This window comes from Rhodanobacter sp. UC4437_H4 (genome assembly GCF_052978425.1).
This window is the reverse complement of the sequence record NZ_CM129673.1, coordinates 445,414-673,765: the sequence shown is the minus strand read 5'-3', so window position 1 is coordinate 673,765 and position 228,352 is coordinate 445,414. Positions and strand designations below refer to the sequence as shown.

General features: G+C 65.1%; 205 protein-coding genes and 2 tRNA genes (2 of these 207 running past the window's edge). 114 read left to right on the top strand and 93 right to left on the bottom strand.

What is annotated here, in order from left to right; all coding sequences use genetic code 11:
* On the bottom strand, positions 1-265 hold the 5' end (the start) of the coding sequence (locus ACVCL3_RS03340) for an ECF-type sigma factor (RefSeq protein ID WP_395118319.1). Its footprint begins 266 nt before the window's first position; the window shows 265 of its 531 coding nt (coding positions 1-265); its start codon is at positions 263-265; its stop codon lies off the left edge, out of view.
* A gap of 118 nt (positions 266-383) precedes the next feature.
* Positions 384-459 (bottom strand) — tRNA-Ala (locus tag ACVCL3_RS03335).
* A gap of 188 nt (positions 460-647) precedes the next feature.
* Between ACVCL3_RS03335 and hisS the strand changes: the two genes are divergently transcribed.
* The 3 genes from hisS to ACVCL3_RS03320 all read left to right on the top strand — a co-directional run bounded on the left by hisS (position 648) and on the right by ACVCL3_RS03320 (position 4,412).
* Positions 648-2,027 (top strand): histidine--tRNA ligase, encoded by a 1,380-nt coding sequence (gene hisS, locus ACVCL3_RS03330; protein ID WP_447100432.1) that lies wholly within the window; start codon positions 648-650, stop codon positions 2,025-2,027.
* 64 nt (positions 2,028-2,091) lie between these two features.
* Positions 2,092-3,990, top strand: a complete 1,899-nt coding sequence (locus tag ACVCL3_RS03325) for an HAL/PAL/TAL family ammonia-lyase (RefSeq protein WP_447100431.1) — start codon at positions 2,092-2,094, stop codon at positions 3,988-3,990.
* A gap of 23 nt (positions 3,991-4,013) precedes the next feature.
* Entirely contained in the window at positions 4,014-4,412 is a 399-nt protein-coding gene (locus tag ACVCL3_RS03320; protein ID WP_447100430.1) for a DUF6165 family protein, read from the top strand.
* 72 nt (positions 4,413-4,484) lie between these two features.
* Here the strand turns inward: ACVCL3_RS03320 and pilH are convergent, their stop codons facing one another.
* From pilH to ACVCL3_RS03275, 9 genes are all read right to left on the bottom strand, one after another.
* The gene (gene pilH / locus ACVCL3_RS03315) at positions 4,485-4,850 is read right to left on the bottom strand and encodes a twitching motility response regulator PilH (protein ID WP_136258582.1); all 366 of its coding nucleotides are present in this window, start codon (positions 4,848-4,850) and stop codon (positions 4,485-4,487) included.
* A 69-nt stretch (positions 4,851-4,919) separates the two neighbouring features.
* Positions 4,920-5,918, bottom strand: coding sequence for an oxidoreductase (locus ACVCL3_RS03310; protein ID WP_447100429.1), 999 nt, complete (start codon positions 5,916-5,918; stop codon positions 4,920-4,922).
* Between the two features lie 17 nt (positions 5,919-5,935).
* Positions 5,936-6,532, bottom strand: coding sequence for an LOG family protein (locus tag ACVCL3_RS03305; RefSeq protein ID WP_447100428.1), 597 nt, complete (start codon positions 6,530-6,532; stop codon positions 5,936-5,938).
* 149 nt (positions 6,533-6,681) lie between these two features.
* Positions 6,682-8,106: a dihydrolipoyl dehydrogenase gene (gene lpdA / locus ACVCL3_RS03300; RefSeq protein ID WP_447098981.1), complete on the bottom strand. Its 1,425-nt coding sequence runs from the start codon at positions 8,104-8,106 to the stop codon at positions 6,682-6,684.
* Positions 8,107-8,248: 142 nt separating this feature from the next.
* Positions 8,249-9,442: a 2-oxoglutarate dehydrogenase complex dihydrolipoyllysine-residue succinyltransferase gene (odhB, locus tag ACVCL3_RS03295; protein ID WP_447100427.1), complete on the bottom strand. Its 1,194-nt coding sequence runs from the start codon at positions 9,440-9,442 to the stop codon at positions 8,249-8,251.
* An 81-nt stretch (positions 9,443-9,523) separates the two neighbouring features.
* Positions 9,524-12,364 carry a 2-oxoglutarate dehydrogenase E1 component gene (locus ACVCL3_RS03290; protein WP_395118334.1) on the bottom strand — a complete coding sequence of 947 codons (2,841 nt, stop codon included), beginning with the start codon at positions 12,362-12,364 and terminating at the stop codon, positions 9,524-9,526.
* Between the two features lie 303 nt (positions 12,365-12,667).
* The gene (locus ACVCL3_RS03285) at positions 12,668-13,621 is read right to left on the bottom strand and encodes a GNAT family N-acetyltransferase (protein WP_447100426.1); all 954 of its coding nucleotides are present in this window, start codon (positions 13,619-13,621) and stop codon (positions 12,668-12,670) included.
* Positions 13,618-14,814 carry a JmjC domain-containing protein gene (locus tag ACVCL3_RS03280; protein WP_447100425.1) on the bottom strand — a complete coding sequence of 399 codons (1,197 nt, stop codon included), beginning with the start codon at positions 14,812-14,814 and terminating at the stop codon, positions 13,618-13,620. The genes ACVCL3_RS03285 and ACVCL3_RS03280 overlap by 4 nt, the downstream gene beginning before the upstream one ends.
* Positions 14,815-14,835: 21 nt before the next feature.
* Positions 14,836-15,576, bottom strand: coding sequence for a sulfite exporter TauE/SafE family protein (locus ACVCL3_RS03275; protein ID WP_395118340.1), 741 nt, complete (start codon positions 15,574-15,576; stop codon positions 14,836-14,838).
* Positions 15,577-15,740: 164 nt separating this feature from the next.
* On the opposite strand from ACVCL3_RS03275, the gene ACVCL3_RS03270 reads away from it, so the two are divergent.
* From ACVCL3_RS03270 to ACVCL3_RS03260, 3 genes are all read left to right on the top strand, one after another.
* Positions 15,741-17,609 (top strand): assimilatory sulfite reductase (NADPH) flavoprotein subunit, encoded by a 1,869-nt coding sequence (locus ACVCL3_RS03270; RefSeq protein WP_447100424.1) that lies wholly within the window; start codon positions 15,741-15,743, stop codon positions 17,607-17,609.
* An 83-nt stretch (positions 17,610-17,692) separates the two neighbouring features.
* Entirely contained in the window at positions 17,693-19,387 is a 1,695-nt protein-coding gene (cysI, locus tag ACVCL3_RS03265) for an assimilatory sulfite reductase (NADPH) hemoprotein subunit (protein ID WP_447098975.1), read from the top strand.
* Positions 19,384-20,103 (top strand): phosphoadenylyl-sulfate reductase, encoded by a 720-nt coding sequence (locus ACVCL3_RS03260; protein WP_447098974.1) that lies wholly within the window; start codon positions 19,384-19,386, stop codon positions 20,101-20,103. Before cysI ends, ACVCL3_RS03260 begins: the two co-directional genes overlap by 4 nt.
* An 82-nt stretch (positions 20,104-20,185) precedes the next feature.
* On the opposite strand, the gene ACVCL3_RS03255 is transcribed toward ACVCL3_RS03260, so the two are convergent.
* Positions 20,186-21,127 (bottom strand): peptidylprolyl isomerase, encoded by a 942-nt coding sequence (locus ACVCL3_RS03255; protein ID WP_447098973.1) that lies wholly within the window; start codon positions 21,125-21,127, stop codon positions 20,186-20,188.
* A 148-nt stretch (positions 21,128-21,275) separates the two neighbouring features.
* Here ACVCL3_RS03255 and ACVCL3_RS03250 point away from each other — a divergent pair, with 148 nt between their 5' ends.
* The 3 genes from ACVCL3_RS03250 to ACVCL3_RS03240 are packed head-to-tail and all read left to right on the top strand — an operon-like array spanning position 21,276 to position 23,010.
* Positions 21,276-21,638, top strand: a complete 363-nt coding sequence (locus ACVCL3_RS03250) for a PadR family transcriptional regulator (RefSeq protein WP_395118348.1) — start codon at positions 21,276-21,278, stop codon at positions 21,636-21,638.
* Positions 21,635-22,567 carry a sensor domain-containing protein gene (locus ACVCL3_RS03245; protein ID WP_447100423.1) on the top strand — a complete coding sequence of 311 codons (933 nt, stop codon included), beginning with the start codon at positions 21,635-21,637 and terminating at the stop codon, positions 22,565-22,567. Before ACVCL3_RS03250 ends, ACVCL3_RS03245 begins: the two co-directional genes overlap by 4 nt.
* Positions 22,564-23,010 carry a DUF1579 family protein gene (locus ACVCL3_RS03240; protein ID WP_447100422.1) on the top strand — a complete coding sequence of 149 codons (447 nt, stop codon included), beginning with the start codon at positions 22,564-22,566 and terminating at the stop codon, positions 23,008-23,010. The genes ACVCL3_RS03245 and ACVCL3_RS03240 overlap by 4 nt, the downstream gene beginning before the upstream one ends.
* A gap of 37 nt (positions 23,011-23,047) precedes the next feature.
* Here ACVCL3_RS03240 and ACVCL3_RS03235 read toward each other — a convergent pair whose 3' ends face one another.
* Positions 23,048-23,335 (bottom strand): hypothetical protein, encoded by a 288-nt coding sequence (locus ACVCL3_RS03235; RefSeq protein WP_395118354.1) that lies wholly within the window; start codon positions 23,333-23,335, stop codon positions 23,048-23,050.
* A 127-nt stretch (positions 23,336-23,462) separates the two neighbouring features.
* Between ACVCL3_RS03235 and ACVCL3_RS03230 the strand changes: the two genes are divergently transcribed.
* From ACVCL3_RS03230 to ACVCL3_RS03205, 6 genes are all read left to right on the top strand, one after another.
* The gene (locus ACVCL3_RS03230) at positions 23,463-24,071 is read left to right on the top strand and encodes a class I SAM-dependent DNA methyltransferase (RefSeq protein WP_447100421.1); all 609 of its coding nucleotides are present in this window, start codon (positions 23,463-23,465) and stop codon (positions 24,069-24,071) included.
* A gap of 74 nt (positions 24,072-24,145) precedes the next feature.
* The gene (locus ACVCL3_RS03225) at positions 24,146-26,137 is read left to right on the top strand and encodes an OPT family oligopeptide transporter (protein ID WP_395118358.1); all 1,992 of its coding nucleotides are present in this window, start codon (positions 24,146-24,148) and stop codon (positions 26,135-26,137) included.
* Between the two features lie 85 nt (positions 26,138-26,222).
* Positions 26,223-28,829, top strand: coding sequence for a bifunctional lysylphosphatidylglycerol flippase/synthetase MprF (gene mprF, locus ACVCL3_RS03220; RefSeq protein WP_447100420.1), 2,607 nt, complete (start codon positions 26,223-26,225; stop codon positions 28,827-28,829).
* A complete protein-coding gene (locus ACVCL3_RS03215) occupies positions 28,826-29,629 on the top strand; it encodes an AcvB/VirJ family lysyl-phosphatidylglycerol hydrolase (RefSeq protein WP_447100419.1) in 804 nt (267 codons plus the stop codon). Before mprF ends, ACVCL3_RS03215 begins: the two co-directional genes overlap by 4 nt.
* Positions 29,630-29,708: 79 nt before the next feature.
* Positions 29,709-30,770 carry a class I SAM-dependent methyltransferase gene (locus ACVCL3_RS03210; RefSeq protein ID WP_447100418.1) on the top strand — a complete coding sequence of 354 codons (1,062 nt, stop codon included), beginning with the start codon at positions 29,709-29,711 and terminating at the stop codon, positions 30,768-30,770.
* Positions 30,767-31,465: a pseudouridine synthase gene (locus tag ACVCL3_RS03205; RefSeq protein WP_447100417.1), complete on the top strand. Its 699-nt coding sequence runs from the start codon at positions 30,767-30,769 to the stop codon at positions 31,463-31,465. The genes ACVCL3_RS03210 and ACVCL3_RS03205 overlap by 4 nt, the downstream gene beginning before the upstream one ends.
* Before the next feature lie 43 nt (positions 31,466-31,508).
* Here ACVCL3_RS03205 and ACVCL3_RS03200 read toward each other — a convergent pair whose 3' ends face one another.
* Both ACVCL3_RS03200 and ACVCL3_RS03195 read right to left on the bottom strand, forming a co-directional pair.
* Entirely contained in the window at positions 31,509-31,853 is a 345-nt protein-coding gene (locus ACVCL3_RS03200; protein WP_395118367.1) for a YkgJ family cysteine cluster protein, read from the bottom strand.
* 47 nt (positions 31,854-31,900) lie between these two features.
* Positions 31,901-32,488 carry a DUF1415 domain-containing protein gene (locus ACVCL3_RS03195; RefSeq protein WP_447100416.1) on the bottom strand — a complete coding sequence of 196 codons (588 nt, stop codon included), beginning with the start codon at positions 32,486-32,488 and terminating at the stop codon, positions 31,901-31,903.
* A gap of 183 nt (positions 32,489-32,671) precedes the next feature.
* On the opposite strand from ACVCL3_RS03195, the gene ACVCL3_RS03190 reads away from it, so the two are divergent.
* Positions 32,672-34,231, top strand: coding sequence for a protein adenylyltransferase SelO (locus tag ACVCL3_RS03190; RefSeq protein ID WP_447100415.1), 1,560 nt, complete (start codon positions 32,672-32,674; stop codon positions 34,229-34,231).
* Between the two features lie 44 nt (positions 34,232-34,275).
* On the opposite strand, the gene ACVCL3_RS03185 is transcribed toward ACVCL3_RS03190, so the two are convergent.
* Positions 34,276-34,352, bottom strand: a tRNA-Arg gene (locus ACVCL3_RS03185).
* A gap of 224 nt (positions 34,353-34,576) precedes the next feature.
* Here ACVCL3_RS03185 and amaB point away from each other — a divergent pair.
* The 6 genes from amaB (at position 34,577) to ACVCL3_RS03155 (ending at position 40,278) form a co-directional block, all read left to right on the top strand.
* The gene (gene amaB / locus ACVCL3_RS03180) at positions 34,577-36,112 is read left to right on the top strand and encodes an L-piperidine-6-carboxylate dehydrogenase (RefSeq protein ID WP_447098964.1); all 1,536 of its coding nucleotides are present in this window, start codon (positions 34,577-34,579) and stop codon (positions 36,110-36,112) included.
* A gap of 94 nt (positions 36,113-36,206) precedes the next feature.
* The gene (locus ACVCL3_RS03175; RefSeq protein WP_395118375.1) at positions 36,207-36,515 is read left to right on the top strand and encodes a DUF4190 domain-containing protein; all 309 of its coding nucleotides are present in this window, start codon (positions 36,207-36,209) and stop codon (positions 36,513-36,515) included.
* Positions 36,509-37,279 (top strand): SDR family NAD(P)-dependent oxidoreductase, encoded by a 771-nt coding sequence (locus tag ACVCL3_RS03170; protein WP_447100414.1) that lies wholly within the window; start codon positions 36,509-36,511, stop codon positions 37,277-37,279. Before ACVCL3_RS03175 ends, ACVCL3_RS03170 begins: the two co-directional genes overlap by 7 nt.
* 76 nt (positions 37,280-37,355) lie before the next feature.
* Positions 37,356-38,402 carry a quinone-dependent dihydroorotate dehydrogenase gene (locus ACVCL3_RS03165; protein WP_447100413.1) on the top strand — a complete coding sequence of 349 codons (1,047 nt, stop codon included), beginning with the start codon at positions 37,356-37,358 and terminating at the stop codon, positions 38,400-38,402.
* A 10-nt stretch (positions 38,403-38,412) separates the two neighbouring features.
* Entirely contained in the window at positions 38,413-39,441 is a 1,029-nt protein-coding gene (murB, locus tag ACVCL3_RS03160; protein WP_447101560.1) for a UDP-N-acetylmuramate dehydrogenase, read from the top strand.
* 318 nt (positions 39,442-39,759) lie between these two features.
* Positions 39,760-40,278 (top strand): energy transducer TonB, encoded by a 519-nt coding sequence (locus tag ACVCL3_RS03155; RefSeq protein ID WP_447100412.1) that lies wholly within the window; start codon positions 39,760-39,762, stop codon positions 40,276-40,278.
* A gap of 46 nt (positions 40,279-40,324) precedes the next feature.
* Here ACVCL3_RS03155 and ACVCL3_RS03150 read toward each other — a convergent pair whose 3' ends face one another.
* The 3 genes from ACVCL3_RS03150 to ACVCL3_RS03140 all read right to left on the bottom strand — a co-directional run bounded on the left by ACVCL3_RS03150 (position 40,325) and on the right by ACVCL3_RS03140 (position 44,739).
* Complete coding sequence (locus tag ACVCL3_RS03150; protein ID WP_447100411.1) at positions 40,325-41,197, bottom strand: ribonuclease H-like domain-containing protein; 873 nt, start codon at positions 41,195-41,197, stop codon at positions 40,325-40,327.
* 2 nt (positions 41,198-41,199) lie between these two features.
* The gene (locus tag ACVCL3_RS03145) at positions 41,200-43,623 is read right to left on the bottom strand and encodes a DEAD/DEAH box helicase (protein WP_447100410.1); all 2,424 of its coding nucleotides are present in this window, start codon (positions 43,621-43,623) and stop codon (positions 41,200-41,202) included.
* A gap of 120 nt (positions 43,624-43,743) precedes the next feature.
* Positions 43,744-44,739, bottom strand: coding sequence for a LysR substrate-binding domain-containing protein (locus tag ACVCL3_RS03140; RefSeq protein WP_395118387.1), 996 nt, complete (start codon positions 44,737-44,739; stop codon positions 43,744-43,746).
* A gap of 291 nt (positions 44,740-45,030) precedes the next feature.
* Here ACVCL3_RS03140 and cysG point away from each other — a divergent pair, with 291 nt between their 5' ends.
* The 5 genes from cysG to ACVCL3_RS03115 all read left to right on the top strand — a co-directional run bounded on the left by cysG (position 45,031) and on the right by ACVCL3_RS03115 (position 49,803).
* Entirely contained in the window at positions 45,031-46,497 is a 1,467-nt protein-coding gene (gene cysG, locus ACVCL3_RS03135) for a siroheme synthase CysG (protein WP_447101559.1), read from the top strand.
* Positions 46,498-46,573: 76 nt separating this feature from the next.
* A complete protein-coding gene (gene cysK / locus ACVCL3_RS03130; protein WP_395118389.1) occupies positions 46,574-47,512 on the top strand; it encodes a cysteine synthase A in 939 nt (312 codons plus the stop codon).
* Between the two features lie 80 nt (positions 47,513-47,592).
* Positions 47,593-48,177, top strand: a complete 585-nt coding sequence (locus ACVCL3_RS03125) for a TMEM175 family protein (RefSeq protein WP_395118391.1) — start codon at positions 47,593-47,595, stop codon at positions 48,175-48,177.
* Between the two features lie 128 nt (positions 48,178-48,305).
* Entirely contained in the window at positions 48,306-48,854 is a 549-nt protein-coding gene (locus tag ACVCL3_RS03120; protein ID WP_447100409.1) for an isochorismatase family protein, read from the top strand.
* Entirely contained in the window at positions 48,802-49,803 is a 1,002-nt protein-coding gene (locus ACVCL3_RS03115) for a GlxA family transcriptional regulator (protein ID WP_447100408.1), read from the top strand. Before ACVCL3_RS03120 ends, ACVCL3_RS03115 begins: the two co-directional genes overlap by 53 nt.
* 6 nt (positions 49,804-49,809) lie before the next feature.
* Here ACVCL3_RS03115 and ACVCL3_RS03110 read toward each other — a convergent pair whose 3' ends face one another.
* Positions 49,810-51,378, bottom strand: a complete 1,569-nt coding sequence (locus ACVCL3_RS03110) for a phospholipase D-like domain-containing protein (RefSeq protein WP_447100407.1) — start codon at positions 51,376-51,378, stop codon at positions 49,810-49,812.
* 142 nt (positions 51,379-51,520) lie between these two features.
* Positions 51,521-52,447, bottom strand: coding sequence for a hypothetical protein (locus ACVCL3_RS03105; RefSeq protein ID WP_447100406.1), 927 nt, complete (start codon positions 52,445-52,447; stop codon positions 51,521-51,523).
* Positions 52,448-52,688: 241 nt separating this feature from the next.
* On the opposite strand from ACVCL3_RS03105, the gene ACVCL3_RS03100 reads away from it, so the two are divergent.
* On the top strand, positions 52,689-53,285 hold the full coding sequence (locus ACVCL3_RS03100) for a hypothetical protein (protein WP_447100405.1): 597 nt from the start codon (positions 52,689-52,691) through the stop codon (positions 53,283-53,285).
* 36 nt (positions 53,286-53,321) lie between these two features.
* A complete protein-coding gene (locus tag ACVCL3_RS03095; protein ID WP_447100404.1) occupies positions 53,322-54,989 on the top strand; it encodes a DUF262 domain-containing protein in 1,668 nt (555 codons plus the stop codon).
* Positions 54,990-55,182: 193 nt separating this feature from the next.
* Here ACVCL3_RS03095 and ACVCL3_RS03090 read toward each other — a convergent pair whose 3' ends face one another.
* The 3 genes from ACVCL3_RS03090 to ACVCL3_RS03080 all read right to left on the bottom strand — a co-directional run bounded on the left by ACVCL3_RS03090 (position 55,183) and on the right by ACVCL3_RS03080 (position 59,553).
* Positions 55,183-56,388 (bottom strand): acetyl-CoA C-acyltransferase, encoded by a 1,206-nt coding sequence (locus ACVCL3_RS03090; protein WP_447100403.1) that lies wholly within the window; start codon positions 56,386-56,388, stop codon positions 55,183-55,185.
* Positions 56,389-56,492: 104 nt separating this feature from the next.
* Positions 56,493-58,877 (bottom strand): 3-hydroxyacyl-CoA dehydrogenase/enoyl-CoA hydratase family protein, encoded by a 2,385-nt coding sequence (locus tag ACVCL3_RS03085; protein WP_447100402.1) that lies wholly within the window; start codon positions 58,875-58,877, stop codon positions 56,493-56,495.
* A gap of 64 nt (positions 58,878-58,941) precedes the next feature.
* A complete protein-coding gene (locus tag ACVCL3_RS03080; RefSeq protein ID WP_395118409.1) occupies positions 58,942-59,553 on the bottom strand; it encodes a TetR/AcrR family transcriptional regulator in 612 nt (203 codons plus the stop codon).
* Between the two features lie 236 nt (positions 59,554-59,789).
* Between ACVCL3_RS03080 and ndk the strand changes: the two genes are divergently transcribed.
* The 7 genes from ndk to der all read left to right on the top strand — a co-directional run bounded on the left by ndk (position 59,790) and on the right by der (position 66,686).
* Entirely contained in the window at positions 59,790-60,215 is a 426-nt protein-coding gene (gene ndk / locus ACVCL3_RS03075) for a nucleoside-diphosphate kinase (protein WP_395118411.1), read from the top strand.
* Between the two features lie 138 nt (positions 60,216-60,353).
* Positions 60,354-61,484, top strand: a complete 1,131-nt coding sequence (gene rlmN, locus ACVCL3_RS03070; RefSeq protein WP_395118413.1) for a 23S rRNA (adenine(2503)-C(2))-methyltransferase RlmN — start codon at positions 60,354-60,356, stop codon at positions 61,482-61,484.
* A 22-nt stretch (positions 61,485-61,506) separates the two neighbouring features.
* Positions 61,507-62,262 carry a type IV pilus biogenesis/stability protein PilW gene (gene pilW, locus ACVCL3_RS03065; protein ID WP_447099553.1) on the top strand — a complete coding sequence of 252 codons (756 nt, stop codon included), beginning with the start codon at positions 61,507-61,509 and terminating at the stop codon, positions 62,260-62,262.
* 20 nt (positions 62,263-62,282) lie between these two features.
* Positions 62,283-63,260, top strand: coding sequence for a helix-turn-helix domain-containing protein (locus ACVCL3_RS03060; protein WP_447100401.1), 978 nt, complete (start codon positions 62,283-62,285; stop codon positions 63,258-63,260).
* A 145-nt stretch (positions 63,261-63,405) separates the two neighbouring features.
* A complete protein-coding gene (locus ACVCL3_RS03055; RefSeq protein WP_395118419.1) occupies positions 63,406-64,056 on the top strand; it encodes a YfgM family protein in 651 nt (216 codons plus the stop codon).
* A gap of 8 nt (positions 64,057-64,064) precedes the next feature.
* Positions 64,065-65,264: an outer membrane protein assembly factor BamB gene (gene bamB / locus ACVCL3_RS03050; RefSeq protein ID WP_447098943.1), complete on the top strand. Its 1,200-nt coding sequence runs from the start codon at positions 64,065-64,067 to the stop codon at positions 65,262-65,264.
* Between the two features lie 18 nt (positions 65,265-65,282).
* Positions 65,283-66,686, top strand: coding sequence for a ribosome biogenesis GTPase Der (der, locus tag ACVCL3_RS03045; protein WP_395118423.1), 1,404 nt, complete (start codon positions 65,283-65,285; stop codon positions 66,684-66,686).
* Positions 66,687-66,696: 10 nt separating this feature from the next.
* Here der and ACVCL3_RS03040 read toward each other — a convergent pair whose 3' ends face one another.
* Positions 66,697-67,260 (bottom strand): GNAT family N-acetyltransferase, encoded by a 564-nt coding sequence (locus tag ACVCL3_RS03040; protein WP_447098941.1) that lies wholly within the window; start codon positions 67,258-67,260, stop codon positions 66,697-66,699.
* Positions 67,261-67,344: 84 nt separating this feature from the next.
* Between ACVCL3_RS03040 and folD the strand changes: the two genes are divergently transcribed.
* A complete protein-coding gene (gene folD / locus ACVCL3_RS03035; protein WP_395118426.1) occupies positions 67,345-68,214 on the top strand; it encodes a bifunctional methylenetetrahydrofolate dehydrogenase/methenyltetrahydrofolate cyclohydrolase FolD in 870 nt (289 codons plus the stop codon).
* Between the two features lie 9 nt (positions 68,215-68,223).
* Here the strand turns inward: folD and ACVCL3_RS03030 are convergent, their stop codons facing one another.
* Entirely contained in the window at positions 68,224-69,129 is a 906-nt protein-coding gene (locus tag ACVCL3_RS03030; RefSeq protein WP_447100400.1) for a cation diffusion facilitator family transporter, read from the bottom strand.
* A gap of 240 nt (positions 69,130-69,369) precedes the next feature.
* On the opposite strand from ACVCL3_RS03030, the gene guaB reads away from it, so the two are divergent.
* The 12 genes from guaB (at position 69,370) to ACVCL3_RS02970 (ending at position 80,615) form a co-directional block, all read left to right on the top strand.
* Positions 69,370-70,827, top strand: a complete 1,458-nt coding sequence (guaB, locus tag ACVCL3_RS03025) for an IMP dehydrogenase (protein WP_395118430.1) — start codon at positions 69,370-69,372, stop codon at positions 70,825-70,827.
* Positions 70,828-71,092: 265 nt separating this feature from the next.
* On the top strand, positions 71,093-72,670 hold the full coding sequence (gene guaA, locus ACVCL3_RS03020) for a glutamine-hydrolyzing GMP synthase (protein WP_447100399.1): 1,578 nt from the start codon (positions 71,093-71,095) through the stop codon (positions 72,668-72,670).
* 304 nt (positions 72,671-72,974) lie between these two features.
* Positions 72,975-74,177, top strand: coding sequence for a tyrosine-type recombinase/integrase (locus ACVCL3_RS03015; protein WP_000954590.1), 1,203 nt, complete (start codon positions 72,975-72,977; stop codon positions 74,175-74,177).
* A gap of 147 nt (positions 74,178-74,324) precedes the next feature.
* Positions 74,325-74,546 carry a helix-turn-helix transcriptional regulator gene (locus ACVCL3_RS03010; protein ID WP_001179606.1) on the top strand — a complete coding sequence of 74 codons (222 nt, stop codon included), beginning with the start codon at positions 74,325-74,327 and terminating at the stop codon, positions 74,544-74,546.
* 4 nt (positions 74,547-74,550) lie between these two features.
* On the top strand, positions 74,551-75,378 hold the full coding sequence (locus ACVCL3_RS03005; RefSeq protein ID WP_001162384.1) for a helicase RepA family protein: 828 nt from the start codon (positions 74,551-74,553) through the stop codon (positions 75,376-75,378).
* Positions 75,365-76,246 (top strand): replication protein C, IncQ-type, encoded by an 882-nt coding sequence (gene repC, locus ACVCL3_RS03000; protein ID WP_000743064.1) that lies wholly within the window; start codon positions 75,365-75,367, stop codon positions 76,244-76,246. The genes ACVCL3_RS03005 and repC overlap by 14 nt, the downstream gene beginning before the upstream one ends.
* A gap of 1,032 nt (positions 76,247-77,278) precedes the next feature.
* Entirely contained in the window at positions 77,279-77,467 is a 189-nt protein-coding gene (locus ACVCL3_RS02995) for a FitA-like ribbon-helix-helix domain-containing protein (protein WP_000024442.1), read from the top strand.
* Positions 77,468-77,607: 140 nt separating this feature from the next.
* On the top strand, positions 77,608-78,387 hold the full coding sequence (trbJ, locus tag ACVCL3_RS02990; RefSeq protein ID WP_000836966.1) for a P-type conjugative transfer protein TrbJ: 780 nt from the start codon (positions 77,608-77,610) through the stop codon (positions 78,385-78,387).
* 12 nt (positions 78,388-78,399) lie between these two features.
* Positions 78,400-78,636: an entry exclusion lipoprotein TrbK gene (trbK, locus tag ACVCL3_RS02985; RefSeq protein ID WP_000718002.1), complete on the top strand. Its 237-nt coding sequence runs from the start codon at positions 78,400-78,402 to the stop codon at positions 78,634-78,636.
* 10 nt (positions 78,637-78,646) lie between these two features.
* Positions 78,647-80,074 carry a P-type conjugative transfer protein TrbL gene (gene trbL / locus ACVCL3_RS02980; protein ID WP_447100398.1) on the top strand — a complete coding sequence of 476 codons (1,428 nt, stop codon included), beginning with the start codon at positions 78,647-78,649 and terminating at the stop codon, positions 80,072-80,074.
* A gap of 4 nt (positions 80,075-80,078) precedes the next feature.
* Positions 80,079-80,327, top strand: coding sequence for a hypothetical protein (locus ACVCL3_RS02975; RefSeq protein WP_000213809.1), 249 nt, complete (start codon positions 80,079-80,081; stop codon positions 80,325-80,327).
* A 63-nt stretch (positions 80,328-80,390) separates the two neighbouring features.
* On the top strand, positions 80,391-80,615 hold the full coding sequence (locus tag ACVCL3_RS02970; RefSeq protein WP_000211355.1) for a type I toxin-antitoxin system ptaRNA1 family toxin: 225 nt from the start codon (positions 80,391-80,393) through the stop codon (positions 80,613-80,615).
* A 36-nt stretch (positions 80,616-80,651) separates the two neighbouring features.
* Here the strand turns inward: ACVCL3_RS02970 and ACVCL3_RS02965 are convergent, their stop codons facing one another.
* The 5 genes from ACVCL3_RS02965 to ACVCL3_RS02945 form a co-directional block, all read right to left on the bottom strand.
* Positions 80,652-80,855 carry a hypothetical protein gene (locus tag ACVCL3_RS02965; RefSeq protein ID WP_000131871.1) on the bottom strand — a complete coding sequence of 68 codons (204 nt, stop codon included), beginning with the start codon at positions 80,853-80,855 and terminating at the stop codon, positions 80,652-80,654.
* A gap of 114 nt (positions 80,856-80,969) precedes the next feature.
* A complete protein-coding gene (arsB, locus tag ACVCL3_RS02960) occupies positions 80,970-81,989 on the bottom strand; it encodes an ACR3 family arsenite efflux transporter (protein ID WP_005015323.1) in 1,020 nt (339 codons plus the stop codon).
* Positions 81,990-82,033: 44 nt separating this feature from the next.
* Positions 82,034-82,540, bottom strand: coding sequence for an arsenate reductase ArsC (locus ACVCL3_RS02955; RefSeq protein WP_000140066.1), 507 nt, complete (start codon positions 82,538-82,540; stop codon positions 82,034-82,036).
* On the bottom strand, positions 82,537-83,304 hold the full coding sequence (arsH, locus tag ACVCL3_RS02950; RefSeq protein ID WP_001239389.1) for an arsenical resistance protein ArsH: 768 nt from the start codon (positions 83,302-83,304) through the stop codon (positions 82,537-82,539). Before arsH ends, ACVCL3_RS02955 begins: the two co-directional genes overlap by 4 nt.
* Complete coding sequence (locus ACVCL3_RS02945; protein ID WP_000447876.1) at positions 83,301-83,633, bottom strand: ArsR/SmtB family transcription factor; 333 nt, start codon at positions 83,631-83,633, stop codon at positions 83,301-83,303. Before ACVCL3_RS02945 ends, arsH begins: the two co-directional genes overlap by 4 nt.
* A gap of 147 nt (positions 83,634-83,780) precedes the next feature.
* Here ACVCL3_RS02945 and ACVCL3_RS02940 point away from each other — a divergent pair, with 147 nt between their 5' ends.
* From ACVCL3_RS02940 to ACVCL3_RS02930, 3 genes are all read left to right on the top strand, one after another.
* Entirely contained in the window at positions 83,781-84,518 is a 738-nt protein-coding gene (locus ACVCL3_RS02940; RefSeq protein ID WP_001366550.1) for a recombinase family protein, read from the top strand.
* Positions 84,515-84,739, top strand: coding sequence for a hypothetical protein (locus tag ACVCL3_RS02935; protein WP_000743213.1), 225 nt, complete (start codon positions 84,515-84,517; stop codon positions 84,737-84,739). The genes ACVCL3_RS02940 and ACVCL3_RS02935 overlap by 4 nt, the downstream gene beginning before the upstream one ends.
* 210 nt (positions 84,740-84,949) lie before the next feature.
* Positions 84,950-86,443, top strand: coding sequence for an IS91-like element ISCR2 family transposase (locus tag ACVCL3_RS02930; protein WP_001120888.1), 1,494 nt, complete (start codon positions 84,950-84,952; stop codon positions 86,441-86,443).
* 175 nt (positions 86,444-86,618) lie between these two features.
* Here ACVCL3_RS02930 and ACVCL3_RS02925 read toward each other — a convergent pair whose 3' ends face one another.
* Positions 86,619-86,921: a phosphoglucosamine mutase gene (locus ACVCL3_RS02925; RefSeq protein ID WP_000251875.1), complete on the bottom strand. Its 303-nt coding sequence runs from the start codon at positions 86,919-86,921 to the stop codon at positions 86,619-86,621.
* An 86-nt stretch (positions 86,922-87,007) separates the two neighbouring features.
* A complete protein-coding gene (gene sul2, locus ACVCL3_RS02920) occupies positions 87,008-87,823 on the bottom strand; it encodes a sulfonamide-resistant dihydropteroate synthase Sul2 (RefSeq protein ID WP_001043260.1) in 816 nt (271 codons plus the stop codon).
* A gap of 386 nt (positions 87,824-88,209) precedes the next feature.
* Here sul2 and tadA point away from each other — a divergent pair, with 386 nt between their 5' ends.
* Positions 88,210-88,698 (top strand): tRNA adenosine(34) deaminase TadA, encoded by a 489-nt coding sequence (tadA, locus tag ACVCL3_RS02915; protein ID WP_447100397.1) that lies wholly within the window; start codon positions 88,210-88,212, stop codon positions 88,696-88,698.
* Here the strand turns inward: tadA and ACVCL3_RS02910 are convergent.
* Positions 88,695-89,228: a VOC family protein gene (locus tag ACVCL3_RS02910; RefSeq protein ID WP_447100396.1), complete on the bottom strand. Its 534-nt coding sequence runs from the start codon at positions 89,226-89,228 to the stop codon at positions 88,695-88,697. The genes tadA and ACVCL3_RS02910 overlap by 4 nt on opposite strands.
* Positions 89,229-89,470: 242 nt before the next feature.
* Between ACVCL3_RS02910 and ACVCL3_RS02905 the strand changes: the two genes are divergently transcribed.
* Positions 89,471-89,662: a hypothetical protein gene (locus ACVCL3_RS02905; RefSeq protein ID WP_447100395.1), complete on the top strand. Its 192-nt coding sequence runs from the start codon at positions 89,471-89,473 to the stop codon at positions 89,660-89,662.
* Between the two features lie 464 nt (positions 89,663-90,126).
* On the opposite strand, the gene ACVCL3_RS02900 is transcribed toward ACVCL3_RS02905, so the two are convergent.
* Positions 90,127-91,080 (bottom strand): hypothetical protein, encoded by a 954-nt coding sequence (locus ACVCL3_RS02900; protein WP_447100394.1) that lies wholly within the window; start codon positions 91,078-91,080, stop codon positions 90,127-90,129.
* Positions 91,081-91,371: 291 nt separating this feature from the next.
* Between ACVCL3_RS02900 and ACVCL3_RS02895 the strand changes: the two genes are divergently transcribed.
* Genes ACVCL3_RS02895 through ACVCL3_RS02885 form a run of 3 tightly spaced genes read left to right on the top strand, consistent with a single transcriptional unit; the run spans position 91,372 to position 95,172 of the window.
* A complete protein-coding gene (locus tag ACVCL3_RS02895) occupies positions 91,372-93,234 on the top strand; it encodes a Mu transposase C-terminal domain-containing protein (RefSeq protein ID WP_447100393.1) in 1,863 nt (620 codons plus the stop codon).
* Positions 93,234-94,154 carry a TniB family NTP-binding protein gene (locus ACVCL3_RS02890; RefSeq protein WP_447100392.1) on the top strand — a complete coding sequence of 307 codons (921 nt, stop codon included), beginning with the start codon at positions 93,234-93,236 and terminating at the stop codon, positions 94,152-94,154. Before ACVCL3_RS02895 ends, ACVCL3_RS02890 begins: the two co-directional genes overlap by 1 nt.
* Positions 94,147-95,172 (top strand): hypothetical protein, encoded by a 1,026-nt coding sequence (locus ACVCL3_RS02885; protein ID WP_447100391.1) that lies wholly within the window; start codon positions 94,147-94,149, stop codon positions 95,170-95,172. The genes ACVCL3_RS02890 and ACVCL3_RS02885 overlap by 8 nt, the downstream gene beginning before the upstream one ends.
* 11 nt (positions 95,173-95,183) lie before the next feature.
* Here the strand turns inward: ACVCL3_RS02885 and ACVCL3_RS02880 are convergent, their stop codons facing one another.
* Positions 95,184-95,501, bottom strand: a complete 318-nt coding sequence (locus ACVCL3_RS02880) for a helix-turn-helix domain-containing protein (protein ID WP_447100390.1) — start codon at positions 95,499-95,501, stop codon at positions 95,184-95,186.
* A 128-nt stretch (positions 95,502-95,629) separates the two neighbouring features.
* Here ACVCL3_RS02880 and ACVCL3_RS02875 point away from each other — a divergent pair, with 128 nt between their 5' ends.
* From ACVCL3_RS02875 to ACVCL3_RS02865, 3 genes are all read left to right on the top strand, one after another.
* Positions 95,630-95,995, top strand: a complete 366-nt coding sequence (locus tag ACVCL3_RS02875; RefSeq protein ID WP_447100389.1) for a hypothetical protein — start codon at positions 95,630-95,632, stop codon at positions 95,993-95,995.
* Positions 95,996-96,081: 86 nt separating this feature from the next.
* Positions 96,082-96,366 carry a BPSL0761 family protein gene (locus tag ACVCL3_RS02870; protein WP_447100388.1) on the top strand — a complete coding sequence of 95 codons (285 nt, stop codon included), beginning with the start codon at positions 96,082-96,084 and terminating at the stop codon, positions 96,364-96,366.
* Between the two features lie 109 nt (positions 96,367-96,475).
* Positions 96,476-97,222, top strand: coding sequence for an SseB family protein (locus ACVCL3_RS02865; RefSeq protein ID WP_447100387.1), 747 nt, complete (start codon positions 96,476-96,478; stop codon positions 97,220-97,222).
* Between the two features lie 217 nt (positions 97,223-97,439).
* Here the strand turns inward: ACVCL3_RS02865 and ACVCL3_RS02860 are convergent, their stop codons facing one another.
* The gene (locus tag ACVCL3_RS02860; RefSeq protein WP_447100386.1) at positions 97,440-97,835 is read right to left on the bottom strand and encodes a hypothetical protein; all 396 of its coding nucleotides are present in this window, start codon (positions 97,833-97,835) and stop codon (positions 97,440-97,442) included.
* A gap of 447 nt (positions 97,836-98,282) precedes the next feature.
* Between ACVCL3_RS02860 and ACVCL3_RS02855 the strand changes: the two genes are divergently transcribed.
* The 28 genes from ACVCL3_RS02855 to ACVCL3_RS02720 all read left to right on the top strand — a co-directional run bounded on the left by ACVCL3_RS02855 (position 98,283) and on the right by ACVCL3_RS02720 (position 120,469).
* Entirely contained in the window at positions 98,283-99,410 is a 1,128-nt protein-coding gene (locus tag ACVCL3_RS02855; RefSeq protein WP_447100385.1) for a tetratricopeptide repeat protein, read from the top strand.
* Positions 99,411-99,412: 2 nt separating this feature from the next.
* Positions 99,413-99,676 (top strand): flagellar biosynthetic protein FliQ, encoded by a 264-nt coding sequence (locus ACVCL3_RS02850; protein ID WP_447100384.1) that lies wholly within the window; start codon positions 99,413-99,415, stop codon positions 99,674-99,676.
* A 2-nt stretch (positions 99,677-99,678) separates the two neighbouring features.
* Complete coding sequence (locus ACVCL3_RS02845; protein ID WP_447100383.1) at positions 99,679-100,449, top strand: flagellar biosynthetic protein FliR; 771 nt, start codon at positions 99,679-99,681, stop codon at positions 100,447-100,449.
* Positions 100,450-100,451: 2 nt separating this feature from the next.
* A complete protein-coding gene (locus tag ACVCL3_RS02840) occupies positions 100,452-101,522 on the top strand; it encodes an EscU/YscU/HrcU family type III secretion system export apparatus switch protein (RefSeq protein ID WP_447100382.1) in 1,071 nt (356 codons plus the stop codon).
* A 5-nt stretch (positions 101,523-101,527) separates the two neighbouring features.
* Positions 101,528-103,588 carry a flagellar biosynthesis protein FlhA gene (locus tag ACVCL3_RS02835; protein ID WP_447101558.1) on the top strand — a complete coding sequence of 687 codons (2,061 nt, stop codon included), beginning with the start codon at positions 101,528-101,530 and terminating at the stop codon, positions 103,586-103,588.
* Between the two features lie 7 nt (positions 103,589-103,595).
* Positions 103,596-104,273: a flagellar hook-basal body protein gene (locus ACVCL3_RS02830; protein WP_447100381.1), complete on the top strand. Its 678-nt coding sequence runs from the start codon at positions 103,596-103,598 to the stop codon at positions 104,271-104,273.
* Between the two features lie 8 nt (positions 104,274-104,281).
* Positions 104,282-105,049 (top strand): flagellar hook-basal body protein, encoded by a 768-nt coding sequence (locus ACVCL3_RS02825; RefSeq protein WP_447100380.1) that lies wholly within the window; start codon positions 104,282-104,284, stop codon positions 105,047-105,049.
* Between the two features lie 2 nt (positions 105,050-105,051).
* Positions 105,052-105,762 (top strand): flagellar basal body P-ring formation chaperone FlgA, encoded by a 711-nt coding sequence (flgA, locus tag ACVCL3_RS02820; protein WP_447100379.1) that lies wholly within the window; start codon positions 105,052-105,054, stop codon positions 105,760-105,762.
* On the top strand, positions 105,752-106,342 hold the full coding sequence (locus ACVCL3_RS02815) for a flagellar basal body L-ring protein FlgH (RefSeq protein WP_447100378.1): 591 nt from the start codon (positions 105,752-105,754) through the stop codon (positions 106,340-106,342). Before flgA ends, ACVCL3_RS02815 begins: the two co-directional genes overlap by 11 nt.
* Positions 106,339-107,454, top strand: coding sequence for a flagellar basal body P-ring protein FlgI (locus tag ACVCL3_RS02810; RefSeq protein ID WP_447100377.1), 1,116 nt, complete (start codon positions 106,339-106,341; stop codon positions 107,452-107,454). The genes ACVCL3_RS02815 and ACVCL3_RS02810 overlap by 4 nt, the downstream gene beginning before the upstream one ends.
* A 10-nt stretch (positions 107,455-107,464) precedes the next feature.
* Complete coding sequence (locus ACVCL3_RS02805) at positions 107,465-107,839, top strand: flagellar basal body rod protein FlgB (RefSeq protein WP_447100376.1); 375 nt, start codon at positions 107,465-107,467, stop codon at positions 107,837-107,839.
* Positions 107,836-108,252, top strand: a complete 417-nt coding sequence (locus ACVCL3_RS02800; protein ID WP_447100375.1) for a flagellar basal body rod protein FlgC — start codon at positions 107,836-107,838, stop codon at positions 108,250-108,252. The genes ACVCL3_RS02805 and ACVCL3_RS02800 overlap by 4 nt, the downstream gene beginning before the upstream one ends.
* A complete protein-coding gene (fliE, locus tag ACVCL3_RS02795) occupies positions 108,249-108,551 on the top strand; it encodes a flagellar hook-basal body complex protein FliE (protein WP_447100374.1) in 303 nt (100 codons plus the stop codon). Before ACVCL3_RS02800 ends, fliE begins: the two co-directional genes overlap by 4 nt.
* A gap of 138 nt (positions 108,552-108,689) precedes the next feature.
* Positions 108,690-110,114, top strand: coding sequence for a flagellar basal-body MS-ring/collar protein FliF (gene fliF, locus ACVCL3_RS02790; protein ID WP_447100373.1), 1,425 nt, complete (start codon positions 108,690-108,692; stop codon positions 110,112-110,114).
* Complete coding sequence (locus tag ACVCL3_RS02785; RefSeq protein WP_447100372.1) at positions 110,111-110,566, top strand: hypothetical protein; 456 nt, start codon at positions 110,111-110,113, stop codon at positions 110,564-110,566. The genes fliF and ACVCL3_RS02785 overlap by 4 nt, the downstream gene beginning before the upstream one ends.
* 80 nt (positions 110,567-110,646) lie before the next feature.
* The gene (locus ACVCL3_RS02780) at positions 110,647-111,204 is read left to right on the top strand and encodes a FliH/SctL family protein (RefSeq protein ID WP_447100371.1); all 558 of its coding nucleotides are present in this window, start codon (positions 110,647-110,649) and stop codon (positions 111,202-111,204) included.
* A complete protein-coding gene (locus tag ACVCL3_RS02775; protein ID WP_447100370.1) occupies positions 111,201-112,535 on the top strand; it encodes a FliI/YscN family ATPase in 1,335 nt (444 codons plus the stop codon). The genes ACVCL3_RS02780 and ACVCL3_RS02775 overlap by 4 nt, the downstream gene beginning before the upstream one ends.
* Positions 112,532-112,978 carry a hypothetical protein gene (locus ACVCL3_RS02770; RefSeq protein WP_447100369.1) on the top strand — a complete coding sequence of 149 codons (447 nt, stop codon included), beginning with the start codon at positions 112,532-112,534 and terminating at the stop codon, positions 112,976-112,978. The genes ACVCL3_RS02775 and ACVCL3_RS02770 overlap by 4 nt, the downstream gene beginning before the upstream one ends.
* 602 nt (positions 112,979-113,580) lie before the next feature.
* The gene (locus ACVCL3_RS02765) at positions 113,581-113,925 is read left to right on the top strand and encodes a hypothetical protein (protein WP_447107243.1); all 345 of its coding nucleotides are present in this window, start codon (positions 113,581-113,583) and stop codon (positions 113,923-113,925) included.
* A 13-nt stretch (positions 113,926-113,938) separates the two neighbouring features.
* Positions 113,939-114,358, top strand: coding sequence for a flagellar hook assembly protein FlgD (locus tag ACVCL3_RS02760; protein ID WP_447100367.1), 420 nt, complete (start codon positions 113,939-113,941; stop codon positions 114,356-114,358).
* A 15-nt stretch (positions 114,359-114,373) separates the two neighbouring features.
* Entirely contained in the window at positions 114,374-115,540 is a 1,167-nt protein-coding gene (locus tag ACVCL3_RS02755) for a flagellar hook protein FlgE (protein WP_447100366.1), read from the top strand.
* Between the two features lie 3 nt (positions 115,541-115,543).
* Positions 115,544-116,320, top strand: a complete 777-nt coding sequence (locus ACVCL3_RS02750; RefSeq protein ID WP_447100365.1) for a hypothetical protein — start codon at positions 115,544-115,546, stop codon at positions 116,318-116,320.
* A complete protein-coding gene (locus ACVCL3_RS02745) occupies positions 116,317-116,622 on the top strand; it encodes a FliM/FliN family flagellar motor switch protein (RefSeq protein WP_447100364.1) in 306 nt (101 codons plus the stop codon). The genes ACVCL3_RS02750 and ACVCL3_RS02745 overlap by 4 nt, the downstream gene beginning before the upstream one ends.
* Complete coding sequence (locus ACVCL3_RS02740; RefSeq protein WP_447100363.1) at positions 116,619-117,017, top strand: hypothetical protein; 399 nt, start codon at positions 116,619-116,621, stop codon at positions 117,015-117,017. Before ACVCL3_RS02745 ends, ACVCL3_RS02740 begins: the two co-directional genes overlap by 4 nt.
* Entirely contained in the window at positions 117,014-117,760 is a 747-nt protein-coding gene (fliP, locus tag ACVCL3_RS02735) for a flagellar type III secretion system pore protein FliP (protein WP_447100362.1), read from the top strand. The genes ACVCL3_RS02740 and fliP overlap by 4 nt, the downstream gene beginning before the upstream one ends.
* Before the next feature lie 17 nt (positions 117,761-117,777).
* Positions 117,778-118,494 (top strand): sigma-70 family RNA polymerase sigma factor, encoded by a 717-nt coding sequence (locus ACVCL3_RS02730; RefSeq protein WP_447100361.1) that lies wholly within the window; start codon positions 117,778-117,780, stop codon positions 118,492-118,494.
* 205 nt (positions 118,495-118,699) lie between these two features.
* A complete protein-coding gene (locus ACVCL3_RS02725; protein ID WP_447100360.1) occupies positions 118,700-119,599 on the top strand; it encodes a transposase in 900 nt (299 codons plus the stop codon).
* Positions 119,600-119,881: 282 nt separating this feature from the next.
* Positions 119,882-120,469, top strand: coding sequence for a DUF4291 domain-containing protein (locus ACVCL3_RS02720; protein WP_447100359.1), 588 nt, complete (start codon positions 119,882-119,884; stop codon positions 120,467-120,469).
* A gap of 13 nt (positions 120,470-120,482) precedes the next feature.
* Here the strand turns inward: ACVCL3_RS02720 and ACVCL3_RS02715 are convergent, their stop codons facing one another.
* The 10 genes from ACVCL3_RS02715 to ACVCL3_RS02670 all read right to left on the bottom strand — a co-directional run bounded on the left by ACVCL3_RS02715 (position 120,483) and on the right by ACVCL3_RS02670 (position 152,247).
* On the bottom strand, positions 120,483-121,019 hold the full coding sequence (locus ACVCL3_RS02715) for a hypothetical protein (RefSeq protein WP_447100358.1): 537 nt from the start codon (positions 121,017-121,019) through the stop codon (positions 120,483-120,485).
* 9 nt (positions 121,020-121,028) lie between these two features.
* Positions 121,029-137,909: a putative Ig domain-containing protein gene (locus ACVCL3_RS02710; RefSeq protein ID WP_447100357.1), complete on the bottom strand. Its 16,881-nt coding sequence runs from the start codon at positions 137,907-137,909 to the stop codon at positions 121,029-121,031.
* A gap of 286 nt (positions 137,910-138,195) precedes the next feature.
* Entirely contained in the window at positions 138,196-140,415 is a 2,220-nt protein-coding gene (locus tag ACVCL3_RS02705; RefSeq protein ID WP_447100356.1) for a DEAD/DEAH box helicase, read from the bottom strand.
* Positions 140,415-141,713 (bottom strand): ATP-binding protein, encoded by a 1,299-nt coding sequence (locus ACVCL3_RS02700; protein WP_447100355.1) that lies wholly within the window; start codon positions 141,711-141,713, stop codon positions 140,415-140,417. Before ACVCL3_RS02700 ends, ACVCL3_RS02705 begins: the two co-directional genes overlap by 1 nt.
* Positions 141,710-143,836: a tellurite resistance TerB family protein gene (locus tag ACVCL3_RS02695; RefSeq protein WP_447100354.1), complete on the bottom strand. Its 2,127-nt coding sequence runs from the start codon at positions 143,834-143,836 to the stop codon at positions 141,710-141,712. Before ACVCL3_RS02695 ends, ACVCL3_RS02700 begins: the two co-directional genes overlap by 4 nt.
* Positions 143,837-144,786: 950 nt before the next feature.
* Complete coding sequence (locus ACVCL3_RS02690; RefSeq protein ID WP_447100353.1) at positions 144,787-146,955, bottom strand: nSTAND3 domain-containing NTPase; 2,169 nt, start codon at positions 146,953-146,955, stop codon at positions 144,787-144,789.
* Between the two features lie 146 nt (positions 146,956-147,101).
* A complete protein-coding gene (locus ACVCL3_RS02685; RefSeq protein ID WP_447100352.1) occupies positions 147,102-149,150 on the bottom strand; it encodes an AAA family ATPase in 2,049 nt (682 codons plus the stop codon).
* A complete protein-coding gene (locus tag ACVCL3_RS02680; protein WP_447100351.1) occupies positions 149,147-149,677 on the bottom strand; it encodes a hypothetical protein in 531 nt (176 codons plus the stop codon). The genes ACVCL3_RS02685 and ACVCL3_RS02680 overlap by 4 nt, the downstream gene beginning before the upstream one ends.
* Positions 149,677-150,960, bottom strand: coding sequence for an SIR2 family protein (locus ACVCL3_RS02675; RefSeq protein WP_447100350.1), 1,284 nt, complete (start codon positions 150,958-150,960; stop codon positions 149,677-149,679). The genes ACVCL3_RS02680 and ACVCL3_RS02675 overlap by 1 nt, the downstream gene beginning before the upstream one ends.
* Before the next feature lie 207 nt (positions 150,961-151,167).
* Positions 151,168-152,247, bottom strand: a complete 1,080-nt coding sequence (locus tag ACVCL3_RS02670) for a site-specific integrase (RefSeq protein ID WP_447100349.1) — start codon at positions 152,245-152,247, stop codon at positions 151,168-151,170.
* Positions 152,248-152,351: 104 nt separating this feature from the next.
* On the opposite strand from ACVCL3_RS02670, the gene ACVCL3_RS02665 reads away from it, so the two are divergent.
* Positions 152,352-153,248: a DNA-binding protein gene (locus ACVCL3_RS02665; RefSeq protein WP_447100348.1), complete on the top strand. Its 897-nt coding sequence runs from the start codon at positions 152,352-152,354 to the stop codon at positions 153,246-153,248.
* A 392-nt stretch (positions 153,249-153,640) separates the two neighbouring features.
* On the opposite strand, the gene ACVCL3_RS02660 is transcribed toward ACVCL3_RS02665, so the two are convergent.
* A complete protein-coding gene (locus ACVCL3_RS02660; protein ID WP_395118438.1) occupies positions 153,641-153,835 on the bottom strand; it encodes a hypothetical protein in 195 nt (64 codons plus the stop codon).
* 224 nt (positions 153,836-154,059) lie between these two features.
* Here ACVCL3_RS02660 and ACVCL3_RS02655 point away from each other — a divergent pair, with 224 nt between their 5' ends.
* Both ACVCL3_RS02655 and ACVCL3_RS02650 read left to right on the top strand, forming a co-directional pair.
* The gene (locus tag ACVCL3_RS02655; protein ID WP_447100347.1) at positions 154,060-154,536 is read left to right on the top strand and encodes a hemerythrin domain-containing protein; all 477 of its coding nucleotides are present in this window, start codon (positions 154,060-154,062) and stop codon (positions 154,534-154,536) included.
* Between the two features lie 112 nt (positions 154,537-154,648).
* Positions 154,649-155,023, top strand: coding sequence for a response regulator (locus tag ACVCL3_RS02650; RefSeq protein WP_447100346.1), 375 nt, complete (start codon positions 154,649-154,651; stop codon positions 155,021-155,023).
* A gap of 14 nt (positions 155,024-155,037) precedes the next feature.
* On the opposite strand, the gene ACVCL3_RS02645 is transcribed toward ACVCL3_RS02650, so the two are convergent.
* Complete coding sequence (locus ACVCL3_RS02645) at positions 155,038-157,836, bottom strand: PAS domain S-box protein (RefSeq protein ID WP_447100345.1); 2,799 nt, start codon at positions 157,834-157,836, stop codon at positions 155,038-155,040.
* Positions 157,837-158,124: 288 nt separating this feature from the next.
* Between ACVCL3_RS02645 and ACVCL3_RS02640 the strand changes: the two genes are divergently transcribed.
* Entirely contained in the window at positions 158,125-159,084 is a 960-nt protein-coding gene (locus ACVCL3_RS02640) for a cation diffusion facilitator family transporter (protein ID WP_447100344.1), read from the top strand.
* 387 nt (positions 159,085-159,471) lie between these two features.
* On the opposite strand, the gene ACVCL3_RS02635 is transcribed toward ACVCL3_RS02640, so the two are convergent.
* Complete coding sequence (locus ACVCL3_RS02635; RefSeq protein WP_447098886.1) at positions 159,472-159,675, bottom strand: hypothetical protein; 204 nt, start codon at positions 159,673-159,675, stop codon at positions 159,472-159,474.
* Positions 159,676-159,946: 271 nt separating this feature from the next.
* Between ACVCL3_RS02635 and ACVCL3_RS02630 the strand changes: the two genes are divergently transcribed.
* Both ACVCL3_RS02630 and ACVCL3_RS02625 read left to right on the top strand, forming a co-directional pair.
* Positions 159,947-161,101 (top strand): mechanosensitive ion channel family protein, encoded by a 1,155-nt coding sequence (locus tag ACVCL3_RS02630; protein WP_447100343.1) that lies wholly within the window; start codon positions 159,947-159,949, stop codon positions 161,099-161,101.
* Between the two features lie 90 nt (positions 161,102-161,191).
* Positions 161,192-161,737: a response regulator gene (locus ACVCL3_RS02625; protein WP_447100342.1), complete on the top strand. Its 546-nt coding sequence runs from the start codon at positions 161,192-161,194 to the stop codon at positions 161,735-161,737.
* Positions 161,738-161,836: 99 nt separating this feature from the next.
* Here the strand turns inward: ACVCL3_RS02625 and ku are convergent, their stop codons facing one another.
* Entirely contained in the window at positions 161,837-162,769 is a 933-nt protein-coding gene (ku, locus tag ACVCL3_RS02620) for a non-homologous end joining protein Ku (protein ID WP_447100341.1), read from the bottom strand.
* A gap of 154 nt (positions 162,770-162,923) precedes the next feature.
* Between ku and ACVCL3_RS02615 the strand changes: the two genes are divergently transcribed.
* The gene (locus ACVCL3_RS02615; RefSeq protein WP_447098883.1) at positions 162,924-163,220 is read left to right on the top strand and encodes a hypothetical protein; all 297 of its coding nucleotides are present in this window, start codon (positions 162,924-162,926) and stop codon (positions 163,218-163,220) included.
* Positions 163,221-163,226: 6 nt separating this feature from the next.
* On the top strand, positions 163,227-165,773 hold the full coding sequence (gene ligD, locus ACVCL3_RS02610) for a DNA ligase D (RefSeq protein ID WP_447100340.1): 2,547 nt from the start codon (positions 163,227-163,229) through the stop codon (positions 165,771-165,773).
* 211 nt (positions 165,774-165,984) lie between these two features.
* Here the strand turns inward: ligD and ACVCL3_RS02605 are convergent, their stop codons facing one another.
* Positions 165,985-166,473: a type 1 glutamine amidotransferase domain-containing protein gene (locus ACVCL3_RS02605; RefSeq protein ID WP_447100339.1), complete on the bottom strand. Its 489-nt coding sequence runs from the start codon at positions 166,471-166,473 to the stop codon at positions 165,985-165,987.
* 303 nt (positions 166,474-166,776) lie between these two features.
* Here ACVCL3_RS02605 and ACVCL3_RS02600 point away from each other — a divergent pair, with 303 nt between their 5' ends.
* Entirely contained in the window at positions 166,777-166,938 is a 162-nt protein-coding gene (locus ACVCL3_RS02600; protein WP_395118508.1) for a DUF3309 family protein, read from the top strand.
* A 188-nt stretch (positions 166,939-167,126) separates the two neighbouring features.
* On the opposite strand, the gene ACVCL3_RS02595 is transcribed toward ACVCL3_RS02600, so the two are convergent.
* The 10 genes from ACVCL3_RS02595 to asnB form a co-directional block, all read right to left on the bottom strand.
* Positions 167,127-167,594: a hypothetical protein gene (locus tag ACVCL3_RS02595; protein ID WP_395118510.1), complete on the bottom strand. Its 468-nt coding sequence runs from the start codon at positions 167,592-167,594 to the stop codon at positions 167,127-167,129.
* Positions 167,595-167,617: 23 nt separating this feature from the next.
* Positions 167,618-168,568, bottom strand: a complete 951-nt coding sequence (gene zipA / locus ACVCL3_RS02590; protein ID WP_447098880.1) for a cell division protein ZipA — start codon at positions 168,566-168,568, stop codon at positions 167,618-167,620.
* Between the two features lie 10 nt (positions 168,569-168,578).
* Positions 168,579-172,088 carry a chromosome segregation protein SMC gene (gene smc, locus ACVCL3_RS02585; protein WP_447100338.1) on the bottom strand — a complete coding sequence of 1,170 codons (3,510 nt, stop codon included), beginning with the start codon at positions 172,086-172,088 and terminating at the stop codon, positions 168,579-168,581.
* A 134-nt stretch (positions 172,089-172,222) separates the two neighbouring features.
* Entirely contained in the window at positions 172,223-172,468 is a 246-nt protein-coding gene (locus tag ACVCL3_RS02580; RefSeq protein WP_447100337.1) for a BolA family protein, read from the bottom strand.
* Positions 172,469-172,476: 8 nt separating this feature from the next.
* Positions 172,477-172,779: a YciI family protein gene (locus tag ACVCL3_RS02575; protein ID WP_395118518.1), complete on the bottom strand. Its 303-nt coding sequence runs from the start codon at positions 172,777-172,779 to the stop codon at positions 172,477-172,479.
* Between the two features lie 37 nt (positions 172,780-172,816).
* A complete protein-coding gene (locus tag ACVCL3_RS02570) occupies positions 172,817-173,311 on the bottom strand; it encodes a PaaI family thioesterase (protein ID WP_395118520.1) in 495 nt (164 codons plus the stop codon).
* Complete coding sequence (gene lysS / locus ACVCL3_RS02565) at positions 173,308-174,822, bottom strand: lysine--tRNA ligase (RefSeq protein WP_447098877.1); 1,515 nt, start codon at positions 174,820-174,822, stop codon at positions 173,308-173,310. The genes ACVCL3_RS02570 and lysS overlap by 4 nt, the downstream gene beginning before the upstream one ends.
* Before the next feature lie 61 nt (positions 174,823-174,883).
* Positions 174,884-175,210, bottom strand: coding sequence for a hypothetical protein (locus ACVCL3_RS02560; RefSeq protein ID WP_395118524.1), 327 nt, complete (start codon positions 175,208-175,210; stop codon positions 174,884-174,886).
* A 42-nt stretch (positions 175,211-175,252) separates the two neighbouring features.
* Positions 175,253-176,378 (bottom strand): peptide chain release factor 2 gene (prfB, locus tag ACVCL3_RS02555; RefSeq protein ID WP_447100336.1). Its coding sequence is split into 2 segments (ribosomal slippage): positions 175,253-176,302 and positions 176,304-176,378, totalling 1,125 coding nucleotides; the frame shifts between segments, so codons are not numbered across the junction.
* Positions 176,379-176,525: 147 nt separating this feature from the next.
* On the bottom strand, positions 176,526-178,193 hold the full coding sequence (gene asnB, locus ACVCL3_RS02550; RefSeq protein WP_447100335.1) for an asparagine synthase B: 1,668 nt from the start codon (positions 178,191-178,193) through the stop codon (positions 176,526-176,528).
* A gap of 188 nt (positions 178,194-178,381) precedes the next feature.
* Here asnB and ACVCL3_RS02545 point away from each other — a divergent pair, with 188 nt between their 5' ends.
* From ACVCL3_RS02545 to ACVCL3_RS02530, 4 genes are read left to right on the top strand one after another with little or no spacing between them, the layout of a single operon-like run.
* A complete protein-coding gene (locus ACVCL3_RS02545; protein ID WP_447098874.1) occupies positions 178,382-178,579 on the top strand; it encodes a hypothetical protein in 198 nt (65 codons plus the stop codon).
* A 10-nt stretch (positions 178,580-178,589) separates the two neighbouring features.
* Positions 178,590-179,678, top strand: coding sequence for a 1-acyl-sn-glycerol-3-phosphate acyltransferase (locus tag ACVCL3_RS02540; RefSeq protein WP_447098873.1), 1,089 nt, complete (start codon positions 178,590-178,592; stop codon positions 179,676-179,678).
* 2 nt (positions 179,679-179,680) lie between these two features.
* Positions 179,681-180,538, top strand: coding sequence for a phosphatase PAP2 family protein (locus ACVCL3_RS02535; protein WP_447098872.1), 858 nt, complete (start codon positions 179,681-179,683; stop codon positions 180,536-180,538).
* Positions 180,535-183,039, top strand: coding sequence for a PEP/pyruvate-binding domain-containing protein (locus ACVCL3_RS02530; RefSeq protein ID WP_447100334.1), 2,505 nt, complete (start codon positions 180,535-180,537; stop codon positions 183,037-183,039). Before ACVCL3_RS02535 ends, ACVCL3_RS02530 begins: the two co-directional genes overlap by 4 nt.
* Here ACVCL3_RS02530 and ACVCL3_RS02525 read toward each other — a convergent pair.
* The 4 genes from ACVCL3_RS02525 to ACVCL3_RS02510 form a co-directional block, all read right to left on the bottom strand.
* The gene (locus ACVCL3_RS02525; RefSeq protein ID WP_447098870.1) at positions 183,026-183,391 is read right to left on the bottom strand and encodes an STAS/SEC14 domain-containing protein; all 366 of its coding nucleotides are present in this window, start codon (positions 183,389-183,391) and stop codon (positions 183,026-183,028) included. The two genes, ACVCL3_RS02530 and ACVCL3_RS02525, sit on opposite strands and share 14 nt — an antisense overlap.
* Before the next feature lie 103 nt (positions 183,392-183,494).
* Positions 183,495-185,207 (bottom strand): single-stranded-DNA-specific exonuclease RecJ, encoded by a 1,713-nt coding sequence (gene recJ / locus ACVCL3_RS02520; protein WP_447100333.1) that lies wholly within the window; start codon positions 185,205-185,207, stop codon positions 183,495-183,497.
* Entirely contained in the window at positions 185,204-186,124 is a 921-nt protein-coding gene (locus ACVCL3_RS02515) for a phosphoglycerate mutase (protein ID WP_447100332.1), read from the bottom strand. The genes recJ and ACVCL3_RS02515 overlap by 4 nt, the downstream gene beginning before the upstream one ends.
* Positions 186,125-186,128: 4 nt before the next feature.
* Positions 186,129-188,042, bottom strand: coding sequence for an ABC-F family ATP-binding cassette domain-containing protein (locus ACVCL3_RS02510; protein ID WP_447100331.1), 1,914 nt, complete (start codon positions 188,040-188,042; stop codon positions 186,129-186,131).
* Between the two features lie 179 nt (positions 188,043-188,221).
* On the opposite strand from ACVCL3_RS02510, the gene ACVCL3_RS02505 reads away from it, so the two are divergent.
* From ACVCL3_RS02505 to ACVCL3_RS02490, 4 genes are all read left to right on the top strand, one after another.
* Complete coding sequence (locus ACVCL3_RS02505) at positions 188,222-188,587, top strand: hypothetical protein (RefSeq protein ID WP_447100330.1); 366 nt, start codon at positions 188,222-188,224, stop codon at positions 188,585-188,587.
* Between the two features lie 95 nt (positions 188,588-188,682).
* Positions 188,683-189,732, top strand: coding sequence for an agmatine deiminase family protein (locus ACVCL3_RS02500; protein WP_447100329.1), 1,050 nt, complete (start codon positions 188,683-188,685; stop codon positions 189,730-189,732).
* 118 nt (positions 189,733-189,850) lie between these two features.
* Positions 189,851-190,741, top strand: coding sequence for a carbon-nitrogen hydrolase (locus ACVCL3_RS02495; RefSeq protein ID WP_447100328.1), 891 nt, complete (start codon positions 189,851-189,853; stop codon positions 190,739-190,741).
* 134 nt (positions 190,742-190,875) lie between these two features.
* Positions 190,876-192,108, top strand: coding sequence for a TraB/GumN family protein (locus ACVCL3_RS02490; protein WP_447100327.1), 1,233 nt, complete (start codon positions 190,876-190,878; stop codon positions 192,106-192,108).
* A gap of 596 nt (positions 192,109-192,704) precedes the next feature.
* On the opposite strand, the gene ACVCL3_RS02485 is transcribed toward ACVCL3_RS02490, so the two are convergent.
* The 15 genes from ACVCL3_RS02485 to ACVCL3_RS02415 form a co-directional block, all read right to left on the bottom strand.
* Complete coding sequence (locus ACVCL3_RS02485; protein ID WP_073665898.1) at positions 192,705-192,947, bottom strand: DUF2274 domain-containing protein; 243 nt, start codon at positions 192,945-192,947, stop codon at positions 192,705-192,707.
* Positions 192,944-194,203, bottom strand: coding sequence for a TrbI/VirB10 family protein (locus tag ACVCL3_RS02480; protein WP_447100326.1), 1,260 nt, complete (start codon positions 194,201-194,203; stop codon positions 192,944-192,946). Before ACVCL3_RS02480 ends, ACVCL3_RS02485 begins: the two co-directional genes overlap by 4 nt.
* A gap of 1 nt (position 194,204) precedes the next feature.
* On the bottom strand, positions 194,205-195,206 hold the full coding sequence (trbG, locus tag ACVCL3_RS02475) for a P-type conjugative transfer protein TrbG (protein ID WP_113931797.1): 1,002 nt from the start codon (positions 195,204-195,206) through the stop codon (positions 194,205-194,207).
* A complete protein-coding gene (trbF, locus tag ACVCL3_RS02470; protein ID WP_073665901.1) occupies positions 195,203-195,907 on the bottom strand; it encodes a conjugal transfer protein TrbF in 705 nt (234 codons plus the stop codon). Before trbF ends, trbG begins: the two co-directional genes overlap by 4 nt.
* Before the next feature lie 12 nt (positions 195,908-195,919).
* Positions 195,920-197,320: a P-type conjugative transfer protein TrbL gene (gene trbL, locus ACVCL3_RS02465; RefSeq protein WP_113931798.1), complete on the bottom strand. Its 1,401-nt coding sequence runs from the start codon at positions 197,318-197,320 to the stop codon at positions 195,920-195,922.
* On the bottom strand, positions 197,317-197,649 hold the full coding sequence (locus ACVCL3_RS02460) for a hypothetical protein (protein ID WP_113931799.1): 333 nt from the start codon (positions 197,647-197,649) through the stop codon (positions 197,317-197,319). Before ACVCL3_RS02460 ends, trbL (ACVCL3_RS02465) begins: the two co-directional genes overlap by 4 nt.
* Before the next feature lie 12 nt (positions 197,650-197,661).
* Positions 197,662-198,351, bottom strand: coding sequence for a P-type conjugative transfer protein TrbJ (trbJ, locus tag ACVCL3_RS02455; protein ID WP_447107254.1), 690 nt, complete (start codon positions 198,349-198,351; stop codon positions 197,662-197,664).
* Positions 198,352-198,386: 35 nt separating this feature from the next.
* The gene (trbE, locus tag ACVCL3_RS02450; protein ID WP_113931801.1) at positions 198,387-200,840 is read right to left on the bottom strand and encodes a conjugal transfer protein TrbE; all 2,454 of its coding nucleotides are present in this window, start codon (positions 200,838-200,840) and stop codon (positions 198,387-198,389) included.
* A gap of 12 nt (positions 200,841-200,852) precedes the next feature.
* Positions 200,853-201,125: a VirB3 family type IV secretion system protein gene (locus ACVCL3_RS02445; RefSeq protein WP_033453500.1), complete on the bottom strand. Its 273-nt coding sequence runs from the start codon at positions 201,123-201,125 to the stop codon at positions 200,853-200,855.
* On the bottom strand, positions 201,122-201,517 hold the full coding sequence (locus tag ACVCL3_RS02440; protein ID WP_035481269.1) for a TrbC/VirB2 family protein: 396 nt from the start codon (positions 201,515-201,517) through the stop codon (positions 201,122-201,124). Before ACVCL3_RS02440 ends, ACVCL3_RS02445 begins: the two co-directional genes overlap by 4 nt.
* Positions 201,514-202,566 (bottom strand): P-type conjugative transfer ATPase TrbB, encoded by a 1,053-nt coding sequence (gene trbB / locus ACVCL3_RS02435; RefSeq protein WP_113931802.1) that lies wholly within the window; start codon positions 202,564-202,566, stop codon positions 201,514-201,516. The genes ACVCL3_RS02440 and trbB overlap by 4 nt, the downstream gene beginning before the upstream one ends.
* The gene (locus ACVCL3_RS02430; protein ID WP_092700971.1) at positions 202,563-203,027 is read right to left on the bottom strand and encodes a ribbon-helix-helix protein, CopG family; all 465 of its coding nucleotides are present in this window, start codon (positions 203,025-203,027) and stop codon (positions 202,563-202,565) included. Before ACVCL3_RS02430 ends, trbB begins: the two co-directional genes overlap by 4 nt.
* On the bottom strand, positions 203,024-205,030 hold the full coding sequence (locus tag ACVCL3_RS02425; protein ID WP_113931803.1) for a conjugal transfer protein TraG: 2,007 nt from the start codon (positions 205,028-205,030) through the stop codon (positions 203,024-203,026). Before ACVCL3_RS02425 ends, ACVCL3_RS02430 begins: the two co-directional genes overlap by 4 nt.
* Before the next feature lie 237 nt (positions 205,031-205,267).
* Complete coding sequence (locus ACVCL3_RS02420; RefSeq protein WP_113931804.1) at positions 205,268-205,546, bottom strand: EexN family lipoprotein; 279 nt, start codon at positions 205,544-205,546, stop codon at positions 205,268-205,270.
* A complete protein-coding gene (locus ACVCL3_RS02415; RefSeq protein ID WP_113931805.1) occupies positions 205,543-206,487 on the bottom strand; it encodes a LysR family transcriptional regulator in 945 nt (314 codons plus the stop codon). Before ACVCL3_RS02415 ends, ACVCL3_RS02420 begins: the two co-directional genes overlap by 4 nt.
* A 405-nt stretch (positions 206,488-206,892) precedes the next feature.
* Here ACVCL3_RS02415 and ACVCL3_RS02410 point away from each other — a divergent pair, with 405 nt between their 5' ends.
* From ACVCL3_RS02410 to ACVCL3_RS02380, 7 genes are all read left to right on the top strand, one after another.
* Complete coding sequence (locus ACVCL3_RS02410) at positions 206,893-207,669, top strand: TorF family putative porin (protein ID WP_244978335.1); 777 nt, start codon at positions 206,893-206,895, stop codon at positions 207,667-207,669.
* A 48-nt stretch (positions 207,670-207,717) separates the two neighbouring features.
* The gene (gene kdpF / locus ACVCL3_RS02405; RefSeq protein ID WP_113931806.1) at positions 207,718-207,798 is read left to right on the top strand and encodes a K(+)-transporting ATPase subunit F; all 81 of its coding nucleotides are present in this window, start codon (positions 207,718-207,720) and stop codon (positions 207,796-207,798) included.
* 130 nt (positions 207,799-207,928) lie between these two features.
* On the top strand, positions 207,929-209,632 hold the full coding sequence (gene kdpA, locus ACVCL3_RS02400) for a potassium-transporting ATPase subunit KdpA (RefSeq protein WP_113931807.1): 1,704 nt from the start codon (positions 207,929-207,931) through the stop codon (positions 209,630-209,632).
* A gap of 9 nt (positions 209,633-209,641) precedes the next feature.
* Entirely contained in the window at positions 209,642-210,316 is a 675-nt protein-coding gene (gene kdpC, locus ACVCL3_RS02395; RefSeq protein ID WP_113931808.1) for a K(+)-transporting ATPase subunit C, read from the top strand.
* 14 nt (positions 210,317-210,330) lie between these two features.
* Positions 210,331-212,430 (top strand): potassium-transporting ATPase subunit KdpB, encoded by a 2,100-nt coding sequence (kdpB, locus tag ACVCL3_RS02390; RefSeq protein WP_113931809.1) that lies wholly within the window; start codon positions 210,331-210,333, stop codon positions 212,428-212,430.
* A gap of 83 nt (positions 212,431-212,513) precedes the next feature.
* Positions 212,514-215,255: a sensor histidine kinase gene (locus ACVCL3_RS02385; RefSeq protein WP_113931893.1), complete on the top strand. Its 2,742-nt coding sequence runs from the start codon at positions 212,514-212,516 to the stop codon at positions 215,253-215,255.
* On the top strand, positions 215,242-215,973 hold the full coding sequence (locus tag ACVCL3_RS02380; RefSeq protein WP_211317202.1) for a response regulator transcription factor: 732 nt from the start codon (positions 215,242-215,244) through the stop codon (positions 215,971-215,973). Before ACVCL3_RS02385 ends, ACVCL3_RS02380 begins: the two co-directional genes overlap by 14 nt.
* Before the next feature lie 28 nt (positions 215,974-216,001).
* Here the strand turns inward: ACVCL3_RS02380 and ACVCL3_RS02375 are convergent, their stop codons facing one another.
* The 9 genes from ACVCL3_RS02375 to ACVCL3_RS02335 form a co-directional block, all read right to left on the bottom strand.
* On the bottom strand, positions 216,002-217,987 hold the full coding sequence (locus tag ACVCL3_RS02375) for a relaxase/mobilization nuclease domain-containing protein (protein WP_113931811.1): 1,986 nt from the start codon (positions 217,985-217,987) through the stop codon (positions 216,002-216,004).
* Between the two features lie 460 nt (positions 217,988-218,447).
* Entirely contained in the window at positions 218,448-219,044 is a 597-nt protein-coding gene (locus ACVCL3_RS02370; RefSeq protein WP_113931812.1) for a S26 family signal peptidase, read from the bottom strand.
* On the bottom strand, positions 219,041-219,574 hold the full coding sequence (locus ACVCL3_RS02365) for a DUF2840 domain-containing protein (RefSeq protein ID WP_113931813.1): 534 nt from the start codon (positions 219,572-219,574) through the stop codon (positions 219,041-219,043). Before ACVCL3_RS02365 ends, ACVCL3_RS02370 begins: the two co-directional genes overlap by 4 nt.
* A complete protein-coding gene (locus ACVCL3_RS02360; RefSeq protein WP_113931814.1) occupies positions 219,571-219,843 on the bottom strand; it encodes a chromosome partitioning protein ParB in 273 nt (90 codons plus the stop codon). Before ACVCL3_RS02360 ends, ACVCL3_RS02365 begins: the two co-directional genes overlap by 4 nt.
* Complete coding sequence (parA, locus tag ACVCL3_RS02355; protein ID WP_043567046.1) at positions 219,840-220,478, bottom strand: ParA family partition ATPase; 639 nt, start codon at positions 220,476-220,478, stop codon at positions 219,840-219,842. The genes ACVCL3_RS02360 and parA overlap by 4 nt, the downstream gene beginning before the upstream one ends.
* A gap of 289 nt (positions 220,479-220,767) precedes the next feature.
* The gene (locus ACVCL3_RS02350) at positions 220,768-221,625 is read right to left on the bottom strand and encodes a replication initiator protein A (RefSeq protein ID WP_043566978.1); all 858 of its coding nucleotides are present in this window, start codon (positions 221,623-221,625) and stop codon (positions 220,768-220,770) included.
* A gap of 26 nt (positions 221,626-221,651) precedes the next feature.
* Positions 221,652-221,933 carry a helix-turn-helix transcriptional regulator gene (locus tag ACVCL3_RS02345; protein ID WP_003107109.1) on the bottom strand — a complete coding sequence of 94 codons (282 nt, stop codon included), beginning with the start codon at positions 221,931-221,933 and terminating at the stop codon, positions 221,652-221,654.
* 84 nt (positions 221,934-222,017) lie between these two features.
* Entirely contained in the window at positions 222,018-222,788 is a 771-nt protein-coding gene (locus ACVCL3_RS02340) for a DUF2285 domain-containing protein (protein WP_043566981.1), read from the bottom strand.
* A 308-nt stretch (positions 222,789-223,096) separates the two neighbouring features.
* Positions 223,097-223,447, bottom strand: a complete 351-nt coding sequence (locus ACVCL3_RS02335; protein WP_031346926.1) for a DUF2958 domain-containing protein — start codon at positions 223,445-223,447, stop codon at positions 223,097-223,099.
* A 240-nt stretch (positions 223,448-223,687) separates the two neighbouring features.
* Between ACVCL3_RS02335 and ACVCL3_RS02330 the strand changes: the two genes are divergently transcribed.
* A complete protein-coding gene (locus tag ACVCL3_RS02330; protein WP_023127565.1) occupies positions 223,688-223,993 on the top strand; it encodes a helix-turn-helix domain-containing protein in 306 nt (101 codons plus the stop codon).
* A 63-nt stretch (positions 223,994-224,056) separates the two neighbouring features.
* Here ACVCL3_RS02330 and ACVCL3_RS02325 read toward each other — a convergent pair whose 3' ends face one another.
* Entirely contained in the window at positions 224,057-224,371 is a 315-nt protein-coding gene (locus ACVCL3_RS02325) for a DUF736 domain-containing protein (protein ID WP_021249531.1), read from the bottom strand.
* A gap of 816 nt (positions 224,372-225,187) precedes the next feature.
* Between ACVCL3_RS02325 and ACVCL3_RS02320 the strand changes: the two genes are divergently transcribed.
* The gene (locus ACVCL3_RS02320) at positions 225,188-225,706 is read left to right on the top strand and encodes a GNAT family N-acetyltransferase (RefSeq protein WP_043567052.1); all 519 of its coding nucleotides are present in this window, start codon (positions 225,188-225,190) and stop codon (positions 225,704-225,706) included.
* Positions 225,707-225,913: 207 nt separating this feature from the next.
* Here the strand turns inward: ACVCL3_RS02320 and ACVCL3_RS02315 are convergent, their stop codons facing one another.
* Together ACVCL3_RS02315 and ACVCL3_RS02310 are read right to left on the bottom strand one after the other, a co-directional pair.
* Positions 225,914-227,974, bottom strand: coding sequence for a ParB N-terminal domain-containing protein (locus ACVCL3_RS02315; RefSeq protein ID WP_447100325.1), 2,061 nt, complete (start codon positions 227,972-227,974; stop codon positions 225,914-225,916).
* Positions 227,975-228,052: 78 nt separating this feature from the next.
* Positions 228,053-228,352, bottom strand: partial view of a DUF932 domain-containing protein gene (locus ACVCL3_RS02310; RefSeq protein ID WP_113931815.1) — the final stretch only. Its footprint extends 525 nt past the window's final position; 300 of the gene's 825 nt are visible here — the last part of the coding sequence; its start codon lies beyond the right edge, outside the window — the gene reads right to left on this strand; its stop codon occupies positions 228,053-228,055.

The window sequence follows — 228,352 nt, the reverse complement described above, 5'->3', positions numbered from 1 at the left end:
GGCGCAGCCGGTCACGGGCGCGGTTGGTCAGCAGGTGGCGCATGGCACGCGCGGCGTAACTGAAGAACTGCGCCGGGTGTTCGAAGTGCAGTGCCTCGTTCTGGCCGATGCGCAGGTACAGCTCGTGCACCAGCTCGGTGGTGTCCAGCGTGGCGCCCTGGCGTCGATTCAGTTGCCGGGCGGCCATCGCCTTGAGGCGCGCGTAGACCTCGGCGAACAGGGCGTCCGTCGAACCTTCGGCAAAGGATGATCCGGTCCCCGTCATGCTTTTGCGCGCACCGCCCCGACGCGGAGCTGGTCGGGGCCGATGGTACGCCTGTGCGGGCCGGACAGGAAAAAGGCCGGCGCCCTCGCTTGCGGACGATCCGGCCTCTTGCATGACGTGGTGGAGCGGATGGGGATCGAACCCACGACCTTCGCATTGCGAACGCGACGCTCTCCCAGCTGAGCTACCGCCCCACGTGAGCGGCGCATCTTAGCAGCGTGCGAGGCGGTTCGCCAAGTGTTGGTTGCGGCGGGAAGGTGGCCCCGGCTGCGTCGCGGCCCCCGCGTGCACGCGGGGGAAAATCGCCTCGTTCTGCTAATCTTGACGGCTGCCGTCGCTGTCGCTCGCACGGCGACCCGTCCCATCGTCAGCAGAGGATTCCATGGCGCTTACCCCGGCCCGCACCATGCCCGGCGTGCTCGAGCTGTTGCCGCTCGACCAGATCGCGTTCCAGCGCATGCTCGACGTGATCCGTCGCAATTACGAGCGTTTCGGCTTTCTCGCCATCGAGACGCCGGTGATCGAATACTCCGACGTGCTGCTGACCAAGAGCGGCGGGGAGACCGAGCGGCAGGTGTACTTCGTGCAGTCCACCGGGGCGCTGGGCAAGGCCGATGAGGGCATGCCCGAACTGGCGCTGCGCTTCGACCTCACCGTGCCGCTGGCGCGTTACGTGGCCGAGCACGAGCGCGACCTCAGCTTCCCGTTCCGCCGCTACCAGATGCAGAAGGTGTACCGCGGCGAACGCGCGCAGCGCGGGCGCTTCCGCGAGTTCTACCAGTGCGACATCGACGTGATCGGCAAGGACTCATTGTCGGTGCGCTACGACGCCGAGATCCCGGCGGTGATCTACAGCGTGTTCCGCGAACTGGCGATCGGCCCGTTCACCATCCAGCTCAACAACCGCAAGCTGATGCGCGGCTACTTCGAGAGCCTGGGCATCGTCGACGGCGAGCAGCAGATGCTGGTGCTGCGCGAGGTGGACAAGCTGGACAAGCGCGGCGCCGACTACGTGCGCGACACGCTGACCGGCGAAGCGTTCGGCTTGAGCACCGAGGTTGCCACCAGCATCCTCGCCTTCGTGCAGGTGCGCTCGACCTCGCTGCAGGACGCGTTCGACAAGCTCGATGCGCTGGGCGCCGGCCCGGAAGCGATGGAGCAGGGCCGCAACGAGCTGAAGGAAGTGCTCGGTCTGATCCACGCGTTCGGCGTGCCGGAAACACATTACGCGCTGAACCTGTCGATCGCCCGCGGCCTCGACTACTACACCGGCACCGTCTACGAGACCACGCTGAACGACCACCCGCAGATCGGCTCGATCTGCTCCGGCGGCCGCTACGAGAACCTGGCCGGCCAGTACACCAAGTCGCACCTGCCCGGCGTCGGCATCTCGATCGGCCTGACCCGGCTCTACTGGCAGCTGCGCGACGCCGGCCTGATCGACACGGCGAAGAGCACCGTCGAGGTGCTGGTGACCCAGATGGACGAGGCGCAGCTGCCGGCCTATCTCGCGCTGGCCGGCGAGCTGCGCGGCGCCGGCATCGCCACCGAGGTGGTGCTGGAAGGCGGCAAGCTGGGCAAGCAGTTCAAGTACGCCGACCGCGCCGGCATCCGCTTCGTGGTGGTGCTGGGCGAGGACGAGCTCGCCCGCGGCGTGGTGACGGTGAAGGACCTGCGCCGCGAGGACCAGTTCGAGGTGGCGCGCGGCGAACTGGTCAAGACGCTGCGGGTGGAGCTGGAGCAGGCTGCGGCGATGGGGTGAGGGCGCTATTGCCTTTGACGCAGTCATTCCCGTGTTGGCGGGAATGACGGCAACAACGTGGAGCATGACTGCGGTGAGTGAAACGATTCTTCTCGATGGCAGCAGCCTGACGCGCACGCAACTGGTGGCGGTGGCGCGGCAGGGCGCATCGGTGGCGTTGGATCAGGCGCAGCTCAAGCGCGTGCAGCGCGCCGCCGATTTCCTGGCCGACAAGGTCAATTGCGGCGAGCCGACCTACGGCGTGACCACCGGCTTCGGCAGCAACGCCGACAAGCTGCTGGGCGCGCATCGCGTGCGCGACGAGCTGCCGGGGCATCAGTCCGCCGACGGCACGCTGATGGAGGAGTTGCAGCACAACCTGATCATCACGCACGCCGTCTGCGTCGGCAAACCGTTTGCGGCGGAGGTGGTGCGCGCGATGCTGGTGATCCGCATCAACACCTTGATGCGCGGCCACTCGGGCATCCGCGTGAGCACGCTGGAAGCGCTCGCCGCGATGCTCAATGCCGGCGTGGTGCCGGTGGTGCCGGAGAAGGGCTCGGTCGGCGCCAGCGGCGACCTGGCACCGCTGTCGCATCTGGCGATCGTGCTGCTCGGCGGCGGCGAGGCATTCTACGAAGGCGAGCGCATGCCGGGCGCGCAGGCGCTGGAGCGTGCCGGCCTCAAGCCGATCCGGTTGTCGTTCAAGGAAGGGCTGGCGCTCAACAACGGCACCGCGCAGATGCTCGCCACCGGCGCGCTGGCGCTGGACGTGCTGGGCGATCTGCTGGACGTCGCCGATCTCGCCGCGGCGATGACACTGGACGCCTTCGCCGGCCGCAGTGGCGCCTTGCGACCGGAGGTGCATGCGCTGCGTCCTCATCCCGGGCAAGTCGAGACTGCGGCGCACGTGCGCGAATTGCTGGACGGTTCCACCTTGCTGGACATTCCGTATCACCTGGTGCCGCGCTTCAAGCCGTGGAGCGCCGATGCCTGGAGCGAGCCGGACGACCAGGCGCTGAGTTTCGACATCGGCTGGGACTGGGTGCCTGCCAACCAGCGCCACGGCCGCGAGGCGTTCTACCAGCGCTTCCTGCCGTTCAAGGGCGGCAAGAAGCACCAGCCGCAGGATGCCTACAGCCTGCGCTGCATGCCGCAAGTGCACGGTGCGGTACGCGATGCCTGGGCACAGGCTTGCCGCGTGTTCGACATCGAGCTCAACTCGGTCACCGACAACCCGCTGATCTTCCCGGACAACGCGGACGCGCAGTTCATCGAGGAGCAGGTGATCTCTGCCGGCCACTTCCACGGCATGCCGCTGGCGCTGGCGATGAGTTACGTGAAGGCGGCGATCCCGGTGCTGGCGTCGATTTCCGAGCGCCGCCTCAACAAGCTGGTCGACCCGGCCAACAACGACGGCCTGCCGGCCTTCCTCACCGGAAACGAGGACGGCACCGACTCCGGCTTCATGATCGTGCAGTACACCGCCGCGGCCCTGGTCAACGACCTCGCCACGCGCGCGCATCCGGCCAGTGTGTATTCGGTGCCGACCAGCGCGAACGCCGAGGATCACGTTTCGATGGGGGCGAACGAAGCCCGCCACGTGCTGGACATGGTGGAGGATCTGAGCCACGCGCTGGCGCTGGAGCTGTACACCGCGGCGCAGGCGCTCGACTACCGCCAGGAAATGCTCAACGCCGCGCGCCGGCTGGCCCGCCGCGGCGGCTGGCAGGCATTGGCGGCCAAGGTGGCCAATGCGCCGCGCGAGGGCCAGCCGCACTACGAGCAGTTCGTCGCCGAGGTGCAGCAGCTCGCCGATGCCCTGACCGGCGCCGGCGATTTCCACGCGGGCGCACGGGTGCGTCAGGCACACGCGATCCTGCGTCAGCGCATTGCCTTCATGCATCGCGATCGCGCGCTGGACGGCGACGTGGCCGCGGCCTGCGCGCTGGTGCAGCAGGGCGCCTTCCGCGCCACGGTTTGAAACACACTTCCACGGAGCCGAGCATGAGCCTGATCCAGACCCCCGTTTCCCCCGGCGAACTGATCGACAAGATCACCATCCTCGAAATCAAGTCGCGACGGATGACCGACGAGGCCAAGCTGGCCAACGTGCGCAACGAGCTGGACTTGCTCAACGCGATCTGGGCCAACGACGCGGCGTCGCGGATCGACATCGGCGAGGAGCGCGCCAGTCTGCTCGCGGTGAACGAGCTGCTGTGGGATATCGAGGACAAGATCCGGTTGAAGGAACGCGCGCAGGAGTTCGACCGGGACTTCATCGAGCTGGCCCGCTCGGTGTATTTCCGCAACGACGAGCGCGCCGCGTTCAAACGCGCGATCAACCTCAAGCTCGGTTCGCAGCTGGTCGAGGAAAAGTCGTATCAGGATTACCGCGCCGGCTGACCGACCGCCGGCCGGCCGCTTCACGAAAAACGGCGCCCGCGGGCGCCGTTTTTCGTGCAAATGGGAGACGGGTCAGTGGGGCAGGAATTCGTCCAGCGCCTTGACCAGTTCCTCTTCCTTGATGGGCTTGGTCACGTAGGCCTTGGCGCCCTGGCGCATGCCCCACACCTTGTCGGTTTCCTGGTCCTTGGTGGTGACCAGGATGATCGGGATGTGCGCGGTGTCGGCGTTCTTGCTGATCGTGCGGGTGGCCTGGAAGCCGTTGAGGTTGGGCATGACCACGTCCATCAGGATCAGGTCGGGCAGCTCCGCCTTGGCCACCTCGACGCCAGCGGCGCCGTCTTCGGCCGACAGCGTCTCATGCCCGAGTTTCTCGACGATCCGCTTGATGCCCAGCAACTGGGAGGGGGAGTCGTCGACGATCAGGATGCGTGCCATGGGTTGGGGGTTCCCTGCGGGTTTCGATGATTCTAAGGCGTGACGATGGTACTTCCAAGCACGTCGCTGTCAAACCGGATGGTCGATGTGCACGAGCGTGCGCCCGAAGGAATCACCGGCAAGCATGCGCTCGAACACCTGCGGCAACTCTTCCAGTGCGATGTCGCGCGTGCGGATGCGCTCCAGGTGCCGCGGCTTCCACTCACTGGCCAGGCGCCGCCAGATGTCGTCGCGAATGTCCCGCGCGGTGCCGGCCGAAGCCACGCCCAACAGGCTCACGCCGCGGATGATGAAGGGCATCACCGTGCTGTCGAACGCGATGCCGCCGGCGTTGCCGCAGATTGCCACGTTGCCGTAGGGCGCGATGAGCGGCAGCAGGCCGGCGAGCATGCGGCCGCCGACGTTGTCCAGCGCGCCGCCGAAGCGGGCCGAGTCCATCGGCTTGCCGCTGAAGGCGATCTGGTGGCGGTCGATGCAGTCCGTGGCGCCGAGGCTGCGCAGGAAGTCGAAGTGGTCCGGCTTGCCGCTGATCGCGTGCACTTCGTAACCGGCGCGGCTGAAGATGTCGATCGCCAGCATGCCGACGCCACCGCTGGCGCCGGTCACCGCGATCGGGCCGAGCGCCGGTGTTTGCCGGTTGTCCTGCATGCGCAGCAGGGCCAGTGCGGCGGTGAAGCCGGCGGTGCCGAGGATCATGCTCTCGCGCAGGCTCAAGGACGCCGGCAGCGGGATCGTCCAGCGCGCGTCGAGACGTGCGTACTCGCCATAGCCGCCGTCGCGCGTCTCGGACAGGCCGCTGCCGGTGCACAGCACCGCGTCGCCTTCCCTGAACGCCGGATCGGTCGAGGCGACCACGTGGCCGGCCACGTCGATGCCGCCGTTGAGCGGATAGGTGCGCAGGATGCGGCCCTTGCCGGTGCCGGCCAGCGCGTCCTTGTAGTTGACCGAGGAATACGCGACCTTGACCAGCACCTCGCCGGGCGACAGCGCACCGGTGTCCATGGTCTCGATGCCGGCGCGGTAGCCGGCGTCGTCGTTGTGGATGCGGAACGCGCGGAAACGGGTCATTTCGACCTCCTGCGGAATCAGGCGTCGACGCTGCGGGAGGAAATCCACTTGGGCGTGTAGCTGCCTTCGTAGTCCCGCATCCAGTCGAACAATGCGGCGATGTCGTCGCCGAACCAGATGCTGTCGCGCTGCGCCGCCTTCACGAAGGATTCGTCGACCATGTGCTCCATCAGCGTGCGCAGGTCGCGGTAGTAGCCGCGCACGTCGAGGAAGGCGCAGGGGTAGCGGTGCAGGCCGAGCTGGGCCCAGGTCAGCATCTCGAACATCTCGTCCATCGTGCCGAAGCCGCCGGGCAGGGCGACGAAGGCATCGGACAGCTCGTACATGCGCGTCTTGCGCTGGTGCATGGTCTCGACGACCACCAGCTCGCTCAGGCCCGGATGGGCCACTTCGAGTTCCACCAGTTGCCGAGGAATCACCCCGATGACCTTGCCGCCGCCGGCGAGCACCGCGTCGGCCACCACACCCATCAGGCCGACCTTGCCGCCGCCGTAGACCAGCGCGATGCCACGTCGAGCCATCTCGCTGCCGAAGGCGCGCGCCTGTTCGGCGTACTCGGGATGCCGGCCGCTGTTGGAGCCGCAATAGACGCAGATGGCGGTGGGTTGGGCCATGGGCTTACCTGAGTGGAGAGTGGAGAGGAGTGAGAAAAGAGTGTGCGCTTGCATGCTCTCTCTCGTTTCTCACTCCTCTCCACTCATTTCTGAAAAAGAGCGACCCGCCCATGTCGCCACGAGCGGGCCGCGTTGGCTCTGCGCGGGCTTCAGTTGCCCTTGTGGATGGCGCGTTTGTCGACCGACAAGGCGGCTTCGTGCACGGCTTCGGACAGGGTCGGATGGGCGTGGACGATGCGGGCGAGGTCCTCGGAGGACCCCTTGAACTCCATCGCCACCACGCACTCGGCGATCAGCTCGGAGACACCCGGACCCACCATGTGCACGCCCAGGATGCGGTCGGTTTCGGCGTGCGCGATCATCTTCACCTGGCCGACCGCCTCGTTCATCGCGACGGCACGGCCGATCGCGGCGAACGGGAAAGTGCCGACCTTGTACGGCACGCCCTCGTCCTTGAGCTGCTTCTCGGTCTTGCCGGCCCAGGCGATCTCCGGCTCGGTGTAGATCACCCACGGGATCGTGTCGTAGCTGACGTGGCCGGCCTTGCCGGCGATCCACTCGGCGACCGCCATGCCTTCCTCGAAACCCTTGTGCGCGAGCATCGGGCCGCGCACTGCATCGCCGACCGCCCACACGCCGTCCACGCCGGTGTGGCAATGCTCGTCGACCACGATGCGGCCGCGCTCGTCCAGCTTCACGCCGGTGTCGTCGGCCAGCAGGCCGGCGGTATAGGCGCGGCGGCCCACGGCGACCAGCAGCTTGTCGACGACGAGCTTCTGCTCGCCGTCCTTGTCGGTGTAGACCAGGTGCACGCCGTCCTTCTTCACCTCGGCCTTGTTGAGCTTGGCGTTGAGCTTGATGTCCAGGCCCTGCTTGGCGAATTCCCTGGCGGCGACCTTGGCGACGTCCGCGTCGGCGACGGCGAGGAATTCCGGCAGCGCCTCGATCACGGTGACTTCCGCGCCCAGACGGCGCCACACGCTGCCCAGCTCCAGTCCGATCACGCCGGCGCCGATCACGCCCAGGCGCTTCGGCACGGCATCGAGTTCCAGCGCGCCGGCGTTGTCGATGATGTTCTTGCCGTCGAACTTCGCGAACGGCAACTCGATCGGCACCGAGCCGGAGGCGAGGATCACGTTGGTGGCAGCGATGGTCTGCCTGGCGCCGTCGTTGCCGGTGACCTCGACCTGGTTGCCCTTCAGCAGCTTGCCGGTGCCGAAGAAGCTGGTGATCTTGTTGGCCTTGAACAGTTGCGCCACGCCGCCGGTGAACTGCTTGACGATCTTTTCCTTGCGGCCGATGAAGGTCTTGAGGTCGACCTTGGCATTTTCGACGGTGATTCCGTGCACGGGAAGATTGTGCGCGAGGTTGTAGAACTGCTTGGAGGAGTCGAGCAGCGCCTTCGACGGGATACAGCCCACGTTGAGGCAGGTGCCGCCGAGTGCCTGCTTGCCATCCTTGCCGACAAAGGCATCGACCACGGCGGTCTTCAGGCCCAGCTGCGCGGCGCGGATCGCGGCGTGGTAACCGGCCGGGCCCGCACCGATGACGATGACATCGAATTTGTCGCTCATGATTTTCCTCTTTGCTCTTTCCTTCTCCCGCCGGGAGAAGGTGGCGCGAAGCGCCGGATGAGGGTGCGGGCGGAGCGAGGCGTTGCGGTATCACCGAACCCTCGCCCCAACCCCTCTCCCGGCGGGAGAGGGGCTCAAGCGATCACAGACCCAACAGCATCCGCTGCGGATTCTCCAGCTGGTTCTTGATGTCGACCAGGAACAGCACCGCGTCCTTGCCGTCGATGATGCGGTGGTCGTAGCTGAGCGCGATGTACATCATCGGCGCGGCGATGATCTGGCCGTTCTCGACGATCGGGCGCTCCTTGATCGTATGCATGCCGAGGATCGCGCTCTGCGGCGGGTTCACGATCGGCGTCGACAGCAGCGAGCCGAAGGTGCCGCCGTTGGTGATGGTGAAGGTGCCGCCCTGCAGGTCGTCCAGCGACAGCTTGTTCGCGCGCGCCTTGACGGCGTAGTCGGCGATGCCCTTCTCGACGTCGGCGAAGCTCATGTCCTGCACGTCGCGCAGCACCGGCGTGACCAGGCCCTTGTCGGTGGACACGGCGATCGAGATGTCCTGGTAGCCGTGGTAGATCACGTCGTTGCCGTCGACCGACGCGTTGACGAACGGATAGCGCTTCAGCGCCTCGGCCGCCGCCTTGACGAAGAAGCTCATGAAGCCGAGCTTGATGCCGTGTTCCTTCTGGAACGCGTCGCCGAGGGCTTTGCGCATCTTCACCACTTCGGCCAGGTTCACCTCGTTGAACGAGGTCAGCATGGCGATCGAGTTCTTCGACTGCATCAGGCGCTCGGCGATGCGCGCGCGCATGCGGGTCATCGGCACGCGCTCTTCCGGGCGGACGCCCGGGGTCGGTTTCGCGGCTGGCGCGGTGGCGGGAGCTGCGGCAGGGCGCGAACCGGCGTTGACCACGTCTTCCTTGATGATGCGACCGTCGCGGCCGGTGCCGGCGATGGCGGAGGTGTCGACCTTGCTCTCGGTGGCCACGCGCTGCGCGGCGGGCGAAAGCTCGGCGGCGGCCTTCGACGCGGCGGGGGCGGGCGCCGCGGCCGCGGGCGCCGGAGCGGCGGCGGCCGGAGCCGGCGCAGCCGCCGTGGCGCCTTCCTCGATGATCGCGATGACCTGCTCGCTGTTCACCGTGTCGCCGACCTCGTGCCTGATCTCCTTCAACACGCCGTCAACCGGCGCGGGCACTTCCAGCACCACCTTGTCGGTTTCCAGATCCACCAGGTTCTCGTCGCGCTTCACCGCGTCACCGGCCTTCTTGTGCCAGCTGGCGATGGTGGCGTCGGAGACGGACTCGGGCAGCACGGGGACTTTCAGTTCGATGGACATAAGAGGCTCTTGGGTTTGTGCGACTGTCGATGGACACAAGGAGCAGGGGCGGCCAATCGCGACCGGCCCGTTCGAAACGGATTACTCGGCGGCGTGGTCGGTACCGACCGGCTCGACCAGGGCCTGTTCGACCAGCGCCGCCTGTTCGGCGACGTGCGTGTTGTGGTGGCCGGCGGCCGGCGCCGGCGAGCGCGCGCGACCGGCGTACGACAGGCTGTGCTTGCTGCCCGTGCAGGCTTGCAGGTGATGGCGGATCTGGAACCAGGCGCCCTGGTTCATGGGTTCCTCCTGGCACCAGATCACTTCCTTCGCCGACGGATACTTGTCCAGCTCGGCGCTGACCTCCACGCGGGGGAACGGATACAACTGCTCGACGCGCACGATCGCCACGTCGGTCAGGGCGCGCTTCTCGGCTTCCTCCAGCAGGTCGTAGTAGACCTTGCCTGAGCACAGCACCACGCGCTTGACCTTCTTCGCGGTCAGCTTGCGATGCTCGCCGATCACCAGCTGGAAGCTGCCGTTGGCCAGCTCGTCCAGGCTCGACACCGCCAGCTTGTGGCGCAGCAGCGATTTGGGCGTCATCACGATCAGCGGCTTGCGCGCGGCGCGCAGCATCTGCCGGCGGATCATGTGGAAATCCTGCGCCGGCGTGGTCGGCACGCAGACCTGCATGTTGTCCATCGCGCACAGCTGCAGGAAACGCTCCAGCCGGGCGGAGGAGTGCTCCGGCCCCTGGCCTTCGTAGCCGTGCGGCAGCAGCAGCACCAGGCCGCACAACCGGTTCCACTTCGATTCGCCCGAGCTGATGAACTGGTCGATCACCACCTGCGCGCCGTTGGCGAAGTCGCCGAACTGGGCTTCCCAGATGTTGAGCGTATCGGGGTCGGTGGTGGAGTGGCCGTACTCGAACGCCATCACCGCCTCCTCGCTGAGCAGCGAGTCGATCACCTCGACGTCGGCGCCCGCGCGCACGGTGGCCAGCGGCATGTAGGTATGGCCGTCCTTCTGGTCGTGCAGCACGGCGTGGCGGTGGAAGAAGGTGCCGCGGCCGGAATCCTGGCCGACCAGGCGCATGTCGAAACCGCCGTCGACCAGGGTCGCGTAGGCCAGGTTCTCGGCGAAGCCCCAGTCGGCGGGCTGTTCGCCGGCGGCCATCTTGCGGCGGTCTTCGTAGATCTTGGCCACGCGGCCCTGCAGGGTGAGGTCGGCGGGCAAAGTGAGGATATTGCTGGCCAGTTCCTGCAGCTTGCGCATGGGCACCGTGGTGTCGGTGGGCAGCGACAGCTTGCCGCCGATGAAGCGCGCCCAGTCGACGTGGCCGTCGCGGACGGGGCTGGGGTCCAGGTCGGTCATCGGTGCGCCGGCTTCCAGGCGCTCGCGGTAGGCGTCGAACTGCTTCGCCGCCTCGCCCTCGGCCAGTACGCCGGCCTTCACCAGTTGCTGCTGGTAAAGGTCGCGCGCGGTCGGACGCTTGCGGATGATCTGGTACATCACCGGCTGCGTGGCGGCCGGCTCGTCGGCCTCGTTGTGGCCGTGGCGGCGGTAGCAGACCAGGTCGATCACCGCGTCGCGGCGGAACCGCTTGCGGAAGTCGTAGGCCAGCCGGGTCACCAGGATCACCGCTTCCGGATCGTCGCCGTTCACGTGCAGCACCGGCGCGTTGACCATCTTGGCCAGGTCGGTGCAGTACATGGTGGAACGCGCGTCCTCCGGATTGGAGGTGGTGAAGCCGACCTGGTTGTTGACCACGATGTGCAGGCTGCCGCCGATCTTGAAGCCGCGTGCCTGCGACATGTTGAACAGTTCCATGTTCACGCCCTGGCCGGCGAACGCGGCGTCGCCGTGGATCAGCACGGCCATCGACTGCGTGTGCGCGGTATCGCGGCGGCGGGTCTGGCGCGCGTGCACCGAGCCGGTCACCACCGGGTTGACGATTTCCAGATGCGAGGGGTTGAACGCCAGCGCCACGTGCACGCCGCCCTTGGGCGTCTTGACGTCGGCGGAGAAGCCCATGTGGTACTTCACGTCGCCGGAGTGGGCCGGGTCGTCGGGGTGGTCGAAACGGCCCTCGAACTCGTCGAACAGGGTCTTCGGCGGCTTGCCCAGGATGTTGACCAGCACGTTGAGGCGGCCGCGGTGGGCCATGCCGATCACCAGCTCCTTGATGCCGTTGTCGCCGGCCGCGCGCACCACGTCGTCGAGCATCGGGATCAGGCTGTCGCCGCCTTCCAGCGAGAAGCGCTTCTGGCCGACGTACTTGGTGTGCAGGTAGCGCTCCAAGCCCTCGGCGGCGGTGAGGCCGTCGAGCACGCGCTGCTTGCCGGCCTTGTCCAGGCCGCTCTGGCCGGCGGATTGTTCGAGCCGGCTGTAGATCCAGTTGCGCTGCTCGTGGTTGCTGATGTGCATGAACTCCGCGCCGATCGAGCTGGCGTAGGTCTTCTTCAACCGATCGAGCAGGTCACGCAGTTTCAGCCGCTGGCCGCCGCCAGCGTAGTTGCCGGTGTCGAATTCGGTATCCAGGTCGGCGTCGGACAAGCCGTGGAAGGCCAGGCCGAGATCGGGGGCCGGCATCTTGTCGGCCAGGCCCAGCGGGTCGAGGTCGGCGGCAAGGTGGCCGCGCGAGCGGTAGGCGGTGAGCAGGCGCAGCACGCCGGCCTGCTTGCGCGCGTACTCGTCGCTCATCGGTACGGCGGCGGCGCCGTTGCGGCCCTGCTTCTGCGCCGCCTCGATCCGCGCAATGGCGGCGCCATGCGGGACATCGCCCGATTCGCGACCCTTGAACGTCTCGAAATAACCTGCCCATTCGGCGGGAACGGCCGTGGGGTCGGCCAGCCATGCGTCGTACAGCGATTCCACGTAATCGGCGTTGCCGCCAGCGAGTTGGGAGGATTCGTAGAACTCGCGGATCAGGTTTGTACTCACGTCACCACCGGCAGAAAAAGAGGCTTGCAGCCATCCATGTGAGCTGAACGTCGCGGCTTGCGACCGGTTTTCAAGTCCGACCGGTGGCTCGTGCGGATGACTGGTATCAATCTGCGTGATTATACCCTTCGCCCGCCACGGCACGGCAACCCGTGAAATGGTCGCAGACGGCCTGCGGCGCGGCTCCGCGGCCACGATGCACGGCCGCAAACGCGCAAGGGGTGTGGCCTGGTCGCGTTGCGCATCGTCGCGGACGCGGATGGCCACGAGCCAGCTGCGGTTCAGTCCGCGCGGCCGTCTCGCTCAGATATCCAGCCGCTGCAGCGCCGTGGCGCGCTCGGAGCGCTCCCACACCTCGTCGAATTGCTGTTGCAGCGGCGCGGCGCCGGCGCGGTCGTCGCGCGCCGCGCGTCCAGGTGGACGCTCCGCCGCGGGCAGGAACAGGTAACCGCCGACGTCGTTGAGCAGGCAGGCCGAAGGCCAGGCCAGGTCGACGTCGTCCACCGGCACGCGGATCTGGAACGCGCTGGACAGGCGCTGGGCCAGGCCGATCAGTGGATGGTCGGCCTGCAGCGCGGCCTGCGGCTCGTGCAGCAGCACGCGGATCAGCGCACTGCGGCCGGAGGTGGCGATGCGTCGCAACTCGGCCAGTTGTTCCGCATCGGCGAAGGTGTCGGCAGTGAGCGCGGGCAGGCGCACGGCCAGCTGATGACGCGCATCACGCAGCAGTTGCAGCCGCGCCTGCACGCATTCCGCCGCCGTGCCGGTCGCCAGCTGTCCGGGATCGCGACCAGGCGGATGCTCGACCGTCGCGTCCCGCTCGAACACCAGCCGCATGGCGCGGTGTGCCAGCCCCGCGTCCTCGAATTCGTCCCCATATGCCACGAAACCGGCGCGGGTGTAGAAGCCGATCGCGCTGACCTGGGCGTCCAGTGCCACCTCGGGCCAGCCCCGCGCGCGCGCCAGGCCCAGCAGCTCGCGCAGCAGCGCCGCGCCCACACCCTGGCCGCGCCAGTCCGGCAATACCGCCATGCGGCCGATCTTGTGTTGCGGCGTGAGCCGACCGCAGCCGATCGGGTGGCCGGCATCGTCGCGGGCCAGCACGTGCCAGCAGTCGACGTCCAGCCCGTCGCGCTCGCGCTGCTCGCTCACGCCCTGTTCGTGGATGAACACCGTGGCGCGCAGGTCGAGCAGGGCGGCGCGCTGGTCCTCGCGCGACCAGTCGGCGATCTCGACGTGGAAGTGCTGCAGCTTCATCGGCGGCGGCGCGCCGGGCGCAGCAGCAAGTGGCCGTCGTTGACCAGGGCGAGCAGGAGTTCGCGGTCGGCGGCGACAGGCGTGCGGTCGAAGGCCAGTTCGCGTTCGGCACACAGCCGTTGCGCCAGTTCCACCGAGGCGCCATAGGCCTGGCCACACACGTACAGCACGCCACCGGTCTTGCCGCCCGCCCAGGCCATGCGCGCCCAGGGGTGGCGCAGCAGCCGGGCACCGGCGGCGAGGCGCGCGGCGAACCGCTCCTCGCTCAGTGGATGGTCCGGCGCCACCGGCACCTGCGCGTTGCGGTAGCGGGTGATGAAGCGGCCGAACCAGTCACGCAGCAGGTCCTCGCGCAGGGCGGCGGCAAATGGCAGGGCCGCCTTGAGCCGCTCCAGTGCGGCGCGGTCGATCTCGCCGGCATGCCGGGCCGGGGCCAGGTCGGGATCGGCGTAACGCAACTCGTCAGGCAGCTGCTCGGCGATGTAGTCGGCCAGGTCGCCGGTCAGTTCGGCCTGCGAGGGTGCGCGCATGCCGACGGAGAACGTCATGCACGGGCCGCCGAAGGCGACGCCGTCGTGCGGCACGCCCGGCGGCAGGTAGAGCATGTCACCCGGGTCGAGCAGCCATTCGTGGGTCGGCTCGAACTGCACCAGTTGCTTGAGCTCGATGTCGGGCCGGAACGCCTTCGGTGCCAGCGGATCGTCGCTGATCGCCCAGTGGCGCTGGCCCAGGCCCTGCAGCAGGAACACGTCGTACTGATCGATGTGCGCGCCGACGCCGCCGCCGGGTTCGGCGTAGGACACCATCACGTCGTCCATGCGCCAGCTCGGCAGGAACCGGAAGTGTTGCAGCAGGCCGGCCACGTCGGCGTCCCACTTGTCCACGTCCTGCACCAGCAAGGTCCAGTTGCGTGGTGGCGTGGCGGCGAAATCGGCCTCCTCCAGCGGGCTCGACTTGACCCGCCAGCGGTCGCGCACCTCGTCGTGCACGATCAGCCGCGCCAGCGCGGTGGGCTCGCAGGCCAGGCCGGCGAGATCGTCCGGTTGCAGCGGCGGGCGGAAGCCGGGGAAGGCGTTGCGGATCAGCAGCGGGCGCTTCTGCCAGTAGTCGCGCAGGAAACGGGCCGGGCTCATGCCCAGCGGGCGCGTGGCGCTGCCGCGCACTTCGATCGGAAAAGTCGGGGTGGCGTTCATCCGGCCATTGTAGTGGCCGGCTCAGGTGAACAGGCGCACGGTGTTGTTGAGGCCCAGCGCCAGCACTGCCAACCCGGCCAGCGCGGTGGCGACGCGCGCCGGCACGCGTCGCACGAACACGGCGCCGAACGGCGCGGCCAGGGCGCCGCCGATGATCAGCCCGACCACCGCGGCCGCATGGCTGACGCCGATGGTGAGCAGGAAACTGAAGCTGGCGGCCACGCTGACCACGCACTTGGCCAGGTGCACGCTGCCGATCACCGCTCGCGGCTGCAGGCCGCGCGCCAGCAGCGTGGTGACGGTGATTGCGCTCCAGCCGCCGCCGCCGATGGCGTCGACCAGGCCGGCAATGCCGCCGGTGATGCCGGTGCCGCGCGGGACGTCCATGCGTGCGCCGGCCGCTCGTCGGCAGCGCAGCAGCAGGAAGCCGCCCATGCCCAGCAGGTAGGGCGCCAGCAAGGCGCGCAGCCAGGAAGGCGGTACGTGCACGGCGATCCACACGCCGATCAGCGCCCCCAACACGCCGGGGATCACCAGTGCCAGGAACAGCGCGCGGCGCACGTTGCCGGCCAGCAGGTGGCTGAGGCCGGAAGCACCGCAGGTGAAGGCCTCCGCGTAATGCACGCTGGCGCTGGCGGCCACCGGCGGCACGCCCAGCGCCAGCAGCAGGCCGGACGCGGTGACCCCGAAGGCCATGCCCAGCGCGCCGTCGACCAGCTGGGCGAGGGCGCCCACGACCATGAATGCAAGCAGTTCGCTCAAGCGCGTCGGCAACCACATCGGGTGGATGCGCAGTATACGGCGCGCCCGGCCGCGCGCAGGAAATGAGCAGCGGACATAACGACATGCCGACAGATGCTTTCCCCGAGTTCGAACCGAAACCTACCATTGTCATATGGACGTAAAGACGTCCAGAAGGAATGACCGTGAACGCTGCGCTGAAATCGCTGCCGCCTGCACCTACGCTCGATCCGGAGCGGCTGGCGCTGCTGGCCCGCTTGACCCACGGCCTGGCACCGGCCGACCTGTACTGGATCGCGGCGTACAGCGCCGCGGCTGCCGCTGGCGGCGCGGTTGCGGCCAGCTTGCCGGGCATGGGCGAGCAACCGGCGGACGCGGGCCGGCGGTTGACCATCGTCTATGGCAGCCAGACCGGCAACTCCCGCCGTGTGGCCGAGCAACTGGCGACCCGCGCCGAGGCCGCCGGCCTGCCGGTGCGCTTGCTGCGCGCCGGCGCCTACCCGCTGCGCGAGCTGGCCCAGGAGCGCTTCCTGAGCGTGGTGATCAGCAGCCAGGGTGACGGCGATCCGCCGGACGATGCGGTGGGTTTCGTCGAGTTCATCGCCGGCAAGCGCGCACCGAAGTTGCCGCAACTGAAGTTCGCCGTGCTGGGCCTGGGCGATTCGAGTTACCCGAAGTACTGCGCGGTCAGCCAGGCGCTGGATGCGCGGCTGGCCGAGCTGGGTGGACAGCGCTTTGCCGAGCTGGGCGAGGCCGACGTGGATTTCGAGGCGGTGGCGGCGGGCTGGTCCGAACGCGCCCTCGCCGCAGCCCGCGAGACGCTCGACGTGCCCGCGACGGCTCCGCGTCAGGGCGCGGCACTGCACGCGGTGCGCACGGTGGCGACATACTCGCGCGAGCAACCGTTCGCCGCCGCCGTGCTGGAGAACCAGCGCATCGTCTCGCGCGACAGCGAGCGCGACGTGCGGCATGTCGAACTGTCGCTGGAAGGTTCGGGCCTGCGTTACGAAGCCGGTGATGCGGTCGGCGTGTGGCCGCGCAACCCGCCGGCGCTGGTCGAGCAGTGGCTGACGACGTTGCGGCTGGATGGCGCTGCGGAAGTCGAACATGGCGGCAAGCACCTGCCGCTGGCGCGCTGGCTGGCCGAGGAGCGCGAAATCACCCGACTGACCCGTCCGTTGGTCGCGGCGCAGGCCGCAGCCACGAGGCATGCAGGTCTGCAGCGCCTGCTGGCTCCGGAGCAGCGCGCCGAGTTCGCCGCCTTGCTGGAAAGCCACCAGCCGATCGATCTCTTGCGCGAGTTTCCCGCCGCGTGGGACGCCGCCGAACTGGTCGCCGCACTGCGCCCGCTGACGCCACGGCTGTATTCGATTGCGTCCAGCCCGAAAGCCGTGGGGCCGGACGAGGTGCACCTGACCGTGGCGGTGGTGGAATACGCTGCGCATGGCAGCACGCATTACGGCGCGGCATCGAGCTTCCTTGCCGGCGCGGGCGATGACGCGACAGTGCCGGTATTCATCGAACCGAACGAACGCTTCCGCCTGCCGGCCGACGGCAGCCGCGACGTGATCATGATCGGCCCCGGTACCGGCGTCGCCCCGTTCCGCGCCTTCGTGCAGGAGCGCGAGGCGACTGCCGCCAGCGGCCGCAACTGGCTGTTCTTCGGCAACCGCCACTTCGCCCGCGACTTCCTCTACCAGCTCGAGTGGCAGGACGCCTTGCGCCGCGGCAGCCTGAGCCGCCTCGACCTGGCCTTCTCGCGCGACGGCGTGGCTCGTTCAGAGAGTCCGCCCAGGGATGTGCGGGGTGTTGCGAGGGACTCGCACAAGGTCTACGTGCAGCAGCGCCTGCGCGAGAACGGTCGTGAACTGTACGCATGGCTGCGCGAAGGCGCGCATCTGTATGTCTGCGGCGATTCCGCGCACATGGCCCGGGACGTGCACGAAGCCCTGCTGGAGATCGTCGCCACCCACGGCGGGTTGTCCGCCGAGGGCGCGCGGGCCTGGTTGGCCGATCTTCTGCAGCAGGGGCGTTACGCCCGCGATGTCTATTGAGTGAACCGCGTCGTCATTCCCGCCTTCGCGGGAATGACGAACAAATAAGCATGCAACCCGAACGCGAACTGGCTTCAATCCCGATGCCTTCCCACCTGGAAAAGATCAAGATCGAAAGCCGCCTCCTGCGCGGCACCATCGCCGAGGGGCTGGCCGATGCCGTCACCGGCGCGATCGCCGAGAGCGACACCAAGCTGCTGAAGTTCCACGGCAGCTACATGCAGGACGATCGCGACATCCGCGACGAGCGCCGCCGCCAGAAGCTGGAACCGGCGTATGCCTTCATGGTGCGCGCGCGCCTGCCTGGCGGCGTGATGACCCCGGCGCAGTGGCTCGCCTTCGACCGGATCGCCGGCGACTACGCCTCCAGCGGACTGCGCATCACCACGCGGCAGACCTTCCAGTGGCACGGCATCATCAAGCGCGACCTGAAGCCCGCCATCGCGGCGATCAACGCGGCCATGGCCAGCACCATCGCCGCCTGCGGCGACGTCAACCGCAACGTGGTGTGCAACACCAACCCGGTCGAATCGCCGGCGCACGAAGCGGCGTACGCGTGGGCGGTGCGCCTGTCCGAGCACCTCAAGCCGAAGACGCGCGCCTACCACGAGTTCTGGCTCGATGGCGAAAAGCTGGTGGGCGAGGAAGCCGCCAACGAAAGCGAACCGCTGTACGGCGCCACCTACCTGCCGCGCAAGTTCAAGATCGGGCTGGCGATCCCGCCGCAGAACGACATCGACGTGTTCGCCCAGGACCTGGCCCTGATCGCCATTGTCGAACACGGCGAGTTGCTTGGATTCAACGTGGGCATCGGCGGCGGCATGGGCGCCACCCATGGCGACCCGGCCACCTATCCGCGGCTGGCCGACGTGATCGGCTTCGTGCGGCCGTCGCAACTCATCGCGCTGGCCGAAACCGTCATCGCCGTGCAGCGCGACCGGGGCGATCGCGAGGAGCGCAAGCATGCGCGGCTGAAGTACACCATCGACACGCTTGGGCTCGGTGCGGTCAAGGCCGAGATCGAGCAGCGCCTGGGCTTCGCGCTGGAGCCGGCGCGCGCGTTCCGTTTCGACAATAACGGCGATCGCTACGGTTGGGTCGAAGGCCATGCCGGGCGCTGGCATCTGACCTTGCAGGTGGAGTCCGGCCGCCTGCTCGACCGCGGAGCGCACACCTGGCTCAGCGGCATGCGCGAACTGGCCGGCGTGCACACCGGCGACATCCGGCTCACCTGCAACCAGAACCTGATCATCGCCAACGTGGCGGCCGCCGATCGCGCCGCGATCGACGCCCTGGTGGCCCGCCACGGCATGGACGGCTACAAAAGGCACAGCGCGATCCGCCAGCACGCGATCGCCTGCGTGGCGCTGCCCACCTGCGGCCTGGCGATGGCCGAGAGCGAGCGCTACCTGCCGACGCTGCTGCCGAAACTGGAAGCCTTGCTGGACCGGCACGGCCTGCTCGACACGCCGATCCTGCTGCGCCTGTCCGGTTGCCCCAACGGCTGCTCGCGTCCTTACCTGGGCGAGATCGCCCTGGTCGGTCGCGGCCCGGGGCGTTACGACCTGCGCCTGGGCGCGGATTTCCGCGGCCAACGCCTGAACCAGGTCTGGCGCGAGAACGTCGACGAAGCGGCCATCCTCGCTGCACTCGACCCGCTGTTCGCGCGCTATGCCGCCGAGCGCGAGGCGGGCGAGGGCTTCGGTGATTTCCTGCTGCGCGCGGCTGTTCTGCAGCCACCACCTGCGCGGCGCATCGCCGCCACGGTGCTCGCGTGAAACCGCTGCCGGCGGACACCGCCCCCGACGCGCAGGCGCTTGCGGGGATCAACGCCATGCTGGCCACGCGCAGCGCTGCGCAGCGGGTGGCGTGGGCGCTGGAGCACCTGCCCGGAGAACACGTGCTGTCGTCCAGTTTCGGGGCGCAGGCCGCCGTGTCGCTGCATCTGGTCAGCCGCCAGCGTCCGGACATCCCAGTGATCCTGATCGATACCGGTTACCTGTTCCCCGAGACCTACCATTTCGTCGACCAACTGACGGCGCGGCTCGGGCTCAATCTCAAGGTCTACCAGTCGCCGCTCAGCCCCGCGCGGATGGAGGCGCGGCACGGCCAGTTGTGGCGCCAGGGAGTGAGTGGCATCGACCAGTACAACCGCGTTCGCAAGATCGAGCCGATGCAGCGCGCGCTCGATGAACTGCATGCCGGCAGCTGGATCGCCGGACTGCGCCGGCAGCAATCGCGCAGCCGCGCCGCGATCGACTTTCTCGAACTCCGCCACGGCCGCTGGAAACTGCACCCGCTGGCCGACTGGAGCGACCGCGACGTCGGCCACTATCTCAGCCGCCATCGCCTGCCGTACCACCCGCTGTGGGAGCAGGGCTACGTCTCGATCGGCGACCACCACACCAGCCGCCGTTGGGAGCCCGGCATGGACCCTGAGGAAACACGCTTCTTCGGCCTCAAGCGCGAGTGCGGACTGCACGGCATCGCGTAACGGTGGGTCCCCGCAGGGCGGGCAGTGCCCGCCGCTCCTGGTCCGGGTGCGTTGAAGAGCAGGCGGGCAGGGCCGCCCTGCGTCAATGCGCTGCTTTCGGCTCACGCACGGGGATGTCGACGCTGCACAGGCCGACCTTGCCGGACGACACCTTGTAGAAATCGTCATGCCGGTGGCGCTGGGCGTCGAGCAGGGCGGCGAAGGTGGCGCTGTCCGTGCGCAGCACCTGCACGGCCGGGCGCTGCGCCGGCGGCAGTTCGGAGGCCAGTCGCACGGATTCGATCGGCGTGCGTTGCGCGGGCTTGTCGTAGAAGCCCATCGGGCCGGTACCACGCGGCAGGGCGGACAGCAGCGGCATGCCTTCCAGCACGCGGCCGGCGATCGCCAGGTTGCGGTCGAGCCGGCGCGGGGACTGGCCGATCACCACGTACAGCTCGCTGCCGCTGCCGGTTTCCGGGCCGATGTCGCGTCCCACGCCGACCATGCCGTAGCAATGGGTCAGCCACTGCTCGCCGCTGGCCGGGTCGCGCGCGGCGGGGAAGCCTTCACTGAAACCGACCTCGGGTGCATAGACGTCGCCGTCGGGCAGCGGGGTCCATTCCAGCCTCGGGTCGATCGGCCGCGTGTATTCCGGCGGCAGCGTGGCGTGCGCCTTGCCAAGCGAGCGCGGCTTGCTGGCGGGATCGTTGTTGTCGCCCGCCGGGTCGCCCCATTGCGTGACGAAGTTGTCCTGCACACGCACGATCGCCAGGCCGTCGTAATAGTGCTGGCGCGCCATGGTGCGGATGTTCGCCGCATGCAGCGGGGTGAAGTCCGGCGCCAGCTCGATCAGCACGCGTCCCGTCTGCAGCTGCATCACCAGCAGGTTGTGCGGGTCGGGCGTGCGCCATTCGGCCGCGGTGGACTTGGCCAACAGCTCGGCGCGGCTCGGCGTGGGCGCCTGGGTATCCGTGGCGGCGAGCGCCGGCACGGCGACCAGGCTGGCCAGCAGCGTCAGGGCCGCGAATTGACGACGTGCATGCATGGCTATCCCCTCAAGGTTTGCAACGGCGAGACCCGCAACTTAGCAGAGCGTCCGCGTCGCCGGCAGGCGCATGACTTCAGGCATATTCACTAGTCATAACTGCACACTAGAATGAATACCGTAACAGGTGACAGTGCGGGTGAGCGCGATGGATGACGGCAGTCAACTGAAGAAGTTCCAGAAGGAGCTGTCCACCGGCACGGTGGCGCTGGTCCTGCTGGCCGTGCTGGCGCAGTCGCGCCAGCCGATGTACGGCTACCAGATCGCCAAGCGGCTGGAGGCGGTGGGCGAGGGCGTGCTCGCCGGCAAGCAGAGCGCGCTGTATCCGGTGCTGCGCAATCTCGAGGCGTCGGGATTGCTGGCCAGCGAGGTCGAGCCTTCGATCAGCGGACCGCCGCGACGCTATTACCGCATCACCCGGCCCGGGCGCGACGCGCTGCGCGACTGGACCGCCGCGTGGATCGCCACCCGCGATTCGGTCGACAACGTCTTGCAAGGAGGGGTTTCATGAACGCGCCACGCACGATTGCCCAATATCTCGATCAGCTGCGCGCCGCGCTGCGCGGGGCCGACCCTGCGCTGATCCAGGATGCGCTCTACGACGCCGAGGAACACCTGCGCGCCGAGCTTTACGAACGCCCCGGACGCGACGAGGGGGCGATGCTCGAACAAGTGGTGCAGAGCTACGGCGCACCGGACGAGGTGGCCGAGATCTACCGCGACCAGGAGATAAAGGTGCAGCGGGCGATCCGCCCGCCGCCAGCACCGCCGCGTCGCTCGCTGGCCGGGCGCTTCTTCGGCGTGGCGACCGACCTGCATACCTGGGGTGCGCTGTTCTACATCCTGCTGGGGTCGGCCACGGGCATCGCCTATTTCACGCTGGCTGTGGGTGGCATCGCGCTGTCGGCGGGCCTGTCCGTGCTGATCATCGGCCTGCCGTTCATAGTGCTGTTCATCGGCAGCATGCGGGGGCTCTCGCTGCTCGAAGGGCGCATCGTGGAAGCGCTGCTGGGCGTGCGCATGCCGCGGCGGCCACCGTACCCGCAACGCGGCGTGCCGCTGCTGGGGCGGATCGGCGCCATGTTTACCGACCCGCGCACCTGGACCACGCTGTTCTACATGGTGCTGATGTTGCCGCTGGGCATCGTATACTTCATCCTCACCGCCGTCTTGCTGGCTGTCGCGCTGGGCCTGCTGGGACTGCCGGTGCTGATGCTGTTTGGCCACGACTGGCTGCAGGGCCTGTACGTGGATCACACGATCCTGCTGGACTGGGGTTCCGGTCCGCACGTACCTGGCTGGGCCGAGGTGCTGGCGATGTTCCTGCTCGGCGCCGTGCTGCTGTTCGCCACCCTGCACCTGGTACGCGGAATCGGCCGCTTGCACGGCGCCATGGCCAAACACCTGCTGGTGCGCGGCACGACTCGGAGCACATCATGAGAGACGATCTGCTCGCCCGTTTCGATGGGGCATGGGAAGGCGAGGAAACCATCGCGACGACTCGCTGGGGCGAGGGCGGCCCGGCGCTCGCGCAGATCAGCGCGCGGTTGGCCCTCGGCGGCAGGGTGCTGCTGATGGATTACCGCGAAACGCGGGACGGCCAACCCGCGCTGCAGGCGCACGCGGTATTCGCCGACGGTGCCAGTCCCGGCGACTTCGCGCTGCACTGGTTCGACAGCTACGGCTTCACTCCCGCAGAACCTGCGCCCGGATATCGCGACGGCGATCGGCTGGTGTTCGTGCGCAGTTCGTCGCGCGGGCAGACACGACATGTGTACCACTGGCTGGGCAACGACGAGTTCACCCTGGTGCTGGAAAGCTCGTTCGACGGCGGTACAAGCTGGGAGAAGGTCATGCAGGGCAGCTACCGTCGCGTCCCGTAGCCCCGGCGCGCCGGGGTGACCGGCGTCGTCGCGGCTTTCAGAAATCATCCACGAACTCGATGCCGGCGCTGCATTCGCTGGCCAGTATCTCGGCGTTCATGCGCACGTCGTCGGCCAGGCTGTCGCTGGCCGCGCCCACTTCGATGAGATAGGCATGTGCGTCGCTGTCGCCGGCCGAACCCAGCGAGCTGGAGTCGTCGCGGATGCCCAGCGCGGGGTCGTCGATTTCCTCGATGTGCTCGACGCCGTCGATGCCGTGCAGGCCGATGATGAGGGTGTCGGCGTCGGCGCGACTGCCGATCAGGCGAAAACGGATCATGGGCATGGTGTTGGCTCCGGGTGGTCGGGGGCGGGGCGAGCATCGCAAGCGAAACGCATGCGAAAAGTGATGCCGTGCCGCGCGCTACCATGGGCGTTCATCCGCCAGCCACTCCGGCCCGCGCCGGGAAGCCATGCCCAAGACCTACGACCGCAGCTATTTCGACAAGTGGTATCGCGACCCGCGCCACGCGGTCGGCTCCCCGGCCGAGTTGCGGCGCAAGGTGGCGATGGCGGTGGCGCAAACCGAGTACTACCTGGGCCGCACGATCCGCAACGTGCTGGACGTGGGTTGCGGCGAAGCCACGTGGCGGGCGCCGCTGCGCGCGCTGCGACCAGGCGCGGAGTATCGCGGGCTGGATGCCAGCGAGTACGTGGTGGCGCGTTACGGCCGCAGCCGCCGGATCGGCCTGGCGCGCTTCGGCCAGCTCGAACAGCTGCGCTTCGACACCCGCTTCGACCTGATCGTGTGCAGCGACGTGCTGCACTACCTCAAGCCAGCCGAGATCCGTGCCGGGCTGCATGGTATCGGCGAGATGCTCGATGGCGTGGCCTTTCTGGAAGTGTTCACCAGCCGCGACGACGTGGCGGGCGACCGCCAGGGTTTCATCGCGCGCGCTCCCGCCTGGTACTTGCGCGAGTTCGGCCGCGTGGGCCTGTTGCCGTGCGGATCGCATTGCTATCTCGGGCCGCGACTGGAGCAGCATGTGGCCGCGCTGGAGCGCGCGCGGCTGCCTGGCTGACGAAGGCCGGCGTATCGCCGGGCGACGGTTCCGCGCTATCGTGCGCGGCAGTTTTCATCGGGGGAGAGCACGAAGTGACCCAGCCAGTCTTGTCCAGCCCATCGCGCCGCGAGCTCACCCTTCGTGGCGTCATCATCGGCATCGTGATCACCGTGGTGTTCACCGCTGCGAACGTGTTCTTCGGCCTCAAGGCCGGACTCACCTTCGCCACCTCGATCCCCGCCGCGGTGATTTCCATGGCGATCCTGCGCGCGTTGAAGAACTCCACCGTGCAGGAGAACAACATCGTGCAGACGGTGGCCTCGGCCGCCGGCACGCTGTCGGCGATCATCTTCGTCCTGCCGGGCCTGGTGATCCTGGGCTACTGGAACGGCTTCCCGTTCTGGATGAGCTTCGGCATCTGCGCCACCGGCGGCATCCTCGGCGTGATGTACACCATCCCGCTGCGCCGCGCGCTGGTCACCGATTCCGACTTGCCGTATCCGGAAGGCGTGGCCTGCGCCGAGGTGCTCAAGGTGGGCTCGGGCGATTCGCCGGAGGCCGCCGAGTCGGTGGAGTCCGGCGGTGCCGGGCTGAAGGCGGTGGTGGTGGGCTCGATCGTCTCGGCGGCGTTCTACGTGGTCGTGCAGACCAAGATCTTCGCCGCCGCGGTGTCCAGCTATTTCCGCATCGGTGATCGGGGTGCGGCTAGCGGTTTCGACTTCGGTCTCTCCTTCGCGCTGTTCGCGGTGGGACACCTGGTGGGCCTGTGGGTGGGCGTGGCGATGCTGCTGGGCGCGATCATCGGCTGGGGCTGGGCGGTGCCGCACTTCCTGCTGCTGCATCCGGAGGGCGGCGCGGCGGCGGAAGCTGCCCAGGCCACCTGGAGCCACTACGTGCGTTTCGTGGGCGCCGGCACCATCGGCGTGGCGGCGATCTGGACGCTGGCCAAGCTGGTCAAGCCGGTGATCGGCGGCCTGGCCGGCGCGATGCGCGCCTCCAGCGCGCGCAAGGCGGGCACGCTGCATTCGCTGCCGCGCACCGAACACGACATGCCGATCGGCCAGGTCGGCATCATCACCTTGCTGTGCCTGATCCCGGTGGCGTGGCTGCTGGGCCACTTCGCCAACATCAGCGGGCTGGGCGAGCACATGGCGCTGCTGGTGATCGGCGGCGTGGTGTTCGTGATCATCATGAGCTTCCTGGTTTCCGCGGTATGCGGCTACATGGCTGGCCTGATCGGCTCGTCCAACAGCCCGCTGTCGGGCGTGGGCATCCTGGTGGTGATCATCGCCGCGCTGCTGCTGGTGCTGGGGGTGAAGTCGCTGGTGCCGGAGGAGGCCGGCAAGGCGCTGGTGGCCTTCGCGCTGTTCATCACCTCGATCGTGTTCGCGGTGGCCTCCATCGCCAACAACAACCTGCAGGATCTCAAGACCGGGCAGCTGGTGGACGCCACGCCCTCGCTGCAGCAATGGGCGCTGGTGATCGGCGTGATCGCCGGCGCGCTGGTGATTCCGCCGGTGCTGGACCTGCTGAACCAGGCCTACGGTTTCCTCGGCGCGCCGGGCGTGGACCCCGCGCGCGCGTTGCCGGCGCCGCAGGCCGGGCTGATCTCGGCGCTGGCGCAGGGCGTGATCACCGGCAACATCGACTGGAGCCTGATCGCCATCGGTGGCGGCATCGGCGCGGTGCTGATCGTGGTCGACGAGGTGCTGGGCAAGACCGGCAAGTCGATGCGCCTGCCGCCGCTGGCGGTGGGCCTGGGCATCTACCTGCCCACCTCGACCACGCTGATGGTGGTGGTCGGCGCGATGGTCGGCGCCTGGTTCGACAAGCGTGCCGAGCGCGGCCCCAAGGCGGAGCCGACCAAGCAGTTGGGCGTGCTGCTGGCGTCGGGCCTGATCGTGGGCGAGAGCCTGCTCGGCGTGATCGTGGCGGCAGCGGTGGCGCTGTCCGGCAACCAGTCGCCGCTGGCCGTGGTGGGCGAAAGTTTCGCGACCCCGGCGATCTGGATCGGCGGCCTCGCCTTCACCGCGACGATCGTGGTGATGTACCGCTGGATCGCGCGGATGGGGCAGGGCGGCTGAGGTCGCCTTGCCGCGTGGCTGCCGTTCAGCGGCTGCCACGCGACTGGCCCTAAACTGGCGGCCTTTCCGGGGGGATGCGAGCCGCGTGGTGCAGGAACAAGTCGAACGGGCGCCGCGTGCGGACGGGATTCCCGATGGCCCCAGCCAGAGGGTCGCGTGGTTGCGCCACATCGCCGGCCCGCTGTTCTCGGTGGGCATGCTGTGCCTGGCGCTGTTCGCCCTGCATCTGCTGGCGCGCGAGGTGAATTACCACCAGGTGCGCCAGTACGTGCAGGGCCTGTCGCACGAACGCCTGGGCCTGGCGGTGCTGTTTACCCTGGCCGGCTACGCGGTGATGACGATGTACGACCGCCTGGCGCTGGCCGCGATCGGACGTCGGCTGCCGTGGCGGCGGGTCGGCCTGATTTCCTTCATCAGCTACGCCTTCAGCAACGCCCTGGGCATGTCGCTGCTGGTGTCCGGTTCGATCCGCTATCGCTTCTACGTGCAGAACGGGCTGGGCAACGGCGAGATCGCCCGCGTGGTGCTGTTCTGCACCAGCAGCTTCTGGCTCGGCCTGCTGGCGCTCACCGGCACCACCTTGTTGTGGGTGCCGCTGCCGCCGGAGCTGCCGCTGGCCAGTCTGAGCCAGCCGTTGGGCGCGGTGCTGGTCGCACTGCCGCTGGCGTGGCTGGCTGGCGGATTGATCCATCGCCCGCTGCGCATCTGGCGCTGGCGCGTGACGCTGCCTTCGGTGGGCACCGCGTTGAAACAGATCCTGGTCGGCGCCTGCGACTGGGGCCTCGCTGCCGCGGTGCTTTACGTGCTGATGCCGGATGCGTTGAACAACGGCTTCGGGCACTTCCTGGCGATTTTCGTGATCGCCCAGATCGTCGGCCTGGTGAGCCACGTGCCCGGCGGGCTGGGCGTGTTCGAGGCGGTGATGCTGGCCGGCTTCGGCGCCACCGGCAACGCGCAGCTGACGGCACCGATCCTCGGTGCGCTGGCCGCGTACCGGGTGATCTATTACCTGCTGCCGCTGTGCGCCGCCGCCGTGCTGGTGCTGCAGCGCGAGGCGCAGGGCTGGCGCCGCAAGGCCGTGCTGGCGCCATGGTTCACCGGCTTGCTGCCTTCGTTCTTCGCCGGCCTGACCCTGGTCTGCGGGGCGGTGCTGCTGTTCTCCGGCGCGACCCGCGCGCTGCCGGTGCGCATGGCGATCCTCGGCGAGCTGTTGCCGCTGTCGGTGCTGGAGGTTTCGCACCTGCTGGCCAGCGTGATCGGCATGCTGCTGCTGATCCTGGCGCGCGGCCTGCAACGGCGGCTGGATGCCGCCTACTGGCTGACCCTGGTGTTGCTGCTGGCCGGCGCGGTGTTCTCGCTGCTCAAGGGCATCGACTACGAGGAGGCCGCGCTGATGACCTTGCTGGCGCTGGCGCTGGCGCCGGCCCACCGGTTGTTCCATCGGCGCGCGTCGCTGTTCAGCACCAGCTTCGGCGTGGGCTGGATCGTGGCGATCGTGGCGACGCTGGGCTGCGCGGCGTGGCTGGTGGTGTTCAGCTACAAGCACGTCGACTACAGCGCCGACCTGTGGTGGCAGTTCAGCCTGCAACACGGCGGCGCGCCGCGCGCGCTGCGCGCGCTGGTGGCCGCGGCCGTCACCGGCATGCTGTTCGCGGCGGCCAGCCTGATCCGTCCGCAGAAACTGCAGCGCGAACGACCCGGCGAGGCCGAGTTGGCGCAGGCGCTGCCGCTGATCAAGCAGTTTCCCTCGGCGCAGGCACACCTGGCCCTGATGGGCGACAAGACCTTGCTGTTCGACGACGAGCACAAGGCCTTCGTGATGTTCGACACGATCGGACGCAGTTGGGTCGCGATGGGCGATCCGGTGGGCACCGACGAGGCCGCACGGCGCGAGCTGGTGTGGACCTTCCTCGAACAGTGCGAGCGAGCGGGTGGCTGGCCGGTGTTCTACCAGGTCAGCCCGGCCAACCTCGACCTGTACCTGGAGGTGGGCCTGAACCTGCTTAAGATCGGCGAAGAGGCGCGGGTGCGACTGGATGCCTTCAACCTCGACGGCAAGTCGAAGAAGGTGCTGCGCAACACGGTCAACAGGCTGCAGCGCGACGGCCTGCGCCTGGAGATCGTGCCGGCCGACGCGGTGGCCGGCCTGCTGCCGAAGCTGCGGCCGGTGTCGGACGCCTGGCTGCGCGACAAGCACGTGCGCGAAAAGCGCTTCTCGCTCGGTGCCTTCGACCCGCACTACCTGGCGCGCACGCCGATGGCGCTGGTGTGGCAGGGCGATGAGCTGGTGGCATTCGCCAACCTGCTGCTCAGCGACACCCGTGAAGAGGCATCGGTCGATCTGATGCGCCATCGCCCGGACGCCCCGGCCGGCATCATGGACTACCTGTTCGTGGAGCTGATGCTGTGGGCGCGCGCCGAGGGCTACCGCTGGTTCAACCTCGGCATGGCGCCGCTGGCCGGGCTGCACAGCCGGCGGCATGCGCCATGGTGGAACCGGTTCGGCGCGATGGTGTTCGGTCGCGGCGAGCGCTTCTACAACTTCCGCGGCCTGCAACGCTACAAGCAGAAGTTCGACCCGCAGTGGGAGCCGCGCTACATGGCGGTGCCCCGCGGCATCGCCTTGCCGATGATCCTGGCCAACGTGGCCAGCCTGATCGCCGGCGGATTGGGAGGAGTCGTGCGCCGATGAGACGATGGAAGACCTGGCTGGCCGGTGTGCTGGTGCTTGGTGTGCTTGGCGCCTTGCTGGCGTGGCGGCCCTGGTCGTCGGTCAGCCTGGCCGATGCGGCCGTGGTCTGGCCGGTGGCCGCGCATGCCGTCGCGCCGCCGGAGGGGAAGGACGACGTGATGGCGGTGATCGTCTCCGGCGACGGCGGCTGGGCCGACGTGGATCGGCGCCTGGGCATCGCCTTGATCGACCGCGGCGTGCCGGTGCTCGGCATCAACTCGTTCAAGTACTACTGGCGCGGGCACGACCCGCGGCAGACTGCGCGCGAACTGGATGCGTTGATGACGAAGCAGCTCGATGCGTGGGGCAAGCGGCGGATCTGGCTGATCGGCTTTTCGTTCGGCGCCGACGTGCTGCCCACCATCACCGACCAGCTCGGCGCCGAGAACCGTGCGCGGATCACCCAGATGGTGCTGCTCTCGCCCAGCCGCGACGTGACCTTCGAGATCGAGCTGCAGGGTTACATGATCGAACAGGGCTGGTTCAAGGAGCGCCTCAAGGACGCGTTGCAGTGGGTCAACCCGATCGATCATCACGACCCGCTGCCGCCGCTGCGGGCGTTGCACGGCCAGCCGCCAGTGGTGTGCTACTACGGCCTGGACGATGCGGCCGACAGTCTGTGCGACCAGCCCGGTCTGCCGACGTGGGTCACCGTGCACGCCAAGCAGGGTGGTCATCATTTCGACGAAGGCTACGGCCCGTTGGCGCAACAGATGCTGGACGAATTGCCGGCGTCACCGGGTACCGCCGCACGGCCTTGAGCACCGTGCAGGCGGCAGGCGCGCAAAGGCGCCGCGATACACTGCGCGCCTGTTTCCCGGGTCAGGACATCGAGTGAGCATGGCGGGAGTATTCGCGCCCCCCAGCGCAGCGCTGGCGGCGTTGTTCGTGCCGTTCGAGACGGCGCGGTTGAGTTTGCCCGCGGATGGCCGGGTGCTGTTCTTGCGTGCGCGCGCCAATGTGCGCCTGCGCGAGCTGGCGCAGCCGGGCTGGTTGTGCGAGCAGGGTTTCCTGCCGTTCGCGGAGGAGCTGGCGCGACAGGGCCTGCACGTCGGCGAACCGGCGGCCGACGAACGTTTCGCGCTGGTGCTGGTGCTGCCGCCGCGCCAGCGCGACGAGGCGCGCGCGCTGTTCGCCCGGGCGCTGCAGCACACCGCACCGGGCGGCACCGTGCTGGCGGCAATGGCCAATGCCGAGGGGGCGAAATCCGGTGAGGCGGATCTGCAGAGGCTTGCCGGCCCCGTGCAGCAACTGTCCAAGCACAAATGCCGCGTGTTCTGGGCCGCGCGGGACGACGCTGCCATCGACCAGGCGTTGCTGAAGCCATGGCTGGCACTGGATGCACCACGCGAGATTGCCGGCGGCTACGTCAGCCGGCCGGGGCTGTTCGCCTGGGACCGCGTCGACCGCGCCTCGGCGCTGCTGGCCGAACACCTGCCGGTGGAATTGCACGGTCGGGTGGCGGACCTCGGCGCCGGTTACGGTTACCTCGCCTGCCAGCTGATCGCGCGTTGCCCGCGGGTCTCGGCGATCGACCTGTACGAGGCCGAGGCGCGCGCGCTGGAGCCGGCGCGCGTCAACCTGGCGCGGGCACAACGCGATGCTGGTCGCGAGCTGGCGGTGAACGTGCACTGGCACGACGTGACCCGCGGCTTGCCCGAACGCTACGATGCCATCGTCAGCAATCCACCGTTCCACCAGGGCCGCGCGGACCTGCCGGAGCTGGGCCGCGCCTTCATCACCAGTGCAGCGGATGCGCTGCGACCGGACGGCTGCCTGCTGCTGGTGGCGAATCGGCACCTGCCGTACGAGGCGCACCTGGGCCAGCGCTTCGAGACCGTGCGCACGCTGGCGACGCAGGAAGGATTCAAGGTGATCGAGGCCACCGGAGTACACGCATGAAACTGGTCAAGCTGATCGCCAACCTCGGCTACGGCAGTCGCAAGGACGTGACCCGTCTGTTCCGCAGCGGTCGCATCACCGACGCCGATGGCGAGGTGCTCTACGCCGACGACGTGGTGCCGCTGGAAACCGTCCGCGTCGACGACGAGCCGCTGGACCCGCCGCCTGGCCTGGTGCTGATGTTGAACAAGCCGCTCGGTGTCACCTGCTCGCGCAAGGACCCGGGCCGCATCGTCTACGACCTGCTGCCGCCGCGCTACAGCGTGCGTACGCCCGCGCTGTCCACCGTGGGGCGACTGGACCGCGACACCTCGGGTTTGCTGCTGTTCACCGACGACGGCCCGTTGCTGCACCGGATCATTTCGCCGAAGGCGCAGGTGGCCAAGGTGTACGAGGCCACCCTCGCACAGGATCTGCGCGGCGACGAGGGCGCGCTGTTCGCCAGCGGCACGCTGCTGCTGGAATCGGAGAAGGAACCGCTGGCACCGGCGACACTCGATGTGCTGGGGCCGCGGCATGCCCGCCTGACCGTCACTGAGGGCCGCTATCACCAGGTTCGCCGGATGTTCGCTGCGGCGGGCAACCACGTGGAAACGCTGCAGCGGATTTCAGTCGGTGGACTCGCCTTGGGGGACCTGCGGCCCGGCGAATGGCGCGCCCTCGATGCCGCCGAGGTCGCGCTGATTTTCGCGTAGGGCCGCCGGCTGTTTTGCAATCCGATGGCGGGCGGCGCCCGCCCTACAGCACGTGCACCGCCGTGGGGATGACGTTGCCGAACCATTTGTGGCGCTCGTCGCGGCAGCTCGGGCTGCCCATGGCGTACTTGCGGCAAATCGCGGGGCGGTCCTCGTAGATGGTGCAGCGGGAGGTGTTCGGGTCCACCGCGGCACACCAGCCGTCTTCGCCCTTGGCCAGGATTTCCATGCCGTGTGCGTCGTGATCGACCAGCCAGGCGGGCACGTGGTCTTCGGGCATCAATACCACGGTGAGACGACAGCACACGGCTTCGCAGGTCGTGCATTGCACGCCGGGGTCGATGCTTTCGCTGTAAGGGTCGCTATGAGGGTCGGGAATGTTATTCACGCGCCAGCATGGCACGGCGGGCATGAACGCCGTGTGGTGGCGCAAGTTCAGCCGGTTTCGCCGCGCCACAGCTCCTGCCAACCCTCGACACCCAGCCGCCGCAGTGTCTCGATGTTGCGCCGGTAGATCGCGTCGGTGTCGCTCATCTGTTCCATCGCGCGTTCCACGCTCGCTTCGCGCAGCAGGTGCAGGGTGGGAAAGGGCGAGCGGTTGCTGAAGTTCTCGATCGCGTCGTCGGCGCTGTCGGCGAACCGGTATTGCGGGTGGAAGCCGGCCACCTGCCATTCGCCTTCGAGCCCCAGCGTCTGCACCGCGGCATCGGCCACGTCGAGAAAATCGTTGTAGTCGAGGAAGTCATTGAGCACGAACGGATGGATCAGCAGGCCCGTCTCGCATTCGTCCGGCGTCAGGGCGTTCAACGATTGCAGTTCGCCGCACAGGTCGTCGAGCAACGCATCGGTATCGCGTGCGTGGCTTACCCGCAGCCGCAGCTTGCCCTGCGCGTGGGGCGCGCGGGCAAACGGGCACAGGTTCAGCCCGACCACTGCACGCTCGATCCAGCGCGTGGTGGCGGCGAGGCAGGGCGCGTCTTCGGGCAGGGCGTCGGCGTTGAGGTCGGCGGGTGTGTCGTTCATGCGCTTCTCGCAGGCTGGGCGCGCCGACTATAGCTGTCCGCGATGCCGACGCCGTAGCGCCATGCTTGTAGGGGCACACCCTGTGCACGATGCTCTTCATCACGTGACGCAAAAAGTATCGCGCGCGACCAAAGGAAGTCCCTTGTGGACAGGCTGCTCACCTACAATCGGTCGGGTATGCCGATGTTCAAGCTTCGTTTCGACAACGCGTTCGTGCACGAGCTGCCCGGGGACCAGGAGGCAGGTGCGCGGCTGCGCCAGGTCGAGGGGGCGCTGTACTCGCGGGTCGATCCGACGCCGGTGGCCGCGCCGCGACTGCTGGCGCATTCGGCGGAGATGGCGGCGTCACTGGGTTTCAGCGAGGCGGATGTCGCCAGCGACGAATTCGCCCGGGTGTTCGGCGGCAATGCCTTGCTCGCAGGCATGCAGCCGTGGGCGGCCAATTACGGTGGCCACCAGTTCGGCAACTGGGCCGGCCAGCTCGGCGATGGCCGCGCAATTTCGCTGGGCGAGGTGATCGGCGCCGCTGGCGAACGTTGGGAGTTGCAGTTGAAGGGAGCGGGCCAGACGCCGTACTCGCGCGGCGCCGACGGTCGCGCGGTGCTGCGTTCGTCGGTGCGCGAGTTCCTGTGCAGCGAGGCGATGCACCACCTCGGCGTGCCGACCACGCGCGCCCTGTGCCTGCTCGAAACCGGCGAGCCGGTGCTGCGCGACATGTTCTACGACGGCCACGCCGCGCCCGAGCCCGGCGCCATCGTCTGCCGTGCGGCGCCTTCGTTCATCCGCTTCGGCAATTTCGAGCTGCCGACCTCGCGCGGCGATGCCGCGCTGTTGCGGCAGTTGGTCGATTTCACCATCAGGCGCGACTTTCCGGAGCTGTCGGGGCAGGGCGAGGCGCTGCATGCCGAGTGGTTCGCCCAGGTCTGCGAACGCACGGCCACGATGATCGCGCACTGGATGCGGGTGGGCTTCGTGCATGGCGTCATGAACACCGACAACATGTCGATCCTCGGCCTCACCATCGACTACGGCCCCTACGGCTGGGTCGACAACTTCGACCCGGACTGGACGCCGAACACCACCGACGCGCAGCGCCGCCGCTACCGCTACGGCCAGCAGCCGAACGTGGCGTGGTGGAACCTGAGCCGGTTGGCCGCGGCATTGGCGCCGCTGTTCGACGACGTGGCGCCGTTGCAGGCCGGACTCGACCGCTACGCCGAGGTCTACGCCGCCGCGGATCGCGTCAACATCGCGCGCAAGCTCGGGCTGGCCGAGTGCCGTGACGCGGATGTGGCGCTGATGCAGGATCTTCATGCGCTGATGGCGTCGGCCGAAATCGACATGACGCTGTGGTTTCGCGCACTCGCCGACATCGATCCGGCGAGGCCAACCCTGCAGCCGATGGACGATGCCTTCTACGATGAGGCGAAACGGCGCGAAACCGAGCCGGCGCTTGCCGACTGGCTGGTGCGCTATGCCGCCCGGCTCATCGACGATCCGCTTTCGGCCGACGTGCGCCGCGCGCGCATGCGGGCGGTCAATCCACGCTACGTGCTGCGCAATTACCTCGCGCAACAGGTGATCGACCAGGCAAGCGCGGGCGATCCTTCCGGCATCCGCGAGCTGCTCGACGTGATGCGCCATCCGTACGATGACCAGCCCGGCCACGAGGCATTTGCTTCGAGGCGGCCGGACTGGGCGCGGCACAAGGCGGGTTGCTCGATGCTGTCGTGCAGTTCCTGAAACGCACAAGGGCCGACATGGCCGACCCTTGCGTTCGCTGCGATTGGTGCCCCCGAGACGATTCGAACGTCCGACCTGCCCCTTAGGAGGGGGCCGCTCTATCCAACTGAGCTACGAGGGCGGGGAGGCGATTTTCGCATGGATCGCGCGGTTCTGCTCCTCCCTTCAGCTTGCGGAGGCAGATTGCGGGGGCGCGCGCAGGGTCGCTGCAAACCGGGGCCGAGAGCGACCCACCCGATCCTCGCCAGCGCGCAGGGAAGAAGCCATTCCTGCCACCCTGCTAGAATGGCCAATTGCCTACTTCATCCACGGCGCCGGCGGGCGCCGCACGACCAGGAGCCACGTATGTCGCATGCCATCCTCAAGTCGCTCGGTATCGGTACCGAACATTCGGGTACCTATCTCGGCCAGGGCGAGTGGTCGAAGACCACCGACGCCGGCGCCCTGCAGCCGGTGAATCCGGCCACCGGCGAGGTGATTGCGACGGTGCATGCCTCCAGCGCTGCCGACTACGAGGTCATCGTCAAGCGTGCGCAGGAAGCGTTCAAGGTGTGGCGCACCACGCCGGCGCCGCAGCGCGGCGAAGCCGTGCGGCTCTGCGGCGAGGCGCTGCGCAAGCACAAGGACGCACTGGGTTCGCTGGTCGCGCTGGAGATGGGCAAGATCAAGCCCGAGGGCGACGGCGAAGTGCAGGAGATGATCGACATCGCCGACTTCGCGGTCGGCCAGAGCCGCATGCTGTACGGCTACACCATGCACTCGGAGCGCGCCGGCCACCGCATGTACGAGCAGTACCACCCGCTGGGCATCGTCGGCATCATCAGCGCGTTCAACTTCCCGGTCGCGGTGTGGGCCTGGAATGCGATGCTGGCTGCCGCCTGCGGCGACATCTGCATCTGGAAGCCCTCGCCGAAAACGCCGTTGTCGGCGATCGCCGCGATCAGGATCTGCAACGAGGCGCTGAAAAACGGCGGCTACCCCGACCTGTTCTTCCTGTTCAACGACGCCGGCAGCGACCTGGCGCAGGCCTTCGTCGACGACAAGCGCATCCCGCTGATCAGCTTCACCGGCTCGACCAAGGTCGGCCGCATGGTCGGCGAGCGCGTGGCGCAGCGCATGGGCCGCTCGCTGCTGGAGCTGGGCGGCAACAACGCGATCATCCTGGACGAGTCGGCCGACCTGAAGCTGGCGATTCCGGGCATCGTGTTCGGCGCGGTCGGCACCGCCGGCCAGCGCTGCACCAGCACGCGCCGCCTGTTCGTGCATGAATCCATCCACGACAGCGTGCTCGACACGCTGGTCAAGGCCTACAAGCAGGTTGAGGGCAAGATCGGCGATCCGACGCTGGCCACCACGCTGATGGGCCCGTTGAACAGCCAGGACGCGGTGCAGGGTTATCTCGCCGCGATCGAGAAGGCGAAGGCGGCTGGCGGCACGGTGGCCACCGGCGGCGCGGCGCTGACCGACCGCAAGGGCAACTTCGTGCTGCCGACCATCATCACCGGCCTGAAGAACGCCGATGAAGTCGTGCAGACCGAAACCTTCGCGCCGATCCTCTACGTGATGAAGTTCAAGCATCTCGACGAGGCGATCGAAGCGCAGAACGACGTGCCGCAGGGCCTGTCCTCGGCGATCTTCACGCAGAACCTGAAGTCGGCCGAGAAGTATTTGTCGGCGGCCGGTTCGGACTGCGGCATCGCCAACGTCAACATCGGCACCTCCGGCGCCGAAATCGGCGGCGCGTTCGGCGGCGAGAAGGAAACCGGCGGTGGCCGCGAGTCCGGCTCGGACGCGTGGAAGGTCTACATGCGCCGCCAGACCAACACCATCAACTACTCCGATTCGCTGCCGCTGGCGCAGGGCATCAAGTTCGACCTGTAAGTACGGGCAACAGGCTCGCGGCCGGTTCGCCGGCCGCGGTCGATCACGCTACGATGCTCTCGACGCCGACCCGGCGCATTCCGCGAGCAAGCCGATGAACGATCCCGTGTCCTATCGCGCCGCCGCCCCGACCAGCACGCTGGCGGTGGTGAGCCTGGTGTTCGGCATCCTGGCCTGGTGCGTGCTGCCGTTCTTCGGCGCGGTGGTGGCCATCGTCTGCGGACACCTCGCGCGCAGCGAGATCCGCAACAGCCACCCGGAGCACCGCCCCGAAGGTGACGGCATGGCGGTTGCCGGGCTGGTGCTTGGCTACGTGCAACTGCTGCTGTCGGTGCTGTTCGTGTCCTTGGTGATCGCGGTGCTGTTCTTCGGTTTCGCGCTCGGCGGCTGGCACGGATGGTGAGTGCGCCGCCGCCGTTCGATTTTCATGGCTGGCGCGTGCTGGTGGCCGGCGGCAGCCGCGGCATCGGCCGCAGCATCGCGCTGGGTTTCGCCCAGGCCGGCGCCGCGGTGTCGATCTGCGCACGCGGCGCGGCGGCACTGGAGGAAACGCGCCTGCAGATCGCCGCCCACGACGTGACCGTGCACGCGCAATCCGTCGACCTGGCGCAAGCGACGGCCATCCAGGTCTGGGTCGACGACGCGGCGAGCGCGCTGGGCGGCATCGACGTGCTGGTCAACAACGCCAGCGGCTACGGCTTCCGCGACGAGGACGAGGACTGGCTGGCCAACTTCAACGTGGACCTGATGGCGGCCGTGCGCGCCTCGCGGGCCGCGCTGCCGCACCTGGCCGGGTCGGCGCATCCGTGCATCCTGCACACCAGTTCGATCTCCGCGCTGCGGCCGCGTCCGGGCGGCCCGTCGTACGCGGCGATGAAGGCTGCGCTGAGTCATTACACGACCTCCCAGGCGCAGGCCCTGGCGTCCCGGCGCATCCGCGTCAACGCGATTGCGCCCGGGTCGATCGAGTTTCCCGGTGGCCTGTGGGACCAATGCCGCAAGGATGATCCGACGCGCTACGCCGAGGTGCTGGCGAAGATCCCGTTCGGCCGCTACGGCACGCCGGCAGAGGTCGCGCACGCGGCCTTGTTCCTCGCCTCGCCGTGGGCCGGCTGGATCACCGGCCAGACCCTGGTCGTGGACGGCGGCCAGCTGCTGGCCGGCTGAGCGTGATCCAGCCGCCTTCGGCGCGCTGCCCGGCACGCTAAACTGCGCGACATTCCACGACTGCCGGCGTTTCGATTTGGCCCTCTACGACATCCTGCGTCCGCTGCTGTTCTCGCTCGAGGCGGAGTCGGCCCACCGGCTGACCCTGTACGGGCTGGGCGTGGCCCAGCGCAGCGGCTTCGCCCATCGCGTCGCCACCGTGCCGGCCGACCTGCCGGTGCGCGCGTTCGGCATCGAGTTTCCCAACCCGGTCGGGCTGGCCGCGGGCCTGGACAAGAACGCCGAGCATCTCGACGCGCTGAACACGCTGGGTTTCGGTTTCATCGAGGTGGGCACGGTCACGCCCTTGCCGCAGCCGGGCAACCCGAAGCCGCGCCTGTTCCGGCTGCCCGCGCACGAGGCGATCATCAACCGCATGGGCTTCAACAACGACGGCGTCGATGCGCTGGTGCGCAACGTGCAGCAGTCGAGCTACCACGGCGTGCTCGGCATCAACATCGGCAAGAACAAGGACACGCCGAACGACAAGGCGGTCAACGACTACCTGGCCTGCCTGACCAAGGTGCATGAGCTGGCCAGCTACGTCACGGTGAACATTTCCTCGCCCAACACCCAGGGCCTGCGCGACCTGCAGGAACAGGCCACGCTGTACAAGTTCATCTCGCTCCTGCGCGCCGCGCAGGAACGGCTGGGCTCGCAGCACGGTCGGCGCAAGCCGATGCTGCTGAAGATCGCGCCGGACCTCTCCGGGGTCGAGCTCGATGCGATGGCCGAGGTGCTGCTGCGTACCGGCATCGACGGCGTGATCTGCACCAACACCACGACCGACCGCGCCACGGTGGCTGACGACCCGCGCGGCGGCGAGGCAGGAGGGCTCTCCGGCAAGCCGCTGTTCGAGCGCTCCACCGCCGTGCTGGCCGGCATGCGCCAACGCCTGGGCGAGCGCATCCCGCTGATCGGCGTGGGCGGCATCCTCGACGGCAGCGACGCGGTGGAAAAGCTCGACGCCGGCGCCTCGCTGGTGCAGCTCTATTCGGGCCTGATCTATCGCGGCCCGCACCTGGTGGCCGAATGCGTCAACGAGATCCGCCGCCAGCGCGAGGCGTCAGTCGATGGCGTCTGAGCGCGTGGACATGGGCGGCTACACGCTCACCGAGAACGCGTCGTTGGCGCGGCTCAACACCTTGCGCGTCGATGCCCGGGCGAACCTGCTCGCCGACATCCGCGATGCGGGAAAGTTGCCCGAACTGCTGGACTTCCCGGCGATCCGCCAGGGGCGGCTGCTGGTGCTCGGCGAGGGCAGCAACGTGCTGTTCACCGACGATTTCCACGGCACCGTGCTGCGGATGTCGACGCGCGGCGTGCAAGTTGAAAGTGGCGGCGACAGCGCGCGCATCGCGGTGGCCGCGGGCGAGCGCTGGGACGATTTCGTGCGCTGGACGCTGGGACAGGGCTACGCGGGGCTGGAGAACCTGATCCTGATCCCCGGCACCGTCGGCGCCGCACCGATCCAGAACATCGGCGCCTACGGCTGCGAGGTGGCCGAGTTCATCGAAAGCGTCGAAGCCTGGGACCTGCGCGAGCATCGCGTGGTGACGCTGGACCACGCCACCTGCGCGTTCGCCTATCGCGACTCGCTGTTCAAGCACGAGCCCGGCCGCTACATCGTCACCGCGGTGCGTTTCGTGCTGCCGCGCAGCCGGCCGTTGCGCACCGACTACGCCGGCATCGACGAGGAACTGGCGCGGATGGGCGTGGACAAGCCTGCGCCGTTCCACGTCGCCGAGGCGGTGGTACGCCTGCGCACGCGCAAGCTGCCTGACCCCGCGGTGATCGGCAACGCCGGCAGCTTCTTCAAGAATCCGATCGTCGATGCTTCCGTGGCGGAAGCATTGCAGCGCGAGCACTCCGACCTGCCGGCCTGGCCGCAGCGTGACGGTCGCCGCAAGATTTCCGCCGCGTGGATGATCGAGGCCGCTGGCTTCAAGGGGCTACGCGAAGGCGACGCCGGCATCTCCAACCGCCACGCGCTGGTGCTGGTCAACCACGGCCACGCCAATGGCCCGCAGTTGTGGGCGCTGGCGCAACAGGTGATGGATGGCGTGCACGCGAAGTTCGGCGTGCGGCTGGAGCCGGAACCGGTGGTGATCGGCGCGGGCTGAGTCCGCGCCATCCGGGCTTCACCCGGCGCCTTGTGTCGTTTTGCCCGGGCGCAAGTGCGCAGCCCCGTGGGCCAAGGGTGGTGCATTGCGCGTGCACTTCGACGCCGCTTGCTGTTCCAAGTCGAGCTCAGTGCGAACGGGGGGTGTGGTGGCCCATGCCGTTCTCCCTGAGTGCAGGCCCGCGGGGTCGAAGTCGAAGGGTGGGGCGCCGGTATCTTCGATCCTTCCCGTATTGCGCATGGGCAGGTGCCCTGTCATTTTGACGCGCGGGCGACGGGTCGCCCCAACCGGATTCTGATTCGATCATGGAGGTTGGACATGCAGGTGTTGTCGAGCTGGCCGGTGCTCGTGTTGTGGACCTTCGTTGCCACCGTGGTTTGCAGCTGCAGTACGCAAGAGGAACGCAAGCCGGTTGGGGAGCCCCGGACCAGTTACGCGGAGATGGCGGCGCCTGCGAGCGCACCGCATTACACCTTGCAACCCGGGGATACGGCGGTGAAGCCCGTGCTGGACAAGCAGGTCTCGCCGGTGTACCCGCCCACCCTGGTTCGCCCGGGCGCTGCGCCGGTCACTGTCGTGGTGCAGCTGGTGATGGACGAGAACGGCCGCGTCCAGGCCGTGCACCCGCAGCCCGGCACTGCGGATGGTCCGGCGCATGCCTTGTTCGAGGCTGCAGTCGAGCAGGCGGTCATGCAATGGACGTTCACGCCGATGTGGGTGCGGCATCCGCGGGGCGATGGCACGTATGAGGTGACGCAGAAACCTTTCAGCCTCTGGTACGTATTCGATTTCAAGATGGCAGGCGGCAAACCTGTCGTCGAATCGGGCAGGCGCTGACGACTGCTCGCCGCGCGATGCGGGATACCCCCGTGCCGCCCGCCGGTCATGGTGCCCGCAGGTTCGCCATGTGCAGCAGCACCCCGGCCAGGCTTTTCAGATCCTGCGCGTTGTGCGCGGCGACGCGGCGCAGGTTGCGGGCGGAGCCGCCGCGCAGGTAGGTGAGCCAGGCGGCGGGGGCCTCCGCGCCGGGCAGGTCGTCCTCGCGCACGACGCCGAGCAGCTGGCGCTCGGCGGTGGCGAGGCGACAGTTCGGCCACTGGTGTTTCCAGTGGCGGCGCACCGGATGCAGCAGGTCCAGGTGGCCGCGGCCGGCCAGCGGGTTCGGCAGGCGGGCGAGACGGTAGCGCGTTGCCAGCAGCGGCGCGTCGTAGCACTTGCCGTTATAGCTGACGAGCACGGTGTCCTCGTCCAGCCAGCCGGCGAAGGTGCGCAGCATGGCGGTCTCCGCCGCCATGGTGGTGATGGTGAGCTGGCGGATGCGCAGGCGGCCACCCTGCCAGTCGGCCGCGCCGATCATGAAGGCGCGGGTCCCGGTGCCGCCGGCCAGGCCGGTGGTCTCGGTGTCGAAGTGCAGCAGGCGATCGTGGTGCACGGGTTCCATGCGGGCGAAGCCGGCGTCGATGACCGGCGGCGGAACGAGCCAGTCGGCAAACGCCTCGGTGTAGCGCAGGCCGGGGGAAAGTTCGAAGCCGGGCACCTCGCGGTCGCGGGATGACGGCACCGCGGCGGTGCCGCGCTTGAGCCGGGCGTGGCGCCGGAGCAGCCGGCGCAGCTCGGGCGCCATCGCGGAAGAGGGCGGCGCGACGCAGGGGGTTCCCGGCGTCGCTGCATCCAGCGCATGGCGGGCAGGCACGGCGGCGTGGGCTTGTCCCGCCTCGCTGCGCAGCTGGCGCAGCTTCGCGATGAGGGGGTTCACGCTCACAACGCCACCAGCAGCGCGAGCACGCGCAGGGCGAGGGCCTTGGGCGTGGCGACGGCCGGATCGTCGGCGGTCTGCTCGTCCGTCGCCAGTACCGGGCCGACACAGGCGGGGCAGCCGGCGCGGCAGTCGCAGCGTTCGATCAGGCTGACCGATTGCGCCAGCAAGTCCTCGCGACGCCGGAACAGCGGTTCGCTGTGTCCGATGCCGCCGGGGAACGCGTCGTACAGGTAGACGGTGGGCGTGAACGGCGCATCCGGCGCCAGCGCGGCGGGCTGGCCATCGCTGCCGCGCAGCTGGCCGCGACCGTGGAGGTCGGTGCTGGCGAACCAGGCGCCGTCGCCCGAGCCCACGGCTTTCTGCAGGTCGCGCGCCTCGGCCATCACCGCCACGGTGGCGACGATGTGCAGCGCGTACGCCGCGCCGAGGAAACCGTCGAGCGCCTGCTGGCGTTGCTCGAACGCGGCTTCCAGCACCATCTGCGGCAGCTGCCACCACACCGCCGTGGTGTGCAGTTCCTGGTCGGGCAGGTTGACCGGGCCGTAGCCGATGTTCTCGTGCGAATAGAAGCGGATCTTCTTGTAGCCGGGCACCCGGCGCACCACGTGCACCTCGCCGTGATGGGCCTGACCGCAGCCGGCGTGCGCGCTGTCGAAACAGTCCAGCACCTTGAGCCGGGTGTAGTCGATGGCGTCGGTGTAGTAGTCGACGCTGGTGCGCGTGACGTAGGCCTTGCGGCCTTCCCAGTCCAGCTTCTCCACCTGGTAGGGCAGCGACTGCACCATGTGGATCGCGCCTTCGTACAAGGTGACCGCGGCGGCGGAGTAGTCGACTTCGGCGATGATGGTCTGGCGGCCGTCGGTGCGATCGACCACCACGAAGTTGCCGTCGGCCACCGAGCGCAGCGACACCGTGATGGCCGGGTAGCTGTCGGCGATCCATTCCCAGCGATCGCCCTCGCGGTGCAGCACGCCTTCCTCGCGCAGCAGGTCGAGCCACGGCGTGGCGACCTCGGTGCCGAACATCTCGTCGCCGGTGAACGGCAGCTCGAACGCGGCGCAACGGATGTGGTCGAGCAGGATCAGCGGTTGATCGGGCTGGATGCGCGCGTGCTCCGGCGAAGCGCCCTGGAAGAACTCCGGGTGGCGCACCAGGTACTGGTCCAGCGGATCGGAGCTGGCCACCAGCACGCCAAGCGCCGATTGCTGGCGTCGGCCGGCGCGGCCGAAGCGCTGCCACGTCGCGGCGACCGAACCGGGGTAGCCGTTCAGCACCACCACGTCGAGCGAACCGATGTCCACGCCCAGCTCCAGCGCCGAGGTGCTGACGATGCCGTCGATGCTGCCTTCGCGCATCGCCCGTTCGGCCGCGCGGCGCTCCTTCGGCAGGTAACCGCCGCGGTAGGCGCGGATGCGCGGGCGCTTGCGCGGGTCGTGGTCGAACACGTCCTTGAGGTACTTGGTGAGCACCTCGACCATGCTGCGCGACTGGGCGAACACCAGCGTCTTCATGCCGCTCTTGATCGCCAGCCGCGCGATGCGGTTGGTCTGCGAGCGCGCCGAGGCGCGCAGACCAAGGTCGGGGTTCACCACCGGCGGGTTCCACAGCAGCACGTGCTGGTCGCCGCTGGGCGCACCGCTTTCGGTGATCGCGGTGACCGCATCCTCGATCAGCGCCTCGGCGTGTTCCCGCGGATTGCCGATGGTGGCCGAGCACAGGATGAACTGCGGGGTGACGCCGTAGAACGCGCAGACACGCTTGAGCCGGCGGATCACGTTGGCCACGTGCGAGCCGAACACGCCGCGATACGTGTGTACCTCATCGATCACCACGTAGCGCAGGTTCTCGAAGAACTGCGCCCACTTGGTGTGATGCGGCAGGATGCCCTGGTGCAGCATGTCCGGATTGCTGACCACGATGTCGCCATGCAGGCGGATCGCCTGTCGCGCATCGCCGGGCGTGTCGCCATCGAAGGTGAATGCCTTGACCCCCAGCGCGCCGGCCCGGTTCAGCTCCAGCAGCTCGGCCACCTGGTCTTGCGCCAGCGCCTTGGTGGGGAACAGGTACAGCGCCTTGGCGTGATCGGTCATGGCAGCGCTGATGATCGGCAGCGTGTAGCACAGCGACTTGCCCGAGGCGGTGGGCGTGACGATGGCCACGTGCGCGCCCGCCCGCGTGGCTTGCCATGCCTCGGCCTGATGGCTGTAGAGCTGCTCGATGCCGCGCGTGCGCAGCGCCCCGGCCAGCGCATCGGGGAGATCGTCGGGCAGCGGCGCGAACGTGCCCTCCCGACCGGGCACCACGAAGGCGCCGGTGATCCGCGCGGCATAGCGCTTCGACAGCCGCCGGGCCAGGCTGCGGCCGTCGCCCGGCCCGTCCAGCACGAGGTCGTCGCTGGCGTAGCGGTCGGGTAATGTGTTCATCGGCAGGCTCCGCGCGAAGGTCCGCGGATTAGGCCGCGTGCGCGTCTCACCGGGTGAGATGGCGCGCGGCCGTCACGGCATCGTCAGCCGTCCTTGCGGGAGCGGGCCCGACCAGGAGCGTCAGGCGACTTGCGCGGCAGGCGACCGCTGACGTTCGCGCCAGTGCGGCACCTCGGCCCAGCCGTCGCGCGGTGGTTCGCCGGCCAGCGCGCGGCGCAGTTCGTGGCGACCGAGATGGGGTGCAAACTGGTGGATGAAGGCCAGCGTGTACTCACGCGGCACGCTGTCCCTGCGCAGTACCACCCAGGTCGTGCACGGCGCGAACAACGCATCGGCGGGCAGCGCGAGCAGGTCGGCGTCGCCGGGCTGCATGGCCATTTCGGCGAGGATGCCCACACCCATGCCGGCGCGCACGTAGGTCTTGATCAGGTCGGCGTCACCGGCAGTCATCGCGATCTGCGGTGACAGCCCGGCCTCCTCGAACGCGCGGCGCAAGGACGACTCCGGCCGCAGCGAGGAGTCGTAGCTGACCAGCGGCAGGCCCGCCAGCTCGGTCAGCGTGGGCGCGGCGGCGCGCCGCGCCAGCGGATGGTCGCGCGGGGTGACGATCACCCGTTGCCAGCGATAGGCGGCAAACGCCATGCCGACGGCCGGCGCGCTGCCGGCGCTGCTGATAATGGCCAGATCGACCTGACCGGCTTCCAGCCGGGCCAGCACGTCGGCGTCGCGGGTCGGCTCCAGATGCACGCTGACCTGGGGGAAGCTGGCATTGAGCGCGGCGATTGCCGCGGGCAGGGCGAAGCGAGCCTGGGTATGCGTGGTGGCGATGCGCAGCTCGCCGTGGGCCTCGTTGCGCAGGTTCGCGGCGATCGCGCGGATGTTGGTTGCCTCGGCCAGGATGATCCGCGCCCGTTCGATCACCTGCTCGCCCGCGTGGGTCACCGCATCCAGGCTCTTGCCCTTGCGCACGAAGAGCTGAAAACCCAGCTCGTCCTCAAGCTGGCGCAGCTGCTTGCTGAGACCGGGTTGGGTGGCATGCACGCGCTCGGCCGCCAGGGTGATGTTGAGGCCGGAGTCGGCGATGGCGATGAGATGGCGCAGCTGGGTAAGCGTCATGGGCAGGAGTCCGTGGGCGATGGTCGGGGGACGGATGGGCGATGCAGCTGCGCATACATCGTGCAATCCCCCGGCCGCCGGCGTGACGAGCCCCTGGCCGGTCGCCACGGATACCCTTGTCGATGGAATGACATACTTTCATATTGGACGTCTATACGTCCATTCGTGTTGCATGTCAATCGGGCCTGCCGGTCATGCCGCGACGGCATAAGCACCAAGGCACAAATCATTTGCGGTGCCGGCGGCGGCTTCGTAGCGTAGGCGAACCCCTTGCTCCGGCCATTCCTGCGCATGAAGCTCTACCCGATCTTTGCCTCGTTGTCGCAGCGCGCCGTGCTGGTGGTCGGCGGCGGCGCGGTGGCCGAGCGCAAGGTGGCAGCACTGCTGCAGGCTCGGGCGCAGGTGACGGTGAACGCGCCCAGCCTCACGCCGCGCCTGCAGCGCTGGGTGCGGCAGGGCCGTATCGCCCATCGCACCGATCCGTTCCGCGAGAGCTGGCTGGAGCGCGTGTGGCTGGTGGTGGCGGCCACGCCCGATCGCGAGATCAACGCGCTGGTGGCCAGTGTGGGCGAGTTGCGCCGGATCTTCGTCAACGTGGTCGACGATGCGGCGCTGTCCAGCTTCCACGTGCCGGCGGTGATCGACCGCGCACCGCTGACCATCGCGATCTCCAGCGGCGGCGAGGCGCCGATGCTCTCGCGCCTGCTGCGCGAGCGGCTGGAAGCGCTGCTGGATGATTCGCTGGGCGCGCTGGCCCGGCTGATGGCCCGGCTGCGCCCGCGCATTCGTGCCCGTTTTCCCGCACTGGCGGCACGACGCGCCTTCTACGACAGCCTGCTGGCCGGGCCGGTGGCGCAATTGTTGCGCCAGCAGCGAGATGGCGAGGCGCAGGCGGCGGCGGAACATGCTCTCGCCGATACGCCGTCGCCGGCCACCGGTTCGGTGGTGCTGGTGGGCGCCGGCCCCGGCGATCCGGGCCTGTTGACCTTGCGTGCATTGCGCGCGCTCAACGAGGCCGACGTGATCCTGCACGACCGGCTGGTCGGTGCCGGCGTGCTGGCGCTGGCCCGGCGCGATGCCGAGCGGATCGAGGTCGGCAAGCAGGCTGGCCGGCACCACACCACGCAGGAGGCGATTCACGCCTTGCTGCTGGAGCATGCGCGTGCCGGCAAGCGGGTGGTGCGGCTGAAGGGCGGCGACCCGTTCGTGTTCGGTCGCGGCGGCGAGGAGCTGGAGTTCCTGCACGCCCACGCGATTCCTTTCGAAGTGGTGCCCGGCATCACCGCCGCCGTGGCCTGCGCGGCGTACTCGGGGGTGCCGCTGACTCATCGCGAGCGCGCCCAGTCAGTGCGCTTCGTCACCGCGCATTGCCGCGATTCGCACGACACCGTGGACTGGCCTGCGCTGGCGCAGGAGCGGCAGACGCTGGCGATCTACATGGGCGTGAACGAGCTGGCGACCCTGCAGGCGCGCCTGGTCGAACACGGCCGCGCTGCGTCCACGCCGTTCGCCCTGATCGAAAACGGCTCGCTGCCGAACCAGCGCGTGGTCTGCGGCGTGCTGGGCAACCTTGCCGAGCGAGCCGCAGCCCACGCCGTGAGCTCGCCGGCGCTGCTGATCCTGGGCGAGGTGGCCGCCTTGGCGCCGTCGCTGGCCTGGTTCGGCGCCGCCCCGCTGGGCGCGACCGTGCACGCCTTGCCCGCCGCCGCCGCGGCGCGCGATGGCGTGCTCGAGGCGATCCATCGCGCCGCCTGTTGACCGATCCCGAATCGGCGCATCATCTGCCTTCGTCCATGCGCCCGTTCCTCACGCCCGATTCCCCGAGGAGACACCCATGATCTACGACAACATCCTGGACACCATCGGCCGCACACCGATCGTGAAACTGCACCGCCTGGCGCCCGCACACGTGAGCATCTACGTGAAGATCGAGGCGTTCAACCCGGCCGGTTCGGTGAAGGACCGACTCGCCCTGGCGATCATCCTGGACGCCGAGCAGCGCGGCACGCTCAAACCCGGGCAGACCGTGGTGGAGGCCACGTCCGGCAATACCGGCGTGGCGCTGGCCGCCGTGTGCGCGGCGCGCGGATATCCGTTCGTGGCGGTGATGTCCGACACGTTCTCGCTGGAGCGGCGCAAGCTGATCCGCGCCTATGGCGGCAAGGTGGTGCTCACCCCCGGTGCGGCACGCGGTACCGGCATGGTGGAGAAGGCCGCCGAACTGGCGAAACAGCATGGCTGGTTCCTCGCCGACCAGTTCGAGAACCCGGCCAACCCGGCCTACCACCGCCAGACCACGGCGGCCGAAGTGCTCGGCGACTTCGCCGGCCGGCGACTGGACTACTTCGTCAGCGGCTGGGGCACCGGCGGCACGCTCACCGGCGTGGGGGAGGTGCTGAAAGTGGCTCGGCCGCAGGTCAAGGTGATTGGCGCGGAGCCGGCCGGCGCCTCGCTGCTCGGCGGCAAGGAGTGGCAGCCGCACAAGATCCAGGGCTGGACGCCGGACTTCGTGCCCGCCGTGCTCAATGCCAAGGTGGTCGACCGGATCGTCACCGTCGACGACGTGGTGGCGCGCGACACCGCGAGGGAACTGGCCCGGCGCGAGGGTATCTTCACCGGGCTGTCCTCCGGCGGCACGCTGGCCGCGGCGCTTGAAGTGGCGAAGGACGCGCCGGCCGGATCGGTCCTGCTCGCGATGCTGCCCGACACCGGCGAACGCTACCTGTCGACCTTCCTGTTCGAGGGCGTCAACGAGGGTTCCGACGAGGTTTGAGCGCGGCTGCATGGCAACCGGGGCTCGCGCCCCGGGGCGCCTCGTCGGATACTCGGCTTCGATCGATCCCGGGGGCGACGATGCACAAGAACCGACTCGAGGCGTTCAGCGACGGCGTGCTCGCCATCATCATCACCATCATGGTGCTGGAGATGAAGGTGCCGCACGGCGAGACGCTGGCGGCGCTGCTGCCGATGGCGCCGGTGTTTCTCAGCTACGTGCTGAGCTTCGTCTACGTGGGCATCTACTGGAACAACCACCACCACATGCTGCAACTGGCCGGCCCGGTCAGCGGCGCGGTGTTGTGGGCCAACCTGCATCTGCTGTTCTGGCTGTCGCTGCTGCCGTTCGCCACCGGCTGGATGGGCGAAAACCACTTCGCGCAGGGGCCGACGGCGCTGTACGGCGTGGTGCTGCTGATGGCGGCGCTGGCGTACTGGATGCTGCAACGCGCGCTGATCCGCGCCGAGGGCAGGGCATCCGCGCTGGCCCGCGCCGTCGGCGGCGACTGGAAGGGAAAACTCTCGCCGGTGATCTACGCCAGTGCCATCCTCGTCTCGTTCCGCGCCGCGTGGATCGCGCAACTGCTGTATGGCGTGGCCGCCCTGCTGTGGCTGGTGCCGGACCGGCGCATCGAACGGGTGGCGGGACGGGCGCCGCACTGAGGCGGGTTCTGCCGGCGAGGTTGGCCGGAAAGGGTTGGCCGGATCGGTCCGCTCCGGGTCCGGTGCAGGGCTCGTCGAGGACGCAGCGGCTGCCTAGAGTGACGGCTCCCCCATGATGGAGTCGCCCCATGTCCGACACCCCCGCCTTGCTGGTCATCGACGTGCAGCAATCGTTCCTGCAGGCACCGTACTGGCGCGAAGACGACCTGCCGGCGTTCCGCGAGAAGTTGTTGCAGCTGATCGACGGCGCGAGCGCCCGCGGCTGGCCGATCGTGCGCATCCTGCACGAGGAGGCCACCGGTCACTTCAGTGTGGCGTCGGGGCTGGTGCAGCCGATGGCGTGGGTGCCGCAGGTGCACGACACGGTGTTCCGCAAGCAGGTGCACAACGCGTTCACCGGCACCGGCCTGCAGGCATGGCTGCGCGAGCGCGGCATCGGCCGCGTCATCATCAGCGGCATCCGCAGCGAGCAATGCTGCGAGACGACTGCCCGGGTCGCTTCCGATCTCGGCTTCGACGTCGACTACGTCACCGAGGCGACGCTGACCTTTCCGATGGTCCACGCCGGCAGCGGCACTCGCTACGATGCGCAGGACATCAAGCAACGCACGGAACTGGTTCTGGATGGACGCTTTGCCCGCATCCGCACCGTCGATGACGTCCTCGCCGATCACTGAGGTGTGCTTCGTGCTGCCGCCGGACCTGATCCTGCTGGATCTGGCCGGTGCCGCCGACGCCTTTCGCATTGCCGCGGCGATGGGCTTGCCGGTGCGCCTGCGGCTGATGGCGCCGGTGGTGGCGGGTGAGGCGGCACCAACCGCGCTGGGCGTCAGTCTTGCCGGCGTCGAACCGCTGCCGGCGAAGTTGCCCGAGCACGTGCTGATCGTGGTGTGCGGTGCCACCGGCAGCGCCGCGCGCCTGTTGTCGTCGGCGGCCGGCAAGGCGCTGGTGGCCTGGTTGCGGCGCCATGTCGTCGCTGGCCGACCGCTGGCCTGCGTCTGTTCCGGCGCGCTGCTGGCGGCCGCCGCCGGCCTGCTCGACGGGCGACGCTGCACCACGCACCACAGCCTGCTCGACGAGCTGCGCCAACTGGCGCCGGCGGCCGAGGTGCTGGACAGCCGCGTGTTCGTCGAAGACGGCGAGGTCTGCACCAGCGCCGGCATCACCGCCGGCATCGACCTCGCGCTGCACCTGATCGCCAGGCTCGGCTCGCCGCGCCTGGCCGTCGCCGTGGCGCGGGAAATGGCCGTCTACATGCGCCGCGCCGCCGGCGACCCGGCGCTGTCGCCGTGGCTGGAAGGGCGCAACCACATGAACATGGCCATCCACCGCGTGCAGGATGCACTGCTCAAGGCGCCCGCGCAGGACTGGCCGCTGGCGCGGCTGGCCGACATCGGCCACCTGAGCGTGCGCAGCCTCACGCGCCACTTCCGCGAAGCCAGCGGCATGTCGGTCAACCGCTACCACGCGCGCCTGCGGCTGGCGCTCGCGCGGCAGGCGCTGGCCAGCGGCGACAACGTGGAGCGGGCGGCCGAGTGTGCGGGCCTGGGTTCGGCGCGGCAGCTGCGCCGCTTGTGGGCAGCGCATGCCGACGACCGTCCGGCGTCGGTGCGGTCACGCGCTTGAGCGGGCCTAGAGCAGGCTTTCCAGCGGCAGCAGCTTGAGCATCTGCACCTCGACCCGGCGACCGGTGGTGGCACCGGGGTCGTGGTCGTAGGTCACCGGCTTGCCGTGTTCGGTGGCCTGCCATTGCATGGCCCCGCCATGCGCCGAGCCGTCCTGCTTCAGGGTCACGCGGTAGGCGTGTTCGGGCCGCGTGGCGCTGTCGAAGAACGCGGTGACCGCCGCGGCCAGCGGCGGACAGTCGACGATGATGCCCATCTCGGTGTTGAGCAGTTTCGAGCGGGCATCCATGTTCATCGAGCCGATGAACACCTTGCGCCGATCCACCACGATGGCCTTGGCATGCAGGCTGACGCCGGAGGAGGTGCCCCCGGTGGTGACCCGTTGCGGCGCACCCGCGGCAGGTCGCAATTCGTACAGCTGCACGCCGCTTTCCAGCAGCGGGCGGCGATAGCGCGAATATCCCGAATACACGATCGGCTCGTCGTTCGAGGCCAGCGAATTGGTCAGCACCTTGACCGTCACCCCGCGCCTGGCCAGCGCATCGAGATAGGCCGTGCCGCGCTCGCCGGGGATGAAGTAGGGCGAGATCAGCAGCAACTCGTGCTGCGTGCCATCCGCCATCGCCTTGATGTCCGGGCCGATGCGCAGCTCGGGCTGGTCCTCGGTCGCCTCGATCTTGGCCGGCTGGTCGGCCACCAGCGTGGCCGGCCCCCAGAACCACTGGCCTTTGCGGTCGGCGGAGGCGCCGTAGGGCAGGGCGTCCAGCGTGGCCTGGGCGTAATCCGATTGCGCGAACGCGCGCGCATCGTGCGCCAGTTCTGTCCGCAGTTTCGCCAGGTCGACATGATCGGCATGCTTGCCATGGAATGCCTTCACCGGATAAGCCGCGTCGCAGTTCCAGTACTCGTCGAAGGCATGCGAGGCCTGCGGCACCACCGGGCCGATCGCGATCAGGTCGAGGTCGCGGAAATGGGTGTCCTCGCCCGCGTCGAAATACGCATCGCCGATGTTGCGTCCGCCGACGATCGCCACGTTGCCGTCGGCGATGAACGACTTGTTGTGCATGCGCCGGTTCAGCCGGTGCGTGTCGAGCAGGAACTGGGCAGCCTTGGAGAATACCGACGGCTTCTTCGTGGCGAACGGGTTGAACAGGCGCACCTCGATGTTCGGGTGGGTATCCAGCGCATCGAACAGGTCGATCGCCTGGCTGGCGTTGATGTCGTCCACCAGCAGGCGCACGCGCACGCCACGGTCGGCCGCGGCCAGCAGGCGCTGCGCCATCAGTCGCCCGGTCGCGTCGTTGTCGAAGATGTAGTACTGCAGATCCAGCGAATGCTGCGCGTGGTCGGCCAGCGCCACGCGGCTCATCAGCGCATCGGTGCTGCGGATGAGCAGGCGGAAACCCGACTGATCCTGGTGCTTGGCGGTTTCCGCGTGCACGTAGCGCGCCGCCGGCGTGCCCACGGTCGGCGGCAACGCCTTCGACACCGGCTTGACCACGGGCGCGGGCGGCGAGCAGGCCGCCAGGGCCACGCCGAGCATCACCGCACCAAGCACTCTGATGAGTCGCCGCATGTTCACCCGCCTTCTGCTGCGTGCCGATCACGGCTTCGCTGCAATCGTCCATCGCCAGCGGCGTACTTTGCGAAGGCGGTCGTGAAATCCATGCGACTGCGGAGCCTCGCCTGACCCGGGTACTCGGGTTTCCACCTTTCGCCTATCCCCAGCTCGACAACGGCATGGCACCGGGCGCGAACATCCCCTGCGGCCCGAAGTGGAACATGCGGGAGCGGTCGCGCGCGTAGTCGTGGCCTTTCTCGGCGAGCACGGACCGGTTCAGTTCTTCGTACCAGCGTTGCACCGTGGTGGCGTCGGTCAGCAGGAGGAAGGTCCAGTCGGGGAACACCACGGTGACGGGTTCGTCGCCGTGCCAGGCGAACTGCGCCTCCGCGCCGTGCTGCACCATGTCGGCGCCGATCAGCTGGTTCAGCGAGCTGCGGATGCGCTCGAACTCCATGTCCGGGAGCAGCGGGGTGAAGTTCTTGACGCCGTGGAGTTGGCCTTCATGGCGTCGGTTGTCGGTTTCCTTGCCGCGAACGATCACATCCTTCAGATCGTAGTCGCCGTGGATGTAGACCCAGCCCTTGCCGGCGTGGTCGAGCTGCAGGCAGCCGTAGTGGCGGGATGCGGGGTCGACGTCGACGCGCCAGCGCCACTCGGCCGAGCAGGCGGCGGCGCGGCCCACGCCCCAGGCCGCCCAGCTTTCCGGGCGCTGCGGATCGCCCATGGGCGGCATCTTGTTCTCGGCCGCCAGGTATTGCATGCCGTCGTGCCAGGCCTTCATCGCCTTGTCCCGCTTGGCTGGCTTGAAAGCCCCGGGGTGCATGCCCGGGTGCACCACCAGCCCGGCGATGACGTAGTCCTGTTTCACCATGCGCCCCGCCACCGAGCGCATGGGGCCCGGCGGGTTGACGTCGGCGGTCTTGGCTTTCAACAGGGCCGGTTTGGGGTAATAGCCGGGCATGCCGACGTAGCGCAGCGAATCCTCGTTGGTATGACGCACGAGCAGGATGACCTTGCGCTCCCGCGCCACCATGAGGAACTTCTGCAGGTCGATGCCGCGCATTCCGATGCCGATACCCATGGCTGCTGCCTCCGTGTCGGTCAATGGCAAAAGTGTACGTGCTTGAGGCAGCCATTTCGCCGGACCGGCGTCGGCACCACGCGCCACGACCACGGTGTGGGGAGGGCGGCGTTGGGGGTCCTTCGCCCCGCGTCGCAGCCATGACCTTCAACAGTGAAGCTTTGCCTCCCGGTCACGAAGCGTGAAACGTGATCGCCGCCCGCGCTATGCTCGGCCGGTATTCCGGGGGGAATGGATGACCATGAAACGCTGGCTGATTGCCGCCGCCATCATCTGCATTGCCGCCACCGGCTGTAGCCGGACTGATGCGGAAGTGCCATCAAACGCACGTCGACCGCAACAGGCCGGCCCGACGAATCCACTCGCCACTGCTGGCCACCTCGCCGGCATCGAAGCCGCAGGCATGACCGGTGACCAGCGCGCCATTCAAGGCCATGTCGACGCGATGCACAAGGACATGATGCGCTCCATGCATCTGGCCGACCCTGCGCGCCGCATCGACCGCGAAGCCGCCCGCGCCGCCGTGCGTCCGTTGCAGGGCGTGCAATCCGCCGTGTGGATCGATCAGGCCAATCTGCTGGTCATGGTCGGCGGCAGCCAGTACCGCAGCATGGCCACCATCGACAACGTCTGCCTCGCACTGGAACCGCTGGGCGACACGCTGAGCGTGGTCGTCAACGTGCAGGACGTGATGGCGACGACGTCGGCAGGCGCCGACACGCTGTCGCGGAATTGCCAGCTCGGGGCAGAGGAGCGGGCGCTGTTGCAGCCGAAGCGGCAGGTGGACGTGCTGGACCCGGCGGTGCGGCGGGTGTTCCGGGCGCAACAAAACGGGTAAGCCGTTCCCCTCCCATTTGCTCAAGCAGAGGTTCACATGGAAGCAGCGCCCGTACACATCATCCAGTACTTCGATGGCTCCAAGCAGGGCATCATCCCGCTGTTTCAGCGCGCGTACTCGTGGGACTCCAGAGACTGGGCGACGTTCTGGGACGACTTGATGGCGCAGTACGACGAAGAGGATCGCTGCTCTCATTTCATGGGCGCGATCGTCACGGTGCCGGTGAAATCCGTGCCCGTGGGCGTGGGCAAGCACCTGGTCATCGACGGACAGCAACGCCTGACGACGCTGTCGCTATTGCTGGCCGCCATTCGCGATCAGGCTCGGGCCACGGACGACAAGGTGACCGAAGGCATCATCGGCGACCTGTTGCTGAACCGCCATTACCAGGCTCCCGACGATTTGAAGCTCGTGCCCACCCAGGTGGATCGCGCGGCGTACAACGCCGTGGTCTACGGCCGCGACCTGGTTCCATACGAGGAATCGGGCGTGGTGCAGTCGTATCGCTACTTCAGGAAAAAGCTGACGGGGACGGACGACGATGGCCAGCCCGTCGTCCCCGGCACGACCTTGCAAGCCATCCAGCAATCCCTGCAGGTGGTGATGATCAATCTGGGCGAGTCCGACGACCCGTACCTGATCTTCGAGAGCCTCAACCACAAGGGAAAGCCGCTCAATCAGGCCGATCTGGTACGCAACTACGTCTTGATGCGGTTTCAGCACTCCACGACCGCCGGTGGTGAGCAGGAAACTGCGTACGAGGAGTTGTGGCGACCGATGGAGGCGCATCTGGGTTCGTCCATGACGGAGTTTCTTCGGCACTACGGGATGCGTCATGGCCGAAACGTCCGCAAGGGGGATATCTACACCGCGGCGAAAGCGGAGTTCGAGAAGGCAAAGGATGTCGACAGCGTCCGCTGCCTGCTGCGCGACATGAAGCAGGCGGCCATCTGGTACGAGAAGTTCATCGACCCGGACCAGGAACCCGACGAGAAGATCGCCAAGCGCCTGAGGGGCATACAGGAGCTGGACTCCACTGTGTTCTATCCGCTGCTTCTGCGGCTATACCGCGGCTGGAAGAACGACCTGATGAGCGGCGACGAGTTCGTCCATGCCCTGGATATTCTCGAGTCGTTCTACGTTCGGCGCCTGGTCTGCGGCGTTCCCACCAACGCCTTGAACAAGATGACCCTCGAGCTGTGCCTGAATCTGCCGGACGAGGCACCCCAGGCCTGGTTGCGCGACAGGCTCGCGCAGGGCTCCGGTGGCCGCCGATGGCCGACAGACGAGGAGTTCGAGGAAGCGCTGGTAATGCAGTACCTCTATCCGCGCCGCCGCATTGCGCGTTACATGCTGGTCGCGCTCGAGGAAGCTCATGAGCACAAGGAACCCGTGGATTCCTCGACGGCGACGATGGAACACATCATGCCGCAGACACTGTCCGAGCCATGGAAGGTGGAGCTTGGCCCTGATTACCCGGCCATCCATGCGAAGTGGCTGGATACCCTGGGCAACCTGACGCTTACCGGATACAACCCCGAGCTGGGTAATCTCCCGTTCGACGAGAAGAAGCTCAAGCTGCAGAACACGCATTTCGAATTGAGCCGCGAAGTTCTTCGATACCCCAAGTGGGGCGCTGCCGAAATCGAGGCGCGCGGAAAAAATCTCGCTGCGTCGGCGCTGACTCGCTGGAGCAGAAGTTGATGCCGATGACGGCGAGGGCTTGGGCGGCAAACGCTTCGTCGAGTTCGATCCAGTCCAACAGATGCGTTCAGCGTAATACGTCAAAAGTGACAGGGGTCTCGTGACGAACAACGGCACCGCATTGCTGCGGCGCCGTTGTGTTCTCAGCGAAGTTGCCGGATGCCAGCCTTCGCTGGCATGACGAGTGGGGGAGTCAGAGCGCCTCGAAGATTCCCGCCGCACCCATGCCGGTGCCGATGCACATCGTCACCATGCCGTACTTCTGCTTGCGGCGGCGCATGCCGTGAACCAGCGTGGCGATGCGCACCGCGCCGGTGGCGCCGAGCGGGTGGCCGAGCGCGATCGCGCCGCCGAGCGGGTTGACCTTGGCCGGGTCGAGCTTGAGGTCGCCCATCACGGCGAGTGCCTGGGCGGCGAAGGCTTCGTTGAGTTCGATCCAGTCGAGCTGATCCTGGCTGATGCCGGTCTGCGCCAGCGCCTTGGGAATCGCTTCCTTCGGGCCGATGCCCATGACTTCGGGCGGCACGCCGGCGACGGAGAAACCGACGAACCGGGCAAGCGGCTGCAGGTTGTATTGCTTGATGGCCTTTTCGCTGGCCAACAGCACGGCGCCGGCGCCGTCGGACATCTGGCTGGAGTTGCCGGCGGTGACGGTGCCGCCGAACTGGCCGTTGCGAAATACGGTTTTCAACTTGGCCAGCACTTCGGGCGTGGTGCCGGCGCGCGGGCCTTCGTCCTGGTCGATGACGCGGCTGTCGGTGGTGATGTTGCGACTGGCGAGGTCGGGGTAATGATCGTCGAGCTGGAAGGGGGTGATCTCGTCCTTGAATTCGCCAGCGGCCTGGGCGGCCAGGGCGCGGCGGTGGCTTTCCACCGAGAACGCGTCCTGCTGCTCGCGGCTGACTTTCCACTGCTTGGCCACGTTCTCGGCGGTGATGCCCATGCCGTAGGCGATGCCGATGTTCTCGTCCTGGAAGATCGCGGGGTTCATGGCGATCTTGTGGCCCATCATCGGCACCATGCTCATGCTCTCGGTGCCGCCGGCGAGCATCAGGTCGTCCAGGCCCAGGCGGATGCGGTCGGCGGCCATCGCCACCGACTGCAGGCCGGAAGAGCAGAAGCGGTTGACGGTGACGCCGGGCACGGTGTGCGGCAGGCCGGCCAGCAGCAGGCCGATGCGCGCCACGTTCATGCCTTGCTCGGCCTCGGGCATGGCGCAGCCGATGATGACGTCGCCGATCTGGTGCGGGTCGATGCCGGGCGCCTGCGCCATCACCGCGCGGATCACGTGGGCGAGCATGTCGTCCGGGCGGGTGTTGCGGAACACGCCGCGCGGCGCCTTGCCGACCGGGGTGCGGGTGGCGGCGACGATGTAGGCGTCCTGGATTTGTTTGGTCATGACGGAACTCCAAAAGGGTGAGAAAAGAGTGGAGAGGAGCGAGAAGTGAAAGAAAGCCTGGGCTTCGACTCTCACTCCTCACTTCTGCGCGCGCAGCGCGCTCACTAGTTCCTCAAAGGTTTGCCGGTGGTCATGGTGTGGGCGATGCGGGCCTGGGTCTTTTCGGTTTTCGCCAGCTCCACGAAGTGCTTGCGTTCCAGTGCCAGCAGCCATTCCTCGTCGACGGTCGAGCCGCGCTCGATCACGCCGCCGCACAAGGTGTCGGCGATGCGCGAGGCGATGTCGACATCGTGTTCGGAAGCGAAATAGCCGGCTTGCAGGTTGGCCAGTTGCGCCTTGAAGGTGGCGGTGCCGACGTCGCCGGCGACGATGACCTGGGCAGGCAGGGGCGGGCGGTAGCCGGCTTCGGCCAGCGACAATGCCACCTTCTTGGCGACGTACAGCAGTTCGTAGGCGTTGAACACGACCACGTCGCTGTCGCGCAGCAGGCCCATGTTCTTCGCCTCGATGGCGCTGGGGGAAACCTTGGCCATCGCCACGGTCTCGAACACCTTCTTCAGTTCCTCGAACGGATCGGCCGGATTGGCCCTGGACGCACGCACGGCCAGTTCATGCAGGCCGCCGCCGGCGGGCAGCAGGCCGACGCCGGCCTCGACCAGGCCGATGTAGCTTTCCAGTGCCGCAACCGTCCGGGCGGAATGCATCTGGAATTCGCAGCCGCCACCGAAGGCCATGCCGCGCACGGCGGAAACCACTGGCACCAGGGCGTGCTTGATCGCCATGCTGGTGCGCTGAAAGTTCGCGACCATGTGCTCGAAGTCGTCGAACTTGCCGTCCTTCAGCAGACCCAGCGCACCTTTCAGATCCGCGCCGGCAGAGAACGGTTCGCCGGTCTGCCAGATCACCACCGCCTTGAGCTTTTCCTCGGCCAGCCTGATCGCGTGCTGGATGCCGTCGAGCACGTGGTCGTTGACCGTGTTCATCTTGGTCTTGAACGAGATGATGCCGACGCCGTCGTCGCCCAGCGTCCACAGGCGGATACCGTCGTTCTCCCACACCGTGCTGCCGGTGTCGAACTTCTCGCCCAGGATCGGATCGGGGAACAATTGGCGCTGGTACACCGGGTGCCGCGAACGCGGCTTGTCGGCGTTGGCGCTGGCCGAATACGAACCGTTCTTGCCGTGCACGCCCGTGCGGCCGTCGGTGACCCAGGCGGGCAGGGGCGCATCGCTCATCGCCTTGCCGGCCTTGATGTCTTCATTGATCCATTCGGCGACCTGCTGCCAGCCCGCGGCCTGCCAGGTCTCGAACGGGCCGAGCTTCCAGCCGTAGCCCCAGCGGATGGCGAAATCCACGTCGCGCGCGGTGTCGGCGATGTCGGCCAGGTGATAGGCGGTGTAGTGGAACAGATCGCGGAAAGTGGCCCACAGGAACTGCGCCTGCGGGTCGCTGGAGGCGCGCAGCTTGCCGAACTTCTCGGCGGGGTCCTTGATCGCCAAAATCGCGGCGACTTCATCGGAGGGCCTTTGTTCGGACGGGCGGAAGTCCTGCTTGGCCACATCCAATACTTGGATGTCCTTGCCGACCTTCTTGTAGAAGCCGCCGCCGGTCTTCTGGCCCAACGCACCCTTCTCGATCAGGCCGGCCAGCCATGCCGGCGCCTTGAAGTACCGGTGCCAGGGATCGTCGGGCAGGGTATCGGCCATGGTCTTGATGACGTGGGCCATCGTGTCCAGGCCGACCACGTCGGCGGTGCGGTAGGTGGCGCTCTTGGGGCGGCCCACGGCCGGGCCGGTCAGCGCGTCGACGGTGTCGAAGCCGAGCTTGAACTGCTCGGTGTGATGCATGGTGGCGAGCATCGAGAACACGCCGATGCGGTTGCCGATGAAGTTGGGCGTGTCCTTGGCGATCACCACGCCCTTGCCGACGGTGGTGACCAGGAAGGCCTCGAGGCCGTCCAGCACGTTTTGGTCGGTGAGCCGGGTCGGGATCAACTCGACCAGGTGCATGTAGCGCGGCGGATTGAAGAAGTGCACGCCGCAGAAGCGGTGGCGCATTTCCTCCGGCAGCGCCTCGGCCAGCGTGTTGATCGACAGGCCCGAGGTATTGGAGGCGATGATCGCGGTCTTCGACAGGTGGCCGGCGATCTTCTTGTACAGGTCGAGTTTCCAGTCCATGCGCTCGGCAATGGCCTCGATGACCAGGTCGACATCCTTCAGGTGATCGAGATCATCGTCGTAGTTGGCCGGGATGATCGAGGCGGCCAGGGCCTTGTCGGCCAGCGGGGCCGGCGACAGCTTGGCCAGGTTGGCGATCGCTTTCAGCGCGATGCCGCTCTTCGGACCCTCTTTCGCGGGCAGGTCGAACAGCACGGTTTCCACGCCGGCGTTGGTCAGGTGCGCGGCAATCTGCGCGCCCATGACACCGGCGCCCAGCACGGCGGCCTTGCGGATGCGCAAGCCGAGGGTGGGTGAGGATGCAGCAGTCATTGGCTTCTCCGATGGTGCGAGGGGTGGTGCGATCAATGGGGCAGGCGGCGCTGGCAGGGCGAGTTCACGGGTGGCTCAGCCCGGCGGCGGCGAAGCGGATCAGGTGCTGGACGGTCTGCTCAAGATGCTCTTGTTCGCTGACGTCGCCCTTGCGCTGGATCATGCCGAAGCCCGACATGGCGTGGGTCAGCGCACCGGTCACGAGGTCGATGCGCCAGTACAGCTCGGCCTTGCCCAGGTGCGGCAGCAGCCGGGCGAATTCGGCGGTGAACTGGCGCATGACGTGGCCGTAGTTCTCCGACAGGAAACGGCGCAAGTTGTCGTCGTGCTCGGCGAAGGCGCGCGCCAGCACGCGCATGAACAGGGCGCCCTTGCCGTCGTGCGACAGCTCCAGCGCCGGGCGGATGTAGGCGGCGAGCACCTGTTCGAGCGTGGCCTCGCCGCCGGCCAGCTTGTGCAGGGCGGCCAGGCGATTGGCATTCAAGGCGTCCAGGCGCCGGCGGAATACCTCCTCGACCAGTTTCTCCTTGGAGCCGAAGTGGTAGTTGACGGCGGCCAGGTTGACCCCGGCGGCGGCGGTAAGCTGGCGCAGCGAGGCGCCATCGAAGCCGCGCTGGGCGAACATTTTTTCCGCGGTGCCGAGGATGCGATCCCGGGTGGAGCTGGTCGAGTTCACGGAAGCGGACGTCCTTTGGCAGCTGACGCGATTCAAACGATCGTTTGAGCATACGGGAAGCGCTTCCCGGGCGTCAAACGAGCGTATGGATCAGGCCTGCGCGATCCTTGCCAATGAGCTAGAATCTGTCAGACTTTAGTGGGCTAAATCCTCATTCCTTGTCGGAATTGGCTACCTTTGCCGGTAGTTGCCCGCTCAATCACTTTTCCCGAAATCCGTCAGCCGGAGCAGATCCCATGGCGCTGGAGCGCACCCTTTCCATCATCAAGCCCGATGCCGTCGCCAAGAACGTCATCGGCGAAATCTACGCCCGTTTCGAAAAGGCCGGCCTGAAAATCGTCGCCGCCCGCATGAAGCAGCTGTCGCGCGCCGAGGCCGAAGGCTTCTATGCCGTACATCGCGAGCGCCCGTTCTTCAAGGCCCTGGTCGAGTTCATGATCTCCGGCCCGGTGATGATCAGCGTGCTGGAGGGCGAAAACGCCGTGCTGGCCCATCGTGACCTGATGGGCGCCACCAACCCGAAGGAAGCTGCGCCGGGCACGATCCGCGCCGACTTCGCCGAGTCGATCGACGCCAACGCCGTGCATGGCTCCGACGCCGTGGAAACCGCCAAGGTGGAGATCGCCTATTTCTTTGCGGCGACGGATGTGGTTTCGCGTTAATTTCGTGCGTTCATCCTTGAACGCGAAGATCAGACAGCGGCCACTCGTGGCCGCACAGTAGAAACAAGTGCGTTCGTCCCTGAACGCGAAGATCAAACAGCGGCCATCCGTGGCCGCACTCTTCACAAGAGCCACTCTTTGAACTCAGTTGTCGCCAGCTCGAACAAGGTCAACCTGCTCGATTTCGATCGCCAGGGTCTGCGTGATTTCTTCACGCAGATCGGCGAGAAGCCGTATCGCGCCGAGCAGGTGATGAAGTGGATCTACCACGACCTGGAAGACAACTTCGAAAACATGACCGACGTGGGCAAGGCGCTGCGCGCCAAGCTCACCGAGGCTTGCTACATCGGCGCGCCCAAGACGCTGCTGGACAAGGTCGCCACCGACGGCACGCACAAATGGCTGCTGGGCATGGATTCGGGCAATGCGATCGAGACGGTCTACATCCCCGAGCCGACCCGCGGCACCTTGTGCGTGTCCTCGCAGATCGGCTGCGCGCTGAACTGCCAGTTCTGCTCCACCGGCGCGCAGGGCTTCAACCGCAACCTGTCCACCGCCGAGATCATCGGCCAGGTGTGGGTGGCGGCGAAGTACCTGGGCAACGTCACCCACCAGAACCGGCGCATCACCAACGTGGTGATGATGGGCATGGGCGAGCCGCTGGCCAATTTCGACAACGTGCTGAAGGCGATGAAGCTGATGCGCGACGACCTGGGCTTCGGCCTGGCATCGAAGCGCGTCACCTTGTCCACTGCCGGCCTGGTGCCGCTGATCGACCAGTTGTCCGATGCCATCGACGTGTCGCTGGCGGTGTCGCTGCACGCGGCCAACGACGAGCTGCGCACCGAACTGATGCCGATCAACAAGCGCTACCCGATCGCCGAGCTGCTGGCGGCCTGCCAGCGCTGGGTCGCGCGCAAGCCGCGCACCTCGATCACCTTCGAATACACCTTGATGAAAGGCGTCAACGACCAGCCCGAGCACGCCCGCCAGCTCATCAAGCTGATGCGCAAGCTGCCCACGTGCAAGGTCAACCTGATTCCGTTCAACCCTTTCCCGGGTACGCAGTTCGCGCGCTCGGACGCGGCTGCGATCCACGATTTCCAGAGTCAGCTGCTCAATGCCGGCGTGCTGACCATGCTGCGCCGAACCCGCGGCGACGACATCGACGCGGCCTGCGGCCAGTTGGCGGGGCAGGTCGCCGACCGTACCCGGCGCAGCGCCGAACTTCGCAAACGGCAAAACCAGGGGGCTTTGCATGCGCTTTGACCGGGTGGTGATTCCCTGCTTGTTGTTCGCCCTGGCCGGCTGCGTCACCACGCATACCAACACCGGTGCGCTGGGCAAGCCGCTGCCGCAGGAGAGCAAGGCCGAGCAGGCCACGGACGCGGCGCGCATCCACACCGAACTGGGCCAGCATTACCTTGCCACCGGCGACCTGCAGACGGCGCTGAGCAAGGTGCAGATGGCGCTCCAGTTCGACCCGAACTACGCTCCCGCCCATACCGTCCTCGCCTACATCGACGCGCGGATCGGCAAGCTGGCCGAAGCGGAGCAGCACTACCGCAAGGCGGTGGCGCTGGAGCCGACCAAGGGTGCCTGGAACAACAACCTCGGCCAGTTCCTGTGTTCGCGGGGCAACTATGCCGAGGGCGAAACCTATTTTCGCAAGGCAGTGGCCGATCCGTTCTACGCTACCCCTTCGGAGGCCCTGGCCAACGCCGGCGTCTGCCAGCTGATGGCAGGCGACAAAACCAAGGCAGAAGCGGATTTTCGTGACGCCATCGCGCGAAATCCGCAGAATGGCGAGGCACTCTTCCAGCTCGCAAACCTTCTTTACCAGGGGAAAGATGCGTTTCGCGCAAGGGCATTCCTGCAGCGTTTCGACGCGCTGGGCAAACCGACTGCCGCCGCGCTGAAACTGGGGTACGACATCGAATCAAGCATGGGCAACCCGGAGGGGGCCCGCAATTATCTCAAGCGACTGCGCAGCCAGTTCCCGGACTCGGAACAGGCGCACGCCCTTGACTCCATCGACAACCCATGACGTCCATGCAGCAGTCTCCCATGTTCGACCACGCGCCTGACGGCACCCATTCTTCCCTCGCCCATGGAGCGGGGCAGGGAGCGATGGCCGGTGAATCGGCCCAGCCGAGTTTCGGCAGCCGGCTGCGCGCGGCGCGCGAGGCACGCGGGCTCGATCTCGAGGCCTGCGCCAACGCGCTGCGGTTGCCGGTGCGGGTGTTGCGCAAGCTGGAACTGGATCAGTACGACGGCACCGACTCCAAGGTCTACCTGGGCAGCTACATCGCCAAGTACGGGCGCCACCTGGGCATCAACGACGCCTCCATCCAGCTCGAAGTGGACCGCATCCGCCAGGTCGACGCGCCGCTGGTGACCAGTGGCGGCATCTCCCATTCGCGCTTCCTGTTCGACCGCTACGCCACTGCGGCCACCTACGTGGTGCTGACGCTGGTGATCGCCGTGCCCACGCTCTGGTTCGGCGTGAAAAGCACGCTGGATCGGGACATCACCCATTTGGCCCCGCTGGACGCCGCCCCGGTGGCACAGCAGGAGCAAGCCGGCACCAGCACCCCGGCGATGGTTGCCGCCGACCGCGCCCGCCAGCCGGCGGCGCCGGTGCAGGCCGCGGCCGCCGACACGGCATCAGAGCAGCCGTTGCTGGCCTCGATGGCGCCGTTCCCGAGCCTCGCCAGCGACACTCGTCCGGCCGTGCCTGCGCCGCCGGCAGCGATGGTCGCCGCCGGCAGCGGTGGCCATCAGCTGGAGCTGACGCTCAGCGCGCCGAGCTGGGTCGAGGTGACCCGTGCCGACGGCACGCGTCTCGAATACGGTTTGCTGCCGGCGGGCAGTCACGCCGTCTATCACAGCGACCAGCCGCTGAACGTGAGCATCGGCAACGTCGGCGGCGCCCAGGTCGCGATCGACGGGCAGGCAGTGGGAATGGATGATTTCCGCCGCGCCAACGTCGCGCATTTCCGCGTGCAAGTGCAGGACGGCAAGGCCTCCGCCACTGCCCTCTGATCGGCATCGCCGCCGCTGCCGGCGACCCAATTCGGTTATGCTTGCGCACTGCCCGCCTGCGACCAGGCGGGTCTGATCCACCCATTACCTGTGTTTACGCGCTGGACTGCGCCAAGCGGTGCGCGGCCTATTGAACGGTGATTGCATGGCATTTGAAGAGTACGACAAGTACGAACAGAGCGAGTTGGTACAGAAGTGGCTGCGCGAGAACGGCGTTTCGATCGTTGTCGGTGTTCTTATCGGACTGGTCGGCATCTTCGGATGGCAGCAATGGCGCAACCACCAGGCCCGCAACGAGAGCGCGGCCTCGCAGCTCTACCAGCAGGCCAAGGTGGCGCAGCTGTCGGGCAAGCCCGACGTGGCCGCCCAGTTGACCGACCAGTTGATGAAGGATTACGCCAAATCGCCGTATGCGCTGTTCGCGGTCAGCGACCGCGCCCGCCAGCAAGTGCAGGACAAGCAACTGGACAAGGCCCAGGTCTCGCTGGAGTGGGCCGAAAGCCACACCACCGAAGAGCCGCTGAAGTCGCTGACCCTGGTGCGCATCGCGCGGGTCGAATTGGCGCGCGACCAGGCCCAGGCCTCGCTGGCCACGCTCGACCGCGTGCCGCCCGGCAGCTTCCAGGGCATGGTGCAGGAACTCCGCGGCGATGCGATGGTCAAGCTTGGACGCATGGACGATGCACGCAAGGCCTACCAGGCGGCCATGTCGGCACTGAGCGAGGACGCCCCGCAACGCGGCGCCTTGCAGATGAAACTCGATGACCTGGCCGTGGCCGGGAAGCAGGGTGCATGAAAGTTCACATGATCAAACGCGCCATGCTGGTTTCGCTGGTTTCGCTGCTGACGCTCGCCGGCTGCCACTCCTTCAAGAAGGAGAACGTGCAGCCGCCGACGCCGCTGGCCAAGGATTTCAAGCCGACGGTGCAGGTGACGCGACTGTGGCGCGAACGAGTGGGCGACGGCGCGGGCGACAGTGGCGTGCGGCTGCGTCCGACCGTGGTCGATGGCGTGCTCTACGCCGACAGCACCGACGGCAAGCTGGCTGCCTTCGACGCGGCGACCGGCAAGACGCTGTGGTCGAAGAGTTCGCGCACGCACGGCTGGTTCGGCTGGGGCGACAAGAAGCGCAAGGACGCCCAGTATGCCGGCGGTCCGGCGGTGGGCGGCGACCTGCTCGCGGTGGGCACGCTGGACGGCCACGTCTACGGCGTCAACGCAAAGGACGGCAGCCCGCGCTGGGAAGCCGAACTCAATACCCAGGTGCTGGCCTCGCCGGTGATCATCGGCAACCAGGTCATCGTGCGCGGCAGCAACGGCCGGGTTTATTCCCTTGACGCGGCCACCGGCGAGCGCCAGTGGGTGAACGACCAGGGCAACGTGCCGCTGCTGAGCGTGCGCGGCAACGGCGGCTTGCTGGTCGCCAACGGCGTGGTGTTCTTCGGCAGCGACGACGGCCTGCTGGTCGCGCTGCGCCTGGACAACGGCAGCAAGCTGTGGGAGCAGCGCCTGGCCAGCGGCGAGGGCCGCACCGAGATCGACCGTCTGAACGATGCCGACGGCGCGATCCTGCTCGACGGCAGCACCCTCTACGGCACCGCCTACCACGGCAACGTGGTGGCCATCGACGGCCCCAGTGGCCGCCCGCTGTGGTCGCATCCGTTCTCCAGCTATACCTCGCTGGCGGTGAAATACAATGCCATCTTCGGCGTCGACGATCAGTCGCGCGTGTGGGCCTTCGACAAGTCCGGCGGCGCCGACATGTGGAAGAACGACGCGCTCCGCTACCGCTGGCTGACCGGGCCGGCCGTGCAGGGCAACTACGTGGTGGTCGGCGATGCCGAAGGCTATGTGCACTGGCTGCAGACCGGCGACGGCGCGTTGGCCGCGCGCGAGCGGCTTTCCAAGAAGGCGATCCGCGCGCAGCCGCTGGTGGTTGGCGATGTCGTGTACGTCCAGGACGTGAAGGGCCACATCGGCGCCTACCGCCTGTCCTCGCCCTGATCGCGGGACGAAGTTTCCATGCTGCCCGTCGTCGCCCTGGTCGGTCGCCCCAATGTCGGCAAATCGACCCTGTTCAACGTGCTCACGCGCAGCCGCGACGCGCTGGTGGCCGACATGCCCGGGGTCACCCGCGATCGCCACTACGGTGCGTGCCATCTGGGTGAGCGCCCGTTTCTCGCGGTCGATACCGGTGGTCTGTCGGGTGTCGAGGAGGCGATCGACGTCCTTACCGCGCGGCAAGTGCGACTGGCGATCGAGGAGGCCCAGGTGCTGGTCTTCGTGGTCGATGCGCGCGACGGCCTGCTGCCGCAGGATCACGTGATCCTTGGCGAGTTGCGCCGCAGCGGCAAGCCGATCATCGCCGCCGTGAACAAGATCGACGGCCTGGATGAACAGGCCGCCCTGGCGGAATTCGCCGCCTTCGGCATGGCCACCACCTTGCCGATTTCCGCTGCGCATGGTCGCGGCACCGACGAGCTGATCCGCGCCGTGCTGCCGCTGTTGCCGCCGGACGAGGATGCCGCGAACGAGCCGGCCACGGAGGACGGCAGTATCCGCGTGGCGATCGTTGGCCGCCCGAACGCCGGCAAGTCCACGCTGATCAACCGCCTGCTGGGCGAAGAACGACTGATCGTCTCCGACGTCGCGGGCACCACGCGCGACCCGATCCGCGTGCCGCTGGAGCGCGACGGCAAGCGTTACACCCTGATCGACACCGCCGGCATCCGACGCAAGGCGCGGGTCGAGGAGGCGGTGGAGAAGTTCAGCGTGATCAAGACGCTGCAGTCGATCGCCGCCGCCCAGGTGGTGGTGATGATGGTCGACGCGCGCGAGAACCTGGCCGACCAGGACCTTACCCTGATCGGCTACGCCATCGACGAGGGCAGGGCGCTGGTGATCGCGCTCAACAAGTGGGATGGCCTGGACGCCTATCAGCGCGAGGAATGCCTGCGCGCGCTGGATCGTCGGCTGGTGTTCGTCGACTGGGCCAAGCGCGTGCACATATCGGCGCTGCACGGTTCCGGGCTGCGCGAGCTGATGCGCGCGGTGGTGCGCGCGCACGCGTCGGCGACCAGGGAGCTGAGCTCCTCCGACCTGACCCGCACGCTGGAAAAGGCGTACGAAAGCTACCAGCCGCCGCTGGTCAACGGCCATGCGCCGAAGCTGCGCTTTGCGCATCCGGGCGGCACCAATCCGCCGACCATCGTCATCCACGGCACGCGCACCAAGCACATCGCGCCGGCCTACCAGCGCTACCTGGAAAACTTCTTCCGCAAACGCTACAAGCTCGAAGGCACGCCGGTCCGCATTGCCTTCCGCGAGGGCGAAAACCCCTACGCCGGACGCAAGAAGGTGCTGACCAAGGAGCAACAGCACAAGGCCCGCCGCCGGCTCAGCGAACTGATCAAGCGCACGCGCTGATCTTCGACGCTCAGGGAAGGTCCGACCGCAGCAACCCGTACACCGCCGCGTCCCGCGGTTGCCCCTCCACCAGCAAGCGCTGGCGCGCGATCGACTCGAATCGTGCGCCGATGCGCAGCGCCGTGGCACGGCTGGCTGCGTTGTCCGGCAGCGCCACGATCTCGATGCGGATCAGCCCCAGCTGCTCGAACCCGAAGCGCGCGACGTGCTGCGCCGCCGCCGTCGCCAGCCCGCGCCGCTGGCAGGCCTGGCGCATCCAGTAACCGAGATTGGCGCGGCGGTGGATCGGCTCGAACTGGTTGAGCCCCACGCCGCCCAACAGCGAGCCGTCTGCCGCACTGCGCACCGCGAAGGCGAAATGGTTGCCGGCCTGCCAGCCGTCCTGGCAATGCGCGATCCATGCATGGGCGGCATCGTGGCCGTAGTCGGCGCGACACCAGGGCAGCCAGCGCCCGACGCTGTCCACGGAGTCGCGCACGGCATCCACCAGGGCGTCGGCGTCAGCGTGGTTCCAAGGGCGCAACCGCACGCGCGCGTCGCCCAGCTCGATCGTGTATTGCGGGTCGTGTTCCATCAGCCTGCCTGGTTGCCGGCGCGCTGCCGTTTGTGCGCATGTCGTCCAGCCCGGATAATGCATCCTTTACGGCCAGGGATCAGCATGAGCGCACGCATACTCGACGGCAAACGCATCGCCCGGGAACTGCTGGAACAGCTGCACCTGCGCGTGGCCGAACGGGTCGGTCGGGGCCTGCCTGCACCGGGGCTGGCCGTGGTGCTGGTCGGCAGCGACGCGGCCTCGACGGTGTACGTGCGCAACAAGCGCAAGGCCTGCCACCAGGTGGGCTTCCGTTCCTTCGATCACGACCTTCCGGCCGAGACCACGCAGGCCGAGTTGTTCGCGCTGATCGACCGCCTCAACGCCGACCCGCAGGTGCACGGCATCCTGGTGCAGTCGCCGCTGCCGGCACACATCGACGAAGACGCGCTGGTCGACCGCATCGACCCGGACAAGGACGTGGACGGGTTCCAGGCAGTCAACGTGGGGCGGCTGGCGCTGCGCCGGTTCGGCCTGCGGCCGTGCACCCCGCGCGGCGTGATGACCCTGCTCGGCCACACCGATCGGCCGGTGCGCGGGCAGCATGCGGTGGTGGTGGGCGTGTCCAACCACGTCGGCCGGCCGCTGGTGCTGGAGCTGATGATCGCCGGTTGCACCACCACCTCGTGCCATCGCTTCACGCGGGAGCTGGAAAGTTTCGTGCGCCAGGCCGACATCGTGATCGTCGCGGTCGGCAAGCCCGGCCTGGTGCGGGGCGACTGGATCAAGCCCGGCGCGGTGGTGATCGACGTCGGCATCAATCGGCTGGAGGACGGCCGGCTGGTCGGCGACGTGGAGTTCGCCCCGGCCGCCGAGCGCGCCAGCTGGATCACGCCGGTGCCGGGCGGGGTGGGGCCGATGACCGTCGCCACCTTGATGGAGAACACGCTGGAAGCGGCCGAGGCACAGGCTGCCCGCGGCAGCGCCGGCTAGGTCGTTCGCTCAGCTGCGGTGGCCGGTGTCGTGCGCCTCGAGCGAACAGGGCGTCGCGACCACCTGGCCGCTGGCCGCATGGTCGGTCTGGATGGTCGTATGGGTGATCGCGAATCGATCGCGCAACATGGCTTCCAGTTCGCGGCGCACGTCGTGGCAGTCGACGTCGAGCTCGACGAAGACGTGTGCCGACAGCGCCGGCATGCCCGAGGTCACTTCCCACACGTGCAGGTCGTCCACCCGCGTGACCGCGGGCAGGGCGTGCATGGCCTGGCCGATCGCGTCCGGTTCCAGTCCGCGCGGCGCCGCCTCCAGGAAAACCCGGCCGGCGTCGCGCACCAGCCCGATGCCGGCCTTGAGCATCAGCGCCGCCACCACCAGCGCCGCCAGGGAATCGAACTGGTTCCACCCCGTCCACCAGACCAGCACGCCGGCCACCGCCGTGGCGATGAATGCATACAGGTCGGTGAGCACGTGCTGGTAACTGCCCTGGATGTTGAGGCTTTCCCGGTTGGCCTTGTGCATCGCCCACACCGCCAGCAGGTTCACGCCGATGCCCGCCACCGCCACGACGGTGACCAGCAGGCCGTGCACGGCGGGCGGGTGGATCAGCCGGCGCACGGCCTCGACCACGAACCACGCCGAGAGCAACAGCAAGGTCACGCCATTGGCCTGCGCGCTGAGAATTTCCACCCGCTTGAGCCCGAACGTGTAGCTGCCGCGCGCCGGTCGGCTGGCCAGCCGCATCGCCACCAGCGCCAGGGCGATCGCGCCGACGTCGGTCAGCATGTGGCCGGCATCGGAGATCAGCGCCAGCGATTGGGCCAGCATGCCGACCACCACCTCGACGATCATGAAACCCAGCAGCAACAGCAGGGCGATCGTCAGATAACGCCGATCGGCATCACGGGCCACGCCGTGGGCATGCGGATGACCGGCCGCATGGGCATGGTCGTGTCCCTGTGCGTGATCGCGAGGGTGATCGTGGGGGTGATCGTGAGAGGAATGGGCGTGCACGGCGGCTCCTGCGAAGGTCGCCAAGATACATGCCGGGTGCGGTGCTATGTCATCACATTGGCCGCGCCCCGCGGGTCCGGCGCTGGCGAGGGCAGTGAAGGGAACGTATAATTCCCTCTTTGCAGCGGGACATTTCGCATGCGCATCCTCGCCGAGGCCCTGACCTACGACGACGTCTACCTGGTTCCGGGCCATTCCATCGTCCTGCCGCGCGACGTGAACACCTCGACGCGCTTCACCCGCGGCCTGCGGCTGAACATCCCGATCGTTTCCGCCGCGATGGATACCGTCACCGAGGCGCGCCTGGCCATCACCATGGCGCAGAACGGCGGCATCGGCATCATCCACAAGAACATGACCGCCGAGCAGCAGGCCGCCGAAGTGCGGCTGGTGAAGAAGTTCGAGGCCGGCGTGATCCGCAGCCCGATCACGGTCGGCCCGGAGACCTCGATCCGCGAGGTGCTGCGGCTCACCCACGCGCACAACATCTCCGGCGTGCCGGTGGTCGAGGGCAATCGCCTGGTCGGCATCGTCACCAGCCGTGACATGCGTTTCGAACGCAAGCCGGACGATCCGGTGCGCAACATCATGACCCGCCAGGACAAGCTGGTCACCGTAAAGGAAGGCGCCAGCCAAGACGAAGTGATGCTGTTGCTGCACAAGCATCGCATCGAGAAAGTTCTGGTGGTCAACGACGACTTCCAGTTGCGCGGCCTGATCACCGTGAAGGACATCCAGAAGGCGCGCGACAACCCGCATGCCGCCAAGGACAGTCACGAGGCGCTGCTGGTGGGTGCTGCCGTCGGCGTGAGCGGCGACACCGAGCAACGCGTGGCGGCGCTGGTCGATGCCGGCGTCGACGTGCTGGTCGTGGATACCGCACACGGCCATTCGCAGGGCGTGATCGACCGGGTGGCCTGGGTCAAGAAGCACTATCCGCAGGTGCAGGTGGTGGCCGGCAACATCGTCACCGGCGAGGCGGCGCGGGCACTGCTCGACGTGGGCGTGGACGCGGTCAAGGTGGGCGTGGGCCCCGGCTCGATCTGCACCACTCGCGTGGTTGCCGGTGTCGGCGTGCCACAGATCACCGCGATCGACCTGGTCGCCACCGCGCTGAAGGACGAGATTCCGCTGATTGCCGATGGGGGCATCCGCTACTCCGGCGACATCCCCAAGGCCCTGGCGGCCGGTGCATCCAGCGTGATGCTGGGCTCGATGTTCGCCGGCACCGAGGAATCCCCGGGCGAGGTCGAGCTGTTCCAGGGCCGCTCGTACAAGAGCTACCGCGGCATGGGCTCGATCGGCGCGATGCAGCTCGGCTCCAAGGATCGCTACTTCCAGGACGAGGCCGACGCCGACAAGCTGGTACCCGAGGGCATCGAGGGCCGCGTGCCGTACCGCGGGCCGCTGCGCAACATCATCCACCAGTTGATCGGCGGCCTGCGCGCGTCGATGGGCTACCTGGGCGCGGCCACCGTCGAGGACGTGCGCAGCAAGGCGCAGTTCGTCAAGGTCACCTCCGCCGGCGTCACCGAAGCGCACCCGCACGATATCCAGATCACCAAGGAAGCGCCGAATTACCGCTTGAACTCGTGATCCGGCCGGGAAGGGTGGTCATTACCATGCCCGCCCCTCCCGCCACACGCCGTACCACACCGCCGTCATCCCGGCGAAAGCCGGGGTCCAGCGCCTTCCCAAGCGTCGCGGCACAAGTCACCGGGTCCCGGCTTTCGCCGGGATGACGGGCATGGGGAATCGTCGCCTCGCGTAGCTTCCTGCTTTCGCCGCGGCGACCGGCATGCAGCTTCCGTCACCCGTCGCACTCGTTGGCCCATCCTTTCCCGATACCCGTCCGCCGCCCATGACCAACATCCACTCCCACAAAATACTCATCCTCGACTTCGGTGCGCAGTACACGCAGTTGATCGCCCGGCGCGTGCGCGAGCTGGGCGTGTATTGCGAGATCTGGGCCTGGGACCACGATCCGGGCGAGATCGCCGCGTTCGGCGCCAAGGGCATCATCCTGTCCGGCGGGCCGGAATCGACCACGCTGCCGGGCGCGCCCAAGGCGCCGCAACAAGTGTTCGATGCGGGCGTGCCGATCCTCGGCATCTGCTACGGCATGCAGACCCTGGCCGCGCAGCTGGGCGGCGCCACCGAGGCGGCCGACCAGCGCGAGTTCGGCCATGCCCAAGTGGACATTGCGGGCACCAGCCGACTGTTCGAAGGCCTCACCGACCACGCGGACGCGCACCGGCTGGACGTGTGGATGAGCCACGGCGACCACGTGTCGCGCGTGCCGCCGGGCTTCGTGGTCACCGGCACCACCGCGCGCATTCCGGCGGCGGTGATGGAGAACCACGACAAGCGCTGGTACGGCGTGCAGTTCCACCCGGAGGTGACCCACACGAAGCAGGGCGGGGCAATGCTCGAGCGCTTCATCACCGAGATATGCGGTTGCGCCACGCTGTGGACGCCGGCCAACATCATCGACGACCAGATCGCCCGCGTGCGCGAGCAGGTCGGCGACGACCACGTGCTGCTCGGCCTCTCCGGCGGCGTCGATTCCTCGGTGGTGGCCGCGCTGCTGCACAAGGCGATCGGCGCGAGGCTTACCTGCGTGTTCGTCGACACCGGCCTGCTGCGCTGGAAAGAGGGCGACCAGGTAATGGCCACCATGGCCGAGCACATGGGCGTCAAGGTGATCCGCGTCAACGCGGCCGACCGCTACTTCGAGGCACTCGAAGGCGTCTCCGATCCGGAAGCCAAGCGCAAGATCATCGGCGGCCTGTTCGTGGAGATCTTCGACGAGGAGTCGGGCAAGATCACCGCCGACGGCAGCAAGGTGAAGTGGCTGGCGCAGGGCACGATCTACCCCGACGTGATCGAGTCGGCCGGCAGCAAGACCGGCAAGGCCCACGTCATCAAGAGCCACCACAACGTCGGCGGCCTGCCGGCGCACATGAAGCTGAAACTGGTCGAACCGCTGCGCGAGCTGTTCAAGGACGAAGTGCGCCGCATCGGCGTGGAGCTCGGCCTGCCGCGTGAAATGGTCTATCGCCACCCGTTCCCGGGGCCGGGCCTGGGCGTGCGCATCCTCGGCGAGGTGAAGCGCGAATATGCCGAGTTGCTGGCGCGCGCCGACGCGATCTTCATCGAGGAGTTGCGCAGCGCGGACCTGTACGACCGGACCAGCCAGGCGTTCGCGGTGTTCCTGCCGGTGAAGTCGGTGGGCGTGGTCGGCGACGCGCGCGCCTACGAATGGGTGATCGCCTTGCGCGCGGTGGAAACCATCGACTTCATGACCGCTCACTGGGCGCACCTCCCGTACGAGTTTCTTGGCAGGGTTTCAAATAGAATAATCAATGAGTTGCGTGGTGTTTCTCGCGTTGTTTACGACATCAGCGGCAAGCCACCCGCCACGATCGAGTGGGAATGATTCCGCGTCTGGCACAGCCAGGCACCTGATGGCATGAAATGCCGCTAAGCCCGCGTAATTGCGGGCTTTTTTTTGTTTGTGTTTGGCACGATCTGGCAACGGGAGGAAGCGCCAAGCACCGTTTGAGCATGGCATTAAAGCTGGTATTATGGTTTGGCGATGCCATGATTGATGCCGATACCATGCTGCGTTCTTTTGTGTGTTCATGGTATTAATATTCTATAAGTTACTGTTTCGTAAGAAAAAATACGATAAATTCGAGATTTTTTCAGCATGGTATCGGAGACGAAGAAGGACAAGGTACATGCTGACCGATACCAAGCTGCGCAATCTCAAGCCCAGGGACAAACTCTACAAAGTGAATGACCGGGAAGGTCTCTATGTGGCAGTGACTCCAGCCGGCTCCATCTCGTTCCGTTACAACTACTCAATCAACGGTCGGCAGGAGACCATCACCTTTGGGCGTTATGGTGTCGGTGGCATCACCCTGGCCGAAGCCCGCGAGCTGTTGGGTGACGCCAAGAAGATGGTTGCGGCGGGCAAGTCGCCGGCCAAGGAGAAAGCCCGAGACAAGGCGCGGGTGAAAGATGCAGAGACGTTCGGTGCCTGGGCGGAGAAGTGGCTGCGTGGCTACCAGATGGCCGACTCCACCCGCGATATGCGCCGCTCGGTTTATGAGCGTGAGCTGAAGCCGAAATTCAGCAATCAGAAGCTGGTGGAGATCACCCACGAAGACTTGCGGGCGCTGGCTGATGCCATTGTTGAGCGAGGCGCACCGGCCACCGCCGTTCATGTGCGTGAAATCGTGTTGCAGGTATTTCGCTGGGCCATCGAGCGTGGGCAGAAGGTCGAAAACCCGGCAGAACTGGTGCGCCCAACAAGCATCGCTCGATTCGAGCCACGTGACCGAGCGTTGACGCCAGAAGAAATTGGGCTGATGTACCAGTACATGGAGCGAGTGGGCACAAGCCCAACAAACCGTGCGGCGGCCAAGCTGTTATTGCTGACGATGGTGCGCAAGAGCGAGCTGACCAATGCGACCTGGAGCGAGATCAATTTCAGCGAAGCGTTGTGGACGATTCCAAAGGAGCGGATGAAACGCCGTAACCCGCACCTGGTATTTCTGTCCCAGCAGGCTCTGGATATTTTCATTGCCATGAAAACCTTTGCCGGTGGTTCCGACTTCGTTTTGCCATCACGGTACGACTCGGATGCGCCGATGAGCGCTGCCACACTTAACCAGGTGCTGACGCTGACTTACAAGGCGGCGCAGAAAGATGGGAAGTCACTTACCAAGTTCGGACCGCATGATTTGCGGCGCACAGCCAGCACGCTGTTGCATGAGGCCGGCTACAACACCGACTGGATCGAGAAGTGCCTGGCGCACGAGCAGAAGGGCGTGAGGGCTGTCTACAACAAGGCTGAGTACCGCGAGCAGCGGGCGGCGATGTTGCAGGATTGGGCCGATATGATTGATGAGTGGACTTCGGGAGGCAGTAAGGGTTGATGTTTTTGCTATCTTTGATAGCATTGAAGTTGATGCCGTGAATTTATAAATAAGGCCGCCATTGGCATCGGGCAGGTCAATTACCGATTAGCTGCTTCGCGCAGCTACTCGATGAATAGCAACTATTCATTTGAGAGGTATTGACCCATGCAAAATATAAAGACCCTCATCAACAGGAAGAAGCTCCTGGAGATGATCCCGCTTTCGACACGAACAATTTATAACCTGGAGCAGCGAGGGGATTTTCCACGCCGTATCGCGTTAACCAGTAGAAATGTCGCCTGGGATTTGTCAGAGGTCGAAGAGTGGATTGAGGCACGTAAATCATCGGGTGATCAAGCTGCGCGACCTGGCCCTATAGAGGGCTAGTTATATGGCTCTTGATCTTATGGCGGCTTTCACGGAATTGCCGCCACCCATTGATTATGTTCTGCCTAATATGGTTGCTGGCACTGTTGGTGCTCTTGTGTCGCCTGGTGGGGCTGGTAAATCCATGTTGGCCCTTCAATTGGCTGCACAGATTGCAGGCGGGCCTGATTTACTTGAAATAGGCGAGTTTCCCACCGGGCAAGTGGTCTATCTGCCTGCTGAAGATCCACCGGCCGCTATTCACCATCGTCTGCACGCCCTTGGGGCACACCTCAGCGCAGCGGAACGGCAAGCCGTGGCTGATGGTTTGCTCATTGAACCCTTGATCGGTAAATGCCCAAACATCATGGCTGCTAGCTGGTTCGATGCTCTCAAACGAGCCGCTGAAGGTCGTCGCTTGATGATCTTGGACACTTTGCGGCGCTTCCACATTGAGGAGGAGAACGCTAGCGGGCCGATGGCGCAGGTTGTTGGGCACATGGAGGCCATAGCCGCTGATACAGGCTGCTCCATTGTGTTTCTGCACCACGCGAGTAAAAGCGCAGCCATGATGGGGTCGGGCGATCAACAGCAGGCCAGTCGTGGATCGTCCGTACTGGTTGATAACATCCGTTGGCAATCGTACCTATCCGGCATGACGCAAGGCGAGGCCGAGATACTGGGGGTCGATGATTGTCAGCGTGGGTATTTTGTCCGCTTTGGCGTCAGCAAGGCCAACTATGGCGCACCTTTTCAAGAACTCTGGTTTAGACGGCACGACGGCGGCGTGTTGAAGCCTGCTGTACTGGAGCGGCAGTGCAAGGTGAAAAGGAGACAGCGTGAAGAAGCCTAAGCATGACCTGACCCACGTCCGACATGATCCCGCGCACTGTTTGGCACCTGGCCTGTTCCGCAGCCTCAAGCGTGGCGATCGCAAACGCTGCAAGCTGGACGTGACCTACACCTTTGGCGAGGACGAATCCATGCGTTTCGTCGGATTCGAACCTCTCGGGGCCGATGATATGCGTCTTTTGCAAGGCATCGTGGCCCTTGGCGGCCCGAACGGCATCTTGCTAACCCCGGAACCGACCAGTGAGACGGGGCGACAGCTACGGCTATTCCTTGAACCCCGTTTCGAAGCCATTGAGCAAGACGGCTTGGTGGTTCGTGAGAGCCTGACCAAACTGCTCTCAGAAACGGGCATGACGGATAGCGGCGACAACATCAAGGCGCTCAAAGCCAGCCTGCTGCGCATGTCGAACGTCACCATCCTTGTGACGAAGGGACGGCGGCAAGCCGCGTTCCACCTGATGAGTCATGCTTTTGACGAGACGGACGGCAGGCTATGGGTTGCCCTGAATCCGCGTATTGCCGAAGCGATCCTGGGGCATCGTCCATATGCCCGTATCGACATGGCGGAAGTGCGGGTGCTACAGACTGATCCGGCACGGCTGATGCACCAACGGCTATGCGGCTGGATCGACCCCGGCAAATCCGGGCGCGTGGAACTGGACACGCTTTGCGGCTATGTCTGGCCAGATGAAGCCAATGCCGAAGCTATGAAAAAACGCCGTCAGACTGCCCGGAAGGCACTGGCCGAACTTGCCGCCGTGGGTTGGGTAGTGAACGAATACGCCAAGGGAAAATGGGAGATCAAGAGGCCTGGCCCCACGGCAACTGCACCCGTTTACCGTCGTAACGTTCCCTTGTTACCGTCGTAACGCTCCCCTTCTGCCGTCGTAACGTTCCCCGTCCCAATTTGGAAAACCCAGACGGTGCGCTGCTTTGCGGGCAGTTTGGGAAATCCATCCAAGATTATCTAAAGATAATCCATCATGCGCGGTGCAGCTCGCGCCTTGAGGGCGCGTTCTGACCTTGCCAATAAAGCCCTGGCGGGCTTTATCAATCGGCCATAGGCCGATGGTTTAACGCCAAGAAGAGAAGGCGGCTTCAGTGGCCGCTGAAACGCCTTGTGAGAGGGGAAAACAACCCGGAGTCCCTTATTCCATGAGCTGAAGCAGAATCTGCGTCTAACGGTGCTGGAGGGCCGCTGTGTGCACTTGTAGTTATCTGTACTGAAACCTTGGCTCGAAACGTGAAATGGCTAAGCAGTGCCCATTCGTTCGGTAAGAATAATAAGAAGATTATTATTCTTATTATTACCAAGCAGGAATGAGCCGTGTGTGTTGGACGCCCATAACCAGTAACCTGCGTGAAGGTGTCAACATCAGGAAAGGTTGCCCCTCAAGTATCAATACGTCGCCTTAGTGGTATGACGGGAGGGGAGGCAAATTTCTTGTGTTCATTGACACTTGAGGGGCGGGTTATGCCCTTCTTTTTTGGCGTCCAACTCGCCCCATCGGGGCGAATGGTTTGTGTCGATTGTTGGCATTTTAGGTTCCGATTTAAAGCCGATTGAGCAGCGATTTTGAAGCGACTATGTCGATTGCAGGCCGATTTGGTGACGATTACGGTTATGTTGCCAAGAATCGGTGTTTGTTTGACGATAAAACGCTTTACGTTCGATATGCGCTAGATTTTCAATAGTGGGTGAAATGCGGGCAGGATGGGTGAAGTTAGCTAACCGGCAAGCCGGTTATCTATCTTCACTGTCCCTTATTCGCGCCGGGGGCACTCAACGGGAATCCTGCCCTGCGGGGCTGATCGGCTACCGCCGGTTGCAAGAGTATAGGTCTTGCTATTTTTAATATCTTTGATAGCATGGTTGTCGGGTACACCAAAAGGGTATTGATATGGCAAATGTGCTTATCAGGAATTTACCCGCCGAGGTGCACCGTGCGTTGAAAGTTCGAGCAGCGCTCAACGATAGGAGCACCGACGCGGAAATACGCGAAATACTGACGGCGGCAGTACAGCCGCTAGAGCTTGAAGAGATTGGCCGGGAAGTTGGCTTGTCCGAAAGCGATAAAAAAACAGAGTAGTTTTACGTTTGTAAGTCCGGGCCTCAGCGCCAAGGGCAATACCGATCAGCTAGTGGCGTAGCTCTTCGATGAAACGTTGCCGAGAACAAGCACAACGCTTGGTCAAGGCAATGCCTTCTTTTCATCGACGGAGTACGACCATGAAGTCCAAAATTTTAGCGGCTAAAAAAACCGCTCTAGCCGTTGCACTCGCAACCGGCTTTATCACCACTACCACCGCCCCTGTGCAAGCTGGTATCCCCGTCATCGACGGCGGCAACCTGGCCCAGAACATCATGACGGCCATCGAGTCGGTGGCGCAGACGCTCAAGCAGATTGAGCAGTACCAGACCCAGTTGCAGCAGTACGAAAATCAGCTCCAGAACACGATGGCCCCAGCCGCGTATATCTGGGATCAGGCGCAGACTACGATCAACCGGCTGATTGCCGCGCAAAACACGCTGGCCTATTACGAGAACCAGCTAGGCAGCCTGGATCGTTACCTGGCCAAGTTTCAGGACGTGGCCTATTACCGCAGCTCGCCATGCTTCAACGGCAGCGGCGGATGCACGCCGGCCGAAAAGGCAGCGATGGAAGAGAACCGCCGCCTGGCGTCAGAGTCGCAAAAGAAGGCCAACGATGCCCTGTTCCAGACCGTTGCCGACCAGCAAAAGGCTTTGAAGGATGACGCCCGTACCCTGGAGCGGCTGCAAGGCGCGGCCCAGGGTGCAACTGGCCAGCTACAGGCCATCGGCTACGCCAACCAGCTCGCCAGCCAGCAGGCCAATCAGCTCTTGCAGATTCGCACCATGTTGACCGCCCAACACAACGCGGAGGCAGCCCGGATTGCAGCAGAACTCGATGCCGAGGCGCGAGGTGATGCCAGGGCCGAGCAAATGCGTACCTGGACGTTTCGCCCGAGTCCGGCAGACAACTACTAGGGAGGCGGTGAGATGAAAAAAATCTTTTTTACTACCGCGGCTACGTTGCTGTTGTTGGCTGGATGTGAACAGGAAAGGATGCCCGAACCAAATGCGGCGACGTGTGCCCCCGATGCGTTCCAGGCAGCACTGAATGAAATGCGCAGCGAAGCGAACCGAGAGGCCTTTACCGAGGAATGCAGAGCATTCCAGAAGGCCAAGCAGATGCGTCAGTGGGAGTTCAAGCCCAGCCCTAAAGATGATTATTGAGGTGGTCGCCATGAGAAAGAAAATTGCTCTAGGTGGCTTGATGATGATCGCCACAATGGTGCTGGCTGAACCTGCAATGGCGCAGGAGCTAAGTAGCAGCGGTGTTATGAATGATGTGCTCAAGCGTTTTCATGATGCTGCCGCAACATGGGGGCCAGCTATTGAGTCCGCTGCATCGCGTTTGTTCTGGACGCTGGTTGTGATTTCGATGGTCTGGACATTCGGCATGATGGCTTTGCGCAAGGCCGACATTGGCGAGTTCTTCGCGGAGTTCGTTCGCTTCACGATCTTCACCGGCTTTTTCTGGTGGTTGCTGACGAATGCGAACCAGGGCATGAATATCGCCGGTACGATTGTTCAGTCATTGCAAACTCTGGGCGCGCAGGCGGGGGGACTTTCCAATAGCAATCTTGGGCCCTCCAGCATCCTTGATCTTGGTTTCGAGTTATACAACCGCACAGTACAGGCCACCTCGGAGCTGGGATGGCGGCAGATGGCAACTGCTCTGGTCATGGAGCTAATGGCCCTGGCTGTTTTGTTTGTCCTGGCGTTGATTGCGGTCAACCTGTTGCTGTTGCTCGCATCAGCCTGGATTCTGTTGTATGCCGGTGTGTTCTTCCTTGGCTTTGGTGGAAGTCGTTGGACTTCCGACATGGCGATCAATTACTACAAGACCGTGCTGGGCCTGGCCGCACAGCTTATGGCAATGGTGCTTCTGGTTGCGATTGGCAAAGAGTTCATCAATCACTACTACACGCAAATCAGCGAGAACATGGCATCCCAGGAACTGGCCGTGATGTTGGTTATATCGGTCATCTTGCTTTTCTTGGTCAACAAAGTTCCGCCGATGATTTCTGGTCTTGTGTCTGGTGGTGGTATTGGCGCAGCCGGTGGAATTGGAAACTTCGGTGCGGGTGCGGCAGTTGGGGCGGCGGTGACGGCGGCCAGTATGGCAACTGGCGGCGCTGCCCTGGCAGGTAAAGCGGTTATGGGTGCCGCAGCCGGTGCAGCCGGAGGTGCAAGTGCACTCCAAGCGGCTTTTCAGAAAGCATCAGCGAGTATGGAAACCGGCGGTGACATGTCCAGCATGGGGTCAGTTGTCAGCAGTGGCGGAAACGGTGGTGGTGAAGCGGGTACTGCTGGCAGTAGCCCATTCGCCCAAGCGGCTGGCTTTGGTGACAGCGGCAGTAGCTCAAGCGGTGGCGGCTTTGCCAAGGCCGCGAAGCTGGCCACAGGCACGGCCTCCGAGTTAGCCAAGGGTGTCGGCTCTCAAGTGAAGCAGGGATTCCAGGAGCGAGTGAGCGAAACCACAGGCGGAAAACTGGCTGCTTCGATACGCGAAAGCATGGAGCCGAAAGAAGCAAGCCAATCTGGCCAGTTCGAGGGCAATAGCTTGGGCGCCGATTCTGGCCCAGATAGTAACGAAGTCAGGAGTTAGCACGATGACGACATCAACATACATGGCCGCATTGGCGGCCCTGGATGAAGCGCCAAGGGAAGAAGTCAGCCAGGTATTTATTTCGCCGCTGGGTGATCAATCGACCGAGGTCGATGCAGAGACAGAAACAGCCGCTTTTGTATCACGGCCAGACCCTATGAGAGAGAGCGAAACTAAGCCGATAAGTATTGAGGTTAATGGCGGCAGGAATGAGCGGTCAGCATTCGCGGAGGCGGCGGGGCTGTACCTGTAGGCGCACCGGGCTGGCCACAACCAGCCCGGCACTTTCAATCAACACCTACTGGAGAGGTGAATTATGACAACACAACATATTATCGAACCAGGGCAAGCAGTGCATCAAGCAGCGGCTATTCTTTCTTCTTTGGAGTACATCAACCAAGCGGAAGCGCGGAGCCTTGGGCCATTGGCCGAAGCCGTCGCTAATGCTTTTATGGTGGTGTACTACCAAGCTGAAACGGGCCGGGCGACACAGGCTGATTTTCAAGAAGCAATGAACGCCTTGCGCCAAGCGTGCAGCTAATGACGAAAGGGCGGCCACTCGAACTGGCCGCCTTTTTCAATCTTCACTGTTTGGCCATTCCCGACCCACAGACGGCGCATCCATCCATTCGCGTTCCTCCGGCGGCAGCGGGTAAGCCCCGGATGCTTCCGCGTCGGCCAGTAGTTCGGCCAGTGTGTAGCGCACCCGACCAGTGGAAACGGCGCGGGCCGGGTCGGCCTTCTCATGCAGCCTGTTCTCTAGGTTCTTTGGGTCTGTCATCGGGCGACCTCAGCAAGCATGGATACTAGGTGTTCCAGGTCAGTGATCGAATGCGCCAGGAAGCGGCCGGCGCGGCAATCTGCAATCATTTCCTCAGTTTTTTCCTACTCATGTTCAACCTCGTTCGTACCAGCTCTTCGAGCGATTCACCACGCGCACGACCAGCAGCATCACCGGCACTTCGACCAGGACGCCGACCACGGTTGCCAATGCAGCGCCGGAGTGCAGACCGAACAAGCTGATGGCGGCCGCCACGGCCAGCTCGAAGAAGTTGCTGGCACCGATCAGGGCCGAAGGACAGGCGACAGAGTGCTTTTCCCCCGCCCGCTTGTTCAGCCAGTAGGCTAACCCGGAATTGAAGAACACTTGAATCAAGATCGGCACGGCTAGCATGGCGATCACTAACGGCTGCCGGATGATGGCCTCGCCCTGGAAGGCGAACAGTAGAACCAACGTCAGCAGCAGCGCGGCCATCGACCACGGCCCGATCTTCTGCATGGCCCGTTCAAAGGCGGCCTGTCCTTGCTTGAGCAGATGCCGCCGCAAGAGCTGCGCCAGGATCACCGGCACGATGATGTAGAGCACGACCGAAATCAGCAGCGTGTCCCAAGGCACCGAGATCGAGGACATGCCCAGCAGCAGGCCGACGATGGGCGCGAAGGCCACGATCATGATGGCGTCGTTCAGAGCCACTTGCGAGAGCGTGAAAAGCGGGTCGCCGTTGGTAAGGCGGCTCCACACGAACACCATTGCCGTGCAGGGCGCGGCGGCCAGCAAGATCAAGCCCGCGATGTAGCTGTCCAGTTGATCGGCCGGCAGGAACGGAGCGAACACTTGTCGGATGAACAGCCACCCCAGCAGGGCCATCGAGAATGGCTTGACGGCCCAATTCACGAACAGCGTGACGCCGATGCCGCGCCAATGCTCTTTGACCTGGTGCAGCGCCCCGAAGTCGATCTTGACCAGCATCGGGACGATCATTACCCAAATCAGCAGGCCCACCGGCAAATTGACCTGGGCCACTTCCATGCGGCCTATGGCCTGGAACACGTCAGGAAGGCCCTGGCCGAGCGCAACACCGGCGACGATGCACAGGGCCACCCACAGCGTCAGGTAACGCTCGAAGCCGCTCATCGGGGCCTGGCGCGGCTTCGCGGCGATGGCCTGTGCGCCGGCGCTCATGCTTCCTGCTCGGTCTTGCCGATGTTCGCCAGCTCGCGCTTGATGGCCGTCTGGTCAAGCATTTTGAGAGGCAGATTCACGAACAGGCGGACGCGGTTCATCATGTGCCGGAAGGTTTGTTCGAAGGCCCGGCGCTTCTCGGCGTCAGTGCCTTCGACGGCGGCCGGGTCTTCAAATCCCCAATGCGCCGAGATCGGCTGACCAGGCCACACCGGACACATTTCGCCGGCGGCGTTGTCGCAGACGGTGATGATGAAGTCCATCTTCGGTGCGTCGGGCGTGGCGTACTCGTCCCAGCTCTTGCTGCGCAGATTCTCGGTCGGGTAATTCACCGACTCCACCTTTTCGACGGCGAAGGGATTGACCTTGCCGGTTGGGTGACTGCCGGCGCTGTAGGCGCGGAAGCGCCCTTGCCCCATCGTGTTGATGAGAGCTTCGGCCATGATGCTGCGCGCCGAATTGCCGGTGCAGAGGATGAGGACGTTATAGATTCTTTCGGTCATGATGTTTCGCTTTCTGGTAGTGGCTGGGGAGCAATGGCGATGGATGAAAGATCGGTGGCCTCGTCGATGACGTGGCCGGCCGCTTTCCGTTCGGAATAGCGGTCTGTCAGTGCTTCACGGTGCGGCCGTACCAGCGCCGTGAAGCGCACCAGTTCTTCCATCACATCGGCTATTCGGTCGTAGTACGGCGAGGGCTTCATGCGGCCCGCCGCGTCGAACTCTTGGAACGCTTTGGCGATACTCGACTGGTTCGGAATGGTGAACATTCGCATCCAGCGGCCGAGCAGACGCAAGGTGTTCACGGCGTTGAAGCTCTGCGAGCCGCCGGATACCTGCATCACGGCCAGGGTGCGGCCTTGGGTCGGCCGGATGCCGGCCATTTCAAGCGGCAGATGGTCAATCTGCGCCTTCATGACACTGGTAATCTGACCGTGGCGTTCCGGGCTGCACCAGACTTGTCCCTCTGACCACTCGGACAGGGCGCGCAGCTCCTTGACGGCCGGGTGATCGTCGCTTTGCACTTGATCGGGCAACGGCAAATCGGACGGGTCGAAGATGCGTGTTTCTGCGCCAAAGAATTGCAGCAGCCGGGCCGCTTCCTCGACGGCCAGCCGTGAGAACGAGCGGGCGCGCAGCGAGCCATACAGCAGCAGGATACGCACCGGCGGGGCGTCGGGTGCCAGCCCGAGCGCCGGGCGCTCGATGGCAAAGGATTTGTCCAAAGCGGGCAAAGAATCGGGGTCGGAAAGATGGCGAAGTCTCATGCCAACACCTTCCCGGCTTCCGTGGTGCAAGACAGGTTGCACACCTGGCCGCCGCAGCAGTTTTCCGTGAGAAAGGCCACCAGGTTAGTGGCCGTCGAAAAGTTCGCCTCGTAGATCACAAATCGGCCTTCTTGCCGCGACGTGACCATGCCGGCGTGTGCCAGCTCTTTCAGGTGGAAGGATAGCGAAGACGGCGGGATGCCGGCCGCTTCGCTGATTTTTCCGGCGGCCATGCCGGCGGGGCCGGCCTGGACGAGAAGCCGGAACACCGCGAGGCGCGATTCTTGAGCGATGGCCGCCAGGGCGGCTACAGCATTTATCGTTTCCATGTTTCAATAATAGTCGAAATATGGAGTGTGCTCAATAGCTCATTTAAGCTGTAAAAATGAGCTAGGCGCATTTAGATCGATATGTGATAAATTGGCCTGCCAGTTTAAGATGGGTGCATTTGAGTATGCCCAAAGGAGCCCGCAAGTATGCGCAGGACGAAGCCAGTAGCCGCGCCGATGGTGGCGCGGGTCTATCTGCGCGTCAGCACCGACGCGCAGGACTTGGAACGCCAAGAGGCGATCACTACGGCCGCGAAGGCCGCCGGCTACTACGTCGCCGGCATCTACCGTGAGAAGGCATCCGGCGCACGCGCCGACCGGCCTGAGCTGCTGCGCATGATCGGCGACCTACAGCCCGGCGAGGTGGTCATTGCCGAGAAGATCGACCGCATCAGCCGCCTACCTTTGCCCGAGGCCGAGCGCCTGGTGGCCTCGATACAGGCCAAAGGCGCACGCCTGGCCGTCCCTGGCGTGGTCGATCTATCCGACCTGGCGGCCGAGGCCCAGGGCGTCGCCAAGATCGTGCTGGAAGCCGTGCAGATCATGCTTTTTCGCCTGGCCTTGCAGATGGCCCGCGACGACTACGAGGACAGGCGCGAACGCCAGCGCCAAGGCATTGAGTTGGCCCGCCAGGCCGGGCGGTACAAGGGCCGCCGTGCTGATCCGAAGCGCCGCGCCCAAGTTGTCGCGCTGCGCAAGTCCGGCTACAGCATCAACAAGACCGCCGAGCTGGCCGGGTACAGTGCGGCCCAGGTGAAACGGATATGGGCCGAGGTCAGCCAGGCCGAAGCGAAGCAGCACGGCGCGTTCGTGGAGGACGCATTGACGGAAGCCGATGCCCTGGCCGCTGTCGGCCAGGATGAGCGCCAGGAGGAAAGGGCATGAAGAAGCCGAACCAAGACGACGAGCCGTTTTTCATCACCGAGGAGATTGCGGCCGAAATGATCGCCGGCGGCTATGAGTTCGAGCTGCCGCCCATTCCTTGCACCATCCGCCTACGCGACGTGCTGGAGCGCATGACCGATGCTGAGCTAGCATTGCAGCCGGGCGAGATCGCCGACCAGGAGCGTGAACGCTGCCGGCGCAAGCCGTGTTCAACCTCATGATCTGGTCATGGTATTTTTCATGGCACTGAGCCTGATAGTTCTTGCAAATTGTTGTCACTAAAGGGTTTTGTGTGCTTGTTTACAATCGAGTGGGAGTGACGGGCACTGGCTGGCAATGTCTAGCAACGGCAGGCATTTCGGCTGAGGGTAAAAGAACTTTCCGCTAAGCGATAGACTGTATGTAAACACAGTATTGCAAGGACGCGGAACATGCCTCATGTGGCGGCCAGGACGGCCAGCCGGGATCGGGATACTGGTCGTTACCAGAGCCACCGACCCGAGCAAACCCTTCTCTATCAGATCGTTGACGAGTATTACCCGGCATTCGCTGCGCTTATGGCAGAGCAGGGAAAGGAATTGCCGGGCTATGTGCAACGGGAATTTGAAGAATTTCTCCAATGCGGGCGGCTGGAGCATGGCTTTCTACGGGTTCGCTGCGAGTCTTGCCACGCCGAGCACCTGGTCGCTTTCAGCTGTAAGCGTCGCGGTTTCTGCCCGAGCTGTGGGGCGCGGCGGATGGCCGAAAGTGCCGCCTTGCTGGTTGATGAAGTACTGCCTGAACAACCCATGCGTCAGTGGGTGTTGAGCTTCCCGTTTCAGCTGCGTTTCCTGTTTGCCAGCCGGCCCGAGATCATGGGGTGGGTGCTGGGCATCGTTTACCGCGTCATTGCCACGCACCTGGTCAAGAAAGCGGGCCATACCCACCAAGTGGCCAAGACGGGCGCGGTCACCCTGATCCAGCGTTTTGGATCGGCGCTCAATCTGAATGTTCACTTCCACATGCTGTTTCTCGACGGTGTGTATGTCGAGCAATCCCACGGCTCAGCGCGTTTCCGCTGGGTCAAGGCGCCGACCAGCCCAGAGCTCACCCAGCTGACGCACACCATCGCCCACCGGGTGGGTCGCTATCTGGAACGGCAAGGCCTGCTGGAACGGGATGTCGAAAACAGCTATCTGGCCTCGGATGCGGTGGATGACGACCCGATGACACCCCTGCTGGGGCACTCGATCACTTACCGTATCGCTGTCGGTTCACAGGCGGGGCGAAAGGTGTTCACTTTGCAAACTCTGCCGACCAGTGGTGATCCGTTCGGTGACGGGATTGGCAAGGTAGCCGGGTCCAGCCTGCACGCCGGCGTGGCGGCCAGGGCCGATGAACGCAAGAAGCTCGAACGGCTGTGCCGGTACATCAGCCGCCCGGCGGTATCCGAGAAGCGGCTGTCGTTAACACGAGGCGGCAACGTGCGCTACCAGCTCAAGACGCCGTACCGGGACGGCACCACGCACGTCATTTTCGAACCATTGGATTTCATTGCAAGGCTGGCCGCCCTGGTACCGAAGCCCAGAGTCAACCTAACCCGCTTCCACGGGGTGTTCGCACCCAACAGTCGGCACCGGGCGTTGGTCACGCCGGCAAAACGGGGCAGGGGCAACAAGGTCAGGGTGGCTGATGAACCGGCAACACCAGCACAACGGCGAGCGTCGATGACATGGGCGCAACGGCTCAAGCGTGTTTTCAATATCGACATCGAGACCTGCAGCGGCTGCGGCGGCGCCATGAAAGTCATCGCCTGCATTGAAGACCCTATAGTGATCAAGCAGATCCTTGATCACCTGAAGCACAAAGCCGAAACCAGCGGGACCAGGGCGTTACCCGAAAGCCGGGCGCCACCGGCTGAGCTGCTCCTGGGTCTGTTTGACTGACGAGCCTGAAGGCCAACGATACCAATCAAAATGCTGCGTTCACAGCGCCGCGGCAGGGATCCGCCGTGCTGGTTGTCGGAAAAGGAGCCGCTAGTGGGAAAGAGGAGGGTAAATTTTCAGCGTTGCTGGCTCCCCGTCAGCCGGATTGGGTTGCATCGCAGGGGTGTCGAAAGAGTCAACTGCGGTCCAAAGCTGTTGGACTTGGGTGAAAAGGGCGTTTATTCTTCCTATACGTTGTCGGCAGCGGGCCAAAAAGGAATACGTCCATGCCCATCGAGGTGAAACCGGCTGTGAGCGCGGGTTCAAGCATATAGCCCGACAGGCGCGTATCCTTGCCGATCACGACACGATGGCGGTGGTCACCGCGACGAAAGACACGGCCAGCCGCCATGCCGACGCGCAAGGCGGTTTCCGCCGTCATCGCGCCTTCGTTGGCTTTGCCACGAATACCGTCTGTGCCGAAATATTTGCGCACCATAAGGTCGATTATCCTGTCGTCGGGTCGCCCTCAAAGGGGACATGCCTGCTGAACCGCGAATATAGAGAAATATCCCGAATGTGCAGTTAACGAATTCTTGCGGTTTCTTTCAGCGCCGCCAATACCGCCAGCCCGTCGCGCAAGGGGCGCGGCTCGTGTGTGCGGATGAAGTCAGCTCCACCTGCGGCGGCGGCAAGCTCTGCAGCGAGTGTCGCGGCCCCGACATCCCCCGGACCACGGCCTGTGAGCGCGCGCAGAAAGGATTTGCGCGAAACAGACAGAAGCACCGGCAAATCGAAGCGCAGCCGCAATTCATCGAACCGCGCCAGCACCGAGAGCGAGGTTTCGGGAGCAGCCCCCAGAAAAAACCCCATGCCGGGATCAAGGACAAGGCGGTTGCGTTTGATACCGGCACCCGTCAGCGCCGCGATGCGCGCGTCAAAGAACGCCGCAATGTGATCCATGATGTCGCCAGCGGGTGCCTCGCGCCGATCTGCCTGCCCGTCTTGCACCGAATGCATAACGACGAGTTTGGCAGATGATTTCGCCAATTGCGGATAGAACGCAGCGTCTGGAAAACCGCGAATATCATTGAGATAGGCCACACCACGCGACAAGGCATAGGCTTGCGTCGCGGGTTGATAACTGTCGAGCGAGACGGGAATGCCATCTGCCTTGAGCGCGTCCAGCACCGGCGCGATACGCGCGATTTCTGTGTCGGACGAAACAGGCGCGGCGTCGGGATTGCTGGATGCCGGACCGAGGTCGATCACATCTGCCCCCTCGGCCATCAGCTTACGCGCCTGCGCAATGGCTGCGTCTGGCGCCAGATACCGGCCTCCATCGGAGAAACTGTCCGAGGTTATGTTGACGATGCCGAAAATGATGAGCGATTTATTCATGGGGGCTTCTATAATAATAATAATCGAGCATGAGTCTCATACGGATGCTCGGGTCGAAAGGGAATCCCCAGGCGAGTAACCTGTTTGCGGTGATCCATTAGCTGCAGGAGCAGAAGAGCATACATCTGGAAGCAAAGCCAGGAAAGCGGCCTATGGAGCTGTGCGGCAGCGCTCAGTAGGCAATTTTTCAAAATATTGTTAAGCCTTTTCTGAGCATGGTATTTTTCATGGTATTACCAATTAGCAGGAAAATAAGCCATTGAATATAAAAGATAAAAATGTCTTGTTTACAATAGAGTGGGAATAGGCAAATCAATGGCTTGCGTATGTCGGGAAAGGCCAGCTTGGCTCCAATCTTTCCCAGATAAAGTCGGCAACTTATTGAGATGAAAGACGAAAAATCGGAAACCTCAAGTGGTTTCTCACCCGCCGATGTGCGCCACATGCAGCGTGCGCTGCAACTGGCCGCGCACGCCCGCGACAGCGAGAACGAGGTGCCGGTGGGGGCAGTGCTGGTGTTGAACGGCGAAGTCGTGGGGCTGGGCTGGAATCGCAACATCACCCTGCACGATCCGACCGCCCACGCCGAGGTGATGGCCATGCGCGCCGCCGGCGAGCAGCTCGCCAACCACCGGTTGTCCGGCGCCACGCTGTACGTGACGCTGGAACCGTGCTCGATGTGCGCGATGGCGCTGATCCACGCACGCATCAGCCGCGTGGTCTACGCCGCCGCCGATCCCAAGACCGGCGCGGCAGGCAGCGTGTTCGATACCTTGATCGACGCGCGGCACAACCATCGCATCGAGGTGGCCGGCGGGCTGTTGGCCGAGGAATCGGCCCGCATGCTGCGCGACTTCTTCCGCGCCAGGCGCTAGTGGCCGCGCGGCGCCGCCGCCACGGTGTCGATATCACCGTAGGCGGTATCCGGCGGCTTGCTGCCGAGCAGCCGCATCCGCATGCCCCAGGGCGCCACGAAGTCCAGCGCCATGCGGCCAGCCCACGGACCGGAAGTCAGCCGGTGTGGTGCGCCACTGACGATGACGCCGCGCTGCCGAAGCCAGGCATCGGTGCGCAGGGTGCCATCTGCGAGGAACTGCAAGGTCTCGCCGGTGGCGGCCGAGCCGCGGGCAGGGGAGTGGCCACGCTCGACGAACAATTCCAGCATCGAACCGCTGCCGCAGGAAAGCAGGCGGGAGCCTGATGCCCCCGCCGCGATTGGCGCGGGGTCGCCAACCGGGTGGCAATTCAGCACGTCGTGGAAGAACGCCGAGGCCTGCCGCAGATCCGGCACGCCGATCCTGGCGTAGTCGCCATCGCCCAGAGTCGCTGCGCGCGCGCCTGCCGGCAGGCTCGACAGCAAGCCGGCGGCGACGAGCCACAGGAAGAACACGATCTTGTTGTTCATGGCGGGGATTTCCGAAGAACTCGGCAGCCAGATGGTGCCGATCCCCCTCGGCAAAACCCGTGACTGATGACCGGTGTGTTTCCCGGGGCGAACAGTCCGCCAGCCCACCGCTGTTTCTTGCCGGGAACGGTGCGATCACCGCAGCGCCATTGATCCCGGGCCATTCCGGCCTGATTCCCTGGTCACGCCCGGACCGGTGTGCTCGTTGACCGGTCATTGCCTCGTCCACAGGACTCAACACCATGACACGCGACAACAGACAGAAACTGCGGCAGCCATACCAGCACCATCAGCGCGGCGTCTCCGGCCGTGCCGGTCGCGACGCCTCCCGTCAGGACACCGCGAGCATGGGCGGACTGAGTTCCGACGACGGTTACGACTGGTTGCAGCGGGTCGGCCGCACGAGAGCGACCCGGACAATGGGCAGCGCCTGAGGATTGCTTCTCGCCAACGCCGCAAGGTCGGCGAGGGTGAAGGTCCGCCAGCCACATTGGGCGCCCGGCGCTAGATGCCGTTCTTTCGCGAGCGTGTGCCCGGCACAGAGTCGACCGAGATCGACAAGAGCACGTGCCGATAGCGTGTGGAGGTCGATCTGAAGACTCGGTGACTTGATGCAATCCGGGCATCCATGGAAATCGCCATGAAAAACAGTGGCATGCAATTTTCTTTGGCCGCTGATTCTTTGCACTTAAAGAGAGCGGCGCCGAAACCTTCAATTATTTCCGGGTGGATCTTTAAAGTTGCATTTTTCCACTAGCCTCGGGCAGGTCGGGCTCCCGGCTCGGTGTGCCAGGTATCGAGCTGTTGACGGCTTTGGTGACGTTCGTTCTTCGCTCGCTTTGAGGCGTGATGAGCGTACGTCTTTGCGAATGTGTGGCTGCCTATGGCTCTGCAGCAGCTAACGTTTGGCTGGTATAAATAGTGGGTCTTTATCGAGGGGGTCGGCAGTGCGTGGCCTGGCGGATTTGTCGGCGTCGAGAAAGGATTGCAGACTGTCGTGTCGATCAAGTTCCGGTGTCGCGAACCCACGAATACATTCCTGATTGAGGTCGACGATTGTGCTCCATCTCAGCTCTGGTCCAGAGACAAGGCGATGGATGCCGTAATGCCATTTCGCGTCCCCAAGGCGCGTTTGTAACACATTGCTAAAATGCTCAAAACCTTCGCGACAGCGGGAGAACTGAAATCCACCGTTGCGCAGACCTTCAAGTACACCTTGTGACACTAAGTGCCATAACGCTGTAGCTTTCGACGCAAACAGTGGATTCACCGAGTGATAGCAAAGCGCCTGAGCGAGGGCGCACCCAGTGTCAAAGGCGTCATTGAGCTCCGCGTCATTGACCGATAATCGGATCTGCGCAACCAAGGCTGCCGTGGCGTTGAGGTCTTCTAGGCATGTGCTTACCTCCCAGGCACGGCCGGTCAGCAGGCCATTGACTAATGTGTCGAGCTTCGGCTTGCCGAACATCACCACTGTTCGCGTGCACGCATTCAGATCTGTCTGGGGCGACAACATTGGCCACAAAGAGCTGTAGAAAGCATCGCGGCTCAACGGGGCGTGTTTCGCGACGCCATCAATCATGCGTTTCTGAGGGTGGCGTTTTCCCTCCAGGTAGAGCGCTTGGCGAGAGGCGGAAATAGCCCACCAACCTTCGGCAGGAAGGGTGAATCGTTCGCGCGCAGCCGATGAACTCGCATGCTGGCGACGTAGGTTGGTGGCCTGCTTGTCGTGTTCAGTACCGGCTACCGAGGCCCAGACGGCGGTCTGCGTAGTTCTAATCGCACGTTCGAACGTCGGGCCTAATGCCTGGGTCCTGCGATCGACCACACCGGAAAATCGATTAGTCGCCATAAAACGGTGCCAATCAAAGGGTTAGGCCATCTTTTCTGACAAAAAAGGGGCTTCACTTTTCGCCGCTGTCATCCCACCCTCAGCGCGCAGGTGGCGAATTTTCGGAGGAGCATGTCTATTGGCCTAGCGCAGATATGACTTGGCCCCGGTGCGCGAACACCGAGGCCAGTCCATAAACCAGTCACGCTACCCGTGTGACACCCTCAGCTTGGACCCGTTTCGCGCCACCTGTCAAGCGTGAGGGATCAGCTTGCGCCTGGCCTCCAACCGAAATAGGTATGGAGGTAACACATGAACGAGGTACTGAATATTGCGTCAGCCATTCGTGTGACGTTGGAACCTGGCGATATCGTCCTTTGGTCTGGGCGGCATCACGAGATTGTTCGAATTATTTCCTTGCAGCACCTGCTCTTGCGGGACCCTTTCACGGGCGGCGAGCACCAGGTGAACGTCGGCGACGTTCTGCCGGTGCTCGCTCCGGAACTGAATCCAGCGCCGAAGCCCAGCTATACCACCAAGGTCTATTTGGAGCAGGCCGCAGCGCGGGAAAGGGCTCTGCGACCCTACTTTCTGGGGCATCAGAGACTGACGAGCCCGGCCATGGAGGTGTTGTCGAAGACGCTGTCGCTGAAGTCGCGGCAAATCTACAGCCTGGTTAAAAGGTTAAGGGCTAATCCGACGCCCGCGGCGATTGCTAGTCGCCTCCGTGGTCCTCGAAAAGGAAGGCACCTGCTGGATCCGGCCGTCGAACTCATTGTTCAAAAAGAACTGAAGTTACGAGTCCGAAGCAAGCAATCGTCGGGGCTCAAACCTATACGCGAGGCTATTGAACTCGCCTGCCATCAAGCGGGCCTAAAAACACCTTCGCGAGAGACGATTCGTCAACGCATCGAGCTTCGCGCCCGGGAGTTGGCACTTCGCCAAAGGTACGGCGTCAAGCGTGCCAGAGAGCGCACATCAGCCAAGGCGGGTGTCATTCGGACGACAGCCGCCCTGGCGCTGGTCGAGTGCGACCATACACCATTGGATATATTCATCGTCGACTCGACGAGTCGCCAGAACATCGGTCGTGCCTTTCTGACGATCGTCATCGATTGCCACACGCGCGCCATCTTGGGTTTTCACATTTCTCTTGATGACCCCTGCGCAACATCCGTCGCGCTTGCGATCCATCACGCCATTCTTCCGAAAGAGCGTTGGCTGGCCGAGCGGGGTCTTGGGTATTTATCGTGGCCCATGTATGGCGTCTTTGAAGCGCTGCAGGTCGATGGCGGAGCGGAGTTGAATGGTCAAGCGGCGATGGCCGGCTGCTTGAAGTGGGGTATCGAGCGGGTGCCGCGAGGAGATAAAGAAAACGGAGGAATCATCGAGCGCAGCATCGGCAAAATCCAGTTTGCTGCAGCCGATGAGCCTGGCGCCACGGGAAATCGTCCAAGGGAACGCAGGGAATACGACCCTTCACGCGACGCACAGATGACCCTTCAGGAGGCTGAAGTTTGGGTGGCGGAGCAAATCATCAGCTTTTATCACACGGCATGGCATGACAGGTTGCAGATGTCGGCGGCCAAGGCGTGGGAGCTGGCGCATACCACGGAAGATGGGCTGGTACTTCCGGCCGTGGTGACTGACGAGAGGGAACTTCTTCTTAGCTTCTTGCCTTTCGAGGCACGCGTCATCAGCCCGAACGGGATTCACCTCTTCGGTTCGCGCTACTGGACGAGTGCACTGTCTACGTACGTTGGCTCAGAGCACAAGTTTCGCGTCAAATACGACGCCCGGAATAACTCCCGTGTCTATGTCGAAGTCGACGACGGGATCTACATTGATGTTCCGTTCGCCGACCCGTCTCAGGAGGCTCTGCCTCTTTTTGAGCACCGATATCGTCGACGTCAAGCTCGACGGGACCACAATGAGGAGTTCGACCACGACGCTAGATTCGCAGCCATGGCGAGACGCGACGAGCGCCGACGGCGGTCGAAACGATCCCTCCAAGAGGCCCGACGTGAGGAAAAGATTCGCCAGAGTCTGGCTGCAACGGCGGCCTTCCACCAAGACCCGCAGCAGCTCGCTCCCCCTTCGCCGGAAACTGGATCGCACAGCCGAGCTGATTACCGCAGGGCACCGGTCGTCAACTGGGATGAAGGGGATGTGTGATGACATCTGAGCACGTCAATCCCGCAACTCGCCTCTTGCTGAATACACCGATGCAGGAGCGCATCAATGCGATTCGTCGCGATCGCTTCATTCCCTACACGCGGGGAAAAGTGGTGATGGAGGAGATGGACAAGATCATGCTGACCCCATCGGCCGTGCGTGCGCAGTGTCTCGCACTGGTAGGCGCTTCAGGCATGGGGAAGACCGCGATTCTAGATTTTGCCCAACGGCGATACGTGAAGTTGCTAGGAGAGGAGGCTCGACGACGCCTTGTGTGTGTGATTCTTGCGCAAATGACCAACGATCGGCGGTTGTTCTACGGCCGCATCCTCAAGAGCCTTGGCATTCCGTATCGAAAAGATGACAGGCCAGATTTTCTCCACGAACAGGTGATCGACGCATTGCATGACGCTGGAGCGCAAGTGCTTGTCATTGACGAGTTTCATAATTTTCTCGGTGGTGGTGTCAAGGCTCACCTCTCTGAGCATATGGCGGCTATTCGGGATATTGCCAATATCCCTATCTCCATAGTTGGGTCCGGCACCGGTGTCGTCGAGACTTGTATTTTGGCGGATGATCAGCTGGAGCAACGATTTTCGCGTTATCGACTTAAGGCATGGGAAGAATCGGATGATCTCCGCGATTTTCTCGCCACATGGGAATCGCGCACCCCACTGAAACTTACTTCTGAGCTGGCTGGCCCGGTGCTCCTTCCTTTGTTGATGCGGCTTTCCCGCGGCCACATGCGTCGAATGATGAATCTCATAAAGCTAGCTGCTGAGCTGGCGGTAATAACCCAAGCAGAGCGCATCACCGAAGAGCTCCTGCGTCAAGCATTTCAGCAACTGAGTACCGTATCGAAGGGCTATACCGAGAAGGAAATCTCCAATACCTCCGAAAAGGGGGCGAAGAATGGGTAAGCCGTTCATTCAGCGCCTTCCTCTCAAGGATGAGGTGCTTTCATCCTGGCTGACGCGTCGGTTGAATCAGTTGGGCTTGGAGCGTGCCGTCTTTGACGATGCATTAGTCAAGCAGTATCCGGAGGTGGCGGCGGCGTTGACAAAAGACCCAGATTTTCCGGAGGGGCGATTTTGGCGGAAGGCCGTGGCGGGTCTAGTGGCGGTGCCTGCAGAAGGGCTTCAGGCGATTGGATGGCCGTCATCGCCTTGGTTTCTGGCACCTGGATGCCGTCGGAGCGCGTGCCTTCTTTGTCTGTCCGAGGCGCCGTTGGTCACGGCACAGTACGTGCACGAACTCTGGCTGCAGAGTTGGCGAACCACGTGCCCGATGCATCAGTTGCCCCTTGTTGAAGTGCCCGCGATGGGCGCCTCTTGGACGTTATTGTCCCGTCAGAGTCGGCGGTTGCATGGTGCGCTCATGCGACGACCCGATCGTGAGGCTGCACGCCTCATCGAAGGCTGGAGGAAGGTGCCGGCCTATCTTCGAGAAGTTGTATTCAGTGCGGAAGTCCAGATCATGGAAGCATGGCGCGAACATTTCGCCAACGAGCGTAGCGGGACGGCGGCGTCAGGTTCCCTGCTGGTTTGGCACGATCTGCTCGCTTTTTGTGCATCTTCTTGGAGTACGACGGCTTCGCCGCCGATCGCGACCCAGGCCTTGCCTTGGATGATCGGGTCAACCTATTTCCGCTGTCGGAATGTTCTTCCGTGTATGGAACCCGCTCCTTCACTACAGGCCTTTCGAACCATGATCGATCCCGCGGCTCGGCGGACATGCATCGTGGCAGTCATGGATGCTTTGTATGGGTTGTCGGAGAAACGGATCGTGGGATTGAAGCGGCAGCCGTCATGGGGATGGTTCCGGGTGTTGCCACATCTTCCCGATGCGGCGTGGGCATGGCTCGACGATCAAGCGCGCGCCTGGCCCGCAGGTTGGCATCCAATGGTGGGGCGCTGGCGGAATATGGTGCGAGGCTAGAGTGCCATGACCTATAGTCGCTCAATCGATTTGAGAAGCCGCTCCTTCTCCGTCGGTGTAAGCAGTTCGAAGGCAAGGATCATCCGGGCCAGGCGTTCATCCTCGGCGAAGAAGTAGGCGGTCGGTACCTTCAAGGTCGCGGCGAGGCGAGCGATGGTCGCCATGTCAGGCTCATGGATGCCCTTCTCGTAGCGATTGATGCGTGTGCTAGCCACGAAAAGATCCAGACCAGCAAGGATGCCCAGTTCCTTCTGAGATAGACCGGCATCCTGACGCGCCTGCTTCAAGCGTTTGCTGAAGATGGATGACGGTTCGCGAGGGCGAAGCATGGAGTTCTCGTGGAGGAAGATCCCCTACGAGATTCGTTGCTTTGCCGTGCTGCCGATACTACGATATTCGTAGTTTTGTCGATAGCCCCACACTTGGTCACCGTACCGACCGATGGGAAGCCGGAACCATGCCCCTGCAACTGGTATTCGAAGATCAGTGGTCCATCCCCGTGCCGATGGACGATCGGCTCGAGGAAGCGCTTGGGGTGCAGCGTGAGCGGGCCTGCCGCGACGAGTTCGACCTCGCATTCGTCGAGCGCCTATCCGAATGTTTTGCGAACTCGCTCGCAGCATGCCTCGATGCCGACCTGCAGCTACCAACTGACAGCCAAGTGAAGTACGCCATGGACATTGCTCGGGAACTGGGTGTGTCGTTACCTGCCGATGCGCTACGTTTCCGCGGCGCGGCGCACGAGTTCATCGATCGCTTCGAGAATGCATTCCGCACCAGCCGCGAACGACGCCGACGCGCGACGAGCCCCGCCGGTGGGTAGCTTCGCCCGGATGACCTGCCAAAACGGCGTCAAACAAATCGTAGGGTGCTGATCGCAGGCATTACCACGTATCACCATGTATCACCATGTATCAGTTGATCATGACCCTACCTTACGAACGCACTTGGGCTGTCGTCGAAACGCGGCGTTTCCTGACAGAAGTGCTGACCAATCGGCGCGTTCCTGTCGTCGTTCGCGAGCAGGCGCGGACTCTGCTGCGCCACTATCCAAGCCCGAGCGATGTATTCCATGCGGGGTGGCAAGCGCTTGCCGATCCCCTCCTAATCCTGGAGCCAGTCTTTGACATGAGCATAGACGGATCGCCTTCGCCCAACTGGCCAACGCCACGAATGCCCCGCACCGCAAAATGACCGCATGAGCAAATGCGTGACAGCCCGCGTGTATCGGCACGTTTTCTCAGCCGTATTTCCCGCTGTCCATGGATTCGATCTAGCAAATGACCAAGATGACGAACGCCCCATGCCCAAGGTAGCCAGATCACCACTTGACGCGTTGCTTGAAGCGGCGAGGGCCGCCTCGAACCCCACGGATATCATGGATGCCGAGCAGCGCTTCTATAAGGCACTCATGGAGGCCACGGTGTATGCGCACGTTCCCACCGGACCCGCGCCGCCCGATCGCATCCGGTTCGTTCAGTTCATCAGGCCCGACAACGGTCAGACGGTGTTGCCGTTTTTCAGTGATCGGGAACAAGCGGAGGTAGTGGCAGCCACAGGCAAGGTCATGATCGTGGCCATGGCCGGGCGGCGGCTCTTTGAGCTGACTCGCGGCGCAACCCTGATACTCAACCCTAACCGAGATCAGCTGACGTTCTATCCGCCGGAGATCGGCGCTCTCCTGGAAGGCCGCCCGCTTGGCGTCTTTTCTAGGGAAACGCTGGGGACGAATGAGCAGGTCGGAGTGTGCCTACCATCCGTGCCGACGGATGCCTTGGTGCTGGCGCTCCGCGGTCTCTACGAGCGTGAGCCCTCCGTGCGAGCCGCCTATCTGGTGGAAGCCCACCGCGGGTCGGACGATTCAGACGTTTTCTTGTTGCTCACCTTGGTGGTGGCCAAGGGAAACAACGAACGTATGGTGCAGCTCACGACGCTGGAGCTGACCTCCGTGTCACCGCCGTTGGCGCTTCCCGTTACGATGACGTGCGTTCTTCCCGACGAGCCGCTCCCCGAGCTATGCCATCACGGTATCCAGTTCTACGGAACCTGAGGAGCCAAGGCCGTCGCTCACCACCGACATCCTGAGACATCGGCAGCGTCTCGAAGCTGGCTTTGAGTCACGATCCTATGACTGTCGGTGATTAGGGAGCGTTATCGAGGGTAGAACGCTAGCGCTTCCACCGGCGCCGGTGCCGTACGTTCGCGACCACGTGGAGCGTCCCTCAACCTAGCGTCTCCGGGAAATCGTTGCCAGAGCCGGGTCAAAGTCAGGTTTTTTGGAGGCCCGCGATCAGTTCGGCAAATCGTTGCTGGAGGCTGGCGTCTCTGTCCAGCGAACTATTGATCGCGTCCACCATGGGCAGGAACTGCGAGTCGTTGCGGAAATCGCTGCCGAACTCCCACAGCAGTATCTCGCGCAGGACAGGGGCGCGCGCCTCAGCCAGTGATCGTGGATCGGCGATGTCCACGTTGCGGGCCAGTTCACGCAGGCGCGATTGCAGTTCGCCAATCTGGCGCGCGTGGGCCGGTGCGGAAGACTCGGTTGGTGACGGATTTGTTGCGTGGGTTTTCCCGCCATGACGAGCGCCAGAAGCGCGGTCGCGCGCCATGGCGCGCATGGTCTCGATCAGTGAGGACGGCGGCGAAATACGGTCGGTCGGCATGAGTCCTCATCCGGGAGAGTCTCGGGAGTGTGAGCAGTCTAGCTCGACCGCACCCGCCGGCATGATGCTTCGTCGCGCGTCTTGAGAGTAACGAGACCGTGCCCATGACGACGTAAAATATTGCGTTTCAATCCTCGCAAATGGTTACGTTCTGCGGTTCTCCGGCAATCGCAAAATATTACGACAAAATTTTCATTGACGACGATTTGCAGCCGTGCTTACTCTTCGGCGCGTTGCAGCTCGGGATTTTCAGAGCGTTGGAAACCCGCCGCACCGTGCAGGGGCGCCGTGCTGAAAAGCTGTGTAGTACGCAGTAGGGGATTGCATGGACGCCATGCGTGACCGTCGCGGATCTTGCGACCTGACTTCCGTTGAGAGGTCAGCGGTTGCTTCCATTCCACTACGTCTCCCTATCCCGCTTCGGCAGAAAAAGTTTAGGGGTGCGGCATGAGCCGCGCTTCGCGTCTCCTGGCGTTTACCGCCCGGGACCCATCGAACCCCGTGCTGCTATGCGACCTGCTTGATGAACTGCTGGGTGAGGGGCGGGTGGATGAGGCGCTCGCACGATTGCGGGCGACCGCCGACAACGTGCGCGCACTGCCCGCGGTGAAATTTCGCGAGGCGCGCTGTGCGCTGATGAATGGGGATTTCGCCGCAGTGACGGAGCTGCTGCAGCCTCTGGCGAGTGCCGCCGAGGTGCCGGCGGGCATCGTCCATGACCTCGCTTATGCCCATTTGTCGTTGGGTCATTTCGAGGAAGCGATGCGGGCGCTGGATAACGCGCGCCCAGAGGGCGTGGACGCCATCTCGATCGCTCTGCTCAAGGTGAGAATTTTCCACCATCAGGGCCAGTACGCCGCTGCCCTGGCCTTGCTCGAGACGGTTGCCGGCGGCCCACGCCTCGCCGAAGCGTTTGGACTGCGCGCGATGCTGCTGTTCGACAGCGGCGATACGGCACAAGCTTCTGCGGTCGCGGCCCGTGCGCTCGACATCGACCCCTCGCAGTACGAGGCGGCTATCGTGGCCGGCACGATAGCGCTGTGGGAACGGCGTCTGGACGCTTCGCAAGCGCTGTTCGACGGCGTGCTGGCAATGGATCCGCATTCGGGACGGGCGCTGCTCGGCATCGGCCAGAACCGGATGCTGCGCGCGGACATGCCGGCCGCGCGTGCGGCACTGGAGCGCGCCACGGCGGCGATGCCTGGGCATATCGGCAGCTGGCACGCGTTGGCCTGGTGCCAATTGCTGGAGGGCGACCTAGCCGGGGCTGCGGACAGCTTCGGACGGGCCTTTGCAATCGACCGCACGTTCGGTGAGACCCATGGAGGCATGGCACTCGTGCATGCGTTACGCGGCGATCGCCTTGCCGCCGAGGAGTCGATCAAACGTGCGACGCGACTCGATGCGAACGGCTTGTCGGCGCGCTACGCGCGCAGCGTCTTGCTGCTGGACGAAGGGCGCAAGGAGGAGGCGCAGGCGATCGTCGACGACATCCTGAAGTCACCAGGACATGCTGTTGCGGTGCCGGCAGATTTCATTTTCAGGCTGCGTGAAATCGTGCGTCCGCGAGATTAGCCATGGATAGTGATACCGCCATGCATCTGCTTTCGGAAACGCTGCTTACCGCGGCGAAGGTCTCGGCCCCCTTGCTGCTGGCCACGCTGGTGGTGGGGTTGCTGATCTCGGTGTTGCAGGTGGTGACCCAAATCCAGGAGATGACGCTGACTTTCATTCCCAAGTTGGTGGTCGTGGTCGTGATGTTTCTTGTCACCGGCGCCTGGATGATGGCGGTAGTGGTGGAGTTCACCAAGCATCTCTTCGGCCTGGTGGCAGGGATGTGACGATGCAGCACTTCGTGGACATGGACGTCGCCGTTTTTCTGCTCGCCATGGCGCGCTTTGCGCCTCTGCTGATGGTGCCTGCCTTTACTCCGTTCGCGTGGGTACCGGTTTACGTGCGCGCGATCGTTCTGCTCGCATTGACGCTGGTTGCCGTAGGTGTCAGTACACACCCGGCAACTCAGTTCGACATGGCACAGCCACTGGCGTTCTTGCTGGCACTGGTCGGAGAGAGCTTGCTGGGTTTGTCTCTCAGTTTGGCAGTTGTGTTGCCAGCGGCCGCACTGGGGTTCTCCGCCGGCGTGGTCGACATGCAGTCGGGTATCGCTGCAGCGAGCCTGTTCAACCCGTCGACCCGCGTGGCAGAGGCGCTGGTCGGTACCGCGGTGCAGTGGGCCGGCATGATGGTGTTCTTCGCGACGGGCTTGCACCTTGTATTGCTGCAGGGATTGGTTGCGTCGATCCAGCTGGTGCCGTTGGGTACCGGAAGCTTTCTGTTGTCGCCAGAAACCTTCATGGGACTGCTCGGCTCCCAGTTCCTGTTCGGGATGATGGTGGTGGTGCCCGTGGTGCTGGGATTGTTCGCCATCGACTTGGCGGTGGCGTATGCCAGCCGGTCGATGCCGCAGGCCAATGTGTACTTCGTAGCGCTGCCGATAAAGATGTTGGCGGCATTCGTGTTGTTGGGAGGCGCGTTGCGCTGGGCTCCCCAGCTTATCGGGCGGCTCTATCGCGATGCGTTTTCGTCGTTGCCGGTTCTGTCAGGGGTCCGTTGAGCATGGCCGACGAGCAATCCAAGACCGAGCAACCCACACCGTATCGCCTGCAGGAAGCGCACGACCGCGGGCAGGTTTCGCGCAGTGCGGATCTCAGCGGCGTATTGGTAACCATCGTGTTCAGTATCGCGTTTGCCGTCACGAGTTATGCGGCTGCCGCTGCCCTAGCTCGCGCGTTGCGCCGTACCTTGCTGATGGCGGGCAATGCACCGGCGCCGTCGGCGGGACTGACCGCTTGGTTGCGAATGACTTTCGCGCCGTTCTGGCAGGCTTTGCTCCCGGTGCTGCTGGCGGTATTGGTCGCCGCAGTCATCGCCAACGTCGTGCAGACTGGACCCACTTTCAGTACCACACCATTGAAACCCGACTTCAGCCGGCTCAATCCGGCGCAAGGTCTCAAGCGCATCTTTTCGCTACAGATCTTGTGGGAGCTGTTCAAGCTGATACTGAAGGTTTCTCTGCTCGGCGGAGTGGGTTGGCTCGTTGCATCTGGTATCCATCGCGAGGTGGACGCCGCCGCACTCTCTGCACCTGCCGGCCTGGCCATGCTGTTTCGTTCGGTATACACGTGGGTAACAACCTGGGTGCTGGTATTGCTGGGCTTGGTGGCATTGCTCGATCTGTGGTTCGCGCGGCGCGAATACATTCGCAAGCTGCGCATGAGTCGGCGGGATCTCAAGGACGAGATGAAACGCCGAGACGGGGATCCGGATATCCGCAGCAAGCGCAAGCGACTGATCGCCGAGTTGCTGAAACACTCCCGATCGCTTGCCCGGGTACCGGAGGCCGACATCGTGTTGGCCAATCCCACGCATCTGGCGGTTGCGCTGCAATATCGGCCCAAGAGCATGCGCTCGCCCATCGTGCTGTCCAAGGGCACCGATGTGATGGCGGCGCAAATGCGCCTGAGCGCTTCGCGGTCTGATGTTCCTTGCCTGCACTCGCCCGAGCTGGCGCGCGCGATATTCCGGGAATGCCGGATTGATCAGGCGGTGCCCCCGCATTTGTTCGCCCAGCTGGCCCCGGTCTATCGCTGGCTGATGAAGCGCCCCGGCACGAGGATCTTTTCGTGAACCCCATGCTCGGCCAGCTCTGGCGCAGCAAACGCGACGTCGTGCTCGTCCTGGGCGTGATCGTGATCCTGGTCATCCTGTTCACGCCGATTCCGTCGGCGTTGCTGGACTTCCTGCTGGTGCTCAACTTTACCGGCGCGCTGTTGGTGTTGTTGATCACGTTCTTCAGCGATTCGCCGCTGAGCTTCTCGACGTTCCCGTCGCTGCTGCTGATCACCACGTTGTTCCGCCTGGCGCTGAACATCTCGGCGACCCGGCTGATCCTCGACAGCGGCAACGCTGGCCGCGTGATCAATGCGATCGGCAACTATGTCGTTGGCGGAAACTATGTGATCGGCCTGGTGGTATTCCTGATCCTGGTGGTGGTGCAGTACGTCGTGGTCACCAGCGGTGCGCAACGTGTGGCAGAGGTTGCCGCGCGATTCACCCTCGACAGCATGCCCGGCAAGCAGATGAGCATCGATGCCGACATGAACATGGGACTGATCGACGAGCATGAGGCGAAGCGACGGCGCAGCCAAGTGGAAAAGGAAGCCAGTTTCTATGGCGCCATGGACGGGGCGACCAAGTTCGTAAAAGGCGACGCGATTGCCGGCATCGTGATCATCCTGATTGACATCGTCGGCGGACTTGCCGTGGGCATGATCCAGCACGGCATGGCGTGGGGCGATGCGGCGCACCGGTACACGCTGCTGACCGTCGGTGATGGCATAGTCACGCAGATCCCTTCGCTCGTGATCGCGGTGGCCACCGGCATCATCGTCACGCGGGCGGCGTCGGATTCGCTGCTCGGCACCGAGATCGCACGGCAGGTACTGTCGAACTCCTACACGTTGCTGATCGTGGCCTTGGCGTTGGCAGGGCTGCTGTTTCTGCCGGGTTTGCCGGCGTGGCCGGTACTGCTGGTGCTGCTGGGCGTCGGTGCGCTGGTTTTCATCAGCTCACGCGCGACGCCAATGAAGGAAGACACCTCGACGGACGCTCCCAAGCCGGCTGCGGCGCGACCGGAAGAGGACTTGTACAAGCTCCTGAGCGTAGAGCCGATCGAGATTCACTTGGGCGGCGGAATCGTTGCGGCATACAACGCCCGCGGCCTGGACATGGGCGAGCGCATCGCCGCCTTCCGCAAGCAGTTTGCCATGGAGGCGGGCTTCGTGTTGCCCAAGGTGAAGATGGTGCAGGATTTGCCGCTCGCCGCCGATGCCTATGAATTGCACGTCCAAGGGACGCCCGCCGGGCGGGGAGAACTACACTTCGATTCGTTGTTGGCGATCAATCCTGGCGGCAAACGGGCCAAGCTGGAAGGGCGCGAGACGCGCGACCCGGCCTACGGTCTTCCGGCTCAGTGGATAGGCGCGGAACAGCGCCAGTACGCCCGCGGCGCGGGTTACACGCTTGTGGATCCGGAAACCGTGTTGATCACCCATCTGGGCGAGGTGGTGAAGCGGCATGCGCCGGATCTGCTTACGCGCGCCGAGACCGAGCGGTTGGTCATGCGCGTACGCGAACGGCAGCCCTCGCTGGTCGACGAGCTGGTTCCCGGCGTGATGTCGCATACGGATATCCAGAAAGTGCTGCAGCAGCTGTTGCGCGAGCAGGTCAGCATCCGCCACATCGAGGCCATCCTCGAGGTGCTGGTCGACGCGGGCAAGACGCTCAAGCAAACCGAGGATCTGGTCGAGCGCGTACGCGAGCGCCTCGGCCCGGCGATCTGCCAGCGTGTCAGCAACGCACAGGGCGAACTGTACGTACTGACCCTGGCGCCGGAACTGGAGCGATCCATCGTTTCCGCGGTGCGCCAGCGCGACGGAGCCGGAGCCTTGATCGGCGACCTGGCCCAGCTGGACGCGCTGCTTGGCGGACTGGCACGGCAGACCGAGGCCATGATGTCGCGCAACCACCTGCCGGTGCTGCTGTGCCCGGGCGTGGTGCGCCGGCACATCCGCGCCTTGATCCAGCGCAGCCTGCCGCACGTCACCGTGCTCGGCATCAACGAGGTGCCGTCCACCCTGGTGGTAAAGGCGTTCGGCACCGTCACCGCGACCCCGACGGCTACCGCCGCATGAGGACACCATGATCAGCACCATTTCCAGCATTGCCCGCTATCTCGGCAACGACGTCCAGGCGCTCGATGCGATCAGCCAGAACGTGGCGAACATGCGCACGACGGGTTATCGCGCCGAGCGCATCCGTACGGACTTCAGGACGGGGGCTCCGGATCCGCTTCCTTCGCTGGATCTCGCCGACGGCGATCTGGACATGACCGGCAAGCCCCTGGACCTGGCGCTGCAAGGGCCGGGATTCTTCGTCGTGGACGTGGACGGCCGGGAGATGCTGACGCGCGACGGCCAGTTCCATATCGACGCGAGCCAGCAATTGGTCGACGCCTCTGGCCACCCGGTGCTGGGCCAGTCGGGACCGGTCACGCTCGTTCACGACAGTGTACGCATCAGCGCGGCCGGTGAAATCTTCGACGGCAACCAGAGCATCGACAGCCTGCGCGTGGTCGCCGTCGCAACCCCCGAGGCCCTGCGGGAAGCCGGAGGCGGCCTGTATGCGTACGCCGGCGCGGCGGCCGAGTGGAAGGGAAGCGTCCATCAGGGCGCATTGGAAAAGTCCAATGTCGATGCGAGCTCGGAAATGGTGAGGCTGATCGAGCTCACGCGCCATGCGCAATCGGTACAACGCGCCATTCAGGCCTACGACCAGGCCATGCAGACCGGCATCAACCACATCGGCGACAACGCCTAGGACGGATCATGATCGACGCACTCTATATCGCCACGGCGGGGCTGAAGAGCCAGCAGGCGCAGATCGACACCTTGTCGAACAACATCTCGAACATGCAGACGCCCGGTTTCAAAAGCCGGCGCGTGGCCTTCGGGGACGTTGCCGTGATATCGCCTGAACAGGTTCAGGCCGGCATGTCGCCGCAGAGCGCAGGCGCCGGATCGGAGATCCTGTCGACCAGCTCGGTGTTTTCGCAGGGCGCGATGCAGCAGACCAACAGAGTCTGGGACATCGGCATCCAGGGCGAGGGTTTCCTGGAGGTCGTCGATGGCAACGGCAACCACCTGTATACCCGCGATGGGCAATTGCACGTGGACAACCAGGGCTATCTGGTCACCGCCGCAGGCGATCACCTTGCCCAGGATTTCCAGGTTCCACCGGACGTGACCGACATACGGATCAACCAGAACGGCCAGGTTTACGCGACGGTGGGCGCGGATCAGGAACAGACGCTGCTGGGGGAGATCGAGTTGAGTACGTTCCCGTCGCCCGAGGGGCTGCAACTAGTGGGCAACAACAATTTCGCGCCGACCCAGGCATCGGGGGATCCGAGCGTTGGCAGGCCGAACGAGAACGGCGTCGGTGCACTGATGCAGGGCATGCTGGAAGGATCCAACGTGGACATGGTCTCGGAGATGTCGACCCTGGTCATCGCCCAGCGTGCCTACCAATTGAATGCGCGCGTGCTGCAGGCGTCGGACCAGATCCTCGACACCATCAACAACCTGCGCCAGTGACCATGCTGCGGATTCTTTCCATCGTGTTGCTGGCGGCGGCACCAGCGATTGTGTCGGCTGCTCCGCAAGCGACCCAGCGCATTGCGGCGGCACGCATCGTGGCCGCCGCGCGTGCGCAGGTCGATGCGCGGTTGGGCAGCGAAGCAGCCACATCGAAGGTAAGCGTGATCGGCGCGCCCGCGGACATCTCGGTTCCCGCAGGAACCGTCGGTCTGGTCGTGCGCCCATTGGCTGGCCGCTGGCCACGCGCGCGCGCCGGCGTGCCGGTAGCCGTGACCGTCGATGGAAAGGTTGCGCGATCGACCATGGTCTGGTTCGCGCTCGAAGTCCAGCGCAAGGTGCTCAGCTATGCCGGCGACGCGGCCCTGGGTACGGCGGCTGGAGCGCTGACGCTGGTTCCGCGCGACGTGGACATGGCGGCCGCGCGGGGGGAACCCGTGCGGGACGCGCGACAGATCGATGGCATGCGGCTGCGCCACGCGGTACTCGCCGGTTCGATGGTGCGAGTCGGCGATTTCGAACGCGTGCCGGACGTCGATCGTCAGCAGCGGGTGCACGTCGACGTGGCGTTGGGTGCAATCCGCATGCAGGCGCAGGGCACGGCCATCGCCAAGGGCGATGCGGGCGACGTCGTGCCCGTTCTGGTCGACGGCGCGGTGTCGCCCGTACGCGCCCGAGTGACCGACAAGGGGGAGGTGGAAGTTGTCCGATAAGCGTGGATTCCTCTTGTGCCTGGCCTGGATGCTGATCGTTCCCGCCGTGCACGCCCAGACCTCTCCCGGTTCGATGATCGATCCGGACGATTACCGCGGCCTGACCGCCGACCGGCGCGCCCACCGGCCCGGCGACACGCTGACCGTGCTGGTGACCGAGACGTCGCGCGCCTCGGCAAGCGCCAATACTGATGCAGGCAGTGGCGTCCAGTTGGGCGCCACCACGCAGACGCGTTTCGGCCGCCACGACTACGGAGTCGGCTTGTCCGGCGACAACGCGGGCCAGGGCAAGACGTCGCGTGTCGGCACCTTGCAGGCGGAGCTGGCGGTGCGGGTGGTCGGCGTGGACGACAGCGGGCTGCTGCGTATCCATGGGGAGCAACTGGTGGTGGTCAATGGCGAGAAGCAGCACTTCACGCTGACGGGGTTGGTGCGCAGCGAGGACATATCGGCGGCCAATACGATTCCGTCCAACCGCATCAGCGAGGCAAACATCGAGTTCACCGGTCAGGGTGACGTTTCCGAGGCCCAGCGACGCAGCATTCTTTATCGCATCACGCATTGGCTGGGCCTGATATGAGTCGCTGTCTTGTTATTTTGTTGCTCCTTGCGTGTTGCTGTGCAGTGGCACGGGCCGATGACAACAGCGTCCGACTCAAGGAGATCGCGCGCGTGCAGGGAGTACGGGACAACGCGCTCACCGGCTATGGTCTGGTCGTCGGCCTAGCCGGTACCGGCGATTCCAGCAAGAATCGTCTTACCGTGCAGTCGGTGGCCAATGCGCTCAGTCATTTCGGGATCAGCATCAGCCCGGACGACCTCAACAGCCGCAACGTCGCAGCCGTCATGGTGACCACGACGTTGCCGGCATTCGCCGAATCGGGACAGAAACTCGACGTGTCGGTGTCCTCGCTGGGCGATGCGCGCAGTCTGGCAGGAGGTGTCCTACTGGAAACCCCGCTGGATGGTCCGGACGGCAAGCTCTATGCGCTGGCACAAGGGCCGTTGTCGGTAGGCGGATACGAGGTCCACGCGTTCGGCAGTTCGCAGCAGAAGAACCATCCCACCGTGGGGCGCGTGCCGAACGGCGCCCTGGTCGAACGCGAGGCGCCGCTGGGCCTGCAAGCCAGCGGGCGCACGCTCGACGTGGTGCTCTATCAGCCGGATTTCACCACCGCGGAGCGGGTGGTCGAATCGCTGCGCCGCAACGCCGGGGTGGATGCGGTGGCCGAGCATGCGGGCAAGATCCGCGTGACCTTCGCTTCGCCGCCACAGGATCTGATTCGTGCGATCTCGATGATCGAGAACGTGCCCGTGACGCCGGATCAGGCCGCTCGCGTGGTGGTCAACGAGCGCACCGGCACGGTGGTCTCCGGCGGCGACGTGAGGCTTGGCGCCGTCACGATTTCGCAGGGCGACCTGCGCATCGTGGTGCAGACCACCTACCAGGTCTCGCAGCCCGACGGCGTGCTGGTGAGGCCGTCCGCGAACATCGGTACGGCGGTGGTTCCGCAATCCGACATCCACGTGAGGGAGCCAGAGGCGAAGCTGGTCACCATCCCGGGCGGCGCCACCGTGGCGGACCTGATCGGTGCGCTCCGCGCGATTCACCTTTCCACGCGCGAGGTAATCACCATCCTGCAGTCCATAAAGGACGCCGGCGCCCTACGCGGCGAACTGATCATCCAATGAGGGGGAGCACATGGATCTGACCGTCGAAGCCATACGTCTGGGCATGAACATGGCGCAACTGCGTGCCGAAGTCGCCAGCACGAACATCGCCAATGTCCACGTCGCGGGCTATCGCGCGGAGCGCGCGGATTTTGGAGCCGCCATGGGGCTGCTGCGTGAAGCCGCAGCAGATCCGGACATGGCCGTCGATCGCCTGACGGAGCTGACGCCCGCCGTGCTGCGGAGCTCGGTGAACCGTGCGGACGGCGAAGCAGACAGCTCTGCAAGCCTTGACGGGCAGGTGGCGGAGCTTGAGTCCGCCGGCGTGGATTTCCAGTCGCTGACGACGGTCTTGTCGCGGCGTTTTGCCTTGATGCAGCTGGCTTTGACCGGGAGAAACGGATGAGCGTCGATTCGATCCTTGCCGCCACGCGTTTTGGGCTGGAGTACGAGCGCCTGCGCCTAGAGGCGGCCAGCCACAACATCGCCGTGGCCAACACGCCGGGCGCACCTGGGCGGCCGACGCAGCTGATGCGCGCGGTGGCGCCACACACCACTGGTTTCGATGCAGCGATCGGTGGGTCAGAACAGTTTGACCACCCGGTCCTGATCGCCACCGACGTCGCCCAGCGCGAAGTCCACGATCCGTCGGATCCGTCAGCGGACAAGCGCGGCATGGTGAGTTATCCGCGCGTGGACATGGTGACCGAAATGAGCACTTTGCTGGAGGCCAGTCGCGCATACGAGGCCAACGTGCGTGCGTTCAACACGCTGCGCGGCATGGCGCTGCATGCGCTGGATATCGGGAGCGGCTCATGAGCGTGATGCCGATCGATGGCGTTTCCTTCAGCCTGCCGGTCATGCCGGAGCAGGGCCCGGACGAATCTCTCCCGGCGGGTCCGTCGTTCCTGCAGATGACGGGTCATGCGCTCGATCAGGTCAATGGCAGCCTGAACGCGGCGGATGCCTCGGCGCGTGCGCTTGCTGCGGGGGAGAACATCCCGGTCCAGGACGTGATGATGGCGATGGAGCATGCCCATCTGCAGTTGCAGTTCGCCGTCGAGGTACGCAACCGCATCGTGGATGCCTACCAGAACTTGACGAACATGCAGTTGTAGCCGGTTCGGCTCCATCCGCACTTGCGTGTAGTGCGGGTGCGGCGGGGTAGGCGGGTTGGGGTAAGGGATGGGGAGCATCCGGCATCATCCGGTTCATCGCAGGTGTGCAGGCGTCGGGGAATTTTTACGGAGTAGGCAATGCGGCATTTCTTTGCATCCATGTCACGGCGTTCACGCATTGCATTTGCGACGGGGCTGTTTTTGATCCTGTGCCTGGTCGGCGGCGCCACGTGGTGGATCATGCACCCGCCGTATGGGTTGCTGTTCGGCGAGCTGCGCGAATCGGACGCTGCCGAGATCACGACGGCGCTGAGTCAGATGCAAGTGCCATGGCGGCTGGCCGACGAGGGCCGAACCATCCTGGTGCCCGCGGAGCAGGTGTACGAGACGCGCATGAAGCTGGTCTCTCAAGGTGTGCCGAAAGGGGGGAGCGTCGGATTCGAGTTGTTCAAGGACTCCGACTACGGCGTCACCGAGTTTGCCCAGAAGGTCAATTTCCAACGAGCTCTCCAGGGTGAATTGGAGCGGACGATCACCTCGCTGAGTGAAGTTGCTTCGGCGCGAGTACATCTGACCATCCATCACGCCAGTTTGTTCGAACAGGATCAGGAAGCATCGAAGGCTTCAGTAACGTTAAATCTGCAGCCGCAAAAACACCTGGATGCCCGTGAGGTTGCCGGTATCCAGCGCCTGATCGCATCCGCCGTCGAAGGGTTGGTACCGGAATCCGTGGTCGTACTGGACGGCAAGGGCCTCGTTCTTTCCGGAGTTGCCACGGACGGACAGGGCGGTGTGCCGGTCAGCGACAGGCTCGACCAGCAGAGCCGGCTGGAGGCGGAAATGCGCAAGCGCGTCGGCCAGATGCTGCATCGTGTGTTGCCCAACGATGATTTCACCGTGTCGGTGGGGGTGCGCCTCAACTATGACCACGTCAAACGGGTCAGCGATCGTCTGCTGGCCCAAGGGAGGGATGGCAACGGTTTGTTGGTGCGGGAGAAGGTCGATGCTACCGGACATCCTGCCGACAGCTCCGATCCCGATCACGTGAAGGTCGGCCTGGCTGACAAGCGGCGCGAAGTTGAGTACGCCCACGGGCACGAACAGGAGGAGGTCGAGCGGGCTCCTGGGCGCATCGAGCGCATATCGGTGGGCATTGTCGTTTCGTCGGCGTTGACCAAGGCAGAAGTCGGAAAACTATCGGACGTCGTGTCGGCTGGTCTTGGTCTCGATCCGGCGCGGGGCGACAAGATCGACATTGCCGCCATGGCAACGCCGGAACGTATGCTTCCCGCGCCCAACCTCAAGGCTGCATCGGCTGACGCGGTTTCCCCGACACCTCCCACGTCGACCGACCCGGTTCCCCTGACGAGCGCGCCCGCCTCATCGCACGCCGGCTTTCCTTCTTGGGCTTACGCGGCGGTTGCCGCGCTGATCTTGGTGTTCCTTCTGTCCCTGATGATGCTCGGACGGAGTTCGCCGCGTCGTCTGTTGCCGTCGGAGCGCGAGGAAACACTGGCGCAACTGCGGCAGTGGATGGACGCGGGTAACGAGGTGGGACAGTGAACAACGTAGGTATCCGCAAGGCGGCGTTGGCCATCGCTGCCATGCATCCGGCAGATCGTCGTTGGATGATGGCGCGCCTGCCGGGAACATGGCAGGCGCTGCTGGGTCCGTTGGTTCGGGAGGCCCGGCGTTTCACCGTGATCGACGCGGATGCCCTGCAGGGAGCTCTTGATGGTTCGGTCGACGTGCCAAGAGTCGACCTGCCGTCGCCGGGCGTCCTGATCGCCGTGCTCAACGAGCTATCCAGTCATTGGGCCGCCAGGGTGCTGGCCGCAACGGCGATGGATCACGCGGAACTCTACTTGGCGGCTTGCGGCAAACAGCGAGGCGATGCGATTCGCGATGAACTGGCGCAGTTGCAGCGCCCGTTCCCCCGCGCGTTGGCGGCGGCTCTGGTGCGCTGTCTCGACGAGGCCGGTCGGACGCTGGTCGCGGCGGAGGCTAGCCGATGATCCAGCGCTTACCGCATGACGCGCTTCTCGAGGCTGCCACTCGTCGGGTCGTAGGTGGAGGCCAGCCACCGGCGACTCAGGTGGCCGAGATACCCGCAACGGTTCTGGATCCCTCTGTCGAAGCCTACCGTGTCGGCTACGCCGAGGGTTATGAAGCGGGCGAGAGCGATGGCCTGCGCGACGCGGCGCAGCGCATGCAGCAGCAGGAGAATGCCGCTCGTGACCGCCTGGATGAGCTCGAGTGCGAGCGCGAACGACTCTCGGTACTTGCGGATGGCCTCGGCGAGGCTTTGCACCGCCATGGCAATGCCATGGAAGAGATGGCCTTCGAGTTGGCGCTGGCAAGCTTGGCGCGAACCTTCGGCCAGATGCAGGACGATGGCCAACTGCTGCGCAGGCTGTGCACACAAATGGCGGCGGAAGTTCGCGCCGAAGCCGTACGGCTGGTGGTGGCGGAGCAGGACCGGCCACTGCTTCCCGCGCGTATCGATGGCCTGGAAGTGGAAACCGGGCGGGAGCTGGTGGCCGGCGAGTGCCTGCTTGAGACTGACCGGGGCCGGATGGAAAGTTCGATTGGCCAGCGCTTGAGAGTGATCCACGACACCATGCTTCAGGCGTTGGGGGTCGATACGCCATGACCACCATCTCCCTGCTCGATCGCTACCGCAATCTGCTTGCCGATCAGCCGCTGGTATGCCGGACCGGCGAGCTGCTCGGCTTCAACGGCCTGGTGGCGGAGGCCCGCGGGCCGGATGTCACGATCGGCGAACTCTGCGAGGTCGAAAGCGGCGCCGATGGACAGAATATCCGTGCCGAGGTCGTCGGGTTCCGCGAGGGCAGGGTGCTCCTGATGCCTTTCGGGCACCTGCGTGGCGTGTCGATTGGCGCCCGTGTGCGTGCCTTGGGATATTCCTTGCGGGTGCCTGTCGGGCATGCCTTGATCGGGCGCGTCATCGACGCGTTTGGTGCTCCCCTGGATGGAGGGCCTTGCATCGCTGCCGAAGGTCTGCGGGAAGTCCATCGTCCACCCATCAACCCCATGCGCCGGGCACCGCTGGAAGAAGCGCTGGAAACCGGTGTAAGGGCAATCGACGGCGTACTGCCTTTTGCCAAAGGACAGAGGGTTGGTGTATTCGCGGGCAGCGGTGTGGGCAAAAGCACCCTGCTCGGCATGATGGCCCGCCACGTTCGCGCGGATGTCGTAGTGATTGCGCTCGTCGGCGAACGCGGGCGCGAGGTCGGCGATTTTCTGGACAACGCGCTGGGCCAGGAAGGCCGCGAGCGCTCGGTGATGCTGGTGGCGACCGCCGATCAGCCGGCGCTGGTGCGAACCCATGCGGTACACGCTGCCCATGCCGTGGCGGAATTTTTCCGCGACGAAGGCATGGACGTCCTGTTGATCGTCGATTCGATAACTCGCTTTGCCATGGCGCAACGCGAGGTCGGCTTGGCCGTTGGGGAACCTCCTACTTCGCGCGGCTATCCTCCTTCGGTATTCAATCTGCTCCCGCAGATCCTCGAACGGGGTGGGCGGATACGCGATGGAGGATCGATCTCGGCCATCTACAGCGTGCTGGTCGAGGGCGACGACATGAACGAGCCGGTTGCCGATCACATGCGCGCCATTTTGGACGGGCACGTGGTGTTGTCGCGCGACCTCGCTTCGCGTGGGCAACTTCCGGCGATCGACCTGCTGTCCAGCGTGAGTCGCCTCGTGTCGAACGTGGCGAACGAGGAACAGCAGAAGATCATCCAGCGCGTCAGGTCCATCCTCTCGACCTTTCAGGCATCGCGCGATCTGGTGGACATGGGGGCTTACCAGCCTGGAACGAATCCGTCGCTGGACGAGGCCACCGTGCTGTACCCGCGCATCGTCGAATGCCTGAGCCAACGGCCCATGCAATGGTCCACCCGCGCCGAGAGCGTCGAGCTGCTACGGGCCATCGTGTCGCGTGAGGATCGAACATGAAGGATGGGCGATTGCACGCGTACGAAGTGCTGCTGCGCGTGGCGAAGGTGCGTGAGGTGCGCGCGTCCTCGGCACTGGCCGAGGCCTCCGCCGAAGCGCACGCCTGCAGTGTGCGGCACGACGAGGCCGGCGCGGCCCATGCGGTGGTGGCGGCTGCGGGCCGCGGGTTGGCTGCGGGCCAATCGAATCTGGATCTCGCCCGCTACGAGCTGCTTTCGAACCTGGACGCCTTGCTTGCCATGAACCTGGAGACGGCTCGCGACGAGCTCGATTCCGCAGATACGTTTTGCCGGGAACGCGCGCTTGCCGCAGTAAAAGCCAAGCAATATCGCGAAAAGGCAGACGCCCAAGTGCGGGAGACCCGCGGAACGCAGGAGCGAACGAAGCTCGCCGGCCTGCAGGAAGAAGCAATCGAATGCTGGCTTCGGGGTAGGGGACGATGAGCAAAATAGGCCATGTCAGGGCTTCGCTGGTCGCATCCATTCAGCAAGGTGTGCGGGCGAATGACAGTGACTTTGCCGATGAGCTGCGCAAGACGGGGCACGCGGCATCGGAAACTCCTTCACATTACACGAGTGTGGATAGTCGTGAACCGGAGGTTCATCTTCACCGGCTGGTCCCGGAAGGCAAGCCGGCTGATCCCTGTAGCTCGACCACGGATCGTGGTGCGCCTCACGCGGCGCCCGCGGCCACTCCACTTGTCGGACAGTACAACGAGCCGACAATGGACAGGGTCGCAAGCAAATCGGTTGCTTTCGAAGCCCCGGCCACTGGTTCAGAGATGGGACCAACCGCCGGCATTCCGGCAGAGTTGGGGGGGAGGCCGGTGCCGCAGCCGAACGCAACGGTCCAGCCTACGGGCGTTACCGAAACATTGGCCGGGTCCCGGGTGTTTGGAATCCATCTCTTCGCCGGCAGGTACCTTTCTGAACTGTACGCGTCAGCGTCCTGTGGTCTGCCGCCCCTCCCGTCGAGGGCCGGCATCGCCGACACAGAAGGCACGGCGGTCGCGCCGCACGCTGGGGTGCGGGAGACAGCTGGTCTCATGGTTTCCACCATGACTCCATATCCGCCGCAGTACGGGGCCATGCAGGTATGGGGCGATATGGCGAGAACGGCGGTCGGTGCTCCACGGGAAGAGGCTGAGCCAGCAGCGGTGGCGGCAATTTCTGATACCCCGCGCGCGGTGCCTTGGCCCGAGGATTCGCTACGCCTCACAAAAAACGCCAATGGTGGCCTGACACTTTGGTTGCGTGATTACCGCATGGACGACACCGCTGCGACCCCTGTGGTTGAAGCCATGGTGCAAGAGGCTCGATCCAAAGGGCTGAAGCTGGAAAAAGTTCTGTGGAACGGTCGCGAGGTCTGGACCTCGCTCAACGAATCCTGATCGAGGAAACCTCATGTCGGTCGACGCCATCGGAACCTTGCTGAACCCGTCAGGGAATTCCGTCAACGCGAGTTCGGGTATCAATGAACAGGACTTCATCAAGCTGTTTGTCAGCGAGTTGCAGTTTCAGGACCCCATGCAACCGCTGGACAACAGCCAGTTCCTCACGCAGCTCGCGCAGTTCGTCAGCATCGAGCAGCAGAGCGAAGAGGTCTCCGGAATCAACAACCTGTTGACGCTGGGCTCCCAAGGACAGCCGTTGGCATTGCTGACGCATAACGTCCAAATCGCCAACGCCGACGGCACAACGACGTCCGGCAAGGTCGTTGGTATCCAGTACGACTCGAATGGGGTCAGGCTGACGATAACCACGTCGGGCAGCAATGTGCTCACCGATGTCGCCCTTTCCCAAGTGCAACTCGTCACGCCTTAACAAGGAGAACAAGACATGTCGGGCATCATGCAGGCGCTTTACAGCAGCATCTCGGGGCTATTCAGCTTTTCGAACAGCCTCAGCACCATCAGCAACAACATCAGCAACATGAACACACCCGGTTTTCGAGAGAGCGAGTCATTCTTCGAAAACATCATGGGCGAGGCCGGCACCAGGGTGGCCGGAACGGGCCAGAACCTGAGTGAAGGAAAGATCCAGCAAACCAGTACGCCAACGGATGCGGCGATCATGGGGGATGGCTTTTACATCCTCAAAGACTCGTCAGGCAACACCTATTACACGCGTTCGGGTCAGTTCGAATTCAACGCGTCCGGGCAACTGGTCGATTCGGTCAACAAGTATTTCGTCCAGGGATTCGACCCCAGCGGCGCTCTGGGCAATATCGACATCACGAATTACAAGACGCTACCCGCGCAACCGACGACCATCGTGAACATGACCGGCAACCTTATGCCGGCTGACCCAACCGATAGCGTCAGCGCCGTCACGGTGTACGACGCACAGGGAAATGCGCACGTTCTTGGGCTATCGATGGCCAACAACACCTCGGTTACGCCGGGAAGTTGGCTGGTCACGATCACGGATGCCGCTGGCAACACGGTCGGCAGCGGCGAAGTTCGTTTCAATACCGACGGCACGCTTCAAAGCGGATTCAATGCCGTGACGATGACCGGCACGCTCGGCGGACATTCCCAGTCGATCACGTTCAACTTCGGTGCGGCCAACGGTCTCGGTGGCGTGACCAGTTTTTCCGGCGTGACATCGGATCTCTCCGCGTCAGTGAAGGACGGGCACGGTGTTATTGGCATTTCATCCCAGTCTTTCGACATCGATGGCACGTTGCAGATGGTGTACTCCAACGGCGAGACGAAGGCGGGCCCGCAGTTTGCCTTGGCATCGTTCCCGGACGAGAGCTCCATGCAGCTGACCCAAGGCAACCTGTATTCGCGGCCGAAAGGCCAAGTCGCACGCGTCGGCAAAGCCAACACGCCAGGATTCGGAAAGATCGAAGGCAGCAGCCTCGAGATGGCCAACGTCGACCTGACCCAGGAACTGGCCGCGATGATCGTGATCCAGCGAGGTTATCAGGCAAGCTCCCGCGTCATGACCGTGTCCAGCGACATGCTTCAGCAGCTCTATGACTCCACCAGGGGCGGCTGATCGATGGAGGGTTTTCGATTCAGTTGGCTTGGCGAAACGCGTCGCGAAGCCCTGCGGGCGCTGATAGCCGCCGAAGTGTCCGAGTGGTCGCAGGAGTGGTGGATCGAGCATGAGCCGGCCGAGATCCATGTCCGCGCGGTCGACCATGGAAGCTTCGTCATCAAGGGGGCCGCACCGTACATGTCGACCGGGGAAGCCGGATCGCTGGCGCTGTTTCTCGGTGGACGAGGTGCGGCAGGGGTCGGGCGCCATCTCGCCGGGTCGGTGGAGGAAGAGGACGCCGGTTGGGCGGAACGGATTGGCGAAGAGGCGCTGGGCGATTTCGCAGCCCGCGTCTTCCGGCGGGGCGGGGTCGCCGGCGGCCCCGGTCTGCGGCAGTCCGCGGCTTCTCCCGACTTGTCACGCCCCGAACTGGGTAGCTGCATTCTGGCCATCGCGGTGGGGCGATTGGGGTTGAACCTGGCGTGCAGCCGGCGGCTGATCGACCGCCTGGTGCCGCCGCAAACAGGGAAGAAAGCCGATTTGGCATCGCGACGGGAAGCGCTCGGCAAAGTCCCCTTGCGCCTGGACGCCATCATGGATTTCGGGTCGGTCAATCTCGCGCAACTCACGGATCTGCGCGTTGGCGAGCTGTTGGTCGGAGACACGGCGTTGGAGGAGCCGCTGTCGATGCGGATCGAAGGGGGCATTGCCATCACCGGTGGCTACTTGCGCCGAGTCGGAGCCAAACGTGCCGTCATGCTGGACGGTATCCATTCGCAGGAAGAGTACAAGCCATGAAAGAAGTCGTTGTTGCACCGATTGCATTGCAGGAAGCGGACGAGCCACAGCGTGCCGGGGCGCCGCTCGTTGAACGCAATGTGGCATTGCTGGGCCACGTCACCGTCCGTCTGGAGGTTCTGGTGGGCAGCGCCCAGCTCAGTGTCGAGCGGCTGTTCTCGCTCGCCAAGGGCGAAGCCGTCGAGCTGAATACCAGTCTCGACGACCCCGTCACGCTGATGCTTGACGGCAAACCCGTTGCGCACGGCCATCTGATGGCGGCCGGCGATCGCTTCGGCCTGAAGATCTCCGAGATCCTGTGAGCATTCCCACCTTGGGTTCAGCCTGGCTTTTCGCGGCGGTCACGTCCGGCGCACAGCTGGCGCAGTCGGCGATTCCCTACCGAAATGCGCCCGCCGTTTCGACGGGCAGCCTTGCCATGGCGATGACGATCACCTTGCTCGCGCTGATGGCGCTGGTGGGCGGCTTGGCGTACGCGCGCCGACGCGGCTGGACGATCGGTTCAAGGCCAGGAGCGCGCGGGATGGCGGCGGAGGGCATCGAGGTGAAGGCCTCACGGCGGTTGAGCATGGCCACGACCACCCATGTCATCGCTTATCGGGGGGCGGAGTACCTCGTCGTGGAGACTGTGCGGGGGACTGTGGCTACCGTCACGCCGTTGAGTCGCTTGCCGACTGGGCCGGGTGGCACGCCATGAGGAAAGGCAAGATTTTCGTTGTGGCGGCCGTGGTCTTCGCTGGCCTCGCGCTGCCGGCGCTGGCATGGTGCGCCGAACCCATCCGGGATGCGATCGCCCGTGCCGCGACGGAAGACAACTCGTCGATCCTGCACTCGTTCCTGCTGCTTACGCTTCTTTCGTTTATCCCGCTGCTGGTCATCGCGTTGACCTCGTTCACGCGCATCATCGTCGTCTTGTCCATGGTTCGAAGCGCGCTGGGCCTGCAGCAGACTCCTCCCAACAGTGTCCTTCTCACACTGGCCATCTTCCTCACGTTGTTTGCGATGAACCCGGTGTTCCAGGCGGCCAAGCAAGCGGGAGTAGACCCTTATCTGCGGCATGAGATCCCTGCGCAAGCCGCTGTCGAGCGCGGGTTCGTGCCGTTCAAGATGTTCATGGTCCGGCAGACGCGCGAGGGCGACCTGCTTGCCGTCCTGCGCATGGCAAAAATGCCGACGCCCAAGTCGGTCGACGACATCGGGGTTCTGCAGCTCGTACCGGCATTCATGCTGAGCGAGCTGCATACCGCCTTCCAGATCGGCTTCGTGATCTTCCTGCCGTTCCTGCTCATCGACCTGGTGGTCGCGGCGATTCTCATGGCGCTCGGCATGATCATGCTGCCGCCGACCAGCATCAGTCTGCCCCTCAAGATCCTGCTGTTCCTCCTGGTGAACGGGTGGACCTTGCTCGCCCAGGCTTTGCTGAGTGGTTATCACATTTGAGCGGATGAGCAGGCACCTTGGACGGCGGTGAACAGACGCTCTGGGAGCGATGGCGTGGTGGGCGCGAATCCGTCGCCCGCGATGCGCTCATCCTCAAGTATTCATCCTGGGCACGGCTGGTGGCGCGCGACGTATACATGCGCGTGCATTCCCTGGGAGATGCCTGGCAGGATTGCGTCCAGAATGCGCTGATAGGATTGCTGGAGGCGATCGACCGCTTCGACCCGAATCGCCATATCAAGTTCGAGACCTATGCGCGCCACCGCATACGGGGTGCCGTATTCAATGGCTTGAGAACCTTGCGCGAAGGTCGTGCACCAGGAGCCCGGGGCGATGCTTGGGCGCGCGATCAGGCCAGCGCGCTGGCGGAACGTACCCAGTCGCTCGATGACGGTTCCGCGTCCGACCCGCTCGATGCCTTCGTGGCCATCACCGTGGGATTGGGTCTCGGCTTTCTGCTTGATCAAGAGTCCTTTCCCCCTGGCGCGGATGCTCCGCCGGACGCCTATGCCGAGCTGGAGAAGGAGGAGTTGAGGGCCTCCGTCATCGAAGGGCTAGGGCAGTTGGATGAGCGCGAGCAACTGATTATTACGCTGCACTATTACCACCACGTACCGTTCGTCGACATTGCGGCCCAACTCGGCGTCACCAAGGGCAGGGTGTCGCAGTTGCACAAGCGGGCTTTGGATCGGTTGAGGGCGGTACTGGGCAGCCGTGCATGGGCGGAGTACTGATCCTGGCGCCGGCGTATTTCACCCCTGTGAACGACGTCGCCCGCACCAGGCACTGAGCATAAAGACCTCCGCTGAGGCCTACGCCTTGGCGGCCTGACCCGTGCAGAAACCACTGGGTCATGATGTCGGCGCAACGCACACGCCCTAAACCGTTTCGACGTATCCAAGGAGAAGTGCCTCATCATCTTCGATGAAGGAAACCTCCGTGTCCCTGCTGCACTGGATTCTCACGTGGCTTCGCCGCCTGCTGAAATACCTTCGGCAACGACGCGGGCCACGCCAGCCATTCCGCCCTCGAGGCTGGCGCAGGGAGCTCCCCGTCTCGCCGGTACGCACACGCGCCAAGCCCGCATGGATACGCCAGGAAGTCATTGCCCTGGCGGTGCGGGCGCCCGAGCTTGGTTGCCGCACGCTCCAGCACATCTTCAACAGGCGCCACGAAGAAAAAGACTCCATCGGCCACGATTTCGTCTGGCGCGTCATGCGTGACCACCGGGCGGAGATCCGCCTTCAACGCCGGCAACTCAGGCGGCGCACCTACCGCCCCGGTAAACCCAATGTCGTCTGGGGCATGGATGGCACCGGCAAGACCGACCAGGCCGGCCGTACGCATTTTTTGCTCGGCATCGTCGATCACGGCACGCGCCGCTGCCTCCGCCTCAAGGCCCTGCCGGACAAGGCTACGATCACCATCCTGCGCCACCTGCTCGATGCCATCGAACGGCATGGCAAACCCAGGCGCCTGCGCACCGACAACGAGGCCGTCTTCAATAGCCCGTTGTTCGAGTTCGTACTCCACAGACTCGGCATCGAACACCAGACCATCGAGCGCCACTGTCCTTGGCAGAATGGCCGCATCGAGCGCTTCTTCGGCACGTTGAAGCAGAAGCTCGACCGCTGGGTCGTGCCGGACCGCGCCGGCCTCGACGCCTTGCTAGCCCAGTTCGTAGCCTGGTACAACCACGTGCGGCCGCACCAGCACCTGCAAGGCATGACACCCATGGAAGCCTGGAGCGGCAGCGGCCTCCGGGCACGCCCCGTGGTGCGCCGGGTCTGGTTCGAGGCTTGGGACGGCCTGCTGCAGGGCGAATACCTGCAGCGCTGAGTGCTATCTCAAGCCAGGCGTGCCACTGTCCGTTTTGCGGAGGAGCACGGGTGGCCAAGAAGGCGGAAATCTGATGAATTCGTGTGCCAGGCTGAGTCAACAGTGCACATGAAGCCCATGATTCGGCATCCTAAGTAACCAAAACCGGCCGATAGGTCTCAAAAAATTACCTTTCCCGCCCACAGAAATCACCTATTCGGACACCAGACGACACACCGCAGGAATCACTATTCGGACACCATACGGCACACCCCTGTTTCCCTGTTTTCGCTAAGAATAAAGATGATCGCAACCATTCCAACACGACAGATTCGCGCCGTCTACGACGATAAAACCATCCGCGTGTATCAGGCCTATTCGGATGTGATCGCCGATAGTGCACTGAAGCATCAAACCTTCGTCGCGCCGCCCTTCAAGATGGAGCGGATGACGTGGATCAAACCCTCGTTCCTCTGGATGATGTATCGCGCCGGCTGGGGCTTTAAGGACGAAGAGCAAAAACGCATCCTCGCCATAGACATCACGTGCGATGGTTTCGAGTGGGCGCTGGCGCACAGCTGCCCCAGCCATCCCGAACTGGGCATGAGCCACGACGAATGGGAGCAGCTCAAGAGTCGCTCCCCCGTGCGTCTTCAGTGGGACCCGGAACGGGATCTGTTACTGCAACCGCTAGAACATCGCGCCATCCAAGTCGGCCTCAGCAAGGAGGCCGCCCGATTGTACGTGGGGGAATGGATTCAGCGGATCACCGATGTCACGCCGCTGGCTCACGAAGTTCACTCACTTGTGACGGTAGGTCAGCTCGATAAAGCCACCGATCTACTTCCAAGAGAGGTCGCCTATTCTCCGCCGCGAGGTCCCGGGCAGTAGCCGGTCCTTCCTATCAGCTCTCAGCGCGCCCCTTTCCTCGCTCATTCAAGAGCTGAAGCAGATCAGCCCCTCCTTTCACCCAGAACTTCTCGTCTTCGGGAAATATTTCAGCGGGGTACTCAGTGGCGAAGTCTCTGAATTCCCCGTCCCATCCATCAGGAAGATATTTCTCCATCGGCGTGCCTCTCGGGTAGAAGGCAGCAACTCGTTCGTTATCGAAGTCCACAAAAATAATTGGGAAAAGATCAGCCACGTCCCACCAAGATTGGGCCTGAGAGTAGCGCCTGGCCAGTTCGACGCTCAACTGATCCTTGCCCACTTCGTACTCGCTCATGAAATCGAGAAATCGCTCAGCCGACTCTCGATTTACCACATGAACACCTCCGCGATCGGAGTCATCTAACTCGGGTGCAGAGTAGCCGCGATTGATGAAACTATCTCGCCACTTCCGATAGTCCAGAATCCAAAGGTCCCGTCCACTCCGAAACCATCGGATGCGCCCCTTGTGGCGAACAACGGCCACAACATTCTCTACGCTCGACTCAGTCATTCCGTAGTCCTACTTAGTTACCTTGCCGGAGCCAGGAATGGCTACTTCTTCCAGCCATTTCGCCCAAATCGGGGGCAATTCGTAAGAAACGCCCGGCGTGGTTGTATCAACAATCTTCGGGGCCAAGCCACCCTGATTCATTGGATTAGAGCCGTATCTGAACTGAGGAATGGCCTCACTTTCAATGAAGTCCCCCATCCACTTCGGCACATCGAAAGATACAACTTCTCCACCGGGCCGCTTGCTCAAGAAATATGCCGCATGTTCTTCGGTGCCTATGCTGACATTCAATGTCTTGTTCGCAATAGAAACATTGTTGTCCGCGTCTAGAGCAATGTGACGCCAGCTTGCGTTGGGCGGAGTTCCGCCTTGAACACGGAATATCTTGACGGTATCACCCGTGCTGTTTGCAACAATGAATCTACCACCCGCCAAGGGCCTAAGCCCACCCAAATCCCCGACGACTCCCAACTGGCTACCCAATGCGCTGAAGCCGCCAGTGGAGCCCACGAAATTCAGGCTGCCCAATGTATCACCAGCCATGCTGATAACCGTACGTGCTCCTGCGACGGCCAAGTCCCCCAGCTCACCCACTACGCGGGCAGCCGTTCCTGCACCCGCCGTCACCGCAAACAGCGGTACCTGCTCACCTACAAAGTTGCCCACATCATAGGCAATCTGTTCGGCGCTGTGGGTGCCATAGTAGTTGATCGCGCTCCCTTCCAGGTTGCTGGTCAGGCCAACGGCACCTTGATAGTCCTCACTGAGGCTGCGATCTTTGGCGACATACTCCAGGAAGCCAACGGTCGTGGACAGCGCCTGCGCCGTCTCCGTGCTGCTGAGGCCGCCTTCATGAGCTCGCGTAAACTCGTTGGAGACGAAGTTCCTCGCGCCGTTGTACGCATGGCCAATGACGGTGGCATCGATGCCGCCTTGATTGAAGGCGATGGCCTGGTCGGCGATGTAGGACGCGATGGCTTCCCGCGAGTAGTTGAAACCGTGCCAGATGCCCCGTGCCGCAGAGGCAGTCACACTCCATATCGAACCCGAAGTCGCCCGGGTTGATGGTTCTGCAGGCAGTACATCGTCCCTGACGGTGATGGGCAGGTCGTCCGGCACCCCAAAGGTCTGTACGGTATTCAACCAGTCCGCCTCGCGGCCGTTGCGCGCAATGAGGTACGGGTCGACATAGGTGCCGCTGTAAACGGTCGTGGTCGCGAGATGGGCCTTCTCGTAGGCGGTCAAGCCTCCGCCACCATTGCCGCTATCCGAGACGACGTCACTCAACTGGGTGACAGGATTCTCCGCATCTATCTCCGCCCACATTGCTGCTTGGTTCAGCGGATCGACGTGGCTGAAATCCACCCCTCGATGCGGATCGTTGCCGAGGACTCCCTCAACGAACGAACCGATCTGCTTCTTTGCCGAAGGCTCCACGGCCTTCCACTCGGCTTCACTGACGACATCTCCCACCATATTCCCCAACGCATTGCCAAAGGCATCCTCCGTAATCTGGCGGCTGTTGGCGCCTCGCGCACCGAGCAGCCTAGCCGTTTCGCTGTCGATGACACCGTTGACCAAGCCACCCACCACGTTGGAGGCAAACGTACCGCCCGCCACGTCGCCCCACTGCTGTTGCAACGTGCTGGGTAGGTGCAGGGCAGTGGTGGCTTCCGTACCGACTGCCGCTGCCGCCACGTCCACCCAGCTGAAATGGGCCGGCTCATTGACCAGCTTCTCGCCGGCGTAGTTGCCCACCGCGCTCGCCGCGCCAATCCCGGCGATCCGCGCATAGGCAACGGCGCTGCCGCCGTGGGCAGCGGCACTCAATTCGGACAGTTTCGCGCCGCCGCTGATTTCGCCGCCGAGGCCGGCGGTGAGGCCCGCACCGAGACCCGCGCCGAGCGCTTCTTTCAGCGAGAAGCCGTGACTGACGCCCAACGCATCCCCCGTCAATTGACCCGCCACGCTGCCAGCAAAGCCACCGGCGGCGGCAGCAAGCATGGCTTCGCCTAAGCCGAGCGAGGTGCCCGCGCCGCCCGCCAAGGCGGCGCCGCCTGCGGCCCACAGGCCGCCTTGAGCACCCATGGCGACGGCTGCGGCACCCGCGGTCAAAACGGTCGCCACGACAACCACCGCGATCACCACAATCATCGCCAGCGTGCTGCACCCCGCCTGACTCGGCGGCGGCGGCACCATCGGCAGGCTCGGCGTCGTACTCCCCACGATCTGCCCCGGGTCATACGGCTTGAACGTATTCGCCGCATTGCTGCTGGTGATGATCGAGGGCAGGGTGATCGCCTGGCCCACCACCAGGTCGTCGTCGCCAGTGAGGCCATTGGCCTCGGCCACGAGGTAGCCGTACTGGCTGTTGCCGTACACCGCCTGCGCGATGCCGGCTAGGGTGTCGCCGGCCTGGACGACATAGCTTTGGCGGCTGGCGCCGCTGCTGAAGCCGGTGAGGCTGCCCAGCACGTGGATGCCGCCGCCTTCGTCCAGGCTGCCGACCTGCTGGCCGTCGACGTAGGCGTAGTGGTCGATGGTGCTGTCGCTGTCCGCGGTGAAGGTATCGTTGCTGACCGTGCCGCGCCGCCGTTCGAGGATCTCGCCGCGGGTGTCGTAGGCGAACAGCCGGGTGTCGTCCTTGGCACCGCTGGTGCCCTGGCTGGTCTGGCTCACGGCGGTACGCCGACCGAAGGCGTCGTAGTAGCTGGTGTCGGTGGCCGGGATGTAGCCCTGCACCGTGGCCGTGCCGGTGGTGCTTTGCTCCAGGTAGCCGTCCTTCCGGATGTAGTTCACCGTGTAGTCGGCACCGAAGGCGCTGCCCCCGCCGCTGGGCGGCGGATTCTGCGCGTAGGAGTAGGCCTTGACGTTGCCGGCGTGGTCGAAGGCGGTGTAGGTGGTGGTGGAAGCCACCACGAGTGGGCCGTCCGCGGTGACGCTGGGCACCGCATCCTGGCCACCATCGGGCAGGGGGTCGCCACTCATCCAACGGTTGGCGATCTGCAACCAGTTACGGTAGGGCGCCTGGAAGCTGACCTGCTCGACCACCGCGCCGTCGGCGTTGTATGCCATCGCCTGACCGGACTGCAGCCAGCCGCCATCGGGCACGTAGGTGTAGCCGTAGGGCTTGTCTTGGGTGCCATAGACCGCGACGACGGAATCGTTGCGCAGGAAGCTGTTGGCGCCGACCTGGTGGCCGTCGGGGTCGTAAGTCATGCGCTGCTGCACGCCCAGGCTGCTTTCGTTCTGGGTGAGGTCGGTGGCGTAGTCCACCTCCACCTGCTCGTTGCGGACGTCGTACACCAGCCGCTGGCTCATCACGTCGCCAGCGGAGTAGCTCTTGGTGTAGGGCGTGCCGCCGTTGACGGTGTAGGTGTCGGCATTGAGGGTGTTGCGCACCACCACGTTGCCGGCCGCGTCGTACTGGTTGGTGTAGGAAGGTTCGTTGTAGCCCCCGGCGGTGATCACGATCTGGCCGTTGCTGAGGGCGCCGTTGCTCACCACCACCCGGTTGTCGGCGTCGTAGGTGAACCAATAGCTCTGGGTGTTGGGCGTGGTGCCGGTGGCTTCGGTCTGGGCCTGAACGGTTTGGGGCGAGGCCGATGGGGCGAAGCTTGTCGAAGCTTCGTCTGTGGATGATGCCGAGGACGACAGGCTGCCCATGTCCGGCGCCGCCATCAAGTTGTTGGCAGTTCCCAGTACGTCGACGCTGAACGTATAGGAAGTGGCCCGGCCCTGGCTATCAGTAGCGGTCAGCGTTACGGTGCCGAAGCGCTCGGCTCGGGCCTGGGTGGCGGTAAATGTCCGCGTGCCGGCATCGAAGTGAATATACAGGGGCGTGGTCGCCGTATAGGTCAACGCAAGCCCTGCCGGGCTGGTGAAGGCCGTGGCGGGGAACGTGTAGCTCAACGAGCCGGGGGAAAAGAAGATGTCGGAGGGTATGCCGCCGTTGTAGACCGGCGGCTGGTTGGCCGGCGGACTCACCGTGATCGTGAAGGTCTTGCTCGTCGCAGCCCCATGGCTGTCGGTGGCAGTGTAGGTGACCGTCCAGGTGCCGGTACCGGTCGGGGTGCCACTGAAGGCACGCGTGGCGGCATTGAAAGAGATCCCCGGCGGCAGGTTGCTGGCGCTGTAGGTGATCGCATCGCCGTTGGCGTCAGTGGCGCTCGGTGCGGTGTAGGCCGTCATGGCCGAGCCTTGCACCGCCGTCAGGTTGCTGGGCGCGGCCAGCGTTGGCGCCACGTTGTTGACGGTCAGCGTGAAGTTGGCGCTGGCGGTGCGGCCCAAGCCATCGGTGGCGATCACCTTGATCGTGTAGCTGCCCGCCGCCAACGCACCCACGTTGAAGCTCGTACCGCTCCAGGTCAGGCCAGACGGCAGCGCTGCGCCACTGGACAGCGTGGCCTGGTAGCTCAGGCCATGGTTGTAGGGATCGCTGAAGGTGCCGGCCGCGACCTCCACGACCGCGCCTGATGCGGGGTTGACCGTGTGATTGGCCAAGGTCCCCACAGCGACCGGTGGCGCATAGCTGTTGGTCAGAGTGAAACTGCCGGTGGCGCTGCCGCTCTGGGCATTGGTCGCGGTGATCTCGATCTGGTAGCTGCTGTCGTGCTGGATCGTGCCGTTGCCCACCGTGGAGATGTTGTAGTTCAGCGTGGTCGGTACGCCGGTAATCGTGCCGTTGGTGCCATTGATGCTCAGGCCGACGGTGCTCAACGCCACCCACTGTGCGGCGATGGTGCGGGTGCCGACATCGGTGCCACCGGCGACCGGGTAGTCCTGATCGTGTGCGGGGATCAACACTAGGGCGGTGTAGGCCAGGGCCCCACCGTCGGATTCGGTGAAGGCCCCGCTGGGCAGCGTCAGACTCAGCGACGCGCCGCCGATCACGCCGGTGCGATTGGTCAGCGTGCCGTGGTACACCGGCGCTGGCTGGATGTAGGCCGTGACCGTGATGGTGAAGGATTTGCTCGCCGTGGCACCGTGGCTGTCGGTGGCCGTGTAGGTCACCGTGTAGGTGCCCAAGGTGGTTGGCGTGCCGCTGAAGGTGCGCGTGGAGGCGTTGAAGCTGAGGCCTGGCGGCAAGCCGCTGGCGCTGTAGGTGAGGGCGTCGCCGTTGGCGTCGGTGGCTGCCGGCGCCTGGTAGGCCATGGCCACACTGGCCATCACGACTTGATTGGCCGGTGATGCACTGAACACCGGAACCGCGTTGGTGCTGGTAATGGCGAAGGTCTTGCTTGCCGTGGCCCCATGGCCGTCGGTGACGGTGTAGGTGACCGTCCAGGTGCCGAGGGCGGTCGGCGTGCCGCTGAAGGTGCGGGTGGCGGCGTTGAAGGTGATACCCGGGGGCAGGTTGCTGGCGCTGTAGGTAAGCGCGTCGCCGTTGGCGTCGGTGGCGGCCGGCGCCTGGTAGGCCGTCATCGCCACGCTGGCCAGGGTCGAAAGGTTGGTCGGCGACGCGCTGAACACGGGGCCGGCATTGTTGACGGTCAGCGTGAAGTTGGCGCTGGCGGTGCGGCCCAGGCCGTCGGTGGCGATCACCTTGATCGTGTAGCTGCCTGCCGCCAACGCACCCACGTTGAAGCTCGTACCGCTCCAGGTCAGGCCAGACGGCAGCGCTGCGCCACTGGACAGCGTGGCCTGGTAGCTCAGGCCATGGTTGTAGGGGTCGCTGAAGGTGCCGGCCGCGACCTCCACGACCGCGCCCGAGGCAGGGTTGACCGTGTGATTGGCCAGTGTCCCCACGGCGGCGGGTGGCGCGTAACTGTTGGTCAGGGTGAAGCTGCCGGTGGCGCTGCCGTTCTGGGCGTTGGTCGCGGTGATCTCGATCTGGTAGCTGGTGTCATGCTGGATCGTGCCGCTGCCCACCGTGGAGATGTTGTAGTCCAGCGTGGTCGGGACGCCGGTGATCGTGCCGTTGGCGCCATTGATGCTCAGGCCGACGGTGCTCAGCGCCACCCACTGTGCGGCGATGGTGCGGGTGCCGACGTCGGTGCCGCCGCCGACCGGGTAGTCCTGATCGTGTGCGGGGATCAGCACCATGGCGGTATAGGCCAGGGCCCCGCCGTCGGATTCGGTGAAGGCCCCGCTGGGCAGCGCCAGATTCAGCGACGCGCCGCCGATCACGCCGGTGCGATTGGTCAGCGTGCCGTGATACACCGGCGGCGGCTGCACATACGCCGTTACCGTGATGACGAAACTGACCTGAGTGGCGGCTCCGCGGCTGTCGGTAGCCTTGCAGGTCACCGTGTAGGTGCCCAAGGTGGTTGGCGTGCCGCTGACGGTGCGCGTGGAGGCGTTGAAGCTGAGGCCTGGCGGCAAGCCGCTGGCGCTGTAGGTGATGGCGTCGCCGTTGGCGTCGGTGGCTACAGGGAGCTGGTACGCGGCCATGGCCACGCTGCTCATCACGCTGACGTTGGGCGGCACGGCGCTGAACACAGGCGCCGCGTTGGTGACGGTCACGGTGAAGGTGGCATGGGTGGCGCCGCCGTGGATGTCGGTGGCCGTGTAGGTCACGGTGAAGCTGCCGTTGGCGGTCGGCGTGCCACTGAACGTGCGAGTGGACGCATTGAAGGCCATGCCGGCCGGCATGCCGCTGGCGCTGTAGGTGATGGCATCGCCGTTGGCATCGGTGGCTGCCGGTGCCTGGTAGGCGGCCATCGCGACGCCAGCGGCCGTCGTGAGGTTGATCGGGGCGGCCGTGAACACTGGCCCGGCATTGTTCACGGTCAGCGTGAAGTCGGCGCTGGCCGTGCGGCCCAGACCGTCTTTGGCGGTGATGGTGATCGTGTAGCTGCCACTGGCGACGACGCCCACGTACAGGTTTTGCCCGCTCCAGCTCAAGCCGCTTGGCAATGCGCTCCCGCCGGCCAGTGCGGCGGTATAGGTCAAGCCCTGCCCGTAGGGGTCGGAGAACACACCGGTCAGTGCGACGGCGATCGCTCCCGTTTCCGGATTGGCCGACAGGTTGGACGGCGCCTGCTGTACGGCCGGCGGCGCAAAGTCATTGCTCAGCGTGAAGGTGCCCGCTGCGGTCTCGGCCTGGCCGTTGGTGGCAATGATCTCGATCTGGTAGCTGGCATCGTGCTGGAAGGTTCCGGCGCCCACGGTGGAAATGTTGTAGTCCAGCGTGGTTGGCACCCCGGCGATCGCTCCGGTGGTGGCGTTGATGGTGAGGCCCACCGTGCTCAAGGCGACCCATTGCGCCGCGATGGTGCGGGTGCCGACGTCGGTGCCACCGTTGACGGGGTAGTCCTGTTCGTGCGCCGGGACCAGCACCATGGCGCTGTAGGTCAGCGCGCCGCCATCGGGCTCGGTGAAGGCACCGCTGGGCAAGGTGAAGTTGACGGCGCTGCCGCCGATGACGCCGGTGCGATCGGTCAGCGTGCCTTGGTAGACCGGCGCCGGCTGCACGTAATGCACCACGGTGACGGTGAAGTGCGCCTCGGCCGCCTGGCCCTGAGGATTGGTAGCCTTGAGGTACAGGGTGAAGATCTGGTTCTCGGCGCTGAGCGGTGGTGTCCCGCTGAAGGTCAGCGTGGCAGGGTTGAAGCTCATCCAGCTCGGCAGGGCGGCATCGCTTTCGATGCCGCCGCTCATGCTGTAACTGCCGGCGGTGAAGGTCAGCGCGTCTCCGTCGGCCTCGCTGAAGTCGCTGGCGGGGTAGCTGAAACTGAAGGCGCGGGTGGCGGGGATGCTCTGGTCGCCTACGCCGCCGACGTAAACCGGCGGGGTCGACGCGATGGTGAGGGTCAGCGTTTCGCTCGCGCTGCCACCGTTGGCCGCGGTGGCGGTGACCTTGAGCGCGTAGCTGCCGATGCTGCCCACGGGCGGGGTGCCCGTGAAGGTGCACGTGCTCGGGTTGAAGCTGAGCCAGGACGGCAGAGCCGCCCCGCTGCCAAGGGTGGCGCTGTAGGTCAGGGCCGACCCGTTGGCGTCCGTGGCGGTGGGGACGGTGAAGCTCAGCGCGCCATGCACACTGCCGGTGGAGTTGGTGGTGCCGCCGGTAAATACCGGATCCACCACCGGCACAGTGACGCCGAATGTGCTGCTGACGCTCTGGCCATTGACGTCGGTGGCGGTGACGGTGACGGACCAGCTGCCGGCGGTGGTCGGCGTACCGCTGAAGGTTCCGTTGGCGTTGAAGTGCATCCAGCCGGGCAGCGCGCTACCGTTGGCCTGCTTGGCGGTGAAGGTGAGTCCGAAGCCGATGTTGTCCACAAAGTAGTCGGCCGCGTTGAAGGTCCAGGCTTGGCCCGGCGCGGCCGTCTGGCCAGCGAGGCTGCCGGTCGGTGCACCGCCGGTACCGGTGATGGGCGAGGCTGAGGGGCCGTACGCGCTTTGCACGAACACGGCGCGGCGGTTACCGACTGCATCGTAGTTGATGACTTCGCGCGACGTGATGATGCCGGTGCTGTTGTCGCGGGTGCTGACCACGCTGATCCGGTTGTGGCTGTCGTAGCTGATGTCGGTCTGGTCCTGGATCTGCAGCCCGGCACCGTCGCTGGTCGAGGTGATGTCGGATACCGTGTTGCCGTTTGCGTCGTATTGGTAGGTATCCGAAGCGCGCGCCACGCCATCCACGCTTTCGGACACCTGGGCGATCTGGCCGTCGGCTTCGTACGTGTAAACCTGGACGCTGGTGCTGCCGTTCCAGCCCGCGGCCAGATAGGCCGGATCGGTTTGGCCGGCCGGCACCCAGTGGCTGGTGATACTGGTCAACAGGCCGGAGTTGGCATCGTAGGCGTAGCTGGTTTGCGCACCGCTGAGATCCGTGTGCGACTGGACTCGCCCGAAGTAATCGACGTCCCAGCTTTGGCTATCGCCGTTGGCGGTGGTGTTGCCGATCTTGTTGCCGTTGACGTCGTAGGTGAACGTCTCGGCCCAGCCGTTGGCGTGCTGGATCGGGGTCTGGCTGCGGATCACCCGGTGCTGGCTGTCGTAGTCGTAATACGCCGTATTGCCCAGCGCGTCGGTGACCCGGATGCGGTCGCCATGGCTGTTGAGCGTGTAGGTTTGCTGCGCCTGCTGGGTTCGTTTGGTGCCATCGCTATTCAGCAGAAAGTCGCCTTGGGCGGTGACCTGGCCGCGGGCGTCGTAGGCGGAGTAGGTGATGTGAGCCACCGGGCCGGTCGCCGTGTTGACCGGCGGGGTTTGCTGCGCCACCGCGCGGCCAAGTGCATCGTAGGCGGTGTAAGTGAGTGCGCCTGCTGCATCCTCGGCCGTGGTGAGGTTGCCGGCGTCGTCATAGGCGTTCCATGCGGAATGGCCGTTCTCGTCGGTCACGCCCATCAGCTGGCCGGCGATGTTGTAGTACCAGGTCTTGGTGGGCGTGGCCCAGGTGCGCACGCCGCTGTCGGACACCACCAGCACCCGGGCCTCGACCTCGCCGATCAGGTGGTTCTGGCTGTCGTAGGTGGCGGTGGTGGTATTGCCGTTGGCATCCGTGGTGGAGGTGACGTTGTTCCAGCGGTCGTAGGAGTGGATCACCGGATTGGCGCTCTCACCGGTGGCGGCCGTGGCGCTGGGCGCGGTTTCCGAGATGACGCGGCCGGCCAGGTCGCGAAGATAGGCGGTCCAGACATAGCCGCCCGGCCCCTGGTAACCGTCGCCTCGCAGGCGTCCGGAAAGGTCGTAACCGAGGTTGTGCACGATACCGGTCTTGGCATCGGGCTCATCGATCAAGTTGCCGCCGTTGTCGTAGGTGTAGGCCGCCTCGTAGCCCTGCTGGTCGCCCTTGGCGACGATTTCGCCGAAGGCGTTGTACTTCACTTGGGTGTAGCTGTCGTTACCGCTCTGGCCGGCACGCTGCACGGCGGTGCTCAGCTGCTGGTTGTTGGCGTCGTAGCGATACGTCGTGGTGACCGTGCTGGAGGCGCCGTTGGCGGTCAGCGCATAGCTCTGGGTCAGCACGTTGCCGTTGTTGTCGTAGGTGCTGGTGGTCACCACCCCCATGGCATCCGTGCTGGTCAGCTGGTTGCCGCGCGCATCGTAGGTGGCTTGCGTGGTCTGCGACAGGCCACCGGCCGAGGTGGTGGTGCTCAGTGCGTGGCCCAGCGCGTCGTAGACGTAGGTCGTCACCGGACTGACTGTGGTGTACAGCTCGCCGCTGGTGAGGTCATCCCCCGGGGTGTTCTGAAGTTTCGACTGCCAGTCGGCCACCAGCGCCAGGCGCGCCGGTGCGGTGACACTGGCCACCCTGCCGGCAGCGTCGTAGGTCGTGCTCGTGGTGGCGCCGTTGACGGTGACACTGAGCAGGCGATTCTCGCCATCGTAGGTGTAGCTGGTGACGCTGCTGGCTGTGGCGGCACCGGGAGCGCCGTCGAGCTGGCCCAGCGTGCCGCCGGCATAGGTGACGGTGCCGGTGTCCGTTTCGGCGACCTTGCGGCCGATCAGGTCGTAGTTGAAAGTGCTGCTGCGGTTGCCGCCGCTGGCGGCGGTCGGCGCCGCGGGCAGGGCAGGGGCCGCCGCAGTGGTGATCGCGCTGGTGCTGATCGCCTGCGCATACTGCACCGTGCCGGTGACCTGGCCGAACGCGTCGTAGCTGGTGGTGGTCACGTACCCTTGTGGAGCGGTGTACTGCCCGGTGGGCATGACCGTCATCACCGCGCGGTCGAGGTTGTCGTAGTAGGTGTAGGTGGTGGCCCAGATCGCTGGCGTGGTGGTGCTACCCACGGTCAACGCCCCTTGGATCAGGGTGGCGCTGCTGGTGGCGTTGCCATAGGCGTCGTAGGTGTAGCGGGTGGTCGGCGCCCCGGTTGTCCAGGTGCCAGCCAACGGTCCCATGGACAGCGTATAGCTGATGGACGGCTGGATGACCTCGATTTTTTGGTTGCGCTGGTCGTAGGTGGTGGTGAGCGTGCGGTCGCTGCCGGAGGTCGTCAGGCCCTGCTGGACCTGCGCCAAACTCAGCGGCTGGCCGGCACTCCAACCGGCAATGGCCGCCGTGTTCAGCGCAGCGGCGTAACGGGTGAGCGCCGTGACGTTGCCGTAGGCGTCGTACGAGGTGCCGGTGACGTAGCCATCGGCATCGACGGCATAAGCCACTTGGCCGTCGGCGTCGTAGGCCTTGTACTGGTAGTGGCCGTTGGCATCCTTGTCGACCACGGCCTGGCCCAGGGCGTTGTAGGTGACTTGGGTGGTGATACCGCCGGGGTACGTCGTCGTGACTTGGTGGCCGACGGCGTCATAGGCGTAGGTGGTCGTGCTCGTCCATGTCGCCGTGCCGACGGTGCTGCCGGCCCCTTGGCTGATCGCAGTAACGTTGCCTATGCCGTCATACTGGTACTCGGTGTAGAGGTGGACGCTGCTCTCGCTGCCGACGGTGACCGTCGGCGACTGCACCAGGATCTTGCGCCCGCCCGCATCGTAGGTGGTCGTGGTGAGGTGGCCGTCGCGGTCGGCCTGGGTCAGCGACAGGCCGGTGGCGTCGTAGGTATAGGTGGCATTGACACCCAGCGCATCGCCCGTCGTCAGCACGCGACCGGTGGCGTCGTAGGTGGTGGTGCCGATATGGGCGCCGTCGGTGCCAGCGGTGTTCACGGCGGCGGCCAGGCTCGCGACGGTGAGTACGCCGGGTAGGACGATCGCGTGGGCATAGGCCAGCGTCTTCAGGACTCGGCCGTCGGCGTCATACTGGGTTTCGGTCACCTGAAAGGCGTTGTCGATGCGGTAGCGCAACCGCCCAGCGGCGTCGTATACGCTCTGGTCGACCTGTTTCGGTGCACTGGCCAGCGCTTGCGTCACGCTGTCCGTGCTCAACTGGGCACTCAGGGCCGAGCCCAGGGCCAATGGCAAGGTGCTGCCGTATGCGACGCGGGCGATAACCCGGCCAGCCGCGTCATAGCGCTGCTCGCTGACCATGCCGACGAGCTGGCCGGCGACCGTGTTCTGCTGCACCACGAAGCGGACATGGCCATCGGCGTCGTACAAGTTGAGCGTGGCGTGTGCGTTCGCGTCGGTGTTGCCGGCCCCGCTGATCAGGCTGGCCAGCGAGGACAGCGCCGTCGCCTGCGACGTCTGCAAGACCGTGGCCTCGCCCGCACTCACACTGATCGCGTGGGCGTAGGCCAGCATTTCGCTGACTCGGCCGGCGGCGTCGTAGCGCGTTTCGGTCACATACCCCTGCGGGTCGATGCGGTAGCGTACTTGGCCTTCGGCGTTGTACGCGTTGTAGGACACCGTGTCGCCGGCATCGGCCACGATGTCCGCTCCTACGGCTGACGCCGTCGGGGCGTTGCCCAGCGCGGCGAGTTGGGCCGTGCTCAACGGCGTGGCGTACGCGCGCACCGCTGTTACTCGTCCGTCGGCGTCGTACGTCGCCTGGGTGACCGCACCGGCCGCATTGATGGTGAAGATCTTCTCGCCCGCTTCGTCATAGACGCTTCGCGTGACGTGGCCGTTGGCGTCGGTGACGGCGACCAGCCGGTCGTCGGCGTCATAGGTGTAGCTCGTGGTGAGCCCCAGCCCGCTGGGATCGATGATCTGCTGGCTCAGGCGCTCGAGGTTGTCGTACACGTACCGGGTGGTGCGTGCCGCCCCGGTACCAGCGCCGACCGTGACAGTCAGCGTCTTGCCGGCGCCGTCGTACGTGTACGTGGTGGTGAGGTTGAGCTTGCCGGCGCCGGCATCCTGGACCTCGGTGAGCACGCGGCCATCGGCATCGTAAGTGTAGGTGGCGACCGTCCCGGTCGGATCAGTCATGCTCAGCTGGCGGCCTTCGCCGTCGTAGGCGTACGTCGTCCGCAGTGCCAATCTATCCGGGTCGACCGTGCGTGACAGCACGCGGCCGGCGGCATCGTAGCTGTAGGCGATCGCGTGCCCGGTAGCGTCGGTGGTGCGGATCAACTCGCCGTCGGCGTCGTAGACATCGGTGGCGGTATGGCCCAGGGCATCGGTGGTGGTCAACCGCCGGCCCTCGGCGTCATACGTGTACGTCGTGACGTTGCCAGCGCCGTCCGTCACGCTCACCGTGTCGCCGTATGCGTTCGTCACCGTGGTCAGGGTCACGCCATCGGACGTGGTGACCAGGGTCTTGTGCTGGGTCAGGTCGTACTGGTACGTCGTGAGGTTGCCCAGCGCATCGGCCCGCGTCAGCACGCGGTCGAAAGCGTCGTAGGTGGTCTGTGTGGTTCGCGCCACTCCACCGATGGTCTGGCTGCTGCTGACCTGGCGTCCTAGGCGGTCATAGCCGAAGGTGACGACGTGCCCGTCGCCATCGGTGCGGCTCGTTACCCGCCCGAACGCGTCGTAGGTGGTCGATACGCTGCGAGCCACCGCGGTACCGACAGCGTCCGCCTCGCCGACCTGCTCGCCGCGTGCGTCGTAGGTGAAAGTGCTAAGAGTGCTGTTGGAGGCGCTCAACGCGCTGCCCGGTGCACTCAGCTGTTGCTGCACTTGCATGCGATCGCCGAAGGCATCGTAGACGTAGGCTGTCTGGTAACCCGCGCCATCCGTCACGCTGGCCACCTGACCATCCAGGGTGTAGTGGTAGGTGGTCAGGGCGTTGGCATCATCCGCCACCACCGGCAGCGCCGCGACCGCCGCCGAGACCTGCGCCAGTGTCGCCGTGGCCGGGTTGAGCGTGGTGCCGCTGCTGCTGCCGCCGGTAAGCGTGAGGACGGCGGCATACGTGCGTGTGCTGGCCACCTGCCCGAAGGCGTTATAGGTGAACGCCGTGACGTTGCCCAACGCATTGCGCGTGCTGCCCGTGGGCTGTCCCTGCACCGTGTAGGCGACCCGGCCCTCGGCGTCGTACCAGGTCCAGACCGTGTTGCCCAGCGCATCGGTGGCGCGGATGCGTTGGCCTAGAACGTTGTAGGCGTAGGTCGTCGTCGATTGGGTACCGTCGGTATGCGTCAGCGTCTCGCCGAAGGCATCGTAGGTCGCGCTAGCTGTGCGCGCCGCGCCTTGGCCTGCACCTGGCGTGACCGTGGTGCTCAGCAGTTGTCCCGTTGCGTTGTAGTGGTATGCGGTCACCGTGCCGTCCGCGGCGGTGCTCGAGACGATCTGGTTATCCGCGTCGTACGTGGCCGTGCTGACCTGGCTAGCAGGCGTGCTGCCGAGCAGGCCTACCAGGGTCGCCACGCTTTCCGCTCCGGTGAGGGCGGCCTGCTGGCTGGCGGTCAGGGCCATGGCGTAACGCGCCGTCGTCGTGGTGTGTGTGGTCTCGTCATACCCCATCGCGGTGAGGTAGCCGTCTGCATCCACCTGCGCTACGACCCGGCCGTCGCCGTCGTAATAGGTGCGCACGACCTGATCGTCCGCACTGACCGTGAGAGCGTCTCCCTGCAGCGTGGCCAGCGTCGGCGCACTATCCAGTGCGCTGCGCTGCGCTGGGCTCAGGGGAACCGCGTACGCGGTGGTTCGCGTCGCTCGATCGGCACCGTCGTACTCGGTGACCGTCACGAAGCCGGCCGCATCGACTGTCGCCGCTACCCGGCCATCGGCGTCATAGAGCGTGTAGTCGGTACGATCCTGCGCGTCGGGATGAAGCGCCGCCTGCAGTGCCGCCCACGTGGGTGCATTGCCCAGAGTCGCCAACTGTGCGGCCGTCAGCGCCGTCGCAAACGCCGTCGTCGCGATGGCCCGGCCCTCGCCGTCATACCGCGTGGTGATGACGTGACCCTCGGCATCGATCGTGGCCAGTACGCGTCCGGTGGCGTCCATCACCACGCGTTGGATATGGTCGTCGGCACTGGGCGCCGGCACCGGCAAGCTGGCGGGGAAACTGGCGGTGAGCGCGCCACCGCTGATCCAGCCCGCAGTGCTGATCGCGGTCGCATACTGGGTGGTGCCGATGACGTGCCCAGCAGTATCGTAGGCAATGGAGCTGACGGCGCCCGTCGCGTCCACCGTGCCAGCAACGCGACCGTCGGCATCGTAGAAGGTGTAACTGGCGTTGCCAGCCGGATCGATGGTGGCCACCTGACGACCGGCCGCGTCATAGAGGTAGGTGGTGACGCGACTGGTCTGACCGCTGGCCGACTGCGTGCTGCTGAGCAGCCGCCCGGCGCTGTCGTAGGCCTGCGTGGTGGTCAGTCCGTTGGCCTGGACGATCGCCAACGTGCCGTTGCTGTCGGTGTAGACGTAGCTGGTGGCCTGGTTCAACGGATCGGTGCGGCTGATCAGGCGCCCCAGACCGTCGTAGGCGTAGCTGGTGATCTCGGGGGTGGCGTGGCCGGCCCCGCGTTCTGTCGCGCTCTGCAGCAACTGGCCCCGCACGTCGTAGACGAAGGTGCTGACCACCGTGCCAGCATCGAGCACGCCGGCACCGGTGCTGTCGACGGTCGCCCATTGCGTTTGCGTCGCCAGCTGGCCCCGCACGTCGTACTTGTAGTCGGTGCGCGTGCTTTGGCCCAGGGAGGCCTGGGTCGGTGCACTGGCGAACCATGCCATGAACTGGGCCAGCGTCGGCGGCGTGTCCGGGCTTGCTCCCGTCAAATCGAAGGTGGACACCAGACCATGCTGCGTGCTGCTCAGCACCACGCGGCCGTCGCTCGTGCCGGTATAGGTGTAGCCGGTGACGTGGCCCAGCGGATCGATGACCGCCGCCAGCCGGTTGCCGTCGGTGGCGTCGTAGTAGACGTAGTACGTCGTCTCCCCGCCGCTGGGTGGAACATAGCCGGCTTGGCCCACCACGCCCTGCGCGGGCGTGGTGTAGGCGGTCCGGGAAAGGATCTGGTTGAGGTCGTTGTACGTGTAGCTGACGGTGTGGCCGGTGGGATCCTCCTTGGCCAGCAGGTTGCCCCTGGCGTCGTATCTGTAGCTCGTCACACCACCATCGGCATCGGTCGCGGCCAGCAGGTTGCCGTTGAGGTCGTACTGGTAACTCGTGGTGGGCGTTTGACCGTCGACGGTCGGCGCCATCACCTGGATCAGGTGGCCGGCATCGTCATACTGGTAAGTGGTCGCCTGACCCAGCGCATTGGTCACCGTCGTGGTGCGACCGTCCAAGTCGTAGCTGAGGGCGATCGCCTGCGCCGCCGCGCCACTTCCAGTCGTGATCGTCGCCAGACGCCAGCTGCCGTCAGTCTGGGCGGCGTAGGTGTAGCTCACCACCGTGCCGTCGCTCTGGCTGACCGAGGCTACCCGGTCGCTGGTGCCGTCATACGTATAAGTGGTGGTGTAGCTCGCCGGAGTGGCGTCAGTGTCCGAACCCAAGGCGGTGGTCACGACGTCCAGCCGGCCTTGGCTGTCGTAGTGATAGCTCACCTGCTGACGGGTGACCGGCGTGCTGCCGCCGGGCGGCACTTCCTGGATCGTCAGACTCGTCAGCTGGCTGCCGGTGTAGGCGAAGATCAGGCTGTCGCCATCGGCCGCCGTGATCGCGGCGAGCTGGCCGTTGCTGTAATTGAAGCTGTAGCTGGCACCGGTCTGCAGATCGCTCAGTGCGGTCAGTCGGCCGCTGGCGTCATAGGTCTCCTGCCGCTGGTCGGATGAACCCGCCGTGTCGATCCAGGTCCAGGTCGAGGTACCGGCATCCCAGCTCAGGGTGTCCGACGGACCACTCTGCCCGGTGCTGACGTATCGGCTCGCCGTGGTGTCGTAGGCGTACACCACCGACGAGCCGTCGTCATCCGTGCGCGTGATCGTGCTGCCGGCGGTGTCGAGCGTCCCGGTGAGACCGCCAACCGTTCGGCTGAAGCCGAACAACCAGCCCTCGTTCCCGCTCAGCTGACCCTGACTGTTGTAGGTGCGAAGCGCACTCAGCGGCAGTCCGCCGAAGATCATCCCCTCGTCGGCGTTTTGCAGGACGAGGTTGCCACTGGCGATGTTGAGATACTGGCCGACACGGCCTTGGCCCACGGTCGCCTGGCCTCCCGGGCCCAGCTGCCGCAAGGAACTGTTGTCCAGACCGAGCCCGTTTCCTGCGATGACTGCGACCATCGTCCTGCCCCTGACCTTCCTGCCGTGTCCGCCACCATGGCGACCACCTCAGGAACCTATCCGGGGGACGGGACAAAAGTTTAGGGGCGTGTCGGCTGGGCACAGGTGCGTCTACGCGGCATCAGCGACACCAAACTCAATTCGGCGCAGGTACCAGGGCAGGGTGATAAGGTCAAATTATCAGGGGTAGGGCAGGGCTATTTTCGAAGCAGATATCAGCCTCGCCAGAACGTGCCCCTCGAACCGCCAGCTGGGACTTTCCCTAAAGATCTGGCCGGCAAATGAGTTAGGCACCGTCGCTGATCTGATATCGCTGCGATTCAAACGTCGCGCGAAGCCAAGCCAGAGCCTCATCGAGATCCAAGTTGGAGCTGGCATAGCTTTGCCGCAGTAGGTGCGGCGAAAGCAATCCATCCCATTTTTGGCGGACGAGATTGCCTACCTTCGCGAGCAGTTCGTCCACAGATGCGGCAGGTTCCAAACAGATGTCACCTAACAAACCTTCGATCTCTTCGAGGCTACGGCCTGCGCGCTGGATCTCGACCCCCAGCCGGCCTGTAGATGCCTGAACGCCACGCGACATCAGTACGCAAGCGATGGCCTCGTTGGCCGCGTCGCCCAGCCAAGTCAACAGGATCGCTTGGCTTCCCTGATCCAGCAGCAAACGGTCGGCCAACGCAAGCGTAGCGAACGCCTCACGTCCTTCCCCCAAGAAGCGTTGTGCCGTGGGGTCGAGAAAGGGCAGCGCGTCGTGCGCAACATAGATATCGCGCATACGCTGCCGCACCCGTGTATGTACACGCCCGCTACCACCATTGAACAGCGGCGGAGCGCCGCCCTTGGCGGGCGCGACATGGATTGTTTTGTGTTCTTCGTCGATCGCTTCAACGAGCCAAGTACGCCCCCCGAACAAGATGCGCTGGCCAGGGGTCATCATTTGAGAGACAGGTAGCGTCCCCAATGCTTTGCCACTGGAAACGATGCGGAACTCCTCGTCGCTCGAGAACGCCGCATAAAAGGAATAGTGATTGACGATCTTGTCGCCGATGCGACCATGAAGCAGCAGCCCTGAGTGATCCTGCGTCAGGATCTCCTTTTGCCCCAGGGTGCGCAGCAGCTCGGCAAAGGCGTCTTTGGACACCCGCTCGAACGGACCGGGGGGAGTGCAGAGAAGGTGGAACGCTTGCGTTGCCTGAAGACCACCGTACTGCGCGATGGAAGACAGGAGCTGCTGCACGAGCGTGGAGTAGTGCGCCCCGTTCACGGCGGGCGGCTCGAACCAATTTTCCAGCAGGAGCGAAATGACGGCCGCAGCCTGTACCGTGTCCAATCGAAGCCGAGTTTCCAGGCCAGCCTTCGCATCCAAGGCGCTTTCGATGACATAGCCGCGCAGGATTGCCGGTTCGCCCTCGCGTCGGCCGGAACGGCCAAGTCGTTGTCGGAGACTTGCAACGGATGGTGGCGTGCCGATCTGCACTACGCTTCTGACCGCCCCGATGTCGATGCCTAGCTCCAAAGTGCTAGTGCAAACGGCAGTCGCCGCGTGCTCGCGCTGTTTCAGCGCCGCCTCGGTTTCGTACCGGATCTCCTTCGACAGGTTGCCGTGATGTGGCCAGAACTCCTTTTGAACTTGGGCCCGATCGCACAACTCATTCAGAAGATGTGTATAGCGCTCGACCTCCCGACGGCTGTTCGGGAATACGAGGTTATTGGAGCCGCGCAAAGTCTTGAACATGTGTTGGGCTATCGCCAGCGGCGCACGCTCCGTTTCCGGATCGTCCTTGCCGCCCGTTCCGTCGGCGGCCACGGGTTCTTCAAACCCTTTGACCAAGATCAGCAACTGGCCACCAGTCGATGCCGCGTCGACTATCGCTACCGGGCAGTCGGGCCGTAGGAATTGGGCCGCCAAGCCCATATCGCCCAGCGTGGCGGAAAGGCCGATGCGAGGCACCGTGCGCCCCAGTGCGACTTCGATACGGTGCATCAGCGCCTGCAGTTGCTTCCCGCGTTCGGTGCCGATGAACGCATGGAGTTCGTCGATGACAAAGAAGGTCATCTGCTTGAACAGGGCGGCGATGCTCGTGCCACGATTGCACAATGTGGCTTCCAGAGACTCTGGCGTGATCAAGAGCACGCCAGTTGGCTTTTGCACGAACTTCCTCTTGGAAGTTGAACTGATATCCCCGTGCCACGGCCAAACGGGCACGTCCAGGTTCTCGCAGAGACGGTCCAAGCGCCCAAACTGGTCGTTGATCAGCGCTTTCAACGGACTGATATAGACGATCAAACCGTCGTTTGACCGGTCGAGCAGATGGGTTAGGGCTGGGAGGAAAGCAGCTTCGGTTTTCCCCGAGGCCGTGCCGGCAGCCACGATGACATCTTGGTCACCAGGCAGGATCAGTGGAATGGCTTGTTCCTGCACATCGCGCAGCGCGCCCCAACCCTCGGCCCACAGATAGCGTTGTATCCGAGGATCTAGCTGCAGGAAAGCCTGTGACGTTGCCATCAGAGTTTGAACGAAGCCAACTCGTCTTCCGGATCTACGGCCATATCGCTCTTACCACCTTCATCAGCTTCTACCCGGACCTCTTCGATCAGGCTTGTCCAGTCGGTGCCAGGGTTCTGTTCCAGGATGGCCAAGAGATTGATGAAGGACGTGATCGTGGTGCGCGGCGTGCGGAAGAAGCTGTCACCGATGCGATTGGCGCAGTGCTCCATGAAGCTCACAATCGCCGAATCCGGAAGCAAATATCGGGCGGTGTCACCGGCGGCATATACGTGGCGGATCTTCCCCAGCAGCAGGTAGAAATCTTCCATGGTCAAGCTCGAAAGGCGCAGCACCGGGCCCGAGAAATCGACAAGCCCATTGGTCGCGAAAGTGTTCTGAGCAAGCCGACTTTGAAGTGCCGAGTAGCTGTAAATCCCGCGGCGCGTGTCCATCAGAAACTCCGGTGTACCGCCCAGCACGAATCCAAGGCCTACAGCCGTGCCCTGCAGGGAGTCGTTGAGCATGCGCAGGATCTGTTCGTAGTTGGAGCTGCGCGCTTGCGAATTGGCAAGCTTGTAGAGATTGACCATTTCATCCAGACACACGAACAACCCCGCGTATCCAGCCAAGCGCACGAATCTTGCCATGAGCTTCAGCTGATCGTAGACCGATGCGTCATCAACGATCGTACGAACGCCCAGTGCCGCGCGCGCGTCGGTCCGGGTCGCAAATTCACCGCGCAACCAGCGAACCGCGTCTGACTTCAGCTGCTCGTTTCCTTCTTCGACGCCGCGGCAATAGGCCGCGATGACATCGGCAAAGTCGTAACCGTTGACGAGCTCGGTCAGTTGTTCCAGCCTCGAGCGGATGACCTGTTCAGTGGATTGGTTCTGTGCTTTGGCTTCGGACCTGGCCGTGGCGATGAACTTCTCGACCACGCCGGACAAGGCGCCACCGTCTGGCTTGGTTCGCGTGGCCAAGTTGCGCATGAGCTCGGCATACAGTGACCGTGCCTGCCCGCCGGACGCGTGCAGGCGTCGATCGGGATTGAGGTCGGCGTTGGCAACGACAAGCTTCCGCTCCATGGCAATGGCGCGGATCAGATTGAGAAAGAACGTCTTACCCGCACCATATTCGCCGATGACGAAGCGGAACGATGAGCCACCATCGGCAACGCGGTCAGTATCCGCGACCAACGCTTCGATCTCCCTACCTCGGGCAACCTGAATCAGGTGTTGCCCCGCACGGGGCACGACACCGGCGCGCAGAGATTGGATGACGGCATCGCGATCCTTGGGGCGAATGGCAGCATTCATGCTTCGATCTTCTCAAGTAGTTGGGTATTCACTGAAATCGGGTCTTCGCCTTCAAACAGGGGCTCGTCGAACGCCTCGAAAGCCGCCTCGTTGATCTGTTCCATCGCGCCGTCGAGCATCAGGTCCAAGTCGGCGGCAGCGTCCTCCAGCTCGGCACGCGCCCACTCGGGCCGCGACAGTAGCAAGCGCAGCAGGGCGGAATGGTCCTCGTCCAGGCCCAGCGGCGCATTGGCTTTGTCTTCGACCTCCGGTTCCGAGGTGGGCGCAGCAGACTCGTGCAGACTGTCAGCTTCCTCGGCGAAGATCTCCGAAAGCAGTGCCGAGACCCGTATCGTGTCTTTTTGCAATGCCGCGATACGCTCAGCATCCAAGTGGAAACCCTGCTTCCCAGCTTGGACAGGGGACACAGCCGCGCCGCCGGAACCCGCAGTGTGGATGTCGCTGAAGACGCGCTTGGGTTCTACGCCGAGAGCTTTGTAAACCTTTTCCAGAAATTTCACTTCATCGGGCGAGACGAAGCCGTCGGCCTGGGTTAGAGCCGCCATGAAGGCAGCGAGCGTCTCGCGCGCCGCGGTGGGCAAGGGCTCCAGCTTCTTTTTCAGCGCCGTTAAGTTCATTGGCGAGGTGGTCAACCATTGCAGATGCGCGTGCAGCCGGCGGCGCTCGGCGTGGGTAAGGTGCGCCCATCCTTCGATTTCCGCCCGCAGATGTGCGATCTCTCGATCATCGAAGTCTCCATCAGCCTGGGCCACGGCCGACGCCAACTGCAGCGTCAACGCAGCCGTTTGATACTCGGTACGCGAACCCACATCCGAGTCCATGGGCGGTTGAGCGAACAACACGATCGTGTCCTGCTCGCCTGGTGCCTTGGCGCCACCGAGGACATGTGGCTCCATCCCAATTTCGACGCCTTCAAGCGCTCGCGCCAAGCCTCGCGCGCGATCTCGATTGAACGCTTGGTTGGCACCACCCAACACTGCAAGAAGTTCTTTCAGTGGCAGCGACAGCCGGCCTTCGTGCATCTGTGCGGTCAACGCTCGCAATTTTGCTTGAGTAGCTGCAGGCCAGAGGGTAGCGGGCAACAGCAACAGTCCTTCCAACGCTTCGGCTGCCCCAGGATCCTTTCCGATGAGGCGGCTGTAAGAACTAAGTTCATCCGTGCACTGGCTCGAAATGTCCATCAGCTTCCTGATAGGTGCGGTCAAGGCAGTGACGTCCGGGACGTCCCCGAACGACATCGTGACGTTGGCACCCTGCAGCCCCGCGGAGGCGGCTTTGTACACGAACTTGAGCTTGGTGCGGTTTTTCGGAAGCACTAGCCCCGGGCCGAGAACTTCGTGATAGCGCTGAGCGAACAGCCGCTCGAACTCGTTGGGACAACGAGTGGCCGCCGTCCGCAAGTGGCATTCCGGACTTAACCGGAGCCAAGCCAGCGCAAGGTGTGAGGAAAGCGGAACTCGATCGACGGCAGCTTGGCCGAGGGCTAGTCGAAGATACAGTGGCAGATCATAGGTTTTCGGGAAATCCGGGACGGGCTGCTTATAGAGCTGGCTCGATTTTCCGTCTAGTTCAATCCAACTCAGAAGTTCGCCGGCGTAGCGATTGAACGATCCTGACTTCTCGCCATAGATTGCAAGCAGTCGCCGGAGCTCAACGACGATGGCTGGCCAGTCATTTCGCGCTGAGGGGTCGTTGGGGGAGTCCGCGATGACGCGACGTTCGAGTCCGTAGAAAAACAAAAATACGTACCCGATGTCGCAGTCGGGGTGCGAGCGACCTTCCGACAACCAGTTCAAGTAAGCGCGCCGTTCCTCTGGGGATGCTTCCGCGTAGCTCGGCCAATAGCCCATCTGCCGTGCGCAGTAGTTGCCCACGCGCGCCACATTGTATTGGCCGCTGATCAGGCATGGATCAGTGCCACCATTGAGCGCCTTCAGCCTCCCACCGACATAGAGCATTCCGCCTGGCAAGTTCATCCCGGCGACTTCGACGCTTTCGCCAGGGGGTATCCAGCGTCCCTCACCGAAGCCGGCGGGCGCCGCAGGTAGAGTGTGAGCCGAAGGAGGGTTCGTATTCGCTGCTACCGAGAACATGCGTTCGGGCTCAGGCGAACCTCTGAGCATGGAGCCTCCAAAGGAGGGCTCGGCCGAGGGCTCGACCTTAGTCGTGGACGCGGCGATAGGGCTGGGAGGAGACATAGGATCTGAGGGCGAACTCGGCGTGATTGCTCGTCCGCTTATTGGGGGTGGTGCAGTGGGTTGGGATGCACCGGGAGACGGTGCACGCACAACTGGCGCACTCACTCTCTCATTCGCTCGCGCCGGAGTCGCAGGAAACTTGTCGCGCAGGAGTTGCGCTCGCTCACGGTTCGCGTCGATAGTGGCTTGGCGAGCTGTGCCCGACTCGGGCGACAGACCGGAACGCTTCACCGCTGGAGCAAGCGCAGCAGGGCGTGGGCGTTCAGAGACTGCGCGAGGCCGGCCAGAGGACAAGGCCTCAGGCCGACGGGCAGATCGTTGGGGCCCGCTCTTGACCATCAGCTCGCCCAGAGTAGGTTCATCCCGGTAGGGATCGTGCCTCTCCTTTTGGCCTAGATGCTTGATGACCAAGTATGCGACCAGGGCAATCGCGCCAATTACCCCGAGCCCGATCCAGACCTCTTTGGGCACCATTGCAAATAGCGCCAGTGTCCCAAAGACCAGCCATAAGCCGCCTCCGGCCGAACGTCTCGCCATCTGAACTCCCCCGGATACCGCTCCCAGTCCTTCCTATAAGCATACGCCACCGTTTCGCAACCGGGTCAGCATGTGGAATTCTCGATGTTCGGTGGAGTTTCAAAGCGCGCGTCAGGCAGAGCGATTAGCCGGTGTTATCGGGGGTAGGGTAGGGCCGATTTCGACCCCAAAGTAGAAGTTCGGTTCACCCAAGCCCACGGCTGTTTTGTAGCGTTTACGGTTGGTCGGAACAGATCGCAATACTCGAAATGTCCGGCACATGTCGGTCATCACGAATGGATTCTGGCATCGCGTCAGCGACTGGCTCCGGAGAACAGGATTGATTGATGTTTGGGCAGCTATTTGTCGACGTCGTCGAACACCGAGCGCTTTGTGACGGCGGGGGTGGAGGACGGAGCTTCATCCTTGTTTTGCGTCACGATATGCGTCCAATCCACTTCATCCTCGGAGCCTTCATCATGCTCTCGTTTGCGCTCTTCAAGCGTCTCGATCGAACGCTTGACCTGATCGCGTGCTACGCCGATCAAGGCCATGGCGTCCGTGTCGACACCAATCGTCTCAATGCGATCAAGTATGTCGAGAAGCTTATTAAAGTGACTGTCAGGCTCTTCGTCCAAGTCGGCATCGGCCGCGATCTCGTCGATCCGCTCTTCGATCGACGGCAGCACAGTCGTCCGCAGCGCTAAGCCCATTTCAATAAGTCTTAGCGCCGGAATGGCTGCCAGCATCTGAGGCTCGTCGAAGAAGGATACGTCGAGGTCGCTGAGCATGGCAGATTCCAGCCTGTCGGCGATTTCCGAGTGCAGATCGTCAGGCAAGACGCCGAGATGATGGGCACGTGCGCAGGTGGCAATTTTGGGGTCGTTGCTGGCGAGATCCGAGCGCCAGCAGAACCGTCGAAGTAGATTTGGAAACTGTTCGACGGTTTTGACGAACACGGCTTCGCTTGAACGATAGGACAGAAAGTGAAATAGCATCCTATTGCGGTGCAATTCGTCAGGCGTACGGCCAAGTCGAGCTACCAGAGCGTCGTCGAGCGCAGCCGGAATTAGAAGTGCGTCTTGGATGTGCGGCGAGCCCTCACACGTGAAGCTGCTGAGAATAGTGTCGATAGTGGCACCCCGTAAGAGTGCCGCCATCATATGAGGCCTTTGGCGCAGAATTTCCGTTAGGGCGTCGGAGATTGTCGGATGAGCGAAGATCCATCTTGATCCTGAGAGCTTCAGAAACGAGCCCTTGAGCTCAGCAAAACAATCCTGAATCTTAGAGAGAGGGTACCCAGTCAGTTCCGCTACCGCCTGTGCGGCCGAAGCGTCATGGTTGCTAGGATCGAAGCCGGCCTGATGGACATAAACGAGGATAAGCGCGGCCTGCAGATGATCGTCCAAAGCGTTAATGGTATCGATTAGATGCTCTGTCGGCTCCTCCATGAAGCGGACGAGTGAACTCTCGCGAGGCGCTAGGCCTTTCGTGAAGTTTGGATCGCCGAGGCGTTCGGCAATCCCAGGAAGAAAATTGCTAACTGCGGCGACCGCGGTTAAATGCGGCTTTACGCTTGATCGCCAGCTCTGGCTCTGCTCGCCGAAGTTGATATGGTTATAAAGAATCTGGGTCTTCTCCTCGAATGTCAGCTCGCCGACATCCACGACAGCGCTGCCATCTACGAATTGAGCAAGGTTGCGCTGTCCGAGCCGACGCCTCGCTGCCTCATAAATATGTTTGCGAGAAGTTAGTAGAAAGCGGTTGCCATGCTTGATCGCGGCCTGTAGCTTGGAAAAGGCTGATGCCCAGTCCTGCACATAGTCGTCGCGTAATACATTCGAGCCGAAGGCATCGTCTATCCAGAAGAAGCGCCCGGGGTCATTGGGATTCCAGCCTGCCTCAAAGTCGCGTGGGCTTGTCAGAGCAAGTACGGTGTTGTTCGGATTTTCCGACGCTATGGTCGATACGATGGCACCGATCGCCGATTTGCCGCTTGAGGGATTGCCGAGCAGCAGCACTACTCCATGTTCGGAGATCGCATTGACCGCAGCGCGATGGGCCTGGGTAGGTACATAGGTGCGAAGCTTTGGAATCCAGCTGTCAAGTAACGCCCGACTCTGCTCGCTGAGCCGCTCATCCACGATCGAGGTGAGATCCCCCAAGCCGTAGACCTGCGGGACAAGTGCCCGAAGACGCGAACTGCTCTTGATAACACGAACGATATATTGGCGGCCGAAAATGTGCGGCTTACGCACGCCGAGCTCCCGGAGCTTGGCACGCATTGCAGCTGCGACGGGCGCATCCACGCTCATGTTCGTCATGAAGGCGTACGTGTCTGCTTGGCCAGCTTTGACCAACTCCTCGACGTGATCGAGTTCGGCGGTGAGATCGCTGATCTTCAATGTTCTTGCGGCATCGGACGTGTGCTTGCACTGAACCGTGCCGATTGGTAAGGCGCCGTTTCCCGCAGGAATTAGGAACACCGCGTCCTGACCGCCGTCTTGGGCTTCGCGGAAGATTTCCACGGACCGACCGAGTACTACCTCACACACCTGGGAGCACAGGTCCTGAAACGCACGCCAACCGATGGTATGGAGCGCCAAGTCGCTCCAAGGGCCGTGCGCTCGACGCTCATATGGTGCAGGAGGCTCGTTTAAAGCGCTTTTGGCTTTCATGCGGTGGCGACACCACGTAAAACACCGACTGGCATCGGATTGATCTCTTGCTCTGTCGCCACACTGGTTGCGCCGAGCGGTCCGAGGTCGATGTCAACACGCCGGCCTCCTTCAGTCGCGGTGCTCACTAGACGTCGGCAAAGTAGATCGGCGAGCGCGGGGTCCTCAACGGCACAGATGATCTGGCGCCCGTCTAGGCGAAGAGCGGCTAGTACTTCAACTAGGTGAAGTGCCCTGAAATCATCGATGTGCTGAATAGGGTCGTCGAGCAGCAGGGATTTGAGTGGTGTCCATGCCCGTGCGAGATGGACCGAGAGAAGGAAAGCGAGACCTGCAGCGCGACGCTGACCGCTGCTGAAGACAAATTGAGGGTTCAGGCCGTCTCCAACTTTAAGGCTCAAGAAGCGACGGACGTCGCCGCGAATGCTGTAATCGATTGTTCGCCAGTCGGCGTGCGGTCTCAGACGCTGATACAGTTCGTTGAGGAGTGGGCTGATCTGGGCGAGACGTTCGTCGATGATTTCGGCGCTCACACGCCTAACGGAGCGTTCAATTTCACGAGCCGCTACGACTGCACTTTGCGATTGGTTGACCGCCTGCGCCAGCTTCTCAATTTCAATTCGCAGTGCTGCAATGTTGCTTTCGATCGACGACATTCGCGTTACTGCTTGTGAGGCCTCCAGCACGAGTAGTGCATGCTCAAGGTCGATCAGCCGATCGCGTTCGGCAGCAATGGCTCGCTCCAGCCCCTCAGAATGATTAATGAAGCGATGCTCGAGGCCCCACTCATCGTAGAACTCGACATGCGCCTCTTCCTGCTTGCGCAGCCTGCGCAGATCGTCCGCATGAGTTTGAACCACGGCGGCGGCAGCATGGAGCGTGAGGTCGGATTGGCGCGCGTTCTCCTTTGCCGTGGCGAGTGCTTCGTAAGCGGCCTGAACGCCCGACGCTAGTGATGAAATCCTTCGCCGCGCAGCGGCCAGACCAGCAGCGAACTCGCCCGGCGTCCGATGGGCAGCGCACAGCGGGCAATGGTCTTCGTTCAGCCCGAGGCGCTCACCATGCTCGACGAGAAGACTCAGCGACACCGCGATCGCGTCCGTCTCTTCTTCGCGCGCAAGGCGTTGTTCGGCTTCTGAGACTGCTTGCTGGGCGGCCTGAAGCTCGCGCTGCGCTGCTTCGTGCGCCGCTGACGCTGCCTCTCGATCTGCAACAGCCTCCGGAGCGTTGTAGATCGCTTGCGCTAACGCGACCTCACGACCGAGTTGGAGCGCTTCACCCATTCGACCCAATCGTGCTCGTCCTTTAGCAAGTGCATCTCGCCCCGCAGTCAGTCGTGCCGTCAGCTCGGAAGGCGCATCTGGCATGGTGGCGCTGATTACTTGGAGCGCAGAGGACACATCGCCCGACCTGCTAAGGGCAGTTTGCGTCTCAGACTGTTCCTTCAGCTTGTACGCCAATTGTGTACGAGCAGCCTCATAAGCGACCTCGTCTTTAGAGTGTGCCGCTTCGGCGGCCGTCACAACCCCCTTGGCTCTGCTGCCTGCCTCCGAACCCTCTAAAGCACCGAGCGCCGACCGGACGAGGTCGAATCGCTCCGTTTCAGTGAGGTCCAGACTGAGCGCTGCGATCCACTCGTCACGAATGATTGATGTCCGGGTAAGCTGCCGAAGCGCGTCGTCTGGAGCAGGCCCGCGGCAAAGCGCGTCGTGGATTTCGTCCGCTGAGTGATCAGCGCCTGACTCGCGCGTGCGCGTGATGGTGAATGGCTTTCCGTTGCCGTCGAGGAACGAGACCGTGACGTAGTAGGCTTTCGGAACACCTTCGCCACGCCACCATAGATAATCGCGGAGGCTTTCGTTAGCCGCTTTCTCGACAGCATATTTCCCGATGGATCCGGTGATCGCGAACTCGACAGCGTCGCACAGTGTGCTCTTGCCCACGCCGTTTCGGCCTGTGATGACCGTGAAGCCCCGCCCGAAGTTGATCCGGATGATATCTCTGAATCCACGAAAGCCGCATACTTCGATGAAATCAAGCCTCATGATGTCGCCCCCAAGATGCGAGCGATTTCCGCCGGTGTCACCTCATTGAGGAACGCCGTAACGGCGTCCGGAGGAATGTCCTTCAATCTGGTGCGCAGTCTTGTTTCGAAATCAGATGCACCAAGCAGCGGCTTGGAACGTATAGACAGCAGCGGTAGCAGCGATCGCTCAACGTCATCGGCGGTAACGATGGAGGCCCTGGCGATCTTGCGGGTCAAAGAAAAATCCTCTTCGATGCGCTCGATTTCACGCCCTCGACGCACATCCCGATCCGGTGTCAAAAAAATCGAATAGACATTCCACGCTTTTGCTCCAGCGCCGCGAAAAGAAGCGGCGTGCCGAGCTAACGCGACTTGCTGGTTCTCCTTCCACGTGCTGAGGAGAGCATCTGCGGTGGCGAAGACATGGATGAATCCCATCAACGCAGCGTTTTCGAAACAAGTCACAGAGTTGGTCGAGCCAGCCCACGTCCAGGTTTCATACTGTGAATCGCGAAGGAGGATTTCAGCTTGTGTGAAGATGTCCATCAGATACCCAGTGCAGCTCTTGCCCCAGGGAGGTCGTACCATTCGCCTGCTGGGTCAGCGCGAATGATGTCGCCGGCCCGTCCGCTGCGTACGACGTTGCTTGGCACGCCTAAGTCGGTCGCACCCACTGCTACAACGATGTCAGACTGCTTCGTGGCAGGCGGCTCGACAAACTTCTGGCGTAGCGTACCGAGGATGAATTGTGCTCCGTTGAGGACGCGAATGCTCCGGCCGTTTAGATCGTAACCGTCGGCGCGTTGAACGGCTCCAGCCTGACGGAGCAGCAAGTGGAAGAAGCCAAGAGCTTCTGGATTTCCTGGGCGCAGGAGCTTAGCCGGCTCCACCGCCGGAACGCCTTCGGCATCCCGCCTCAAACCATACAGCGCCTCGCTATCGAAATTTCCGACGTTAAGCCAAGCTGGGTCGCACTGGACTCCAGTGGCTTCTTCAAAGGCAGCCCGTCCGGCGTCCAAGACCTGACGAAGGTAGCTCAATGAAAACGCTCGACGAAGCTCGTCTAGCGCCGCAGCTCCGGACTCTCGGACATGTTCGAACGTCACGTTTCGTGCGTGCGCTATCTGCCAGAGCTGCGGCGCCTTCTGCTCGAGTGCATCTGTGGATGACAGATCGACCACTGTTACGGACAGTGGCTGCACGTCGATCAGTGCTTCACCGATTACGGCGTTGAGGTATTCCCAGTCTGACCAGAAGCCGACGACCAGCAGGTCTTTTTGGCGAAGGTTGGCTGCCATCCAGACTTTGCTTCGCATGATGCGAGCCGAGATGATCGGATCGTCGAGCTGTGAAGGTGCCCAGACTGTGGCTCGCCGATCGCGATGGGAACAGCCATGGAATTTCAGCAAAGGGGCCTGACGAACGGAATCGGCGGTGGCTTCGTCTCCGTCGAGCGAGCCGCGGAAGTCCGCGCCATAGTCCCAGGCGCGCCTCTCGATCAACGTGTCGTAGTTGCTCGATATGCCAGCAACGGCGGCGCGTGTGATGAGGAAGTCTGCTATTGCAGCATGCCCAGCATTTGAAGGCCGCACGAACTCAGGCCAAGGCACGAGGTGTTCGATGAAGACCGACTGTAGGGTGTTGAGGCCCGCAAAGTGCTCGGCAAGGGCCTCCAAATTATCCCGAAGAGCGGGGTTACAGTTCGGATCGGATTCGAGACGATATTTGTCAAAGCACCGCTCGGCGACCACCCGGGCCGATGGCAGGCTGCTGGGCGGCGCCATCGATAGCCCTGCGCCGCAGACCACAAGAAGGCGGCCGGCGTTCATTGAGGCTAACAATCGAGCGATTGTCTCGGGTGTCAAGCAAGCACCCGCAGGGAACCAGCGCCACGAGTTGGTGGCTTCGCTACTAGGTGAGTTAGGTCGCCGAGATACCCAATCCTCAGGTGTAACCGAACCAGGTCGATCATCTTCAGATCCATGTTTTGCATCCTGTCTGCAATGCGCGGCTACAGCCTTTGCATATCCGATCCGTCATTTTAGAAGTCGTGCTGCCGGATTATCCTCTGCCGAACCTGCTTGGAAATACCCGATCACGCTCGCCACCGAGCGATGCTCGGTCATCGCCATGACCGCGGGCAAGGGTACGCCTTGCTTACCCGCCTCAGTGACGAAGCCCGAGCGCAGGCTATGCGCTCCGAAGTTGCCTTCCAGCCCTGCTAGCGCCGCCCGCCGCTTGACGATCGTCGCCACCGAGCCCGGGAGCAGGGCGGGGCCGACCCGTTCCTTCCAGATCCGCCGGAAGATCGCGCCCTCGCGAATCCCCGCCGCCTCCAGCCAGGCAGTGAGTGCCTGCGCGCTGCGCCCCAGGATCGGCTTGTCTGGCGTCGAATCCGCCTTCACCCCGGCCTGCTGGGTCTTCGAATACTCCAGCCTATATATATAGCCATCCTCGCCGACCTTGCGCAGGTCTCGCAGATCCGCGTCGGCAATCTCGCTGCGCCGGCGCCCGCCGCTGGCGAAGCCGAAGCAGAGTAGGGCGCGATCACGGAGGCCTTCCAGCGAATCGTCGCAGGTGGCCAGCATGGCTTCGAGCTCCTGGCGCGTAATGGCCGTCTTCTTGGTCGGCCGCTCGCCGCGCTTCACGGCCGAACGCTTGGCGCGGCTCAGCAGCGTGCGCACGCTGGGCAGTTCGCATGGATTGGCCAGCCGCTTGAGCTTGTGGGCCGTCGACAGCACCGCCACACGCTGGACCACGGTCGAGAGCTTGAGCGGCCCGAGCTTGGCCTTGAGGCCGGCAGCCACCAGCGCCGCATCGACGGCTGGCGGCAACTCGCTGACCAGGCCGGCCTTGTTCTTGCGCTGGATATGGTCGACCAGGAACTGGATGACTGCTGCCTCACTCATCGGCAGCGTCAGTTCAAGGCCGAAGCGGGCCTGGTGCCAGCCGGCCCAGTAACGCAGGGCCGCCGCGTAGCTGCGCGTGGTATTGGCCGCCGCGGCTTCGGCCAGCAATTCGCGCACAGCGTCGGCCGCCTGCTGGGCCAGCTGTTCCGGTAGCACCAGGCTAGCAGCGGGTGCGGTAAGGGCGAAAGATATGTTTTTATGCTTCATAATATGTAATGTATATTACGAAATAGAGCATCTACTGGCGATAATCATCACTTATCGTGAGTACGTCAAGGCTAGGGCAGGGCATCGATCGAGGAGACCGTTTCATGCCACGCGGAATCACTCAGGATCAGGTCAACGCCGCCGCCGACACGCTGGTCGCCGCCGGCGACAAACCCACCGTGGAAAAAGTGCGAGCCGCCTTGGGCACCGGCTCGCCGAACACGGTCACGCGCATGCTAGACACGTGGCGCGGCGGTTTGGCGGAACGGCTGCAGAACGTCCTGCAGCTCCCGGATCTCCCGCCCGAGGCAGGGCAGGCCATGACCGCGCTGTGGCAGTTAGCGGTAGCCCATGCCGAACGCCTCCTCCAAGCACGGCTGGCCGAAGACCGGGCCGCCCTTTCGGCGAGCGAAGCCCGTCTCCAAGAGGAACGAGCGCATTGGACGGCCACCTTGGCCGAGGCCGAGACCACGGTGGCCCAAGCGCGAACGCGCCAGGAGCTTGCCGAACATGCCTGCGCCAACCTGGACAGCCAGCTCTGCGACAGTCATGTCCTGCGGGAAGATCTGGTGCAGCAGCGGGATCGGTTGCAGGCGGTGGTCGACCGGCAAACGAGTGAACTCGAAGCGCTCCAGGCCGAGAAGACCGCCCGCCTTGCTGCTACGGATCAGGAACGCGAGCGTACCGCGGTACACATCAGAGCCACTGAGGACCGGGCGCACCAGGAAGTGGATCGCGCCCGGCAAGAAACCAAGCAGTGGCAGCAGCGCCACGAAGCGACTGAGCGGAGCTATCGTGAGGCGGTTCAAGCCCTTGAGGCACGTTGCGAGGCGTCCCACCGGCAACTGCAGACAGCCGAGAAGGAGGTGGCGCGCCTGTCAGGAAAAGCCGCCGCACTCGAAACCTCGCTCGCCAAAGCCAGCGCCCGTCCCAGAGCGAAGCACACCCCTCGATCGGTTGGATCGTCGAAGGCTGCCAAGGCTAAGAAATCAACAAAGTGAGTCAATAGCTCACTGACTACAATGTCGGATAAATCCCGATAGTGCAGAGAACCGATGGTTTGGCTGCACTAAAGCGCTGGCTCCAGCGCAATTAACCCCAGGGGAATGCATTTATCTGCTGGGCCTGCAGAGTCGATGCCTCGATGATGTATTCTATATTTTACATAATATACATTATGCGAAATTAAAGATAGAAGGCGACAGCCTCCACGGCAACCTTCCTCCAGCGGCGCATCGACCCTCTCCGCCACTGCCTCGCCAGGTGCCAATCAGCTTCTTCCGGACGTTGGAAGAGCCGTCGTCTTCAAAGGACATCGTTCTTGCCTGGTCGAGGTGTTCGACTTGGGCCATGCGCAGTTGTGCGCGTACTCCGTTGTCGGCGATGTTCTCACTCAATCCGGTTCCGGCGGTTTGGACGGGATGAACGGCGAGACAGGATCGCTGGCCGGAAAGGTTTCCTCCAGTGCCTCGTCCTGGTTCTCGCTTTCCTTCTTCTTGCGTTGCCGCCGCGTTTCGGGAGTCTCCGGTGGCTCCCTGTCGTTCTTGCGCCCGGGATGTTGCCGGTCTTTGCGGTCGTGGGTTGCCATGCCTGCTGCTCGTGTGTGGAGGGAACGATGGCAGCCTGCGTTTTGCCGGGTGAAGCCTCGGTGTGGCCGGCGTGCACGCGCGGTCGCGGGTCCCGCTACCGATGGCCGGACCAGGCCCGATTCGCTGCGATGGCGTGATGATGGCCGGGCCTTCGCGGGACACCGGATTCACGCCTGGGATGGAATGCTCGCCACTCCCTCCCCCGCCAGAACCGGAGCGCCCCGTGGATGCCATCCAACTGCTGAAAGCCGATCACAAGAAGGTCAAGGAACGGCTCGCCGAGCTTGCGAAAACGACCACCCGCGCCGCGAAGACACGCAGCGAGCTGCTCGCACAAATCCGCGTCGACCTGGAGGTCCATACCACGATCGAGGAAGAGATCTTCTATCCCGCCTTCAGGAAGGCCGGTACGAAGGACGATGCAAAGATGTACTTCGAGGCGCTGGAGGAGCATCGCGCCGCCGGCGATCTGGTGCTCCCAGACCTGCTCGACACCGACGTCGGCAGCGAGCAGTTCTCCGGCCGCGCCAAGGTGTTGCGCGAACTGGTCGAACACCACGTCAAGGAGGAAGAGGAGGAGATGTTCAAGGAGGCGAAGAAGCTGCTTTCGGCCGCCGAGCTCAAGGCACTGGGCGCACGCATGGAACAGCGCAAGGTCGAACTGGCCAAGCAAGTCGGTGGCTCGCGCGGCAAGGCTTGAACCGCGAACGCAACGGGGAAAGACGGACACCCCGGACGGCGATCCCAAACCGCCGTCGGCGGCCTACAATGCGACTTTGACGGGCGCCAGGGTCACGGAAATGGAAGCGGAAATGGAAGACTGCAAGCGCGTGCTGGTGGTCGAAGACGACCCCGTGGTGGCCATGGTGATGGAAGACATGCTGCGGGCGATGGGCCTGGAGGTGCTGGTCGACCTCAATCTGGTCGACGCGCTCAACGACGTCGAGGCCAGCCGGCTCGATGCGGCGATGATCGACGTGGGCTTGCGCGGCGAGAATGCGTGGCCGGTGATGGCCGCCTTGCAGAAGCGCAACGTCCCGTTTGCAGTGATGTCCGGTGGCGACCTCAGCGGGTTGGCGCAGGAGTTTCCGCGGGTTCGCATGGTGAACAAGCCGGTGTCGGTGGATACGCTGCAGCAGATCGTGCGCGAGCTGCTGGCTTCGCCGCCCGCTTCGGCGGGCGGTTGAGCAACCCGACCGGCTCAGTTCGCGTCGTCGCCGTCCGCGACATCGCCCAGCATCCGCTGCAACCGCTCGGTCAGCGCGCTCACCGTGAACGGCTTGGTGATCAGCTCCATGCCGGCGGCGAAACCCTTGCTTGAGGCCGCGTCGGCGGCATAGCCCGTCATCAGCAGTACTTTCAGTTCGGGCTGGCGCGCGCGCAGCGTGTCGGCCAGCGAGCGGCCGCTCATGCCCGGCAGGCTGATGTCGGAGATCAGCATGTGCAAGTGGCCGTGCGATTCCAACGCGGCGAGGGCGGCATCGGCGTCCGGCGCCTCCAGCACCGCGTAGCCCAGCTGGTGCAGTACCTCTACCACCACCTGGCGCACCACCTGTTCGTCTTCCACCACCAGCACCACTTCGCCGTTCGACGGGCGCGGGGTGGCCTCGGCCTGATCGTGCCCTGGGCGCGCCAGCTCGACATGGCGCGGCAGATAGAGCTTGATCGAGGTGCCCTCTCCCGCCGCGCTGCGGATGTCGCAATAGCCGTTCGACTGCCGTGCGAAACCATAGACCATCGACAGGCCCAGGCCGGTGCCCCGCCCGGTCGGCTTGGTGGTGAAGAACGGCTCGAAGGCATGCTCCAGCACCTCCGGGGCCATGCCGGTGCCGTTGTCGACGACCTCGATGCAGATGTATTGCCCGCTGTCCGCCTCCAGCCAGTTGCCGCTCTCGATCGAGCCCGCGTCCAGGTTGCTCGAACGGATCAGCAGGTCGCCGCCGTCGGGCATCGCGTCGCGCGCGTTGATGGTCAGGTTCAGCAAGGCGCTTTCCAGCTGGTTCGGATCGCACAGGGTCAACCACAAGTCGTCCGCCAGCTCGAAGCGCAGCGTCACCGCCTCGCCGAGCGTGCGCTGCAGCAGTTCTTCCATCGACGCGATCAACGGGTTGGCCGCCACCGGACGCGGGTCCAGCGGCTGGCGGCGAGAGAAGGCCAGCAGGCGATGCGTCGTCGCCGCGGCGCGATTGGCCGAGTTGAGCGCGCCCTGGACGAAACGCTGCAACGTGGCGGCGTCGCCCGAGCTGGCGTGCAGCTGGATCAGATCCAGTGAACCGATGATGCCTTGCAGCAGGTTGTTGAAGTCGTGGGCCAGGCCGCCGGTGAGCTGGCCGACTGCTTCCATCTTCTGCGCCTGGCGCAGTTGCGCTTCGATCCGGATCTTTTCGCTGAGGTCGCGGATGAATACGTTGGTACGCGATTCGCCGTGCAAGGACAGGCTGCTGACGCTCAGTTCCACCGGGATCGTTTCGCCCACGCGGTTGACCATCTCGCTCTGCCGTGTCGCCCCGCGCCTGGCGCCCCGCGCCGGGCTGGGTTCGAGGTCGGCCAACAGTCGCTCGGGATGACCGGGCGGACCGACCAGGGTCGCCAGCGGCTTGCCGCGGGCCTCCGCGCGCGACCAGCCGAACATTGCCTCGGCCTGCGGGTTCCAGCGCACGATGCGGCCGGCGCCATCGAGCTGGGCAAAACCGTCCAGCGCGGAGTCGATGATGCCGCGTGCCAGTTGGTCGCTCTCGGCCAGCGCCGTCTCGGCCTGCCGGCGCCGCGAGATGTCGCGGGTGATCTTGGCGTAGCCGACCAGCACGCCATCGTCGTATATCGGGTCGATCACCACGCTGGCCCAGAAGCGGCTGCCGTCCTTGCGCACCCGCCATCCCTCGGCCACGTAATGGCCTTCCCGCCTGGCCGTTTCCAGCGCCGTCTGTGGCGTGCCGCGACTGCGTTCTTCCGGCGGATAGAAGCACGAGAAATGCTGGCCGATGATCTCCTCGGCGCGGTAGCCCTTGATGCGCTCCGCGCCGGTGTTCCAGTTGGTGATGATGCCGCGCGGGTCCAGCATGAAGATCGCGTAGTCGGTCACGTTGGACACCAGCAGCTGGAAATACCGTTCGCTGCGGCTCACGCCCGCCATGCCGGCTTCCGCGACGCGGGTGCGCTCGGCCATCCGTCGCTTCAGGTGGCTGTTCAGATCCTTGCTGGCCTGCCCGGCCTCACGCGGATCGGGGATGTCCACCAGCATGTTCACCGCGCCGGTCAGCACGCCCCCGTCGAACAACGGCGTGGAATAGGCGGCGAACGCGATCCGCCGGCCATCGGCCCGTTGTGCCAAGGCGATGTCGCCGTGAATCGCCCGCGCTTCGCGCACCGCCCGCGCCATCGCGCACTGCTCGTGCGGCAGCGGCGCGCCATCGGCCTGGAACAGTCGCGCAAACAGACACCATTTCTCGCCCGGCATCGGGCGCCGCCCGGCCAGCTCCACGGCCGCTTCATTGAAGAAGGTGATGGCGCCTCCGGCATCGGTGCCATGCACGGCGATCGGCAAGGCCTGCAGCAACTGCTGCGAGAGGCGACCGCGCTCCGCCGTGGCGCGCTGGCGCGAGTTCTGTTCCTTGACGTCGATGGTGATGCAGCGCGAGTGCACGAACTGGCCTCGCTCGAAGCGTCCACTGGAGCTGATCTGCACCTGGCGCACCCGGCCGTCACCGCCGATCAGCCGCGCCGGCCGCTTGTCCACCGATTCGCCGGCGCGCACCCGCGCGAGCAGCGCGCACAGGTTGTCGTCGTCGGCATCGAAATCGGCCAGGTTGTGGCCCACATACTCGTCGCGGCGATAGCCCAGCAGGTCCAGCTCGGCCTGGTTGGCACGCAGGATCGTGCCGTCGGCCGCGACCAGCCGCATGCCCACCGCGGCATGTTCGAAAAAATCCTCCGCGTCGCTCATCCCCTTCCTGTCGCCGCCGTGCCCGGCCGCATGGGGTGGTGAGGTGGAATCTGCCATGCAACGCATCCCGTCCCGATTCGAAAGCAGCCTGTCCCGTCAGGAAGAAACCCCGCGTGCGACGGCATGGTTCACGACCGTCTCACGGCGCCATCCCCAGTCTGTGGCGCGATCACTATGCACCGCCCCCGCGGGCGTTGCCAGCCACGCCAGCCAGGACGACCGCCCGCACAGCCCACGCCAATGTCAGAACAACGCACCATCGTCACCACGCACCGGCACGCATCCGTGCTCGCCACGCGCCTGGCTGGCAACCGCAACCGCGTATCGGGCATGGCGAGCTGAGTCATGGCCTCCGCTTCGCACAAGGTGGTCTACGTCGCGCTGGGCGGCAACCTGATGATCGCGATCGCCAAGTTCGTGGCGGCCGGGCTGTCCGGCAGCTCGGCAATGCTGAGCGAGGGCGTGCACTCGCTGGTGGACACGGTGAACGAAGTGCTGCTGTTGTACGGCTTGCATCGCGCCGGCATGCCGCCGGATCGCAGCCATCCGTTCGGCTATGGCCGCGAGCTGTATTTCTGGAGTTTCATCGTGGCGCTGCTGGTGCTGGCGGCAGGCGCAGGCGTGTCGTTCTACGAAGGCGTGATGCACATCCGCGAACCGGAGGCGATCAAGCGGCCGTGGATCAACTACGCGGTGCTTGGCGTGTCGTTCCTGTTCGAAGGCACTTCGTGGCTGGTGGCGCTGCGCGAGTTCCGCGCGCGCAAGGGCAAGCTGGGCTACTTCGAGGCGTTCCGGCTGAGCAAGGACCCCAGCACCTTCACCGTCCTGCTGGAAGACAGCGCGGCCCTGCTTGGCCTGCTGATCGCGCTGGCCGGCGTGGTGGGTGCGCAGGCCTTCGACGAGCCTGCACTCGATGGCGTCGCCTCGCTCGGTATCGCCGGTGTGCTGGCCTCGTTTGCCCTGCTGCTGGCGCGCGAGACCAAGGGCCTGCTGATCGGCGAACCGGCGCACCCGAGGGTGAGCGGTTCGATCCTGGCGATCGCCGCCGCGGACCCCGGCGTGCATGCCGCCAACGGCGTGCTGACCGTGCAGATGGGACCGAACCAGGTGGTGGCCACGCTGAGCGCCGAGTTCGAGGATGCACTGACCACGCCGCAGATCGAGGCGTGCATCAACCGCATCGAGGCGCAGGCCAAGACGATCCATCCCGAACTGCTGTCGCTGTTCATCAAACCGCAGACAGCCGAAACCTGGCGTGAGCGGCGCCGGTACGTCGAGGCCGCGGGTGACCAGCTGACCTCGTGAGCTGCCGCACGCGGCTGCCCGAAGCGGCGGTAGAACGGGCGCTGCACGCGGCCGGCCTGGAGGATGAAGCCACCGTGGTCACCGCGCGGCTCGAACCCAGCTGATCCGCGGCGGGAGGCCGTGAGCGCCGTGCGGCGCCCAGTTCGACCACGTTGACCAGATTGCCCGCCTCGTCCCACAGCGCCTGGTCGTCCTGCCAGACCCGCCAGCCCAGCTCGCACGCGGCGCAGCCGCAATCGCCGTGGCACTCGCCGCAACGTTCGGTGCAGGTGCAAGCGGCCCGCCGGCGCACGTCGACCGCGCCATTCAATCGCAGGTAGCCATCCGGCGGCCAGCGACGGATGCCCTCGCGCGTCGGCAGCTCCGGTGGCGGGGATGGGGCGGCGTTCACCTGCACGGCCTTGCCGCCGACGGCCGGTCGCGCCCGGGGGGCGGCTGCGACGGCGGCAGCTCGGGTTCGTTCGGCGTGGGCTGCGGTTCCGTGGGATCGGGGAACGGCGGCGGCGCGGGATCGGGCGGCTGGTATTCGGGATCGCCGGCGGATGATGGCGGGACGCTGGACAGCATGATCGGCAGGGAGTGCGATGGCATGAGCGGTCTCCTCGGGACGTGGCTCGATCCTCGCCGTTTCCGCGCCGATTTCCCGTGAGATTCGCGCGACGCGATCGTGAGCAAGTTTCGCCGAAGAAGTGACGCTTGCTGTTGACTCGCCAGGAGCGATCCCACCCCAGCCCTCCCCTGCGCGCAAGGGTACGAGCGCTGCATCAAGGGCCTTCGCCGGGGCGCCATCGCTGGAAGCTCGAGGGCATGGCCCGGCCGCATGCCCACGCGATGTCGACACCGCGCCGTGCAGGCTGGGTGCATGGCCGATATCTTCACCGTGTGGTGGCAGTTGTGGCAGCAGCATGTCGCGGTGCGGCTGGGCGTGACCGTGGTGGCCGGTTTGTTGCTGGCGCTGGTGCTGCGTGTCGCGATCCACGCCGTGCTGCGGCGGCTCGCGGGCGATCGCCCGGTGATCGCCGACCTGATGCAGCGCGCCCACGCGCCGCTGCAGTGGCTGCTGCCCTTGCTCTCGCTTTTGCTGGTGCTGCGCTATGGCCCCGCACTGGACTCGGCACCGATGGCACTGGTCGAGCATCTGTTGCTGATCGGTTTGCTGGCTGCCGGCACCTGGCTGGTGGTGCGTTGCGTCGGCGCGTTCGAGGGCGCCGCGGTGCGGCGCTATCCGATGGATGCCGCGGACAACCTGCAGGCTCGTCGCGTGGTCACCCAGGTGCGCGTGCTGGCGCGCACTGCCGACGTGGTGGTGATCGTGCTGGGCACGGCGATCATCCTGCTCACCATTCCCGGCGTGCGCCAGCTCGGCGCCAGCCTGCTCGCCTCCGCCGGCGTGGCCGGGCTGGCGATAGGACTGGCGGCGCGGCCGGTGCTGAGCAACCTTATCGCCGGCCTGCAGATTGCGCTGACCCAGCCCATCCGTCTCGACGACGTGGTGATCATCGAAGGCGAATGGGGCCGCATCGAGGAGATCGCCGGAAGTTACGTGGTGGTGCGCATCTGGGACGAGCGCCGGCTGGTGGTGCCGCTCAACTGGTTCATCGAGCATCCATTCCAGAACTGGACGCGCCGCAGTTCGCAGCTGATCGGCACCGTGTTCCTGATGCTGGATTTCCGCACGCCACTGGCGCCGCTGCGCGAGGAGTTCAAGCGCCTGTGCGAGGCCTCGGAGCAGTGGGATCGTCGCGTATGCGTGCTGCAGGTCACCGACGCCACCGAGAAGACGATGCAACTGCGCATGCTGGTGAGCTCCACCGATTCGGGCCGCAACTTCGACCTGCGTTGCCAGGTGCGCGAGGGACTGATCGCCTTCGTTCAGGCGCACTACCCGCACGCGCTGCCACGCTGGCGCGGCGAGCTGGATCGTGGCCAAGAATCCGCCGCGCCGATGCCGCCGGCGCCGGCACCGCAGCGCGCGCCGTCGGCCGAAGACGGCGGCCCCGAGCGTCGCGCCAGCTGAACGGCAGCCGACGTTCTGCGACGTCTTTCACGGCGTGCGGACCAGGCCGATGCCAAGGTCACGACGACGCCGACGACGGGAGTCACGCGCATGTTTCCCAAACGGGTGCTGCTGGTGGAGGACGACCCCGATACCCGCGAGATCACCGCACTGCTGCTGCAGCACGCAGGCTACACGGTGATCGTGGCGCACGACATCGCCAGCGGCGTGGCGGAGTCGGAAGCACGGCAGGATTTCGGCGTGATCGTGACGGACATGTATCTGGGCCGCGGCCAGACCGGCATCTCGCTGATTCGCAGCCTGCGGGACAGCGGCTCGCGCACCCCGATCGTGCTCACCTCCGCGCACGAGGAAGCATCCATCGCCGCCCGCGACATGAAGGTGCTGTTCCTGCCCAGCCCAAGCCGTACGGCCGGCAGGCCCTGCTGTCGGTGGTGGCTATGGCGCGCGTGTGTGGCGTCTGAACGATGCTGCCGTCTCATCGCTGCGGCACGACAGTGTCACGCCCGCTTGCCGCACCGCGCGGTCTGCCGGGAGCTCGCCCGTGGCCCGGGAGATTGCGCCTGTCCCATCGGAATCGACCCGCGCACGGCGGCAGCGCCCGGTATCGGCACGCACGCGGAGCGGAGCAAGTGAATGGTCGCCGCCGACAGCCCCGGTTGCTCCCACCTGGCGTGCTCGTGGCAGTGCCAGCACCTGCACGCTGGCTTCGGCATGGTTTTGAACCGGGGTAGTTCAGCTTGCCTTGTGGCGGGAGGCGCGCTTTTTCGCTGACGCTTTTCTCGTCGCGGACTTCTTCCTGGCCGTGGTCGTGGTGGTTCGCTTGTCCCCTTTCCCGCCCGCCGCCGACTTCTTCGCCGGCGTGCGCTTGTTGCTGGCCAGGCTCTGCTGCAGCAGCGACATGAAGTCGACCACGTTGGTGGTGGCGTTCTCCGGCATCGTCTCCTCGTCTTCCGGTTCGGTGGTCACCACGCCTTTCGACTTCATCCGCTTCTCGATCACCTTGCGCAGGCGATCACGGAACTCGTCGCGGTACTCGGCCGGATTCCACTCGTCGCTCATCGACTCGATCAGCTGCTCGGCCATCTGCAGCTCCTTGGCCGAGATGCGGTAATCCGACGCTGTCCCTGCGGGAATCTTGTAATCCTCCGCGTCGACCAGCTCCTGTGGGTAGCGCATCAGCATCAGCATCAGCGCATCCCCCCGCGGCACCACTGCGGAGAGGTATTCGCGCGTGCGGATCACCACCCGCGCGATGCCGATGCGGCCGGTGCGCTTGAGCACCTCGCGCAGCAGCACGTAACCCTTCTCCGCCTTCTTGCCCGGCACCAGGTAGTACGGCTTCTCGAAGTATTCCGGGCCGATCGAGTCGGCCTCGACGAAGGCTTTCACGTCGACCGCCTCGCGCCCCTCGGCGGCGGCCGACTTGATGTCCTCCGGCTCCAGCACGACGTAGTTGCCCTTGGCGTATTCGAACGCCTTGACGATCTCCTTCCAAGGCACCTCCTCCCCGGTCTCGGCGTTCACGCGCTCGTACCGGACCGGCGTGTTGCTGCGGCTGTCCAGCATGCGGAAATGCAGGTCCACGCTGCGCTCGCCGGTCATCAGCGACACCGGCACGTTGAGCAGGCCGAACGACAGGGTTCCGCTCCAGATGGGTCGTGCCATGGCTTCAGACTCCGGCGGCGAGCAGGTCGACAGACTATTCCGGTTTGCGCGTGCAGGGGCCGTCAAACGTGCCGTGCGAATCACGCACACGCTTCACCTGCGGCGCACGCCGGGCGCACTACGGTGCGTCGCGTCGCCACCGCGGAGCCATCCGATGCCTGTCGCCGAACGCAGCAAGGCTGCCCGAACCGCCGTCAAACGCCGGCGTCCGATTCGGGCTGCCACCGGACAGGCCGAACGACGCAAGCCTGCCAGCGGTCCGGTGTGGACCTCGCCGAATTCGGCGGACCAGTCGGCGCAGAAGGTCGGCGAGTTCGGCGCATCCAGCGCGATGGGCCGCCCGGTGCAGCCGGAGCAATTGGCGCCGTCCCATGTCTTCCTCGCGGCGCCGTCGTGCGCCAGCTGCCTTTCCGGCGCGGTGCTGCCGGTGACGAGCGGCCCGACCGGCTGAGCGATCATGGGCAACCTGCGCGACTATCAACGCAAGCGCGATTTCTCGAAAACGCGCGAACCGGCCGACAACGCGGCGGGACGCCGGGGCAGTCGCGCGATCTTCGTGGTGCAACTGCATCATGCCAGCCGCAGGCACTTCGATTTCCGCCTGCAACTGGGCGACGTACTGAAGAGCTGGGCGGTGCCGAAAGGACCCAGCTACGACCCGCAGGTGAAACGCCTGGCGGTCGAGGTGGAGGATCATCCGGTGTCCTATGCCGGCTTCGAGGGCGACATCGAACACGGCTACGGCAAGGGCCACGTCGACCAGTTCGACATCGGCGTGTGGACCACCGAAGGCGACGCCGAAGTGCAGTTGCAAAAGGGCCACCTGCGCTTCGAGCTGTTCGGCAAGCGGCTCAAGGGCGGCTGGCATCTGGTGCGCAGCGGCCGCAAGGAACGCCAGCCGGCGTGGTTCCTGATCAAGGCCAAGGACGCGTTCGCCGGCGACGTGGAAGCGGACGACCTGCTCGACGCGAAGATGATCCGCAGCACCCGCGCGGCCGCGACAACATCGGCGACCAGGGCGGTGGCAAAGAAGTCCACCGCACGCAAGAAAGCCGTGCCGAAGGGAAGAAGGGTGCCGCGCTTGCGCCTCGCCAAGGCAGCCGCCGCGCTGGACGGGGCGCGCCCGGCGCCACCCGGCACCGAGTTCTTCAAACCGGAACTGGCACGCCTGCGCGAGTCGCCGCCGCCAGGCGAGCAGTGGCTGCATGAGGTGAAGTGGGACGGCTACCGCATCCTCGCCGCGATCGCCGACGGCGAGGTGAAGCTGTGGTCGCGCAACGCGCTGGCCTGGAACGGGCGGCTGCCAGAGATCGTGCAGGCGCTCGAATCGCTGGGATTGCATTCGGCCCGGCTCGATGGCGAGCTGATCGCGCTCGATGCCCGCGGACACAGCGATTTCAACGGCCTGCAGGCCACCCTGTCCGGCGAAGCACAATTGCCGCTGGTCTACATGCTGTTCGACCTGCCCTACCTCGAAGGCAGCGACCTGACCCGGGTACCACTGCTGCAACGCAAGGCGCTGCTGCAACGGCTGCTGGCCCACGCGCCGAAACACCTGGCCTTCAGCAGCCATGCGGTCGGCGACGGTGAAGGCGCGTTCCGCACGGCGACCGAGCAGCAGCTGGAAGGCATCATCTCCAAGCGCGTCGATTCGATCTACCGAGCAGGACGCGGCGACGACTGGCTGAAGATCAAGCGGCTGGAAAGCGACGAGTTCGCGGTGGTCGGCTACACGCCGCCCAAAGGCAGTCGCAGCGGTTTCGGTTCGCTGCTGCTGGCCCGACCCGATCCGGAGGTGTCGAACGGCTGGATCTATGTCGGACGCGTCGGCACCGGCTTCTCCGACGAACAGTTGCGGCAATTGAGCAGGACCATCACCGACAAGAGCAGCAAGAAACCGACGGTGAAACTTGCCGCGATCGATCCGCTGCTGCGCGGTGCACACTGGGTCGAACCGAAGGCCGTGGCCGAGGTGTACTACCGCGGCATCGGCAACAAGAACCTGCTGCGCCAACCGAGCCTGAAGACCATGCGTACCGACAAGTCCGCCGCAGACCTGCGCGACAGCGATCGCGCCCCATCCACGCGCTCCGCCAGCAACCGGCGACGGCGCGGCGGCGGGATGTCCGCCGCCGACATCACCATCACCCATCCCGACCGCGTGGTGTATCCCGACGACGGCATCACCAAGCAGGAAGTGGCCGACTACTACACCCGCGTGATGGACTGGTTCCTGCCTGGCGTGGTGGACCGTCCCACCTCGGTCATCCGTTGCCCGGAAGGTACCGGGAAGGCCTGCTTCTTCCAGAAGCACATGATCGCCGGCCTCAAGCACGTAGGCAGCGCCAGGCTCAAGGAGGAATCCGGCGGGCAGGCCAGCTACATCTATCCGCGCGATGCCAACTCGGTGATCGAGCTGGTTCAGTTCGGCGTGCTGGAGTTCCACCCCTGGGGCGCGACCGTCAGGCAGCCGGACCTGGCCGACCGCGTGGTGTTCGACCTCGACCCCGGCGAGGACGTGGCCTGGGACCGCGTGGTGGCGGCAGCGCGGCTGGTGCGCAAGCTGCTGTCGCAGATGGGGCTGGAATCATTTTTGCGTACCACCGGCGGCAAGGGCTTGCACGTGGTGCTGCCGTTGAATCCGGGCTGCCCGTGGCCGCAGGTGAAGGGTTTCGCCCAGGCGTTTGCCAGCTCCCTGGCGCAGGCCCATCCGCTGGAGTTCATCGCCACCGCCAGCAAGGCACGCCGCGGCGGCCTGATCTATGTGGACTACCTGCGCAACAGCCGCGGCGCCACCAGTGTGGCGTCCTACTCGTTGCGCGCACGACCCGGCGCGCCGGTGGCGATGCCGTTGCGCTGGACAGAACTGGGCAAGCTGAAAAGCGGCCACGACTTCGACATCCATTCCGCGCCCCAGCGCCTCGCGCGGCTGCGCAGCGACCCGTGGGCCGGCATCGGCGAGCTGCGCCAGAACCTCGACGACGTGATGGAAAAACTCGGCTGAGGATCGCCCGCGCCTTTCGCGCGATGATCACCAGCCGCCGCCCGGGCGACATCCCCGCCTTTGCCGACGCGATCATCGACGCGCTTGGCGCTACCGCGTAACGCCGTCGACGTCGACCTGGTCCAACGCCGACGCAGGGCGGGCACGGCCCGCCCTGCATGGTTCCGTCGCAAATCCGTGGGAGCGCACTCCGTGCGCGATGCCTTTTGCATCATGCGACGATGATCAGCTGGCCGTCACGCACCACCTCGCTGTCCTGCCAGTGCGCGCCGGCGTTCTCCAGATCGGTGCGCAGCGACGGCCACGAGGTGACCTGGCGATTCTTGACCAGGCCGGCTTCGATCAGCGTCCACGGAGCGTGGCAGATCGCCGCCACCGGCTTGCCTGCGTCGTCGAACGCCTTGACCAGCGTGATCACCGCGGGCACCCGCCGCAGCTTGTCCGGGTTCATCACGCCGCCAGGCAGGACCAGCGCGTCGTAATGCTCGACCTTGGCCTCGTCCAGGGGCACGTCCACCGGCACGGCCCTGCCCCAGTTGCCATCGCTCCAGCCCTTGATCTCCCCGGCGTGGCCGGGGGCGATCACGTCGGTCTGCGCGCCGGCCTGTTCCAGCAGGCGTTTGGGTTCGGTCAGTTCGGACTGTTCGAAGCCGTCGGTGGCGAGGATGGCGATGCGGCGGCCGGTGAGGTTGAAGGACATGGGGCACTCCAGGATCGGAAAGCCGCAGCATCGCCGCTGCCACATGCAGGCAGCGTGCGGTTGTCGTGAGCGCGGCGTGACTCAAGTGCGAGCTACGCCCGCCACCCCGCCGCGAGAGAGCCCGCGGCATGACGAAGCAAACCGTCGTTCACCCCATCGTCATCCGCGCGAAAACGGGGTCATGTTCAGCCCTTCCGCCGCGACGCATCGTTGACGGCCCTTGCACCGGGACGCTGCGAAGGTGCAGGCGTCGCGATGCTGTCCGCGATCTCCGCAACTCCTCGTGCACAAAGGAATACGAACATGTCGATTTCACTGCTGGTGCTCATCGTTCTCGTCATCCTGCTGATCGGTGCGTTGCCGACCTGGGGCTACAGCCGCTCCTGGGGTTATCGTCCGACCGGCGGCATCGGCATCATCCTGCTGATCGTGCTGGTGCTGTGGTTGCTTGGCGTTTTTCACTGAGCGCCCCGCCGACACCGTGATCGTCCTGGCCAAATCGGTGTAACCCGTGCGCGCGGCGGCAAAGTGCCAGGATTGCCTGCCGGGGCGCCGTGCCACGCAGACCGCATCGGGACTCGGGATTTGCCCGGGGAAGACGCTGCCGGAGAATCGAGTATCCGCAGCCCCGGGCAACGAGCGGTGAGCCGGCATCAGCGCAGCGGTTCGGCGGCCCTGTCGCCCTGGCAACGGATCGGCCCGCCGTCGCGGCCGCGAGCCTGGGTGAAGCTGGAGCCGCGGCGGTTGATCACGATGCCGTTGGCACATTGCTGGTTGGCGTCCAGCAGGTAACTGGCGGTGACGCGCTGCGCCTCCTGCTGCTGGCGCTGCAGCTGCACGGCGCGGCGGGCCTGGTATTCGCGCGCCTGGTCGGCGACCTGGCGGTAATTGCTGGCCAGCTCCTCGCGACGCTGGCGCAGGTCGCGCTCCAGTTCGTCGTGGCGCTGGCGCGCACTGGCACGGGCTTGTTCGGCCTGTAGCGCGGCGGCGCGCTCGGTTTCCTGGATCAGCTCGTCGGCATGGCGGGCGGCAAGCCAGCGCGACACCCCGTTCCAGCCCAGGATCGCCACGACGAGGGCGGCGACAGCGGCGGCGATTTTCCAGCGCAAGGCAATCGTCATGGCTCCCGCTCCCGCGCGGCGATTCAGCGACCGAAGATGATTTCTTCACCCTCGTGGTCACGGTCCCAGCCGCGCAGCTGGTCGCGGATGTGCGCGATACCCTGCCGGCCGAGCGCATTGCGCTCCTCATCCAGTACCTGGCCGTCGAGCAGCTCGGCCAGTCGCTGCGCGGTGGGCAGCATGGCGTCCCAGGCGTCGAGCGCGGGGACCGGCCCGGGCAAGGTCATGAAGAAACTGACGCCGGAGGTCTGCAGCGCATCCAGCCGGGCCAGGTCGAAATTGCCCGGCTTGAGCATGTTGGCGACGCTGAAGATGGGGCCCAGCTCGCGCTTGCCGTCCACCAGGCGGTGATAGATGCCCATGTCGCCGAATTCCAGCCCGGCCTTTTCGGTGGCGACGACCAGGTCCGGTCCGTTGAAACGCGCGCCATCGCGCGCCACCACGAACAAGGTGACGATGCGTTCCACCGGCGTGTCGGCCGGGCGCCGACCCAGCTCCGAGCGCGGCACCGGCTTGGTGACAGGCGGCGCCGGTGCCGGTGCCGGTGCGGCGGCGGGCGCTTCGGCGACGGGTTCGGCGGGCGCGCGCAAGGTATCCACGATCGAGGCGGCGTGGCCGGCCAGGCGTTCGGTCAGGCGCTCGGCCGGCTTGGCCGCATGGCGTTCGCCGGAAAGCGTGGCGCCCAGGCGCTCCAGTTCCTCGCGCAGGCCGACGTCGAGCTCGCCTTGCTGCGGCGTCGCCGAGGTGTCGCCCAGGCTGAAGGCCGGGTCGTCGGCCAGGCTGGAGCCGCCCATGGTGGGCTCGCGCCGCGCGTGTCCGTGCGTGTGCGTATCGCCCGCTGCCCTGCGCTTGCCCTGCTCTTTCCGCGGCTGGCCGAACAGCCAGATCAGTGCCAGCACGACCAGCCCCACGATCAGCATCGGAATGCCGACGGCGGCGTTCCACGCAAAGGCAAGCAAAGGTTGCACGGTCATCATCGGTTCCTCAGGCAGCTCCCGCCAGTTTAGCCGCTTCGGCCAGGTCGACCTGCACCAGCCGCGACACGCCGGGCTCGCGCATGGTCACGCCGCACAGCTGGGTGGCGGCTTCCATGGTGGCCTTGTTGTGGCTGATGAAGATGAACTGCACGTGTTCGCTCATCTCGCTTACCAGGCTGGAGAAGCGGCCGACGTTGGCCTCGTCCAGCGGCGCGTCGACTTCGTCGAGCAGGCAGAACGGCGCGGGGTTGAGGCCGAAGATGGCGAACACCAGCGACACCGCGGTCAGCGCCTTCTCGCCGCCGGACAACAGCGAGATGTTGGACGGGCGCTTGCCCGGCGGGCGCGCCATGATCGTCACGCCGGTGTTGAGCAGGTCGTCGCCGGTGAGTTCCAGATAGGCATGGCCGCCACCGAACAGGCGCGGGAACAGTTCCTGCACGCCGGCGTTGACCTTGTCGAAGGTTTCCTTGAAGCGGTGGCGGGTTTCGCGGTCGATCTTCTTGATCGCGCCTTCCAGCGTTTCCATCGCGCTGACCAGGTCGGCCAGCTGGTTGTCCAGGTAGGTCTTGCGCTCGCTCTGTTCGGCGTGTTCCTGGATCGCAGCCAGGTTGACCGGCTCGATCCGCGCGATTTTCTGGCCGATGTCGGCGAGCTGTGACCGCCACTGGCTGGCGTCGATGTCGTCGGCCAGTTCGGCCAGCAGGGTTTCCAGTTCGAGGCCGGAAGCGGTGATCGCTTCGGCCAGTTGTTCGGCGCGCAGCTGCAGCGCCTGGGCGGCGAGACGCTTCTCGGACAGGCCCTCGCGCAATGCCGACAGGCCCTGCTCGGCCAGGTGGCGCTGCTGTTCGAGCTTGCGGAATTCGAGGTCGCAGTCTTCCAGTGCGCGGCGCGCTTCCACCAATTGCTTGTCGACCAGCAGGCGCTGGTCCAGATACGCCTGGCGCTCGGCTTCGAGTTCGGCGATCGGGTCGGAGCCGGCAGCGAGCTGTTCGGCGATCTCGTTGCGGCGCGCCTCGATCTGGCGCAGCTGGGCATCCATGCGACCTAGCGCCTGTTCCAGCGAGCTCAGCGACGAGCGCTTGGACTCCAGCGAGAGCGCCAGCGAGTGCGATTGATCGGCCGCCTCGCGCGCATTCATGCGGGCTTCCTCGCGCGCCTCGAGCAGGCTGCGGCGTTCGTTTTCCAGTTCGCGGCGCTGGTCTTCCAGGTCGCCCATCAGGCCGACCGATTCGTCCAGCCGCGCGCGCGCCTCACGGGTCTGGTTCTGCAATTCGTCGATCTGCGTGGACAGGTCGGCCAGCTCGCCGCTGACCTTTTCGGCACGGGCGCGGGCGGTCTCCAGCTTGCCGCGGTGGCTTTGCAATTGGCCGGCCAGTTCGGACTGGCGACGGTGCGCGTTGTACAGCTCGCGCTGGGCGTCGTCGCGCGCGCGTTCGGTTTCGAATTTGCTGGTGTGCAGGTTGTCGAGCCGTTCGCTGGCTTCTTCCAGCTGCGCTTCCAGCATGGCGATCTGTTCGGCCAGCGTGCGCAGCTCGCGCTCGCGCGCCAGCACGCCGACCTGGCTGCCTTGCGCCCGGCGCACGCGCGCCCAGCCCGGGCCGAGCCATTCGCCGCCGCGCGTCATCACCGACTGATACGGTGCCAGTGCGGACAGCGAGGCCACCTGCCGGTGGGCGTCGGCCAGCGATTCGGCGGTCAACACGTGGCCCAGTATGGCCATCGCCGCCGCCGGGCCGCGTACGTGGGCGGCCAGCGTGCCAGCGGCGCCGACGCCGCCCTCGGCGTTGTCGAGCAAGGCGATGTCGGCGTTGTCGAGCGCATCGAACTCCGCCGCCAATGCATGCGAGCCATCCACCAGCACCGCGTCCAGAAATCCGCTCAGCGCCGTTTCCACGGCGGTCTCCCAGCCGTTTTCGACCTGCAGCGACTCACCGAGGCGGCGTGACGTGTTCAACCCGAGACGAGCCAGCCAGCTGCTGGCAGCGTTTTCTTCCTGGCCGAGCGCGGCATGCTGCAGCGCTTCGAGCGAGGCGTGCCGGCCACGGGCGGCCTGCAGTTGCTGGCGGGCCTCGTTCAGCGCCGACTGCACCTGGCGCTCTTCTTCCTGCACTTTTTCATGGTTGGACTTGTACTGGTCGAGCAGGCTGCCCAGGGTTTCCACGCGCTCGCGCTGGGCGTCGTGTTCGCTGTGCAGTTGCTCGCCGGCGGCGGCCAGTGCGGCCACGTCGGTAGCTTTCTGCTCGGTTTCCAGTGCTTCGCGGCGGCGCGCCAGGTCGATGCCCTGGCGGTCGAGGTAATTGAGCTTGGTGCGTTCCACTTCGGCGGCGCGGTTGGATTCGCCGGCATTGCGGGTGTGGCTGTCCCAGCGCTGTTGCCAGTCGGCCAGCCTGGCCTCGGTGCTGCGCTGGGCTTCGGCGGTGTCGTCCTGCAGCTGCTGCAGGGCTTCGAGTTTCGGTTCGCCTTCGGCCAGCGCCTGGCGCAGGATTTCGACCTGCGCGTGATCGGTGGCGATGTGCGCGGCCAGTTCCGCGTGCTCGCGCTCGCTGTCGGCGTGGGCGCGCTGCAGGCGTTCGGCGCTTTCCTTGTTGTGGCGCACTTGCTGCTCGACACGGGCGATCTCGGCGCCGACCTTGTAGACCTCGGCCTGCACCGCGTTCAGGTGCTCGCTGGCGTCGGTGTGGCGTTCGCGCATGACCTCGATCTGCGCCTCGATCTCGCGCTGGCCGGCCAGCTGCTTCTCGATCTCGATCTCGGCGGCGGACAAGCCGGCGCCTTCGCTGTCGTGCTGGCTCTTGAGGCCGCGGTATTCGAGCGCGCGCAGCTCGGCTTCCTTGCGCGTCTGTTCTTCCTTCAAGGCCTTCCAGCGCTCGGCGGCGCGGGCTTGGCGGTTCAGGTGTTCGAGCTGCTTGTCGACTTCGTCGCGCACGTCGCGCACGCGGTCGAGGTTTTCGCGGGTGGCCTTGATGCGGCTTTCGGTCTCCTTGCGGCGCTCCTTGTACTTGGAGATACCGGCGGCTTCCTCCAGGTGCGTGCGCAGTTCGTCCGGGTGCGCCTCGATGATCTGGCTGATCATGCCCTGCTCGATGATCGAGTAGCTGCGCGGGCCCAAGCCGGTGCCGAGGAACAGGTCGGTGATGTCGCGCCGGCGGCAGCGCGCGCCGTTGAGGTAGTACGAGGATTGCCCGTCGCGGGTGACCTGGCGCTTCACCGAGATCTCGGCGTACTGGCCGTACTCGCCCTGCACCGAGCCGTCGGCGTTGTCGAAGATCAGTTCGACCGTGGCCTGCCCCACCGGCTTGCGCGTGTTGGAGCCGGAGAAGATCACGTCGGTCAGCGAGTCGCCGCGCAGGCGGCTGGCCGCGCTTTCGCCCATCACCCAGCGGATCGCGTCGATGATGTTGGATTTTCCGCAGCCGTTGGGGCCGACCACGCCGATCATGTTGCTCGGCAGGTGCAGGGTGGTCGGGTCCACGAAGGACTTGAAACCGGCGAGTTTGATCGTGCTCAGGCGCATGCAGTGTTCAACGGTAGGGTGCTACGGCCGGTGCAGCCGGATGACAGGGCACTGTGCCAAACGCGGGGGCCTGCTGCAATGCGTGTCCGCGTGAGATTTAGTGTAAAGAATACGATACAACTCATTGATAAATATTATTTCTCGACGGCATCTATGGAAACGGCATGGATCCCGTTGTCCATCAACCCCTGCAGCGCCGCGTAGACCATTCGGTGCCGGCGGATTGGCAACAGCCCGGTGAAGGCGGGGCTGGCGATGCGCACGCGGAAATGGCCCTTGCCCTCACCCGCATGCCCGGCGTGGAGGTGGCCTTCGTCGACGATTTCCAGCTCGGTCGGCGCCAGGGCTTGGGTCAGGCGCTGGCGCATCTGCTCGATCATCGCCTCGCTCACGCCGGCAGGGCCTTGCGGAATGGCTTGATCTGCACCTCGGCGTAGACGCCGGCCGCCACGTAGGGGTCGGCATCGGCCCAGGCGCGGGCATCAGCCAGCGACGGAAACTCGGCCAGGATCAGGCTGCCGCTGAAGCCGGCCGGGCCCGGATCTTCGGACTCGATCGCCGGGAACGCGCCGGCCACGAACAGGCGGCCCTCATCCAGCAGCGCCTGCAGCCGTGCGATGTGCGCGGGCCGCGCTCCCTTGCGCTTCTCCAGCGAGTCGGCAACGTCCGTTCCGATGATGGCAAACCACATGATCAAGCCTCCTGGTGGGATGGGTCGCGAGTCTGGCTCATGCGTGGCGCGCGGCTGCGGCCAGCTGCGCGGTGTCGACACGCACGAAAATCGAATCGCCCAGCGCGGTGAGCACTTCGCCCGCGTGGACCTCGCACAGCACGCGGGTCTTGCGCCCGACTTCGCCCTCGACGCGCGCCTTCAGCGTCAGCGGCACGTCCATCGGGGTGGGCTTGAGGAACTTGATGCCGAGGCTGCCGGTGACGCAGTCGATGCGCGGCTTGCTGTCCGGCGCGCGCTGCTCGGCACGGTAGTGGTATGCCATCGCGGTCCAGTTGGAATGGCAGTCCACCAGCATCGCGATCAGCCCGCCGTAGACCAGCCCCGGCCAGCCGTGGAAATCCGCTCCCGGCAGGTGCGTGCTGACCACGTGCACGCCGTCCTCGTGCCAGTGGCTCTTGATGTGCAAGCCGTGAGGATGGGCGCTGCCGCAGCCGTAGCAGACGCCGTCGGGCGCGGCCAGGTCCTGCAGCGCGGGCACGTCGGCGCTCATGCTTCCGGTCGCATGTACGGGAACAGCAGCACGTCGCGGATCGAGGACGCGCCGGTCAGCAGCATCACCAGGCGGTCGATGCCGATGCCGAGGCCGCCGGTGGGCGGCAGGCCCACTTCCAGCGCGCGGATGTAGTCGGCGTCGAAGTGCATGGCCTCGTCGTCGCCGGCGTCCTTGGCGTCGACCTGGGCCTGGAAGCGTGCGGCCTGGTCTTCCGGGTCGTTCAACTCGGAGAAGCCATTGGCGATTTCCTTGCCGCCCACGAACAGCTCGAAGCGGTCGGTGATGCCCTTGTCGGTATCGTTCTCCCGCGCCAGCGGTGACACCTCCACCGGATGCTGGGTGATGAAGGTCGGCTGGATCAAGGTGTGCTCCACCGTCTTTTCGAATATCTCCAGCAGCAGCTTGCCCCAGCCGTAACCGTCCTTGATCTGTATGCCGAGCCGCCTGGCGTGCGCGGCCATCGCTTCGCGGTCGCGCAGCTCCTCGCGCCGGATCTCGGGGTTGTGCTCCAGCACCGCGTCTTCCATGCGCCAGCGGCGGAACGCCGGACCCACGTCGATGTCGGCGCCGTCCCAGTGCAGCCGCGTCGTGCCCAGCACGGCCTGCGCGGTGTCGCGGATCACGCTCTCGGTGAGGTCCATGATCTCGTGGTAGGTGGCGTAGGCCTGGTACAGCTCCAGCATGGTGAACTCGGGGTTGTGTCGGGTCGACACCCCTTCGTTGCGGAAGTTGCGGTTGATCTCGTAGACGCGGTCGAAGCCGCCGACCACCAGGCGCTTCAGGTACAGCTCCGGTGCCACGCGCAGGTACAGATCCAGATCCAGCGCGTTGTGGTGGGTGACGAACGGTTTGGCCGTGGCGCCGCCGGGGATCACGTGCATCATCGGCGTCTCCACTTCCATGAAGCGGCGCGACGGCGCTTCCAGCCATTGACGCATGGTGCCGATGATCCTTGAGCGCAGCATGAAGGTGCGGCGCGCTTCCTCGGTGACGATCAGGTCCACGTAGCGCTGGCGATAGCGCTGCTCCACGTCGGCCATGCCGTGATGCTTGTCGGGCAGCGGGCGCAGGCTCTTGGTCAGCAGGCGCAGGTGATCCACGCGCACCGAAAGCTCGCCGGTCTTCGTGCGCATCAGCGTGCCTTCGGCACCCACGATGTCGCCCATGTCCCAGCCCTTGAACGCCTCGTAGACCTCGCCAACCGTGCCGGCATGGATGAACAGCTGGATGCGTCCGCTGAAATCCTGCAACTGCACGAAGCTGACCTTGCCCTGCACGCGCTTGAGTACGATGCGCCCGGCCATCTTCACCCGGCGCGCGGCCGCTTCGACGGCTTCGGCCGTGTGCACGTCCTTGTCGGCGAACTCGGTTTGCAGGTCGCCGGCGAAGCTGTCGACCTTGAAGTCGTTCGGAAACGCGATGCCCTGCCCGCGCAGCGCCTTGAGTTTTTCGCGGCGCTCGGCGATCAACTTGTTCTCGTCGGGAAGGGTGTCGGTGACTTCGCTCATGGATGGTTCCGTGGCTGCCAGCGCGCGCTGGACAGTGGATGTCTCGTGGATGGGGCGGCGCTCAATTGCCCTTGTCGAAAATCTGCTTGACGCCGCGTTTGGTGGCATCCCAGCCCTCGCGCGCGCCGTGGCCGATGGCGACGCCTGCCTTCTTCGCGCCATGGCCGATGCCGGTGCCGGCCTCTTTCGCGCCGTGCCCGATCTTCCTGGCCACATGCCTGGTCGCGTGACCGACATCGCGGGCGCCGTCGGCGACGCCGTGGCCGACCGCCTTGGCATCCTGCTTGATGCCCTGCCCGGCGCTGCCCTGCGACGACTGCGCTGCCGCGCCGAACGCCATCAGCGCGACCAAGGCGATCAGGAAAATGCCGATCTTCTTGCTGTTCATGCGCGTCACCTCGTCAATGGGCGGGTCGAAGGGAATCGGGCGTCAGGCATCGATGCGCTTGGCGCCGGCTTCGAGGCCGGATTTCAGGCTTGCCTCGATGAACTCGTCGAGGTCGCCGTCGAGCACCTTCTGGGTGTCCGAACGCTCGATGCCGGTGCGCAGATCCTTGATGCGGCTCTGGTCGAGCACGTAGTTGCGGATCTGGCTGCCCCAGCCGATGTCGGACTTGGTCGCTTCCAGCGCGTCCCTCTCGGCATTGCGCTTCTGCACTTCCAGTTCGTACAGCTTGGCGGCCAGCATCTTCATCGCGCGGTCGCGGTTGGCGTGCTGGCTGCGCTCGGTCTGGCAGGCCACGACCGTGTTGGTGGGCACGTGGGTGATGCGCACCGCCGACTCGGTCTTGTTGACGTGCTGGCCGCCGGCACCCGACGAACGGTATACGTCGGTCTTCAGGTCGGCCGGGTTGATGTCGATCTCGATGCTGTCGTCCACTTCCGGCGAAACGAATACCGAGGTGAAACTGGTGTGCCGGCGGTTGTCCGAATCGAACGGGCTCTTGCGCACCAGCCGGTGCACGCCGATCTCGGTCTTCAGCCAGCCGTAGGCATAGTCGCCCTCGACGCGGAACGTGGCGGACTTGATGCCGGCCACGTCGCCGCCGCTGACTTCCATCAGCTCGGCTTTCCAGCCACGGTGCTCGCACCAGCGCAGGTACATGCGCAGCAGCATTTCGGCCCAGTCCTGCGCCTCGGTGCCGCCGGCGCCGGCCTGGATGTCGACGAACGCGTTCATCGCGTCCATCTTGCCGGAGAACATGCGCTGGAACTCCAGCTTGCCGACCTGCGACTCCAGCTTGTCCAGGTCGTCGATCACCGACTGCGCGGTGTCGTCATCGCCGTCGGCGACGGCCATCTCCAGCAGGTCGCCGGCGTCGTCCAGGCCGGCAGTCAGCGTGTCGATGCCGTGGACGATGGTGTGCAATCGGGCGCGTTCGCGGCCCAGTTCCTGCGCGTTGGCCGGGTCGTCCCACACGGTGGGGCTCTCCAGTTCGCGGGTTACTTCTTCCAGGCGCTCGCGCTTGGTGGCGTAGTCAAAGATACCCCCTAAGCGCTTCGACGCGACCGCGGAGGTCGTCGATCTGCGCATGGATGGGATTGGTCTCGATCATCGTGAAATCTTGGTGGGAGGCAAGCACGCAAGAATAACAGACCCGTTTGCAGCCGGCGCCCCTTGCAGGGCGGGCACTGCCCGCCGACCTTTGATCCATGGCGACGGAAAGCGGCGGGCGGTGCCCGCCCTAAGCAGCCGGCCGCATTCAGGCGAGCGCCTGGGCATGTACGCCTCTGACGGCACGCCCCGACGGATCGGCCGCGTTCGCGAACGCCGGATCCCACGCCAGCGCCGCCGGCGAGGAGCAGGCAATCGACTTGCCGCCGGGCACGGTCGCGGCGCAGGCCTCGCCGGGAAAGTGCTGCTCGAAGATGCGTCGGTAGAAATACGCCTCCTTGGTCGCCGGCGTGTTGAACGGGTAGCGCGCCGCGGCCGCGGCGAACTCGCGGTCGCTGACCGCCTGCTCCGCGTGCGCTTTCAAGCCGTCGATCCAGCCATAGCCGACGCCATCGCTGAACTGCTCCTTCTGTCGCCACAGGATCGAATCCGGCAGCGCGCCGTCGAACGCTTCGCGCAGTACCGCCTTCTCGATGCGCCCCTGCCCTGCCATCTTGTGCTTCGCATCGAGGCCCATCGCCACGTCGATGAACTCCAGGTCGAGGAACGGCACGCGCGCCTCCACGCCCCACGCCATCATCGCCTTGTTCGCGCGCAGGCAGTCGTAGCTGTGCAGCGCGTCGAGCTTGCGCACGGTTTCCTCGTGGAACGCCTCGGCCGAGGGCGCCTTGTGGAAGTACAGGTAGCCGCCGAAGATCTCGTCCGAGCCCTCGCCCGACAGCACCATCTTCACCCCCATCGCCTTGATCCGCCGCGCCAGCAGGTACATCGGCGTGGCGGCGCGGATGGTGGTGACGTCGTAGGTCTCGATGTGGCGGATCACTTCGGGCAGCGCATCCAGCCCTTCCCAGAACGTGTAGACGAAGCCGTGGTGCACGGTGCCCAGCGCGTCGGCGGCGACCTGCGCGGCGGCCAGATCGGGCGAGCCGTCCAGCCCGATCGCGAACGAATGCAGGCGCGGCCACCACGCTTCGCTGCGGTCGTCGTCCTCGACCCGCTCGCGCGCGAACTGCGCGGCGCAGGCGGCGACCAGCGACGAATCCAGCCCACCGGAAAGCAGCACCCCATACGGCACGTCGGTCATCAGCTGACGATGCACGGCCTGCTCAAACGCCTTGCGCAAGGCCGGAGCAGCCACGTCATGGCCGCGCGTGGCGGCGTAGTCGCGCCATGGCCTGGCGTAGTAGCGCTGCAACTCGCCGCTGGCGCTGTCGTACACATGGCCGGGCGGAAACGGCGCCACGTCGGCACACACGCCGACCAGCGCCTTCATCTCCGAGGCCACGCACAGGCGGCCTTGCGCATCGTGGCCCCAATACAGCGGGCAGACGCCGATCGGGTCGCGGGCGATCAGGTAGCGCTGCGCCTCGCCGTCCCACAACGCGAACGCGAAGATGCCGTTGAGCCTGCCCACGAAGTCGCTGCCGTGCTCGCGATACAGCGCGTTGATCACCTCGCAGTCCGAAGCGGTGGTGAATTCGTAGCTGCTGGCCGCACGCAGTTCGCGGTGGTTGTAGATCTCGCCGTTCACCGCCAGCGCCAGCGCGCCGTCGCGCGAACGCAGCGGCTGCGCGCCGCTGGCCGGGTCGACGATGGCCAGCCGCTCGTGCACCAGGATCACCCCGGCGTCGACGAACACCCCGCTCCAGTCCGGCCCGCGATGGCGCTGGCGCTGCGACAACTCCAGCGCCTGCCGGCGCAACGCGGCCAGGTCGTCGCCCGGCTGCAGGTCGAACATTCCGAATATCGAGCACATGGTGGAAGTTTCCTCGTTGCTGTCTGTGGATACCGCTCTTCTGAAAAATCGGCCATGGAGACCGGGTTTGCCCTGCGTGGGCGGACCCGCGCAAAAATCAAACACCACAAAACGAAAGAGGCCCGCACTGGGCGGACCTCTTTCGCGTATTCGATGAAACTTGCAGCTACGCGAGGGCCCGCCAACGGTTGGCGTTGTTGTTCGCGCGATTATTGGTATTGCCGGCCAGCACGAAGCTGCGCGCGGAAGGCGCAGTGGAGTTCAAGCCGCTGGTGGCGAAGGAATGCATGGATCAACTTGAACAGATCATCCGACGCTTGGCAAGTGCTGGCACAGCAGTGACGCCAGCCGCCGCTTGCCGCTACATTGCCGCCAATGAGCCATGACGCAACACGGATGTCTGCCCGCTCCCGCACCGACCCGGCACCGATGCCCGCGGGAGGGCGGCCATTGCGCTGGTGGATTCCGCTGCTGGCCTGGTTGCTGCGCGGTTTCTATTTCGGCCGCATCCGCATCTTCGGTGCCCATCGGCAACCCGTGCCGCGACGCGGCGGTCGGCTGATCGTCAGCAGTCATCGCAACGGGGCGATCGACGGCTACACCGTGCTGCGGGTGTTTCCCGGCGCGCAAGGGCTGGTCTCGATCCAGTTGCTGCGGCATCCGCTGCTGCGCTGGATGTTCGACGGCATCGCGGTGGTGCGCGACAAGGATCGCGAGCGCTACGCCAAGCGGCGCGCCGCGTTCGCTCATCCCGTCGACGCCGGCTGCGCCCAACTGCGTGCGGGCGGCGACCTGGTGATCTTTCCCGAAGGCAGCAGCGAATGGGGCTGGCAGCCGCTGCCTTACCAGCGCGGCGCAGCGCGCATCGCGCGCACCTTGCTGGACGAGGGATTGTCGCTGGAGGTGCTGCCGCTGGGTTTGCACTACCAGGCGCCGGACCGCTTCCGTTCGCGCGTCGAGGCGCTGGTCGGAGTGCCGGTGAACTTGCCCGCACGCGATGCCGATGAATCCGATCGCGACTGGGAACGACGCATCCATCAGGCGATCGCGACCGCGCTCGACGCGGTCTCGGTGAACTGTCCGACCCCGGAGGTCTTTGCGACGACGGAAGCCTGGGCGACGGTGCGGGCCGCGGCGGGCGAGTCCTACGCGCTGGCGTTCATCGGCGCACAGCAACGCCCACAGGCGCCACCGCCGCCACCACCACGCGCTCGTCCATGGCCATTGGACTGGCTCGTGGTGGCGGCGTTCATGCTGCTGGCGGCGCCGGTGCTGCTGGCCGGCCGGGTCGCCGGTGGCAAGGCGGATGCACGCAATACGGTGAGCTTTTTCCGCATCGTGGGCGGGCTGCTGGTGGCGATGGTCTGGCTGCCCTGTCTGCTGTTGATGACCTGGTTCTGGCCATGGCCGCTGCTGGTGCTGTGGCCGCTGGCCGCACTCGGCTGGTGGCGCTGGCCGCGCGTGATGCATCGGGGGAATCCGTGAACATGCCACGCATCGCGCGCTGGATCGGCCATGCCTTCGCCGCCGAGCTGTTGCTGATCCTGGTGCTCGGCAGCATCGGTGCCTGGCGGCTGGATGACGGCGACCTGCACGCCGCCAGCCTGCTTGGCGGTATCGCCTGGCTGCTGTTGCTGGTCGCTACCTTGGCTGCACCGGGCAGTGGCTGGGCCAGCTGGAAAGGCACGCTGCAGTTCGTCGCCTGCTGGCTGATCTTTCCGCTGTTCAAGGCGATCCGCGAGGTATTCATCCAGCACACCGCCGACGCGACGCTGCTCGCGCTGGATCGTGATCTGTGGGGTGGCCGCAGCCTGCCGGAGCACCTGCTGGGCTGGGAACGGCCGTGGCTGTCGGAGCTGCTCAGCAGCGGCTACTTCCTGTTCTATTTCGTGGTGCTACTGCCGGCGATCGTGTTCAGCGTGCAGCGCAGCAGCCCCGAGGCGAAGGCGTTCTTCCTCGGCCTGACCCTGATGTACCTGGTCGGCTTTGCCGGCTACCTGCTGGTGCCGGCCGGTGGACCGTACATGGCGTTTCCCGAGGTGTTTCCGTATCCCGTGCACGGCGGCGCGATGACGGCATTGCTGGCCGGCGTGGTCAAGGCCGGGATCACCGGCATGGACGTGTTCCCCAGCCTGCACAGCGGCATCGGCGTGTATGTGCTGGGCTTCTTCGCGCTGGGCAGGTATCGGCGCATCGCCGCCCTGCTGGCGCCGATCATCCTGGCGCTGGTGGTGGCCACGTTGTACCTGCGCTATCACTACGGCATCGACGTGCTGTGCGGGATCGCCCTCGCCGCCGCGGTGCTCGCCTTCATTCAGCGTTACCGCAAGGAAACCCTCGCATGACCCAACTCCTCGTCTTCACCGATCCGCAGGCCGCCGAGCATGCCGTCAGCGGCGGCAAGGGCGCCAACCTGGCGCGCGCCGCGCAGCACCTGCCGGTGCCGCCGGGCATCGTGGTCGGCAGCGAGGTTTATCGCGAGTTCGTGGCGCCCTTGCATGAGGCGATCCGCCACGTGCTGGAAGACGCCACACTCGACCACGCCGCCCGCAGCGAGCGCATCCAGGCCCTGCTGCTCGCGCAGCCGTTGCCGTCGTCACTGCGCGACGAGCTCGCCGCGAAACTGGAAACACTCGATCTGGCCGATGCGCCGGTGGCGGTGCGTTCCTCCGGCACGCTGGAAGACCTGCCCGGCGCTGCGTTCGCCGGCCAGCACGATACCTTGCTGGGCATCCGCGGCGTCGATGCCGTGCTCGACGCGATCCGCCGCTGCTACGCCTCGCTGTGGAACGCCCACGTGCTGCCGTATCGCGAGCGGATGGGGCTGAACCACCTGGACGCGGCGATGGCCGTGGTGGTGCAGAAGATGGTGCAGGTGGGCGAGCATGAGGCCGCCGGCGTGGCGTTCTCGATCGACCCGGTGCGTGGGGCGCTGGACCAGGTGTTGATCAACGCCGCGTTCGGCCTCGGCGAAACCGTGGTCGGTGGCGAGGAGCCGGTCGACGAGTACCGGCTCAGGCGCAGCGACATGAGCGAGGTCGACGCGGTGATCGCCGAGAAGCCGCAGGCGCTGGTGACCGATGCCGCCGGCGGTACTCGCCACTCGACGTTGTCCGCCGAACAGGCGCATGCCCCTGCCCTCGCCGAAGCGCAACGCCGCGCCGTGGCGCAGCTGGCGCTGGCCGCCGAGCAGCACTTCGGTTTCCCGCAGGACATCGAGTGGGCGTGGCAGGACGGCACGCTGTACCTGCTGCAGTCGCGTGCGGTGACGCGCATCCCGGCGCGCTGGACCCGCGACGAATCGGCCGAGCGCTTTCCCAACCCGGTCACCCCGCTGACCTGGGATCTGTGCGAAGCCGGCTTCCATGCCTCGCTCAACCACAGTTTCAAGCTGATGGGCCTGCCGCCGTTCGGCGACAAGTGGTTCGCGATGCGCGACTACTACATCTACGGCAACCAGAACGCGGTCGAACTCTACAGCGGCCGCACGCCGGCGAAGATGCTCAAGGACGTGGAAAGCATCCGCGCCGCGCTGCCGCAGATCGCCGCGCAGTTTGCCTGGGTGCAGGAGCTGCCGGTGCGCTGGATGCGCGACCTGGACACTTATCTGCTCGGCATCGGCGCCCTGATGCGCGAGTCGCTGGACGGCCGCCCTTTGAATGAACTGTGGGACTACGTGCTGCGCATCAATGCGCTGGGCGCCAGCTACTTCCTGCCGAACATCGCCATCTCGCTGACCCAGCGCACGCTGTACGTGGCCCTGCAGCAGATGCTGCGACTGGCGCTGCCGGCCGACCAGGCGCAGCAGGTGTTCGACCAGTTGCTGGCAGTCACCGACACCAAGACCGGCCAGGTCAATGCCGAGCTGTGGTCGCTGTCGCGGCTGGTTCGCATGGATGCCGTCCTGCATGACCGGCTGCGCAGCGAACCCAGCGTCGAACTGCTGGAAGAACTGGCGCAGCACCCCGCCTTCCACGCCGAGTTCCAGCGCTTCCTGGCCCGCCACGGCCATCGCGAACTGGATTTCGACGCCTACCACCCGACCTGGGTCGAGGCACCGCAGATCGTGCTGGACCAGCTGAAGATGCTGGTCGATCGTCCCGACGAGGACCGCGCCGCCGCCGAACTGGCGCAGAAAGCCGCCCAGGCGGCGATGGAGCACAACGTGCTCAGCCATGCGCCGGAGGAACTGCGCTACCTGGTGCACGAGGTGATCCGGCTGGCCCGCACGTATACCGCGCTGGACGACCTGGAGCATTACCAGACCACCCGCCTACACCTGCCATTTCGCCGCGGCCTGAAAGCGATCGGCGCACAGCTGGTCGAACGCGGCGTACTGGCTGATCCGATGGACGTCTATTTCGTGCCGCTGGCCCTGCTCGACGGCGCGCTGCACAGCGGTGAACTGTCCCCGATCACGGAAGCCGCCGCCCGCCACAAGGCCGGTTACCTGGCGGCCTGCGCACGCACGCCGGACTGGATCTTCGGCGAGGCGGAACCGGTCGAGGTCGACGGCAGCCAGGTGCTCAAGGGCCTGGGCGGCAGCCCCGGCATCGTCGAGGGCGAGGTATTCGTGGTGCGCAGCCCGGAGGATTTCCCGCACTTCCCCAAGGACGCGATCCTGGTGGCGCGCACCACCAACCCGGCGTGGACGCCGCTGTTCTACCAGGCGCGCGGAGTGATCACCGAAAGCGGCGGCCCGCTGTCGCACGGCGCGGTGACCGCGCGCGAACTGGGCCTGCCGGCCGTGATGAGCGTGCGCCACGTGATGCGCATGCTGGCCAATGGCCAGCGCGTGCGCATCGACGGCCGCCACGGCACCGTCGAGGTACTCAGTCCGCCGTAATCCAGCGCGTGGCTTCGTCGACCTCGGCACCACGGAACAGGCGGAACTGGGCGGGGATGGCGAAGCTGAAGGCCGTGGCGGTACCGCGCAGCCAGGGCACGTCAGTGACCAGCGCCACACGGTCCCAACTGCTGAAGTGCCGCGCGCCGAGTTTTGCGTCGTTCCACATGGCGCCGGGGTCGAAGCCGGTGAAGTCGTCGGCAGTGACGTAGAGCAGGCGCAGCTTTCGATTGAGAGCGAACGCCGCCTCGACATCCGGCACCACGATGTTCTCGTAGTCTTGCGCGGTGACCTGGCCGTGCGCGCGAAAACCCAGCGTGCCGGCAGGCAATCCTTCGATCTGTGCGATCACGGGCGTGCTCCTGGGATGGGGTGCCCCAGTTTGGGTCCAGGCACGTGAAAAGCGTGCAAGTCGAAGGCATGGGAGCAGGCTTTCGAGAATCCTGCATTTCCGATCAGGCGGGCTCGATGTGCCGCAGCAGCAGGCGCGGCGTCTCGCGACCCTGCCAGTCGTTGATGGTCAGCTCGTAGGCCGTGCGCAGCCGAGGCGGCGGTGGCTGGCCGTCATAGGCATTGAACATCACCGCGTCGTGCACGGCGCCATCGCGCGGGTCGCGCAGTTGCAGGCGCAGATGGGTCTCACCCATCACCTTCCAGCCGGCGCAGTCGAACAGGTTGTCGAACAGCGGTTCGGGGAACGCCTGGCCCCATGGGCCGGCGGCGCGCAACTGGCGGGCCAGCGCCAGCGTGGCGGCGCCGGGCGGCAACTCGCCGTCGGTGTACAGCACCGCCTGCAGCCGCTCGGGCTCGATCAACTCGCGCGCGACCGCGTCGAAGGCGGCGGCGAAGCGCGGGTAGTCGGCGGCTTTCAGGCTCAGCCCGGCAGCCATTGCGTGGCCGCCGAAGCGTTCGATCAGGCCGGGCTGGCGGGCGTCGATCACGGCCAGCGCGTCGCGGATGTGGAAGCCCGGGATGGAACGGCAGGAACCACGGAGGTTTTCGGTGTCGTCTTCGCTGGCCGGGGCGAAGGCGATCACCGGGCGGTGCAGCCGCTCCTTGAGTTTCGAGGCGACCAGGCCGACCACGCCGGCATGCCACGACGGCTCGAACAATGCCACGCCGATCGCATCGAGCGGCCCCAGGCCAGCCACCATCACCTCGGCCTCGGCCACCATCGAGGCCTGCAGGTCGCGCCGCTCGCGGTTGATCGCGTCGAGCTGCTCGGCGTAACGGCGCGCCTGTGCCACGTCGTCGGTGAGCAGGCAGGCCACGCCCAGGCGCATGTCCTCCAGGCGCCCGGCCGCGTTCAACCGCGGCCCGACTGCGAAGCCGAGATCGCTGGCGCACAGCGTGGTCAGGCTGCGCCTGCCCGCTTCGACCAGCGCGGCGATGCCGGCGCAGGCGCGGCCGCTGCGCATGCGCTGCAAGCCGGCCTCGACCAGCACGCGGTTGTTGAAATCCAGCGGCACCAGATCGGCCACCGTACCCAGGGCGACCAGGTCGAGCAGCGGCGACAGGTCGGGTTTCGCCGCGCCGAAAGCGCCCTGCTCGTGCAACTTCGCACGCAGGGCGAGCAGCAGGTAGAACATCACCCCGACACCTGCCAGCGCCTTGCTGGGGAACGCGTCGCCGGCGAGATTCGGATTGACCATCGCATCACACGCCGGCAACCGCTCGCCGGGCAGGTGATGGTCGGTGACGATGACCTTGATGCCGCGCGCCTGCGCCGCCGCCACGCCGGCCACGCTGGCCACGCCGTTGTCGACCGTGACGATCAGCTGCGGGGTGGGCTGCATCGAGGCGACGAAGGCCGCGCTCAGCCCGTAACCGTGCACGAAGCGGTTCGGGATCGCGTAATCCAGCCGCCGCGCACCGAGCAGACGCAGGCCGCGCACGGCCACGGCGGTGCCGGTGGCGCCGTCGCAGTCGTAGTCGCCGGCGATCAGGATGGTCCAGTCATCGCGGATCGCCTCGGCCAACAAGTCGACCGCCTGCGCCATGCCGCCCAGCAATTGCGGCGACAGCATCCGCGCCAGCCGGTGCTCGACCTGGCCGGGTTCCAGCACGCCGCGCGCGGCGTAGACCTGCTGCAACACCGGGTGCACCGCATCCGGCCAGCCATGCGGCGCGCCCCGGCTTTCGCGCCGACGCAGCTGCAGCACGCTCAACGTCCTGCCCCGCGCCAGAAGCGCCAGCGATGAGCGGGTTTGTGCAGCCAGCGTTCGCCGCTGGCGAAATGCAGCGTGACGGGCTGGCGTTCGAGCAGCGGCTGCAGCAGCGGCCACCAGCGCGAGGCCAGCTCGTGCGCCGGCAGATCCTGCAGGTCGATCAGCCAGCCGGCACCCGCGGCTGCGACCGCATCGGCCGTGCGCAACGGATGCGCGATGCCGGCACGCGCGGCCAGTGCGCGCAGCAGCAGGTCGTCGCTGACCACGCCGGCCAGGGCACTGGTCGGCGGCGCGGGCAGGCGTCCGCCGCCCCACAGCCACAGACTGTTGACCAGCGATTGCCCGCGCATCCGTCGTTGCGCATTGAGCGGATGCTGGTGCAGCAGCACCTGGATGTCGTTTTGCAACACGCGCCAGCGGCGCCCGTGCGCGCCCTGCGGCAGGTGCTGCGCGAGGTCCTCGCCCAGCGCCTGCGATGGCGTGGCCAGGCCGGGCAGCGGCGTATCGGCCGGCAGGCACAGATGCCAATGATCCGGGGTGGAAATCTCCAGTTGCATGCCGGCGTCGTCGAACACCGGCCGCAGCGTTTCGGCCAGCGCCTGCGCCTCGTCCAGGCCCAGGCCCATGCGACCGCAGGCCAGCAGGCGTACCCCGTTCATGTCCGGCTGCACCCAGGCCGGGTCGGCCGACAGCCACAGCGCATCGCCCGCGTCGCCGGCGAGAAACTGGCGGGTGATCGCCGCCGCGGGCACGTGCGCCTCGACGCCGGTGAAATGCCCGCCGAGGCCATCGAGATAACCGACGCCGCCATCCGCCAGGCGGTCGGCGCGCGGGAGCCACGCGTGCAGCGGATGGGTCGGCTCGACGTGCGCCAGCGAGGGCAGCCACAGTTGCAGCGACGGCTCCGGTTTGGACATCTCTTCAGGCCTCCAGTTGCTCGACCAGCGCCAGCCACTCGTTTTCCAGCGATTCCTTCTCGCCGCGCAGCTGCGCCTGGCGCTGGCCGATGCGCATCATTTCGCTGGTCGGGCCGTTGTAGGTGGCCGGGTCGGCCAGTTGCGCCTCCAGCGCGGCCAGCTCGGTATCGATGCTGGCGGTGCGCGTCTCGATCTTCTTCACCCGCTGGCGCGCGGCTTTTTCCTCGTCACGCTGGGCGGCAGTCTGGCGCCTGTGCTCCTCCGGCGAAACCTCCACCACCTTGGCCACCACCGGCTTGGCCGCCTTCTTGTTCGCGGCAGTGCGGGTCTTCAACCAGCGCGCGTAGTCGTCCAGGTCGCCGTCGAACGGCGCCACCTCGCCGTCGGCCACGCGCCAGAAGCTGTCGCAGACCATGCCGAGCAGATGGCGGTCGTGAGAAACCAGCACCAGCGCGCCGTCGAAATCGGCCAGCGCGTCGGCCAGCGCCTCGCGCATGTCCAGGTCGAGGTGGTTGGTCGGTTCGTCCAGCAGCAGCAGGTTCGGCTTGTCCCACGCGATCAGCGCCAGCGCCAGGCGTGCGCGCTCGCCGCCGGAGAAACCGTCGACCGACTCGAACGCGCGGTCGCCGGCGAAATTCCAGGTGCCGAGAAAATCGCGCATCACCTGGGTGGCCACGCCCGGCGCCTTGTCCAGCAGATGGTCGAGCGGGCTCGACCCTTCGCGCAGGCTTTCCACCGTGTGCTGGGCGAAGTAGCCGATCTTCAAGTCCTTGTGCACCTTGCGCTCGCCGCCGAACGGTTCCAGCTCGCCGACCAGGGTCTTCACCAGGGTGGATTTGCCGGCGCCGTTCGGGCCGAGCAGGCCGATCCGTTCGCCCGCCTCGATGCTGAAGCGCACGTCGGCGAGCACGATGTTCGCCACTTCGTCCGCGTGCGTGGAAGGATCGGCCAGGTAGCCGGCGGTGATGTCCTCCAGCTGCAGCATCGAATCGGGCAGTCGCCCCGGCGCGGGAAACTGGAAGCTGAAGGGGCGCTCGGCGCGTACTGCCTCGGTGCCGGCCAGCTTCTCCAGCCGCTTCATCCGCGACTGCGCCTGCTTGGCCTTGGTCGCCTTGGCCTTGAAGCGGTCGATGAAGGACTGCAGGTGCGCGCGCTCGGCCTGCTCGCGCTCGTGCGAGATCTGCTGCTGGCGCAACTGCTCGGCACGCAGGCGCTCGAACGCGCTGTAATTGCCGGTATAGAGCTTGGCCTTGCCGTCGTTGAGGTGCAGCGTGTGGGTGATCACGCCATCGAGGAACTCGCGGTCGTGCGAGATGATCAGCAAGGTGCCCTGGTAGCGACGCAGCCATTCTTCCAGCCACAGCACGGCGTCGAGGTCGAGGTGGTTGGTCGGCTCGTCCAGCAGCAGCAGGTCGGACGGGCACATCAGCGCACGCGCCAGGTTCAGCCGTCCGCGCCAGCCGCCGGAAAATTCCTGCACCGCGCGCTCGTGCGTTTCCGGGGGAAAGCCCAGGCCATGCAGCAGGCGGCCGGCGCGGGCGCGGCCGTCGTAGCCGTTCAGTTCCTCGATGCGGTGATGCGCCTTCGCCATCGCCTCCATGTCGCCGCGATCGCCGGCTTCCGCTTCGTCGTTGATGGCGGCGGCCAGTTCCTCGTCACCGGCCAACACGTAGTCGATCGCGGCGTCCGGCAGCGCCGGCGTCTCCTGCGCCACCGAGGCCAGCCGCAGCTTGCCCGACATCTCCAGCTCGCCCGCATCGCTCTCCAGCCTGCCCTGCAGTGCGGCGAACAGGCTGGATTTGCCGCAGCCGTTGCGGCCGATCACGCCAAGGCGCCAGCCGCTCTGGATCACCAGGTCGATGTCGGAAAGCAGCAAACGACTGCCGCGGCGCAGGGCGAAATGTCGAAACGAAATCATGGAATGGGCGAGTCCTGCCCGCGCAAGCGGGCACTGCAGCCGCCCATGATAACGGCGATGGCTCGCCCATGGCCGCAGCGAATGCCCAATCCATCGCAATCGCCGCGACCCGGCATGGCGTAACATGGCGGGGTCTGCTACAACGACGCCGCATACAGCCTTGTATGGAGAGGGGAGCCATGGTCAAGTTCACGAGCCGTTTGCCGATCGCCATCCTGCTGGCCGCTGCCGCCGGCCTGGCCGTGCCGTCGGCAGCCAGTGCAGCGCAGTCGCGCGAACATGGCGACAGCCTGCTGATCCACCGCGTGCAGCAGGAAAAAGGCATGAACCTGCCCGGCCGCGGGCTGAGCATGGCCCAGGTCGAGAAGACCTGGGGTGCGCCGCAGCGCAAGTTGTCGCCGCGCGGCGGGGACACGGCGAAGCACCCGCAGATCAACCGCTGGGAATACTCCAACTTCATCGTGTACTTCGAGCACAGCCACGTGATCCATTCGGTGCTCAACACGCCCGCGGGCAACAACACCGACCCGTCCGCGGTCCACTGATCCCTTTCACCCAGACGCGGCCCGTGGCGACACGGGCCGCGTCTGCGTTTGCCTGCGCTTTACAATAGGCGGCCCATCTGCACGAGAACCCCGCCATGACCGACTCCACCCTGCGCCTGCCGGCAGAATGGGAACCGCAGGCCGCGGTACTGATCGCGTGGCCGCATGCCGGCACGGACTGGGCCGAACGGCTGGACACGGTGGAATCCACCTACGTGGCGCTGGCCGCCGCGATCACGCGGTTCCAGTCGCTGATTGTCGTGGTCGCGGACGCCGCGCTGCGCGGGCACGTGCAGTCGCAACTGCACGGCGCCGGCGTGGACCCCGCGAAGGTCCGCTTCGTCGAGCTGCCCTACGACGACACCTGGCTGCGCGACTCCGGCCCGATCACGCTGAAGCATGGCGACACCGCCGATTCTGGACGATATTTCCAGCTCACTGATTTCCGCTTCACCGGCTGGGGCGGCAAGTTCGGCGCCGAACAGGACGACGCGCTGGTCGCCGGCCTCGTCGACGCCGGCGTATTCGGTCACGCCGCACACCAGCGTATCGACTGGGCGCTGGAAGGCGGCGGCATCGAGAGCGACGGCGCCGGCAGCATCCTCACCACCTGGCGCTGCCTGGTGCAGCGCCATCCCGAGCAGTCGCGCGAGGAGATGAGCGCGATCCTGCGCGACAGCCTGCACGCCGACCGCGTGCTGTGGCTGGATCACGGCTACCTCGAAGGCGACGATACCGACGCCCACATCGACACCCTCGCCCGCTTCGCCCCCGGCGAGCGCATCGTGTTCCAGGCCTGCGACGATCCCGTCGACCCGCATCACGACGAGCTGCAGCGCATGGCTGCCGAGCTGGCCGCGCTGCGCACCGCCGATGGCCGGCCGTACCAACTGTATCCGTTGCCCTGGGCCCGGCCCATCCTCGACGAGGGCCGTCGGCTTGCCGCCTCCTACGCGAACTACCTGATCGTCAACGGTGCCGTGCTGGTGCCTGCCTACGGCGACACAGCCGACGACGAAGCCGCGCGCATCATCGGCACCGCACACCCCGGCCGCGAGGTGGTGCAGATTCCCTGCCGCCCGCTGATCTGGCAGAACGGCAGCCTGCACTGCATCACCATGCAACTGCCGGCGGGGATGATCTGAAACAGGCAACGCGCGGCGCATACCTGCCGCTGCGGCATGGCCGGCAACCTCGCCTGCACAATCGCTTCGGCGCGGTTCGCTACACTAGGGCGTCACGCCACAGGCGGCAGGAACCATCATGACCCGCAAGACCCTCAAGGTCGCGCTGCTGCAGGAAACCGACCGCGGCAGCCGCGACGCCAACCTGGATGCGATCGAGACCGGCCTGCGCGAAGCCGCCGCTGCCGGCGCCGAACTGGTGCTGCTGCAGGAGCTGCACAACGGCCCCTACTTCTGCCAGCGCGAATCGGTCGAGGTGTTCGACCAGGCCGAGAGCATCCCCGGCCCCGGCACCGAGCGCATCGGCAAGCTGGCTGCGGAACTGAAGCTGGTGGTGGTCGCCTCGCTGTTCGAGCGCCGCGCCGCCGGGCTGTATCACAACACCGCCGTCGTCTTCGACCGCTCGGCGGCGATCGCCGGCGTCTACCGCAAGATGCACATTCCGGACGATCCGGGCTTCTACGAGAAATTCTACTTCACGCCCGGCGACCTGGGTTTCGAGCCGATCGATACCTCGGTCGGCCGCCTGGGCGTGCTGGTGTGCTGGGACCAGTGGTATCCGGAGGCGGCGCGCCTGATGGCGCTGGCCGGCGCCGAGCTGCTGCTCTATCCCACCGCGATCGGCTGGGACCCGTCCGACGAGCAAGCCGAGAAGGACCGCCAGCGCGACGCCTGGATCACCGTGCAGCGCGGCCACGCGGTGGCCAACGGCCTGCCCCTGCTCGCCTGCAACCGCACCGGTTTCGAGAGCGATCCTGCCGATGCCGCCTCGGGCATCCAGTTCTGGGGTTCGAGCTTCGTCGCCGGCCCGCAAGGCGAGTTCCTCGCCCGCGCCGGCACCGATGCCCGCGAGCTGCTGCTGGCCGACATCGACCTGGGCCGCAGCGAGAACGTGCGCCGGATCTGGCCGTTCCTGCGTGACCGCCGCATCGACGCCTACGCCGACCTGCTGAAGCGCTTCCGTGACTGAGCCCTTGCGATCATCCTTGATCGCGAAGATCAAAAAGCGGCCAGCCATGGCCGCAGTTTCAAGTTTTGGCTTGTGCCACAGGGGCGTCACCCCCATTCATGGCTTCTCTCCCCGTTGACTGGCGTGCCGTCCGCATGAGTGTTCCCGAAACCGCAGTCGCCCCGCCGGCAGCCCTCGGAGGACAGCCGCTGGAGCGCGTGCAGCGCGATGGCGTCGAGTACGTGGTGCTGGGCACCGCCCACGTCTCGCGCAGCAGCAAGGAAGCAGTCGAGGCGCTGCTGGCCAGCGAGCATTTCGACGCGGTGGCGGTGGAGCTGTGCGAAAGCCGCGCGCAGGGCATGCGCGATCCGGAAGCGTTCAAGCAGATGGACCTGTTCCAGGTGATCCGCCAAGGCAAGGCCGGCATGGTCGTCGCCAGCCTGGTGCTGTCTACCTTCCAGAAGCGCCTTGCCGAGCAGTCGGGCATCCAGCCCGGCGCCGAGATGAAGGCAGCGATGGACGGCGCCGAGGCGCACGACGTGCCGCTGTGGCTGATCGACCGCGAAGTCGGCACCACGCTGAAACGCGCCTGGCGCAGCGTGGGTTTCTGGCAACGATTCGGCCTGCTCGGCGGGCTCGCCGCCAGCATCTTCGAGCGCAACGACATCGCCGAAGACGAAGTGGAAAAGCTCAAGCAGAGCGACCTGCTGGAAAGCGCCTTCAGCGAGTTCGCCAGCGGCTCGAAGCCGCTGTATGAAAGCCTGATCGGCGAACGCGATGCCTACATGGCGGCGCGACTGCGCGAGGAAGCCGCGCACACGCCGTCGGACGAGCCCCGGCGCGTGCTGGTGGTGATCGGCGCCGGCCATCTCAAGGGCCTGTGCACGCTGCTGCGCGAGCAGCACGAAGACCCGGCGCGTACCGTTGCCGAACTGGCGCAGACCCCGCCCAAGGCACGCTGGCCGAAATGGGTTGCCGCCGGCCTGGTGCTGCTGGTGTTCGCCGCCATCGCCTGGGCATTCCACCGCAATGCGGCGCTGGGCACGCAGGCGCTGATGGCATGGGTACTGTTCACCGGCGGCTTCGCTGCCCTGGGCGCGGTGGCGGCCGGCAGTCATCCATTGAGCGTCGCCGCCGCTTTCGTCGCCGCCCCGATCAAGCCGTTCCGCCCCGGCATCCCCGCCGGCGGCATCAGCGCGATGGCCGAAGCCTGGGTGCGTCGTCCACGCGTGGCGGATTTCGACAGCCTGCGCGAAGACATCGTGCACTGGACCGGCTGGTGGAAAAACCGCGTGGCGCGCACCCTGCTCAACTTCATCCTGGTCAGCGTGGGCACGCTTATCGGCGAGTACAGTGCCGGCTTCCACATCGTCAAGAGCCTGTTCTGACCCGCGTGCTAGCATTCGCGCCGCTGCGCGCGGCGCCCTTCGCGGCGAGCACACTCCGGCCCGGGTGGCGAAACTGGTATACGCAAGGGACTTAAAATCTGTTCTGTCAAGTCCTTTCTGCTTGAACTACCGGGCCAGAAGGTCAATAGTGACAACGGTTTGCGAGCATCCAAGATGTAGCTTCATAGCTTGGCTTGGCGATCAGGAGCCAACTAGGCGCCAGTAGATAGAGGTAGGTGTTTCCAGCGCACCGCGCTACGCCCGAGTGGTGAAATCGGTAGACACAAGGGACTTGAACAATTTGAGCCTTCGGGGGGAAACGCCCGAAGTGAAGCCCGTCAAATTCGGCGAAAGCCCTGGATGCTTCGGCATCCGAGCCAACGCCGAGCCAAGCCCAAGCTATGCGCTTGGGAAGGTGTAGAGAGCAGACGGCGGGCACCTACGGCTGTAAGGCTATGGTGAAGGCGTGCTCCAGACCACGAACGCCCTGTGTGAGCAGGACGGCGGCGAAAGCCGAAGTGGTAAGAAAATCCCTCGACCTCACGGTCATGCCGGTTCGATTCCGGCCTCGGGCACCAATCCAGAGCCGCCCCTGCTCACGCAGGGGCGGCTTTTCCGTTCTTGGGCTGTGTGCGCTTGAAGCCACGATCCCCGGCCATGAAGGCTTCCAGCATGTGCGGGATCAGCGTCATGGCATCGACCGCCTCGCCATACGCCTGCGCGTGCAACGCGGCGTAGCGGTCGAGGTCGGCTTTCAGGCTGGCCGGGCAGGCAAAGGTCAGCTTGACGCTCTCGGTCTTGGGCAGCGGCCCGAGCCGCAGCTTCTTGGTCGCGCTCATTGCGAAACTCCCCGATTGAAGAACAGCGGCTGGTACGGCCGCAGCACCAGATCCCGGTTGACGATGATGCGAACCGGCAGGCCCGGCCGCGTCGTCAGCGTCGGCTGGATGTTCATGTTGCGCCGGGTCATCTCCTGGCCGACCTGCTTGATGCTGTCCTGTGCGCTGTCGCGTCCGGCAATGACGATGCGGTTGCCGTCCTGCCGGTTCTCCGGCGCAGCCAACTCAGCGCCGACGCCCAGCAGCGTCGTCAGCACCGCGCCCGCGATGATGCGATTCCAATGCCAGTCCACGTCGTCCTCCAGGCCGGCGTAGCCGGCCGGGTCGGTGCCGACAAGGTTGTCGAGCGCCAGCGAGGACGTGTCGGGCAGGATGACCCGGTTCCACACCACCTGCACGCGACTCTGCCCGTAGCTGACCTGGCTGTTGTAGCGCCCGAGGATGCGCGATCCTTGCGGGATCAGCAGGAACTTGCCCGTGGCCGAGTCATAGACCGGCTCCGTCACCGTGGCGATCACGTCGCCCGGCAAGTCCGACTTGATACCCGTCACCAGCGCACCGGCGATCACCGTTCCCGCCATCACCTGATACGGCGACGCCGGCAACGCCAGGTTGCCGGAATTGCGGGTTTCCGTAGAACCGGCTTTCAGGAATGCCTCTTTCTGATCTTGCCGGTTCTGCACGGCGGTCGGGTCGGCGGGCTGGGCCGATGTCGAAGCGGGCCCGGCAGCGAGCGGGTCGAAGGCCGCGAGCGTGCTTGCTGCACCCGGCGCCGCCTGCGCCACCATGGCGGCGGCTTGGCCGCCCGAGCGGAAGAACACCGACGAAGCCGCAGCGGCTTCCGCCTCCTTGCGCAAGGCGTCATTCGGGTCGTGGCCGGGCGCCGAGTAGGCGGCCACGGCCGGCTGCTGCGAGGCCACGATGGCCGGTCCGAGGTCGCCCGGTAGCGGCGGCCCCAGCTCGGGCACCTTCGGCGTCAGCTTCGAGTAGTCGGCCGGCAGGCCATCCAGCCCTTCGGACTTGGACACGCGATCGACGTTGTAAAGCTCGGTCTGCTCGTTGGCCCCGCGCCGCTGCGGCTGTAGCGACCAGATCGTGGCCCCGAGCACGGCGACCGACAGGCCGCCGACGAGGATGGCCAGCGTGCGCCGGTTCAGGCGCGTGACCGGACGCGGCTGGGCGCGCAGCGCCACCGCCTCGGGCGCCATCTTGCCCGCCTGCGGCGTGGCAAGGTCGGGGGTGTCGTCCTGGCCCATGTCAGTTCCTCCGCGTGCCATCCGTGCGCTCGATCCGCACCATGTCGCCCTTGTCGCCACCCAAGCGCAACTCGGCGGCGCCGAAAAGACGATCGACGATGTAGTACGGTGAACGGAAACGGTAATTGACCAGTTGCCCGTCGCCTTGCGCACCGATGACGAACAGCGGCGGCAGCTCGCCTTGTGCGATGCCCGGCGGGAACTGGATATAGACCTTCTCGCCGTCATCGAAGGCGCGCAGTGGTTTCCACGGCGGACTGCTGCCGCTGATCGCGTAGCGGAAGCGCAGGTTTTCCAGCGATAGCCCGGTACCGACAGGCGCGGCGGCGCTGGCCGCCTGCGCCTGGCGCTGCAAGGCCAGCATCCGGTCGCGCGGGTACTCCCAGGACACCGACGCCATCCACGTCTTCTCGGTCGAGGTCAGCTCCAGCAGGTACGTCCGGCGGCTGGTGGTGATGACCAGATTCGTCTTGAGACCCGAGCGGATCGGCTTGACCAGCACGTTCACGCGCAGGTCGGCGCCGTTGCCGCTGGACGTGTCGCCCACGATCCAGCGCACGGTATCGCCAGCGGCCACCGTCACCAGTTCCTCGCCCGGCTGGAGTGCAATCACGGTCACTCGGCCCACGGCCGCATAGACCTGATACAGCGCGCCATCGGTGAAGGGCCACACCTGAATCGCGTTGACATAGCCCTCGCGCGTGGGCGCGATGCGTGCCTCGGCGTTGGCACGCGAGACGCGCACCTTCTCGTCGGCCGGTTCCGGCGCAGGCTTGGCTTCCTCGCCCTCGGGCACTGGCTTCAACTGCGCCGGCATCGGCAACACCTCGGGCACAGTCACAACTTCCACTGGCTGAGGCGGTTCGGGCAGTGGCTGCGCCTGCACCGGCTCATCGAGCGAAATCACCGGCGGCGGCTTGCCCTGCGTGGCGCAGCCTGTGAACAAGATGGTTGATGCAAGCAGGATCACCGGCAAAGCGGATCTACGGAAAAGTGCATTCATGGCTTGGCTCCTTCGGAAGAATCCAGTTCGCGGCTCCACGACAGGCCATTGACGTAGATGCCCAGGGGGTTCTTGCGCAGGCGTTCTTCGGTGCGCGGCGGCTGGAGCACGATGGACACCACGGCCGTCCACCGCTCCAGCCCAGCCGCGGCGCCATTGACGTAGCGGCGTTCCGTCCAGCGCACGTTGAACGACGTGTCGCTGGCGCGCACGACGCTGGTGATCTGCACCGTTACCGACTCTTTGCCGATGCGCGCGAACGGATCGTTCACGCGCGCGTAGTCGTTGAGCACGGCCGCGCCCTTGTCGGTGGTGTGGTCGTAGGCGTCCAGCCAGTTCTGCCGCACCACGATCGGGTCGATGGACAGCGACCGAACCAGCGTGACGAAACGCGCGATGTGGTGCGCCGTCTGCGCATCGCTGGGCCGGTACGGCGTAGCGGCTTCGCCCACGGCGCGCACCTGGCCCGCGTTGTCCACCTCCACCACATAGGGCGTGACGATGGACTGCGCCGAGCGCCAGACCAGGCCGCCCGCCATCAGCAGCGCAAGCGCGAGGCAGCCGAAGGCCATGAGGCGCCAGTTTTTCGCCTGCACGCGGGACGAGCCAATGCGCTCGTCCCACACCTGGCCGGCAGCTTGGTACGGAGTGGCAGGCTGCGGCGTGTCGGCGTAGCGCACCTGCGGTCGTTTAAATCGCATGGTCAGTTCTCCTTATGAATTGGAATCGCGCAGGCTCGGCCCCTGGCCGGAGCCGCCGCCATCGCCACCGCGCAGCGCGTGGGCGGTGGTGGTCGCGGCATGAGTGAGTTGCTGGCGGCGGTGCAGCCGCTTGGCCCAAGCGGGCTGTTCTTGCTTCTGCGCGTTGGCGCCGCCCGCTGCGGCTTCGCCTGTGGAGGCCTGGCTGGATGCTCCGGCTCCACCGGATGCCGCACCCGCACCGTCGTCAGTCGGGCCGTTCCACCCGGCACGGAAGGAGCTGGTCATCTTCTGGCCGAAGGCGGATGCGCGGGACGCTGCACCCCGTCCGGCAGACTGCGCGCCGGTCTTGGCGACATTTCCCAAGCCGGCCATCGCGCCTTTCGCGCCACCGCCTGCGGCGGCGGAACCGGCCTGGAACGCCGAGCGTGCGCTGCTGGCCGTCGAGGTGGCAGCACGCGCACCACTGCCGGCGAGCTTGGCCGCGGCAGGCGCCATGCGCGCCCCGGCCATGACCGCGCCGCCTACGCCCGTCGCGGCGGCACCGACAGCAACAGCGGCTCCGGCAGCACCCACCGCAGCGCCGGCCATCGCGCCCGCGCCGAGCTGGGGCGCACCGGAGACGAGGCCCGTGGCGATGCCAGGGCCGAAGATCCCTAGCGCCAGCAAGGTGAGCGAGGCCAGCATGATGACCAGTGCGTGGTCGATGGACGGCTCGGCGGGATGGACTTGGAACTGAGCGAACAGGCCCGAGCCAATGCCCACGATCACGGCCAGCACCAGCACCTTGATGCCGGCGGAAACGACATTGCCCAGCACCTTCTCTGCCAGGAACGAGGTCTTGTTCCACAACGCGAACGGCACCAGCACGAACCCGGCGAGCGTGGTCAGCTTGAACTCAATCAGGGTGATGAAAAGCTGGATCGCCAGCACGAAAAAGCACAGCACCACGACCAGCCACGCGAGGAACATCACCGTGATGGCATCGAGGTTCACGAACACCTCGGGGAAGCCGGCCATCTCGCCGACTTGCTCCAGAATCGGCGCCCCGGCGTCGATGCCGGTCTTGGCGAGCCGGCCCGGCTGCAAGAAGTTTTCCATGGTGATCGCCGAGCCGGTGGCCGTCAGGCCCAGCCCGGCGAAGGATCGGAACACGATGCCGGCCAGCCAGTTGAAGTTGCCGATGATGTAGGCGAAGGCACCGACGTAGAGCACCTTGCGCAGCAGCTTGGCGATCACGTCCTCGCCCTGGCCGGTGGCGTGGCTCATCGCCCAATACAGTCCGGCGATCGTCATGTCGATGACGATCAGCGTGGCGGTGAGGAAGGCCACTTCGCCCTGCAACAGCCCGAAACCCGAGTCGATGTAGGCGGAGAAGATATTGAGGAACTGGTCGATGATGGTCACGTCATTCATGGCGTGCCCTCCGGTTCGGCCGGCGATGCCGGCGCCGTGCCATCGCCCGGTTCATCGAAGCTCGGCGGGATCGGCGGCAGGTCGGCCAGCGTCTGGTATTCATCCGGCCCGGTCTGACCGGAGAAGAAGCGCCGTCGGAAGGCTTCGGCGGCGGCGCGGCAAGCGTCCTCGCCCGTGGTCTGGCGGTCGGCCGCGCATTGCGCGCGCAATGCCTTGAGCCGTATGGGATCGGTGGCCAGGGCATCGGCAAGGTTGTCGGCCGGCTGGTCGCTGCACGCGGCCACCAGTGCCATAAGCAGCGAAACCGACAGGGCGAGGACGCATCGCATGGCGGCCTCCCGTCAGTTACCGTAGAAATCCACGCGCTGCGGCGTGTACGGCGTGCCTTCGCCCAGGAAACGCCGCCGCACTTCGCGGGCGCGCTCCGTGGCCGCCGCCTGCCGCGCCAGCTCCAGCGAAGTGGCCCGGTCTTGCGTGATCTGAAGCCGCTGCGACTGGATCGACTGCTTGGCCTGCAAGGCCAGCAACTGGTTCATGGCCTGCATCGCCTGCAGCGCGCCTTCGGCCGACTGGCTCTTGCCCACAAGATCGGCCAGCACGCTTTCGTCTTCGCCCAGGTTCTGCGACACCTGCGCCTGCATCTGCATCGTGGTCTGCAAGCCGTTGAGCGTGTTCCGCCAACGCTCCTGCGCGTCGCGGTACATCTGGTCGCCGCTGACGGTGGCGGCGTACTGCTCGGGATACAGGCGCGCGAACTCCCGATCCAGATTCGTCACGTCATAGGCCAAGCCTCGGGCCTGGGCGATCAGCCGCTCGGTCGTCGCCAGGTTGGCGCGCAACTGGTTCACCACGCTGGACGGCAGGCTGGCGAGGTTGCGCGCCTGGTTCATCAGCATCTGCGCTTCGTTCTGAAGCTGCTGGATCTGGTTGTTAATCTGCTCCAGCGTGCGGATCGCGGTCAGCGTGTTCTGCACGAGGTTCGTGGGATCGACCACGACCCATTGCGCATGGGCGGTGGCGGTGCAAAGCATGGCCGCGATGGCGGCGGCGACAAAACGCTTTTTTTTCATGGCAGGTTCTCCAGGGGTTGGTCAGCGAGGGAACCCGGCGCGAGGCCGGGGAACGTGGGCAGCAGGTCGGCCGCCCAATCGAGGCCGCGATGGCGCAGCCAGGCGCCCGCGAAGCCGGGCACGCCGGCGTCCAGCAGCACGCGGTCTATGTCGCGCTGGTCTTGCGGCGTAGAAGCGCCCGCAAACGCCAGCGTCGCCGGCCCCAGGTCGAGGTCGAACACGCGATTGCCGAGGCGGGACTGGTAGTAGTAGTCGCGTTTGGGCTGCGCGGTGGCGACAATTTCGATCTGCCGGTTGTTGAGGCCGAAGCCCTGGTAGATCGTGCGAATCTGCGGCTCGGTAGCCTGAGGGTTTGGCAGGAAGATGCGGCTAGCGCAGCTTTCGATGATCGCGGGCGCGATGCTCGAATCCTTGATGTCGGCCAGCGACTGCGTGGCGAAGATGACGCTGACGTTCTTCTTGCGCAGCGTCTTGAGCCACTGGCGGATGCGCGCGGCAAACACTGGGTCATCGAGGAACAGCCACGCTTCATCGAGGATCAGCAGCGTGGGAGCGCCATCAAAGCGTTCGTCGAAGCGCGCAAAGAGGTAATGCAGCACGGCCATGACGGCGGCCTTGCTGTGCATCAGCTCCTCCATCTCGAAGCACTGCACGTCGGCCATGCCCAATCGGTCATGGTCGGCGTCCAGCAGCTTGCCGTGCGCGCCGCCTAGCACATAGGGCGCGAGCGCTTGGCGCAGCGCGTTCGATTGCAGCAGCACGGAAAGCCCCGTCATCGTGCGCTGCTCCACCGGCGCGCCTGCGAGGCTTCCCAGCGCCGACCAAATAGCGGCCTTCTCGTCGGGGCCGACTGCGACGCCTTCGTGCAGCAAGCGGCCCTCGATCCATTCGGCCGCCCAGGTGCGGTAGCTCTCGCGGTCGATGCGGGCCAAGGGTTGGAAGGCGATTTCGCCATCCGTGCCAAGGTCGTAATGCTCGCCGCCCAGGCCGAGAATGGTGGCGCGCATCGAGCGGCCCATATCGAGCGCGAAGATGCGCGAGCCGCGATAGCGGCGGAACTGCATCGCCAGCGTGGCGAGCAAGACCGACTTGCCCATGCCGGTCGGGCCGGCCACCAGCGTGTGGCCTACGTCGCCGATGTGCGTCACCAGCCGGAACGGCGTGGCGCCTTCGGTGCGCGTGACGATCAACGGCGGGCCGTCGAGGTGGGCATTGCGTTCAGGCCCGGCCCATACTGCCGACACTGGCATCATGTGCGCCAGGTTCAGAGTCGAGACGATGGGCTGGCGCACACTGGCGTAAGCATTGCCGGGGAGCGAGGACAGCCATGCCTCCACCGAATTGAGAGTTTCGGGGATGGTCACGAAGCCCCGGCCCTGGATGACGCGCTCCACCATGCGCAGCTTCTCGTCGGCTGCGGCCGGGTCGGCATCGAGCACCGTCACCGTGGCGGTGAGGTAGCCGAAAGAAACCTGATCGCTGCCCAGCTCCTGCAATGCGGCATCCGCATCGGCGGCCTTGTTGCTGGCATCCGTGTCCACCAGCGGCGTCTCCTGCTGGAAGATGGTTTCGCGCAGCAGCGCGATGACGTTCTTCCTTTTTGCAAACCACTGGCGGCGCAGGCGGGCAAGTTCTTTTTCCGCCTCGGCTTTGTCCAGGCACAGGAAGCGCGTACTCCAGCGATAGGCAAAGCCGAGGCGGTTGAGGTCATCGAGAATCCCCGGCCAAGTGGAAGTCGGGAAGCCCCGCACCGACACCACGCGCAGGTGCTGATCGCCCAGCATGGGTGCCAGTCCACCGACCAGCGCGCAGTCGGTCAGCAGCGCGTCGATATGGAACGGCACTTCGGGCACCGCCAGCGAATAGCGCCGCGTCGAGATGGTGGCGTGCAGGTAGGTCAGCGTCTGGCTGTCATCGAGCCAGGCGATTTCCGGCATCACGCCATCGAGCAGGTCGAAGACGCGATCGGTCTCCGCCACGAAGGCATCGAGCCGGCCGCGCCAATCCACGCCTTCGGTGGGCCGGTTCTCGTACAGCATCCCCGCCGCTCGGGCGCGCGACTCCTCGGGCGGTAGGTACACCAGCGTCAGGTGATAGCCGCTCTCGAAGTGGTTGCCCGAGTCCTCAAAGGTGGCGCGGCGTTCCTCGTCCACCAGCCATGACAAGGCTTCTGGGAACTCCGAGTGCGGATAGTCGGCGGCAAGCCGGCGCTCGGCTTCGATGAACAGCGCCCAGCCCGAACCCATGCGGCGCAATGCGTTGTTCAATCGCGCCGACGTGGCGATCAGCTCGCCTTGCGTCGCGCTGTCGAGGTCGGGCCCACGAAACCGGGCCGTGCGCTGGAAACTGCCGTCCTTGTTCAAGACGACGCCCGGCGCAACCAATCCGGCCCACGGCAGCCAGTCGGCGAGCAAGGCCGGGCGCTGGCGGTATTCGGCAAGGTTCAGCATGGCGGCGTCCCCTCACACGTCCAGCAGCGGGCGGTGCTTGATGTGCCGGGCGAACACGGCCATGAACTGCGGATCGACGCGCGCTCCCCACACCGCCAGCGAATGGCCGACGATCCAGAGCACCACACCCGGAATCCACAGTTGCAGGCCCAGCCCGACAGCGGCGGCCAGCGTGCCGTTCGCAATGGCGACCGTTCGTGGTGCGCCGCCCAGTAGGATCGGCTCGGTCAGCGAGCGATGCAGCGGCACCTCGAAGCCGGCTGCGAAGGTATCCGGGGCACTCATACGACGGCCCCGCCGGAGAAGCTGAAGAACGACAGGAAGAAGCTCGAAGCCGCGAATGCGATAGTCAGACCGAACACGATCTGGATCAGCTTGCGGAATCCGCCCGACGTGTCGCCGAAGGCGAGCGCGAGGCCGGTGGCGATGATGATGATGACCGCGACGATGCGCGCCACCGGCCCCTGGATGGATTCAAGGATGGATTGCAGCGGGCCTTCCCACGGCATCGAGGAACCGGCGGCCTGCGCGGTTCCGGCCAGGAACAGCAGCAGCGCGGCCAGCAGCAGCCCTTGCGCCGCAGGGCGGGCCAGACTGCGCAACCGCGCGAAGCCGGACAGCTCGGCCAGGTGGGAAGGCGGATTTACGGAAACACGGAAAGCATGGGCGTGTGTCATGGCAGTTCTCCAAGAGAGTCAGGGGACAGGGATGTCGCCGCAGCAGGTGCGGCATCGGGGATCGGCAGCAGCTCGGGGAACGGCGTTTCCAGGGCATCCGCCAGTTGGTAGCCCACGCCGTCGAAGCCGACGACGCGGGCAATGCTCTCGATGCGGCGCTTGCGCCCGCGCCCGGCGATGTGGATCACCACGTTGACCGCCTCGGCGATCAGCGCACGCGGCGGGTTCACCGCCACTTCGAGAATCAGTTGCTCCAGGCGCAGCAGCGCGCCGAGCGCGGAGCCGGCATGGATCGTGGCGATGCCGCCGGGGTGGCCCGTGCCCCACACCTTGATGAGATCCAGTGCCTCGGCGCCGCGCACCTCGCCGACGACGACACGATCCGGGCGCAGGCGCATGGACGAACGCACCAGCTCCGTCATGGACACCACGCCTGCGCGCGTGCGCAGCGGTACGTGGTCGCGAGCCGCGCATTGCAGCTCCACCGTGTCTTCGAGCACCAGCACGCGGTCGCCGGTGGCGGCGATCTCCGCGAGCAAGGCATTGGCGAGCGTGGTCTTGCCGCTGCTGGTGGCGCCGGCGATCAAGACGTTCTGCCGCTCGCGCACCGCGCGAACGAGAAAGCCCGCCTGGGCGCTGGTCATCATGCCGTCGATGACGTATCGCTCCAGCGGGATCACGCCGATGGCGCGCTTGCGCAACGCGAAGGCCGGCCCCGGTGAGGCGGGCGGCAAGATGCCCTCGAAGCGTTCGCCCGTTTCGGGCAACTCGGCCGACAGCAGTGGTTGGCCGCGATGCACCTCCGCGCCGACGTGGGCGGCCACGAGGCGGATGATTCGCTCGCCGTCCGCTTCGGACAGCTCCACGCCCATCGGTGCGCGCCCGCTGGACAGCCGATCCACCCAAAGGGTGCGATCGGGATTCAGCATCACCTCCACCACGTCCGGGTCTTCGAGCGCGGTGGCGATCAGCGGCCCCATCGCCGTGCGCAACATCTGGATGCGGCGGTCGAGCGACGTGGCGCTCATGGACTGCGGAGCGGCGCTCATGACGCACGCTCCCGCGCTTGCGCGGCTGCCGCCGCGTCCTCCATCCGCATCGGGTCGGGATGCAGCTCCTCCACCACGTCGCGCACCAGGCTGCGCCCGCGCAGCAGGTGGCGGCCCAACTGTTCAACGAACTGCTCGAAGCGCGCCTTCCCCTGGGCGCGAGCGGCCTCTTGGTGCGCTTCGGGGACTGGCGTGCTGACCGTGAGGTAGTAGCGAATGAACAGTGCCAGCGTCTCGATGGCGATGTTCTGGTCACGTTCCATGCGCTCCGCCTGGCGCGACAGGCGATCAAGGCGTTTGGCGATGGCCGCCTCGCGCTGGTCGGCTGCATCGGGCGACAGCCACGATGCGAGCGCCGCTGCGACAATGGACGACTTGGACACGCCTTTCTTGGCGGCCAGTTCGTCCAGCCGCTTGGCGTGCTCGGGCTGAATGAAGAGATTCAAACGGTGCTGGGTCATAGCTCGATGCCGTCGTTGGGGTCGAGGGAAGCCAGCCGGGCCGTGCGCTGCATGGCCGGATCAAGCTGGCGAGGAAGGGGAAGCGGCAGGTCGTCGTCGTCCAGCAGGCCGAGGTCGGCCACAGGCGCGGCCAGCTCGGGGTCGTAGGCGACGGTTTCGGAGAGTTCGGGCTGACGGCGCGGGCCGCCGTCGTCGGCTGCTCCCAAGTTCTCCAGGCCATCGGCGGATGCCGTGGCCGGTGTGGCGGGCACGGCAGGAATCGCCAGCCCGCTCCAGTCGTCGGGCCGCGATGGCGGCGCGTCGGCGTACTGCCCATCCGCCAGCGCGGGCGGTGGCAGCACGCGACGCTTGAAATTAGCGTCCGCGTAGTAGCGCAGCTTCTTCGCCTTGATCGGCGCCACGCTGGACACCATCACCACGGCCTCCTCAGGCGGAAGCTGCATGACTTCGCCCGGCGTCAGCAGCGGGCGCGCGGTTTCCTGGCGCGACACCATCAGGTGCCCCAGCCACGGCGCGAGCCGATGGCCCGCGTAGTTGCGCTGGGCGCGCAGCTCGGTGGCCGTGCCCAGCGTCTCGGAGATCCGTTTGGCGGTGCGCTCGTCGTTCGTGGCGAACGTCACGCGCACATGGCAGTTGTCGAGGATGGAGTGGTTTTGCCCATACGCCTTGTCGATCTGGTTGAGCGACTGCGCGATGAGGAAGCTGCGGATGCCGTAGCCCGCCATGAAGGCCAGCGCCGTCTCGAAGAAGTCCAGGCGCCCCAGCGCAGGGAACTCATCGAGCATCAGCAGCAGCTTGTGGCGGCGCTCGATCCCATCGGAGCCATCGAGCGATTCGGTGAGGCGCCGCCCGATCTGGTTGAGAATCAGGCGAATGAGCGGTTTCGTCCGCGATATGTCCGAAGGCGGCACCACCAGATACAGCGATACCGGATGCTCGGCCGCGATCAGGTCAGCGATGCGCCAGTCGCAGCGCGAGGTGACTTCGGCCACGGTCGGGTCGCGGTACAGGCCGAGGAACGACATGGCCGTGGACAGAACGCCCGAGCGTTCGTTGTCGCTCTTGTTGAGGACTTCACGCGCCGCCGATGCGACGACCGGATGCGGCCCATCGCCGAGGTGCGGCGTGGTCATCATCCGGTGTAAGGTCAGCTCGAACGGGCGGGCCGGGTCGGACAGAAAGTTGGCGACGCCGCGCAGCGTCTTGTCTTCGCCTGCGTAGAGCACATGCAGGATGGCCCCGACCAGCAGCGCGTGCGAAGTCTTTTCCCAATGGTTGCGCTTCTCCAGCGCGCCTTCGGGATCGACCAGAATGTCGGCGATGTTCTGCACGTCGCGCACCTCATGCGCGCCTCGCCGCACCTCCAGCAGCGGGTTGTAGGCCGCCGACTTTGCATCGGTCGGGTTGAACAGCAGGCAATGCGAGAAACGTGAGCGCCAGCCTGCGGTGATCTGCCAGTTCTCGCCTTTGATGTCGTGGATGACGGCGGATGCGGGCCAGGAAAGCAGCGTCGGCACCACAAGGCCGACGCCCTTGCCCGAGCGCGTAGGCGCGAAGGTCAGGACGTGTTCCGGGCCTTCATGCCGCAGGTACTGGCGGTCGTGCTGGCCGAGGAACACGCCGGCCGGTTGCGTGAGGCCCGCCTTGTGAATGTCCTGCGCGTTGGCCCAGCGCGCAGAGCCGTAGGTGGTGACGAGGCGAGCTTGGCGCGAGCGCCAGACCGACATGGCGATGGCAACGCCCACGGCGACCATGCCGCTGGCGCCGGCGATGGCGCCGCCGGTGTCGAATACTTCCGGTGCATAGGCCCCGAAGAAGAACCACCACTCAAACAGCTTCCAGGGGTGGTAGATCGACGTGCCAAGGAAGTCGAACCAGGGCGAGCCAAGGCGTACTTGATAGCCAAGGGCGGCTGCTGTCCATTGTGTGGCGCCCCACACGCCGGCGATCACGATGCCGAATACGACGGCGATCTGACCGAACAGCACGTTCGTCCCTTGCATGGCCTGGCCTCCGATTTCTCCTGAGCTGATTCCTCATGGAAAGAGCGACACAAAGGCGTGCCGCAGGCGTCAGGATCGGTGCCGGGTCAGTGCCGGTCAAAGACCGTTTTCGGCAGAAAAGTCGAGCAAAAAGACAGAATGAGTGCGACGGCGAGCCAACGAAAAACGCCGCAAGCGCAGGCGCATTGCGGCGTATCGAGCAAAAAAAATTAAGGCGATTCGGCGAACCGCCAACGATCAGAACTTAGGAGGTTCCTTCGGTGGTGTGTACGGCGTTTCGCCGTCGCCATAGAATCGCTTGCGCGTGGCCTCGGTCACCCGGTTGCACAGCAAGTCGCCCAGCTTCGGTCGGTCGGTCTTGCATTGCTGGCGCAGCTCTTTGAGCCGCTCGGGATTGGCCGCCAGTTCTTCCACCGTCGGGATATTCGCTTCCGAGGTGTCGGCCTTCTGAGGCATCTCAGACGGGCCGCAAGCAGTCAACGCGGCAGCCAGTAAAAGCGGAAGTATCTTCCTCATGATGCGGGTTCCTCCGATATGTCAGAACAGCGGCCTCGCATAGGCCTGGGAGATTCCAGGGATTCGATCGCCTGTACGCGCCCAATAAATCGTTCTAGCACTTCCAGCGGCTCACTTTCGGGATACAGCAAATAAGTGGTCAGCGGCGGTACGCGCGACGCCAGAGGCCGGGCCACTACGCCAGGTTCACGGCTGGCAGCAATGCGCGCCGCACCTGCCAGCCCAAGCGCAAAGCCTGCCGCCACCAGCGCCATCATCAGGTCGGCGGATGCCACTCGTTCCGCGATCAGCGGCTCCATTTCGGTACGGCGCAATACTCGCTCGACATGCTTGGCATGGCCTTCACAGATTTGTGGGTCACACAGGACAAGCGGATAGCGCAGCAGTTCGTCCAGAGGAATCCGCTTGTGGGCCAGCAGTGGATGCCGAGCTGGCACCGCAACCATGAGCGGATCGCTCCAGACAGGTAGAGCGAAGATGCCATCGCCTACCTCGTCGGACTGCGCAAATCCCACGTCGTACGAGTCGTCATGCAGTCCCTTGATCTGCTGCGACAGTGGAATCTCGAAGAATCTGAGTTCCACTTCGGGTTCTTCCTGCCGGCATTGCGCCAGCAATGCCGGCAAGCGCGACGGTGTAATGCCGTCCGATAATGCTACGCGCAATTGTCCGTGAAAGCCGTTAGCTGCCGCTCGCACGCTATCCCGTGCTTGCTCCAAGGCGGTGAATACACGGCGCACATGCTCCAAGAACAACTTGCCAGAACGGGTCAATTGCGTGCTGCGCGTGGTGCGCGCAAATAGCAGGACACCCAACTCCTCCTCAAGCTCCTTGATTGCGCGCGACAACGGTGATTGCTCGATGTGCAGTCGCTCGGCAGCACGAACAAAGCGAAGCTCCTCTGCAACTGCGAGAAAGTATCGAAGGTGGCGTAACTCCATTCTTTCTATCTCGCTGACGTTTCATTTTCGGTCAAATCAATCACCCATATATGCAGCTTTAAGAAGATTGGCGCATATTTGAAAATTTCAGCTCGGTAGCGATTCTTTAAGTCGACTTGCAAGCCATGCAGCTCATTTTTGCAGTGCGCAAAAAGGAGACGAATCCAACCACAACAGTGTCAATGAGGATAGCGTCTTGTATTTGATTGAATACTCTTACGCCGGAGGCCTGAAAACCATACCTCAAGCAGACTCCGCTCGTCGTAAATTCAACATAAATTTACGATCACAGCCGCCGCGCGCGTACGCGAACGTCGAGGCGCTTGACCGACTTCACTAAACTCGTGTGCGACAGCGAAGATCCTCATAATTTACGTAGAATTTATGCGTGGAGATTGTTCATGAATGGAAAATTTACGCGCCTTCACTGAATACTTGGTTGCATGGGCATTTCGCTATTCGTTCGCGAGAAAAATCATGCATTTCGAAAAAATTCAGGCGATTAGAAAGGTCGTTGCTGCGATCAGCGTGCTGCTGCTTGGGGCGGCAACCAGCGTTCAAGCGCAAGTCTCCGGCAATGTTGCATTGACGTCGGACTACGTGTGGCGCGGCTCTTCACAGACACGTGAGAAGCCAGCGGTTCAAGCAGGAGTCAAGTACGCCCACGACTCCGGCTTCTATGCTTCGGCCTGGGGTTCCAACGTCAAGTTCAAGCCAGATAACAATGCCAGTAGCGAATTCGATATCGCTCTGGGCTGGAGCGGCAAGCTGGCAGAAGACTGGGCGCTTGATGCGTATTACCTGCGCTATCAATACCCCGGTACACAAGGCTCCCCCAACTGGAACGAAGTCAACGCGGCGCTTACTTGGCGCGACAACTACTGGCTGTCGGTGGGGCGCTCCACGAACGCGATGGCCAGCAAGACAACTGGTACCTATGCGCTCATCGGCGTGCGATACCCCGTCAATGAAAAATGGCGTTTCGAGGGCACGCTAGCGCGCTACTTCCTGGACAGCGCCTACGCGGATAGCTACACCCACGGCTCCCTGGGCGTGGTGTGGGGATTTCAAGCCCCATTCGAGGCAAGGCTGACGCTGCACGGGACGGACTCCGCCGCAAAAAGAATGTTTCCCAGTATGGCGGGCTCTCGTGTTGAGTTCGCTCTGCAAGCCTCTTTCTAGAAATCATTAACTTGCCAGCAGCCTGGCAATTCTCAATAAAGGTGGATCATGAATTTGATTATCGGATTGATATCGTTCGGATTATTTGCATATTTGCTTTACGCACTGATTAGGCCTGAAAAATTCTGATCACAAAATTATTCAAATCAATCGAGGTGCATTTATGGGTGATTTCTTGTTTTTGGCATTGGCTTGCGGATTTTTCGTAATCACGGCGGGGTTCATCGTTGGCCTCGAAAAAATTTGATCGGAGTCCAAGATGACTGTCGACATTGTCCAATTCGCCATCATCCTTGTGATCATGACCGGCCTGGTCGTGGTGCTCGGGAAATGGATGGCACGTCTTTTCACAAGTCCTGCGCATAGTTTTCTGGAGCGTGGTACCTATCGAGTTCTTGGCGTTGACCCGTCGGAGAAGATGTCATGGAAACGCTACGGGATGGTGCTCGTCCTGAGCAACGCCACCATGATGCTCCTTGGCTACGTTCTGCTGCGCGTGCAGCAGTATTTGCCTGGCGATGCGCTGGAGAGGGCGTCTCAAACGCCTGATCTGGCATTCAATACTGCGGCTTCTTTCATCACCAACACCAACTGGCAAGCCTATTCAGGCGAAAGCAGCCTGTCCAACTTCTCACAAATGGCGGTCATCACCTTCTTGATGTCCGTTAGCGCAACAACGGGCGTGGCTGCCGCAGGGGGGTTCATCCGGGGCCTGAGCCGCAGGTCCACCGGCGACATCGGTAACTACTGGGTGGATTTCACTCGTGTGCTCTATCGGCTCCTGCTGCCACTGTGCTTCGTGATGGCACTGGTTTATGTCTGGCAAGGCATGCCGCAAACGCTGAGTGCCGACGCAGTTGTCGCCACGCTCGAAGGAGCCAAGCAGCAGATCATCATGGGGCCGGTCGCGAGCTTCGAGACGATCAAGCACATCGGCACCAACGGCGGTGGCTTTTTCGGCATGAATGCCGCACATCCGTTCGAGAATCCGACGCCGCTGACCAACACGCTGCACATGCTCAGCATGCTGCTGATCCCATCTGCGCTGACTTACACGTTCGGCTCGATGATCATGCGCCGCAGGCAAGGCTGGGCCTTCTTTGGCGCCTTCGTTGTGATGTTCGTAGGCTTTCTTGCGTTGATCTACAACGCGGAGCATAGCGGCAATCCGATGTTGACGCCCCTGGGCGTGGATCAGACGCAAAGCGCTCTGCAGGGTGGCGGCAACATGGAAGGCAAGGAACTGCGCTTTGGCGTGGCTCAAAGCAGCATGTTTGCAGCAGTAACCACAGCCGCAACCACCGGCTCGGTGGACTCGATGCACGACTCCTACACCCCGATGGGCGGTTTCGTTCCGTTGGCGCAGATGATGCTCAACAACGTATTCGGTGGTGATGGCGTGGGTCTGATCAATCTGGTCACTTACGCCATCCTCACGGTGTTCCTTGTGGGCATGATGATCGGCCGCACTCCTGAGTTTCTTGGCAAGAAAGTCGAGGCACGGGAGATGAAGTACGTGATGATCGCCGTGCTCGCCCATCCGTTGAGCATCCTCGGATTCACGGCCATCGCATGCCTGGTCCCGGCCACCATGGAAAGCTTGGCCAACCTCGGGCCACACGGCTTCAGTGAAGTCCTGTATGCGTATACGTCAGGCACGGCGAACAACGGCTCTGCGTTTGCGGGCCTGAATGCCAATACGCCTTTCTTCAATACGACCATCGGCCTGGCCATGCTCGTGGGCCGCTACTTCACGCTGCTGCCCATGCTCGCGGTCGCTGGAGTAATGGCAGCCAAGAACAGCATTCCGGCCAGCGCAGGAACGCTCTCGACAGCCACGCCCCTGTTCACGGGGCTGCTGGTTTTCATCGTCCTCATCGTCGGCGGACTGACTTTCCTGCCCGCTCTCGCTCTGGGTCCCATCGTGGAGCACTTACTGTTGCTCACGGGCCAGACCTTCTAAGGAGTAGCTATGACTGAAATTCAAACACAAGTCAGCCCGGCTGTGACATCGGCATTCAGCGGTGTCACCCGCCCGGTGCTTGTTTCTGCCGTGCTCTTCATGATCGTGACCGGACTGGTGTATCCACTGGCCACTACTGGTGTGGCCCAACTGCTCTTTAGCGATCAGGCGCAAGGCAGTTTGATTACTCGCAACGGACAGGCCGTCGGCTCGCGTGTCATTGGCCAGCTTTTCACGCAGCCTCAGTATTTCCATGGCCGCCCCAGTGCCACCTCCGGCACTGACCCGAACGATCCAGCCAATTCGATCGACCAGCCGTACAACGCTGCCAACAGCGGCGCGAGCAACCAGGGGGCGCTGAGCAAGAAACTGCTCGACGCCGTGGCAGAGCGCACCAAAGCCTACCGGGAGGAAAACGGTCTGGCAGCTGACGCGAAGGTACCGGTCGATGCGGTGACCGCATCTGCCTCCGGCCTTGACCCGCACATTTCGTTAGCGAACGCCCGGCTGCAAGTGCCCCGGGTGGCAAAGGCGCGCAATGTGCCTGAGAAGGATGTGCTGTCGGTGCTGGAACAGAACACAGCGCAACGTCAGCTCGGCGTTCTTGGCGAACCCCGCGTCAATGTGCTGGAACTCAACCTTGCACTGGACGAGGCCTTCAAGGCCCGGCCAGTCACTCAATAAAGCTGGGAGTTTTTATGTCCCAAACAAAAGTCATCACGTCTACTAATAGCACCGGCCCATCTGGTAAGCCGCCAAACCCTCAGCCCGGCGCCCTGCCATGGTCCTCGATTATTGGTGAAGCGTTCCGTAAGCTGTCTCCAAGGGTGCAGATGAAGAACCCAGTGATGTTTGTCGTGTATATCGGCAGCATCGTGGCAACGGTTCTGGGGATTCAGGCTGTGCGAGGAGATGGCGACGCCCCGGCGGGCTTCATCTTTGCAGTGGCTGCCTGGCTCTGGTTCACCGTGCTCTTCGCCAACGCAGCCGAGGCATTGGCCGAGGGCCGCGGCAAAGCGCATGCTCAAGCGCTGCGCGCCTCTCGGCGGCGAGTGGTTGCCCGTGTGCTCAAGGAACCTAAGCTAGACGGTACGAGCTGGCCCGTCCCCAGCGACGAATTGGCCGTGGGTGCTTACGTCCACGTCAACGCCGGAGAAACCATCCCAGCGGACGGTGAGGTACTGGTTGGGGTTGCCTCCGTCGATGAGTCAGCCATCACAGGGGAGTCGGCCCCGGTGATCCGCGAGGCTGGGGGCGATCTCAGCTCAGTTACCGGCGGAACCCGCGTGCTCTCAGACTGGATCATCATGCGCGTCACAGCGAAGCCTGGTGAGGCGTTCCTTGACCGCATGATCGCCATGGTTGAGGGTGCCAAGCGAGGCAAGACACCTAACGAGCTTGCGCTGAACATCCTGTTGGTCGCCCTGACGCTGATCTTCCTGCTGGTGTGCGTGACCCTGTTGCCGTTCTCCATGTTCGGCGTACAGGTCAATGGCGCAGGGCAGCCGGTGAGCATCACGGTCCTCATTGCCTTGCTCGTGTGCCTGATCCCGACCACCATCGGCGCGCTGCTATCGGCGGTCGGCATCGCCGGCATGAGCCGGATGATGAACGCCAATGTTCTGGCGACCTCCGGCCGTGCGATCGAAGCTGCTGGTGACGTTGACGTGCTCCTGCTCGACAAGACTGGCACAATCACCCTAGGCAACCGTGAAGCCGTCAGGTTTGTACCCGCTCCAGGCCTCTCGGAGCAGGCTGTTGCCGACGCTGCCTACCTGGCTTCGCTGGCCGACGAAACGCCGGAAGGCCGTTCCATCGTGACGCTGGCCAAGCGCAGCTTCAATGTCAAGCCTCGGACACTGGATGGTGCGCAGCCCATTGCATTCAGTGCGATGACACGCATGAGTGGCATCGACATCGATAATCGGCAACTGCGCAAAGGGGCTGCATCGGCGATTCGTGCCTATGTGGAGCATGCCGGTGGGACGTTCCCTGAGGCCGTCAATCTGACAGTCGAGGAAATTTCTCGGCGCGGCAGCACCCCCCTGGTTGTGGCTGACGGCCCCCGCGTCATCGGTGTGGTTGAACTCAAGGACATCATCAAGCATGGAATCAAGGAGCGCTTCGCCCAGCTGCGTTCCATGGGCATCAAGACGGTCATGATCACGGGTGACAACAGGCTTACCGCTGCCTCGATTGCCGCTGATGCTGGAGTGGACGACTTTCTTGCAGAAGCGACGCCTGAAGACAAGCTCAGCCTGATCCGCAAATACCAGGCCGAAGGCCGCTTGGTGGCGATGACGGGAGACGGCACCAACGACGCACCCGCCCTTGCACAGGCTGACGTGGCAGTGGCCATGAACAGCGGCACTCAAGCCGCGAAAGAAGCGGGCAACATGGTGGATCTGGACAGCAATCCCACCAAGCTTCTGCGTGTCGTCGAGGTGGGCAAGCAGATGATCATGACGCGAGGGGCATTGACCACGTTCAGTGTAGCGAATGACCTGGCGAAGTACTTCGCGATCATTCCGGCCGCGTTCGTCGCCACTTATCCGGCATTGGGAGCATTGAACGTGATGGGCTTGCACAGTCCCAGCTCGGCGATTCTATCCGCGGTGATCTTCAATGCGCTGATCATCGTCGCCTTGATACCGCTTGCCCTACGTGGCGTGAAATATCGGTCCGAACCTGCATCCCACCTGCTCAGGCGCAATCTACTGATCTACGGGGTCGGTGGCCTCATCGCGCCGTTCATTGGAATCAAGCTGATAGACATTCTACTGACCCCATTCTTCTGAAATTTAATCCTATGGAATAATTGGGCAACGCTAAAAACGTTGCCCAAAACTCTAGGACGTTACCGAGTTACGAGGACCGCCTTATGGGAGCGACCCAACCCATAAAATCCGACGCCATACTGGGTGAACTCAAGCGAGAATCTGCCGGGCGGTTGACGGTATTTCTGGGTGCTGCGCCTGGCGTTGGCAAGACCTACGCCATGCTGGCCCGTGCGCGAGAACTGCACCGCCAAGGGGTGGATGTCGTTATTGGTATCGTCGAAACCCATGGCCGTGGCGAGACCCGGGCTCTGGTCGAGGGGCTCCCACTGCTGCCTCGCAAAACAATTGAGTATCGAGGGCGGCAACTGGAGGAAATGGACCTGGATGGCTTGCTAGCACGCAAGCCGGCAATTGCCTTAGTAGATGAGCTGGCCCATCGCAATGCCCCTGGAAGCCGTCATGAGCGGCGCTGGCAGGATGTGGAGGAATTGCTCAACGCCGGTATCGACGTTTACACGACGGTCAATATCCAGCATCTGGAGAGTGTGAACGACGTTGTGCACCAGATTACAGGTATTCGAGTAAGCGAGACTGTTCCTGACACTATTTTTGAGCGTTTGCGTGACATTCGTCTGGTCGATTTGCCTGCGCGCGAACTGATAGAACGTCTGAACGATGGGAAAGTCTATATTCCCGAACAGGCTGCGAGAGCGCTACAGGCGTTCTTCTCACCGTCCAATCTCACCGCCTTGCGTGAGCTTGCAATGCAAACGGTGGCGGAGCACGTCGATGTCGACCTTCGCGAAAAGCGTGCCGCACGCGGGCTGGCAGGCAGTCCCATCCAACACCATGTGCTGATCGCCATTGATGGCCGGGGACAATCCGAATATCTCGTGAGAGCGGGTTCCAGAATGGCCGAGCGACGTGGCTCGCCATGGTCAGTGGTCACCGTAGACACAGGAAGGTCTGCCGACGCGACACAGCAAGTAGGCAGCATCGCCCAGCCGATCTCATGGCTCAGAAGGAACGCGCGTGCTGAGCAGCAACGTTTGATGGAGATCGACAAGGCTTTTGCGCTAGCGCGCAATCTTGGCGGGGAGACGGAGGTGATGAACAACACCGACGTCACGCAGGCATTGCTGGACGCTGCGGAAGCGCGCGGCGCAAGATCCATTGTGATCGGTCGCACACGCGAGCGTCCTTTCGCCCGAATGTTCAACCGTACATTGACGCAGCAACTGCTTCAGCGCGGCGCTCGCTACGAACTGACGATTGTCAGCACACCGCAGGCGCGGCAGCAGACGATATATTGGACGGACACGGCCAGCAGCCGAATTACGAAACGGGAAGTCTCGCTGATTCTTCTGGCCAGCGCTGCCGCCATAGGTTCAGCAGCCTTGGCTGAACGAGTTCTAGGATTACAGGATCTGTCGCTGATCTTTCTCGTCGCCGTTGTGCTGGTCGCGTCACGCACTCGCATGGCGTCAGCAGTTATCACTGCAGTTCTCTGCTTCTTGGCCTATGATTTCTTCTTTATCGAGCCAAAGCTTACCTTTCTGATCAGCGCCCCTCGGGGCGTCGCAACCGTAATGCTGTTTCTCGCAGCAGCACTGATCGCGGGGCGCTTGGCTTCGCAACTACGCAGACAAGTAGTGGCACTGCGAGCCGCCAACACTCACGCTACAGCAATGCAGAAATTGGGACGCCAACTTGCCAAGGCAGCCGATCTTGGACAGGTTATTGCGTCAGGCGCCTCGATACTAAGATCGACCCTTCATGCCGAAGCATGGATACGCATCAACGGGGAATCGGGGCCTACCGCAGCCACAACCCCGCTTACCGATAAAGATTTGATGGCGGCGGACTGGACGCAACAACACGGACAAATGAGCGGGCGTTACACAGACACCTTGAGTAGTTCCAGTTGGCTGTTCCTCCCAGTGCGTTCGGACAAAGACGCGCTAGGCGTGGCCGGACTAAGGTTCCGGTCGGATATGGGTCGTCTATCGTTTGAGCAGCGCCGCCTCGCAGAAAGCATGGTGGAAGACATTGGTCAGGCGGCGCTACGCACGCGGTTGGTATCACAATTGGAGGAGGCGCGGGTCACGGGAGAAACGGAGCGTCTGCGGTCCGCGTTGTTGTCATCCGTGTCGCACGATCTGCGCTCGCCCTTGTCATCGATGATAGGGGCGGCCGACAGTCTGGCGCGGTACGGCAAGAACATGGGAACGGAGGATCAGCAGAGTTTGCTGGAAACCATTCATATTGAGGGCGAACGCCTGGATCGCTACATTCAGAACCTGCTCGACATGACGCGACTTGGGCAGCAGGGCCTGACGTTGACGCGCGACTGGATCGGTATAGACGAATTAGTGGGGTCGGCGTCAAGGCGTCTGCAACGGTACGAGCCGAATATCCGCCTGGAGCTCGACATTCCCTCGGGGCTGCCGCCGATTCATGTCCATCCCGCCCTAATCGAGCAGGCTTTGTTCAACGTGATGGAAAACGCGGCAAAGTTCTCCCCTCTGGAAGTTCCCATCCACGTGAAGGTCCAGCGCAATGAAGATGGTCAATTGCAAGTAGACGTCTCGGACCGTGGTCCCGGCATTCCAGAAGACGAACGACGACGCATCTTCGATATGTTCTACAGCGTGGAGCGTGGCGACCGGGGCAAGCAAGGGACTGGTCTGGGATTGACGATAGTCCAAGGCATCGTGGGCGCCCATATGGGCAGCGTCCAGGCACTGCCCGGACGGGAAGGCAAGGGAACCACGATCCGTCTGACCTTGCCGTGGGGCGAATATGCCAAGCAAGAGGCGAAAGAAGATGATGGGACGACCTAATGAATCGACTGCGAGCGCGCCGGCTGCCAGGATTCTTGTAATCGATGATGAACCGCAGATTCGCAAGTTCATCGACATCAGTTTGCGTTCGCAGGGCTATGCCACCCTGTTGGCAGGAACGGGACGCGAGGGACTAACGCTGCTAGCCAGTAAGGGGGCGGATCTCGTCGTTCTTGATCTGGGGCTGCCGGACAAGGACGGAAAGGAAGTTCTCAAAGAGCTTCGGCAGTGGTCACGCGTGCCTGTCATAGTGTTGACGGTGCGGTCCGGCGAGGAGGAAAAGGTAGCCTTGTTAGATGCGGGCGCTAACGATTACGTGACCAAACCATTCGGTGTCGAGGAACTCATGGCGCGTATTCGCGCATTCCTGCGAACCGTAGGATCTGGTCTGGAGGAAGGTCCAGTCTATGACGATGGGACTGTCAGCATAGATCTGGTAAACCGGGAAGTGACGGTTCATGGCCAGATCGTCACTTTAAGTCGTAAGGAGTTTTCTCTACTGTCTCTATTGGCTCTCCAACCAGGACGGTTGATCACGCAAACGCAAATTTTAAGGGAACTGTGGGGACCGACGCACGACGAAGATGCTCACTACTTACGCATTCTTGTCGGCAAGTTGCGTCACAAACTTGGAGACGATGCTTCCGCACCCCGTTATATCGTGACTGAACCTGGGGTTGGACTGAGATTCATCGCCAAGGAACGACAAACGGCTTGAACTGAATACTGTGATCGGTAGCAAGTGGTTAGCCGATTGATTGCCCGCGTTGCCGACCAACTTCCCAAGTCGCCCTGCCGCTGCGCACTGTCGCTGCAATCTGCTGCCCTAACCGCTGCTCGATCACCGGCTTCCAGGGCACCAGGCTGAACCCCATGCCGTCATCGAGCATCGCATAGCGCCCGCTGGCAAGCATGACGGAGCGCCGGTAGATGCCAGCCACGCGCTGTCCGTCGGCCACGGGGCGATGCTCCAGGCCCGTTTCGGCCGTAATGTCCTTGGCGACCTGTGCCAACTCCCGGTTGCGCAGCGTGCCCAGCAGGTTGCGCGCCAGGATCACGCGCTGCCCGCGCCGCTCGGCCAGCCCCTGCTCGACCAGAAAGTCGGCGCGCTGTTGCATGGCCTGCTTGGCGTCGCCACCAAAGCCCAGATCGCCCAGGCCCGAGCCGCCGCCGATCAACTGCTGGTCGAGCCAGGTGGACCCGATCACGCGGGCCTGCCGCTCGATGGGCAGGTGCGATTTCAGTTCCACGGCCACGCCGCCCAGGCGCTGCGCGTCGTACTGGCGGCCTTGCTCGGGCAGATCGCCCGGCACCTTCCATAGCCCCTCGGTCACGCGCTCCACGATGCCGGCCCGGCGCAGGGCTTCAAGCCGGCGAACGTGGGCCGCCACAACCTCCTGCGGGTCGCGGCCCGGCACGGCCTGGCCCTGTGCCACGGCCAAGTGATGGTCGGTACGGTACAGGCCATTGCTCGCCAGCGCGGCGATGTTCCTGTCGGCCGCGCGCACGTCGGCCGATCCCTTCACCTCCACCACGGCCCCGGTCGGGTAGTTCGCCAGCTCGTCGCGGGCATTGAGCGCGACGTAGTGCGCCTTGCCGTCCACCCCGTCGATGACCAGATAGCCCCGGTCGCGCAGCTCGTCGGCCAGCCCCTTCGCGGCCACGCGCCCGAGGATAGTTCGGCCATCGTCGCCCGGCTCGAACACCACCAGTTCTCGCGGCTGCCCACTCATTGCCCGCTGCATCGTGCGGATGATGTCGCCACGCTCGCCCAGGGCGCGCAGGGTCTTCTCTGCATCGGCATGAACGGCCCAGGTGCCCGGCTGCGTCTCGTCGGCCAGGCCCATGCGCTGCAAGCGTTGCAGGCGGCCGATCAGCAGCAGGCGTTGGCGCTGCAAGCGGGGTTCGTTGAGCCGTTCGACATGCACCAGGCCATCGTCGCCGGCCTCGCGCTTCAAGGTGCGATCCAGGCTCGTCCACCGCTCTTGCTCCACCTCGCGCTGCAAGGTCTGCTGGATCTCCAGCTCGGTGCGCGGCCCCAGCCATTCGGTCGCCAGTTCGGCGGCCCGGTGGCGGAGGCCGTCGGCGATGTAGTCGCCCGCGATGATGAGGTCTTTGCCCGTGTCGTCACGTCCGCGCACGACGATGTGCGTGTGCGGGTTGTCGGTGTTCCAGTGGTTGACCGCCACCCAATCGAGGCCGGTGCCCAGGTCGGCCTTCATGCGGCCCATGAGGTGGCGCGTGTAGGTGCGCAGGTCTTCCAGTTCCGCGCCGTCCTCGGGGGCGAGGATGAAGCGGAAATGGTGCCGGTCGTCGGCGCAGCGTTCCTTGAAGGCGTCGAGGTCGGCGGCATCGGTCTGCGGCCCGTAGGCTTGGCCCGGCTCGCCATCGCGGCCCACACCGTCGCGCTCGATGTAGCGCAGGTGCTTGGCAAGCGACTGCGGGCTGGCCTGGCGCTGGTTGACCAACAGCGTCTTGATGGTCACACGCCGAGACATGGGCGTCAGCTTCGCCCCGGCGAAGCGCGCCGCCGTGTGGCCGCGCCCCAGGCGCGAGCCGGGCCGCTGGCCGGTGCCCCTCCCGGTGCCGCTGGCAGTGCCAGGACGGCGCACAGCGGACTTGCCGCTGCTGGCCTTGCCTGCCTGCTTGAGCACCTTGGAGACGAAGCCCTGGCCCCGATTCTTCGGGGCGCTGGGGCGGATGCGGAAATCGTCGTCGCGGCGGTCGGTCATGGCTGCGTTCCCTGCAAGCTCCGGCGTGTCCGGTCGTGCGAAGCACGCAGACATGCCCGCATCGGCGCCGGCTTCGCGCCACAAGCGGCACGGCGGCGAAGCCGCTGCGTGCCGCGCAACCCCCATGTGCAGACTGGCTTTTGACGCGGCCCGGTGCCGCGTCCTTTTGTCTTGCCTTCCGCCTTTGCCCCTCGCTGGCGCTCCGGGCAGCGGCGGCCCGGCGGCGCTGCTGCGCGAGCAGCCAGCGCGCCGGCGAACGCGGACACGGCCGCAGGCCGGGCGCGTTCGAGGCAAGACGCCTGCACGTTGGACGGCTGCGCCGAAGGCAACGCGAAGTGCGGTGCCCAATGCGTAGGATTGGCACCCGCACTGCACGCGCGACGACACGGCGACGAACAGCAGAACGACACGCCCGATGGCACGATGAGATGCACGGCGACGTGCAGCGAATCGACGGCCTTCATGGGCGGGATTCCAGCCAGACCGGATGCGCGACGCCGATCACGGCGGATGCGCTGACCGGCCCGAAATACCGGCTGTCGAACGACGCCGGGTTGGTCACACTCAAGAGGAACAGTTCGCCAGGTTCGAGGCGGCGGCATTGCTGCCAGGATGGCAGCGACCGACCCCAGCGGTCAGCAGGCAGCACGGCGGCCGAAGGCACGCCGTCGATGCGGACAACGCGGTCAGTGATACACACCTCCTGCGGCGCGACGGCGCCCACGCGCTTGAGCAGGGGCACGCGCGCCGGCAGGTAGCCGCGCTGCGCGGCCAGCGCAGCGGCATCTGGCGGCAGCGTGGTCAGGACGATGCTGTCCACAGACAAAGGACGTGGCAGCGAGCCGGTGCCGTGGCCCAGCGGATCGACGCGATACCAGCCGACCGCCACGCTGTCGGACGGGTTGTAGATCAGGCGCGGCAGCGGATGCACGAAGGACGCCCAGGCCAGCGCAGCGAGGCCGCAAGCGGACAGGCCCGCCAGCACGATGCGAGCGCGCAAACGTGCGCGGGGCGAGCGAGGACGCGGCGCGGTGCCGGCAGTCGAAACGGCGGTCATGGCAGCGCCCTCCCGATGAGCCATGCGGCGTGCCGCTCGGCGGTGTATTCGGGCAGCGGCAAGCGCGCAGCGAGCCGGTTGGCGAGCGTGCGCCAGTACACGGGCGAGGCACCGATAGGCGCGATGCCCAGCGCCTCGATGGCGTCGATGCGCTCCAGCACGGCGCGCACCTGATTCTCGCCCTCGGCGTGCAGCAGCAGGCGCGCGCCCGGCTGCACGCCGGAAATGCGCTGCGCCGCATCGAGCGGCGTGCAAGCCTGCATCACCATGAGCTGCCAGCGAATCGTGCCGTAGTCGTTGGCCTGCCAGCGGATGCGGCAGAACATAGCGCCCGGCTGGAACACCGCGCAGCGCCGCCAGCGGTCGAGCTGGTGCGTGCGCGCAGGTTCACCGAAGCGCAGGTAGAGCTTGAAGCGCGGTTCGATGTAGGCCAGTGCCACGCGCGTCAGCGGCGCGCTGGCAGGCTGGCCGGAAGGTGCTTCGAGCGCAGCCGTGGCCGCGCCAGCGGCAGGCGAAGCGGATGCGGTCATGGTGCGTTCTCCCTGCGATGCTCTGGAAACTCACGCTCCAGCAGGCCGCGCAGCAGATCGGCCACGGTCACGCCCTGCGTGAAGGCCGACACCTTGATGCGCGCGCGCAGCGCGGGCGTGATGTCGAGGGTCAGGCGGGCGGTGTAGAGGTCGCCCTTGCCCAGCGCATCGGCGTCGCCTTGGCGAATCCACGCCTCGGCGTGCGGATTCGCGGGCGGACGCGCGCCGATGCCGACGCGCTTTGCGCGTATCGGCGGCTTCGCTGTCATATCGGCCACCGCAGCAGTTCGTCCACCAGGGCGGTGATTTCCCGCGCGGCGGCGCTGTCCGGCGCCGTCTCGCGTGCAAGCCGGCCAGCGGCCACGCTGTCGGCGAACACGATGCGTTGATGCACTTCAGAGCGCAGCGCAGGAAGCGGTTGGTCGGCCAGCGCCTGGCGCGCTTCGCGCCCGATGACGGTGGTACTGATGCGCCGATTGATGATGAAGGCCGCACGCAGCGCAGGCCGAAACACCTGCGCTTCGCGGATCAGCGCCACCATCTCGGCGCTGGCCCACAGGTCGTAGGGGCTGGGTTGCACGGGGATCAGCACGCGCTCGGCCGCCAGTAGCGCGGAGCGCGCCAGTGCCGCGATGCGTGGCGGGCCGTCGATGACGACGTGATCGGCCCGCCTGGCGAGCTCTGGTGCTTCCTGATGCAGCGTTTCGCGTGCCAGGCCCACGGCGCTGAACAACCTTGGCAAACCCTGCTGGCTTCTGCGTTGCGTCCAGTCCAGCGATGAACCCTGCGGGTCGGCGTCCAGCAGGACGACGTGCTGGCCGCGCATCGCAAGCTCGCCGGCGATGTGCGTGGCGAGCGTGGTCTTGCCCACGCCGCCTTTCTGGTTGAGCAGAGCGACGATCATGACGAGGCCCTCCATGCTGGAAAGCCTTGCTTTGATCGGTCTGCAAAACCTGTCGGCTGCCGGCTGGTATTGCCTGCCGTTTGTGGCCGCGTGGTGGTTATCCACCGCAGCGGCGTTTCCCTACTAAAAGTTAGAGAATTTAAGTTAGGGAAGTTAGAGGGGCGCGAAACCCAATGCTGGCGCGGGTTTGCGGCCGATCGGCACGCCTGATAGCACGATAGTCCCACGCCTGATAGCACGATACCCCGCACGCCTGATAGCACGACACCATTCACAAGTTTTCCCGGAGTTATCCCCGTGCCGTATGCGGCACGGGTCGGAACGTCAGCAGCTCCATGCCGCTGTCCGGCATCCGCTCGATGCCCAGGACGTAGCCGGGCAGCGACTGCCGCGCGACCAGCGCGCGCAGGTCGCAGGCGAAGTCGTAGGGCTTCGCAGTGCTGCCGGATTTCTGGTGCAGGTAGCGAAAGTCGAACTGCCAGCCGTATGCTTGCTTGCCGCCGTGCTTGCGCACCAGGCGGTACAGCCACCGCTCGATGCCGCCGGTCAGCCGGAAGTACGCCGGGTCGATGGTCAGCACCAAGGCGGCGTCGAGCACGCCCGCATAGAACCAGTCCGGCAGGATCAGCTCGATGCCCAGCGGCGTGCCGCGAGCATCGGCCAGTTCCTTCCATTCGTTGATCCACGAGAAACGGTGCAGGCGCCGCCCGGTCGTCTCGCGGATGGACGTGGCCACCGTAGTCGATTGCAGCCGGTCGAGCGCGGCCTTGAGGCGCTGGTAGTCGCGCAGCGACTTGCCGCGCCCGATGTAGCGCAGGATCTCGTAAGGCGTGGCGCGCATCAGCCGCGACGGCCGCAGGCCCGCGTCCTTCGCTTCCACGATCTGCGAGGCCGCCCATATCAGCACGTCCGCATCCCAAATCGTGGCGATGCCGTGCTCGGCTGTTCCCTCCACGCGGATCGTCACGTTGCCCGCACGGAAGTCGATGGGCCTGACCCGCTTGGACTTGCCGAGCGAGAAGAACGGATAGGCCATCAAGTCCTGGCTGTCGCGCGGCGCCATGTCGCCGGGCAAGGCGCGGAACAGGTCGAGCTGTTCGCGCTCCTGCAACGGCCGCTGCCGGGGCGGCAGCGCAGTGCTGGACATGGCGATGGCCTGCCGCGCGCCGCCGATCAGCGCGCACGACTGTCGGCCGAGTGGTGCTCGGCGTATTCGGGATCGGAAGTCGTCTCGAAACTGCGGTCGGCAGCCCAGGCATCGAGGTCGGCCACGGCGTACATGACGCGACGGCCGAACTTGCGAAAGCGCGGGCCGCCGCCGATCACGCGCTGCTTTTCCAGCGTGCGCGGCGACAGGCGGAGGTACTCGGCGGCTTCGTCGTTGGTGAGATAGCGTTGGGGCTGCGCAGCAGCGGTCGAGACAGTGGCGGCAGGCCGCAAGGGAGCGGGACGCATGGTGTGAACCTCCATCGGTTGAAAACGCCGGCTGCACCAGCGCAACCGGGATGGAGGCAGTCTCAGAAAACGAAGCTCTCCTGCTCAGGGTCGTTTTTCTTGGTCTTCAAAACGACCCTTCTCAAGCGGCGGAAGCTGTGCTAGGTGGCGGTAGCCGCCGCGCATCAGCGCATCGCCGCGACGCACCAGGCGGCGCACCTTGGAGCGCAGCCCGCCATCGCTGTACCAATCGGCTGCGGCATCCACGCCGAACAGTCCTTCCGCGACTTCACGCAAGGACGCGCCCGCCAGGGTCGCGTCGAGCGCCTGCAAGCTGTGCAGTTCCAGCAGCGCGGTAGGTGTTGGCCTGGGTTTGGCATCGGCCAGAGCGGCGCCGGGCACCTGTCCGCGTGCAGGCGCGGCAGCGCCGCCGCGATAGGCATAGGCGACAGCCATGCCGTCCTCCAGGCCGGCCGCGAGCGCGCAGCGCAGGCAGTGGCCTGGGCTGCGCGCGATTAGCGCCAGCCCTTTGCCGTCATGCAGCAGTTGCTTGTGGCCGGGGATACGCCAGAACGCGAACGTCGCCGCGTCCAGCGGCGGATCGGCATCGGGGTAGAGCTGCACCACGGCGGCATGACCAGGCAGCCAGGCCGGATGCGCGTCACGCGCATCCAGTGCCGGGTCTTCCAGCAGGCGCAAGCCCCAGTGATGCGCCGCCTGCTGGGCTGCTTGTGGCCGACGATGACGGCGCAGCCAGTCGAGCCGGTAGTCGGGATGCCGGCGCAGGTATTCCCAGGCAAGCGCAAGGCCGTCCAGATGCAGCACGTACAGATACGCGGCAGTCGGATACCAAGGCTCGGCGCTGTGATCGACCATGACGCCTCCTCCTGCGAACAGGACTCGCCGCCACGGAAGAACTACGCGCTACATCGCCATCGTCAAAAGGTTATGGGTCAAAAAGATGGATCGGGTTGTCAAGACCGATTGGCTCCGATGCGTTGCGGTATTCGTCTCAATGCTGCGGCGGCAGCGCCCCGAGTTGGAGTGCTGCACAGGCCAGCCTGCCGCAGCCCGCGCCAGCCATCATGTCTATTTGGATCAGACTGGTGGGGCTACGCTGCAAGAATGCCGATTGAGACCTGCCCGGCATGACATCAGACTGAAAAAGTCACAGTGGGCTGTGTTCAGTCCGGGATGGCTCCGTCACGCTCGGCCGCGCGGGTGTACTCCGACAGCGTGCGCGTGGGACGGAAATAGAGGTCGCGCATCACGGGCTGCTGGCGCGGCCCAACGATGCCGGCCAGCTCGGACAGCTTGACGGTGCCCTGTGCCGGCATCCCGATCCCCAGGTCGATGAGGCCCCAGGCCGTGTCGCCATCGGCCGGATCGAGTGCGGCCAGCAGCCAGGTCACGTGCGCGTCCGGGGTGAACAGCCGCACCACGGGCACCGGGTCGATGGCCCGGCCAGCGGCGCGGGCCTCGCCGTTGGCGAGCAATTGCGCGCGCTCCGGGGCGGTGGCGAATGGCTGGGGCATGGTCGGCAATCCCACAAATCCAATGATGCACGAATGCGGTTTCACGTCGAAGCGCAGAACCACGAAACCGGATTTGCGCCTTCGTGCGCAAGCACGGATGCGGTTCTATGGCTTTGCCGGAATCCGCCGATACGGATTTCCGTAGAGGCACAAAAACGGAGAACACCAAATGAACACTATAGATTGTAGCCCTATAGGGCGCAATGGGATGTCATCTTGGTTTTTGAGAGGAAACCATAGGTGGCGGCTGGGAACTCATTGGCGAAGGCGTTGAAGACAGTCAGAAAGGCGCGTGGCTTGAGCCAGGAAGCCTTCTCTGACGTGTCCAGCCGCACCTATATGAGTACCCTCGAACGCGACCTGAAAAGCCCCACCTTGAACAAGCTGGCCGAGCTGTGCGAGGTGATGGAGATCCATCCGCTCACGCTGCTGACGCTGGCCTACGCGGGCGACAGCCCGCGCAAGGCCGACGAGCTGCTGGCGCAGGTGCGCCAAGAGCTGGAGGCGGTGTTGAGCGAACGCGACGCGGCGGAGCCGCGCGCGTGATGCGGTGATGTGCTGCTATTAGCAGCACATCGCCCCGCCGCGATGGGCGGGGCGCTGCGGCGGTCACGCCGCCTGGGGCTTGCTGCGCGACCAGATCAGGTCGTGCGTGCCGTCCTCACCTTCGATCAGGCGGGCATAGACCGCTGCCGGGAACGAAGGGTCATCGAGGGTCACGGACAGGTACTCGCGCCCAGCCTCGCTGGTCTTCTTCCACGCCGCGCCGATGTCGTGGCTGGCGGCCTGGAGGCGGAAATCGGGGGCGTTCTCGCTGCTGCCCTTGTCGTTGGGAACCAGCTTGACCTTGACGTTGAGCGTCAGGGTGCGAAGCGTGCCGGTGAAGCCGTCTTTGTCGGTGGTGAAGGTGCCGATGTTGGCCATGATGTTTTCTCCTTTCGGTTGAACAAGGTTCGCGCCCATCGCGTCCTTGTTGTGATCCGGCCGGCGGGGGACGGGCTGGCTGCACCGCTTGCGGTCGCAACGCAGTGGAGAGCCGGGAGGCGAAAAGAACTTGGCCCGCGAGGAATGCGCGCAGCGCAGGGGAAATTGTTTTCGCCGGACGGTTGCAGCCATGAAGCCCGAGGCGCAGCCGCGCCACCGCCAGGATTCACAACGAGACAAGGACGCCTTGGGCCGGACCGCTCCGAAAGGAGATGGGGCCGGCTCGGCATCCCCGCACGAAGGCTTCTCCGGCTCGCCCACTGACGCGGGCCAGGTCAACCACCCGACGACAGGCGAGAACGCCCCCGCCGCACCTTGCGGCGCCGCTCTTGAGGCGTGGCGTGGAAGCTCCATAGCGATGCCGGGCGGGTTGTCCGTGAACCGTCCTTCGTGACGTGATGGGCAGGAACCGCCAGCGTTGAGGACGGCTCGCACCTGCACAACCTGCCGCAGCGAGCGCCAGCGTGTTCGCCAGCGCCTCGCCCATCGCGGCGGGGCGCTGGCCGGGCCGATCCGGCGCAGCCGGTTCGGCGTCATCGAGGGGCGCCAAGCATCGCGCGGCGGGGATAGCCCGCGGGACTTTCCCCTGGAGGCAAGCGAAGCGCGCAGCGCCGCAGGCGCGAAGGCGTGAGGGATTGAAGCCGAATGGCCGTGACGGCAAAGGCGGCACGGGGCGCAGCCCGAAAGCCCGGCGGCGCAGTGCGCCGACACGCCCAGGCTGTTCTATATTTTCAGGAAGCAATCGAAGACAAGCCCATGACCCTCCAGCTCCGACACGAAACCCCGGACGACATTGCCGCCATCGAGGCCGTGACCATCGCCGCGTTCGCTGATGCACCACACACCAGCCACACCGAGCAATTCATCGTGCGCGCCTTGCGTGCCGCCAACGAACTGACGCTTTCCATCGTGGCCGAAGAACATGGGCGCGTCGTCGGTCACGTCGCGCTGTCGCCAGTAACGATCACCCATGAGCACAGGCGAAAGACCGAGGGCTGGTATGGGTTGGGGCCGATCTCCGTCCTGCCGCCAAGGCAGGGGCAAGGCATCGGTTCGCGCCTGATGGAACAGGCGCTGTCTGAACTGCGGGCTATGCAGGCCGCAGGCTGCGTGCTGCTGGGAGATCCAACGTACTACACGCGCTTTGGCTTCCAGGCCCATGCGGGCTTGCAACTGCCGGGCGTGCCGCCCGGCTATTTCATGGCGCTGGCCCTGCATGGGACAGTGCCGGAAGGCATCGCGCACTACAGCGATGCCTTCAACGCCGCCGCCTGAGCCAGCGCGAAGGCGGCGGCGTTTTAATTCGGCTATTGGCCTTGAACACCGGGCGCGGCCACTGTCGCACCCGGATTTCGCGTCCACCGCGCCTAGGGCGGAACGGCCTGGGCGCGGTGCTGATCGCGGTTATTCCTTCGTCTCGATGCGCCACCACACAAAGCGAAGCGCCCCGGTCGAGGCCGGGGCGCTTGCCTTCGGCGCGGGTCAAGCGGCCAGTGCCTCGGCGGGTTCATCCGCCATTGCCTCGGTATCCTCCGGGGCGTCCTGCTCCGGGCCTTCTTCCTGCGCGGCCTCCTGCGGGCCTTCGGCCTTGAATATGGCGGGCATCCAGCCGGTGCCATCGGCCAGCCGCTCGGCCTCGCTGGCAATGTCGGCCTTCTTGAGCTTCGCCAGCCGGGTGACGGATTCCGGTGCAAACGCGCCCACGGCATCCAGAATCACGGCCTTGGAAACGTGCTTGAAGTAGCCTTCTGCGGTCGGCTTCCACCATGCGGCCATGTCGAGGCCCACGGCCTGCGCCAGTTCCTTGCCGGGCTGGTGCGGCGTGGCACGGGGCGTCACCACGTCCACCGTGGAAGCCACGCACACGGCCAGCAGCCGCACCAGTTCGTCTTGCGACTTCGCCAGCAGCGCGGCGAACAGTTCGGCGCTGTCCTCCGGCAAGGCTTCACCGGCTACCTGTTGCAGTTCGCGCAGCGCCACGGCGGCAGGCGATTCCGGCCAGTCCGGGGCCATGCCTTCCAGCCTGTCTTGCGCCGTGAGGCGCACGCCGAGTGGCAGTCCATCGCCGTAGGCGTCGGGCTGCAAGACCTTCTGCACCATGCCATGCACCAGCGCGGCCAGCGCGACCTGCGGATGCCGGGCGACTTCGATTTGCAGCGCCGCCGTGCGGTGGGCGCTCAACCGCTGCGCCAGCCGGTCGGACAGGCTCGCGGCCTTGGGCGCGTCGTCGGCGTCCTCGTGCTCGTCGTTGGCGGCTTCGCCTTCGGTACTGCCGAAACCGAGCCGCAGCTTTTCCAGCGTGCGCAGCGCCTTCGCCTCGGCTTCGCGCAGCAGGCCGCGATGAATGACGGCCTCGCCGTTGCGGTCGATGGTGACGATGGCACCGGCCACCTCGCGCACCTCGGGCGCATAGCCTTGCAAGGCGTCCTCCGCGTCTTGCAGTTCCCCGATCACCTGATCGCGCCGCTGTTCCAGTTTCTCGGCCTTGGCCTCGTCCTCGCTGCTTTCACCTTGGCAGGCTTCTTCCAGTTCGGCGTCGATCTTGTCGAGGCGGGTTTGCAGCGAGGCAATGCGGCGGGCCTCGCGGGTGGTCGGCTCGCGGCGATGGCGCGGGGCGTTCTGGAAAGCCTGCCGTTCCTCGTAGGCCAGATGCGGCACGGCCTCCACCCATGCCCAGCCCTCGGCGCGCACGTCCTCGGCCAGCGCATCCAGCTTGCCGCGCACCAGCGTTTCCAGCACTGCGGTATCGGTGAGGTAGGTTCCGGCATCGCCTTCCGCGAACAGGTCGCGGCGGATGCCGCCGCCTGCCTGCCGGTAGGCGTCCAGCCCGACGAAGCGCACCAGCGCGTGCGCGGCGTCGATTTCGCGCTCGGTCAGGCGCTCGCGCAGCTTGGACGGGCTGCGCTGCCATTCCGGCGCACCATAGAACGCGGCTTCCTGCGCGGCGTGGTCGTCGGTGATGGTCAAGGCCATCAACTGTTCCAGCGTGACGCCTCCGGCCCGGTAATCGGCCATGAGGCGCGGCGAGACGTTCGCCAGCTTCAAGCGCCGCTGCACCACCAGCGGGGACACGCCGAAGTCGGCGGCAATGTCCTCGATGGGGCGTCCTTCCTTGACCAGCGCGGCGAAAGCCGCGAACTGGTCGGCGGGGTGCATGGCCTCGCGCTGCACGTTCTCCGCGAGGCTGACGGTGCGGGCGGACGCATTGGCCACCAGCAGGCACGGCACCTCGTAGTCGGCGGGGATGCGCTTCTTCTTCGCCAGCAGCCTCAAGGCGGTCAGGCGGCGGTCGCCTGCCACCACCTCGTAAGCCTCGCCATCGGCGGCAAGGATGACGATCAGGTTTTGCAGCAGGCCGATGCGGGCAATGCTCGCGGCCAGTTCGGGGATGGACTGGCGCGGGGTCGTGCGGACGTTGCGCTTGGAGCGGCGCGGCAACAGTTGCGACAGCGGAACCAAAATCAGGTTCTTGGTCGGGTCGGCCACTTCCAGCGGTGCGGCGGCTTCGATGGCGACGGTTTCGGTTTTGAGTACGGCGTTCATGGTGATTTCTCCTAGCGGTTGGGATGCAGCAGCGAGAGAAGCGGCAAAGGCTGCTGCCTGCCCCTGCCGCGTGGGGATTCAGGCTTTCAACTGGCGCAGGCCATCGGCCAGCAGCCACAGGGCGCGATTCAGGCGCACGCTTTGGTCGATGCCCTGCACGGGCCGGGTGGTCTGGCGGCGACCATTCGCGGCGCGGGCGGACAGGCCGCCTTTGGTCAAGTTCTCCTGCGTGCGGTTGAACACGCTCCACAGGTCGCGGCGGTCGTCGTCATGGCGGCGCGGCATCAGGATTTGCGATTCCGTGATGGGCGCGGGCCTGTCCTCGTCGTACTTCAACGCCAGCGCAGCGCGGGCGAACACTTCCGATTCCCCGGCGTC

Bases quoted from the DNA above. Each gene is read 5' to 3' on its own strand.
- hisS (WP_447100432.1), top strand. From the start codon at position 648: ATGGCGCTTACCCCGGCCCGCACCATGCCCGGCGTGCTCGAGCTGTTG.
- ACVCL3_RS03325 (WP_447100431.1), top strand. From the start codon at position 2,092: ATGACTGCGGTGAGTGAAACGATTCTTCTCGATGGCAGCAGCCTGACG.
- ACVCL3_RS03320 (WP_447100430.1), top strand. From the start codon at position 4,014: ATGAGCCTGATCCAGACCCCCGTTTCCCCCGGCGAACTGATCGACAAG.
- pilH (WP_136258582.1), bottom strand. From the start codon at position 4,850: ATGGCACGCATCCTGATCGTCGACGACTCCCCCTCCCAGTTGCTGGGC.
- ACVCL3_RS03310 (WP_447100429.1), bottom strand. From the start codon at position 5,918: ATGACCCGTTTCCGCGCGTTCCGCATCCACAACGACGACGCCGGCTAC.
- ACVCL3_RS03305 (WP_447100428.1), bottom strand. From the start codon at position 6,532: ATGGCCCAACCCACCGCCATCTGCGTCTATTGCGGCTCCAACAGCGGC.
- lpdA (WP_447098981.1), bottom strand. From the start codon at position 8,106: ATGAGCGACAAATTCGATGTCATCGTCATCGGTGCGGGCCCGGCCGGT.
- odhB (WP_447100427.1), bottom strand. From the start codon at position 9,442: ATGTCCATCGAACTGAAAGTCCCCGTGCTGCCCGAGTCCGTCTCCGAC.
- ACVCL3_RS03285 (WP_447100426.1), bottom strand. From the start codon at position 13,621: ATGAAGCTGCAGCACTTCCACGTCGAGATCGCCGACTGGTCGCGCGAG.
- ACVCL3_RS03280 (WP_447100425.1), bottom strand. From the start codon at position 14,814: ATGAACGCCACCCCGACTTTTCCGATCGAAGTGCGCGGCAGCGCCACG.
- cysI (WP_447098975.1), top strand. From the start codon at position 17,693: ATGCCTTCCCACCTGGAAAAGATCAAGATCGAAAGCCGCCTCCTGCGC.
- ACVCL3_RS03255 (WP_447098973.1), bottom strand. From the start codon at position 21,127: ATGCATGCACGTCGTCAATTCGCGGCCCTGACGCTGCTGGCCAGCCTG.
- ACVCL3_RS03250 (WP_395118348.1), top strand. From the start codon at position 21,276: ATGGATGACGGCAGTCAACTGAAGAAGTTCCAGAAGGAGCTGTCCACC.
- ACVCL3_RS03245 (WP_447100423.1), top strand. From the start codon at position 21,635: ATGAACGCGCCACGCACGATTGCCCAATATCTCGATCAGCTGCGCGCC.
- ACVCL3_RS03240 (WP_447100422.1), top strand. From the start codon at position 22,564: ATGAGAGACGATCTGCTCGCCCGTTTCGATGGGGCATGGGAAGGCGAG.
- ACVCL3_RS03235 (WP_395118354.1), bottom strand. From the start codon at position 23,335: ATGCCCATGATCCGTTTTCGCCTGATCGGCAGTCGCGCCGACGCCGAC.
- ACVCL3_RS03230 (WP_447100421.1), top strand. From the start codon at position 23,463: ATGCCCAAGACCTACGACCGCAGCTATTTCGACAAGTGGTATCGCGAC.
- ACVCL3_RS03215 (WP_447100419.1), top strand. From the start codon at position 28,826: ATGAGACGATGGAAGACCTGGCTGGCCGGTGTGCTGGTGCTTGGTGTG.
- ACVCL3_RS03210 (WP_447100418.1), top strand. From the start codon at position 29,709: ATGGCGGGAGTATTCGCGCCCCCCAGCGCAGCGCTGGCGGCGTTGTTC.
- ACVCL3_RS03205 (WP_447100417.1), top strand. From the start codon at position 30,767: ATGAAACTGGTCAAGCTGATCGCCAACCTCGGCTACGGCAGTCGCAAG.
- ACVCL3_RS03195 (WP_447100416.1), bottom strand. From the start codon at position 32,488: ATGAACGACACACCCGCCGACCTCAACGCCGACGCCCTGCCCGAAGAC.
- ACVCL3_RS03190 (WP_447100415.1), top strand. From the start codon at position 32,672: ATGTTCAAGCTTCGTTTCGACAACGCGTTCGTGCACGAGCTGCCCGGG.
- amaB (WP_447098964.1), top strand. From the start codon at position 34,577: ATGTCGCATGCCATCCTCAAGTCGCTCGGTATCGGTACCGAACATTCG.
- ACVCL3_RS03175 (WP_395118375.1), top strand. From the start codon at position 36,207: ATGAACGATCCCGTGTCCTATCGCGCCGCCGCCCCGACCAGCACGCTG.
- ACVCL3_RS03170 (WP_447100414.1), top strand. From the start codon at position 36,509: ATGGTGAGTGCGCCGCCGCCGTTCGATTTTCATGGCTGGCGCGTGCTG.
- murB (WP_447101560.1), top strand. From the start codon at position 38,413: ATGGGCGGCTACACGCTCACCGAGAACGCGTCGTTGGCGCGGCTCAAC.
- ACVCL3_RS03155 (WP_447100412.1), top strand. From the start codon at position 39,760: ATGCAGGTGTTGTCGAGCTGGCCGGTGCTCGTGTTGTGGACCTTCGTT.
- ACVCL3_RS03145 (WP_447100410.1), bottom strand. From the start codon at position 43,623: ATGAACACATTACCCGACCGCTACGCCAGCGACGACCTCGTGCTGGAC.
- ACVCL3_RS03140 (WP_395118387.1), bottom strand. From the start codon at position 44,739: ATGACGCTTACCCAGCTGCGCCATCTCATCGCCATCGCCGACTCCGGC.
- cysG (WP_447101559.1), top strand. From the start codon at position 45,031: ATGAAGCTCTACCCGATCTTTGCCTCGTTGTCGCAGCGCGCCGTGCTG.
- cysK (WP_395118389.1), top strand. From the start codon at position 46,574: ATGATCTACGACAACATCCTGGACACCATCGGCCGCACACCGATCGTG.
- ACVCL3_RS03125 (WP_395118391.1), top strand. From the start codon at position 47,593: ATGCACAAGAACCGACTCGAGGCGTTCAGCGACGGCGTGCTCGCCATC.
- ACVCL3_RS03120 (WP_447100409.1), top strand. From the start codon at position 48,306: ATGTCCGACACCCCCGCCTTGCTGGTCATCGACGTGCAGCAATCGTTC.
- ACVCL3_RS03115 (WP_447100408.1), top strand. From the start codon at position 48,802: ATGGACGCTTTGCCCGCATCCGCACCGTCGATGACGTCCTCGCCGATC.
- ACVCL3_RS03110 (WP_447100407.1), bottom strand. From the start codon at position 51,378: ATGCGGCGACTCATCAGAGTGCTTGGTGCGGTGATGCTCGGCGTGGCC.
- ACVCL3_RS03105 (WP_447100406.1), bottom strand. From the start codon at position 52,447: ATGGGTATCGGCATCGGAATGCGCGGCATCGACCTGCAGAAGTTCCTC.
- ACVCL3_RS03100 (WP_447100405.1), top strand. From the start codon at position 52,689: ATGAAACGCTGGCTGATTGCCGCCGCCATCATCTGCATTGCCGCCACC.
- ACVCL3_RS03095 (WP_447100404.1), top strand. From the start codon at position 53,322: ATGGAAGCAGCGCCCGTACACATCATCCAGTACTTCGATGGCTCCAAG.
- ACVCL3_RS03090 (WP_447100403.1), bottom strand. From the start codon at position 56,388: ATGACCAAACAAATCCAGGACGCCTACATCGTCGCCGCCACCCGCACC.
- ACVCL3_RS03085 (WP_447100402.1), bottom strand. From the start codon at position 58,877: ATGACTGCTGCATCCTCACCCACCCTCGGCTTGCGCATCCGCAAGGCC.
- ndk (WP_395118411.1), top strand. From the start codon at position 59,790: ATGGCGCTGGAGCGCACCCTTTCCATCATCAAGCCCGATGCCGTCGCC.
- ACVCL3_RS03060 (WP_447100401.1), top strand. From the start codon at position 62,283: ATGTTCGACCACGCGCCTGACGGCACCCATTCTTCCCTCGCCCATGGA.
- ACVCL3_RS03055 (WP_395118419.1), top strand. From the start codon at position 63,406: ATGGCATTTGAAGAGTACGACAAGTACGAACAGAGCGAGTTGGTACAG.
- bamB (WP_447098943.1), top strand. From the start codon at position 64,065: ATGATCAAACGCGCCATGCTGGTTTCGCTGGTTTCGCTGCTGACGCTC.
- der (WP_395118423.1), top strand. From the start codon at position 65,283: ATGCTGCCCGTCGTCGCCCTGGTCGGTCGCCCCAATGTCGGCAAATCG.
- ACVCL3_RS03040 (WP_447098941.1), bottom strand. From the start codon at position 67,260: ATGGAACACGACCCGCAATACACGATCGAGCTGGGCGACGCGCGCGTG.
- folD (WP_395118426.1), top strand. From the start codon at position 67,345: ATGAGCGCACGCATACTCGACGGCAAACGCATCGCCCGGGAACTGCTG.
- guaB (WP_395118430.1), top strand. From the start codon at position 69,370: ATGCGCATCCTCGCCGAGGCCCTGACCTACGACGACGTCTACCTGGTT.
- guaA (WP_447100399.1), top strand. From the start codon at position 71,093: ATGACCAACATCCACTCCCACAAAATACTCATCCTCGACTTCGGTGCG.
- ACVCL3_RS03015 (WP_000954590.1), top strand. From the start codon at position 72,975: ATGCTGACCGATACCAAGCTGCGCAATCTCAAGCCCAGGGACAAACTC.
- ACVCL3_RS03010 (WP_001179606.1), top strand. From the start codon at position 74,325: ATGCAAAATATAAAGACCCTCATCAACAGGAAGAAGCTCCTGGAGATG.
- ACVCL3_RS03005 (WP_001162384.1), top strand. From the start codon at position 74,551: ATGGCTCTTGATCTTATGGCGGCTTTCACGGAATTGCCGCCACCCATT.
- ACVCL3_RS02995 (WP_000024442.1), top strand. From the start codon at position 77,279: ATGGCAAATGTGCTTATCAGGAATTTACCCGCCGAGGTGCACCGTGCG.
- trbJ (WP_000836966.1), top strand. From the start codon at position 77,608: ATGAAGTCCAAAATTTTAGCGGCTAAAAAAACCGCTCTAGCCGTTGCA.
- trbK (WP_000718002.1), top strand. From the start codon at position 78,400: ATGAAAAAAATCTTTTTTACTACCGCGGCTACGTTGCTGTTGTTGGCT.
- trbL (WP_447100398.1), top strand. From the start codon at position 78,647: ATGAGAAAGAAAATTGCTCTAGGTGGCTTGATGATGATCGCCACAATG.
- ACVCL3_RS02975 (WP_000213809.1), top strand. From the start codon at position 80,079: ATGACGACATCAACATACATGGCCGCATTGGCGGCCCTGGATGAAGCG.
- ACVCL3_RS02970 (WP_000211355.1), top strand. From the start codon at position 80,391: ATGACAACACAACATATTATCGAACCAGGGCAAGCAGTGCATCAAGCA.
- ACVCL3_RS02965 (WP_000131871.1), bottom strand. From the start codon at position 80,855: ATGACAGACCCAAAGAACCTAGAGAACAGGCTGCATGAGAAGGCCGAC.
- arsB (WP_005015323.1), bottom strand. From the start codon at position 81,989: ATGAGCGGCTTCGAGCGTTACCTGACGCTGTGGGTGGCCCTGTGCATC.
- ACVCL3_RS02955 (WP_000140066.1), bottom strand. From the start codon at position 82,540: ATGACCGAAAGAATCTATAACGTCCTCATCCTCTGCACCGGCAATTCG.
- arsH (WP_001239389.1), bottom strand. From the start codon at position 83,304: ATGAGACTTCGCCATCTTTCCGACCCCGATTCTTTGCCCGCTTTGGAC.
- ACVCL3_RS02945 (WP_000447876.1), bottom strand. From the start codon at position 83,633: ATGGAAACGATAAATGCTGTAGCCGCCCTGGCGGCCATCGCTCAAGAA.
- ACVCL3_RS02940 (WP_001366550.1), top strand. From the start codon at position 83,781: ATGCGCAGGACGAAGCCAGTAGCCGCGCCGATGGTGGCGCGGGTCTAT.
- ACVCL3_RS02935 (WP_000743213.1), top strand. From the start codon at position 84,515: ATGAAGAAGCCGAACCAAGACGACGAGCCGTTTTTCATCACCGAGGAG.
- ACVCL3_RS02930 (WP_001120888.1), top strand. From the start codon at position 84,950: ATGCCTCATGTGGCGGCCAGGACGGCCAGCCGGGATCGGGATACTGGT.
- ACVCL3_RS02925 (WP_000251875.1), bottom strand. From the start codon at position 86,921: ATGGTGCGCAAATATTTCGGCACAGACGGTATTCGTGGCAAAGCCAAC.
- sul2 (WP_001043260.1), bottom strand. From the start codon at position 87,823: ATGAATAAATCGCTCATCATTTTCGGCATCGTCAACATAACCTCGGAC.
- tadA (WP_447100397.1), top strand. From the start codon at position 88,210: ATGAAAGACGAAAAATCGGAAACCTCAAGTGGTTTCTCACCCGCCGAT.
- ACVCL3_RS02910 (WP_447100396.1), bottom strand. From the start codon at position 89,228: ATGAACAACAAGATCGTGTTCTTCCTGTGGCTCGTCGCCGCCGGCTTG.
- ACVCL3_RS02905 (WP_447100395.1), top strand. From the start codon at position 89,471: ATGACACGCGACAACAGACAGAAACTGCGGCAGCCATACCAGCACCAT.
- ACVCL3_RS02900 (WP_447100394.1), bottom strand. From the start codon at position 91,080: ATGGCGACTAATCGATTTTCCGGTGTGGTCGATCGCAGGACCCAGGCA.
- ACVCL3_RS02895 (WP_447100393.1), top strand. From the start codon at position 91,372: ATGAACGAGGTACTGAATATTGCGTCAGCCATTCGTGTGACGTTGGAA.
- ACVCL3_RS02890 (WP_447100392.1), top strand. From the start codon at position 93,234: ATGACATCTGAGCACGTCAATCCCGCAACTCGCCTCTTGCTGAATACA.
- ACVCL3_RS02885 (WP_447100391.1), top strand. From the start codon at position 94,147: ATGGGTAAGCCGTTCATTCAGCGCCTTCCTCTCAAGGATGAGGTGCTT.
- ACVCL3_RS02880 (WP_447100390.1), bottom strand. From the start codon at position 95,501: ATGCTTCGCCCTCGCGAACCGTCATCCATCTTCAGCAAACGCTTGAAG.
- ACVCL3_RS02875 (WP_447100389.1), top strand. From the start codon at position 95,630: ATGCCCCTGCAACTGGTATTCGAAGATCAGTGGTCCATCCCCGTGCCG.
- ACVCL3_RS02870 (WP_447100388.1), top strand. From the start codon at position 96,082: ATGTATCAGTTGATCATGACCCTACCTTACGAACGCACTTGGGCTGTC.
- ACVCL3_RS02865 (WP_447100387.1), top strand. From the start codon at position 96,476: ATGCCCAAGGTAGCCAGATCACCACTTGACGCGTTGCTTGAAGCGGCG.
- ACVCL3_RS02860 (WP_447100386.1), bottom strand. From the start codon at position 97,835: ATGCCGACCGACCGTATTTCGCCGCCGTCCTCACTGATCGAGACCATG.
- ACVCL3_RS02855 (WP_447100385.1), top strand. From the start codon at position 98,283: ATGAGCCGCGCTTCGCGTCTCCTGGCGTTTACCGCCCGGGACCCATCG.
- ACVCL3_RS02850 (WP_447100384.1), top strand. From the start codon at position 99,413: ATGGATAGTGATACCGCCATGCATCTGCTTTCGGAAACGCTGCTTACC.
- ACVCL3_RS02845 (WP_447100383.1), top strand. From the start codon at position 99,679: ATGCAGCACTTCGTGGACATGGACGTCGCCGTTTTTCTGCTCGCCATG.
- ACVCL3_RS02840 (WP_447100382.1), top strand. From the start codon at position 100,452: ATGGCCGACGAGCAATCCAAGACCGAGCAACCCACACCGTATCGCCTG.
- ACVCL3_RS02835 (WP_447101558.1), top strand. From the start codon at position 101,528: ATGCTCGGCCAGCTCTGGCGCAGCAAACGCGACGTCGTGCTCGTCCTG.
- ACVCL3_RS02830 (WP_447100381.1), top strand. From the start codon at position 103,596: ATGATCAGCACCATTTCCAGCATTGCCCGCTATCTCGGCAACGACGTC.
- ACVCL3_RS02825 (WP_447100380.1), top strand. From the start codon at position 104,282: ATGATCGACGCACTCTATATCGCCACGGCGGGGCTGAAGAGCCAGCAG.
- flgA (WP_447100379.1), top strand. From the start codon at position 105,052: ATGCTGCGGATTCTTTCCATCGTGTTGCTGGCGGCGGCACCAGCGATT.
- ACVCL3_RS02810 (WP_447100377.1), top strand. From the start codon at position 106,339: ATGAGTCGCTGTCTTGTTATTTTGTTGCTCCTTGCGTGTTGCTGTGCA.
- ACVCL3_RS02805 (WP_447100376.1), top strand. From the start codon at position 107,465: ATGGATCTGACCGTCGAAGCCATACGTCTGGGCATGAACATGGCGCAA.
- ACVCL3_RS02800 (WP_447100375.1), top strand. From the start codon at position 107,836: ATGAGCGTCGATTCGATCCTTGCCGCCACGCGTTTTGGGCTGGAGTAC.
- fliE (WP_447100374.1), top strand. From the start codon at position 108,249: ATGAGCGTGATGCCGATCGATGGCGTTTCCTTCAGCCTGCCGGTCATG.
- fliF (WP_447100373.1), top strand. From the start codon at position 108,690: ATGCGGCATTTCTTTGCATCCATGTCACGGCGTTCACGCATTGCATTT.
- ACVCL3_RS02775 (WP_447100370.1), top strand. From the start codon at position 111,201: ATGACCACCATCTCCCTGCTCGATCGCTACCGCAATCTGCTTGCCGAT.
- ACVCL3_RS02770 (WP_447100369.1), top strand. From the start codon at position 112,532: ATGAAGGATGGGCGATTGCACGCGTACGAAGTGCTGCTGCGCGTGGCG.
- ACVCL3_RS02765 (WP_447107243.1), top strand. From the start codon at position 113,581: ATGGTTTCCACCATGACTCCATATCCGCCGCAGTACGGGGCCATGCAG.
- ACVCL3_RS02760 (WP_447100367.1), top strand. From the start codon at position 113,939: ATGTCGGTCGACGCCATCGGAACCTTGCTGAACCCGTCAGGGAATTCC.
- ACVCL3_RS02755 (WP_447100366.1), top strand. From the start codon at position 114,374: ATGTCGGGCATCATGCAGGCGCTTTACAGCAGCATCTCGGGGCTATTC.
- ACVCL3_RS02750 (WP_447100365.1), top strand. From the start codon at position 115,544: ATGGAGGGTTTTCGATTCAGTTGGCTTGGCGAAACGCGTCGCGAAGCC.
- ACVCL3_RS02745 (WP_447100364.1), top strand. From the start codon at position 116,317: ATGAAAGAAGTCGTTGTTGCACCGATTGCATTGCAGGAAGCGGACGAG.
- fliP (WP_447100362.1), top strand. From the start codon at position 117,014: ATGAGGAAAGGCAAGATTTTCGTTGTGGCGGCCGTGGTCTTCGCTGGC.
- ACVCL3_RS02720 (WP_447100359.1), top strand. From the start codon at position 119,882: ATGATCGCAACCATTCCAACACGACAGATTCGCGCCGTCTACGACGAT.
- ACVCL3_RS02715 (WP_447100358.1), bottom strand. From the start codon at position 121,019: ATGACTGAGTCGAGCGTAGAGAATGTTGTGGCCGTTGTTCGCCACAAG.
- ACVCL3_RS02710 (WP_447100357.1), bottom strand. From the start codon at position 137,909: ATGGTCGCAGTCATCGCAGGAAACGGGCTCGGTCTGGACAACAGTTCC.
- ACVCL3_RS02705 (WP_447100356.1), bottom strand. From the start codon at position 140,415: ATGGCAACGTCACAGGCTTTCCTGCAGCTAGATCCTCGGATACAACGC.
- ACVCL3_RS02700 (WP_447100355.1), bottom strand. From the start codon at position 141,713: ATGAATGCTGCCATTCGCCCCAAGGATCGCGATGCCGTCATCCAATCT.
- ACVCL3_RS02695 (WP_447100354.1), bottom strand. From the start codon at position 143,836: ATGCTCAGAGGTTCGCCTGAGCCCGAACGCATGTTCTCGGTAGCAGCG.
- ACVCL3_RS02685 (WP_447100352.1), bottom strand. From the start codon at position 149,150: ATGAGGCTTGATTTCATCGAAGTATGCGGCTTTCGTGGATTCAGAGAT.
- ACVCL3_RS02680 (WP_447100351.1), bottom strand. From the start codon at position 149,677: ATGGACATCTTCACACAAGCTGAAATCCTCCTTCGCGATTCACAGTAT.
- ACVCL3_RS02675 (WP_447100350.1), bottom strand. From the start codon at position 150,960: ATGAACGCCGGCCGCCTTCTTGTGGTCTGCGGCGCAGGGCTATCGATG.
- ACVCL3_RS02670 (WP_447100349.1), bottom strand. From the start codon at position 152,247: ATGAAGCATAAAAACATATCTTTCGCCCTTACCGCACCCGCTGCTAGC.
- ACVCL3_RS02665 (WP_447100348.1), top strand. From the start codon at position 152,352: ATGCCACGCGGAATCACTCAGGATCAGGTCAACGCCGCCGCCGACACG.
- ACVCL3_RS02660 (WP_395118438.1), bottom strand. From the start codon at position 153,835: ATGGCAACCCACGACCGCAAAGACCGGCAACATCCCGGGCGCAAGAAC.
- ACVCL3_RS02650 (WP_447100346.1), top strand. From the start codon at position 154,649: ATGGAAGACTGCAAGCGCGTGCTGGTGGTCGAAGACGACCCCGTGGTG.
- ACVCL3_RS02645 (WP_447100345.1), bottom strand. From the start codon at position 157,836: ATGGCAGATTCCACCTCACCACCCCATGCGGCCGGGCACGGCGGCGAC.
- ACVCL3_RS02640 (WP_447100344.1), top strand. From the start codon at position 158,125: ATGGCCTCCGCTTCGCACAAGGTGGTCTACGTCGCGCTGGGCGGCAAC.
- ACVCL3_RS02635 (WP_447098886.1), bottom strand. From the start codon at position 159,675: ATGCCATCGCACTCCCTGCCGATCATGCTGTCCAGCGTCCCGCCATCA.
- ACVCL3_RS02630 (WP_447100343.1), top strand. From the start codon at position 159,947: ATGGCCGATATCTTCACCGTGTGGTGGCAGTTGTGGCAGCAGCATGTC.
- ACVCL3_RS02625 (WP_447100342.1), top strand. From the start codon at position 161,192: ATGTTTCCCAAACGGGTGCTGCTGGTGGAGGACGACCCCGATACCCGC.
- ku (WP_447100341.1), bottom strand. From the start codon at position 162,769: ATGGCACGACCCATCTGGAGCGGAACCCTGTCGTTCGGCCTGCTCAAC.
- ACVCL3_RS02615 (WP_447098883.1), top strand. From the start codon at position 162,924: ATGCCTGTCGCCGAACGCAGCAAGGCTGCCCGAACCGCCGTCAAACGC.
- ligD (WP_447100340.1), top strand. From the start codon at position 163,227: ATGGGCAACCTGCGCGACTATCAACGCAAGCGCGATTTCTCGAAAACG.
- ACVCL3_RS02605 (WP_447100339.1), bottom strand. From the start codon at position 166,473: ATGTCCTTCAACCTCACCGGCCGCCGCATCGCCATCCTCGCCACCGAC.
- ACVCL3_RS02600 (WP_395118508.1), top strand. From the start codon at position 166,777: ATGTCGATTTCACTGCTGGTGCTCATCGTTCTCGTCATCCTGCTGATC.
- ACVCL3_RS02595 (WP_395118510.1), bottom strand. From the start codon at position 167,594: ATGACGATTGCCTTGCGCTGGAAAATCGCCGCCGCTGTCGCCGCCCTC.
- zipA (WP_447098880.1), bottom strand. From the start codon at position 168,568: ATGACCGTGCAACCTTTGCTTGCCTTTGCGTGGAACGCCGCCGTCGGC.
- smc (WP_447100338.1), bottom strand. From the start codon at position 172,088: ATGCGCCTGAGCACGATCAAACTCGCCGGTTTCAAGTCCTTCGTGGAC.
- ACVCL3_RS02580 (WP_447100337.1), bottom strand. From the start codon at position 172,468: ATGATCGAGCAGATGCGCCAGCGCCTGACCCAAGCCCTGGCGCCGACC.
- ACVCL3_RS02575 (WP_395118518.1), bottom strand. From the start codon at position 172,779: ATGTGGTTTGCCATCATCGGAACGGACGTTGCCGACTCGCTGGAGAAG.
- ACVCL3_RS02570 (WP_395118520.1), bottom strand. From the start codon at position 173,311: ATGAGCGCCGACGTGCCCGCGCTGCAGGACCTGGCCGCGCCCGACGGC.
- lysS (WP_447098877.1), bottom strand. From the start codon at position 174,822: ATGAGCGAAGTCACCGACACCCTTCCCGACGAGAACAAGTTGATCGCC.
- ACVCL3_RS02560 (WP_395118524.1), bottom strand. From the start codon at position 175,210: ATGAACAGCAAGAAGATCGGCATTTTCCTGATCGCCTTGGTCGCGCTG.
- asnB (WP_447100335.1), bottom strand. From the start codon at position 178,193: ATGTGCTCGATATTCGGAATGTTCGACCTGCAGCCGGGCGACGACCTG.
- ACVCL3_RS02540 (WP_447098873.1), top strand. From the start codon at position 178,590: ATGTCTGCCCGCTCCCGCACCGACCCGGCACCGATGCCCGCGGGAGGG.
- ACVCL3_RS02535 (WP_447098872.1), top strand. From the start codon at position 179,681: ATGCCACGCATCGCGCGCTGGATCGGCCATGCCTTCGCCGCCGAGCTG.
- ACVCL3_RS02530 (WP_447100334.1), top strand. From the start codon at position 180,535: ATGACCCAACTCCTCGTCTTCACCGATCCGCAGGCCGCCGAGCATGCC.
- ACVCL3_RS02515 (WP_447100332.1), bottom strand. From the start codon at position 186,124: ATGTCCAAACCGGAGCCGTCGCTGCAACTGTGGCTGCCCTCGCTGGCG.
- ACVCL3_RS02510 (WP_447100331.1), bottom strand. From the start codon at position 188,042: ATGATTTCGTTTCGACATTTCGCCCTGCGCCGCGGCAGTCGTTTGCTG.
- ACVCL3_RS02505 (WP_447100330.1), top strand. From the start codon at position 188,222: ATGGTCAAGTTCACGAGCCGTTTGCCGATCGCCATCCTGCTGGCCGCT.
- ACVCL3_RS02500 (WP_447100329.1), top strand. From the start codon at position 188,683: ATGACCGACTCCACCCTGCGCCTGCCGGCAGAATGGGAACCGCAGGCC.
- ACVCL3_RS02495 (WP_447100328.1), top strand. From the start codon at position 189,851: ATGACCCGCAAGACCCTCAAGGTCGCGCTGCTGCAGGAAACCGACCGC.
- ACVCL3_RS02490 (WP_447100327.1), top strand. From the start codon at position 190,876: ATGAGTGTTCCCGAAACCGCAGTCGCCCCGCCGGCAGCCCTCGGAGGA.
- ACVCL3_RS02485 (WP_073665898.1), bottom strand. From the start codon at position 192,947: ATGAGCGCGACCAAGAAGCTGCGGCTCGGGCCGCTGCCCAAGACCGAG.
- ACVCL3_RS02480 (WP_447100326.1), bottom strand. From the start codon at position 194,203: ATGGGCCAGGACGACACCCCCGACCTTGCCACGCCGCAGGCGGGCAAG.
- trbG (WP_113931797.1), bottom strand. From the start codon at position 195,206: ATGAATGCACTTTTCCGTAGATCCGCTTTGCCGGTGATCCTGCTTGCA.
- trbF (WP_073665901.1), bottom strand. From the start codon at position 195,907: ATGCGATTTAAACGACCGCAGGTGCGCTACGCCGACACGCCGCAGCCT.
- trbL (WP_113931798.1), bottom strand. From the start codon at position 197,320: ATGAATGACGTGACCATCATCGACCAGTTCCTCAATATCTTCTCCGCC.
- ACVCL3_RS02460 (WP_113931799.1), bottom strand. From the start codon at position 197,649: ATGCGATGCGTCCTCGCCCTGTCGGTTTCGCTGCTTATGGCACTGGTG.
- trbJ (WP_447107254.1), bottom strand. From the start codon at position 198,351: ATGCTTTGCACCGCCACCGCCCATGCGCAATGGGTCGTGGTCGATCCC.
- trbE (WP_113931801.1), bottom strand. From the start codon at position 200,840: ATGCTGAACCTTGCCGAATACCGCCAGCGCCCGGCCTTGCTCGCCGAC.
- ACVCL3_RS02445 (WP_033453500.1), bottom strand. From the start codon at position 201,125: ATGAGTGCCCCGGATACCTTCGCAGCCGGCTTCGAGGTGCCGCTGCAT.
- ACVCL3_RS02440 (WP_035481269.1), bottom strand. From the start codon at position 201,517: ATGACACACGCCCATGCTTTCCGTGTTTCCGTAAATCCGCCTTCCCAC.
- trbB (WP_113931802.1), bottom strand. From the start codon at position 202,566: ATGAGCGCCGCTCCGCAGTCCATGAGCGCCACGTCGCTCGACCGCCGC.
- ACVCL3_RS02430 (WP_092700971.1), bottom strand. From the start codon at position 203,027: ATGACCCAGCACCGTTTGAATCTCTTCATTCAGCCCGAGCACGCCAAG.
- ACVCL3_RS02425 (WP_113931803.1), bottom strand. From the start codon at position 205,030: ATGCAAGGGACGAACGTGCTGTTCGGTCAGATCGCCGTCGTATTCGGC.
- ACVCL3_RS02420 (WP_113931804.1), bottom strand. From the start codon at position 205,546: ATGAGGAAGATACTTCCGCTTTTACTGGCTGCCGCGTTGACTGCTTGC.
- ACVCL3_RS02415 (WP_113931805.1), bottom strand. From the start codon at position 206,487: ATGGAGTTACGCCACCTTCGATACTTTCTCGCAGTTGCAGAGGAGCTT.
- ACVCL3_RS02410 (WP_244978335.1), top strand. From the start codon at position 206,893: ATGGAAAATTTACGCGCCTTCACTGAATACTTGGTTGCATGGGCATTT.
- kdpF (WP_113931806.1), top strand. From the start codon at position 207,718: ATGAATTTGATTATCGGATTGATATCGTTCGGATTATTTGCATATTTG.
- kdpA (WP_113931807.1), top strand. From the start codon at position 207,929: ATGACTGTCGACATTGTCCAATTCGCCATCATCCTTGTGATCATGACC.
- kdpC (WP_113931808.1), top strand. From the start codon at position 209,642: ATGACTGAAATTCAAACACAAGTCAGCCCGGCTGTGACATCGGCATTC.
- kdpB (WP_113931809.1), top strand. From the start codon at position 210,331: ATGTCCCAAACAAAAGTCATCACGTCTACTAATAGCACCGGCCCATCT.
- ACVCL3_RS02385 (WP_113931893.1), top strand. From the start codon at position 212,514: ATGGGAGCGACCCAACCCATAAAATCCGACGCCATACTGGGTGAACTC.
- ACVCL3_RS02380 (WP_211317202.1), top strand. From the start codon at position 215,242: ATGGGACGACCTAATGAATCGACTGCGAGCGCGCCGGCTGCCAGGATT.
- ACVCL3_RS02375 (WP_113931811.1), bottom strand. From the start codon at position 217,987: ATGACCGACCGCCGCGACGACGATTTCCGCATCCGCCCCAGCGCCCCG.
- ACVCL3_RS02370 (WP_113931812.1), bottom strand. From the start codon at position 219,044: ATGACCGCCGTTTCGACTGCCGGCACCGCGCCGCGTCCTCGCTCGCCC.
- ACVCL3_RS02365 (WP_113931813.1), bottom strand. From the start codon at position 219,574: ATGACCGCATCCGCTTCGCCTGCCGCTGGCGCGGCCACGGCTGCGCTC.
- ACVCL3_RS02360 (WP_113931814.1), bottom strand. From the start codon at position 219,843: ATGACAGCGAAGCCGCCGATACGCGCAAAGCGCGTCGGCATCGGCGCG.
- parA (WP_043567046.1), bottom strand. From the start codon at position 220,478: ATGATCGTCGCTCTGCTCAACCAGAAAGGCGGCGTGGGCAAGACCACG.
- ACVCL3_RS02350 (WP_043566978.1), bottom strand. From the start codon at position 221,625: ATGTCCAGCACTGCGCTGCCGCCCCGGCAGCGGCCGTTGCAGGAGCGC.
- ACVCL3_RS02345 (WP_003107109.1), bottom strand. From the start codon at position 221,933: ATGCGTCCCGCTCCCTTGCGGCCTGCCGCCACTGTCTCGACCGCTGCT.
- ACVCL3_RS02340 (WP_043566981.1), bottom strand. From the start codon at position 222,788: ATGGTCGATCACAGCGCCGAGCCTTGGTATCCGACTGCCGCGTATCTG.
- ACVCL3_RS02335 (WP_031346926.1), bottom strand. From the start codon at position 223,447: ATGCCCCAGCCATTCGCCACCGCCCCGGAGCGCGCGCAATTGCTCGCC.
- ACVCL3_RS02325 (WP_021249531.1), bottom strand. From the start codon at position 224,371: ATGGCCAACATCGGCACCTTCACCACCGACAAAGACGGCTTCACCGGC.
- ACVCL3_RS02320 (WP_043567052.1), top strand. From the start codon at position 225,188: ATGACCCTCCAGCTCCGACACGAAACCCCGGACGACATTGCCGCCATC.
- ACVCL3_RS02315 (WP_447100325.1), bottom strand. From the start codon at position 227,974: ATGAACGCCGTACTCAAAACCGAAACCGTCGCCATCGAAGCCGCCGCA.